165 protein-coding genes, 5 tRNA genes, 1 rRNA gene, 1 pseudogene and 1 riboswitch (1 of these 173 cut by a window edge) are annotated in these 196313 nt (G+C 72.0%); of the genes and pseudogenes, 117 read left to right on the forward strand and 55 right to left on the reverse strand.

The window, feature by feature from the left end; genetic code table 11:
- The 5 genes from ACFYXE_RS05950 to ACFYXE_RS05970 form a co-directional block, all read left to right on the forward strand.
- Positions 1–111, forward strand: the final stretch of a protein-coding gene (locus tag ACFYXE_RS05950; protein ID WP_389309168.1) for an urease subunit alpha. 1611 nt of this gene lie to the left of the window's left edge; 111 of the gene's 1722 nt are visible here — the last part of the coding sequence; the start codon falls outside the window, past its left edge; it ends in the stop codon at positions 109–111.
- Positions 112–218: 107 nt separating this feature from the next.
- The gene (locus ACFYXE_RS05955) at positions 219–1256 is read left to right on the forward strand and encodes an agmatine/peptidylarginine deiminase (protein ID WP_389309170.1); all 1038 of its coding nucleotides are present in this window, start codon (positions 219–221) and stop codon (positions 1254–1256) included.
- 14 nt (positions 1257–1270) lie between these two features.
- Positions 1271–1882, forward strand: coding sequence for a TetR/AcrR family transcriptional regulator (locus ACFYXE_RS05960; RefSeq protein ID WP_389309172.1), 612 nt, complete (start codon positions 1271–1273; stop codon positions 1880–1882).
- Between the two features lie 315 nt (positions 1883–2197).
- Complete coding sequence (gene cimA / locus ACFYXE_RS05965) at positions 2198–3802, forward strand: citramalate synthase (protein WP_389309174.1); 1605 nt, start codon at positions 2198–2200, stop codon at positions 3800–3802.
- A 63-nt stretch (positions 3803–3865) separates the two neighbouring features.
- Complete coding sequence (locus ACFYXE_RS05970) at positions 3866–5236, forward strand: hypothetical protein (RefSeq protein ID WP_389309176.1); 1371 nt, start codon at positions 3866–3868, stop codon at positions 5234–5236.
- Here ACFYXE_RS05970 and ACFYXE_RS05975 read toward each other — a convergent pair.
- Both ACFYXE_RS05975 and ACFYXE_RS05980 read right to left on the reverse strand, forming a co-directional pair.
- On the reverse strand, positions 5233–5781 hold the full coding sequence (locus tag ACFYXE_RS05975; RefSeq protein WP_389309178.1) for a hypothetical protein: 549 nt from the start codon (positions 5779–5781) through the stop codon (positions 5233–5235). The two genes, ACFYXE_RS05970 and ACFYXE_RS05975, sit on opposite strands and share 4 nt — an antisense overlap.
- An 85-nt stretch (positions 5782–5866) precedes the next feature.
- Positions 5867–6487, reverse strand: coding sequence for a YceI family protein (locus ACFYXE_RS05980; RefSeq protein ID WP_389309180.1), 621 nt, complete (start codon positions 6485–6487; stop codon positions 5867–5869).
- Between the two features lie 436 nt (positions 6488–6923).
- Here ACFYXE_RS05980 and ACFYXE_RS05985 point away from each other — a divergent pair, with 436 nt between their 5' ends.
- The 5 genes from ACFYXE_RS05985 (at position 6924) to ACFYXE_RS06005 (ending at position 13228) form a co-directional block, all read left to right on the forward strand.
- Positions 6924–7484: a hypothetical protein gene (locus tag ACFYXE_RS05985; RefSeq protein ID WP_389309182.1), complete on the forward strand. Its 561-nt coding sequence runs from the start codon at positions 6924–6926 to the stop codon at positions 7482–7484.
- A 225-nt stretch (positions 7485–7709) separates the two neighbouring features.
- Positions 7710–8549: a DUF4097 domain-containing protein gene (locus ACFYXE_RS05990; protein WP_389309184.1), complete on the forward strand. Its 840-nt coding sequence runs from the start codon at positions 7710–7712 to the stop codon at positions 8547–8549.
- A gap of 312 nt (positions 8550–8861) precedes the next feature.
- Positions 8862–11207, forward strand: a complete 2346-nt coding sequence (locus ACFYXE_RS05995) for a polysaccharide lyase 8 family protein (RefSeq protein ID WP_389309186.1) — start codon at positions 8862–8864, stop codon at positions 11205–11207.
- A gap of 184 nt (positions 11208–11391) precedes the next feature.
- The gene (locus tag ACFYXE_RS06000) at positions 11392–12984 is read left to right on the forward strand and encodes an acyl-CoA carboxylase subunit beta (RefSeq protein ID WP_361177618.1); all 1593 of its coding nucleotides are present in this window, start codon (positions 11392–11394) and stop codon (positions 12982–12984) included.
- 49 nt (positions 12985–13033) lie between these two features.
- Entirely contained in the window at positions 13034–13228 is a 195-nt protein-coding gene (locus ACFYXE_RS06005) for an acyl-CoA carboxylase subunit epsilon (protein WP_361177620.1), read from the forward strand.
- A gap of 55 nt (positions 13229–13283) precedes the next feature.
- Here ACFYXE_RS06005 and ACFYXE_RS06010 read toward each other — a convergent pair whose 3' ends face one another.
- A complete protein-coding gene (locus ACFYXE_RS06010; protein ID WP_389309189.1) occupies positions 13284–14171 on the reverse strand; it encodes a LysR family transcriptional regulator in 888 nt (295 codons plus the stop codon).
- A gap of 115 nt (positions 14172–14286) precedes the next feature.
- On the opposite strand from ACFYXE_RS06010, the gene ACFYXE_RS06015 reads away from it, so the two are divergent.
- The gene (locus ACFYXE_RS06015) at positions 14287–14676 is read left to right on the forward strand and encodes a 4-oxalocrotonate tautomerase family protein (protein WP_389309191.1); all 390 of its coding nucleotides are present in this window, start codon (positions 14287–14289) and stop codon (positions 14674–14676) included.
- Positions 14677–14738: 62 nt separating this feature from the next.
- On the opposite strand, the gene ACFYXE_RS06020 is transcribed toward ACFYXE_RS06015, so the two are convergent.
- The 8 genes from ACFYXE_RS06020 to ACFYXE_RS06055 all read right to left on the reverse strand — a co-directional run bounded on the left by ACFYXE_RS06020 (position 14739) and on the right by ACFYXE_RS06055 (position 25413).
- On the reverse strand, positions 14739–15323 hold the full coding sequence (locus ACFYXE_RS06020) for an ATP/GTP-binding protein (protein WP_030361923.1): 585 nt from the start codon (positions 15321–15323) through the stop codon (positions 14739–14741).
- The gene (locus tag ACFYXE_RS06025) at positions 15304–15894 is read right to left on the reverse strand and encodes a DUF742 domain-containing protein (RefSeq protein ID WP_361177625.1); all 591 of its coding nucleotides are present in this window, start codon (positions 15892–15894) and stop codon (positions 15304–15306) included. The genes ACFYXE_RS06020 and ACFYXE_RS06025 overlap by 20 nt, the downstream gene beginning before the upstream one ends.
- A gap of 95 nt (positions 15895–15989) precedes the next feature.
- The gene (locus ACFYXE_RS06030; RefSeq protein ID WP_030787419.1) at positions 15990–16403 is read right to left on the reverse strand and encodes a roadblock/LC7 domain-containing protein; all 414 of its coding nucleotides are present in this window, start codon (positions 16401–16403) and stop codon (positions 15990–15992) included.
- A 10-nt stretch (positions 16404–16413) separates the two neighbouring features.
- The gene (locus ACFYXE_RS06035) at positions 16414–19566 is read right to left on the reverse strand and encodes a nitrate- and nitrite sensing domain-containing protein (RefSeq protein WP_389309194.1); all 3153 of its coding nucleotides are present in this window, start codon (positions 19564–19566) and stop codon (positions 16414–16416) included.
- A 339-nt stretch (positions 19567–19905) separates the two neighbouring features.
- Positions 19906–20490, reverse strand: a complete 585-nt coding sequence (locus tag ACFYXE_RS06040) for an ATP/GTP-binding protein (RefSeq protein ID WP_361177629.1) — start codon at positions 20488–20490, stop codon at positions 19906–19908.
- Positions 20471–20875: a DUF742 domain-containing protein gene (locus tag ACFYXE_RS06045; protein ID WP_361177631.1), complete on the reverse strand. Its 405-nt coding sequence runs from the start codon at positions 20873–20875 to the stop codon at positions 20471–20473. Before ACFYXE_RS06045 ends, ACFYXE_RS06040 begins: the two co-directional genes overlap by 20 nt.
- Positions 20876–21018: 143 nt before the next feature.
- Entirely contained in the window at positions 21019–21432 is a 414-nt protein-coding gene (locus tag ACFYXE_RS06050; protein ID WP_030787430.1) for a roadblock/LC7 domain-containing protein, read from the reverse strand.
- Positions 21433–21441: 9 nt separating this feature from the next.
- A complete protein-coding gene (locus tag ACFYXE_RS06055) occupies positions 21442–25413 on the reverse strand; it encodes a nitrate- and nitrite sensing domain-containing protein (protein WP_389309198.1) in 3972 nt (1323 codons plus the stop codon).
- Positions 25414–25988: 575 nt separating this feature from the next.
- On the opposite strand from ACFYXE_RS06055, the gene ACFYXE_RS06060 reads away from it, so the two are divergent.
- The 9 genes from ACFYXE_RS06060 to ACFYXE_RS06100 all read left to right on the forward strand — a co-directional run bounded on the left by ACFYXE_RS06060 (position 25989) and on the right by ACFYXE_RS06100 (position 30115).
- On the forward strand, positions 25989–26195 hold the full coding sequence (locus ACFYXE_RS06060; protein ID WP_361180447.1) for a hypothetical protein: 207 nt from the start codon (positions 25989–25991) through the stop codon (positions 26193–26195).
- 159 nt (positions 26196–26354) lie between these two features.
- The gene (locus ACFYXE_RS06065) at positions 26355–27131 is read left to right on the forward strand and encodes a fumarylacetoacetate hydrolase family protein (RefSeq protein ID WP_361180446.1); all 777 of its coding nucleotides are present in this window, start codon (positions 26355–26357) and stop codon (positions 27129–27131) included.
- Positions 27124–28602 carry a glutamate--tRNA ligase gene (gltX, locus tag ACFYXE_RS06070; RefSeq protein ID WP_361180445.1) on the forward strand — a complete coding sequence of 493 codons (1479 nt, stop codon included), beginning with the start codon at positions 27124–27126 and terminating at the stop codon, positions 28600–28602. The genes ACFYXE_RS06065 and gltX overlap by 8 nt, the downstream gene beginning before the upstream one ends.
- 172 nt (positions 28603–28774) lie before the next feature.
- Positions 28775–29503 (forward strand): HAD family hydrolase, encoded by a 729-nt coding sequence (locus ACFYXE_RS06075; RefSeq protein ID WP_389309201.1) that lies wholly within the window; start codon positions 28775–28777, stop codon positions 29501–29503.
- 88 nt (positions 29504–29591) lie between these two features.
- A tRNA-Gln gene (locus ACFYXE_RS06080) sits at positions 29592–29663 on the forward strand.
- A 40-nt stretch (positions 29664–29703) separates the two neighbouring features.
- Positions 29704–29776 (forward strand) — tRNA-Glu (locus tag ACFYXE_RS06085).
- Positions 29777–29838: 62 nt separating this feature from the next.
- A tRNA-Glu gene (locus ACFYXE_RS06090) sits at positions 29839–29911 on the forward strand.
- Between the two features lie 31 nt (positions 29912–29942).
- Positions 29943–30014: transfer RNA gene (locus ACFYXE_RS06095), tRNA-Gln, on the forward strand.
- A 28-nt stretch (positions 30015–30042) separates the two neighbouring features.
- Positions 30043–30115, forward strand: a tRNA-Glu gene (locus tag ACFYXE_RS06100).
- A 47-nt stretch (positions 30116–30162) separates the two neighbouring features.
- On the opposite strand, the gene ACFYXE_RS06105 is transcribed toward ACFYXE_RS06100, so the two are convergent.
- Positions 30163–30819: a MerR family transcriptional regulator gene (locus ACFYXE_RS06105; protein WP_389309203.1), complete on the reverse strand. Its 657-nt coding sequence runs from the start codon at positions 30817–30819 to the stop codon at positions 30163–30165.
- Between the two features lie 134 nt (positions 30820–30953).
- Here ACFYXE_RS06105 and ACFYXE_RS06110 point away from each other — a divergent pair, with 134 nt between their 5' ends.
- Positions 30954–31439: a DUF4188 domain-containing protein gene (locus ACFYXE_RS06110; protein ID WP_389309205.1), complete on the forward strand. Its 486-nt coding sequence runs from the start codon at positions 30954–30956 to the stop codon at positions 31437–31439.
- A 131-nt stretch (positions 31440–31570) separates the two neighbouring features.
- Here ACFYXE_RS06110 and ndgR read toward each other — a convergent pair whose 3' ends face one another.
- The gene (ndgR, locus tag ACFYXE_RS06115; RefSeq protein ID WP_361180443.1) at positions 31571–32287 is read right to left on the reverse strand and encodes an IclR family transcriptional regulator NdgR; all 717 of its coding nucleotides are present in this window, start codon (positions 32285–32287) and stop codon (positions 31571–31573) included.
- Between the two features lie 180 nt (positions 32288–32467).
- On the opposite strand from ndgR, the gene leuC reads away from it, so the two are divergent.
- The 4 genes from leuC (at position 32468) to ACFYXE_RS06135 (ending at position 35833) form a co-directional block, all read left to right on the forward strand.
- Complete coding sequence (gene leuC, locus ACFYXE_RS06120; protein WP_389309208.1) at positions 32468–33892, forward strand: 3-isopropylmalate dehydratase large subunit; 1425 nt, start codon at positions 32468–32470, stop codon at positions 33890–33892.
- A gap of 5 nt (positions 33893–33897) precedes the next feature.
- Positions 33898–34491 (forward strand): 3-isopropylmalate dehydratase small subunit, encoded by a 594-nt coding sequence (gene leuD / locus ACFYXE_RS06125; RefSeq protein ID WP_361180440.1) that lies wholly within the window; start codon positions 33898–33900, stop codon positions 34489–34491.
- Between the two features lie 248 nt (positions 34492–34739).
- A complete protein-coding gene (locus ACFYXE_RS06130) occupies positions 34740–34976 on the forward strand; it encodes a hypothetical protein (protein WP_055564463.1) in 237 nt (78 codons plus the stop codon).
- A gap of 161 nt (positions 34977–35137) precedes the next feature.
- Positions 35138–35833, forward strand: coding sequence for an HU family DNA-binding protein (locus ACFYXE_RS06135; RefSeq protein WP_389309211.1), 696 nt, complete (start codon positions 35138–35140; stop codon positions 35831–35833).
- A gap of 213 nt (positions 35834–36046) precedes the next feature.
- On the opposite strand, the gene ACFYXE_RS06140 is transcribed toward ACFYXE_RS06135, so the two are convergent.
- Both ACFYXE_RS06140 and cofC read right to left on the reverse strand, forming a co-directional pair.
- The gene (locus ACFYXE_RS06140) at positions 36047–36250 is read right to left on the reverse strand and encodes a hypothetical protein (protein ID WP_361180435.1); all 204 of its coding nucleotides are present in this window, start codon (positions 36248–36250) and stop codon (positions 36047–36049) included.
- A 14-nt stretch (positions 36251–36264) separates the two neighbouring features.
- Positions 36265–36900 (reverse strand): 2-phospho-L-lactate guanylyltransferase, encoded by a 636-nt coding sequence (gene cofC, locus ACFYXE_RS06145; protein WP_389309213.1) that lies wholly within the window; start codon positions 36898–36900, stop codon positions 36265–36267.
- Positions 36901–37099: 199 nt separating this feature from the next.
- Between cofC and ACFYXE_RS06150 the strand changes: the two genes are divergently transcribed.
- From ACFYXE_RS06150 to ACFYXE_RS06160, 3 genes are read left to right on the forward strand one after another with little or no spacing between them, the layout of a single operon-like run.
- Positions 37100–37882, forward strand: a complete 783-nt coding sequence (locus ACFYXE_RS06150; RefSeq protein ID WP_361173948.1) for a lysophospholipid acyltransferase family protein — start codon at positions 37100–37102, stop codon at positions 37880–37882.
- Between the two features lie 17 nt (positions 37883–37899).
- Complete coding sequence (locus ACFYXE_RS06155) at positions 37900–38916, forward strand: NAD(P)H-dependent glycerol-3-phosphate dehydrogenase (RefSeq protein WP_361173954.1); 1017 nt, start codon at positions 37900–37902, stop codon at positions 38914–38916.
- A gap of 45 nt (positions 38917–38961) precedes the next feature.
- On the forward strand, positions 38962–40119 hold the full coding sequence (locus tag ACFYXE_RS06160) for a D-alanine--D-alanine ligase family protein (RefSeq protein ID WP_361173945.1): 1158 nt from the start codon (positions 38962–38964) through the stop codon (positions 40117–40119).
- 25 nt (positions 40120–40144) lie between these two features.
- Here ACFYXE_RS06160 and ACFYXE_RS06165 read toward each other — a convergent pair whose 3' ends face one another.
- Positions 40145–40642: a DUF3515 domain-containing protein gene (locus ACFYXE_RS06165; RefSeq protein WP_361173942.1), complete on the reverse strand. Its 498-nt coding sequence runs from the start codon at positions 40640–40642 to the stop codon at positions 40145–40147.
- A 20-nt stretch (positions 40643–40662) separates the two neighbouring features.
- On the reverse strand, positions 40663–40896 hold the full coding sequence (locus ACFYXE_RS06170; protein ID WP_361173939.1) for an Lrp/AsnC ligand binding domain-containing protein: 234 nt from the start codon (positions 40894–40896) through the stop codon (positions 40663–40665).
- A gap of 212 nt (positions 40897–41108) precedes the next feature.
- On the opposite strand from ACFYXE_RS06170, the gene ACFYXE_RS06175 reads away from it, so the two are divergent.
- Positions 41109–42077 carry a thiamine-phosphate kinase gene (locus ACFYXE_RS06175; RefSeq protein WP_361173936.1) on the forward strand — a complete coding sequence of 323 codons (969 nt, stop codon included), beginning with the start codon at positions 41109–41111 and terminating at the stop codon, positions 42075–42077.
- Here ACFYXE_RS06175 and ACFYXE_RS06180 read toward each other — a convergent pair.
- The 3 genes from ACFYXE_RS06180 to rpmB all read right to left on the reverse strand — a co-directional run bounded on the left by ACFYXE_RS06180 (position 42074) and on the right by rpmB (position 46804).
- Positions 42074–43390 carry an FAD-dependent monooxygenase gene (locus tag ACFYXE_RS06180; RefSeq protein WP_389309217.1) on the reverse strand — a complete coding sequence of 439 codons (1317 nt, stop codon included), beginning with the start codon at positions 43388–43390 and terminating at the stop codon, positions 42074–42076. The two genes, ACFYXE_RS06175 and ACFYXE_RS06180, sit on opposite strands and share 4 nt — an antisense overlap.
- A 35-nt stretch (positions 43391–43425) precedes the next feature.
- Positions 43426–46482 carry an ATP-binding protein gene (locus ACFYXE_RS06185; RefSeq protein WP_389309219.1) on the reverse strand — a complete coding sequence of 1019 codons (3057 nt, stop codon included), beginning with the start codon at positions 46480–46482 and terminating at the stop codon, positions 43426–43428.
- Positions 46483–46618: 136 nt separating this feature from the next.
- Positions 46619–46804, reverse strand: coding sequence for a 50S ribosomal protein L28 (rpmB, locus tag ACFYXE_RS06190; RefSeq protein ID WP_016642993.1), 186 nt, complete (start codon positions 46802–46804; stop codon positions 46619–46621).
- A gap of 239 nt (positions 46805–47043) precedes the next feature.
- On the opposite strand from rpmB, the gene ACFYXE_RS06195 reads away from it, so the two are divergent.
- From ACFYXE_RS06195 to mutM, 9 genes are all read left to right on the forward strand, one after another.
- Positions 47044–48696, forward strand: coding sequence for a DAK2 domain-containing protein (locus ACFYXE_RS06195; RefSeq protein ID WP_389309221.1), 1653 nt, complete (start codon positions 47044–47046; stop codon positions 48694–48696).
- 72 nt (positions 48697–48768) lie between these two features.
- A complete protein-coding gene (gene recG, locus ACFYXE_RS06200) occupies positions 48769–50988 on the forward strand; it encodes an ATP-dependent DNA helicase RecG (protein ID WP_389309223.1) in 2220 nt (739 codons plus the stop codon).
- A 67-nt stretch (positions 50989–51055) separates the two neighbouring features.
- A complete protein-coding gene (gene rsmD, locus ACFYXE_RS06205; RefSeq protein WP_389309600.1) occupies positions 51056–51655 on the forward strand; it encodes a 16S rRNA (guanine(966)-N(2))-methyltransferase RsmD in 600 nt (199 codons plus the stop codon).
- A 26-nt stretch (positions 51656–51681) separates the two neighbouring features.
- Positions 51682–52161, forward strand: coding sequence for a pantetheine-phosphate adenylyltransferase (coaD, locus tag ACFYXE_RS06210; protein WP_193433174.1), 480 nt, complete (start codon positions 51682–51684; stop codon positions 52159–52161).
- A 111-nt stretch (positions 52162–52272) separates the two neighbouring features.
- Positions 52273–53391, forward strand: coding sequence for a cell division initiation protein (locus ACFYXE_RS06215; RefSeq protein WP_389309225.1), 1119 nt, complete (start codon positions 52273–52275; stop codon positions 53389–53391).
- Positions 53392–53522: 131 nt separating this feature from the next.
- A complete protein-coding gene (locus ACFYXE_RS06220) occupies positions 53523–54209 on the forward strand; it encodes a YceD family protein (protein WP_361173916.1) in 687 nt (228 codons plus the stop codon).
- Positions 54210–54211: 2 nt separating this feature from the next.
- The gene (gene rpmF, locus ACFYXE_RS06225) at positions 54212–54385 is read left to right on the forward strand and encodes a 50S ribosomal protein L32 (protein ID WP_026165248.1); all 174 of its coding nucleotides are present in this window, start codon (positions 54212–54214) and stop codon (positions 54383–54385) included.
- Between the two features lie 7 nt (positions 54386–54392).
- Positions 54393–55211, forward strand: a complete 819-nt coding sequence (rnc, locus tag ACFYXE_RS06230) for a ribonuclease III (RefSeq protein WP_361173913.1) — start codon at positions 54393–54395, stop codon at positions 55209–55211.
- Between the two features lie 126 nt (positions 55212–55337).
- Positions 55338–56198 carry a bifunctional DNA-formamidopyrimidine glycosylase/DNA-(apurinic or apyrimidinic site) lyase gene (gene mutM / locus ACFYXE_RS06235; protein WP_361173910.1) on the forward strand — a complete coding sequence of 287 codons (861 nt, stop codon included), beginning with the start codon at positions 55338–55340 and terminating at the stop codon, positions 56196–56198.
- Here mutM and ACFYXE_RS06240 read toward each other — a convergent pair.
- Positions 56171–56551 carry a winged helix-turn-helix transcriptional regulator gene (locus ACFYXE_RS06240; RefSeq protein ID WP_389309228.1) on the reverse strand — a complete coding sequence of 127 codons (381 nt, stop codon included), beginning with the start codon at positions 56549–56551 and terminating at the stop codon, positions 56171–56173. The two genes, mutM and ACFYXE_RS06240, sit on opposite strands and share 28 nt — an antisense overlap.
- Before the next feature lie 62 nt (positions 56552–56613).
- The gene (locus tag ACFYXE_RS06245; protein WP_389309230.1) at positions 56614–57504 is read right to left on the reverse strand and encodes a CAP domain-containing protein; all 891 of its coding nucleotides are present in this window, start codon (positions 57502–57504) and stop codon (positions 56614–56616) included.
- 146 nt (positions 57505–57650) lie between these two features.
- On the opposite strand from ACFYXE_RS06245, the gene ACFYXE_RS06250 reads away from it, so the two are divergent.
- From ACFYXE_RS06250 to ACFYXE_RS06265, 4 genes are all read left to right on the forward strand, one after another.
- The gene (locus ACFYXE_RS06250; protein ID WP_389309232.1) at positions 57651–57932 is read left to right on the forward strand and encodes an acylphosphatase; all 282 of its coding nucleotides are present in this window, start codon (positions 57651–57653) and stop codon (positions 57930–57932) included.
- A 403-nt stretch (positions 57933–58335) separates the two neighbouring features.
- The gene (locus tag ACFYXE_RS06255; RefSeq protein ID WP_361173898.1) at positions 58336–58539 is read left to right on the forward strand and encodes a hypothetical protein; all 204 of its coding nucleotides are present in this window, start codon (positions 58336–58338) and stop codon (positions 58537–58539) included.
- Between the two features lie 221 nt (positions 58540–58760).
- Positions 58761–62318, forward strand: a complete 3558-nt coding sequence (gene smc / locus ACFYXE_RS06260; RefSeq protein WP_389309234.1) for a chromosome segregation protein SMC — start codon at positions 58761–58763, stop codon at positions 62316–62318.
- Positions 62319–62528: 210 nt separating this feature from the next.
- Positions 62529–63953: a sugar porter family MFS transporter gene (locus ACFYXE_RS06265; protein WP_361173892.1), complete on the forward strand. Its 1425-nt coding sequence runs from the start codon at positions 62529–62531 to the stop codon at positions 63951–63953.
- A 54-nt stretch (positions 63954–64007) separates the two neighbouring features.
- Here the strand turns inward: ACFYXE_RS06265 and ACFYXE_RS06270 are convergent, their stop codons facing one another.
- Together ACFYXE_RS06270 and ACFYXE_RS06275 are read right to left on the reverse strand one after the other, a co-directional pair.
- Entirely contained in the window at positions 64008–64991 is a 984-nt protein-coding gene (locus ACFYXE_RS06270; protein WP_389309237.1) for an LLM class flavin-dependent oxidoreductase, read from the reverse strand.
- Positions 64992–65108: 117 nt separating this feature from the next.
- Positions 65109–66566: a purine-cytosine permease family protein gene (locus tag ACFYXE_RS06275; RefSeq protein WP_389309239.1), complete on the reverse strand. Its 1458-nt coding sequence runs from the start codon at positions 66564–66566 to the stop codon at positions 65109–65111.
- Between the two features lie 198 nt (positions 66567–66764).
- Here ACFYXE_RS06275 and ftsY point away from each other — a divergent pair, with 198 nt between their 5' ends.
- Positions 66765–67997 carry a signal recognition particle-docking protein FtsY gene (gene ftsY / locus ACFYXE_RS06280; protein ID WP_361173883.1) on the forward strand — a complete coding sequence of 411 codons (1233 nt, stop codon included), beginning with the start codon at positions 66765–66767 and terminating at the stop codon, positions 67995–67997.
- Between the two features lie 211 nt (positions 67998–68208).
- Here ftsY and ACFYXE_RS06285 read toward each other — a convergent pair whose 3' ends face one another.
- Entirely contained in the window at positions 68209–68871 is a 663-nt protein-coding gene (locus ACFYXE_RS06285) for a bifunctional DNA primase/polymerase (RefSeq protein ID WP_389309242.1), read from the reverse strand.
- 431 nt (positions 68872–69302) lie between these two features.
- On the opposite strand from ACFYXE_RS06285, the gene ACFYXE_RS06290 reads away from it, so the two are divergent.
- From ACFYXE_RS06290 to ftsH, 6 genes are all read left to right on the forward strand, one after another.
- On the forward strand, positions 69303–70778 hold the full coding sequence (locus tag ACFYXE_RS06290; protein ID WP_389309244.1) for a hypothetical protein: 1476 nt from the start codon (positions 69303–69305) through the stop codon (positions 70776–70778).
- Between the two features lie 333 nt (positions 70779–71111).
- Positions 71112–72491, forward strand: coding sequence for an ammonium transporter (locus ACFYXE_RS06295; RefSeq protein WP_389309246.1), 1380 nt, complete (start codon positions 71112–71114; stop codon positions 72489–72491).
- The gene (locus tag ACFYXE_RS06300; RefSeq protein ID WP_055698112.1) at positions 72488–72826 is read left to right on the forward strand and encodes a P-II family nitrogen regulator; all 339 of its coding nucleotides are present in this window, start codon (positions 72488–72490) and stop codon (positions 72824–72826) included. Before ACFYXE_RS06295 ends, ACFYXE_RS06300 begins: the two co-directional genes overlap by 4 nt.
- A gap of 55 nt (positions 72827–72881) precedes the next feature.
- The gene (locus ACFYXE_RS06305) at positions 72882–75341 is read left to right on the forward strand and encodes a [protein-PII] uridylyltransferase (RefSeq protein ID WP_389309249.1); all 2460 of its coding nucleotides are present in this window, start codon (positions 72882–72884) and stop codon (positions 75339–75341) included.
- Between the two features lie 760 nt (positions 75342–76101).
- Entirely contained in the window at positions 76102–77655 is a 1554-nt protein-coding gene (gene ffh, locus ACFYXE_RS06310) for a signal recognition particle protein (RefSeq protein ID WP_361181650.1), read from the forward strand.
- A gap of 115 nt (positions 77656–77770) precedes the next feature.
- Positions 77771–79705 carry an ATP-dependent zinc metalloprotease FtsH gene (ftsH, locus tag ACFYXE_RS06315; RefSeq protein ID WP_389309251.1) on the forward strand — a complete coding sequence of 645 codons (1935 nt, stop codon included), beginning with the start codon at positions 77771–77773 and terminating at the stop codon, positions 79703–79705.
- Positions 79706–79750: 45 nt separating this feature from the next.
- On the opposite strand, the gene ACFYXE_RS06320 is transcribed toward ftsH, so the two are convergent.
- Positions 79751–80611, reverse strand: coding sequence for a class I SAM-dependent methyltransferase (locus ACFYXE_RS06320; protein ID WP_389309253.1), 861 nt, complete (start codon positions 80609–80611; stop codon positions 79751–79753).
- Between the two features lie 446 nt (positions 80612–81057).
- On the opposite strand from ACFYXE_RS06320, the gene ACFYXE_RS06325 reads away from it, so the two are divergent.
- From ACFYXE_RS06325 to ACFYXE_RS06405, 17 genes are all read left to right on the forward strand, one after another.
- Positions 81058–81690, forward strand: a complete 633-nt coding sequence (locus tag ACFYXE_RS06325; RefSeq protein ID WP_389309255.1) for a hypothetical protein — start codon at positions 81058–81060, stop codon at positions 81688–81690.
- 190 nt (positions 81691–81880) lie between these two features.
- Complete coding sequence (gene rpsP, locus ACFYXE_RS06330; protein WP_361172457.1) at positions 81881–82321, forward strand: 30S ribosomal protein S16; 441 nt, start codon at positions 81881–81883, stop codon at positions 82319–82321.
- A 2-nt stretch (positions 82322–82323) separates the two neighbouring features.
- Complete coding sequence (locus ACFYXE_RS06335) at positions 82324–82563, forward strand: RNA-binding protein (protein WP_014176063.1); 240 nt, start codon at positions 82324–82326, stop codon at positions 82561–82563.
- A gap of 93 nt (positions 82564–82656) precedes the next feature.
- Positions 82657–83199 carry a ribosome maturation factor RimM gene (gene rimM / locus ACFYXE_RS06340; protein WP_389309257.1) on the forward strand — a complete coding sequence of 181 codons (543 nt, stop codon included), beginning with the start codon at positions 82657–82659 and terminating at the stop codon, positions 83197–83199.
- Positions 83199–84020, forward strand: a complete 822-nt coding sequence (trmD, locus tag ACFYXE_RS06345; RefSeq protein ID WP_389309259.1) for a tRNA (guanosine(37)-N1)-methyltransferase TrmD — start codon at positions 83199–83201, stop codon at positions 84018–84020. Before rimM ends, trmD begins: the two co-directional genes overlap by 1 nt.
- Positions 84021–84189: 169 nt before the next feature.
- Complete coding sequence (gene rplS, locus ACFYXE_RS06350) at positions 84190–84540, forward strand: 50S ribosomal protein L19 (RefSeq protein WP_030787595.1); 351 nt, start codon at positions 84190–84192, stop codon at positions 84538–84540.
- A 45-nt stretch (positions 84541–84585) separates the two neighbouring features.
- A complete protein-coding gene (gene lepB / locus ACFYXE_RS06355; RefSeq protein ID WP_389309262.1) occupies positions 84586–85305 on the forward strand; it encodes a signal peptidase I in 720 nt (239 codons plus the stop codon).
- Entirely contained in the window at positions 85298–86383 is a 1086-nt protein-coding gene (gene lepB / locus ACFYXE_RS06360) for a signal peptidase I (RefSeq protein WP_389309264.1), read from the forward strand. Before lepB (ACFYXE_RS06355) ends, lepB (ACFYXE_RS06360) begins: the two co-directional genes overlap by 8 nt.
- Positions 86268–87248 (forward strand): signal peptidase I, encoded by a 981-nt coding sequence (gene lepB / locus ACFYXE_RS06365; RefSeq protein ID WP_389309266.1) that lies wholly within the window; start codon positions 86268–86270, stop codon positions 87246–87248. The genes lepB (ACFYXE_RS06360) and lepB (ACFYXE_RS06365) overlap by 116 nt, the downstream gene beginning before the upstream one ends.
- Before the next feature lie 80 nt (positions 87249–87328).
- The gene (lepB, locus tag ACFYXE_RS06370; RefSeq protein ID WP_389309268.1) at positions 87329–88078 is read left to right on the forward strand and encodes a signal peptidase I; all 750 of its coding nucleotides are present in this window, start codon (positions 87329–87331) and stop codon (positions 88076–88078) included.
- Positions 88068–88583, forward strand: coding sequence for an NUDIX hydrolase (locus ACFYXE_RS06375; protein WP_389309270.1), 516 nt, complete (start codon positions 88068–88070; stop codon positions 88581–88583). Before lepB (ACFYXE_RS06370) ends, ACFYXE_RS06375 begins: the two co-directional genes overlap by 11 nt.
- Before the next feature lie 55 nt (positions 88584–88638).
- Positions 88639–88947 (forward strand): DUF2469 domain-containing protein, encoded by a 309-nt coding sequence (locus ACFYXE_RS06380; RefSeq protein ID WP_055510545.1) that lies wholly within the window; start codon positions 88639–88641, stop codon positions 88945–88947.
- Between the two features lie 169 nt (positions 88948–89116).
- Entirely contained in the window at positions 89117–89524 is a 408-nt protein-coding gene (locus ACFYXE_RS06385; RefSeq protein WP_389309272.1) for a YraN family protein, read from the forward strand.
- Entirely contained in the window at positions 89524–91143 is a 1620-nt protein-coding gene (locus tag ACFYXE_RS06390) for a YifB family Mg chelatase-like AAA ATPase (RefSeq protein ID WP_389309274.1), read from the forward strand. Before ACFYXE_RS06385 ends, ACFYXE_RS06390 begins: the two co-directional genes overlap by 1 nt.
- Complete coding sequence (gene dprA / locus ACFYXE_RS06395) at positions 91140–92309, forward strand: DNA-processing protein DprA (protein ID WP_389309276.1); 1170 nt, start codon at positions 91140–91142, stop codon at positions 92307–92309. The genes ACFYXE_RS06390 and dprA overlap by 4 nt, the downstream gene beginning before the upstream one ends.
- Positions 92310–92671: 362 nt before the next feature.
- Positions 92672–93514 (forward strand): RNA polymerase sigma factor WhiG, encoded by an 843-nt coding sequence (whiG, locus tag ACFYXE_RS06400; protein ID WP_361172492.1) that lies wholly within the window; start codon positions 92672–92674, stop codon positions 93512–93514.
- A gap of 104 nt (positions 93515–93618) precedes the next feature.
- Entirely contained in the window at positions 93619–94176 is a 558-nt protein-coding gene (locus ACFYXE_RS06405; RefSeq protein ID WP_389309278.1) for a TetR/AcrR family transcriptional regulator, read from the forward strand.
- Here the strand turns inward: ACFYXE_RS06405 and ACFYXE_RS06410 are convergent.
- Complete coding sequence (locus ACFYXE_RS06410; protein ID WP_389309280.1) at positions 94130–94768, reverse strand: peptidoglycan DD-metalloendopeptidase family protein; 639 nt, start codon at positions 94766–94768, stop codon at positions 94130–94132. The two genes, ACFYXE_RS06405 and ACFYXE_RS06410, sit on opposite strands and share 47 nt — an antisense overlap.
- 373 nt (positions 94769–95141) lie before the next feature.
- Between ACFYXE_RS06410 and rpsB the strand changes: the two genes are divergently transcribed.
- From rpsB to ACFYXE_RS06455, 9 genes are all read left to right on the forward strand, one after another.
- Entirely contained in the window at positions 95142–96068 is a 927-nt protein-coding gene (rpsB, locus tag ACFYXE_RS06415; RefSeq protein ID WP_361172501.1) for a 30S ribosomal protein S2, read from the forward strand.
- A gap of 102 nt (positions 96069–96170) precedes the next feature.
- A complete protein-coding gene (gene tsf / locus ACFYXE_RS06420; protein WP_361172504.1) occupies positions 96171–97007 on the forward strand; it encodes a translation elongation factor Ts in 837 nt (278 codons plus the stop codon).
- Positions 97008–97192: 185 nt separating this feature from the next.
- A complete protein-coding gene (gene pyrH / locus ACFYXE_RS06425; protein ID WP_361172507.1) occupies positions 97193–97954 on the forward strand; it encodes a UMP kinase in 762 nt (253 codons plus the stop codon).
- Between the two features lie 157 nt (positions 97955–98111).
- Positions 98112–98669, forward strand: coding sequence for a ribosome recycling factor (gene frr / locus ACFYXE_RS06430; RefSeq protein ID WP_361172510.1), 558 nt, complete (start codon positions 98112–98114; stop codon positions 98667–98669).
- Between the two features lie 32 nt (positions 98670–98701).
- Positions 98702–99811: a phosphatidate cytidylyltransferase gene (locus tag ACFYXE_RS06435; RefSeq protein WP_361172513.1), complete on the forward strand. Its 1110-nt coding sequence runs from the start codon at positions 98702–98704 to the stop codon at positions 99809–99811.
- Between the two features lie 96 nt (positions 99812–99907).
- A complete protein-coding gene (gene rlmN / locus ACFYXE_RS06440) occupies positions 99908–101014 on the forward strand; it encodes a 23S rRNA (adenine(2503)-C(2))-methyltransferase RlmN (protein ID WP_361172516.1) in 1107 nt (368 codons plus the stop codon).
- 33 nt (positions 101015–101047) lie between these two features.
- Positions 101048–101164, forward strand: a riboswitch (TPP riboswitch).
- Between the two features lie 75 nt (positions 101165–101239).
- The gene (locus ACFYXE_RS06445; protein WP_389309285.1) at positions 101240–102325 is read left to right on the forward strand and encodes a thiamine ABC transporter substrate binding subunit; all 1086 of its coding nucleotides are present in this window, start codon (positions 101240–101242) and stop codon (positions 102323–102325) included.
- A complete protein-coding gene (locus tag ACFYXE_RS06450) occupies positions 102301–103986 on the forward strand; it encodes an ABC transporter permease (protein ID WP_389309288.1) in 1686 nt (561 codons plus the stop codon). Before ACFYXE_RS06445 ends, ACFYXE_RS06450 begins: the two co-directional genes overlap by 25 nt.
- Positions 103986–105026: an ABC transporter ATP-binding protein gene (locus ACFYXE_RS06455; RefSeq protein WP_389309290.1), complete on the forward strand. Its 1041-nt coding sequence runs from the start codon at positions 103986–103988 to the stop codon at positions 105024–105026. The genes ACFYXE_RS06450 and ACFYXE_RS06455 overlap by 1 nt, the downstream gene beginning before the upstream one ends.
- 74 nt (positions 105027–105100) lie before the next feature.
- Here ACFYXE_RS06455 and ACFYXE_RS06460 read toward each other — a convergent pair whose 3' ends face one another.
- From ACFYXE_RS06460 to ACFYXE_RS06485, 6 genes are all read right to left on the reverse strand, one after another.
- Complete coding sequence (locus tag ACFYXE_RS06460; RefSeq protein WP_389309292.1) at positions 105101–106249, reverse strand: LOG family protein; 1149 nt, start codon at positions 106247–106249, stop codon at positions 105101–105103.
- Between the two features lie 37 nt (positions 106250–106286).
- Positions 106287–106691 (reverse strand): VOC family protein, encoded by a 405-nt coding sequence (locus ACFYXE_RS06465; protein ID WP_361172534.1) that lies wholly within the window; start codon positions 106689–106691, stop codon positions 106287–106289.
- 154 nt (positions 106692–106845) lie between these two features.
- Positions 106846–108021 (reverse strand): hypothetical protein, encoded by a 1176-nt coding sequence (locus tag ACFYXE_RS06470; RefSeq protein ID WP_389309296.1) that lies wholly within the window; start codon positions 108019–108021, stop codon positions 106846–106848.
- Positions 108003–108827 (reverse strand): ABC transporter ATP-binding protein, encoded by an 825-nt coding sequence (locus ACFYXE_RS06475; protein ID WP_389309299.1) that lies wholly within the window; start codon positions 108825–108827, stop codon positions 108003–108005. The genes ACFYXE_RS06470 and ACFYXE_RS06475 overlap by 19 nt, the downstream gene beginning before the upstream one ends.
- A gap of 191 nt (positions 108828–109018) precedes the next feature.
- Positions 109019–110398, reverse strand: a complete 1380-nt coding sequence (locus ACFYXE_RS06480) for an aspartate aminotransferase family protein (protein ID WP_361172543.1) — start codon at positions 110396–110398, stop codon at positions 109019–109021.
- The gene (locus ACFYXE_RS06485; protein ID WP_362339967.1) at positions 110383–110928 is read right to left on the reverse strand and encodes an Lrp/AsnC family transcriptional regulator; all 546 of its coding nucleotides are present in this window, start codon (positions 110926–110928) and stop codon (positions 110383–110385) included. Before ACFYXE_RS06485 ends, ACFYXE_RS06480 begins: the two co-directional genes overlap by 16 nt.
- A gap of 163 nt (positions 110929–111091) precedes the next feature.
- Here ACFYXE_RS06485 and ACFYXE_RS06490 point away from each other — a divergent pair, with 163 nt between their 5' ends.
- The 3 genes from ACFYXE_RS06490 to ACFYXE_RS06500 all read left to right on the forward strand — a co-directional run bounded on the left by ACFYXE_RS06490 (position 111092) and on the right by ACFYXE_RS06500 (position 116612).
- A complete protein-coding gene (locus tag ACFYXE_RS06490) occupies positions 111092–112531 on the forward strand; it encodes a gamma-aminobutyraldehyde dehydrogenase (RefSeq protein WP_389309303.1) in 1440 nt (479 codons plus the stop codon).
- Between the two features lie 179 nt (positions 112532–112710).
- Positions 112711–115320, forward strand: a complete 2610-nt coding sequence (locus ACFYXE_RS06495) for an MXAN_6230/SCO0854 family RING domain-containing protein (RefSeq protein ID WP_389309306.1) — start codon at positions 112711–112713, stop codon at positions 115318–115320.
- A gap of 128 nt (positions 115321–115448) precedes the next feature.
- Positions 115449–116612 (forward strand): extracellular solute-binding protein, encoded by a 1164-nt coding sequence (locus tag ACFYXE_RS06500; RefSeq protein WP_361172561.1) that lies wholly within the window; start codon positions 115449–115451, stop codon positions 116610–116612.
- An 18-nt stretch (positions 116613–116630) separates the two neighbouring features.
- Here the strand turns inward: ACFYXE_RS06500 and ACFYXE_RS06505 are convergent, their stop codons facing one another.
- The 4 genes from ACFYXE_RS06505 to ACFYXE_RS06520 all read right to left on the reverse strand — a co-directional run bounded on the left by ACFYXE_RS06505 (position 116631) and on the right by ACFYXE_RS06520 (position 123581).
- Positions 116631–117098, reverse strand: coding sequence for a hypothetical protein (locus ACFYXE_RS06505; protein WP_389309309.1), 468 nt, complete (start codon positions 117096–117098; stop codon positions 116631–116633).
- 9 nt (positions 117099–117107) lie between these two features.
- Positions 117108–121661, reverse strand: coding sequence for a DUF6531 domain-containing protein (locus ACFYXE_RS06510; protein ID WP_389309311.1), 4554 nt, complete (start codon positions 121659–121661; stop codon positions 117108–117110).
- 135 nt (positions 121662–121796) lie between these two features.
- Positions 121797–122480 carry a glycerophosphodiester phosphodiesterase gene (locus ACFYXE_RS06515; RefSeq protein WP_389309314.1) on the reverse strand — a complete coding sequence of 228 codons (684 nt, stop codon included), beginning with the start codon at positions 122478–122480 and terminating at the stop codon, positions 121797–121799.
- Positions 122481–122501: 21 nt separating this feature from the next.
- A complete protein-coding gene (locus ACFYXE_RS06520; RefSeq protein ID WP_389309317.1) occupies positions 122502–123581 on the reverse strand; it encodes an adenosine deaminase in 1080 nt (359 codons plus the stop codon).
- A 709-nt stretch (positions 123582–124290) separates the two neighbouring features.
- Here ACFYXE_RS06520 and ACFYXE_RS06525 point away from each other — a divergent pair.
- Positions 124291–124608, forward strand: coding sequence for a DUF4190 domain-containing protein (locus ACFYXE_RS06525; protein WP_389309320.1), 318 nt, complete (start codon positions 124291–124293; stop codon positions 124606–124608).
- A gap of 16 nt (positions 124609–124624) precedes the next feature.
- Here the strand turns inward: ACFYXE_RS06525 and ACFYXE_RS06530 are convergent, their stop codons facing one another.
- A complete protein-coding gene (locus ACFYXE_RS06530; protein WP_389309323.1) occupies positions 124625–125206 on the reverse strand; it encodes an NADAR family protein in 582 nt (193 codons plus the stop codon).
- A gap of 205 nt (positions 125207–125411) precedes the next feature.
- On the opposite strand from ACFYXE_RS06530, the gene ACFYXE_RS06535 reads away from it, so the two are divergent.
- From ACFYXE_RS06535 to ACFYXE_RS06570, 8 genes are all read left to right on the forward strand, one after another.
- On the forward strand, positions 125412–126914 hold the full coding sequence (locus ACFYXE_RS06535) for a gamma-aminobutyraldehyde dehydrogenase (protein WP_389309325.1): 1503 nt from the start codon (positions 125412–125414) through the stop codon (positions 126912–126914).
- A gap of 66 nt (positions 126915–126980) precedes the next feature.
- Positions 126981–128234 carry a spermidine/putrescine ABC transporter substrate-binding protein gene (locus ACFYXE_RS06540; protein ID WP_389309328.1) on the forward strand — a complete coding sequence of 418 codons (1254 nt, stop codon included), beginning with the start codon at positions 126981–126983 and terminating at the stop codon, positions 128232–128234.
- Positions 128235–128341: 107 nt separating this feature from the next.
- Entirely contained in the window at positions 128342–129502 is a 1161-nt protein-coding gene (locus ACFYXE_RS06545) for an ABC transporter ATP-binding protein (protein WP_361178689.1), read from the forward strand.
- On the forward strand, positions 129499–130434 hold the full coding sequence (locus tag ACFYXE_RS06550; RefSeq protein ID WP_389309332.1) for an ABC transporter permease: 936 nt from the start codon (positions 129499–129501) through the stop codon (positions 130432–130434). The genes ACFYXE_RS06545 and ACFYXE_RS06550 overlap by 4 nt, the downstream gene beginning before the upstream one ends.
- Complete coding sequence (locus ACFYXE_RS06555; RefSeq protein WP_361178695.1) at positions 130434–131234, forward strand: ABC transporter permease; 801 nt, start codon at positions 130434–130436, stop codon at positions 131232–131234. The genes ACFYXE_RS06550 and ACFYXE_RS06555 overlap by 1 nt, the downstream gene beginning before the upstream one ends.
- Before the next feature lie 33 nt (positions 131235–131267).
- The gene (locus ACFYXE_RS06560) at positions 131268–132686 is read left to right on the forward strand and encodes an NAD(P)/FAD-dependent oxidoreductase (protein WP_389309336.1); all 1419 of its coding nucleotides are present in this window, start codon (positions 131268–131270) and stop codon (positions 132684–132686) included.
- Positions 132687–132916: 230 nt separating this feature from the next.
- Entirely contained in the window at positions 132917–133420 is a 504-nt protein-coding gene (locus ACFYXE_RS06565; RefSeq protein WP_361178701.1) for a hypothetical protein, read from the forward strand.
- Between the two features lie 129 nt (positions 133421–133549).
- The gene (locus ACFYXE_RS06570; RefSeq protein ID WP_389309604.1) at positions 133550–134686 is read left to right on the forward strand and encodes a chitinase; all 1137 of its coding nucleotides are present in this window, start codon (positions 133550–133552) and stop codon (positions 134684–134686) included.
- 23 nt (positions 134687–134709) lie between these two features.
- On the opposite strand, the gene ACFYXE_RS06575 is transcribed toward ACFYXE_RS06570, so the two are convergent.
- On the reverse strand, positions 134710–135819 hold the full coding sequence (locus ACFYXE_RS06575) for an endonuclease/exonuclease/phosphatase family protein (protein WP_389309340.1): 1110 nt from the start codon (positions 135817–135819) through the stop codon (positions 134710–134712).
- A gap of 87 nt (positions 135820–135906) precedes the next feature.
- Between ACFYXE_RS06575 and ACFYXE_RS06580 the strand changes: the two genes are divergently transcribed.
- Together ACFYXE_RS06580 and ACFYXE_RS06585 are read left to right on the forward strand one after the other, a co-directional pair.
- Positions 135907–136677: a response regulator transcription factor gene (locus ACFYXE_RS06580; RefSeq protein ID WP_389309342.1), complete on the forward strand. Its 771-nt coding sequence runs from the start codon at positions 135907–135909 to the stop codon at positions 136675–136677.
- Positions 136670–137764 carry a sensor histidine kinase gene (locus tag ACFYXE_RS06585; RefSeq protein WP_389309345.1) on the forward strand — a complete coding sequence of 365 codons (1095 nt, stop codon included), beginning with the start codon at positions 136670–136672 and terminating at the stop codon, positions 137762–137764. The genes ACFYXE_RS06580 and ACFYXE_RS06585 overlap by 8 nt, the downstream gene beginning before the upstream one ends.
- Here ACFYXE_RS06585 and ACFYXE_RS06590 read toward each other — a convergent pair.
- Entirely contained in the window at positions 137709–138446 is a 738-nt protein-coding gene (locus tag ACFYXE_RS06590) for a phosphatase PAP2 family protein (protein ID WP_389309348.1), read from the reverse strand. The two genes, ACFYXE_RS06585 and ACFYXE_RS06590, sit on opposite strands and share 56 nt — an antisense overlap.
- A gap of 588 nt (positions 138447–139034) precedes the next feature.
- The gene (gene gabT / locus ACFYXE_RS06595) at positions 139035–140369 is read right to left on the reverse strand and encodes a 4-aminobutyrate--2-oxoglutarate transaminase (RefSeq protein WP_361178714.1); all 1335 of its coding nucleotides are present in this window, start codon (positions 140367–140369) and stop codon (positions 139035–139037) included.
- 265 nt (positions 140370–140634) lie between these two features.
- On the opposite strand from gabT, the gene ACFYXE_RS06600 reads away from it, so the two are divergent.
- From ACFYXE_RS06600 to ACFYXE_RS06615, 4 genes are all read left to right on the forward strand, one after another.
- Positions 140635–142809 (forward strand): ATP-binding protein, encoded by a 2175-nt coding sequence (locus tag ACFYXE_RS06600; protein WP_389309351.1) that lies wholly within the window; start codon positions 140635–140637, stop codon positions 142807–142809.
- A gap of 223 nt (positions 142810–143032) precedes the next feature.
- Positions 143033–144721, forward strand: coding sequence for a PucR family transcriptional regulator (locus ACFYXE_RS06605; protein WP_389309353.1), 1689 nt, complete (start codon positions 143033–143035; stop codon positions 144719–144721).
- Between the two features lie 160 nt (positions 144722–144881).
- Positions 144882–146327 carry an aldehyde dehydrogenase family protein gene (locus ACFYXE_RS06610; RefSeq protein ID WP_389309355.1) on the forward strand — a complete coding sequence of 482 codons (1446 nt, stop codon included), beginning with the start codon at positions 144882–144884 and terminating at the stop codon, positions 146325–146327.
- 200 nt (positions 146328–146527) lie between these two features.
- Entirely contained in the window at positions 146528–148474 is a 1947-nt protein-coding gene (locus tag ACFYXE_RS06615; protein ID WP_389309356.1) for an acyl-CoA dehydrogenase family protein, read from the forward strand.
- 28 nt (positions 148475–148502) lie between these two features.
- Here ACFYXE_RS06615 and ACFYXE_RS06620 read toward each other — a convergent pair whose 3' ends face one another.
- Positions 148503–149699: a serine hydrolase domain-containing protein gene (locus ACFYXE_RS06620; protein WP_389309359.1), complete on the reverse strand. Its 1197-nt coding sequence runs from the start codon at positions 149697–149699 to the stop codon at positions 148503–148505.
- A gap of 285 nt (positions 149700–149984) precedes the next feature.
- Here ACFYXE_RS06620 and secA point away from each other — a divergent pair, with 285 nt between their 5' ends.
- The 7 genes from secA to ACFYXE_RS06655 all read left to right on the forward strand — a co-directional run bounded on the left by secA (position 149985) and on the right by ACFYXE_RS06655 (position 160125).
- The gene (secA, locus tag ACFYXE_RS06625; RefSeq protein WP_389309607.1) at positions 149985–152750 is read left to right on the forward strand and encodes a preprotein translocase subunit SecA; all 2766 of its coding nucleotides are present in this window, start codon (positions 149985–149987) and stop codon (positions 152748–152750) included.
- 77 nt (positions 152751–152827) lie between these two features.
- On the forward strand, positions 152828–154105 hold the full coding sequence (dxr, locus tag ACFYXE_RS06630) for a 1-deoxy-D-xylulose-5-phosphate reductoisomerase (protein ID WP_389309361.1): 1278 nt from the start codon (positions 152828–152830) through the stop codon (positions 154103–154105).
- Complete coding sequence (locus ACFYXE_RS06635; RefSeq protein WP_389309364.1) at positions 154102–155403, forward strand: M50 family metallopeptidase; 1302 nt, start codon at positions 154102–154104, stop codon at positions 155401–155403. The genes dxr and ACFYXE_RS06635 overlap by 4 nt, the downstream gene beginning before the upstream one ends.
- A 178-nt stretch (positions 155404–155581) precedes the next feature.
- Entirely contained in the window at positions 155582–156739 is a 1158-nt protein-coding gene (ispG, locus tag ACFYXE_RS06640) for a flavodoxin-dependent (E)-4-hydroxy-3-methylbut-2-enyl-diphosphate synthase (protein ID WP_361178075.1), read from the forward strand.
- 157 nt (positions 156740–156896) lie between these two features.
- Entirely contained in the window at positions 156897–157745 is an 849-nt protein-coding gene (locus ACFYXE_RS06645; protein WP_361178077.1) for a GNAT family N-acetyltransferase, read from the forward strand.
- A gap of 29 nt (positions 157746–157774) precedes the next feature.
- Positions 157775–158317, forward strand: a complete 543-nt coding sequence (locus ACFYXE_RS06650; RefSeq protein ID WP_361178079.1) for a GNAT family N-acetyltransferase — start codon at positions 157775–157777, stop codon at positions 158315–158317.
- A gap of 113 nt (positions 158318–158430) precedes the next feature.
- On the forward strand, positions 158431–160125 hold the full coding sequence (locus ACFYXE_RS06655; RefSeq protein ID WP_361178082.1) for a proline--tRNA ligase: 1695 nt from the start codon (positions 158431–158433) through the stop codon (positions 160123–160125).
- 73 nt (positions 160126–160198) lie between these two features.
- On the opposite strand, the gene ACFYXE_RS06660 is transcribed toward ACFYXE_RS06655, so the two are convergent.
- Genes ACFYXE_RS06660 through ACFYXE_RS06670 form a run of 3 tightly spaced genes read right to left on the reverse strand, consistent with a single transcriptional unit; the run spans position 160199 to position 162156 of the window.
- Complete coding sequence (locus ACFYXE_RS06660) at positions 160199–161098, reverse strand: aminoglycoside phosphotransferase family protein (RefSeq protein WP_389309369.1); 900 nt, start codon at positions 161096–161098, stop codon at positions 160199–160201.
- Between the two features lie 27 nt (positions 161099–161125).
- Positions 161126–161599, reverse strand: coding sequence for a ferritin-like domain-containing protein (locus ACFYXE_RS06665; protein ID WP_361178087.1), 474 nt, complete (start codon positions 161597–161599; stop codon positions 161126–161128).
- Positions 161596–162156 (reverse strand): hypothetical protein, encoded by a 561-nt coding sequence (locus ACFYXE_RS06670; protein ID WP_389309371.1) that lies wholly within the window; start codon positions 162154–162156, stop codon positions 161596–161598. The genes ACFYXE_RS06665 and ACFYXE_RS06670 overlap by 4 nt, the downstream gene beginning before the upstream one ends.
- A 246-nt stretch (positions 162157–162402) precedes the next feature.
- On the opposite strand from ACFYXE_RS06670, the gene rimP reads away from it, so the two are divergent.
- The 9 genes from rimP to ACFYXE_RS06715 all read left to right on the forward strand — a co-directional run bounded on the left by rimP (position 162403) and on the right by ACFYXE_RS06715 (position 174858).
- Positions 162403–162900: a ribosome maturation factor RimP gene (gene rimP, locus ACFYXE_RS06675; RefSeq protein WP_361178092.1), complete on the forward strand. Its 498-nt coding sequence runs from the start codon at positions 162403–162405 to the stop codon at positions 162898–162900.
- A gap of 2 nt (positions 162901–162902) precedes the next feature.
- Positions 162903–163892, forward strand: coding sequence for a transcription termination factor NusA (nusA, locus tag ACFYXE_RS06680; RefSeq protein ID WP_361178094.1), 990 nt, complete (start codon positions 162903–162905; stop codon positions 163890–163892).
- Positions 163893–164025: 133 nt separating this feature from the next.
- On the forward strand, positions 164026–164316 hold the full coding sequence (locus ACFYXE_RS06685) for a YlxR family protein (protein WP_361178097.1): 291 nt from the start codon (positions 164026–164028) through the stop codon (positions 164314–164316).
- 146 nt (positions 164317–164462) lie between these two features.
- Positions 164463–167570, forward strand: a complete 3108-nt coding sequence (infB, locus tag ACFYXE_RS06690) for a translation initiation factor IF-2 (protein ID WP_389309375.1) — start codon at positions 164463–164465, stop codon at positions 167568–167570.
- Positions 167571–167731: 161 nt separating this feature from the next.
- Positions 167732–168025 carry a DUF503 domain-containing protein gene (locus tag ACFYXE_RS06695; RefSeq protein ID WP_361181404.1) on the forward strand — a complete coding sequence of 98 codons (294 nt, stop codon included), beginning with the start codon at positions 167732–167734 and terminating at the stop codon, positions 168023–168025.
- 48 nt (positions 168026–168073) lie between these two features.
- Positions 168074–168535: a 30S ribosome-binding factor RbfA gene (gene rbfA / locus ACFYXE_RS06700; protein ID WP_361181406.1), complete on the forward strand. Its 462-nt coding sequence runs from the start codon at positions 168074–168076 to the stop codon at positions 168533–168535.
- On the forward strand, positions 168532–169440 hold the full coding sequence (gene truB, locus ACFYXE_RS06705; RefSeq protein ID WP_389309379.1) for a tRNA pseudouridine(55) synthase TruB: 909 nt from the start codon (positions 168532–168534) through the stop codon (positions 169438–169440). The genes rbfA and truB overlap by 4 nt, the downstream gene beginning before the upstream one ends.
- 271 nt (positions 169441–169711) lie before the next feature.
- Positions 169712–173701 (forward strand): trypsin-like peptidase domain-containing protein, encoded by a 3990-nt coding sequence (locus ACFYXE_RS06710; RefSeq protein WP_389309382.1) that lies wholly within the window; start codon positions 169712–169714, stop codon positions 173699–173701.
- Positions 173702–173898: 197 nt separating this feature from the next.
- A complete protein-coding gene (locus ACFYXE_RS06715; RefSeq protein ID WP_361180576.1) occupies positions 173899–174858 on the forward strand; it encodes a bifunctional riboflavin kinase/FAD synthetase in 960 nt (319 codons plus the stop codon).
- Positions 174859–174966: 108 nt separating this feature from the next.
- Here the strand turns inward: ACFYXE_RS06715 and ACFYXE_RS06720 are convergent, their stop codons facing one another.
- From ACFYXE_RS06720 to ACFYXE_RS06755, 8 genes and pseudogenes are all read right to left on the reverse strand, one after another.
- Entirely contained in the window at positions 174967–176040 is a 1074-nt protein-coding gene (locus ACFYXE_RS06720; RefSeq protein WP_389309385.1) for an ABC transporter ATP-binding protein, read from the reverse strand.
- Between the two features lie 29 nt (positions 176041–176069).
- A complete protein-coding gene (locus ACFYXE_RS06725; protein WP_389309388.1) occupies positions 176070–177137 on the reverse strand; it encodes an ABC transporter ATP-binding protein in 1068 nt (355 codons plus the stop codon).
- Complete coding sequence (locus ACFYXE_RS06730; RefSeq protein ID WP_389309391.1) at positions 177134–178069, reverse strand: ABC transporter permease; 936 nt, start codon at positions 178067–178069, stop codon at positions 177134–177136. Before ACFYXE_RS06730 ends, ACFYXE_RS06725 begins: the two co-directional genes overlap by 4 nt.
- A complete protein-coding gene (locus ACFYXE_RS06735) occupies positions 178066–179160 on the reverse strand; it encodes an ABC transporter permease (RefSeq protein WP_389309394.1) in 1095 nt (364 codons plus the stop codon). The genes ACFYXE_RS06730 and ACFYXE_RS06735 overlap by 4 nt, the downstream gene beginning before the upstream one ends.
- Positions 179161–179163: 3 nt before the next feature.
- Positions 179164–181062: an ABC transporter substrate-binding protein gene (locus ACFYXE_RS06740; RefSeq protein ID WP_389309397.1), complete on the reverse strand. Its 1899-nt coding sequence runs from the start codon at positions 181060–181062 to the stop codon at positions 179164–179166.
- A gap of 319 nt (positions 181063–181381) precedes the next feature.
- Positions 181382–184780, reverse strand: a complete 3399-nt coding sequence (locus tag ACFYXE_RS06745) for an AAA family ATPase (RefSeq protein WP_389309610.1) — start codon at positions 184778–184780, stop codon at positions 181382–181384.
- A 174-nt stretch (positions 184781–184954) separates the two neighbouring features.
- Positions 184955–185083, reverse strand: a pseudogene (locus tag ACFYXE_RS06750) (SCO5717 family growth-regulating ATPase); the annotation flags it as partial.
- A 368-nt stretch (positions 185084–185451) separates the two neighbouring features.
- A complete protein-coding gene (locus tag ACFYXE_RS06755; protein ID WP_361180598.1) occupies positions 185452–185739 on the reverse strand; it encodes a DUF397 domain-containing protein in 288 nt (95 codons plus the stop codon).
- Positions 185740–186045: 306 nt separating this feature from the next.
- Here ACFYXE_RS06755 and rpsO point away from each other — a divergent pair, with 306 nt between their 5' ends.
- From rpsO to ACFYXE_RS06780, 5 genes are all read left to right on the forward strand, one after another.
- Positions 186046–186333 (forward strand): 30S ribosomal protein S15, encoded by a 288-nt coding sequence (gene rpsO / locus ACFYXE_RS06760; RefSeq protein ID WP_030363216.1) that lies wholly within the window; start codon positions 186046–186048, stop codon positions 186331–186333.
- Between the two features lie 360 nt (positions 186334–186693).
- A complete protein-coding gene (locus tag ACFYXE_RS06765; RefSeq protein ID WP_389309401.1) occupies positions 186694–188910 on the forward strand; it encodes a polyribonucleotide nucleotidyltransferase in 2217 nt (738 codons plus the stop codon).
- Positions 188907–190286 (forward strand): M16 family metallopeptidase, encoded by a 1380-nt coding sequence (locus ACFYXE_RS06770; protein WP_389309404.1) that lies wholly within the window; start codon positions 188907–188909, stop codon positions 190284–190286. The genes ACFYXE_RS06765 and ACFYXE_RS06770 overlap by 4 nt, the downstream gene beginning before the upstream one ends.
- Positions 190287–190324: 38 nt before the next feature.
- The gene (dapB, locus tag ACFYXE_RS06775) at positions 190325–191077 is read left to right on the forward strand and encodes a 4-hydroxy-tetrahydrodipicolinate reductase (protein ID WP_389309406.1); all 753 of its coding nucleotides are present in this window, start codon (positions 190325–190327) and stop codon (positions 191075–191077) included.
- A gap of 17 nt (positions 191078–191094) precedes the next feature.
- Complete coding sequence (locus ACFYXE_RS06780) at positions 191095–191547, forward strand: tetratricopeptide repeat protein (RefSeq protein ID WP_361180603.1); 453 nt, start codon at positions 191095–191097, stop codon at positions 191545–191547.
- A 25-nt stretch (positions 191548–191572) separates the two neighbouring features.
- Here the strand turns inward: ACFYXE_RS06780 and ACFYXE_RS06785 are convergent, their stop codons facing one another.
- The gene (locus ACFYXE_RS06785) at positions 191573–192130 is read right to left on the reverse strand and encodes a hypothetical protein (protein ID WP_389309409.1); all 558 of its coding nucleotides are present in this window, start codon (positions 192128–192130) and stop codon (positions 191573–191575) included.
- A 124-nt stretch (positions 192131–192254) separates the two neighbouring features.
- Positions 192255–192494, reverse strand: a complete 240-nt coding sequence (locus tag ACFYXE_RS06790; RefSeq protein ID WP_361180606.1) for a hypothetical protein — start codon at positions 192492–192494, stop codon at positions 192255–192257.
- 459 nt (positions 192495–192953) lie between these two features.
- Here ACFYXE_RS06790 and dapA point away from each other — a divergent pair, with 459 nt between their 5' ends.
- The 3 genes from dapA to ACFYXE_RS06805 all read left to right on the forward strand — a co-directional run.
- Positions 192954–193853 (forward strand): 4-hydroxy-tetrahydrodipicolinate synthase, encoded by a 900-nt coding sequence (gene dapA / locus ACFYXE_RS06795; protein WP_361180607.1) that lies wholly within the window; start codon positions 192954–192956, stop codon positions 193851–193853.
- A gap of 148 nt (positions 193854–194001) precedes the next feature.
- On the forward strand, positions 194002–195687 hold the full coding sequence (locus ACFYXE_RS06800) for a ribonuclease J (protein WP_361180608.1): 1686 nt from the start codon (positions 194002–194004) through the stop codon (positions 195685–195687).
- Positions 195688–196229: 542 nt separating this feature from the next.
- Positions 196230–196313, forward strand: a 16S ribosomal RNA gene (locus ACFYXE_RS06805); the annotation flags it as partial.

The following is a 196313-nucleotide window of genomic DNA, read 5'->3' on the forward strand; positions in this document are numbered from 1 at the left end:
ACCGGAGCCGTCGACGTGAACCAGCGCACCGGCCTGGTCACCCTCGACGGCGACCCGGTCCGCTCCGAGCCCGCCGACTCCGTCCCCCTCAACCGCCTGTACTTCCTCTGACCTCTGGCCTCTGACCTCTGATCCCTGCCCCCCTGCCCCCTCCCGCCTGTTTCGCCCGACGTCCCGGACTTCCCCGACGTCCCCGACTTCCTCTGAAGGTGTACGCCATGACCGCAGCCGCCGACGGCTTCCGCATGCCCGCCGAGTGGGCCCCGCACGAACGCACCTGGATGGCGTGGCCGTGCCCCAACCCCACCTTCGACGACCCCGCGGGCCTCGACGACTCCCGCCTCGCCTGGGCCGCCGTCGCCCGTGCCGTACGCCGCTTCGAGCCGGTCACCGTGGTCTGCGGGCCCGCCCAGTCCGCGTACGCCAGGGAGCTGCTCGGCCCGGACATCGAGGTGACCGAGCGGGACCTCGACGACGCCTGGATGCGGGACATCGGCCCCACCTTCCTCACCGACGGCAAGGGCACGCTCGCCGCCGTCGACTGGACCTTCAACGGCTGGGGCGCGCAGGAGTGGGCCCGCTGGGACCACGACGCCGCAATCGGCGCGCATGTCGCGGAGCTCGCCGGAGCCCGTACGTACGCCTCGAAGCTGGTCAACGAGGGCGGCGGCCTGCACGTCGACGGCGAGGGCACCGTGCTGCTCACCGAGACCGTACAGCTCGGCCCGGAGCGCAACCCCGACTGGACCCGGGAGCAGGTCGAGGCGGAGGTGCACGCCCAGCTCGGCACCACCAAGGCGATCTGGCTGCCCCGCGGCCTCACCGCCGACTACCCCGGCCACGGCTACGGCACCCTCGGCCACGTCGACATCGTCGCCGCCTTCGCGGCGCCCGGCGTCGTCCTCGTGCACTCCCAGCGCGACCCCTCCCACCCCGACTTCGAGGTCAGCAAGCAGATCGTCGCGGCGCTCACGGGCCGGACCGACGCCCGCGGCCGCACCCTGCGCATCGTCGAGGTGCCCGCCCCGACCGTCCTCAAGGACGACGAGGGCTGGGTGGACTATTCGTACATCAACCACTACCTGTGCAACGGCGGCGTCGTCCTGTGCGCCTTCGGCGACCCGAACGACGAGATCGCGGCCGGCATCTTCCGCGGCCTCTTCCCCGACCGGACGGTGACGCTCGTCGACGCCCGTACGATCTTTGCCGGGGGTGGTGGCATCCACTGCATCACCCAGCAGCAGCCGAAGGTGTGATCAAGGAGTACGGGATGGCCGGTCAGGCCCGCGCGCGGAAGAACGCCCCGCCGCGTGAGGACGTGTTGGCGGCCGCCATGGAGATGATCGCCGAGCGCGGCCTGGAGAAGCTCACCATGGCCGCGCTCGGCCGCGAGGTCGGCATGAGCTCCGGCCACCTCCTCTACTACTTCCGCACCAAGGACGAACTCCTCCTGCGCACCCTGGAGTGGAGCGAGGGCCGCCTCGGCGCCGAGCGCGGCCGTCTCCTCGCCCGGCCCGGCACCGCCCGCGCCCGCCTGGACGCGTACGTCGACCTGTACGTGCCCGACGCGCCGGGCGACCCGCACTGGACGCTCTGGCTGGAGGTCTGGAACCGCTCCCTCAACGCCGACGAGGAGGGCCGCGACCGGCAGGCCGCCATCGAGGGGGCCTGGCACCGCGACCTCGCGGCCCTGCTCGCCGAGGGCGTCTCGCGCGGCGAGTTCGCCCCGGTCGACGCGGACCGCTTCGCGTCCCGGCTGCGCGCGCTGCTCGACGGGTTCTCCATCCACGTGGCGATCGGGCTGCGCGGGACCGGACGCGACCAGGTCCTCGCGCACGTACGGGAGTTCCTCGACGCGGCGCTCGCCCCCGCGGTCCGCTAGCGACAGTGACAGCGATGGCCCCGCCCGCATCGTGAGACGGGGTCCCGCGGCGGGGCGAAGCGTGGCAAGCTGCCTCCGTGCTCTCGTTCGCCATGATTATTGGCAGCAGGCGCGCCGGTCCGCAGTGACCGCCTCGTATCCATCACGTACGGGCGGACACCGTCGCCTCGACCCGCGCGCAGACCTCTCGCACCCGCGAGGGGTTTTTTCGTTTCCCGGCCCAACTGCAGCCGGACACGGAGCGCGAGGGATCATGGGGGGTGGTGGAGCCGGTCATTCCGGTAGACCGAGATCCGACACAGGAGCCAGATCAGCATGACGGAAACCAGCACACCCGACGATTCCTTCCACGTCTTCGACACGACGCTGCGCGACGGCGCGCAGCGCGAAGGCATCAACCTCACCGTCGCGGACAAGCTGACCATCGCGCGGCACCTGGACGACTTCGGCGTCGGCTTCATCGAGGGCGGCTGGCCCGGCGCCAACCCCCGCGACACCGAGTTCTTCGCGCGGGCCCAGCAGGAGATCACCTTCCGGCACGCCCAGCTCGTCGCGTTCGGCGCCACCCGCCGCGCGAACGCCAAGGCCGCGGACGACCCGCAGGTCAACGCGCTCCTCGCGTCCGGCGCCCCCGTCATCACGCTGGTCGCCAAGTCCCACGACCGGCACGTCGAACTGGCCCTGCGCACCACCCTCGACGAGAACGTGGAGATGGTCCGCGACACCGTCTCCTACCTCGTCTCGCAGGGCCGCCGGGTCTTCGTCGACTGCGAGCACTTCTTCGACGGCTACCGCGCCAACCCCGAGTACGCCAAGTCCGTCGTCCGCGCCGCCGCCGGGGCGGGCGCCGACGTCGTCGTGCTGTGCGACACCAACGGCGGGATGCTCCCCGCGCAGATCCAGGCCGTCGTCGGCACCGTCGCCGCCGACACCGGCGCCCGGCTCGGCATCCACGCCCAGGACGACACCGGCTGCGCGGTCGCCAACACCCTGGCCGCCGTCGACGCCGGCGCCACCCACGTGCAGTGCACCGCCAACGGCTACGGCGAGCGCGTCGGCAACGCCAACCTCTTCCCCGTGGTCGCCGCCCTGGAGCTCAAGTACGGCAAGCAGGTGCTGCCCGAGGGCGCGCTGCGCGAGATGACCCGCGTCTCGCACGCCATCGCCGAGGTCGTGAACCTGACCCCCTCGACGCACCAGCCCTACGTGGGCGTCTCCGCCTTCGCGCACAAGGCGGGCCTGCACGCCTCCGCGATCAAGGTCGACCCGGACCTCTACCAGCACATCGACCCGGACCTGGTCGGCAACCGCATCCGGATGCTGGTCTCCGACATGGCGGGCCGCGCCTCCATCGAGCTCAAGGGCAAGGAGCTCGGCGTCGACCTCGGCGACGACCGCGCGCTGATCGGCCGCGTCGTCGACCGCGTCAAGGAGCGCGAGCTCCAGGGCTACACGTACGAGGCGGCCGACGCCTCCTTCGAGCTGCTGCTGCGGGAGGAGGCCGAGGGCCGGGCCCGCCGCTACTTCCGCATCGAGTCCTGGCGGGCCATCGTCGAGGACCGCCCCGACGGCACGCACGCCAACGAGGCCACCGTGAAGCTGTGGGCCAAGGGCGAGCGCATCGTCGCCACCGCCGAGGGCAACGGTCCCGTCAACGCCCTCGACCGCGCGCTGCGGGTCGGCCTGGAGCGCATCTACCCGCAGCTCGCGAAGCTGGAGCTCGTGGACTACAAGGTCCGCATCCTGGAGGGCAAGCACGGCACCTCCTCCACCACCCGCGTGCTGATCTCCACCTCCGACGGCGTCGGAGAGTGGTCGACGGTGGGCGTCGCCGAGAACGTCATCGCCGCCTCGTGGGGCGCGCTGGAGGACGCCTACACGTACGGCCTGCTGCGCGCGGGCGTCGAGCCGGTCGACTAGCCCGCGGGCCGTAGACCCCCCTGCGGGAGCCCGTCGCGCGTCCGACTGGGTTACGTTCGAAGCATGAGGAATCGGGCGAAGCGGATCACCGTCGGACTTTCGGGGCTGTTGCTCGCCCTGGGTGCCGTGTCCTTCACGGCGGCGCCCGGGGTGATCGCCGCCCCGTCGGCACCGGAGGCCTCCAGCGTGTCGGCGGTGGCCGACGCCTGGAAGAAGAGCCCGGTGTACGTCGATCCCGCCGCGTCGGACCAGCTGACCGACGCCCAGGCGGACGCCCTCGCCCAGAAGATCAAGAAGGCCGACAAGCCGGTGTTCGTCGCCGTCCTGCCGGACGACTTCCCGCAGCAGGACGTCTTCCGGCAACTGCGCACCGAGACCGGCGTGACCGGGGTGTACGCGGTCCGGCTCGGCGGCGGCTTCGACGCCAAGGCGGACCGTTCCGTCCTGACGCCCAACGCCGTCAACAACCTCGTCTCGCTGGTCCAGGGCGAGGACACCCCCGCCCAGCTCGACCGCTTCGTCGGCCAGGCCCTCGTGCAGGCCGGCGGCAAGGCCCCGCAGTCCTGGGGCGCCGGCGACGACGACGGCGTGTCGGTGGGCGCCCTGGTCGGCGTCGGCGTGGTGGTCGTGGCCGGGGCCGGCGGGGCGTACGCGGTGGTGCGGCGCAAGAAGCGGCGGCACGAGGAGATGCAGCGCGAGGCGCTGCGCAAGCTGGCCGTCGTCGTGGACGAGGACATCACCGCGTTCGGCGAGGAGCTCGACCGGCTCGACTTCCACCCGGCGGAGGCGGGCGCGGACGACGCGATGCGCGCGGACTACGAGCGCGCCCTGGACGCGTACGAGAAGGCGAAGTCGTACATGGCCGCCGCGACCCGCCCCGAAGAGGTGCGCGCCGTCACCCAGGCCCTGGAGGACGGCCGGTTCTCGCTGGCCCTGCTCGCCGCCCGGCGCGAGGGCCGTGAGCTGCCGGAGCGGCGGGCCCCCTGCTTCTTCGACCCGCGGCACGGCCCCTCGGTCGAGGACGCGACGTGGGCCCCGGCGGGCGGCCCGGAGCGTTCGGTGCCGGTGTGCGCGGCGGACGCGGCCCGCCTCGCCGACGGCGAGGACCCGCAGGCGCGCACGGTGGTCACCGAGACCGGGGAGCGCCGCCCGTACTGGGAGGCCGGACCGGCGTACGGGCCGTGGGCGGGCGGCTACTTCGGCGGGGGCCTGCTGCCCGCACTGCTGGTCGGCACGATGCTCGGCGGCATGATGTCCAGCCCCGCGTACGCGGCGGACTACGGCAGCGGCTACGGGGACTTCGGCGGCGGCTACGAGGGCGGCGACTTCTCGGGCGCCGACTTCGACCCCGGGGACTTCGGCGGCGGAGGCGACTTCGGCGGGGGCGGCGACTTCGGCGGCGGCGGGGACTTCGGGGGCGGTGGCGGCTTCTAGGCCGCCGGGCGCGGGGCCGGGGGAGCCGTGACCGGCCACCGGCCCGAGTGGCCGGGCGGCAGCGCAAGGTCGCGCCGGACGGCCGCGTAGTACGTCTCGCGCGCGGCCCGCTGCCGCTCCAGGAGCGCCGCCCACGCCTCGGGGTCGTGCGTGTCCGCGCGCAGGAACCGCTCCATGCCGATCACCAGCAGCACCCACGTGCGCGCCGCGTCGACCACCTCGGGCGCCCCGAGCATGAGCAGTGCCTCCCCCGCGGGGTCCCGCGCCTCGGCGGCCTCGGTGAAGTGGGGCACGGCCTGGGCGGGCGTCAGGGGATGGGGGTGCGGGTCGTTGCCGAGGTGGGCGGCGACCCGGTAGGTGAGGCTGACGGTCTGCCGCAGGACCCGGGCGTACTCGGTGTAGACGGCCAGCCGCCGCTCCTCCCAGCGGGCAGCCTGCTCCCGCCGGAACCGCATCCGGTCGCCCCGCGTGATGGCGGCGTAGGAACCGAGCGCACCGACGATCACGCCGACGAGCGTGGGCAGTTGTTGTATGAACTCCGACACGGCGAAACGGTAGCGCGCGCCCGTGGCAGGTGTCCGGGACTCGGGGACCTGCCGCGGGCGCGCGCCACCGGCGGTGCGGCCGGGCTCAGGCGCCGGCCTTGATCGCGGAGATGTCGAAGTTCAGCTTGATCTTGTCGGAGACGAGCACACCGCCGGTCTCCAGGGCGGCGTTCCAGGTCAGGCCCCACTCGGAGCGCAGGATCTCCGACTTGCCCTCGAAGCCGACGCGCTCGTTGCCGAACGGGTCCTTGGCCGCGCCGTTGAACTCCAGGTCGATGGTGAGCGGCTTGGTGGTGCCGAGGATCGTCAGATCGCCCGTGATCCGGTAGTCGTCGCCGCCCAGGGCCTCCGCCTTGGTGGAGCGGAAGGTCATCTCCGGGAACTCGTCGGTCTTGAAGAAGTCCGCGCTCTTGAGGTGGCCGTCGCGGTCGGCGTTGCCCGTGTCGATGCTCTGCATCTTCACGTCCAGGGAGGCCGTCGACGCGGACGGGTCGGTGCCGTCCAGGTGCAGCGTCCCCGAGAAGTCGAGGAAGGAGCCCTTCACGTTCGTCACCATGGCGTGCCGGGCGACGAAACCGATCGTCGTGTGCGCCGGGTCGATCGTGTACTCACCGGTCAGCGCGGCCAGTTCCGGGGTGACCGTGCCGGCGGCGGCGGCCTCGGTGGCCGGGGCGGTGGTGTCGTTCTTGCGGCCGAAGATGCCCATGACGTGCTCCTTGGGGGACGAGCTCCGATGGAGAGCTGCTGTTGAATGTTCAACGAGATGGAATGTAGCGGTATTCCGTTCAACTTTCAATCTCTAACGCGGCGTGTCGGCGTGATCACTCGAACGAGTTGCGGTCGACGTCTGCCAGTCTCGCCGTCTCCCGACGATTCCGTGCGGCGTGCGGGGCGGCTGTGCGCCTGTGTGGGCAGAGGTGCCAACGTGGAAGGAGGGGGGTGTGGGGCGGCATCCGGACGGCGCCGCTCGATGGTGACGCACTCTCGTATGGCACCGCTGGTGTGCCACAGTGCTGCCATTTTCTGCGCCCCTCTGGTTGACCCTGTCTGACCTGCGCAATCGGACGTGGGGGGCGCTCCGGTTTTGACCTGTCGTGTTCATCGTGCTTGCGGTGGCGCCATTGTGGTGCCATATTGGCGTCATGAACCTCACGCAGTACGTCGATCAGCTCCGGCAGGAGCTCGCGGTGGCCGCCGAAGCGGGTGGCGACGAGGCGCGGGCGCTGGCCGAGCGCCTCACCGCCCCGCTGGAGTCGGCCGCCCGGCTCACCCTGCTCAACGCCCTCTCCGCGGCCGCGGACGAGATCACCGCGGATCTCGCGCCGGGCTCGGTCGACGTGCGACTGCGTGGCCTCGACCCCGAGTTCGTGGTGACCGCGCCGCCCGCGGCCGAACCGTTCGACGCCCGCGCCGAGTACGCGGCGCTCATGGCGGCCCGCCCCGAACCGTCGCAGCCGCCCCCGCCGCCCGCCGCGCCCGACGCCGCCGACGACGGCGGCACCGCCCGGATCAACCTCCGCCTCCCGGCCCACGTCAAGACCCGCGTCGAGGAGGCCGCGAGCCGGGACGGCCTCTCGGTCAACGCCTGGCTCGTCCGCGCGGTGTCCGCCGCCGTGGACCAGCCCGACGGCCGCACGGCACCGGCGGCGGACCGCCGTGAGGCCCGCCGCTCCGGCAACGGCTTCACCGGCTGGGTGCGCTAGGGCGTATGGCGAAAGTCCCGTCTGCTCGGCGGCGGGCGACGCCACTTTCGCCACACGCCCTGGCGCCCGGCCCGCGGTTCCCCACCGGCGCCCGGACTCCCCGTATCCATCGCACGGGACGCCCGTACCGCCATCCCCCGCGCGGGACGCCTGTCTCCACCCGCACAGAACCCCTTTCACGCCTTCACGCCTTCACGCGCACCGAGTCATCAGGACGGGACAGCCATGCCTTCTTTCGAGACCCCGAAGCCCATCACCGCGACCGTCACCCTCCAGGCCGGCAACCTCCGGATCGTGGCCGGTGACCGTGCCGAGACCGTCGTCGACGTCCGCCCCACCAGCGCCACCCGCGACGAGGACGTCAGGGCCGCCGAGCGCACCCGGGTCGACTACGCCCACGGCAAGCTGCTGGTGAAGGGCCCCAAGGAGCGTTCCCTGCTCGGCCGGGGCCCGTCGGTCGACGTGGAGATCACGCTGCCCGCGGGCTCCGGCCTGCACGTCGCGTCGGCGATGACGCACCTCACCGTGGAAGGCAGGCTCGGCGACTGCGAGTTCAAGACGGCCGCGGGCGACGTGCAGATCGAGCGGGCGGCCGAGGTGCGCCTGAAGACCGGCTACGGCGAGGTCTCCGTGGGCCGCGTGGACGGCCCCGCCGACGTCACCACCGGCTCGGGCGAGATCCGCCTCGGCGAGGTCACGGGCCCGGTGACCGTCAAGAACGCCAACGGCGGCACCGATCTCGGCGACATCGGGGGCGCCCTCACGGTGAAGTCCTCCAACGGCGCCGTCACCGTCGACCGCGCGGGCGCCGACGTCGGCGTCAAGACCGCCAACGGGCCCATCACCGTACGGGAGCTGACGCGCGGTGAGGCCGTCCTGGAGACGGCCGTGGGCAAGATCGCGATCGGCATCCGCACGGGCACGGCCGCCTGGCTGGACGTCCAGACGAAGGCGGGTGCGGTGACCCAGTCCCTGGAGGAGTCGCAGACGCCGCCCGAGCCCGCGGAGACGCTCAAGGTGCGGGCCCGCACGAGCATGGGCGACATCACGGTCCACCGCGCCTGATGGGGGATGGTCCCGACGTCACGGTCCGCGCCTGACGGGGACGGTCCTGACGTCACGCCCGCGCCCGGCGTGGATGATCCTGACGTCACGGCCTGCGCCTGACGGGGACGGCCCTGACCTCGACGAGGTCGGTGGCCCGCGCCCGCCGTCGGCCGGCACCGCTCACCGATCGGCATGGCCCCGCTCACCGATCGCCCGGCCCCGCTCACCGATCGCCCGGCCCCGCTCACCGATCGGCCGCCCGGGGAACCGCGGCCGGGTCGTGTCAGAGGTATAGACAGCGCTTTCTGTCCCTTGATACACCCATGTCGCATGACCCCCACCCGCCGCACCTTTCTCGCCGCAACCGCTTTCGGATCCGCCGCGTCCCTGCTGCCGGTCCTCCCGTCCCGGGCGTCCGCAGGGGAGGGCGGCGACGAGTTCGACGCGCTCCGCGCCCGCTGGCTGGAGATCTCCCTCGGCACCGGCTACGACCCCGCCACCGAGCCGTACGCGACCCGCCTGAAGGAGACCGGCGACCTCGCCCGGACGTTCCGCGCGGCGATGGCCCCCGCCGCCGCATCCCTGTGGCCCGACGCCCCCTTCGACCCCCCGGCCGGCATCACCCTCAGCTACAGCAGGCTGTGGACGATGACCCAGGCGTACGTCTGCCGGGGCACCGGATCGACCGGGGACGCCGGGCTCCTCGCCGACGTCCTGCGCGGCCTCGACCACGTCGGGAGCACCGTCTACCACGCCTCGACCACCCGCTACGGCAACTGGTGGGAGTGGCAGATAGGCAGCCCCCGGCTGCTCATGGACATCGTGGCCGCGCTGTACGACGACCTCGGCGCCGCCCGCAGGGACCGGGCCTTCGCCGCCGTCGACCACTTCGTCCCCGACTCCGCGATCGGCGACTACACCGGCACCTCGACCGGCGCCAACCGCGTCGACCTGTGCCGCTCCGTCGCCCTGCGCGGCATCCTCGGCCGCTCCCCGGCCAAGGTCGCCCTCGCCCGCGACGCCCTCTCGCCGGTGTTCCCCTACGTCACCAAGGGCGACGGCCTCTACGCCGACGGCTCCTTCGTCCAGCACACCTGGGTCGCCTACTCGGGCACCTACGGACAGGTCATGCTCGACGGCCTCGGCCGGCTCTTCGCGCTGCTCGCCGGGTCGACCTGGGCCGTCACCGACCCGAAGAGGCAGATCATCCTGGACAGCGTGGAGCGGGCGTACGCGCCGCTGATCCTCGACGGTCTGATGATGGACAGCGTCAGCGGCCGTGCCGTCAGCCGCGGCTACCTCAAGGGCGACGACCGCAGGATCATGCGCAGCGACCACTTCCACGGGCAGGGCCTGATCGCCGCCGTGGCGCTGCTCGCGGGCGGCGCGAGCGCGGCCGAGCGGGAGCGCTGGCACGCCCGTGTCAAGGGCTGGATCGAGCGGGACACCGTCAGCCCGATCCTCGCCGCCCGGCAGTTCGGCGTCGCCGACCTCGCGCGGCTGCACGCCGTCGCGGACTCCCCGGTGAAGGCCGCGCCCGAGCCCGTGGAGCACCGGCTGTTCCCGGCCATGGACCGGGCCGTGCACCGGCGACCCGGCTTCACGGCGAACCTCTCCATGGCCTCCGAGCGCATCGCGTACTACGAGTGCGGCAACGGCGAGAACCCGCGCGGCTGGCACACCGGCGCCGGCATGCTCTCCTGGTGGCCCGCCGGGCGCCACGGCGACCAGTACACCGACTGGTTCTGGCCCACCGTCGACCCCTACCGGATGCCCGGCACCACCGTGTCCACCAAGCGCCTGCCGGACAAGGCGGGCGGCGAGTGGGGCGCCGCCCGGCCCGCCACCGCCTGGGTGGGCGGGGTCACCGACGGCGAGTTCGCGGCCGTCGGCCAGCACGTCATGGGCCTCGGCTCCACGCTGCGGGCACGCGCCTCCTGGTTCTGCGTCGCCGACGCCGTGATCTGCCTGGGCGCCGGAATCACCGCCACCGACGGAGTCCCCGTCGAGACGGTCGTCGACAACCGCAACCTCGGCGAGGCGGGCACCGCGGCCCTCACCGTCGACGACCGCCCGAGCCCCCGCTGGGCCCACCTGGACGGGCACGGCGGCTGGCTCTTCCCCGGCGGTGCGCCCACGCTGCGGACCCTGCGCGAGGACCGCACCGGAGCCTGGTCCGACATCAACACCACCAGCTCCACGGAGCGCAGGACGCGCCGCTACCAGACCCTGTGGCTCGACCACGGCACCGACCCCACGGACGCTACGTACGCCTATGTCCTGATGCCCGGCGCCTCGCGACGGGCCCTGGCGGCCCGTGCCGCCGACCGCCGCTGGTTGTCGGTCCTCGCCAATTCGACACAAGCGCAGGTCGTGGCGGTCGACGCGCTCGGTCTGACCGCGGGCACCTTCTGGCAGGCGGGCCGGGCCGGGCGGCTCGCCGTCACGGCACCCGCGAGCGTGCTGGTCCGCACCCGGGGCGGGCGCGCTACGGTTCAGGTGAGCGAGCCACCGCGCACCGGAGAATCCCTCGAATTCGCCTGGAACCACCCCGTCTCCCGGGTGATCGCCAAGGACCCCTCGGTCGAGGTCGTCGGCACCGGCAGGTCGCTGCGCCTGCGGATCACCCCGGGCACGGCCTGTGCGAGCCATCGGTGTGAGGTGTCTCTCATCTGACCGGGAGCGCCGGAAAGTCGCCACGGGGGAACTTTTTTGTCGTATCCCTACAGCGGAACAGGGTCTGAGCCGTCACTTCTGAATGGCTGTGACGCTCTTCTGTTCGGGGGTGCCAGGAAAACGGCCCGGAGACTGTACGGAGTCGACGGTCCGTTTCCCCGGGGGCGCTCCGTAAGGTCGCTACATGACCGTTTTGGACGAGACCGCTTCCTCTGGGGGCGAGCCCACCGACTCGCGCGGACGCGTGGCCGAACTGCACGAGATCCGTGCCGAGGCGCTGCGCGGGCCGAGCGAGAAGGCGACCGAGGCCCAGCACGCCAAGGGCAAGCTGACCGCACGCGAGCGGATCGAGCTGCTCCTTGACCCGGACTCGTTCACCGAGGTCGAGCAGCTGCGCCGGCACCGGGCCACCGGCTTCGGCCTGGAGGCCAAGAAGCCGTACACGGACGGTGTCATCACCGGCTGGGGCACGGTGGAGGGCCGCACGGTCTTCGTCTACGCCCACGACTTCCGCATCTTCGGCGGCGCGCTCGGCGAGGCGCACGCCACGAAGATCCACAAGATCATGGACATGGCCATCGCGGCCGGTGCCCCGCTGGTCTCCCTGAACGACGGCGCGGGCGCCCGGATCCAGGAGGGCGTCTCGGCGCTCGCCGGCTACGGCGGCATCTTCCAGCGCAACACCAAGGCCTCCGGCGTCATCCCGCAGATCTCCGTGATGCTCGGCCCGTGCGCGGGCGGCGCGGCGTACTCACCCGCGCTGACCGACTTCGTCTTCATGGTCCGCGAGACCTCGCAGATGTTCATCACCGGGCCGGACGTCGTCCGCGCGGTGACCGGCGAGGAGATCACCCAGAACGGCCTGGGCGGCGCCGACGTGCACGCCGAGACGTCGGGCGTGTGCCACTTCGCCTACGACGACGAAGAGACCTGCCTGGCCGAGGTCCGCTACCTGATCTCGCTGCTCCCCTCGAACAACCGGGAGAACCCGCCGGTCCACGAGTCGGAGGACCCCGCCGAGCGCCGCTCGGACGTCCTGCTCGACCTGGTCCCCGCGGACGGCAACCGGCCGTACGACATGACCAAGGTCATCGAGGAGCTCGTCGACGACGGCGACTACCTGGAGGTCCACGAGCGCTGGGCGCGCAACATCATCTGCGCCCTGGCCCGCCTGGACGGCCAGGTCGTCGGCATCGTCGCCAACCAGCCGCAGGCGCTGGCGGGCGTGCTCGACATCGAGGCGTCCGAGAAGGCCGCCCGGTTCGTGCAGATGTGCGACGCCTTCAACATCCCGATCCTCACCCTCCTGGACGTCCCCGGCTTCCTGCCCGGCGTCGACCAGGAGCACGGCGGCATCATCCGGCACGGCGCCAAGCTGCTCTACGCGTACTGCAACGCCACCGTGCCGCGGATCTCGCTGATCCTGCGCAAGGCCTACGGCGGCGCGTACATCGTGATGGACAGCCAGTCCATCGGCGCGGACCTGACCTACGCCTGGCCGACCAACGAGATCGCCGTCATGGGCGCCGAGGGCGCCGCCAACGTCATCTTCCGCCGTCAGATCGCGGCCGCCGAGGACCCCGAGGCCATGCGCGCCCGCATGGTCAAGGAGTACAAGGCCGAGCTGATGCACCCGTACTACGCCGCGGAGCGCGGCCTCGTCGACGACGTCATCGACCCGGCCGAGACCCGCGAGGTGCTCATCAAGTCCCTCGCGATGCTCCGCAACAAGCACGCCGACCTGCCCTCGCGCAAGCACGGCAACCCCCCGCAGTAGCAGCAGACCCACGCCTGCGCCGCAGTAGCCCACAAGGAGAACGCTGCAGATGAATTCCCCCGACATCCGCGTCGAAAAGGGTCACGCCGAGCCCGAGGAGGTCGCGGCCATCACCGCGATCCTGCTGGCCCGCGCCGCTGCCCAGCCGGCCGCCCCGGCCGCCCACCGCGGCCGCGACAAGGCCGGCTGGCGCCGCCTGGAGCGCACCCCGGGCTTCCGGGCGCCGCACAGCTGGCAGGGCTGACCCACCGCCGTACGAGGCCCCGCCTTCCTCCGGGAGGGCGGGGCCTCGACGCATGTCAGGACGGCGCCGCGCCGCTCCTCGTGCGGGTCAGGGCCGCCGCCGACTCGGCCAGCGAGTGCACCGCCGGATGCCAGGGGCGGCCCCGCGGCCCGGCCAGGACCAGGTGGCGCGCGGCACGCGGCGCCACCGGCAGCAGCACCAGGTCGGGCGGCACCAGCGAGCGGGAGACCTCGGACAGCACGGTCACGCCGAGGCCCGCCTGCACCATGCTGATCAGCGTGGCCAGATCACGGACCCGGTGGGCCGGGTCCAGACGCAGCCCCGCCCGGCCGTGCAGCGCGCGGATGCGGTCCTCGCAGCCGCCCGGCGACAGCAGGAAGTCGTCGTCCTCCAGGTCGCGGACGTCCACCACCGCCTCCCCGGCCAGCGGATGGTCGCGGGGGAGCAGGGCGCGGTAGCCGTCGACGGCGAGGCGGACGCCGGGGCCGGGCGGCGGGTCGATCAGGACACCGGCGTCCGCCGTGCCGTTCTCCAGCCAGTCGGCGACCTCCGCGCTGTCGCCCTCGAAGACCCGCACGGTGACCCGCGGCAGACTCTGCGCCCAGTGCCGCAGCAGGCCGGGCACCAGACCCTGGCAGACCGTCGGCGTCGCCGCGAGCCGCACCGTACCGGTCATGGTGTCCGCGCCGTCGGCCGCGATCTCCCGCACGGCGTCGACCGCCGCGAGCGCGCTGCGCGCGTACGGCAGGACGCGCTCGCCCAGCGCCGTCGTGCGCGCCGGCCCGCCGCGGACCAGCAGGGGCGCGGCCAGTTCGCGTTCGAGGGCGGCCACGGCGTGCGACACCGCGGACTGGCTCAGGCCGAGGTCGGCCGCGGCCGCGCTGAAGCCGCCCGCGTCGACGACGGCGAGGAAGGCCCTGAGCTGGGGGAGGTTCACGGTCATGAGGCGGCCTCATACGGCTATGACGGCTGTGCGTTGGATTCATGGTGCCAGGCCGGGCGAGAGTTGCCCCGGGCCGCCCGACCGGACGGCACCGCCGCACGACGCGAGGAGCGCCATGCCCCACATCCGGGCCACCGTCACCGACCCCGATCTGCCCGCCGACCTGCGCGACACCCTCGCCGACGGCCTGACCCGGCTCGCGGTCGACGCGCTCGGCAAGTCCGCGGCCCGCACGATCGTCCACCTCGACCTGGTCCCCGCCGATCGCTACCGGGTGGCCGGAAAGCCCCTTCCCGAAGGGGTCCGTGACGTGCACCTGGAGGTCAGCATCACCGCGGGCACCAACAGCGCCGCCGAGAAGGCCGCCTTCGTCACCGGAGCCCACACCTTCCTCACGGGCGTGCTCGGCCCGCTCGCCCGGGGCGGCGTCGCCCTGCACGAACTGCACCCGGAGAGCTACGGCTACGACGGCGTGACGCAGTTCGCGCACTACCGGCGGAACTGACGAGGGCCCGCACGCCGCAGCGTGCGGGCCCCGGTCCGCGTACGGGAGGGGACGGCGCCGTCCTACCGGAGGCGCGCCATCAGCGCGTGCTCGACCAGCGTGATCAGCGCGCTCTTGGCGTCCGCGCGGTGCCGGGCGTCGGTCGTGATGATCGGGGTGTCCGGGCCGATCTGCAACGCCTCGCGCACCTCGTCGGGGGTGTACGGCTGGTGGCCGTCGAAGCCGTTGAGGGCGATGACGAAGGGCAGCCCGGAGTTCTCGAAGTAGTCGACGGCGGGGAAGCAGTCGGCGAGCCGCCTCGTGTCGACCAGGACGACCGCGCCGATCGCGCCACGGACCAAGTCGTCCCACATGAACCAGAAACGGTCCTGACCGGGCGTACCGAAGAGGTACAGGATCAGGTCCTGGTCCAGGGTGATGCGGCCGAAGTCCATGGCCACCGTCGTGGTGGTCTTGTCCCCGGTGTGGGTCAGGTCGTCGATGCCCGCGGACGCGGACGTCATGACGGCCTCGGTGCGCAGCGGGTTGATCTCAGAGACCGCCCCGACGAACGTGGTCTTGCCCACGCCGAAGCCGCCCGCCACCACGATTTTCGCGCTGGTGGTGGAGCGGGCTGTTGCTCCGCCGCTAGAGCTTGCGAAGTCCACTGAGCACCCTTTCGAGCAGTGTCACGTCTGGCTGGCCGCCGGCGGTCTCGTCGCCGCCGGGCTGATGGATGGCGACAAGTCCGGCCTCCGCCAGGTCGGCTACGAGGATCCGGGCGACGCCGAGGGGGATGGAGAGCAGCGCCGAGATCTCGGCGACTGACTTGATCTCGCGGCACAGGTTGCAGATGCGCTGGTGCTCGGGCAACTGGCCCTGCAACTGGTGCGGTTGTGCGGTGGTGTGCACCAGCGCCTCGATGGCGAGCTGGTAGCGCGGCCTGGTGCGGCCGCCCGTCATCGCGTACGGGCGCACCAGGGGGTTGTTCGCCGACCCCGCGGGCGCCGGTTCGGGGGCGCGCCGCTGGGGCTGGACGGGCTGGATGCGCGGCGCGTGCGCCGGTGTGCCCTGCTCGTAGGGGCGCGGCCCGGGCTGCTGGGGCTGCGCGTACGGCTGGCGGCGGTGGCTCGGCGTGGAGGGGAAGTTGTACCGGTTCGGGCCGCCGTCGTGCTGGCCACCCTGGCCATGACCAGGGGACCAGTTCGCCGATGACGAACCGTCTGGGGGTGTTGCCACGTTGCTTCCTCCTCCAACTGTGCCGGGCACCATCACTGTGGAGCCGCGTCCCGAAACCTTACGGCCCCGGGGCGCGAAAACGCACCGTCTGTCTGTTAGTTGAGAAGGCTCCCCTGGAGCTCCGCGCGCAGGTCCGGCGTGAGGACGGTGCCCGCGCGGTCGACAAGAAGTGCCATCTCGTACCCAATGAGACCGATGTCCGCATCCGGGTGGGCGAGAACGGCGAGCGAGGAGCCGTCGGAGATGGACATGATGAAGAGAAATCCTCGCTCCATCTCCACAACGGTCTGGGTCACGGAGCCGCCCTCGAAGATCCGGGAGGCCCCGGCGGTCAGCGAGGTCAGACCCGAGGCGACGGCCGCGAGCTGGTCGGCACGGTCGCGCGGGAAGCCTTCGGACATCGCCAGAAGGAGTCCGTCGGCGGAGACCACCACCGTGTGGGACACCCCGGGGGTGTTGTCCACGAAGTTGGTGATCAACCAGTTCAGGTTCTGCGCCGCCTGGCTCATCGGGCTCACACTAACGCTCCTGGTTGTAGGTGCTATCAGGGCTGAAGCCCTGGCCATTCGTGTCACTGCCTGCGGTGCGTCCCCGCTGGACGCCCCGGCGCAGGTTGCTCAGCCTGCCCCGCACGTCCTCGGGGTCGCGGGAGACCTGGGGGCCGCCCTGTGGGGTCTGTTCCGCGGTGCCCTCGACCAGATTGGCCTTGGGCACCCGCCGCGGGAGCCCGGACGAGGTGACCCCGCCCGCCTTCGGCTCCTTCAGGCGCTCGGCTCGCTGCCAGCGCTCGTCGTTGGACGAACGCCAGTCCTCACGGCCCTCGCTCTCGGCGGGGGAACTTCCGTTCCCGTTCGCTCCGGTGGAGCCCCTGCGGGGGAGGCCCGCGTCGGTCATGTCGTGCACGACGGACGAGGTGGGTCCCGGCCGGTCGAAGCCTACGCGCTCGCCGTCCGCCGCGTGGTCCGCCTGCGCAGATTCCGCTTCCTGGCCGTAGTCCGCCTGGTAGCCGTCATTGCCGGGCCAGTCGTCCTGACGCGACCGCTCCGGATAAGCGATCTGCGCATCCTGCTGGTAGGCGTCCGCCGGGTACTGCTGCTCGGCGTAGCCGTCCTCGGAGTACTGCGGGGCGGCGTACTGACCGGTGCCGTACGGGTCGTTCTCGTACGGCTGGGCCTGCGGCTGCCCCTGGTCGTAGCCGGTCTGGTGCCCGGTGTCGTACGCGGGAGCCTGCTGGTCGTAACCGCCCTGCTGCGGATAGCCGCCCTGCGCGGACTGCGCCTGCTGCGGTTCGACCTCGTCCCGGAACAGCGGACGGTGCCCGCCCGGCTGCTGGGCCTGTGCCTCCAGGGCCGCGCGGCGCTCCTCGCGCATCAGCGAGCGGCCCACCGGGTCGAGCTCGGGCTGCGCCTCGGCGTCGTCGGCGTGGTACCGGCTGTCGTCGAAACCGAGCTCCGCGGCCGTGCGCAGCGGCTCGGCCGCCAGGCTCTGCTGCTCCGGGATGATCGAGGAGACGGTGAACTCGGACTCGTGCGGGGCGTGGTCGCCGCCACCGCCGTGCGTGATCACGTCGGGCAGCATGACCAGCGAGGTCGTGCCCGCCTGCTCGCCCGAGGGGCGCAGCTGGACGCGGATGCCGTGCCGGTCGGAGAGGCGGCCGACCACGAACAGGCCCATGCGCTGGGAGATCGCGGCGTCCACGGTCGGCGGGTTGGCCAGCTTGTGGTTGATGTCCGCGAAGTCCTCGGCGGTCAGGCCGATGCCCTTGTCGTGGATCTCGACCATGATGCGGCCGTCCGGCAGGCGGGTCGCGGTGACGCGGACCTTGGTCTGCGGCGAGGAGAACGTGGTGGCGTTCTCCAGGAGCTCGGCGAGCAGGTGCACGAGGTCGGTCACGGCCAGGCCGTGGATCTCGGCCTCCGGGACGCCGGAGAGCTCGATGCGCTCGTACTGCTCCACCTCGGAGGAGGCCGCGCGCAGCACGTCGACCAGCGGGACCGGCTGGTCCCAGCGGCGGCCCGGCTCCTCGCCGGACAGCACCAGGAGGTTCTCGCCGTTGCGGCGCATACGGGTCGCGAGGTGGTCCAGGCGGAAGAGGCTCTCCAGCTGGTCCGGGTCGGCCTCGTTGTTCTCCAGGTCGGTGATGAGGGTCAGCTGGCCCTCGATCAGCGACTGGTTGCGGCGCGAGAGGTTGGTGAAGATCGCGTTGATGTTGCCGCGGAGCAGGGCCTGCTCGGCGGCGAGCCGGACGGCCTCGCGGTGCACCTGGTCGAAGGCGCGGGCGACCTCGCCGATCTCGTCCGTGGACGTGATCGGAATGGGCTGCACGCGGGTGTCGACGCGGCCCGGGTCGGTCCGGGAGAGCTGGTCGACCAGCATCGGCAGGCGCTGCTCGGCGATGCCGAAGGCGGCCGTGCGCAGCTGGCGCATCGAGCGGGACATCTGGCGGGCCATGAGCCCGGCCAGGATGAAGGCGGCGAGCAGCGCGAGGACCACGATGGCGCCGGTGATGTAGGCGTTGCGCTGCGCGGTCGCGGCGATGTCGGACGCCTCGTCCACGGCCTTGTCGGCGAGGTCGGACTCGATGGTGCGGTACGCGTCGAACTTGGCGCTGGTGGTGGCCCACCAGGCCTGGCGCGTGACGCCCTGGCCGGCCAGCTCGACGCGCGCGCTCGGCTGGGTGCTGCGCAGCCCGGCGATGGCGGCGACCATCTTCTCCTGCGACGGCGGCGGGACGAACGTCTTGCCCTGGGCCTTCGCGGCGGCCGCGGCCTCCTTGGCCTGCTTCTCGCCCGCGGCCGTCAGCTCCTTCTTGGCGTCCTCCAGCTTGGCGACGTCCTGCGGGGTGCCACCACCGGTGTACTCCTCGACGGCGATGCGCTCCAGGTAGGCGTACGAGGAGAGCGAGGTGCGCTGGAGAGTCATCGAGCCGGTGCCGGGGCCCGGCTTGACCAGGAGGTGCGTGCCGATGGACCGCTGCAGGGAGAGCGCTGCCTTGGAGAGCGAGATCGCGTAGACGGTGCGGCCGTAGCTGGTGATGTTTCCGGTGCCCAGACCGAGCTCGTTGGCGAACTCCATCAGGGGGTGCTGGATGCCGACGTAGCCCTCTTCGGTCTGCACGCCGGGGAGCTTGGTGGTGTACGCGGCCTGGCGGAGCGGGGCGAGCTTCGGCTCGACCTTGCGGAAGCCGTCGAGCCGGCGGTTGAGGCCTTCCTTGTCCGGCATCTTCGCGGCGGCGGCCTTGAACTCGGCGGCGGCCCGGTCGGTGGCCTTGCGCGCCTTGACCACGGCCGGGTCGTTCCGCTTGCCGGCCAGCAGCGGAGCGGCGGAGATGTCGCGCTCCTCGATGAGCCGGTTGCCGTAGTTCAGCGACGCCCGCACCAGGCGGGCGGTGTTCTCGGCGTCCTGGGCCTCGTTCCAGGTGTCGATGGAGCCCTTCACCTGGAAGCCGCCCATGACCAGGCCGACGAGCACGGGTATGAGAAGGATCGCGTTCAGCCGGGTCGGCACGCGCCAGTTGCGGGGGGACATCCGTCCACCGGAGGCGGCCGGGGGCTCGTTGCCGGGCGCGGTGGCCACGTCGACGGGGGACGCCGCTGCGCGCGGCGGCGGGGTGAAGTTGCCCCGCGTGTCCCCGGTGGGGGATGCCGCGGGGCTCGGCTTGCTTCGCCTCACTCGACCAACAACCTCTCGGCGGCGGCACTCACGTCGTGCCGCTGTCGTCTCCAAGGCCCGTGCTACTGGGCAGTTCAGCGCATTCCAGCACGTCAGGGGCCGCTCTTCCAAACAGTCGGAAGCGCGGCCTCCAAGTGGTGTAAGCCTCAGATAAATCGGTCATAAAGAGCGAGCCCCGCCAAAAGGCGGGGCCCATGTGAGCACAGCGGCACCGGATGACCGCTCCGCGTGGCGGCCCCCGGGCAATTCTCTGTCGAAACGTTATGAACACGGCGCGCGGCCGTGTCAAAGGACACAGATCGCTCCGTGCGGACTACGGCAACTACCGTACGGACCTGCCTACTTGAGACGTGCCATAAGTGCGTGCTCGACCAGCGTGATCAAGCCACTCTTTGCGTCCGCACGGTGTCGCGCGTCGGTCGTGATGATCGGCGTACCGCTCCCGATCTGCAGCGCCTCGCGCACCTCGTCGGGGGTGTACGGCTGGTGGCCGTCGAAGCCGTTGAGGGCGATGACGAAGGGCAGCCCGGAGTTCTCGAAGTAGTCGACGGCCGGGAAACAGTCGGCCAGCCGACGGGTGTCCACGAGCACGACCGCGCCGATCGCGCCACGCACGAGGTCGTCCCACATGAACCAGAAACGGTCCTGACCGGGCGTACCGAAGAGGTACAGGATCAGGTCCTGGTCGAGCGTGATGCGGCCGAAGTCCATGGCGACGGTGGTCGTCGTCTTGTCCCCGGTGTGGGTCAGGTCGTCGATGCCCGCGGACGCGGACGTCATGACGGCCTCGGTGCGCAGCGGGTTGATCTCGGAGACCGCCCCGACGAACGTGGTCTTGCCCACGCCGAAGCCGCCCGCCACCACGATCTTCGCGGAGGTGGTGGATCGGGTCGAGCCCGAGCCGCTAGAGCTTGCGAAGTCCACTGAGCACCCTTTCGAGCAGTGTCACGTCAGGCTGGCCGCCGGCGTTCTCGTCGCCGCCGGGCTGGTGGATGGCGACGAGCCCGGCCTCGGCCAGGTCCGCCACGAGGATCCGGGCCACGCCGAGCGGCATCGACAGGAGCGCCGAGACCTCGGCCACCGACTTGACCTCACGGCACAGGTGGCAGATCCGCTGGTGCTCGGGGAGCAGCCCCATCAGCTGGGCCGGGTCGGCCGTGGTGCTGACCAGCGCCTCGATGGCGAGCTGGTAGCGGGGCCGGGTCCGGCCGCCGGTCATCGCGTAGGGACGCACCAGCGGCTGGTCGCCCTCCATTCCGTACGACGCGTCGGAGCCATACGGGTTGTGAGAGGCGGTGGGCGGGGTCATGGATCCTCCGGGCGGGACAGCAGGTCATCTGCGTGTGCCGTCTGACAGAGCCGGTGGGGGCAGTGTGGCGGCCGGACGGTTGGTCAGTACGTTCGGTCGGTGGGGCGGCCGAAGGGGTAACGCTTCGGAGCGTGCTCGGGGGGCTAGTGGAGCAGGCTGCCCTGCAGCTCGGCGCGGAGGTCCGGGGTCAGGACGGCGCCCGCCCGGTCCACGAGGAGCGCCATCTCGTACCCGACGAGGCCGATGTCGCACTCGGGGTGCGCGAGGACCGCGAGGGACGAACCGTCGGAGACCGACATGATGAAGAGGAACCCCCGCTCCATCTCCACCACGGTCTGCGTGACGGTGCCGCCCTCGAAGATCCGGGAGGCCCCCGCGGTCAGCGAGGTCAGCCCGGAGGCGACCGCGGCGAGCTGGTCGGCGCGGTCCCGGGGGAAGCCTTCGGACATGGCCAGAAGGAGGCCGTCGGCGGAGACCACGACCGTGTGGGACACCCCGGGGGTGTTGTCCACGAAGTTGGTGATCAACCAGTTCAGATTCTGTGCCGCCTGGCTCATCGGACTCAACTAACGCTCCTGCTGGTGAGTGGGGCGAGGGAAACTGCCGGTCTGGCCGGTACCGGCCTGGCGCCCCTGCTGGATGCCCCGACGGAGATTCGTCAGCCGGCCGCGTACCTCTTCGGGCGCACGCGAGACCTGCGGACCTGTGCTGTCCTGCTGCTGCTGGGCCGTGCCCGCGACCAGATTGGCCCGCGGGACCCGGCGCGGCAGGCCGGACGTCGTGACGCCGCCCGCGGAGGGCTGACGGACCCGCTCGGCCTGCCGGCCCAGCTCGTCGTTGGGGGAGGAGCGCCAGCCGGCGGGCATGCCCGCGCCGTTGGTGCCGCCCTGGCCCGCGGGCGCGGCGGCCGGGTCCTGGCGCTGGGGGCGCGAGGGCAGCGGGCGCTGCGGCGGCTCGGGAGCCTGGTGGCGGGCCGGTTCCGGGGCCTGGCGCTGCGGCTCGGGAGCGTGGTGCCGCGGCGGCTCGGGGGCCTGCCTGCCCTGCTGCTCCTGGGGCGCGGCCTGCTGGCGGTTCTGCTGCTCCTGCTGCTGGGCGGCCTGCTGGTTCTGCTGCTGGAACCAGTTGGTCTCCAGCGTGTCGAACAGCGGGGTGCGCCCGTCGCCGGGGCCGGCCGGGGGCAGCGGCTCGGGCTCGGCGGGCTGCCGGGCCTGCTGGTCGTACTGCGCCTGCTGGTCGTACTGGGCCTGCTGGTCGTACTGGGCCTGCTGGGGCTGGGGCTGCTGCGGAGCCTGGCCCGGACCGCCCTGGCCCATGCCCTCTTGGCCCTGGCCCCGGCCCGGCTGCTGCGGCTGCTGGGGGAGGCCCTGGTGGGGGTCGCCCTGGCTGCGGCGGGGGGCCGGCGGGCGCGGCACGGTGTAGTCGGGGTTCTCCCGACCGCCGCGCTGCGCGGGGCCGTTCTGCGCGTTCTGCTGGTGCTGCGCGTTCTGCTGGTTCTGCTGGTTCTGGGAGTGCTGCTGGTTCTGCTGGTGCGGCGCCCGGCCCTGCGACGGGTCCTGCGGGGCGGGCTGCCTGCTCTGCTGCGGGCCACCCTGGCCGCCGAAGACGTCCGAGCGGACGAACTGGCCGGTGGAGTCGGTGGACCCGGTGGATCCGTTGTCCTGCTGCGGCGCCTGCGCACCGGGCGGCGGCGCGTCGAAGTCGGGACGCGGGAACTGCGCGGTGGAGCCGGGACCCTGCCGGTCGTCGGCCGTGGCCTGCGGGAACTGACCGGTGGAGTCGTGCTCCTCGTGCCCGCGCGGGGTGTCGAAGGGCTCGCGCGACACCTGCGGCTGGGCGTTCTCGTCGCTCCAGCTGGGCACGCGCGGCGGGGTGTAGCCGCCGGACGCGCCCTGCGCGGGGTTGCCGCCGGGCAGCTCGGCCCGCGGACCGCCGCGCGGCGGCAGCTGCGGCCTGCGGCCCTGGCCGGTCGCGTCGGCGCCGGAGTCGGCACCGGGGTTCATGGAGTTCGTGCGCTGCTGGGGCACCGGGGGCTGCGGGGCGTTGCCGCCGCGACCGCCCTGCGGCGCCTGCGGCTGGCCGCCCTGCGGACGCTGCTGGCCCTGCCCCTGGCCCTGACCCGAGTCGCGGGAGGGCAGCGCGGCGCGCGGACCGGAGCCCGCGACCTGCTGGCGCGGCGCACCGGCGCCGAGCAGTCCGGGCCCGCCCTGGCCGCCGCCGCCCTGGCCACCGCGGCCGGGGCCGCCGGGCAGCGCGGGGCCGTTGTTGCCCGCGCCGACACCGCGTCGCGCGGCCGCGGCACCGGCCGCCGCCTGGGCCGCGGCGGGACCGCCGGTCGAGGTGGGCGCACCGGGCTTGCCGGGTGCCTTCTTGCCGCCCTGGGCGACGTCGACGGGGAGCATGACCAGCGCGGTCGTGCCGCCGGAGTCGGACGGGCGGAGCTGGATACGGATGCCGTGGCGCTGCGAGAGGCGGCCGACCACGAACAGACCCATGCGGCGGGAGACGGAGACGTCCACGGTGGGCGGCGAGGCGAGCCGCTCGTTGATCGCGGCGAGGTCCTCGGGGGAGAGGCCGATGCCGGTGTCGTGGATCTCGATGAGCACCCGGCCGTCGGGCAGCGCGTGACCGGTGACCTTGACCTTGGTCTGCGGCGAGGAGAACGACGTGGCGTTCTCCAGCAGCTCGGCGAGCAGGTGCACGAGGTCGTTGACCACGCGTCCGGCGACCTCGGTCGTCGGGACCGCGGAGAGCTCGATGCGCTCGTACTGCTCCACCTCGGACGCGGCGGCACGCAGCACGTCGACCAGCGGGACGGGCCGGGTCCAGCGGCGGCCCGGCTCCTCACCGGCGAGGACGAGGAGGTTCTCGCCGTTGCGGCGCATGCGGGTCGCGAGGTGGTCGAGCTTGAAGAGCGAGGACAGCTGGTCCGGGTCGGCCTCGCGCGACTCCAGCTCGGAGATGAGCGAGAGCTGGCGCTGGATGAGGCCCTGGGAGCGGCGCGAGAGGTTGGTGAACATCGCGTTGACGTTGCCCCGGAGGAGGGCCTGCTCGGCGGCGAGGCGGACGGCCTCGCGGTGCACGTCGTCGAAGGCCGCGGCCACCTGGCCGATCTCGTCCCGGGAGTGCACACCGACGGACTCGACGGAGGTGTCGACGTCCTGCGGGTCCGACTCGGAGAGCTGCTTGACCAGCTCGGGCAGGCGGTCCTGGGCGACCTTGGTCGCGGTGTCCTGCAGCCGGCGCAGCGAGCGGATCATGGAGCGGGCCACGACGAACGCGCCGATGAGCGAGACGCCGAGCACGAGCAGGATCAGCGCACCGTTGAGGATGGCCGACTGCTCCGACTCGTTGCGCAGCTCGCGGGCCTTCTGCTCCATCTCGCCGAGCAGCGTCAGCTCGATCTTGGACATCGCGTCGATCTTGGTGGAGTCGGCGTCGACCCAGTCCCGGTAGGACCGCTTGTCCTGGAGCTTGATGCCGCCCTCCTGCTCGAGGACGCGCTTGGCGTACTCGTCGGCGGCCTTGATCGCGGGGTTGGCGCCGTCGATGGGCTTGGTCAGCTCACTGGCGTTGCCCGCGTAGATCTTCCCGAACGTCGTGAGCTCCGAGCGCATCTTCTCGTTGGCGCTCAGGCCGAAGGTGCGGTCGGTCTCGTTGATCTTGCCGTACTCGCTGTCGTTCGCCGGCAGGGCCGCGGCGATGATCGCGCGCTGTACGGAGGCGTACTCCTTGGCCGAGGAGAAGGCGGCCAGCGAGCGGGTGCGCTGGATCATGTCGGGGTTGCTGGTGGCCTGCGCCATGTCCTGCGAGAGCTTCAGGAGCTGCTCGACGAGCTGGCTGTAGGCCTCGACGGTCTGCGAGGTCGAGCCCTTGTCGGCGTAGGCCTTCGAGCGGACCTTGTTGATGTCCCCGAGCTGCTGGATGATCTGGACCGCGCTGTGCCGGACGCCGAGCAGGCCCTTCTCGCCCTCGGTGTCGTTCAGGTCCTGGGTGCTCTGCAGGAAGTTGCGGTAGACCCGGTCGGTCTTGTCGCGGGCGCCCTTGACCGTGTAGTCGGTGGCCTTCGCGTCGTGCGCGAGCGGACCGGCCGACTTGTCGCGCTCCTCCTGGAGCGCCGCGGCCAGCTCGGTGGCCTGCTTGGTCATCTCGGTCAGCAGCTTCATGTTGTCGAGCTGCTCGATCTCGTCCAGGGACGAGTTGATGCGCAGGGCGCCGAGGGAGGTCGCGGTGATCACGGGGAGCGCGAGCAGCGAGACCAGACGGGTGGAGATGCGCCAGTTGCGCAGGGCTATTCGCGAGCCGGGGCCGGTGGGCGTCTTGCCGCCCGCGGAGCCCTTGCCCTTGGCCGGGGCGGGCGCGGAGCCGCTGCCGGTGGTGCCCTGGCGCGTGGCGCCGGGGCCGCTGTCGCCGGGCGTACCCGGTCCGGGGTTCTGGGCGTGCTGGGGCGAGGAGCCGCGCTCCGGCTCCGCCGGAGCATCTCCTCGGCCGCGGTCGGCCTGGGGAGACCCCTTGCCATCCCTCTTGAAACGTCCCTGCACTAGCGTCGCAACCTCTGGACCAGGCGTCCTGCCGGTGAACGGCGGGACGGTGTCGGCGTCGTGGGGCGGCGAAGGCCCCATGGGTGGTCGTGAGTGACCGGCGCTTGCTCCCCCTCCCCGCCGCCACTCGGCGCTGCGTTGCGCCCCTGCGCGCCGGTTCGATCCCGCGGCGGTCCCGGGAATTCCAGCACAGTGCCGGATCTCCAACAAGGCCCGTGTGTCGCGCCGCGACCGACGTGACACGGTGTGAGTGGGGAGTCACCAGACGTAGAAAGTGATCTAGTAAAAAACGGACTCATCCCCACAAAGCTCCTACCGGTGGGGGGTGTCCCAGTCTTCATGATCAGGAGCGGAATGGTGCCTTCAGTGGGGCAATGTCCGTTTCCAACTGACTGACTCCGGGCCGGAATTGACCCATTTGTCGGCTACCTCGTGAGCAAACTCACACGAAGATCATGGCGTCTTCCGGACTTTGGCCGGGAATTGGATGTTTAGCCTGACGCTTTACAGGGATGGCGAATCCGACAAGCCGCGTCCGATCAGCGACGCCTGAACCGACAGGGCCCGAAGAGCAGATGAAGACTGTGAAGACCATGCAGACGGCGATGTTCCGCAACATAGCCAACCCGCGTCGCACCACGCTCGCGCACCTCACGGACGCGGACGACTTCCAGGCCGCCCCGGCCCAGCCGGACCACGCCACCGACCTCCCGACCCAGACGGCCAACCCGCGCCGCACCATCCTCATGCACGCCCCGGAGCAGACGGTCACCGCGGTCTGAGGGAGGACGTCCCCGCCCGTCCGGCGTTCGGGGGCGAGCCGCCCGGCGGCGACCGGCCGAGCCACGGACGCCGGGCCACGAGGGAAAGGTCGTCGGCGGGCCCCAGGCCACCGCGTTAGCCTGGAGTGTCATTCCGCAACCACCTCAAGAGGCTAGAGCGTGCGCATCGCCAGGTTCTCCATCGACGGCAATGTCGGCTACGGCGTAGTCGAAGGGGAGGGCCCCGACGGGCTCGTCCTCGACATCATCAAGGGCATCCCGTACGCGGACTTCGAGCGGTCCGGCACGAAGGTCCCGCTCAGCAAGGTGCGCCTGCTGCCGCCGGTGCTTCCGAACAAGATCGTGGCCTTCGGCCGCAACTACAGGGAGCACGCGGCGGAGCTCGGCCACGAGGTGCCCGACGTCCCCTTCGCGTTCCTGAAGCCGTCGACCTCGCTGGTCGGCACCGGCGACGCCATCACGTACCCCTCCTTCTCCGAGGAGCTGCACCACGAGGCCGAGCTGGCCGTGGTCATCGGCCGCATGTGCCGCGAGGTGCCGCGCGAGCGCGTGAAGGACGTCATCTTCGGCTACACCTGCGCCAACGACGTCACCGCGCGTGACGTCCAGCGCCGCGAGAAGCAGTGGGCGCGGGCCAAGGGCTTCGACAGCGCCTGTCCGCTCGGCCCCTGGGTGGAGACCGAGATCGACCCGAGCGACCTCACCATCCAGTGCACGGTCAACGGCCGGCAGCGCCAGCTCGGCCGCACCAGCGAGATGGTCCACTCCATCGAGGACCTGATCGTGAACATCTCCGAGGCCATGACGCTGCTCCCGGGCGACGTCATCCTCACGGGCACCCCGGCAGGGGTGGGCCCGCTCAACGTCGGCGACGAGGTCGCCGTCACCATCGAAGGCATCGGCACTCTCACCAACAAGGTGATCAAGCGTGGCTAACGCGACCCCCGTACGCGTACGGTTCTGTCCCTCGCCGACCGGCAACCCCCACGTGGGCCTGGTCCGCACCGCCCTCTTCAACTGGGCCTACGCCCGGCACAACAAGGGCTCCCTGGTCTTCCGCATCGAGGACACCGACGCGGCCCGGGACTCCGAGGAGTCCTACGAGCAGCTGCTCGACTCGATGCGCTGGCTGGGCTTCGACTGGGACGAGGGCCCCGAGGTCGGCGGCCCGCACGCGCCGTACCGCCAGTCGCAGCGCATGGACCTCTACAAGGAGATCGCGGCCAAGCTCGTCGAGGCCGGCCACGCCTACCCCTGCTACTGCACGACCGAGGAGCTGGACGCCCGCCGCGAGGCCGCCCGCGCCGCCGGCAAGCCGTCCGGCTACGACGGCCACTGCCGCGACCTCACCGCCGAGCAGAAGCAGGCGTACGAGGCGGAGGGCCGCAGCCACATCGTCCGCTTCCGGATGCCCGACGAGGCGACCACCTTCACCGACCTGGTCCGCGGCGAGATCACCGTCCAGCCGGAGAACGTCACGGACTACGGCATCGTGCGCGCCAACGGCGCCCCGCTGTACACCCTGGTCAACCCGGTCGACGACGCCCTCATGGAGATCACCCACGTCCTGCGCGGCGAGGACCTGCTCTCCTCCACCCCGCGCCAGATCGGCCTCTACAAGGCGCTGATCGAGCTGGGCATCGCCCAGCGCATCCCCGAGTTCGGCCACCTGCCGTACGTGATGGGCGAGGGCAACAAGAAGCTCTCCAAGCGCGACCCGCAGGCGTCCCTGAACCTCTACCGCGAGCGCGGCTTCCTCCCCGAGGGCCTGCTGAACTACCTGTCGCTGCTCGGCTGGTCGTTCTCCGCGGACCAGGACGTCTTCACGATCCCCGAGATGGTCGAGAAGTTCGACCTCGCGGACGTGAACTCCAACCCGGCCCGCTTCGACCTGAAGAAGGCCGAGGCGATCAACGCCGACCACATCCGCATGCTCGACGTGAAGGACTTCGCCGCGGCCTGCGAGCCCTGGCTGACGGCCCCGCACGCCAACTGGGCCCCCGAGGACTTCGACGAGGCCGCCTGGGCCGCGATCGCCCCGCACGCCCAGACCCGCGTGAAGGTCCTCTCCGAGATCACGGCCAACGTGGACTTCCTGTTCCTGCCGGAGCCGGTCTTCGACGAGCCGAGCTGGACCAAGGCCATGAAGGAGGGCTCCGACGCCCTGCTGCGTACGGCCCGCGCCAAGCTGGAGGCCGCCGACTGGACCTCCCCGGAGTCCCTCAAGGACGCCGTCCTCGCCGCCGGCGAGGAGCACGGCCTGAAGCTCGGCAAGGCCCAGGCCCCGGTCCGCGTCGCCGTCACCGGCCGCACGGTCGGCCTGCCGCTCTTCGAGTCCCTGGAGATCCTCGGCAAGGAGAAGACGCTGGCCCGCGTCGACGCGGCCCTGGCGAAGCTCACCGCCTGACCCGAGCCGCCCGCCCCGAAGGACCCGGAAGCCACCACGGCTCCCGGGTCCTTCGCATACCGTCGACGTCATGCCGATCAAAGCCGTGGCCCGGGACATCGACACCGCGTTCTTCGGGGGATAACCCCCGAACCCCCAGCCGGGAGCCGCGCCTGCGATTACCGTCGACGTCATGCCGATCAAAGCCGTGGTCTGGGACATCGACGACACGATCTTCGACTATGCGCGGGCCGACAGCACCGGCATGCACGCGCACCTCACCGCCGAGGGGCTCCTGGAGCGGTACGAGTCGGCGGAGCACGCGCTGGAGCGGTGGCGGGAGCTCACCGGGCGCCACTGGGCCCGCTTCGGCGCCGGGGGAGTGACCTTCCAGGAGCAGCGCCGCGACCGCGTCCGCGACTTCATGGAGGCCCCGGACCTGTCCGACGCCGACGCCGACGCCTGGTTCGAGCGTTACGTCGGCCACTACGAATCGGCCTGGTCCCTCTTCCCCGACACCCTCCCGACCCTGGACGCCCTCGCCGGGCAGTACCGGCACGCGATCCTGTCCAACTCCGCACTGGTCGTGCAGGACCGCAAGCTGACCGTCCTCGGCGTACGCGACCGCTTCGAGGCCGTCCTGTGCGCCGCCGACCTGGGCGTCTCCAAGCCCGCCGCCGAGGCCTTCCGGGCGGTCTGCACGGAGCTCGGCCTCGCACCCGCCGAGATCGCCTACGTCGGCGACCAGCCGGAGATCGACGCGCGGGGCGCCCGGGACGCCGGCCTGCTCGGCATCTGGCTCGACCGCAACGGCACGGCGGGGGACGGCCCGTCGGGCGTCCACCGCATCAGGGAGCTCTCCGAGCTGCCCGCGCTGCTGCGGGCCGATACCCGTTTTGGAGCGCCGTCCACCTTCAGGTAATGTTCTTCCTGCGCCGCCCGAGAGGGCCGAAAGGTCCGGCCGGGAAGCGCAAGTCAAATCAAAACCCCCTCAAGGGGTTGCGCTTTGATGGCCTATGGTGTAATTGGCAGCACGACGGTTTCTGGTTCCGTTAGTCTAGGTTCGAGTCCTGGTAGGCCAGCTCGCAGAGCTCATCTGCACCTGTGGATCACATCCACGAAGCCCCCGTTGTGTAGCGGCCTAGCACGCCGCCCTCTCAAGGCGGTAGCGCCGGTTCGAATCCGGTCGGGGGTACAGATCCTTCCCGCGGGGACAGCTCGGGTCGCACCCACTGTCCCTGATGCAGGATCGCTAGGGCCCCCGTTGTGTAGCGGCCTAGCACGCCGCCCTCTCAAGGCGGTAGCGCCGGTTCGAATCCGGTCGGGGGTACTGTAGGTACTAGACCTGGTCTAGACCACATTGGGCTATGGTGTAATTGGCAGCACGACGGTTTCTGGTTCCGTTAGTTTAGGTTCGAGTCCTGGTAGCCCAGCCGGATCATGTGGCGACACACGATCCACGCCCCCGTTGTGTAGCGGCCTAGCACGCCGCCCTCTCAAGGCGGTAGCGCCGGTTCGAATCCGGTCGGGGGTACAGCAAGGCAAGGGGCCTTCCCATCGGGAAGGCCCCTTCGTCGTCCCTCACTCCGGTGCGCCCCGCGGGTCGAAGCGGCGGCCGGACTCCTCCGCCTGCGCGATACGGCGCAGGCTCAGCAGCACCGGCTCGTACAGCACCGTGAGCGCGACGGCCGCCTCCAGCTGCTCCTCGGGCGACGCGTAGCGCTCGATCAAGTCCAGGTCGGACTCGGCGAGTTGGCGCCCGGTGCGGGCGTAGGGCAGCAAGTCCTCGACGGCGCACGGATATCCGAGCCGGCCCAGCGTCGCGACCGCGGTCACCAGCATCCGGTGGGCCGGCGAATCCCGCCCGTACTCCTGGGCGCGCGCCCAGTCGAGGCGGGCGAGCAGCTCGTCCACCGTGCGGCGCGCCGCGTCGGCCGCCGCGTCGTCCTCGGTGGACTCCGGCCCGTGCGGCAACGCCCAGACCGCCGTGCCCAGACGGGAGTTGTGGTCGAGCGACTCGTCCTCCAGCGCCGTCAGGACCTCGCGCGCCGACGCGATCGGGACGCGGCCCACCTGGATCAGCGCCCGCACGAGGCGCAGTCGCTGCAGATGGCTCTCGTCGTACGCGGACTGGGTCGCCGTCACCCGCTGCCCGGGCGGCAGCAGCCCCTCGCGCAGGTAGTACTTGATCGTGGCCGTGGGGACCCCGCTGCGCCGGCTCAGCTCCGCCAGCCTCATCGGACCGCGCTCATCGGATCGTGCCCATCAGGTCGTGCCTCCTCTTGCGTCTCCGTTTGGAGAGTGGCACTATCCAACCATGGATAGCGGAACTATCCAATGTTCGGCCAAGGCTCCGTCAAGGGGGAACCGCCATGAGCAGCAAGCCGATCCAGGGGCGCATGACCGCCGACGCGCAGGACGGCGTCGTCGTCTTCCACATCGGGATGCGCATCAACAACGTCCGCGCCGTCCGGAGCTGGTGGCCCGTCTTCCTGGCGATGCCGCGGATGCTCAAGGAGCTCTCCAAGGACCCGGAGAGCGGGATGCTGGGCTACCGCCTGCTCTTCGGCGCACCGCGCGTGGTGTACGTCGTCCAGTACTGGGAGTCGCAGGAGAAGCTGCTCGCCTACTCGGCGGCGCAGGACAAGGAGCACCGGCCCGCGTGGGCGGCCTTCAATCGCCGCGTCAAGGAAGGCCGGGGCAGGGTCGGCTTCTGGCACGAGACGTTCGTCGTGCCGGCCGGCGCCCATGAGGCGGTGTACGTGAACATGCCCGCGTTCGGCCTGGGCGCGGCGACCGGGGTGGTCCCGGTGGGGCGGCGCGGGGACCGGGCTGCGGACCGGCTCAAGGCGGCCTGAGGAGTCCGCGCGGGGACCCGCGGGTTCCCGCGCGGGGCACGGAAAAGCGCCGGAAGGGGCCGCCGCGGCGTTGAGGCGGCTCCTTCCGGCGCTCGTGTGCGTGGGGTGGGCGCCGTGCGGCGCCGGGGGCGTCAGCCCGAGCGGCGCAGGGCCTCGGAGAGGCGGCCCGCCGCGTCGATGACCGCCTGGGCGTGCATGCGGCCCGGGTGCCGGGTCAGGCGCTCGATCGGCCCGGAGACCGAGACGGCGGCGACCACGCGGTTCGAGGGGCCGCGCACCGGCGCGGAGACCGACGCCACGCCCGGCTCGCGCTCGCCGATGGACTGGGCCCAGCCCCGGCGGCGTACGCCCGAGAGGGCCGTGGCGGTGAAACGGGCGCCCTGGAGGCCGCGGTGCAGGCGCTCCGGCTCCTCCCAGGCCATCAGGATCTGGGCCGAGGAGCCCGCCTTCATCGTGAGCGTCGAGCCGACCGGGACGGTGTCCCTGAGGCCCGAGAGGCGCTCGGCCGCGGCCACGCAGATGCGCATGTCGCCCTGGCGGCGGTAGAGCTGCGCGCTCTCGCCCGTGACGTCCCGCAGGTGGGTGAGGACCGGGCCCGCCGTGGCGAGCAGGCGGTCCTCGCCGGCCGCCGCCGCGAGCTCGGCGAGGCGGGGGCCGAGAATGAAACGGCCCTGCATGTCCCGCGCCACCATCCGGTGGTGTTCCAGTGCCACGGCCAGACGGTGGGCCGTGGGTCGTGCGAGCCCGGTGGCCGCGACCAGACCCGCGAGGGTGGCCGGACCGGACTCCAGGGCGCCCAGGACAAGGGCTGCCTTGTCCAGGACGCCGACGCCGCTAGAGTTGTCCATGCGTCGATACTCCCGTCTCACTCTGTGAAACGCAAGTTCAATTTTCCGTGGAACGCGCCACTCTGTACGAGCGATCCGCGGACCAACGGATCGGCGGTCGAGGTGCGGCACGAGGGGTACGCGCGTCGGCGAACGGATTCTCTAGTTGGGCCGGCGAAACGGCCGGTCGGAGGGAAAGCGATGGGTAGGACACTCGCGGAGAAGGTCTGGGACGACCACGTCGTCCGGCGCGCCGAGGGCGAGCCCGACCTCCTCTTCATCGATCTGCACCTGCTGCACGAGGTGACCAGCCCCCAGGCCTTCGACGGCCTCCGTCAGGCGGGCCGCCAGGTGCGGCGGACCGACCTCACCATCGCGACCGAGGATCACAACACCCCGACCCTCGACATCGACAAGCCCATCGCCGACCCGGTCTCGCGGGCGCAGCTGGAGACGCTGCGCAAGAACTGCGCCGAGTTCGGGGTGCGCCTGCACCCGCTGGGCGACGTCGAGCAGGGCGTCGTCCACGTGGTGGGACCGCAGCTGGGCCTGACCCAGCCCGGCACCACCGTGGTCTGCGGCGACTCGCACACCTCCACGCACGGCGCCTTCGGCGCGCTGGCGTTCGGCATCGGCACCTCCCAGGTCGAGCACGTGCTGGCCACCCAGACGCTGCCGATGGCCCGCCCCAAGACCATGGCCATCACCGTCGACGGCGAGCTGCCCGACGGCGTCACGGCCAAGGACCTGATCCTCGCCATCATCGCGAAGATCGGCACCGGCGGCGGCCAGGGCTACGTCCTGGAGTACCGCGGCCCGGCCATCGAGAAGCTCTCGATGGAGGCCCGCATGACCATCTGCAACATGTCCATCGAGGCGGGCGCCCGCGCCGGGATGATCGCCCCGGACGCGACCACCTTCGACTACATCCGTGGCCGCGCCCACGCCCCGCAGGGCGAGGACTGGGACGCCGCGGTCGCGTACTGGAAGACCCTGAAGACCGACGAGGACGCCGTCTTCGACGCCGAGGTCTACGTCGACGCCACCTCGCTGGCGCCGTTCGTCACCTGGGGCACCAACCCGGGCCAGGGTGCGCCCCTTTCGGCGAGCGTCCCCGATCCGGCTTCGTACGAAGACGCTTCGGAGCGGTACGCCGCCGAAAAGGCCCTGGAGTACATGGGGTTGACCGCCGGGCAGCCGCTGCGCGACATCAAGGTCGACACCGTCTTCGTAGGTTCCTGCACCAACGGCCGCATCGAGGACCTGCGGGCGGCGGCCTCCGTCGTCGAGGGCCGCAAAGTCGCCGACGGCGTACGGATGCTCGTCGTCCCCGGCTCGGTCCGGGTCGCCCTGCAGGCCGTCGAGGAGGGCCTGGACAAGGTCTTCACCGCCGCCGGGGCCGAATGGCGGCACGCGGGCTGCTCGATGTGCCTGGGCATGAACCCGGACCAACTGGCGCCCGGCGAGCGCTCGGCCTCCACGTCGAACCGCAACTTCGAGGGCAGGCAGGGCAAGGGCGGGCGCACCCACCTGGTCTCCCCGCAGGTCGCCGCCGCCACCGCGGTCACCGGCACCCTCGCCTCGCCCGCCGACCTGTCCGACGCCCCCGTGACCGCCGGAGTCTGAGAGCCATGGAAGCATTCACCAAGCACACCGGCCGGGCCGTCCCGCTGCGCCGCAGCAATGTGGACACCGACCAGATCATCCCCGCCCACTGGCTGAAGAAGGTCACCAGGGACGGCTTCGAGGACGGCCTCTTCGAGGCCTGGCGCAAGGACCCCGAGTTCGTCCTCAACCGCCCGGAGCGCCAGGGCTCCACGGTCCTGGTCGCCGGGCCGGACTTCGGCACCGGGTCCTCCCGTGAGCACGCGGTGTGGGCGCTGCAGAACTTCGGCTTCAAGACCGTCGTCTCGTCCCGCTTCGCCGACATCTTCCGGGGCAACTCGCTGAAGAACGGCCTGCTCACCGTGGTGCTCGACCAGAAGGTCGTGGACGCGCTCTGGGAGCTGACCGAGCGGGACCCGCAGGCCGAGGTCACCGTCGACCTGGAGGACCGCCAGGTCCGCGCGGAGGGCATCACCGCCGACTTCGAGCTCGACGAGAACGCCCGCTGGCGGCTCCTGAACGGCCTGGACGACATCAGCATCACGCTGCGGAACGAGCCGGACATCGCCGCGTACGAGTCCGGGCGCCCCTCGTACAAGCCGCGGACCGTGCAGGTCTGACACCTCACAACACCTCGCAACACCCTGATGTACCCCCAATCGTGGACGGTTGGGGGTACATCTGTGTGCGCCCGCCCGGGGGTGTCCGCTGACCTGAACGGGTGGTCTCAACTCCCTTGCCCGAGAAGGAAGAAGAGGCTGGAAATCCCCTTGTACTCGGCGCGGCGGGGTACCCTCAGGAAGGCTGCGGACGGCGGCAGTTACCCCCTGCGGAGGCGACAACTCGCCCCAGATGGCACAATCGGTGCATGGGACGTGACAGCCAACTCGAGCTCTACGGGCTCGTCGCGGACCAACTGAAGGAAGCGCACTCCCGAGTGCGCGCACTGCAAGTCCCGGAGGGCGTACGGATGGCGCTGACCCGGAAGCTGCTGGTCATTACGGCCGCGGCCAAACACGATCTCGCCGATGCGGCAAGGCGTCTGGAGCGATTGATGGCGTCCCTCGACGAAGCTGACGAGGGCCGATTCCCCCAAGACGGCTGATCCGCAGCCTCAACGGGCCTTCGAGGAACTCTGAGATGGGCCACTTCGTTGCGGCACAAGGGTGATTAGCCCGTTTCGTGTTTGATTTGCGGTATATATCTGCCTAACGTGCGAAAAAGCCGGAGTATTTCGCTCCCGGCAATGTCTCCGAAGGGGAAGACGTGAACAAGGCGCAGCTCGTAGAAGCGATTGCCGACAAGGTGGGCGGCCGCCAGCAGGCAGCCGACGCCGTCGACGCGGTCCTGGACGCCATCGTCCGTGCCGTGGTCAGCGGGGACCGGGTTTCGGTCACCGGCTTCGGCTCGTTCGAGAAGGTCGACCGTCCGGCCCGTTACGCCCGCAACCCCCAGACCGGGGAGCGCGTGCGGGTCAAGAAGACCTCGGTTCCGCGCTTCCGTGCCGGTCAGGGCTTCAAGGACCTGGTCAGCGGCTCGAAGAAGCTCCCGAAGAACGACGTCGCGGTCAAGAAGGCGCCCAAGGGCAGCCTGACCGGCGGAGCTTCGGCGACGGTCAAGAAGGCCGCGGCCAAGAAGGCCACCACCGCCAAGAAGGCGACGGCCAAGAAGGCCGCCACCGCCAAGAAGGCCACCGCCAAGAAGACCACGGCGACGGCGAAGAAGGCGGCCACCGCCAAGAAGGCCACCGCCAAGAAGACGACCGCCAAGAAGGCGACCGCCACGGCGACGGCGAAGAAGGCCACGGCGAAGAAGACCACCGCCAAGAAGGCCGCTCCGGCCAAGAAGGCGACGGCCAAGAAGACCGCGCCCGCCAAGAAGGCCACGGCCAAGAAGGCGCCCGCCAAGAAGTCGACGGCGCGCAAGACGACCGCCAAGAAGGCCACCGCCCGCAAGAAGTAGGGGCACGAGGGCACTCACGCGCCGGGCCGGACTCCCACGGGGGAGCCCGGCCCGCGTCGTGTGTCCGCCGCCGCAACGGCCGCCGGGTGCCGGGTGCCGGCCAGGCCGTCGCGGGCCCGCGATGCCGTCACGCGGCCGCCGCCCGCACGCCCCGGCGTATCCGAACGGCCTAACGCCCGCCGCCGCGCCGCCCGGGCGCCCCGGACGGCTCCCTCAGAACGTCTGCAGCGTCACCAGGGTGATGCGGCGCGCCTCGCCCTCGCCGTCCACCTCGATGCGCACGCGCTGCCCCGGCCGCAGCAGCCGCAGCCCGCCCGCGTCGAACGCGGGCGCCGCGAAGGGCACCGGGGTGCCGTCGTCGAGCAGCACGCTGCCGCTGCGGGTCTCGGAGTCGTACGTGTACGCGGTCGCCTGCATGCAGAGCAGCGTACTCAGTCGGAGATGAGCAGCCGGGCCGCGGCCGCCGCGGTGCGCGGCCCCACCCCCAGCGACAGGGCGGCCCGCAGGTCGTCCCCGGTGTCCACGTCCTGGCGCAGGGAATCGACGCCGTCGAGCGCGAGTTCCACCGCGCCCGACGCCGTGTGCCGGGCCCGGGACCGCGCGCCGAACGCGGGGCGCAATTCCGCACCCGGCCCCGCGCACAACAACGTCGTCCCGATTCCCGCGGCATCCGGCATGAATGCGCGCGGAAAAGGAGCGGCACCGCCGAGGGCGCGGGCCAATTCCGCCGGACGCAGCGCCGGCAGATCGGCGTTCAGGGCCGCGAGCGGCGCCGCAGGCCGCTGGGCGCGCACCAGGGCCGCGCCGTGCGCGAGCGCGGCGTTCAGACCGCCGCCCGGCTCGTCGCGGACGATGCGGGCCCCCAGCGCGGCCAGCTCGCGACCGGCCAGGGGATCGTTCGTGACGACCGCCACATCCCGTACCGCGGCGCAGGCCACCGCGGCGGCCACGGTGTCCTGCGCGAACGCCAGGGCCAGGCCCGGACGCAGACCCTCGCCGGAGGCGGCGGCCAGCCTGCTCTTGGCGCGCGCCAGCGGTTTCAGGGGTATGACCAGGGTCCACTGCACGGGCGCTCCGTCCTTCTCGTCGCGCCCATTGTGACCTGCTGGGGTGCCGTCGGGCCGGGGAGCGGGAAGGGGGCCGTGCGCGGCGCCCCGTGACAGGGGCGGGTGGCGGGAGACGGGTGGGCGTACGGTGTTCTCGACAGACCGGCAGCCTGGGGCGACACTTGTGCGGCCGACCAGGTTCTTGGAGGAAGGTGTCCGCGTGTCCCGCCGCAGAATCGGCTTCTGGTACCGCCTCGCGGCGGTCATTGCGAAACCGCCGCTGGTGGTTCTGTTCAAGCGGGACTGGCGTGGAATGGAACACATTCCGGCCGACGGAGGATTCATCACCGCGGTGAATCACAACTCGCATATCGACCCCTTCTCGTACGCGCACTTCCAGTACAACACCGGACGAGTGCCGCGTTTCCTGGCAAAGGACGGCCTTTTCAAGGGTGGCTTTGTCGCCAAGGTGATGAAGGGCACGGGGCAGATTCCGGTCTACCGCGAGACCACGAACGCGCTGGACGCCTTCCGCGCCGCGGTCGACGCCATCCGGCGCGGCGAGTGCGTCGCCTTCTACCCCGAGGGCACCCTGACCCGCGACCCCGACCTGTGGCCGATGACGGCCAAGTCCGGTGCCGCGCGGGTCGCCCTCGAGACGAAGTGCCCGGTGATCCCCGTCGCGCAGTGGGGCGCCAACCTCGCGCTGGCGCCGTACAGCAAGAAGCCCTCCTTCTTCCCGCGCAAGACCCTCCAGGTCAAGGCCGGACCGCCCGTCGACCTGTCGCGCTACTACGACAAGGAGCCGACGCCCGACGTGCTGCGGGAGGTGACCGAGACCATCATGGCCGCGATCACCGAACTCCTGGAGGAGGTCCGGGGCGAGAAGGCCCCCGCGACGCCGTACGACCCGCGCACGGCGCGCCTGGAACAACGACGCAAGGCAGCCGGCCGCAGCGCCGCGCAGAGCACCGCGAAGAGCACCCCGGAGGACAGCAAGTGACGAACCCCGTGAACCCCTTGGACGCGGCAGGTCCTGTGAAGGCCGCCGTCTTCGGAACGGGCTCCTGGGGTACGGCCTTCGGCATGGTGCTCGCCGACGCGGGCTGCGACGTCACCCTGTGGGGCCGCCGCGCCGAGCTCGTCGACGCGGTCAACTCGACGCGGACCAACCCGGACTACCTCCCCGACGTCCGGCTCCCCGAGAACCTCCGCGCGACCACCGACCCGGCCGAGGCCGCGGACGGCGCCGACTTCACCGTCCTCGCCGTGCCCTCGCAGACGCTGCGCGGCAACCTCGCCGCGTGGGCGCCGCTGCTGGCCCCCCGGACCGTCCTCGTCTCCCTGATGAAGGGCGTCGAGCTGGGTTCGGCGATGCGCATGAGCGAGGTCGTCGAGGACGTCACGAAGGTCCCCGGCGAGCGGATCGCCGTCGTCACCGGGCCCAACCTGGCCCGCGAGATCGCCGCGCGCCGGCCCGCCGCCGCCGTGGTCGCCTGCCGCGACGAGGCGGTCGCCCAGCGCCTCCAGACGGCCTGCCACACCCCGTACTTCCGCCCGTACACCAACACCGACGTGGTCGGCTGCGAGCTCGGCGGCGCCGTGAAGAACGTCATCGGTCTCGCCGTGGGCATCGCCGACGGCATGGGCCTCGGCGACAACGCCAAGGGCTCGCTCATCACCCGCGGCCTCGCCGAGACCACCCGCCTCGGCCTCGCCATGGGCGCCGATCCGCTCACGTTCTCCGGACTCGCGGGCCTGGGCGACCTGGTGGCCACCTGCTCCTCGCCGCTGTCCCGCAACCACACCTTCGGCACCAACCTCGGCAAGGGCATGACCCTGGCGGAGACCATCGCGGTCACCAAGCAGACCGCGGAGGGCGTCAAGTCCTGCGAGTCCGTGCTGGATCTGGCCCGCAGGCACGGCGTCGACATGCCCATCACGGAGACCGTCGTGGGCATCGTCCACGAGGGAACGCCCCCGGTCGTCGCCCTCAAGGACCTCATGTCGCGCAGCGCCAAGCCCGAGCGCCGCTGACGGCACGCTGACTCCGCACGGACCAGCGGGTACGCTCAACGCGATATGAGCAGCGAGAACCTCCCCCAGAGCCCTGAGCAGCCGCTCCGCAAGCCGCGCGTGGCCGTCGTGTTCGGCGGCCGCAGCTCGGAGCACGGCATCTCCGTCGTCACGGCGGGCGCCGTCCTGCGCGCCATCGACCGCACCAAGTACGACGTCCTGCCGATCGGCATCACCACGGACGGCCGGTGGGCGCTGACCGCGGACGAGCCCGAGCGGATGGCCATCGCCGACCGCCGGATGCCGAACGTCACCGAGCTGGCCGACTCCGTGGAGGGCGGCGTCGTGCTCCCGGTCGACCCCGGCAACCGCGAGGTCGTCTACAGCGAGCCCGGCTCCGTGCCCAAGGCGCTCGGCGAGGTCGACGTCGTCTTCCCGATGCTGCACGGTCCCTACGGAGAGGACGGCACCCTCCAGGGCCTGCTCGAACTCTCCGGAGTGCCCTACGTCGGCTCCGGTGTCCTCGCCTCGGCCGTCGGCCAGGACAAGGACTACATGAAGCGGGTGTTCACCTCCTTCGGGCTCGACGTCGGCCCGTACCTGGTGATCCGCCCCCGCGAGTGGAAGCAGGACGAGGCGGGCGCGCGGCAGCGCATCGCCGACTTCGTGGGCGAGCACGGCTGGCCGCTGTTCATCAAGCCCGCGCGCGCGGGCTCCTCGATCGGCATCACGAAGGTCGAGTCCTTCGACGGCCTGGACGCGGCGATCGCCGAGGCGCAGCACCACGACCCGAAGATCCTCGTCGAGGCGCTGCTGCGCGGCCGCGAGATCGAGTGCGGTGTGCTGGAGTTCGAGGACGGCCCGCGCGCGAGCGTGCCGGCCGAGATCCCGCCCGTGCAGACGCACGACTACTACGACTTCGAGGCGAAGTACATCGACTCGACGCCCGGGATCGTGCCCGCGCCGCTGACGCCCGAGGAGACCGCGCGGATCCAGCGGCTCGCCGTCGAGGCGTTCGAGGCGGCGTCCTGCGAGGGCCTGGTGCGCGCGGACTTCTTCCTCACCGAGGACGGCCGCTTCGTGATCAACGAGATCAACACGATGCCGGGCTTCACGCCCATCTCGATGTACCCGCAGATGTGGGAGAAGAGCGGCGTCGGCTACGCGGAGCTGGTCGACCGCCTCATCCAGGCGGCCCTGAACCGCTCCACCGGCCTGCGCTAGCGGCCCCCTGCCGGGCGGCGGGCGGTCAGGCGATCCCCTGTGGGATGGCCTTCTTGACGGGGGCGGCGAGGTCCGTGAGCGGGCCGAGGCCGTCCCCCGTCCGTTCCTCGGGCAGCGTCACCTCGACATAGGCCAGGCGCGCCCCGGTGGTGAAGGTGTACGAGCCGTCCTCGCGCTTCTGCAGCAGCCAGGCGACGCCGTTCACCTTCACCCCGTTCTTCGGTGCGTAGGCGGGGTCGACCATCTCGGGGGGCCGGGGCACACCGCAGCGCAGTATGATCGCCGGGTCTCCCCACCCCGCGGTGAGGTCGGACGTGGGCCCGGGGTCGGTGCGGCCCAGTCCCTCGACCTTCTCCGGGAGCTGTTCGTGCAGGTCGCGGCAGAGTCCCGCGGCCTTCGCGGCCGGGGACGGAACCACCACTGACGCCTCGTCGTCCGTAGCTGAGCAGGCCGCTGTCGCGATCAACAGGGCGAGGGCGGACGTTCCTGTGAGGCAGCGGCGCCGGAGGCGGGGGAAGTTCACCGGGCCAGGGTAGACGGGGGCTACAAGTGCACGACCGGGCAGGTCAGCGTTCTGGTGATGCCGTCCACTTGCTGGACCTTGGCGACCACCATGTGGCCGAGTTCGTCGACCGTGTCCGCCTGCGCGCGCACGATGACATCGTAGGGTCCGGTCACGTCCTCGGCCTGGATCACTCCCGGGATCTTGCCGATCAGCTCGGCGACGGTCGACGCCTTGCCGACCTCTGTTTGGATCAGGATGTACGCCTGTACCACGGAACCTCCAGGGCGGCCACGAGGATCATGTGGGGGGAGAAAGGGACGCCACGGTACCGCGTCGCCGCTCGCCGCGGGGAGACCCGGGTGACCTGTGGCGCACACATCGTGGTGGACGGACAACAGAAGTTGACGGTCACGTCGACCGTACCGACGACAGCGGCGGCTCGCGACCGGGGGCCGGGCGGCACGAAAGGGCATGGTGAGACTCGGTGAAGGGATCCGTGGGCGAGTTGGGGGAGTTCGGGCTCATCAGAGAGCTCACCTCGCGGCTCACCTCCACTCCGGCGGTACGGCTCGGTCCCGGCGATGACGCCGCGGTCGTGTCGGCGCCGGACCGCAGGGTGGTGGCGAGCACCGACATCCTCCTGGAGGGCCGGCACTTCCGCCGGGACTGGTCCACCGCGTACGACGTGGGCCGCAAGGCCGCCGCGCAGAACCTCGCCGACATCGCCGCCATGGGGGCCGTCCCGACCGCGCTGCTGCTCGGCCTGGTCGTTCCCGCCGAACTCCCCGCCAGCTGGCCCACCGAGCTGATGGACGGCCTCAGGGACGAGTGCCAGGTCGCGGGCGCCGCCGTCGTCGGCGGCGACGTGGTGCGCGGCGACACGATCACCGTCGCCATCACCGCCCTCGGCGACCTGCGCAACCACGAGCCCGTCACGCGCGCGGGCGCTCAGCCCGGCGACGTCGTGGCCGTCACCGGCTGGCTCGGCTGGTCCGCCGCCGGGCACGCCGTGCTCTCCCGGGGCTTCCGCTCGCCGCGCGCCTTCGTCGAGGCCCACCGCAGGCCCGAGCCGCCGTACCACGCGGGCCCCGCGGCCGCCGGTCTCGGCGCGACCTCCATGACGGACGTCAGCGACGGCCTCATCGCCGACCTCGGGCACATCGCCGACGCCAGCAAGGTGCGCATCGACATCCGCTCGGGGGACGTCGACGTGCCCTCGCAGATGAACGACATCGGGCAGGCCGTCGGCGTCGACCCGCTGCAGTGGGTGCTCAACGGCGGCGAGGACCACGCGATCGTGGCGACGTTCCCGCCCGACGTGAAGCTGCCCGCCCGCTGGAAGGTCATCGGCGAGGTCCTGAACCCCTCCGCGCTGCCCCAGGTGACCGTGGACGGCGCGCCCTGGACCAGCAAGGGCTGGGACCACTTCGGCGACAACGGGGAGGACGGCTAGGCGAGCTCCCGCGCGGGCCGCGGCACGTAGTCCTTGAGGACGAGGTCGCTCGCCGCCTTCTCCGTCAGCTTCTTGAAGAGGCCGGCCAGGAGGCGGGAACTGAGCACGCGGTACGCCCGGTCGCGGCTGCGGATCTTCTTCTCGGTCGGCGGGGCGAGGAAGGGCCCGGCGTTGCCGGAGCTCTTCTGGCAGCCCTTGGCGTACGCGTGGATCTCCGCCTCGTAGGCGGCGAACGCGACCCGGTGATCGCCCCGCGCGGCCGCCAGTTCACCGGCCAGGACGTACGCGCCCACCAGGGCCGCGCCCGACCCCAGGCCGCCCATCGTGGCGCCGCACGCGGCGTCGCCGAGCAGCACCACCCGGCCGCGGGAGAGCCGGTCGAGGTGGATCTGGGCGATCATGTCGAAGTACAGGTCGTCGGCGCTCTCCAGGGCCGCGAGGACCTGGGGGGCGTGCGTCCAGGCGAGGCCCGCGAACCGCTCCGCGAGGATCTTCTTCTGGGCCGCCGGGTCGCGGCGGTCGTAGTCCAGCTCCTCGGAGCGCAGGACCAGGAAGCCGCCCGCCCGGTCCGGGTCGCCGTCGTAGTTGGAGATCCCGGCCATCCGGCCCGGGTCGCTGTGCAGCCGGGCGGTGCGGTCCAGGCCCAGGTGGTTGGGCATGTCGAAGCCCGCCACGTAGTAGCCCTGGAAACGCAGGAACTGCGCCTCGTCCCCGAAGACGAGCCTGCGGGTGTGGGAGTGCAGCCCGTCGGCGCCGACGACGAGGTCGAAGCGGCGGGGCGCGCCGCGCTCGAAGGTCACGTCGATGCCTTCGGAGTCCTCGGTCAGCGAGGCGATGGAGTCTCCGAAGACGTACTCCACGTCCTGGGCGGTGCGTTCGTACAGGATCCTGGACAGCTCGCCGCGGAAGATCTCCACGTCGCCGCTCATCAGGAACGCGGGCAGGTCCACCCGCTCGGTGTCGTCGGCCTCCACGATGGTCTGCCGGCCCATGTGGGTCTGCCTGCGGTGGACCTCGTCCCAGATACCCATACGCCGCAGCACGGTGCGGTGCACGTCGCCCCGGAAGTCCACGGCGAAGCCGCCCTCGCGCAGGGCGGGCGCCTTCTCCAGGACGGTGACGCGGGCTCCGTGGCGGGTGAGCCACAGGGCGAGGGCGGGGCCCGCGATGCTGGCGCCGGAGATCAGGACGTCCAGGTGGGCGAGGCTGTGGGCGGGGGTCGGAGCCGCGTGCTTGGTGCGGGGCGCGGGCCGGGGGGCGGGCGTCGTGGGCCGGTGGGTGCTCGGGTGGGTACCGCTCGTCCGGTTCGTCATGCCGGGAAGCATCGGGGGCCCCGCTGACCGTCCGCCTACCGTTCGCTGACCGCCGCCGACCGCAGACTCCGGCCCTCCTCGAAGGCCTTCTCGTACGCCTGCGGGGTGAGCCGCGCGCGGGCCGCCGCCACGACCCCCACGACGTCGGGGTCGTCCGCGATCAGCGTGCCGCGCAGGCCGTGCGCGGCGCCCAGGAGCAGGGCGGCCCGCTCCGGGTCCTTGGCGACGGCCGCCAACGCCTCGGCCACCTGGGCCAGTTCGCCGACCCCCGGGAGAGGGGCGCCGCCGCCGGACGGCGGCACGCCGGCGCCGCAGGCCAGCACCCGGGCCTGCTCGAACCAGTCGGCCGCGTCCCGGACACGCTCCTCGGCGAGCGCCGTACGGCCCAGGCCGATCAGGATCCGCACGCTCTCCCCGAGGCTGAACCAGTTGGCGGCGCACGTCTCCAGAGCCGCTTCGTAGTGCGCACGCGCGCGTGCCGTGTCGCCGCCGAGCCGGGCCACGTCCCCGAGACCGCGCAGGGCGACCGCCACCTTGTCGGGCGCGCCGATGCTGCGGGCCAGCGCGGCGGCGCGCGCGCAATGGGCCGCGGCCCCCTCCAGGTCGCCCAGGTGCCGCAGGACCGTGGCGCGCTGGTGCAGCAGGTCGGCGGTCTCCTCCGGCGCCGCCAACTCCCTGACGTGCACCAGGCCTTCGTCGAGCAGGGCGAGGGCCGTGACCCGCTCGCCCCGCCAGTCGGCGAACATGCCCAGCGGATCCAGGCAGTTGGCCATGCCCCAGCGGTCACCGGCCGCACGGAAGCCCTCCAGGGCCCGGGCGAAGGCCGCCTCGGCCGCGTCCGCGCCGCCCGCGAACATCTCCTGGAAGCCCGCCCCGAGGTCGAGCAGGGCGACGTTCCACGGATGGTCGCCGACCTGCGCCCGCACCCGGTCCTCCCGGGCCCGCACCGGCCCGCCGACGACCGACCGGAGCACCAGCAGGTAGGGCAGTCGCAGCGGCCCCTCCAGGCCGGTGAAGAGCGTGTCCACGCGCGCGAGGCGGTCCTCTTCGCCGGGGTCGTCGCCCTCGCCCGCGATGGTGTTCATCAGGCACAGGACGTACTCCTCCGCGAGGCCGTCCGGCGGCCCGCCGCCCACGGCGTCCAGGAGCTCCGCGGCGAGCGCCCTGCGCTCCCCGTAGCGGCCGCGCAGCCGCCAGTACCAGGACAGGGCGGCCATCAGCCGCAGCCCGTCGGGCGGCGCGGTGCGGGTGAGGTGGCGGAGCGCGGCGTCCAGGTTCGTCTGCTCGGCGTCCAGCCGGGCCAGCCAGGGCAGCTGCTCCCGGCCGCGCAGCCGCGGCTCCGCGGCCGTGGCAAGGCTCAGGTGGTACGCGGCGTGCGCGGCCCGCAGGCGCTCCTGTTCGCCCGCCTCGGCCAGCCGCTCGGCGCAGAACGCGCGGATGGTCTGCAGCATGCCGTAGCGCCCGCCGGTGACGTCCAGGAACGACTTCTCCGCGAGGGAGGCGAGCAGGTCCTCCGGGAAGGGGATCCCGCACACCGCCTCCACGGCCTCGCCCGTCGCGCCGCCGGGGAACACGGTCAGCCGCCGTGCCAGCTCCCGCTCCTCGTCGTCGAGCAGCTCCCAGCTCCACTCCACGACCGCGTGCAGGGTGCGGTGCCGGGGCGCCTTCGTGCGGTCCCCGCGCGAGAGCAGCCGGAAGCGGTCGCCGAGCCGGGCGGCGAGCTCGTCCAGGGTGAGGGTGCGCAGCCGCGCGGCGGCCAGCTCGATGGCGAGCGGCAGCCCGTCGAGGGCCGCGCATATCTCGTCGGTCAGCGCCCGCTCGCGCTCGTCGCGCGGGCCCGCGAGATCGGGCCGCACGGCCGCCGCCCGGTCGGCGAACAGCCGGGCCGCCGGGCCCGCGGGGAGCGGCGGCACCGGCCACAGCACCTCGCCGGTGATGCCGAGCCCCTCCCTGCTGGTGGCGAGCACCCGTACCCCGGGGCAGGCCCCCAGCAGCAGTCCCGCGGTCCGGGCCGCGTCCTCGACGAGGTGCTCGCAGTTGTCCAGGACGAGCAGCAGCTCACGGTCCCGCAGCACGGAAAGGAGCCGCTCCGCGGTGTCGCCGCCCTGGGCGGGGAAGCCGTCCCGCACGCCGAGCGCGGACAGGATCGCGTACGCCACGCGGGAGCCGTCGGCGAGCGGCGCGAGCTCCACGAAGCAGACGTCGGGCAGCGCCCGCGCGGCCTCGACCGCCAGCCGCGTCTTGCCCGCGCCGCCCGGCCCGGTGAGCGTGACCAGACGGGCCCCGGCCAGCAGCGCGCCGATCCGCGCCAGCTCGTCACCGCGTCCGACGAACCGCGTCAGCTGCGCGGGCACGCCCCGCTGCCTGGCCGGCTCCCGGCCCTGGAGCAGCTCCCGGTGGAGTGCGGCGAGCTCGGGGGAGGGGTCGGCGCCGAGCTCGTCGGCGAGGGTGCGCCGGGCGTCCTCGTACGCCGTGAGTGCCTCCGCGGGCCGCCCGGCCGCGTGCAGCGCCCGCATCAGCTGCCCGTGCAGCCGCTCGCTCAGCGGGTGCCCGGCGAGCAGCTCCCGCAGTTCGGGCACCAGGTCGGCGCCGCCGCCCAGCGCCAGATCCGCCTCGATACGGTCCTGCACGGCGGCCAGCCGCAGCTCTTCCAGGCGGGTGGCGCGGGGCGGGGTGGCCGGCAGGTCGGCGAGCGCGGCCCCGCGCCACAGCCCGAGCCCTTCCCGCAGCAGGGCGGCGGCGCGCGCGTGGTCCCCGGCGCCGAGGGCGCGGCGTCCCTCGCGGGCCAGCCGCTCGAAGCGGTGCAGGTCGACGTCCTCGGGCTCGACGGCGATGCGGTACCCGGCCGGGACGGCCCCGATGTCCACGGCCAGCCGCTTGCGCAGCCGGGACACCTGGGACTGCAGGGCGTTCGCCGCACCCGCGGGCGGCTCGTCGCCGTAGAGACCTTCGGTGAGAGCGGCCACGGAGACGGCGCGGCCCGCGTCCAGGAGGAGCAGGGTCAGCAGTGCGCGGGGGCGCGGTCCGCCGGGGTCCAGCGGGGTGCCGTCGGGGGCGCGGACGTCGAGGGGACCGAGGATGCCGAAGCGCATCCGCCAGATTCTGGCAGCCCGCACGCGCGCGTGGAGGGCCGCACGGCGGTCGGCTCCGGGAAACGGGCAGACGAAAAAGCCGGCTCCCCGAAGGGAACCGGCTGATTCAGCAACCAGCTAGGTGGCCGCGCTGGCGTCAGCGCGAGACCTTGCCGGCCTTGATGCACGAGGTGCAGGCGTTGAGGCGCTTCGGCGTCCCGCTCACCACGGCACGCACACGCTGGATGTTCGGGTTCCAGCGACGGGGCGTACGGCGGTGCGAGTGCGAGATGTTGTTGCCGAAGCCCGGCCCCTTGCCACAGACGTCGCAGTTGGCAGCCACGGGTCACTCCAAAGACTTCAGATGCACTTACGGTTAAACCCGGCATGCCGGGATCAGTGCAATGATCGGAGTGGCGTTGCCAGGAGGAATGTCCCGATGCGTATCGGGCAACCGGAGCAGCATACAACGACTGCTTCGGTACAACGAAACTACCATGTCTCGCCCGGCCCCCGACCCGGGCCCGGTGTTCACCCGGGGTCTACGCTGCGTCCATTCCGGATGGTCAAGGAGGCGAACAGGTGCCGCAGAACCTCGACGCGGTCGCGGTGCGCGCCTGGTGCCGACTGGCTCTGGACGCCCTCGGCAGGGCCCGCGAGGAGATCGACTCCATCAACGTCTATCCGGTCGCCGACGGGGACACCGGGACGAACCTCTATCTGACCGTGGAATCCGCCTCGCAGGCGGTCGACGCCGCCTTCACGGGACACGAGCCCGCCCTCCCCTCGCTGGCCGAGACGGTGCGCGCGATGGCGCACGGGGCGCTGCTCGGGGCCCGCGGGAACTCGGGCACGATCCTGTCGCAGCTGCTGCGGGGGATGGCCCAGGTCATCGGCGGCGCCGACGACGAGGCCCGTGAGGCAGATCACGCCGGCCATGCCGGAGGGACGGTCCTGGAGCGCGCGCTCCGGCAGGCCGCCGAGTCCGCCTACCAGGCCGTCGCCCACCCGGTCGAGGGCACCGTCCTGACCGTGGCCACCGCGGCGGCACGGGCCGCCACCGGCACGGCGGGCGACTGCGGGACGGTGGCCAGGGCGGCGTACGAGGGGGCCTGCACGGCCCTCGCGGCGACGCCGGGGCAGCTCGCGGTGCTCGGCCGCGCGGGCGTGGTGGACGCCGGCGGGCGCGGGCTCGTGGCGGTCCTCGGAGCGCTGGTCGCCGCCCTGGCGGGGGAGACCGTGGCGCCCAGGGGCGCGGAGAGCCCGCACAGCCGGGTGGCGGCCGTGGACTGCGAGGAGTCGCCCGGCGACGAGGGCGGCCCGGCCTTCGAGGTGATCTACCTCCTGGAGGCGGACGACGCCGCCGTCGCCCGCCTGCGCACCCGGCTCGACCGGCTCGGCGACTCCCTCGTGGTGGTCGGCGGCGACGGCCTGTGGAACGTCCACGTCCACGTCGACGACGCGGGCGCAGCCGTCGAGGCGGGCGTGGAGGCGGGCCGCCCCCACCGCATCCGGATCACCCACTTCGGAGTGGGCGACGCCCACACCACCGCCCAGCCGCCCCGCGAGCGCGCACAGCGGGCCATCGTCGCCGTCGTCCCGGGCGAGGGCCTCGCCGGGCTCTACGCGGAGGCGGGCGCCACCACCGTGCCCGCGCGCGTGGGGGAGCCGCCCGCGAGCGGCGAGCTGGTGGACGCGATCCGCCGGGCCCACGCCCGCGAGGTGGTGCTGCTGCCCAACGACGCCGAGCTGCGGCACACCGCGGCCGCCGCCGCCGAGCAGGCCCGCACGGAAGGCGTCCGGGTCGCGCTCATCCCCACCCGCTCCGCGGTCCAGGGCATCGCGGCGCTCGCCGTGCACGAACCGGACCGGCGCTTCGACGAGGACGTCGTCGCCATGACCTCGGCGGCCGGTGCCACCCGCTACGGCGAACTGGCCGTCGCCGAGCGCCAGTCCTGGACCATGGCCGGCATCTGCCAGACCGGGGACATGCTCGGCCTGATCGACGGCGACGTCGCGGTGATCGGCTCCGAGGTGGCCCGCACGGCCGTCTCCGTCCTGGACCGGATGCTCTCGGCGGGCGGCGAGATGGTCACGCTCGTCCTCGGCGAGTCCGTGCCCGACACCGTCGCCGAGCTCCTGGAGAAGCACGTGCGCGAGGCCTACCTGGCCGTCGACACCGTCGTCTACCGCGGTGGACGGCAGGCCGCGCTGATGCTCATCGGCGTGGAGTAGCCGCCCCGGCGGGGACGCCCGCGGCCGCGGATCCGGGGGACCTTCGGCGGATTGTCGGTGCCGTGGTGTGCAATGGATCTCGTGCCCGCGCTCGAAGAACCCCTGAAGAAAGTGGTCGGCCCCGCCACGGCGAAGGTGATGGCCGAGCATCTCGACCTGCACACGGTCGGCGACCTCCTGCACCACTACCCCCGCCGGTACGCGGAGCGGGGCGAGCTCACCCGCCTCGCCGACCTGCCGCTGGACGAGCACGTCACGGTGGTCGCCCAGGTCGCGAGCGCGCGCATCCTGAAGTTCAACGGCGGGCGCGGCCAGCGCCTCGAAGTCACGATCACCGACGGCGGCGGCCAGGTCCAGCTCGTCTTCTTCGGCCGCGGCATCCACAAGCCGCACAAGGACCTGCTGCCCGGCACCCGCGCGATGTTCGCGGGCAAGGTGTCGGTCTTCAACCGCAAGATGCAGCTGGCCCACCCGGCGTACGAACTGCTGCGGGCCGACGGCGACGAGGTCGGCGAGGCCGTCGGCTCCTGGGCCGGCGCCCTCCTGCCGATCTACCCGGCCACCGCCAAGCTGGAGTCCTGGAAGATCGCCAAGTCCGTCGACATGGTGCTGCCCAGCGCCCAGGAGGCCGTGGACCCGCTGCCCGCCGCCCTGCGCGACGGCCGCGGCCTCGTCCCGCTCACCGAGGCGCTCCTGAAGATCCACCGGCCGCACACCAAGGCGGACATCGCCGCCGCCCGCGACCGCCTCAAGTGGGACGAGGCCTTCGTCCTCCAAGTCGCCCTGGCCCGGCGGCGGTACGCGGACGCGCAGCTGCCCGCCGTGGCCCGCAGGCCCAAGGAGGGCGGCCTGCTCGACGCCTTCGACGCCAAGCTGCCCTTCACGCTCACCCAGGGCCAGGAGAAGGTCTCCGAGGAGATCTTCGACGACCTGGCGACCGAGCACCCGATGCACCGCCTCCTCCAGGGCGAGGTCGGATCGGGCAAGACGATGGTCGCGCTGCGCGCCATGCTCGCCGTCGTGGACGCGGGCGGGCAGGCCGCGATGCTCGCGCCCACCGAGGTCCTCGCCCAGCAGCACCACCGCTCCATCGTCGAGATGATGGGCGAGCTCGCCGAGGGCGGGATGCTCGGCGGCGCCGAGCAGGCCACCAAGGTCACGCTGCTCACCGGCTCCATGGGCGCCGCCGCCCGCCGCCACGCCCTGCTCGACCTGGTCACCGGCGAGGCCGGGATCGTCATCGGCACGCACGCGCTGATCGAGGACAAGGTCCAGTTCCACGACCTGGGCCTGGTCGTCGTCGACGAGCAGCACCGCTTCGGCGTCGAGCAGCGCGACGCCCTGCGCGGCAAGGGCAAGCAGCCCCCGCACCTCCTGGTCATGACCGCCACCCCGATCCCGCGCACGGTCGCGATGACCGTCTTCGGCGACCTGGAGACGTCCGTCCTGGACCAGCTCCCCGCGGGCCGCTCGCCGATCGCCAGCCACGTCGTCCCCGCCCAGGACAAGCCGCACTTCCTCGCCCGCGCCTGGGAGCGGGTGCGCGAGGAGGTGGCCAAGGGCCACCAGGCGTACGTGGTCTGCCCCCGCATCGGCGACGACGTCGACGAGTCCGCCGACCCCAAGAAGGCCCAGAAGGCCCAGAAGAAGGCGGAGGAGGAGGCCACCGCCGAGAAGCGGCCCCCGCTCGCCGTTCTGGACGTCGCCGAGCAGCTCGCCCACGGCCCCCTGCAGGGGCTGACGGTCGAGGTCCTGCACGGCCGCATGCAGCCCGACGACAAGGACGCGGTGATGCGCCGCTTCGCCGCGGGCGAGACCCAGGTCCTGGTCGCGACGACGGTCATCGAGGTCGGGGTGAACGTCCCGAACGCCACCGCGATGGTGATCATGGACGCCGACCGCTTCGGCGTCTCCCAGCTGCACCAGCTGCGCGGCCGCGTCGGCCGCGGCTCGGCGCCCGGCCTCTGCCTCCTGGTCACCGACATGCCCGAGGCCAGCCCGGCCCGCGGCCGCCTCGGCGCCGTCGCCGCCACGCTCGACGGCTTCGAGCTCTCCCGCATCGACCTGGAGCAGCGCCGCGAGGGCGACGTGCTCGGCCAGGCCCAGTCCGGCGTCCGCTCCAGCCTGCGGATGCTCGCCGTCATCGAGGACGAGGAGATCATCGCCGCCGCCCGCGACGAGGCGGTGACCGTGGTCGCCGACGACCCCGACCTGGAGCGGCTGCCCGCCCTGCGCACCGCCCTGGACGCCCTGCTCGACGCCGAGCGCGAGCAGTACCTCGACAAGGGGTGAGACCGGCGCACGCCATATCGTGGAGGGGTGGGCCCACGCACCGGGCGCACTCCGGCAAGCCAGAAGGATTCAGATGACCCGCGTGATCGCCGGCACGGCCGGCGGACGCCGCCTGGCCGTCCCGCCGGGCAACGGCACCCGCCCCACGTCCGACCGCGCGCGCGAGGGCCTCTTCTCCACCTGGCAGGCCCTCCAGGGCACGCTCGACGGCGCCCGCGTCCTCGATCTGTACGCGGGCTCGGGCGCCGTCGGCCTGGAGGCCCTCTCCCGCGGCGCGGGACACACCCTGCTCGTCGAGGCGGACGCCCGGGCCGCCCGCACCATCAGGGAGAACGTGAAAGCGGTCGGCCTGCCCGGCGCCGAGGTGCGGGCGGGCAAAGCGGCCCAGATCGTCCAGGCCGGCGCCCCGGCCACCCCGTACGACCTGGTCTTCCTCGACCCGCCGTACGCCGTCGGGGATGACGATCTTCGGGAGATCCTGCTCACACTCCGCTCGGAGGGCTGGCTCACCGACGACGCGCTCGTCACCGTTGAACGCAGTACAAGAGGCGGAGAATTCGGCTGGCCGGAGGGTTTCGAGTCCCTCAGGTCCCGTCGCTACGGCGAGGGGACGTTTTGGTACGGTCGCGCCGCCTCTACGTGCGACGACTCAGTGATCGCGCCATGACCGGACCGGAGAGCGAGGGACTCACGTTGCGCCGCGCCGTCTGTCCGGGGTCGTTCGACCCCATCACCAATGGACATCTCGACATCATCGCCCGCGCCTCCAAGCTGTACGACGTGGTGCACGTCGCGGTGATGATCAACCAGTCGAAGAAGGGCCTGTTCGAGATCGAGGAGCGGATCGAACTGATCCGCCAGGTCACCGCCGACTTCGGCAACGTCGAGGTGGAGTCCTTCCACGGCCTCCTCGTCGACTTCTGCAAGCAGCGCGACATCCCCGCCATCGTCAAGGGCCTGCGCGCGGTCAGCGACTTCGACTACGAACTCCAGATGGCCCAGATGAACAACGGGCTCTCCGGCGTCGAGACGCTCTTCGTCCCGACCAACCCCACCTACAGCTTCCTCTCCTCCTCACTGGTCAAGGAGGTCGCGGCCTGGGGCGGCGACGTCGCCCACCTGCTGCCCCCGCTCGTCCACGAGGCCCTGGTCGAACGCCTGGGCAAGAAGTGACGCCCCGGGCCTCGAACTGACAGTGCGTCACCCGGTGTCGGGCGGGCACCCGTCGGCCGTACAGTCGTCCCGTCCGTCTCCCAACCAGCTGTAGAGAGTGGCGAGCACACGGTGGACGTGCAGAAGAAGCTCGACGACATCGTCGAGGCGATCGGCAGCGCCCGGTCCATGCCCATGTCGGCCTCGTGCGTGGTCAACCGCGCCGACCTGCTCTCGATGCTCGAAGAGGTGCGCCAGGCCCTGCCCGGCTCCCTCGCGCAGGCCCAGGAGCTCATCGGGGGCCGCGAGCAGCTCGTCGAGCAGGCCCGCCAGGAGGCGGACCGGATCATCGAGACCGCGCACGCCGAGCGCGGCTCGCTGATCTCCGACACCGAGGTCGCCCGCCGCTCCCAGGGCGAGGCCGACCGCATCCTCGCCGAGGCGCGGCAGACCGCCGAGGATGTCCGCGTCGAGGCCGACGACTACGTGGACAGCAAGCTCGCCAACTTCGAGGTCGTCCTCACCAAGACCCTCGGCTCCGTCGGCCGCGGCCGCGAGAAGCTCCTGGGCACCGGACCCGGCCTCGACGAGCAGGGCTACGAGGACGAGGACGCCCCCGAGCGCAGCCACGACCCCGAGACGCTGCGCCGCAACGCCGACGCGTACGTCGACGCCAAGCTCGGCGCCTTCGAGGCGGTCCTCGCCAAGACGCTGGAGGCCGTCGGCCGCGGCCGGCAGACCCTGCACGGCCGGGCCCCCGCCGACGAGCTCGGCACCCTCGGCGAGGGCGCCGCCTCCCAGGGCCACACCACCGACGCCGAGTACCTCGCCGACCTGGCGGGTCCCGCGCCCGCCGCCGCGCCCGCCCCGCAGCAGCCCGCCCAGGCCCCGCCGGTCCCGGCCCAGCAGCCCTACGCCCCGCCCCCGCAGCAGCCCGACCCGTACGGGTACCAGCAGCAGGACCCCTACGGCTACCAGCAGGCGTATGCCCAGCAGGACCCGTACGCCTACCAGCAGCACGGCCAGCACGGCCAGCACGGACAGCACGACCAGCACGGCCAGCACGACCAGTACGGGTACCCCCAGCAGGGCTACGACCCGCTGCAGGGACAGCCGCAGCAGGGCTACGACCAGCAGCAGGCCGCGCCGCACGCGCAGCCCCAGCAGCCCGCAGTGCTGGACGAGACCAGCCTCTTCGACACGACCATGATCAGCGCGGAGCAGCTGCGCGCCTACGAGCAGGGGCGTTAGCGGGGTCGCGGGACCGGATTGGGCCGAGAGCGGAAGGTCAAGTATCCTGGCTCTTCGGTCGCGCATACGTCCGCGACCCAGGCTGCCCACACGAACCGCTTTTCGGCGGCACCGGTGCGGCGGCCCTCCCTTTGGACTTCCAGGATTCGAAAGCAGGAAAAGCCCTGAGCACGCGCCTCGACCACCGAAACCCCCTCGTGTTCGACACACACGAGCTGGGTCGGCGTCCCGGTGCCATGCAGCGGCTGACCCGCGGGATCGAGGCGCCCGGTTCGCCGGGTGCCCTCGGCATCGAAGGGGTCATCGGAGTGCCGCAGGGCGCGCCGGTCGAGCTGGAGATCCGCCTCGAGTCGGTCATGGAAGGGGTGCTTGTCACAGGCACCGCCCGTGCATCGGCGAAGGGGGAGTGCGTAAGGTGTCTGGAGCCGCTCGAGCTGGAGCTCGAAGCGGACTTCCAGGAGATGTTCTCGTACCCTGACGCCGACGACCGGGGCCGTGTGAAAGCGGAGCCGGCCGACGACGCCGAGGAAGACGAGGACAGGCTCTATCTCGAGGACGGCCTGTTCGACCTCGAGCCCGTGCTGCGTGATGCGGTGGTGCTCGCACTGCCGATGCAGCCGGTGTGCCAGGACGACTGCGAGGGACTGTGCTCCGAATGCGGAGTGCGGCTCTCGGACGAGCCGGGCCACCACCACGACGCCGTCGACATCCGTTGGGCGGCACTGCAGGGACTCGCTGGCACCATCCAGGACGGCGAGAAGGACGAGATGAGCGGCGCCGAAGCGGAAGCGGGCGTCGACGAGAAGCAGGAGAAGTAGCCGTGGCTGTTCCGAAGCGGAAGATGTCGCGCAGCAACACGCGCCACCGCCGGTCGCAGTGGAAGGCTGCGGTCCCCACCCTGGTTTCGTGTGAGCGTTGCCAGGAGCCCAAGCAGCAGCACATCGCGTGCCCGAGCTGCGGCACCTACAACAAGCGCCAGGTCCTCGAGGTCTGAGCGGCTGGTGAGAGGCACCGTGTCTAGCCCCAAGAAGGCGGAAGACGCCAAGAAACTGGCGGAGACAACGGCCTCGTCCCACACGCTTCTGGAAGGGCGGCTCGGGTACAAGCTCGAGTCCGCCCTTCTGGTGCGCGCGCTGACCCACCGTTCGTACGCGTACGAGAACGGCGGTCTGCCGACGAACGAGCGGCTCGAGTTCCTCGGGGACTCCGTGCTCGGCCTCGTCGTCACGGACACGCTGTACCGCACCCACCCCGACCTGCCCGAAGGCCAGCTGGCCAAGTTGCGGGCCGCGGTGGTCAATTCGCGTGCGCTGGCGGAGGTCAGCCGCGGCCTCGAACTCGGCTCCTTCATCCGGCTCGGCCGGGGCGAAGAGGGCACGGGAGGCCGGGACAAGGCATCCATCCTCGCCGACACCCTTGAAGCGGTGATCGGCGCGGTCTATCTGGACCAGGGTCTGGACGCGGCGGGCGAGCTGGTGCACCGGCTCTTCGACCCGCTGATCGAGAAGTCCTCGAACCTGGGCGCGGGCCTGGACTGGAAGACCAGTCTGCAGGAGCTCACCGCGACCGAGAGCCTCGGCGTGCCCGAGTACCTCGTCACGGAGAGCGGCCCCGACCACGAGAAGACCTTTACTGCTGCCGCCCGCGTCGGAGGCGTCTCGTACGGCACCGGCACCGGCCGCAGCAAGAAGGAAGCGGAGCAGCAGGCCGCGGAGTCCGCGTGGCGCGCGATTCGTGCCGCCGCGGACGAGCGGATCAAGGCGGCCGAGGCCGCCGCTGCCGAGCGGCCCGAGGGAAGCGCCGACGCTCCCTCGGCCTGACGGCCGCACTCCTTTTGGTGCCGGCCGCCCTCCCACCCGGAGGGCGGCCGGCACCGTGCATTCCCGCGCCGTCCCGGCCGGCTGCGCACGCACCCCCATCGCCTCACTCGTCACCCCGGAGCGGACATGCCCGAGCTGCCCGAAGTCGAAGTCGTCCGGCGCGGTCTGGAGCGCTGGGTCAGCGGGCGGCTCGTCCGTGAGGTGCAGGTGCTGCACCCGCGGGCGGTCCGGCGGCACCTGGCGGGCGGCGCGGACTTCGGGGCGCGGCTCGCGGGCCACCGGATCGGCCTCGCCCGGCGGCGCGGCAAGTACCTGTGGCTGCCGCTCGCCGACTCCTCGCAGTCCGTCCTGGCCCATCTGGGCATGAGCGGCCAGCTCCTCGTGCAGCCCCAAGAGGCCCCGGACGAGAAGCACTTGAGGATCCGGGTGCGCTTCGCGGACGACCGGGGCACCGAGCTGCGCTTCGTCGACCAGCGCACCTTCGGCGGGCTGTCGCTGCACGACAACACCCCCGACGGGCTCCCCGACGTCATCGCGCACATCGCACGCGACCCGCTCGACGCGGCGTTCGACGACGCGGCCTTCCACCTCGCGCTGCGCGCCCGCCGTACGACGATCAAGCGGGCGCTGCTCGACCAGTCGCTGATCAGCGGGGTCGGCAACATCTACGCGGACGAGGCCCTGTGGCGCGCGAAGGTGCACTACGAGCGCCCCACCGGCACCTTCACCCGCCCGCGCACGGCCGAACTCCTCGGCCATGTACGGGACGTGATGAACGCGGCGCTCGCCGTGGGCGGCACCAGCTTCGACAGCCTCTACGTCAACGTGAACGGCGAGTCGGGCTACTTCGACCGGTCGCTGGACGCGTACGGCAGGGAGGACGAGCCGTGCAGGCGCTGCGGCACGCCGATCCGCCGGCGCCCCTGGATGAACCGGTCCAGCTACTTCTGCCCCCGCTGTCAGCGGCCGCCGCGCGCCTCGTCGTAGCGCTCCTGCGCCGCCCGCACCTCGTCCTGACGCCCTTCCACGCAGTGGATCAGCGCCAGCAGGCGTCCTGCGACCTCGGTGCCCAGCGGGGTGAGGCGGTAGTCCACGCGCGGTGGGTTGGTCGGCCGCGCGTCCCGGTGGACCAAGCCGTCGCGCTCCAGCGCGTGCAGGGTCTGGGAGAGCATCTTCTCGCTCACGCCGTCGACGCGGCGGCGCAGTTCGTTGAAGCGCAGCGTGCCGTCGTACAGCGCTCCCAGGGTGAGCGCGCCCCAGCGTCCGGTGACGTGCTCCAGCGTGCTCCGCGAAGGGCACTTCCGGGAGAAGGCGTCGTACGCCGGGTCGGTGGCTTCCATCCTTCGAGCTTACTCCCGCACAGCGCTAACCCATGGTTAGTGCCGGTGGTCGGTGCGGGCGGTCAGAAGCCGAAGTCCTGCGTCCACCACGGGCCGCCCGTCGCGAAGTGCGCGCCGACGCCCAGCGTCTTGTACTCGCAGTTGAGGATGTTGGCGCGGTGGCCCGAGCTGTTCATCCAGGCGTCCATGACGGCCTTGGCGTCGGCCTGGCCGCGGGCGATGTTCTCCCCGCCCAGGTTCGGGATCCCGGCCTTCTCGGCGCGGTCCCACGGGGTGGCGCCGTCCGGGTCGGTGTGGTCGAAGAAGTCGCGCTTCGCCATGTCGGCGCTGAAGTCACCGGCCAGCTTCGCCAGCCGGGCGTCCGCCCGCAGCGGCCGGCAGCCCGCCGTGGCGCGCTCCTGGTTGACCAGGGTGAGCACCGCCGCCTCGGCCGCGTCCTCGTCGGACGGCGAGGGCGTGCTCGCCACCGGGGCCTCGGGCTTCTTCTCGGCCGTACGGGTCGGGCTCGGCGCCGACTCGTCCTTGACGTCCTCGTCGGCCTTCGGCTGTGCGGCCGGGGCCGACGGCTGCCGGGACGGGGTGTGCGACGGCTTCGGGTCGGCCGCGGAGGGTGTGGGCTTCGGCGCCTCGGCGCGGCCTGTGCCCCGGCTCGGCGCCGGCGCGGTGCGGTCGGCGTGGCCGTCCGTGCCGCCCTGGGCGTCCACCTCGGTCGGGGCGGCGGCGGAACGTACCTTGCCGGAGTCGCCCCCGCCACCGAGCTGGTAGTTGTCCCCGCCGGGCAGCAGGCCCGCGGCGACCGCGACGGCACCCATGGCGACGGCGGCGGAGACGCCGAGCAGGCCGGTGCGCACCGGAGTGGCGGCGCGGCCCTTCCGGCGGTGCGACACCGCTCCCGGGGGGAATTCAGGGGTGGCGGCGGCCTGTCCAGCGCCGGAGCGTCGGTGGCGTCCCATCTCCTGGCCTTTCGTCCTTTAAGATCTTCGTCCTTTAAGATCAACGTGACTCACCCATATGGGTGAGGCTCATCGAGTCGCGACTGTACGCGATGGCGCATGGGGACGAAGTGCTACGAGTGCAATTGGCCGGTTAGCGTGCACCCATGAACGAAGACGTGCGACTCACCGCCTGGGTGCGAGGACGCGTACAGGCCGTGGGATTCCGCTGGTTCACGCGGGCCAAGGCGCTGGAGATCGGCGGCCTGAGTGGTTTTGCTCTCAATCTGGAGGACGGCCGCGTACAAGTGGTCGCCGAGGGCCCCCGGGCGGGCTGCCAGAAACTGCTCGACTGGCTCCGCGAGGGCGACACACCCGGGCGGGTCGACGGAGTCACGGAGATCTGGGACACACCGCGTGGCATATACGAGAGCTTCGCCATCCGCTGACCCTGACCCGGGAGGACGCGGCGGGACGGGGGCGCCGCGGCCCCGGACGCGTGTCCGAGGCAACTGCCCGGGGCAGAAAAAGCCTGGTGGTTGCCAAGAACGGCTTGTCGTGGCAGGCTCCGCAAGTAAGGATGATCTCCACGCCCCCAGGGCCCCGAAGGAGTAGCCGCGCCGCCCGTTCCGAGGCCGCGCGCCCCCGGGTCGCCCGCCAATACGGGGTGTGATCGTGTTGACCGTCAAACTTTTTGGTGAGACTCTGGAAGCCCCGCGCACCTTAGCTGTTTGGCATGTGAGAACGGCCAGCAAGACCCCAGCAGAACAATGAGTGCCAAGCACCGCGGGTGCGATTCCCTCACGACCCACACCGCTTCGGTCGGTCACTCAGTGTGGAGGACCATCCATCATGGCAAAGGCGCTTCTCGGTTACGTCGGCGGCAGCGACCCGCGACTCCTCGCCGAGATGCGACGGCTCCAGCAGCGTGTCCAGGACCTGGAATCCGAGCTCGTTCGGATCCAGGCCGAGAACGACTCGCTCGCGGCTGCCGCTTCTCACGATTCGCTCCTGGAGAGCATCGACGTACCCCAGGCGGAGCCTGCGCTCACCTGACCACTCATCCCTACGAGAGCACGTCATCACGGGCCTCCGGAATTCCGCGCCCATAGGTAAGCAAGTGGTCGGGCTGTGATGTCAGCTGCTTGCCGCCAGATCTGCAAGGGACGCTTCGGCGTCCCTTCTTTCTTTCCCCGGCGTACGCTGCTTTCTTTACCGTCTGATGTGCCCTGCACCTTCATCGGTGAAACGGCCAGCGAAAGGTAGAGTCCGACGGCGTGCATCTCAAGGCCCTGACCCTGCGCGGCTTCAAGTCATTCGCGTCGGCGACGACACTGAAGTTCGAGCCGGGCATCACCTGCGTCGTCGGCCCCAACGGCTCCGGCAAGTCCAACGTCGTGGACGCGCTGAGCTGGGTCATGGGCGAGCAGGGCGCCAAGTCCCTGCGCGGCGGCAAGATGGAGGACGTCATCTTCGCCGGCACCACCGGGCGGCCCCCGCTCGGCCGCGCCGAGGTGTCCCTCACCATCGACAACTCCGACGGCGCGCTGCCCATCGAGTACGCCGAAGTCACCATCACGCGGATCATGTTCCGCAACGGCGGCAGCGAATACCAGATCAACGGCGACACCTGCCGCCTCCTGGACATCCAGGAACTGCTCTCCGACTCCGGCATCGGCCGGGAGATGCATGTCATCGTCGGACAGGGGCAGCTCGACGGAGTGCTGCACGCCGACCCGATGGGGCGGCGCGCGTTCATCGAAGAGGCCGCGGGCGTCCTCAAGCACCGCAAGCGCAAGGAGAAGGCGCTCCGCAAGCTCGACGCGATGCAGGCCAACCTCGCGCGCGTCCAGGACCTCACCGACGAGCTGCGGCGCCAGCTCAAACCGCTCGGCCGGCAGGCCGCCGTGGCACGCCGGGCCGCCGTCATCCAGGCCGATCTGCGCGACGCCCGCCTGCGGCTGCTCGCCGACGACCTCGTACGGCTGCGCGACGCGCTGAACGCCGAGGTCGCCGACGAGGCCGCCCTCAAGGAGCGCAAGGAGGGCGCCGAGGCCGAGCTCAAGGCGGCGCTGCACCGCGAGGCCCAACTGGAGGAGGAGGTGCGGCGCCTCACGCCGCGCCTGCAGCGCGCCCAGCAGACCTGGTACGAACTGTCCCAGCTGGCCGAGCGGGTGCGCGGCACCGTCTCGCTGGCCGACGCCCGGGTCAAGAGCGCCACCGCCGCACCCCCCGAGGAGCGGCGCGGCCGCGACCCCGAGGACATGGAGCGCGAGGCCGCCCGGATCCGCGAGCAGGAGGCCGAGCTCGAAGCGGCCCTGGAGGCCGCCGAACACGCCCTGGACGACACGGTCGCCCACCGCTCCGACCTCGAACAGCAGCTCGCGGTCGAGGAGCGCAGGCTCAAGGACGTGGCGCGGGCCATCGCCGACCGGCGCGAAGGGCTCGCCCGGCTGCACGGCCAGGTCAACGCGGCCCGCTCGCGGGCGACATCGGCCCAGGCCGAGATCGACCGGCTCGCCCTCGCGCGGGACGGCGCCGCCGAGCGCGCCGTCGCCGCCCAGGAGGAGTACGAACAGCTCAAGGCCGAGGTCGACGGGCTCGACGCCGACGACGCCGAGCTCGGCGAGCGGCACGACACCGCCAAGCGGGAGCTCGCCGAGGCCGAGGCCGCGCTGACCGCCGCGCGCGAGGCGGCCACCGCCGCCGAGCGGAAGCGGGCCGCCGTCGCCGCCCGGCACGACGCCCTCGCGCTCGGCCTGCGGCGCAAGGACGGCACCGGCGCGCTGCTCGCCGCCAAGGACCAGCTCACCGGGCTGCTCGGCCCCGCCGCCACGCTGCTCACCGTCGCCCCCGGCTACGAGGTCCCGGTGGCCGCCGCGCTCGGCGCCTGCGCCGACGCCGTCGCCGTCCGGGGCCCGGCCACCGCCGCCGAGGCCATCCGCCTGCTCCGCAAGCAGGACGCGGGACGGGCCGCGCTGCTGCTGGGCGACGCCCCCGACATCGCCCAGGCGGAACGTTCCGACGGGCCGCCGTACGTCGCCGATCTCGTGCGCGGACCCGACGACCTGATGCCCGCCGTGCGCCGGCTGCTGCGCGGCGTCGTCGCCGTCGGCACCCTGGAGGACGCCGAGGACCTCGTCTACGCGCACCCCGGGCTGACCGCCGTCACCGCCGAGGGGGACCTCCTCGGCGCGCACTTCGCGCAGGGCGGGTCCGCCGGGGCGCCCAGCCTCCTCGAGGTGCAGGCGTCCGTCGACGAGGCCGCCGTCGAGCTGGAACGACTGGCCGCCCAGTGCGAGGAGCTGGCGCGGGAGCAACAGCGGGCGGCGGAGCGCCGCACGCACTGCGTGGCGCTCGTCGAGGAGGTGGGGGAGCGGCGCAGGGCCGCCGACCGCGAGAAGTCCTCCGTGGCGCAGCAGTTGGGTCGCCTGGCCGGGCAGGCGCGCGGCGCCGCCGGGGAGGCCGAGCGCAGCACCGCCGCCGCGGTCACGGCGCAGGACGCGCTGGACCGGGCGGTGGCCGAGGCCGAGGAACTGGCCGAGCGGCTCGCCGTCGCCGAGGAGGCGGGCGACAGCGCGGAGGAGGAGCCCGACACCTCGGTGCGCGACCGGCTCGCCGCCGACGGCGCGAACGCCCGCCAGACCGAGATGGAGGCCCGGCTGCAGGCCCGCACCCACGAGGAGCGCGTGAAGGCACTCGCCGGGCGGGCCGACTCCCTGGACCGCGGCGCCCGGGCCGAGCGCGAGGCACGCGCGCGTGCCGAACAGCGCCGGGCCCGGCTGCGCCACGAGGCCGCGGTCGCCGGGGCCGTCGCCTCCGGCGGGCGTCAGCTGCTCGCCCACGTCGAGGTCTCCCTCGTACGGGCCGAGGAGGAGCGGGCCGCCGCCGAGCGCGCCAAGGAGGTCCGGGAGCGGGAGCTGGCCGCCGCGCGGACCCGGGGGCGCGACCTCAAGGCCGAGCTCGACAAGTTGACGGATTCAGTCCACCGCGGCGAGGTACTCGGTGCCGAGAAGCGGCTGCGGATCGAGCAGCTGGAGGCCAAGGCACTGGAGGAGCTCGGTGTGGAACCGGCGGGACTCGTGGCCGACTACGGCCCCGATCAGCCCGTGCCGCCCTCGCCCCCCGCCGAGGGTGAGGAGCTGCCCGACGACCCGGAGCACCCGCGCAACCGGCCGGTGCCGTTCGTCCGGGGCGAGCAGGAGAAGCGCCTCAGGTCAGCCGAACGGGCGTATCAGCAGCTCGGGAAGGTGAACCCGCTGGCCCTGGAGGAGTTCGCCGCGCTGGAGGAGCGGCACAAGTTCCTCAGCGAGCAGCTCGAAGACCTGAAGAAGACACGGGCCGACCTCCTCCAGGTGGTGAAGGAGGTCGACGAGCGGGTCGAGCAGGTCTTCACGGAGGCGTACCACGACACGGCCCGCGAGTTCGAGGGCGTCTTCTCCCGGCTCTTCCCCGGCGGCGAGGGCCGGCTCGTGCTGACCGACCCGGACAACATGCTGGCCACCGGTGTCGACGTCGAGGCGCGCCCGCCCGGCAAGAAGGTCAAGCGGCTCTCGCTGCTGTCCGGCGGCGAGCGGTCCCTGACGGCCGTGGCGCTGCTCGTCTCGATCTTCAAGGCGCGGCCCAGCCCGTTCTACGTGATGGACGAGGTCGAGGCGGCGCTGGACGACACCAACCTGCAGCGGCTCATCCGCATCATGCAGGAGCTGCAGGAGGCCTCACAGCTCATCGTGATCACGCACCAGAAGCGCACGATGGAGGTCGCCGACGCGTTGTACGGCGTCTCGATGCAGGGCGACGGCGTCTCCAAGGTCATCAGCCAGCGCCTCCGCTAGGCAGCTCCCTTCACCGCTTCAAGACTTGAACACACATCGCCTCAGAGTGCTCATAAATTCACAGCAGCCCACCTATTGACTTCGAAACTTGAAGGCATAGTCTCTGCAACGTTGCTTTTACCTTCAGGTGGTGGGCGGCGTGAAGTTGTGCGCCACTTGAAGAGCTCGCCCCCACCCCCGGCAACGCTGCCGGTGGCCCGAGGAGTACACGTGACCAGCACATCGCAGGCGCCAGATTCCGGAGCCAGAGAGGCCCAGCCGGACCATCTCGGCCATGTCATCTTCATTACGGCGGCCGCCGCGATGGGTGGCTTCCTCTTCGGCTACGACAGTTCGGTGATCAACGGCGCGACCGTCGCGATCCAGCACCGCTTCGACGTCGACGCCAACATGCTCGGCTGGATCATCGCCACCGCGCTGCTCGGCTGTGCCGTGGGCGCCGCCGTGGCGGGACGCATCGCCGACCGCATCGGCCGCATCCGCTGCATGCAGATCGCCGCCGTCCTCTTCGCCGCGAGCGCCATCGGCTCGTCCCTGCCCTTCGCGGCCTGGGACCTGACCGTGTGGCGCTTCATCGGCGGCATCGGCATCGGCATGGCCTCGGTGATCGGCCCGGCCTACATCGCCGAGGTCGCCCCGCCCGCCTACCGCGGCCGGCTCGCCTCCTTCCAGCAGGCCGCGATCGTCATCGGCATCGCGGTCTCCCAGCTGGTCAACTGGGGCATCCTGAACATGGCCGACGGCGACCAGCGCGGCAAGCTGATGGGCCTGGAGGCCTGGCAGTGGATGCTCGGCGTCATGGTCATCCCGGCGCTCCTCTACGGCCTGCTGTCCTTCGCCATCCCCGAGTCGCCGCGCTTCCTGATCTCGGCGGGACGCACCACCGAGGCCAAGAAGGTCCTCGGCGAGGTCGAGGGCACGAACATCGACCTGGACGCGCGCGCCGCCGAGATCGAGGCCGGCATGCGCAGCGAGCACCAGCCGTCCTTCAAGGACCTGCTGGGCAAGGTCGGCTTCCTGCCGATCGTCTGGATCGGCATCGGGCTCTCGGTCTTCCAGCAGCTCGTCGGCATCAACGTGATCTTCTACTACTCGAACCAGCTGTGGCAGTCGATCGGCAAGGACCCGTCCAGCTCGTTCCTGTACTCGTTCGAGACGTCGATCGTGAACATCGTCGGCACGGTCATCGCGATGATCTTCGTCGACCGCATCGGCCGCAAGCCGCTCGCGATCATCGGCTCCGCGGGCATGGCGGCCGCGCTGTTCACCATGGCCTGGGCGTTCTCGTACAAGACCGGCTCCGGTGACACCGTCTCGCTGCCGAACGCGCAGGGTCTGACCGCGATCATCGCGGCCAACGCCTTCGTCCTCTTCTTCGCCCTGTCCTGGGGCGTGGTGGTCTGGGTGCTGCTCGGCGAGATCTTCCCGAACCGGATCCGCGCCGCCGCGCTCGGCGTGGCCGCCTCCGCGCAGTGGCTCGCCAACTTCGCGATCACCAAGACCTTCCCGAGCATGTCCGAGTGGTCGCTGACCGGCTCGTACATCATCTACGGCGCCTTCGCCGCCATCTCGATCCCCTTCGTCATGAAGTTCGTCAAGGAGACGAAGGGCAAGGCCCTGGAGGAGATGGGCTAACCCCCCGCTGCCCCCTCCTCTCCAGGAAGCTGCCCCGGCCCAAGGACGCGTGACTCACTTGTCCTTGAGCCGGGGCAGTACGTTTTCGCAGAAGTGGTGCAGGCTGCGCCAGCCCTCGTCGACGGGCATGCCGCCGGAGAGCGGGTGCAGGACCAGGCTCTCGGCGCCGCCCTTGGCGTGGGCCACGCACTCGTCGGGCGTCAGGACGCGGTAGACGCCCTCCGCGCGCAGCTCCGGCACCGTGGTGGCCGCCGACTTCACCGCCGAGCGGATGTCCTTGGACTGCCAGGAGGCGTACGTGCGCGCCTCGTGCAGGAAGTGCTCGCCGTGCTCGGCCCAGGTGCGGTCGGGGTCGTCCGCGATGTGCAGCAGCGGGGTCTCGGCGGCCGGCATCATCGTCCAGCCCTGGGTGCCGTGCTCGGCGAGCTGCTCGGTGTAGTACGCCGCCAGCTCCGGCAGGTGGGCGCTGGGGAAGAACGGCAGGCCGAGCCGGGCGGCGCGGCGGGCCGCGGCCCGGGAGGAGCCGCCCACGAGCAGCAGCGGGTGGGGCCGGGTGAAGGGGCGCGGGGTGATGCGCACCGTGCGGTCCCGGAACGTGAAGGGCTCGCCCGTCCACGCCTTCAGCAGCGTCTCCAGGAGCTCGTCCTGGAGCTTGCCGCGCCGCTTCCAGTCGACGCCGGCCTGCTCGTACTCCTCGGGCCGGTAGCCGATCCCCGCCACCGTGACCAGGCGTCCCGCGCTCAGCAGGTCGAGCACGGCGATGTCCTCGGCGAGCCGCAGCGGGTCGTGCAGCGGCCCGATGATCGCGGACACCGTCACCGCGATGCGCCGGGTCGCGCCGAAGACCGCGCCCGCGAAGGTGAAGGGCGAGGAGATCCAGTTGTTCTCGGCGCCGTGGTGCTCCTCCGTCTGCACGGTGGAGATGCCGCGGTCGTCGGCGTAGGCGGCCATCTCCAGGGCGGCCCGGTAGCGCTCGCTGAGCGAGGCGGGCGTGGCCGCGGGATCGACGAGGTTGAAACGTACGACTGTGGCGGGCATGGGAACGTCCCCCTTCACCGTGCGCGGGCGGCGGCGAAGGGGGACGTTAGTTGACGCTGTGTCAGATGAATAGTCCCGTGCGGAAGGTGGTGCGTTCCGCGGCGAAGTTGGCGGGGATCAGGCGGAGACCAGTTCGCTCTCGCCCTCGCCCTTGCCGGTGGTGGGTGCCGCGTCCCGCTCGACGAGCGGGGTCTTCGGCAGGAGCGCGTACAGCACGGCCGCGACGACGATCGTGGTCAGCCAGCCCAGGCCGTGCCGGCCGATCCAGGAGGTGGCGAGCGGGCCGCTGAACCAGTCGACCTTGGTGAAGAGCAGGCCCACCAGCAGGGCGACCGCCCACGCCACCATGGCCTGCCAGGCGAAGCCGGCCTTGTACCAGTAGGCGCTGGTGCGCTTGGTGTCCATCAGCGCCTCGCCGTCGTACGTCTTGCGGCGCAGCATGTCGATGCCGAAGACGCCGATCCAGGCGGAGAACGCGACCGCGAGCAGCGTGAGGAAGGAGATGAACGAGCCCATGAAGCTGGTCGCCACGTTCATCAGGATGTAGCCGAAGATCAGGCTGATGACCGCGTTCACGCTGACCGCCCACGCGCGCGGGACCTTGATGCCGAGCGTCATGGCGGTGAAGCCCGCCGAGTACATCGACATCGAGTTGATCAGCAGCATGCCGATGAGGGCCATCAGCAGGTACGGCACCGCGATCCACATCGGCAGCAGCTCGCCGAGGAAGGAGACCGGGTCCTGCGCCGAGGAGAGCTTCGGGTCGGAGACGGCCATGACCGCGCCCATCAGGACCATCGGGGCGACGACGATGCCGGCGCCGCCGATGGCGTGGCCGATGAGCGGCTTGTTCGAGGCGGTGCGCGGCAGGTAGCGGGTGAAGTCCGGTCCGGTGGGGACCCAGCTGATGCCGCCCGCGGCGATGGTGCCGACGCCCGCGACCATCATCGCGGTGGAGCCCGCGGGCTTGTCGAAGACGGCCGACCAGTCGGTCTCGGCGAGCAGGTAGATCAGCACGAGCACGCTGAACGCGCCGAAGGCGTACGTCGACCAGGTGCTGCAGATGTGCAGGATCTTGCGGCCGAGGCCACTGATCAGGAATGTGCAGGTGACGAAGGCGACCAGGGTGACGACGGTCAGCCAGGTGCTCGACTCGACGCCGAAGCAGATGTTCAGGACGGTGATGATCGCGTACGCGCCGGTGACCGCGTTGATCGTCTCCCAGCCCCAGCGGGCCACCCAGATCAGCGCGCCGGGGAAGAGGTTGCCGCGCTGGCCGAAGACCGCGCGCGAGAGCGTCATGCCCGGCGAGCCGCCGCGCTTGCCCGCGATGGAGATGACGCCGACCATGCCGTAGCTCAGCAGGGGCGAGACGAGCGCGACGACGAGGACCTGCCAGATGTTCAGGCCGTTGGAGACGATCAGGCCCGCACCCATGGTGAGCAGCAGGACGCTGATGTTGGCCGCTACCCAGGTGGGGAAGAGCTCGCGGGTGCGCCCCGTGCGCTCGGCGTCCGGGACGGGCTCAAGGCCGCGCGTCTCGAGTGCGCCTTCGGATTCGGCGGTGGTGCTCATGGGGGTGGGTCCGTGCCTCTCGCTCGGCTCGCAACGCTGCGCGCCGTCGGTGGGGGTGAATGCGATGGACTCTACGCGCGTTGATGCGGGGAGCTCCATCGTACTTTAATCCGAGTAGTGCCCTCGATAGGCATATGTTCCTTGGAGGAAAACACAATCTGGGCCTCTCCGGGGGCCATGGCCGATACTGGACGGGTTATGGAAATCGTCATCCTTGCTGTAGTCATCGCCGTGGTCGTGATCGGCGCGCTCGGCGGGCTCGTGATCGGCAGCCGCAAGAAGAAGCAGCTGCCCCCGCAGGCCCCGTCCAGCACGCCCACCATCACCGCCCCTCCCGCCGAGCCGAAGGTCGGCGAAGAGGCCGAGACGCCGCGCGACGAACCGCGCCGCACGATCGAGGAGGTGGAACTCCCGCTCGCCGAGCCGTCGGCGTCGGCCCCGGTCGTCGAGGAACCGGTCGCCGAAGCCCCGGCCGCGCCGGAGATCGAGACCCCCGAGCCCACCGCGGGACGCCTGGTCCGGCTGCGCGCCCGGCTCTCCCGCTCGCAGAACGCGCTCGGCAAGGGGCTGCTCACGCTGCTGTCCCGCGAGCACCTCGACGAGGACACCTGGGAGGAGATCGAGGACACGCTGCTGACCGCGGACGTCGGCGTCGCGCCCACCCAGGAGCTCGTGGAGCGGCTGCGCGAGCGCGTGCGCGTGCTCGGCACCCGCACCCCGGACGAGCTGCGCGCCCTGCTGCGCGAGGAGCTCGTCAAGCTCCTCGGCACCCCCGAGGGCGCCGACTTCGACCGCACCGTGAAGACCGAGTCCGGCCTGGAGACGCCGGGCATCGTGATGGTCGTCGGGGTCAACGGCACCGGCAAGACCACCACCACCGGCAAGCTCGCGCGCGTCCTCGTCGCCGACGGCCGCTCGGTCGTCCTCGGTGCCGCCGACACCTTCCGCGCCGCCGCCGCCGACCAGCTGCAGACCTGGGGCGAGCGCGTCGGCGCCCGCACGGTCCGCGGCCCCGAGGGCGGCGACCCCGCGTCGATCGCCTTCGACGCGGTCAAGGAAGGCATCGCGGACGGCGCGGACGTCGTCCTGATCGACACCGCGGGCCGGCTGCACACCAAGACCGGCCTCATGGACGAGCTCGGCAAGGTCAAGCGCGTCGTCGAGAAGCACGCCCCGCTGGACGAGGTGCTGCTCGTCCTCGATGCCACCACCGGGCAGAACGGCCTCGTGCAGGCGCGGGTCTTCGCCGAGGTCGTCGACATCACGGGCATCGTCCTCACCAAGCTCGACGGCACCGCCAAGGGCGGCATCGTCGTGGCCGTCCAGCGCGAACTGGGCGTGCCGGTCAAGCTGATCGGTCTCGGCGAGGGCGCGGACGACCTGGCGCCCTTCGAGCCCGAGGCGTTCGTGGACGCGCTGATCGGCGAGTAGCGGATCCGCCGCGGGCCACGGCAGGCGCGGACCACGGCAAGCGCGGACCACGGCAGGCGCGGACCACAGGAAGAAGGGCCCTCTCGCACGGTGCAGGTGCGAGAGGGCCCTTCCGTATGCGGGGCCCGTGAGCCGGGTGGCGCGCGTCCTGCGCATGCTTGGGCGTCCTGCGCGGCCTGGCGTTCTGCGCGTTCTGCGCGTTCTGCGCGTTCTACGCGGGCGACCGGTGGGCGACGTACGCCAGCGTGCCGAGCAGGAGGCGGGCCTGCGGAGGGTTCCGTGCCATGTCGAGCGCGGGGGAGCGCAGCCAGCGGACCGGGCCGAGTCCGCCGCGGTCCGAAGGGGGCGCGGTGATGTGCGTGCCGTGGCCCAGGCCGTGCAGGTCCAGGGCGGCGTCGTCCCAGCCCATGCGGTAGAGCAGCTGGGGGAGTTCGGCCGCGGCGCCGGGGGCGACGAAGAACTGCGCCCGGCCGTCGGGCGTGACCGCCACGGGCCCCAGCGGAAGCCCCATCCGCTCCAGCCGGACCAGGGCGCGCCGCCCCGCCGTCTCCGCCACCTCGATCACATCGAACGCGCGTCCCACCGGCAGCAGGACGGCCGCCCCCGGGAACTGCGCCCAGGCCTGCGCCACTTCGTGCAGCGTGGCCCCGGCCGGGACCTCGGCGGCGAAGTCGAGCGGATGGGCGCCGGGCGTGGCGCAGCCGGCGGCCCCGCACGAGCAGGTGCCGTCGACGGCCCGCGCGCCGGGCACCGCGGCCCAGCCCCACAGCCCGGTGTACTCCGCCACCGCCGTGCAGTCCGACGTGCGGCCGCGCCGCCGTGATCCGGTCCGGGGCCTGTCGGTTCCCCGGATGCCGCCGATCGTGAAGCCCATGCCCCCTCCAACGGGTCGAGCGTGCCGTGGTTACGTGACGGAATGGGATCGTGACCCTGTGTTCTCGGGGTGCCGGCGACGGCGCCCGGTGAACTCGCGGGGGGTGCGCCCGGTGGTACACGCCCCGGCGCACTCCGTTCCGCCCACTTTCCGTCGTCCTATGTCAAGTGAATCGCTTGTCGCCGCCCGGGAGTTCATTCGAAGGGGTGGCGAATGGTGGCGTTTCCGGGATCGCCCTCGCGAGAGGGGTGATCGTAGGATTACTTTCGGTACATGACCCTGGGAGTTCGAGCACCCGTGGGTATGCCGGAGGCAAGTCGGTTTCCTGTTCGATGGGTGACATTCACCGGACGGGCGGCCGCACGGCGCGGCATTCTGTTAGGGCTTGGCGTGGACGACGCACAAGTGTCATGAGGGATGGGGGCGTTCCAGTGGGCGGCAACGGCGGAGGCGGAGTGAACGCTGAGAAGCGCCCGAACGAGATGCTCACGTCGTGGTTCGTGCGCAGCGGTTGGTCAAAGGGGGAGTTGGCCCGCCAAGTGAACCGCAGAGCCCGGCAGTTGGGTGCCCACCACATTTCCACCGACACCTCGCGGGTGCGCCGCTGGCTCGACGGCGAAAATCCGCGGGAGCCGATTCCCCGCATCCTTTCCGAGCTGTTCTCCGAGCGGTTCGGCTGTGTCGTCGCCGTCGAGGACCTGGGCCTGCGCGCCGCCCACCGCACGCCCGCGTCCTCCGGCGTCGACCTGCCCTGGACCGGCCCGCAGACGGTCGCCCTCATCAGCGAGTTCTCGCGCAGCGACCTGATGCTCGCCCGCCGGGGCTTCCTCGGCACCTCGCTCGCGCTCTCCGCGGGCCCCGCCCTCATCGAGCCCATGCAGCGCTGGCTGGTGCCCGCGCCGACCACCGCCCCGGCCGAGGAGCCCGACTCCGCCGCGCAGCGCCGCCCCGCCCGGCTGTCCAAGCCGGAGCTGGACCTCCTGGAGTCCACCACGGTCATGTTCCGTCAGTGGGACGCCCAGTGCGGGGGAGGGCTGCGCCGCAAGGCCGTCGTCGGGCAGCTGCACGAGGTGACGGACCTGCTGCAGGAGCCCCAGCCCGAGGCCACCTCCCGCCGCCTGTTCAAGGTCGCGGGCGAACTGGCCGAGCTGGCCGGCTGGATGAGCTACGACGTGGGCCTCCAGCCCACCGCCCAGAAGTACTTCGTCCTCGCCCTGCACGCCGCCAAGGAAGCGGGCGAGAAGCCCCTCGGGTCGTACATCCTCTCCAGCATGAGCCGCCAGATGATCCACCTCGGCCGGCCCGACGACGCGCTCGAACTGGTCCATCTCGCCCAGTACGGCAGCCGGGACATCGCGAGCCCGCGCACCCAGGCCATGCTGTATGCGATGGAGGCCCGGGCGTACGCCAGCATGGGGCAGCCCGGCAAGTGCAAGCGGGCCGTGCGGATGGCCGAGGACACCTTCGCCGACGCCGAGGACTACACCGAGCCCGAGCCCGACTGGATCCGCTTCTTCTCCGAGGCCGAGCTCAACGGCGAGAACGCCCACTCCTACCGCGACCTGGCCTACGTGGCGGGCCGCAGCCCCACCTACGCCTCGCTCGCCGAGCCCGTCATGGACCGCGCCGTGCGGCTCTTCGAGAAGGACGCCGAGCACCAGCGGTCGTACGCGCTCAACCTCATCGGCAAAGCCACCGTCCACCTGCTCCAACGCGAGCCCGAGCAGAGCACCGTGCTCGCCGGACAGGCCCTCGACATCGCCAAGAAGGTCCGCTCGGAGCGGGTCAACACCCGCCTGCGGAAGACCGTCGACACCGCCGTACGGGACTTCGGGGACGTCGCCGAAGTCGTCCGGTTCACCGAGCGGCTCGCCATCGAGATGCCGGAGACCGCCGAAGCGGTCTGACGTCCGGCACGACCGGCCCCGGCCGCGGCAACCATCCCGAACAGCCCGACTCGGCTCCCCCGCGCCAGGTCAGTCGGATGGCCGCCGCGGCCGGTTCTCATGCGTCGCGCAGGGGAGGAAACCGCACCCCGCGTGACCCGGCAGTTCATGGCCGCGTAACACGTACGACCTCTTCGTCACTGCGGCGAAACACCGAGGGGCGCCCCCCGAAACCGCGCTGCGCCAATCTCTGGCGCACAACCGGCCCACCGCCCCGCGCTCCCCGAGCGGGGGCCCCTCGGCACCGCACAGGCTTCGCCCGCACGGGCCGCATACGACGACGAGGAGACGCCGATGCCCCCAGGCATCACGATCGCCGCAGACGCCCCCGAGCTGTCTGCCGCCAACACCGGGTTCATGCTCATCTGCTCCGCCCTGGTGATGCTCATGACGCCGGGACTCGCCTTCTTCTACGGAGGCATGGTCCGCGTCAAGAGCACCCTGAACATGCTGATGATGAGCTTCATCAGCCTGGGGATCGTCACCATCCTGTGGGTGCTGTACGGCTTCTCCGTCGCCTTCGGCACCGACCACGGCAGCCTCTTCGGATGGGAGGGCGACTACGTCGGGCTCAGCGGCCTCGGCATCAACCAGCTCTGGGACGGCTACACCATCCCGGTCTACGTCTTCGCCGTCTTCCAGCTGATGTTCGCGATCATCACCCCCGCGCTGATCAGCGGCGCCCTCGCGGACCGCGTGAAGTTCACCGCCTGGGCGCTGTTCATCGCCCTGTGGGCCACCGTCGTCTACTTCCCCGTCGCCCACTGGGTCTGGGGGACCGGCGGCTGGGCCTACGAACTCGGCGTCATCGACTTCGCCGGCGGCACCGCCGTGCACATCAACGCCGGTGCCGCGGCGCTCGGCGTGATCCTCGTCATCGGCAAGCGCGTCGGCTTCAAGAAGGACCCGATGCGGCCGCACTCGCTGCCGCTGGTCATGCTCGGCGCGGCCCTGCTGTGGTTCGGCTGGTTCGGCTTCAACGCCGGCTCCTGGCTCGGCAACGACGACGGCGTCGGCGCGCTCATGTTCCTCAACACCCAGATCGCCACCGCCGCCGCCATGCTCGCCTGGCTCCTCTACGAGAAGCTCCGCCACGGCGCGTTCACCACGCTCGGCGCGGCCTCCGGCGCCGTCGCCGGCCTCGTCGCCATCACCCCCTCCGGCGGCTCCTGCTCGCCGCTCGGCGCCATCGCCATCGGCGCCGTCGCCGGACTGCTCTGCGCCATGGCCGTCGGCCTCAAGTTCCGCTTCGGCTACGACGACTCCCTCGACGTCGTCGGCGTCCACCTGGTCGGCGGCGTCGTCGGCTCCGTCCTCGTCGGCTTCTTCGCCACCGGCGGCGGCCAGTCCGACGCGGCCGGGCTCTTCTACGGCGACCACACCTTCGACCAGCTCTGGAAGCAGCTCGCCGGGGTCGGCGCCGTCCTCGGGTACTCCCTGGTGGCCTCCGCGATCCTGGCCCTGCTCATCGACAGGACCATCGGCATGCGGGTCGACGAGGACGACGAGGTCGGCGGCATCGACCAGGTCGAGCACGCCGAGACGGCCTACGACTTCAGCGGCGCGGGCGGCGGCACCGCCCCCCGGACGGCGGCCGTGCCCGCGCCGGGCACGGACGGCGTACCGGCCGGTGACCGCGCCAAGGGACCGCACAACAAGAAGGTGGACGCATGAAGCTCATCACCGCGGTCGTCAAGCCGCACCGGCTCGACGAGATCAAGGAAGCGCTGCAGGCCTTCGGCGTCCAGGGCCTCACGGTCACCGAGGCCAGCGGATACGGGCGACAGCGCGGCCACACCGAGGTCTACCGGGGCGCCGAGTACACCGTCGACCTCGTGCCGAAGATCCGCATCGAGGTGCTCGTCGAGGACGACGACGCCGAACAGCTCCTCGAGGTCGTGGTGAAGGCGGCCCGCACGGGCAAGATCGGTGACGGCAAGGTCTGGAGCGTCCCGGTCGACACGGCGGTCCGGGTGCGCACGGGAGAACGCGGGCCCGACGCGCTGTGAGTCGCCGGGCCGGGGGGCCGAACGGAACTGAGCGGGACGGAACAGGAGCTGCCGGGTGACGAGCGTGGACGTACCGACCGAAGCGGAAGACTCCGGACCCAGCGGCTACGCGGCGGCCCGGCTGCGGCTCCTCCACGAGGAGTCGCGGTCCGGGCCGCCGCGCCGTGCGGCCCTCGCCGAGCTCACGGACACCTGGCTGACCGGGCTCTTCGAGGGCGGCGGCACCGCGGGCGTGCCCCGGGGCGCCGCCCTCGTCGCCGTCGGCGGCTACGGCCGCGGCGAGCTGTCGCCCCGCAGCGACCTGGACCTTCTCCTCCTGCACGACGGGACCGCGGACCCCGCCGGGATCGCCGCGCTCGCCGACCGCCTCTGGTACCCCGTCTGGGACCTCGGGCTCGCCCTCGACCACTCCGTGCGCACCCCCGCCGAGGCCCGCACGACCGCGGGCGAGGACCTCAAGGTCCACCTCGGCCTCCTCGACGCCCGCCACATCGCCGGCGACCTCGGCCTGACCGCCGCGCTGCGCACCACCGTCCTCGCGGACTGGCGCAACCAGGCTCCCAAGCGGCTGCCCGAACTGCGCGAACTGTGCGAGGAACGCGCCGAGCGCCAGGGCGAGTTGAGCTACCTCCTCGAACCCGACCTCAAGGAGGCCAGGGGCGGCCTGCGGGACGCGACCGCGCTGCGGGCCGTCGCCGCGTCCTGGCTCGCCGACGCCCCGCGCGAGGGTCTAGCCGAGGCCCGCAGGCGCCTCCTCGACGTGCGGGACGCCCTGCACCTGGCGACCGGCCGGGCCACCGACCGCCTCGCCCTCCAGGAACAGGACCAGGTCGCCGCCGGACTCGGCCTGCTGGACGCCGACACCCTGCTGCGCCAGGTGTACGAGGCAGCGCGCGTCGTCTCGTACGCGGGCGACGTCACCTGGCGCGAGGTCGGGCGGGTGCTGCGGGCGCGGTCCGTGCGGCCCCGGCTGCGGGCCATGCTGGGCGGCGGCAGGGGCGCGGCCGCCGCCGAGCGGTCCCCGCTGGCCGAAGGGGTCGTCGAACAGGACGGGGAGGCCGTGCTCGCCCGGGCGGCCCGCCCCGAACGGGACCCCGTCCTGCCGCTGCGGGCCGCCGCGGCCGCCGCGCAGGCCGGCCTCCCGCTGTCGCTGCACGCGGTCCGCCGGCTCGCCGCCGCCGCGCGGCCGCTGCCCACGCCGTGGCCCGCCGAGGCGCGCGAGCAGCTCGTGACGCTGCTCGGTGCGGGGCGGCCCACCGTCGAGGTGTGGGAGGCGCTGGAGGCCGAGGGACTCATCACGCGGATGCTGCCCGACTGGGAGCGGGTGCGGTGCCGGCCGCAGCGCAACGCGGTGCACACCTGGACGGTCGACCGGCACCTGGTGGAGACGGCGGTACGGGCCGCCGACCTCACCCGGCGTGTGGGGCGGCCCGACCTGCTCCTGGTCGCCGCGCTGCTGCACGACATCGGCAAGGGCTGGCCCGGCGACCACTCCGCCGCCGGGGAGATCATCGCCCGGGACGTCGCGGCGCGGATCGGCTTCGAGGGGGCCGACGTGGCGGTCGTCGCGTGCCTGGTCCGCCACCACCTGCTTCTGGTGGAGACCGCCACCCGCCGGGACCTCGACGACCCGGCGACGGTACGGGGGGTCGCCGAGGCGGTGGGCTCCGTGGGCACGCTGGAACTGCTGCACGCGCTGACCGAGGCGGACGCGCTGGCCACCGGGCCGGCGGCGTGGTCGGCGTGGCGGGGCACGCTGGTCGCCGACCTGGTGAAGCGGGTGGCCGCGGTGCTCACCGGGGAGGCGCCGGAGCCGGGGGCGGGGGACGAGGCGGCGGCCCCTACGGCGGAGCAGGAGCGGCTCGCGGTGGAGGCGGTCCGGACGGGCGGGCCCGTGCTGGCGCTGCGGGCGCGGGTGGAGGAGTCCGAGGAGGCGCTCGGGGTCGAGTTGTCGGTGGCCGTGCCGGATCAGCCGGGGGTGCTGGCGGCGGTGGCCGGGGTGCTGGCGGTGCATCGGCTCACGGTGCGGGCCGCGGAGCTGCGGGGGCTGGAGCTGTCCTCCGAGGTGGGGGGTGCGGGGGCGGGCCCGGTGCTGTTGCTGAGCTGGCGGGTCGCCGCGGAGTTCGGTTCGCTGCCGCAGGCCGCGCGGCTGCGGGCGGATCTGGCGCGGGCGCTGGACGGGTCGCTGGACATCGGGGCGCGGCTCGCGGAGCGGGAGGCGGCGTATCCGCGGCGGCGGGGGTCGGTCGCGCCGCCGGCCCGGGTGACGGTCGCTCCGACGGCCTCGCGGCTCGCGACGGTGATCGAGGTACGGGCGCAGGACGCGCCTGGGCTGCTGCATCGGATCGGGCGGGCGCTGGAGGAGGCGGGGGTGGTGGTGCGCAGTGCGCATGTGTCGACGCTGGGGTCGAACGCGGTGGACGCGTTTTATGTGACGGGGGTGGACGGGGTGCCGCTGGAGGGGGATGCGGCGGTGGAGGTGGCTCGGGGGGTGGAGGGGGTTCTGCGGGGGTAGCGCGGGGAGCGCGGGTTCGCCTTCTCTTCGGTGGGTGGGGCGGGGCCGCGGGGGTATGTGCGTACTCGCTATCCCTGCGCCCCGCTGCACGAACAAAGACGGCATTGTGCGCTCGGTGCTCCGTGCGCACATACCCCCACGTCCCCTCGCGTCTCGTGTGCGGGTGCGGGCCGGTGGGGCTTGTTCCGTGAGTCCCCTCGACCGGAGAGGCGAGGGAGCACCGACACGCCCGCTCGACCGGAGAGGTGGGGGTAAGCCCATCAGTCCCCTCGACCGGAGAGGCGGGAGTGAGCCCATCAGTCCCCTCGACCGGAGGGGTGAGGGTGAGTCCGTAGGTTCCCCTCGACCGGAGAGGTGGGGGGAGTTCCCCACCCACCCGCCCCCGCCCGGGACGAGGGTGGGGCTCACCCGGCCCCCTCCGGCCCAGCGGGACTCACCCGCCCCTACTCCCGCCGAACGGCGCAGGGCAAACGGGTGGGTGGGTGGGAGGTATCCGCCGCGGAGCGGCGGAACTGGTTCTGCCGGCGGACGAAGAAGGGCGAGCACCCCCCCGATCCGCCGCGGAGCGGCGGGACTGGTCGTGCCGGTGGGCGGAGGGAGGCGAGCACCCCCCGATCCACCGCGCAGCGGTGGGCTTGTGGATCCGCCCGGGCGCCCCCGCCAGACCAAGTGCGGCCCACAGCTCCAGCCACCCCCCGTCGACCGATACTCTGGAAGGCGACCTGTCCCCCTTCCCCCGACCCGAGGATTCGCGACCGCCGTGTTCGATACTCTCTCCGACCGCCTCGCAGCGACATTCAAGAACCTCCGGGGCAAGGGCCGCCTGTCCGAGGCGGACATCGACGCCACGGCCCGCGAGATCCGCATCGCCCTGCTCGAGGCGGACGTCGCCCTGCCCGTCGTCCGCGCCTTCATCAAGCAGGTCAAGGAGCGTGCGGCCGGCGCCGAGGTCTCCCAGGCCCTCAACCCCGCCCAGCAGGTCATCAAGATCGTCAATGAGGAGCTCATTGGCATTCTGGGTGGTGAGACGCGGCGCCTGCGGTTCGCCAAGACCGGGCCGACCGTCATCATGCTGGCGGGTCTGCAGGGTGCCGGTAAGACGACCCTCGCGGGCAAGCTCGGCCTCTGGCTGAAGGGGCAGGGCCACGCGCCGCTGCTCGTCGCCTGTGACCTCCAGCGTCCGAACGCCGTCAATCAGCTGAGCGTCGTCGCCGAGCGCGCCGGCGTCGGCGTCTACGCCCCCCAGCCGGGCAACGGCGTGGGCGACCCGGTCCAGGTGGCCAAGGACTCCATCGAGTTCGCGAAGACCAAGCAGTTCGACGTCGTCATCGTCGACACCGCCGGTCGCCTCGGCATCGACCAGGAGCTGATGCAGCAGGCCGCGGACATCCGCGACGCCGTCAGCCCCGACGAGGTGCTCTTCGTCGTCGACGCCATGATCGGTCAGGACGCGGTCAACACCGCCGAGGCGTTCCGCGACGGCGTCGGCTTCGACGGCGTCGTCCTCTCCAAGCTCGACGGCGACGCCCGCGGTGGTGCCGCCCTGTCGATCGCGCAGGTCACCGGCCGCCAGATCATGTTCGCCTCGAACGGCGAGAAGCTGGACGAGTTCGACGCGTTCCACCCGGACCGCATGGCGTCCCGCATCCTCGGCATGGGCGACATGCTCACGCTGATCGAGAAGGCCGAGCAGACCTTCTCGCAGCAAGAGGCCGAGAAGATGGCCTCCAAGCTGGCCTCCAAGAAGGGCCAGGACTTCACGCTCGACGACTTCCTGGCCCAGATGGAGCAGGTCAGGAAGATGGGCAGCATCAGCAAGCTGCTCGGCATGATGCCCGGCATGGGGCAGATCAAGGACCAGATCAACAACCTCGACGAGCGCGACGTCGACCGCACCGCCGCGATCATCAAGTCGATGACGCCCGCCGAGCGCGCCGACGCGTCGATCATCAACGGCTCGCGCCGTGCCCGTATCGCCAAGGGCTCCGGCGTCGACGTCAGCGCCGTGAAGAACCTGGTCGAGCGCTTCTTCGAGGCCCGCAAGATGATGTCCCGCATGGCCCAGGGCGGCGGCATGCCGGGCATGCCCGGGATTCCGGGCATGGGCGGTGGCCCCGGCAAGCAGAAGAAGAAGCAGAAGCAGGCCAAGGGCAAGCGCAAGTCGGGCAACCCGATGAAGCGCAAGCAGGAGGAGCAGGAGGCGGCCGCGCGCCGCGAGGCGGCCGGTCAGGCCGGCGGCGCCCTGGGCCTCCCGGGCGGCCAGGCCGGGAAGAACTTCGAGCTGCCCGACGAGTTCAAGAAGTTCATGGGCTGAGTCCGGCCCCTCTCGTACGCGCCTCGGGCGCCCCTCCACGGAGGGGCGCCCGAGGCGTTTGCGGGGGTGCGGCCGAGCAGGTGCCCGGGTTTCATTTCTGACGTAACGTCCGGATATGAGCAACCCTGTGCCGCCGCGCCAGGCGCCTGATCAGCCGTGGCGCTCCGAGGGCGCGCCCCCGCCCGCCCCCACGCCGCCGCCGAAGAAGAAGATGCCCGGCGGCTGGGGGAGCCTGATCCTGACGGCTCTGATCGTCTACCTCATCGCCAACCTCGTGCTGTCCTTCTTCAACGACGGCGACGAGCCGACGATCTCGTACACCGAGTTCAGCAAGCAGGTCGACGCCGGCAACGTCACGAAGATCTACGCCAAGGGCGACGCGATCCAGGGCCAGCTCAAGAAGGAGCAGTCCAAGCCGGACGGCGACAAGGGGAAGTACACCAAGTTCACGACGCAGCGGCCCGCCTTCGCCGACGACAAGCTCTGGGACGACCTGACCAAGCACGACGTCACCGTCACGGCCGAGCCCGTCGTGCAGGAGCGCAGCTTCCTGTCGAACCTGCTGATCTCGCTCGCCCCGATGCTGCTGCTCGTGGTGCTGTGGATCTTCATCGCCCGCCGGATGAGCGCGGGGATGGGCGGCGGGGGCGGCATGCTCGGCCGCAAGACGCCGCCCAAGCCGGTGGAGCTGGAGCCCGGGGCCAAGCGGACCACGTTCGAGGACGTGGCGGGCATCGACGAGGTCGAGGGCGAGCTCAACGACGTCGTCGACTTCCTGAAGAACCCCGACGCCTACCGCGCGATGGGCGCCAAGATGCCGCGGGGCGTGCTGCTCGCGGGCCCGCCCGGCACCGGCAAGACCCTGCTCGCGCGGGCCGTGGCGGGCGAGGCGGGCGTGCCCTTCTTCTCGGCCTCGGCCTCCGAGTTCATCGAGATGATCGTGGGCGTGGGCGCCTCCCGCGTACGGGAGCTCTTCGCCGAGGCCCGCAAGGTCGCGCCGTCGATCATCTTCATCGACGAGATCGACACCATCGGGCGCGCGCGGGGCGGCGGCAGCGGGATGGGCGGCCACGACGAGCGCGAGCAGACGCTGAACCAGATCCTCACCGAGATGGACGGCTTCTCGGGCGCCGAGGGCGTCATCGTGCTCGCCGCCACCAACCGCGCCGACATCCTCGACCCGGCGCTGACCCGGCCGGGCCGGTTCGACCGCGTCGTCAACGTCTCGCCGCCCGACCGCGGCGGCCGCGAGGCCATCCTCAAGATCCACACGAGGTCCATCCCGCTGGCCGACGACGTCGACCTCGCCCAGGTCGCCCGTACGACACCGGGCATGACCGGCGCCGAGCTCGCCAACCTCGCCAACGAGGCCGCCCTCATCGCCGTCAAGCGCCAGCAGAAGACGGTCACGCAGTCCGACCTCTCCGAGGCCATGGAGAAGGTGCAGCTCGGCGCCGAACGCCCGCTCGTCATGCCCGAGGAGGAGCGCAGGCGCACCGCGTACCACGAGAGCGGGCATGCCCTCCTCGGCATGCTGCAGCCCGGCGCCGACCCGGTCCGCAAGATCACCATCGTGCCGCGCGGACGCGCCCTCGGCGTCACCCTCTCGACCCCGGACTCCGACAAGTACGCCTACACCGAGGAGTACCTCCGGGGGCGCATCATCGGCGCCCTGGGCGGCATGGCCGCCGAACACGTCGTCTACGGAGTCATCACCACCGGCGCCGAGAACGACCTGGAGCAGGTCACCAACATCGCGCGCGGCATGGTCGGCCGCTGGGGCATGAGCGAGCGGGTGGGCCGGCTGTCGGCCCTCCCGAACGACGCCCAGCAGGCCTACGGTCTCGCGGCGGCCCCGGAGACCCTCGACGCCATCGACGGCGAGATGCGCCGGATCGTCGACGAGTGCTACGAGAGCGCCTGCCGACAGCTGCGCGACCACCGGGACCAGCTGGACGCCCTGGCCGCCGCCCTGCTGGAGAACGAGACCCTGGAAGAGGCCACCGCCTACCGGGTGGCGGGCATCACGCGGATGACCAAGGAAGGCTGAGCCCGCCGCCCCGGCGGAGGACGCGGTGCCACGGAGGACGTGTCCCTACGGAGTACGCGCGATCAGGTAGCGGAAGACGTTCGGCATCCACACCGTCCCGTCCCTGCGCCGATGCGGATGCAGTGCCTCCGTCAGCTCCTTGTCGACCTGCACCGGGTCCGTCGCCCGGACCGCCGCGTCGAACAGCCCCGTCGACAGCAGTCCGCGGGCCGCGCTCTCCACGTCCGCGTACCCGAAGGGGCAGGCGACCCGGCCCGAGCCGTCCGGCCTCAGACCGGCCCGGTGGGCGACCTCCTCCAGGTCGTCCCGCAGCGCGGGGCGCCAACTGCCCGCGCTGCGCAGCGGGTCGGCGAGCTTCGTCGCCACCCTCATCACGGAGGAGGTGGCGCAGCGCTCCGGAGGACCCCAGCCCGCGAGCACCACCGGGGTGCCGCGCCCGGCGAGCGGGGCCGCCGCCTCCAGCAGCCCCGACAGCCCTTCGGAGTCACCCGCCGTGCAGCCGATCGGCTGGAACGCGGTGATCAGGTCGTACGCGGGCCGGTCCGGGTCCGCCGCGTCCGCGGGGCCGCCCTCCACGAGCCGGGCGTCGCCGCGCGCGCGTGAGCTCCCCGTGGCGTGCGACAGCAGCCGCTCCCGCGCCAGCGCGAGCCGCTCGGGCTGCGACGGGTCGACGCCCGTGACCACGGCGCCCCGCGAGGTCGCCATCAGCAGTGCGAGACCGGAGCCGCAGCCGAGGCCGAGGAGCCGGGTGTGCCGTCCCACTTCGAGTCGTTCGTACACCGCTTCATAGAGCGGGACCAGCATCCGTTCCTGGATCTCCGCCCAGTCACGCGCGCGTGCACACAGGTCCACACGGGGCGACGTGCCCGCGTGGCGGTGGTGCGACTGCACGAGTGTTGGTGTCATCGAAAGCGCCCCAATCCAACGAGAGTTAGTGCCGTGCCGGAATTCAACGGTTCGTCCGCCCCCGTGCAGTGCGCTCGCACTCCCCCCGTATGCCAGGGAACTGCGCATCCGTCGTGGCGTCCAGGGGTTGTGGGCCACGGCTTGCGTGCCACCGGGGGCGGGGCGGTGCCGGACGCCGACGGGACCCCGGGTAACGTCGCTGTCGTGGCCCGCTCCTCCTGAGGCGCGCGGCTCCGCAACCGGCGCACCGGTGCGCGGCCCGTACGCCCGCTCCGGCAACACGAGCCCCGGCGCGAGGAGTTGTCCTACGCGCTGGGGCGTACGCGCCACTACGTACCGGCTTGGTGCGAGCTGTGAGGCTTCTCCGCAGATCAGCGCACCCGCCCTCGTCCGGACGCATCAACGGCAACTGACGGGTACGTGCAAATTATTTGAGATGCCCCGGAATGGAACCCCCGGGGCACCCGGCTCGTTGTCACGACGTGAGCACGACACCACCTGTTCTCGCCGCAGAGCTGGCACAGGCGTGGGCCGATATTCAGCGGCACCACCCCGAGCTGCCCGACCTTGCCGCGCCCGAATCCCTGATCGGAGAGTCGTCGTCCGCCTGCGGCGCCGAGCTCTCCTTCGAGCGACTGCTTCACGAGGCAGTCCATGGCATCGCCGCCTCGCGCGGCGTACGCGACACCTCACGTGCCGGCCGATACCACAACCGCAGATTCCTCGCGATCGCCGAGGAGCTGGGTCTGGACCACCCCGAGGAGCCGCACCCGAGCAGCGGCTTCTCGCTGGTCACACTCAACCCAGAGGCGAAGAAGCGCTACCGCCCGACGATCGACCGCCTGCAGCGCGCCCTGAAGGCGCACACCGCGGCGACGACGGCCGACACCGCACGCAGCTTCCGGGGACCTGCCGCCCGGCACGGCTCCTCTGGGGGCGGCGTGCGCGTGAAGGCCGTCTGCGACTGCGGACGGAACGTCCGCGTCGTGCCCTCCGTGCTCGCCCAGGCGCCGATCATGTGCGGCGGCTGCGGAAAGCCGTTCCGGATCCCGGAAGTGGTGGGCGTGGGCGTGGGCTGAGCTGGACCGGGGCGCCCGGACCGGGTGCGGGCGCCCCGCCGACGTATGGCACAATGGCTAGCTGTACTCGACAGTCGCACAGGACCCCTCTCTCCTCCGGCTGACGCGTCCATCGGGCACTCGAGTACCGCAACCCCACGCGGCATCACTGTTGTGCCCACCCACGTCAAGACCAGGAGACACCACTCCCGTGGCAGTCAAGATCAAGCTGAAGCGTCTGGGCAAGATCCGTTCGCCTCACTACCGCATCGTCGTCGCCGACTCCCGTACCCGCCGTGACGGCCGGGCCATCGAGGAGATCGGCCTGTACCACCCGGTGCAGAACCCCTCGCGCATCGAGGTCGACTCGGAGCGTGCCCAGTACTGGCTGTCCGTCGGCGCCCAGCCGACCGAGCCGGTCATGGCCATCCTGAAGCTCACCGGTGACTGGCAGAAGCACAAGGGCCTGCCGGCCCCGGCGCCGCTGCTCGTCGCCGAGCCCAAGGACAAGCGCGCCGCGTTCGAGGCCTTCACCAAGGGTCTCGAGGGCGACGACGCCAAGGGCGAGGCCATCACCCAGAAGGCCAAGAAGGCTGACAAGAAGGCGGACGAGGCCGAGGCGGCCACGTCCACCGAGTCGACCGAGGCCTGAGCATGCTCGAGGAGGCTCTCGAGCACCTCGTGAAGGGCATCGTCGACAACCCCGACGACGTGCAGGTCGCCTCGCGCAACCTGCGCCGCGGGCGCGTACTCGAGGTCCGGGTCCACCCCGACGACCTCGGCAAGGTGATCGGCCGCAACGGCCGCACCGCGCGCGCTCTGCGCACCGTCGTGGGAGCCATCGGTGGCCGCGGCGTCCGCGTCGACCTCGTCGACGTGGACCAGGTTCGCTGAACCGGGTTCGTACGAACCACAGCAGCACCGGCACGGGCCGGGGAGGGCTCAAGGGCCTTCCCCGGCCCGTAGTCGTCAATGAGGAGAAACGCAGTGCAGTTGGTAGTCGCCCGCATCGGCCGTGCGCACGGGATCAAGGGTGAGGTCACCGTCGAGGTCCGCACCGACGAGCCGGAGCTGCGGCTCGGTCCCGGCGCCGTCCTCGCCACGGACCCCGCGTCCGTGGGCCCGCTGACCATCGAGTCCGGCCGGGTGCACAGCGGCCGTCTGCTGCTGCGCTTCGAGGGCGTGCGCGACCGCACGGGCGCCGAGGCGCTGCGCAACACGATCCTGATCGCCGAGGTGGACCCGGAAGAGCTCCCCGAGGAAGAGGACGAGTTCTACGACCACCAGCTCATGGACCTCGACGTGGTCCTGAAGGACGGCACCGAGGTCGGCCGGATCACCGAGATCTCGCACCTGCCCTCGCAGGACCTCTTCATCGTGGAGCGGGCCGACGGCAGCGAGGTGATGATCCCCTTCGTCGAGGAGATCGTCGTCGAGATCGACCTGGCCGAGCAGAAGGCCGTCATCGACCCCCCGCCGGGCCTGATCGACGACCGCGCCGAGATCGCCTCCACGCGGGACGAGGCGTAATGCGGCTCGACGTCGTCACGATCTTCCCCGAGTACCTGGACCCCCTGAACGTCTCCCTCGTGGGCAAGGCACGCGCGCGTGGGCAGCTCGACGTCCAGGTGCACGACCTCAGGGAGTGGACGTACGACCGGCACAACACGGTCGACGACACCCCCTACGGCGGCGGCCCCGGCATGGTCATGAAGACCGAGCCCTGGGGCGCGGCCCTCGACGACGTGCTCGCCGAGGGGTACGAGGCGGGGGCCCACGGGCCCGTCCTGGTCGTCCCCACGCCCAGCGGCCGCCCCTTCACCCAGGAACTGGCCGTCGAGCTCTCCGAGCGCCCCTGGCTGGTCTTCACGCCCGCGCGCTACGAGGGCATCGACCGCCGCGTCACGGACGAGTACGCGACCCGCATGCCCGTCTACGAGGTCTCCATCGGGGACTACGTCCTCGCGGGCGGGGAAGCCGCCGTCCTGGTCGTCACCGAGGCGGTGGCCCGGCTCCTGCCCGGGGTCCTCGGCAACGCCGAGTCGCACCAGGACGACTCCTTCGCGCCCGGCGCCATGGCCAACCTCCTGGAGGGCCCGGTGTACACCAAGCCTCCCCAGTGGCGCGGACACGGCATCCCCGACGTCCTGGTCAGCGGCCACCACGGCAAGATCGCGCGCTGGCGCAGGGACGAGGCGCTGCGCCGCACCACCCGCAACAGGCCCGATCTCATCGAGCGTTGCGACCCCGCGGTCTTCGACAAGAAGGACCGCGAGATGCTCTCGATCCTGGGGTGGCGGCCGGGGCCCGACGGCCGATTTGGGCCAGACCCCGAAGCCGTGGAAGAATAGACCGCTGCTGTACGTCCAGCGTGCGCCCCTGCCACAGGGGGATCGACCGAAGCTTTCTCTCCGCGTCAGCGGCGAGGGTCAAGACGCCCGCCCGACGCGATCAGCTACCGAATCCTCATCACCACGTTCCGCTGATGACCTGTGGCATCAGTGAAGAAAGCAGACGATCATGGCTAACCTGCTCGACTCCGTCGACAGCGCGTCGCTGCGCAGCGACATCCCGGCCTTCCGCCCGGGTGACACCGTCAACGTCCACGTCCGCGTCATCGAGGGCAACCGCTCCCGTGTGCAGCAGTTCAAGGGCGTAGTTATCCGCCGCCAGGGTGCCGGCGTGCGCGAGACCTTCACGGTCCGCAAGGTCTCCTTCTCCGTCGGCGTCGAGCGCACCTTCCCGGTGCACACCCCGATCGTCGAGAAGATCGAGCTCGTCACCCGCGGTGACGTGCGTCGCGCGAAGCTGTACTACCTCCGTGACCTGCGCGGCAAGGCCGCGAAGATCAAGGAGAAGCGCGACAACTGAGCTCCTGCGCGGGTCCACAGCGGGGCCGGATAACATCTGGCCCCGATGGACACCGAAGCACAGCACACGGAGCGCGACCGCTCCTCCCCACCCTCCGGCTCCGCCGACGTCCCGCACGTCGCCGAGTCCGAGGAGGCGGAGGAACGGTCGCGCTCCGTTTTTGCGTCCGTGGTCGACTGGCTGCCGGGCGGCAGGCTCACCCTCACCTGCCTCGTCCTCCTCGCGGCACTGCTCGTCGTCAGCACCTTCCTCGTGCAGCCCTTCCAGATCCCGAGCGGCTCCATGCAGCCCGCGTTCCGCTCCGGGGACCGGGTACTCGTCAACAAGTTGGCGTACCGTTTCGGTTCCGAGCCGCAGCGGGGGGACGCGGTCGTCTTCGACGGCAGCGGCTACTTCGGGGACGCCGACTACATCAAGCGGGTCGTGGGCACGGGCGGGGACCGGGTGGTCTGCTGCGACAAGCGGGGGAGGATCAAGGTGAACGGCGAGCCCGTCGACGAGCCGTTCCTGTTCCCGGGGGACACCCCCTCCCAGGTCCCCTTCGACGTGGTGGTCCCCGACGACAGCCTGTTCCTGCTCGGCGACCACCGCAGCGACTCCCGGGACTCCCGCGACCACCTCGGCGAGCCCGGCGGCGGCATGATCCCCGTGGACGAGGTCATCGGCAGGGCCGACTGGATCGCCTGGCCGGTCGGCCGCTGGACGTCCCTGGAGCGCCCCGACGGCTACGCGCGCGTGCCGGCCCCGGGCGGAGCGCATGGGTAACCGCGGGCGGACGCGAGCCGCCGGCCACCGCTCCGACACCCGGCTGCCCACCGGGTCGCGGCCCACCGACGGCCCCGTGCTGCCGGGGCGGGCCGACCGGCGCAAGCTGGCGCGGAAGGTCAAGCGGCGCCGACGACGCTCGGCGATCAAGGAGATACCGCTCCTGATAGGCGTGGCGCTGCTGATAGCCCTCGTCCTGAAGACCTTCCTGGTGCAGGCCTTCGTGATCCCGTCGGGTTCCATGGAGCAGACGATCCGGATCGGCGACCGGGTCCTGGTCGACAAGCTCACCCCCTGGTTCGGCTCGAAGCCGTCCCGCGGCGACGTCGTCGTCTTCAAGGACCCCGGGAACTGGCTCGAAGAGGAGCAGGGCAAGAAGAAGGACGACCCGGTCGTCGTCAAGCAGCTCAAGGAGGGCCTGACCCAGATCGGTCTGCTGCCCTCCGACAACGAACGGGACCTGATCAAACGCGTCATCGGTGTCGGCGGCGACACGGTGAAGTGCTGCGACAAGAACGACAAGGTCACCGTCAACGGCGTACCGCTGGACGAGCCCTACATCCATCCCGGGGACAAGCCCTCCGCCTTCGCGTTCACCGTGAAGGTGCCCGAGGGGCGCCTCTTCGTGATGGGCGACCACCGCAGCGACTCGGCCGACTCCCGGTTCCACCGCACCGAGAAGTTCAGCGGCACGGTCTCCGAGGACCAGGTGGTGGGGCGCGCGATGGTGATCGCCTGGCCCTTCGGCCACTGGCGCAAACTGGAGGCTCCGGACACGTATGCGGCAGTTCCCGACGCGCGTGCGGGATCGGACAACGCCACACGAGCGTCGCATAGGGTGGTCGCCGACGATCGATACGGATTGATCCGGCTCCCGACCCCTGCGGAACTCCCGCTCGTTATGGGAGTGGTGGGCCTGCATCGCATCTGGGGCAGGCGGCGGCACGGACTGAGGAGTGGATGTGGGGGATTTGGCGGTCGGCGCACGATCCGGACACGAGGGGCCCGAGGAGCGACCGGGACGATCCGACGAGCCGGGTGGCGACGCCGTCACGGACGGTGCGGCCCCCGTGAGTGACACCGCGGACGGCGGCGACGGCCACGGCGGCGACGGCGCGACGCGCGTCCAGGACGCCAAGGAGCCGAAGAAGCCCCGGTCCTTCTGGAAGGAGCTTCCGCTCCTCATCGGCATCGCGCTCGTGCTGGCCCTGGTCATCAAGACCTTCCTGGTCCAGGCGTTCTCGATCCCGTCGGACTCGATGCAGAACACGCTGCAGCAGGGCGACCGCGTCCTCGTCGACAAGCTGACGCCGTGGTTCGGTTCCGAGCCCGAGCGCGGCGAGGTCGTCGTCTTCAAGGACCCCGGCCACTGGCTGGACGGCGAGCCCACGCCCGACCCGAACGCGATCCAGCGGGTCCTCGGCTGGGTCGGCCTGATGCCGTCCGCCGACGAGAAGGACCTCATCAAGCGCGTCATCGGCGTCGGCGGCGACACCGTCGAGTGCAAGGGCACGGGCCCGGTGAAGGTCAACGGCAAGGCGCTGAACGAGCCGTACGTCTTCGCCGGGAACACCCCCTGCAGCGTCGACGACCAGGGCGGTCAGTTCAAGGTGACCGTGCCCAAGGGCAAAATCTGGGTCATGGGTGACCACCGGCAGAACTCGCTGGACTCCCGCTACCACCAGAACCAGCCCGGCGGCGGCGCCGTCCCCGTGGACAACGTCGTGGGCCGCGCGATCGTGATCGCCTGGCCGCCCACCCGCTGGGCGACGCTGCCCAAGCCCGACACCTTCGACCAGCCCGGCATCAACGCGCTCTCCAGCGCGGCGCCGGGCGCCCTCGGACTCGCGGGTGCGGTGCCGATCGTGCTGTGGCGCCGACGCCGCCTCACGGTGGCCGCCGCTCGGAACGCGAGGGTTTCTGGCGGCAGTACCGCCGGGTAGGGTGCCGTCCCAGATCGCCGATCTTCCGCCGCCCGCACACCCGGGCGGCGGGGTCGTCGCCGAGACGGGAGAGCACCGGGATGAGCAGGACACAACGTACGGACGAGGGCCGCGGACGGCTCGGCAGCGTGCTGTCGGGCGTCGCCGTGGCCCTCGGCTGTGTGCTCTTCCTCGGCGGGTTCGCCTGGGGTGCCGTCCAGTACCAGCCCTACACCGTGCCCACCGGGTCGATGACGCCGACGATCGGCGCGGGCGACCGGGTGCTCGCCCAGCGGATCGACGGCGACGACGTGCGCCGCGGTGACGTCGTGGTCTTCAAGCAGTCGACCTGGGGCGACCTGCCGATGGTCAAGCGTGTCGTGGGCATAGGCGGCGACCACATCGCCTGCTGCAAGGACGGCAAGCTGACGGTCAACGGCAAGGAAGTCGCAGAACCGTATCTCCCCGCGGGCAAGGGCGCCGCGGCCACCGGCATCCCGGCCACGACCGTCCCCAAGGGCCGCCTCTTCCTCCTCGGCGACGAGCGCAGCGGCTCGCTGGACTCCAGCGTGCACCTGGGCGACGGGGAACACGGCTCGGTGCCGCGCGACGCCGTGCAGGCACGGGTGGACGCGGTGGCCTGGCCGATGGACAAGTTCGGCATGCTGGCCGAGCCCACGGGCTTCGCGGACATGCCGGGCGGCATCTCCGAGCCCGGCCCGCTGCGCCTGATGGTGATCGCGGTCGTGGTCGGCATGGTCCTCGTCCTGGGCGGCGCGGCGTACGGCCCGGTGGCCAAGCGGCTGGGCCGCGGCAGGGGCCGGGCGCGGGAGGCCGCCCGTGTCGGCTGAGGACACGCCGGCCTTGTCGGGCGGGCCGCTGCGCAAGGTGGCGCGGGTGATCCTGCTCGATCCCGGCGACCGCGTCCTCCTGCTGCACGGCCACGAGCCGGGCGATCCGAAGGACGACTGGTGGTTCACCCCGGGCGGCGGGGTGGAGGGCGACGAGACGCGGGAGCAGACGGCGCTGCGCGAGCTGCGCGAGGAGACCGGCATCACAGAGGTCGACCTGGGTCCCGTCCTGTGGCGGCGGGTCTGCTCGTTCCCCTTCGACGGGCGCCGCTGGGACCAGGACGAGTGGTACTACCTGGCCCGTACGACGCAGACCGCGACGGTCACCGAGGGCTTCACGGAGCTGGAAAGGCGCAGCGTCGCGGGAGCGCGTTGGTGGACGTGCCGAGAACTGACCGAGGCTCATGAGACGGTGTATCCGACCAGACTCGCCGGGCTGTTTCGCAGACTGCTCGACGAGGGGCCCCCGGAGCGGCCCGAGAACCTCGACACGGAAATCGTGTAGGGGCTCGCGGGGCTGACGCACAATAGGGGGACGCACGGCTGAAGGGGAACATGCCATGAGCGCCGAGGACCTCGAGAAGTACGAGACCGAGATGGAGCTGAAGCTCTACCGGGAGTACCGCGACGTCGTCGGTCTGTTCAAATACGTGATCGAGACCGAGCGGCGTTTCTACCTCACCAACGACTACGAGATGCAGGTGCACTCGGTCCAGGGCGAGGTCTTCTTCGAGGTCTCGATGGCGGACGCCTGGGTGTGGGACATGTACCGGCCCGCGCGGTTCGTCAAGCAGGTGCGCGTGCTCACGTTCAAGGACGTGAACATCGAGGAGCTCAACAAGAGCGATCTTGAGCTGCCGAGCAGCTGAGCGGGAGCCTGCGGGGTCTGCGGGGTCTGCTGGGCCTGCGGGGTCTGCGAGGTCTCCGGCGCCTGCCGGGTCGTGGGACTCGCTGACCCTGCGGTTCACTCGACGGGGTGGCCGGGTTATCCACAACCGGCGAGTAGTGCACCAAGATCCAATAGGTGCGCGCTGAACCGTGACCGTGGGTGTCGGAGGTGGTGCCGACATGAACGCACGGGGAGCACTCGGCAGGTACGGCGAAGATCTGGCGGCGCGACGGCTGGTCGCATCGGGCATGACGGTCCTGGAGCGCAATTGGCGCGCGGGCCGCACCGGTGAGATCGACATCGTGGCCATGGACGGCGAGGCGCTCGTCGTCTGCGAGGTCAAGACACGCAGGGCGGCCCGGTCCGGGGCCGTGCCCTTCGAGCATCCGATGGCGGCCGTGGGCCGGACCAAGGCGGAGCGGCTGCGCAGACTGGCCGAGCGCTGGATCGAGGAGCGCGGCGGCCCACCGCCGGGCGGGGTCAGGATCGACCTGGTCGGCGTCCTGGTCCCGCGCCGCGGCACCCCCGTGGTCGAGCATGCGCGGGGGGTGGCCTGATGGGGTTCGCGCGCACGTGTTCCGTGGCCCTGGTCGGCGTCGAGGGCGTCGTCGTCGAGGTGCAGGCCGACCTGGAGCCCGGCGTGGCGGCGTTCACGCTGGTGGGGCTGCCGGACAAGAGCCTGACGGAGAGCCGCGACCGGGTCAGGGCCGCCGTGGTCAATTCGGGCGGCGAATGGCCCCAGAAGAAGCTCACGGTCGGGCTCAGCCCCGCGTCGGTGCCCAAGGGCGGCAGCGGATTCGACCTCGCGGTCGCCTGCGCGGTCCTCGGGGCCGCCGAGCGGATCGACCCCCGGGTCCTCTCCGACATCGTGATGATCGGAGAGCTGGGGCTCGACGGCCGGGTGCGGCCGGTGCGCGGGGTGCTCCCAGCGGTCCTCGCCGCGGCCGACGCGGGGTACGAGCAGGTGGTCGTCCCCGAGTGCACGGCCGCGGAGGCCTCGCTGGTGCCGGGCGTCTCGGTCCTCGGGGTGCGCAGCCTGCGCCAGCTCATCGCGGTGCTCACCGACGAGCCGGTACCCGAGGAGGAGCCGGACGAGCCGGGGCGGCCCGACCCGATGCTCGCGGGGCTCTGCGTCCCGGGGACCGGCGTCGGCACGGGCCTCGCGGGCGCGGTGGACGACACGTACGGCCTGGACCTGGCGGACGTCGTCGGACAGCTGTCGGCCAGGACCGCCGTGGAGGTCGCCGCGGCGGGCGCCCACCACCTCTTCCTGCAGGGCCCGCCGGGGGCGGGCAAGACCATGCTCGCCGAGCGGCTGCCCGCCGTCCTGCCCCGGTTGACCAGGGAGGAGTCCCTGGAGGTGACGGCCGTCCACTCGGTGGCGGGCATGCTGCCCCCGGGAAAGCCACTGGTGGACATCGCGCCCTACTGCGCGCCCCACCACTCCGCGACCATGCAGTCGCTCGTCGGCGGCGGCAAGGGGATCGCCCGCCCCGGCGCCGTGTCGCTCGCCCACCGCGGGGTCCTCTTCCTGGACGAGGCGCCGGAGTTCAGCACCCAGACCCTGGACTCCCTGCGCCAGCCCCTCGAATCGGGGCACGTGGTGATCGCCCGCAGCGCGGGGGTGGTGCGGCTGCCCGCGAAGTTCCTGATGGTGCTCGCCGCGAACCCCTGCCCGTGCGGCCGGCACACCCTCCTCGGCGACGGCTGCGAGTGCCCGGCCTCCGTCATCCGCCGCTATCAGGCCCGCCTCTCGGGCCCGCTGCTCGACCGGGTCGACCTGAAGGTGGAGGTGGAGCCCGTCACCCGCTCCGAGCTCGCCGGGTACGGCACGCCCGGGGAGTCCACCCGGACCGTTGCCGACCGGGTCCGCGCGGCGCGGGAGCGAGCGGCCGCCCGGCTGTCCGGCACCGGCTGGCGGACCAACAGCGAAGTCCCCGGCCACGCCCTGCGCACCCGCTGGCCCGCGTCCCCCGGCGCGCTGGACGCGGCCGAGCTGGACCTGGAGCGGGGCTTCCTGACCGCCCGTGGCCTGGACCGCGTCCTGCGGGTGGCCTGGACCGTCGCGGATCTCGCCGGGCGCGACCGGCCGTCCACGCAGGACGTCGCCCTGGCGCTGCAACTGCGCACGGGCATCGCGCGCGGTGTGCCCATGGCGATCGGGGCGGTGACGTGAGCGCCGGGCCCACCGCCTCCTCGCGCGAGGAGGAGCGGCTCGCCCGGGTCGCCCTGACGCGCGTCCTCGAGCCGGGGGACGCGGTCGGCGGACGCTGGTTGCGTGAGGTCGGGGCGGCCGAGGTGCTGCGGCGGCTCGGTACGGAGGAGGAGCGGCTGCCGGGGGTGAGCCCGCGCCGCTGGGAGGGGCTGCGGGGGCGGGCGGCCACCGCGCGGCCCGAGCGGGACCTGGCGGCGGCGGAGGACGTCGGGGCGAGGTTCGTGTGCCCCGGGGACGCGGAGTGGCCGGTGACCTTGGACGATCTGGGGGACGCACGGCCGGTCGGACTCTGGGTGCGGGGCAGGCCCTCCTTGCGGATGTGGGCGCTGCGGTCGGTGGCCGTCGTCGGGGCGCGGGCCTGCACCCAGTACGGCGCGCACATGGCGGCCACCGTCGCCGCGGGTCTCGCGGAGCGCGGCTGGGTGGTGGTCTCCGGCGGGGCGTACGGCGTGGACGGGGCCGCGCACCGCGGGGCGCTGGGTTCCGGGGGTGCCACCGTGGCGGTGCTGGCCTGCGGGATCGACCAGTCCTATCCGCGCGGCCACGCCGAGCTGATCGGGCGGATCGCGGAACAGGGTCTGGTGGTCGGAGAGTTGCCGCCGGGCGATCATCCGACGCCGAGCCGGTTCATCCTGCGCAACCGACTGATCGCCGCCCTGACCCGGGGGACGGTCGTCGTCGAGGCCGCCTACCGCAGTGGGGCGCTGGCCACGGCACGCGGCGCGCGCGAGTTGGGGCGCTTCACCATGGGGGTCCCGGGGCCCGCGACCAGCGCACTCTCCGCGGGCGTGCACGAACTGCTGCGGGGGGACGGCGTCCTGGTGACGGACGCCGCCGAAATCGTCGAGCTGGTCGGCGACATGGGGGAGCTCGCCCCGGCCCGGCGGGGGCCCGTCGTGCCGCGTGACCTGCTCACTCCGGGCGTGCAGCGGGTCCTTGCGGCTCTGCCCGCGCGGGGGCGCGCGGCGCCCGGGGATGTCGCGATCGGGGCAGGCACGACCGTGGACGATGCGGTAGGGCGACTGTACGAACTTCAATCGTTGGGGTTCGTCGAACGACACGGCGATGGCTGGCAGTTGACACGCCAGGCGTTGCCACCCGACTTTGCCGGTGCGGACGAATGGTGACCGAGCGTGTTCCGCCGGACGGATGACCCCCGACGACCTTGGGAAATCGGGCAGTTGATACGTCAGCGCCGTCACGCAGAGCGACCGGTCTGACTCCTTGAGGCGTCCAGCGGAACGTATCTGCGCACGCGCGATCCCATACTCTTCGCACACTGCGACACTTCAGTCACGCTACGCTCACAAGGATTCCGACGCGGACAGGCAACCAGACGGACTACCTCATTCACCCCACGCACGCTCTTCATCGCACCGGCGCGAGCGATACCGGCCATTCCCCCGGCTCGCGCGACCTCCCCGACTCACGCGACGTCCCCCCACCACGCGACCCCACCAGTTCACGGCAGAACGGCTCAAGGCGACGAATGCCCCAGCACACCTCAGGGTCCGACCGGGCAGCGGTTCCCCCCGCCGCTCGTAGCGGCGAGCGGGAGCGGCCCCCCGCGCCCTCGTCGCTGGACGAGCTGTGGCGGTCGTACAAGGAGACGGGGGACGGGCGGCTGCGGGAGCAGCTGATCCTGCACTACTCGCCGTTGGTGAAATACGTCGCGGGCCGCGTGAGCGTGGGGCTGCCGCCCAATGTCGAGCAGGCCGACTTCGTCTCCTCCGGGGTGTTCGGCCTGATCGACGCGATCGAGAAGTTCGACATCGAGCGGTCCATCAAGTTCGAGACGTACGCGATCACCCGCATCAGGGGCGCGATGATCGACGAACTGCGGGCGCTCGACTGGATCCCCCGCTCCGTGCGGCAGAAGGCGCGCAATGTGGAGCGGGCCTACGCCACGCTGGAGGCGCAGCTGCGGCGGACCCCCTCGGAGAGCGAGGTCGCCGCCGAGATGGGGATCGCGCTGGAGGAACTGCACGCCGTTTTCAGCCAGTTGTCCCTGGCGAACGTGGTGGCGCTCGAGGAGCTGCTGCACGTCGGCGGTGACGGCGGCGACCGGCTCAGCCTGATGGACACGCTCGAGGACCACGCGGCCGACAATCCCGTGGAGGTCGCCGAGGACCGAGAGCTGCGCAGGCTGCTCGCACGGGCGATCAACACGCTGCCGGAGCGTGAGAAGACCGTCGTGACCCTCTACTACTACGAAGGCCTCACGCTCGCCGAGATCGGCAACGTCCTCGGGGTGACCGAGAGCCGGGTCAGCCAGATCCACACGAAGTCCGTGCTGCAGCTGCGCGCGAAGCTGGCGAGTTTTGGCCGCTGAGTGAGGTGAATCGTCCCTGCCTCACGGCACGGGCGGGGGAGCGGCTCCCGTCCGCCGCGTCCCGTCCGTAAAGTGGAGCCGTGCCAAGGATTCGAGCGGCCTCAGTGGCCGAGCACCGGTCGATGCAGCGAGGCGCCCTGCTGGACGCCGCGCGGTCCCTGCTGTCCGAAGGCGGGACGGAGGCGCTGACCTTCCCCGCCCTCGCCGAGCGCACCGGGCTCGCCCGGTCGTCCGTGTATGAGTACTTCCGGTCACGGGCCGCCGTGGTGGAAGAGCTGTGCGAGGTCGACTTTCCCGTGTGGGCCGCGGAGGTGTCGGCGGCGATGGAGGGCGCGGACTCCGCCGAGGGCAAGGTCGAGGCGTACGTCCGGCGGCAGCTGGCCCTGGTCGGCGACCGGCGCCACCGCGCCGTGGTCGCCATCTCCGCGAGCGAGCTCGACGCGGGAGCGCGGGAGAAGATCCGTGCTGCGCACGGCGGGCTCATCGCGATGATCGTCGAGGCCCTGGGCGAGCTCGGGCACGAGCAGCCACGGATGGCCGCGATGCTGCTCCAGGGGATCGTGGACGCGGCGGTGCGGCGGATCGAGCTGGGCGCCGCCGAGGAGCCCACCGCCATCACCGAGGCGGCCGTGGCCATGGCGCTGCGGGGCGTACGGGGCTGAGCTCCCGCCCGTCCGCCGTGCCCTCGATCTCGGTGGCTGTGGCGGTGACGCTGGCGCTGGTGTCGCTGTCCGTGGCGGTGCGTGCGGGCAGCAGGCGGGACGGTCCCCGGTGCAGCAGCCACGGGGGCAGCAGGCTCAGCGGATCCAGGTAGGTCCCGGCTCTCAGCAGGCCCCAGTGCAGGCAGCTGTCCGGGCAGTGGCCCGCCGGGAATTCCAGGGTGCCCACCGGGTCGCCCGCCGCGACCCGGTCGCCCTTCGCCAGTGAGCGCGGCGCCCGCACCGGCTCGTACGTCGTGCGCAGCGGGGGGTCTCCCGTGCCGTCCAGCTCCACCACGACCACGCCCCGGCCCGCCACCGGCCCCGCGAAGGCGATCCGGCCCGCCGCGACCGCCCGCACCGGGCTGCCCGGCGGGGCGGCGAGGTCCACGCCGCGGTGACCGGCCGCGTACGGGGTCGGGGGCGGGGTCCAGGCACGAATCACCTCGGGCCGGGTGCCCACCGGCCAGAAGGCGGCCGAGGGCGTGGTGGCGGGCGGGGGAGGGGCGGTCGTGAGCAGGGCCGCCAGCAGGGGCAGGAGCAGGTCCAGGCGCATGACGGAACCGTCCCGCGCCGACGCGATCCGCGGGGATCTTGGACCGGATCTGTGGACGGGCGGCCGGTTGTGGACAGGGGCGTCACCCGTTCGTGGACCGGGCCGTCCGGGGGCCGTGCCCGCGCACGGGCCCCCGGCCTGGTCAGGCCGCCGGCTGGGTCATCGACGGCGGCGTCACCCACCGCCCCGCGGGTCCCGTACACTTCTTGTGGCGATCCGGGTCACCGGGTCGACTTCGCACGCCCCGACACCAGGCCATGAAACAGCCGGTGTCAGCGCCCCTCGGTCCCTAGTGGCAAGGCGCACAGCGGGCGTCAGGCGCGAGTGCCGTCCGGCACACGCGGCACAACCGAGAATCTCAAGGAGAACGGCCATGGCCGTCGTCACGATGCGGGAGCTGCTGGAGAGCGGCGTCCACTTCGGTCACCAGACCCGTCGCTGGAACCCGAAGATGAAGCGCTTCATCTTCACCGAGCGCAACGGCATCTACATCATCGACCTGCTCCAGTCGCTGTCGTACATCGACCGCGCCTATGAGTTCGTCAAGGAGACCGTCGCCCACGGCGGCACGGTCATGTTCGTCGGCACGAAGAAGCAGGCGCAGGAGGCCATCGCGGAGCAGGCCACCCGCGTCGGCATGCCCTACGTGAACCAGCGCTGGCTGGGCGGCATGCTCACCAACTTCTCGACCGTCTACAAGCGTCTGCAGCGCCTCAAGGAGCTCGAGCAGATCGACTTCGAGGACGTCGCGGCCTCGGGTCTCACCAAGAAGGAGCTTCTCGTGCTCTCGCGCGAGAAGGCCAAGCTGGAGAAGACCCTCGGCGGTATCCGCGAGATGCAGAAGGTGCCCAGCGCCGTCTGGATCGTGGACACCAAGAAGGAGCACATCGCGGTCGGCGAGGCCCGGAAGCTCAACATCCCGGTCGTCGCCATCCTCGACACCAACTGCGACCCCGACGAGGTCGACTACAAGATCCCGGGCAACGACGACGCGATCCGCTCCGTCACCCTGCTCACCCGCGTGATCGCCGACGCCGTCGCCGAGGGCCTCATCGCCCGTTCCGGCGTTGCCGCCGGTGACTCGAAGCCGGGCGAGAAGGCCCAGGGCGAGCCGCTGGCCGAGTGGGAGCGCGACCTGCTCGAGGGCGAGAAGAAGGCCGACGAGGCCCCCAAGGCTGACGAGGCCAAGGCCGACGAGGCCCCCAAGGCCGAGGACAAGCCGGCCGAGGCCGCCGCTGAGCCCGTCGCCGAGGCGCCCGCCGCCGAGGAGAAGCCGGCCGCGGACGCCGAGCAGGCCTGACCCTCACAGGTTCGGTAGTTGACGGCGGGGGCCCGATCGGCCCCCGCCGTTCACCCGTAGACCTTCGTAGATCTTTCAGACTTCGAGAGAGAATTTTCGATCATGGCGAACTACACCGCCGCTGACGTCAAGAAGCTCCGTGAGCTCACGGGCGCCGGCATGATGGACTGCAAGAAGGCGCTCGACGAGGCCGAGGGCAACGTCGACAAGGCCGTCGAGGCGCTCCGCATCAAGGGCCAGAAGGGCGTCGCCAAGCGCGAGGGCCGTTCCGCCGAGAACGGCGCCGTGGTCTCCCTCATCGCCGACGACAACACCTCGGGTGTCATCGTCGAGCTGAAGTGCGAGACGGACTTCGTCGCCAAGGGCGAGAAGTTCCAGGCCGTCGCCAACAACCTCGCCGCGCACGTCGCCAAGACCTCCCCGGCCGACCTCGAGGCGCTCCTCGCGTCCGAGATCGAGGCCGGCAAGACGGTCCAGGCCTACGTCGACGAGGCCAACGCCAACCTCGGCGAGAAGATCGTCCTGGACCGCTTCGCGCAGTTCTCCGGCGCCTACGTCACCGCGTACATGCACCGCACGATGCCCGACCTGCCCCCGCAGATCGGTGTCCTCGTCGAGCTGGACAAGGCCGACGCCGACCTCGCCAAGGGTGTCGCCCAGCACATCGCCGCCTTCGCGCCGAAGTACCTCTCCAAGGAGGACGTGCCGGCCGAGGTCGTCGAGTCCGAGCGCCGCGTCGCCGAGGAGACCACCCGCGCCGAGGGCAAGCCCGAGGCCGCGCTGCCCAAGATCGTCGAGGGTCGCGTCAACGGCTTCTTCAAGGAGGCCACCCTCCTCGGTCAGCCGTACGCGCTGGACAACAAGAAGTCGGTCGAGAAGGTTCTCGCCGAGGCCGGTGTCACCCTGAAGCGCTTCGCGCGCATCAAGGTCGGCATCTGAGTCCGTACCGCGATCGACGGTAGACCCCGCTAGGGTCGACAGCGGTCGCCCGTACACGGTCCTCGTGTGCGACGTACGACCGCAGGATCTGACGAGGAGGCCACTGCCGAGCATGGGATGCGAACGACACCCCACCGGCAGTGGCCTTCTTCGTATGTGTGCCGAGTAAGAGAAGCGAGAACCACATGACCACCAAGGCCGACTCGAAGAGTGACGACGACAAAGTTGCCGGACGCTTCCTGCTGAAGCTCTCCGGCGAGGCGTTCGCCGGTGGGGGCGGCCTCGGGGTCGACCCCGACGTGGTGCACGCCATCGCCCGTGAGATCGCTGCCGTCGTCCGCGACGGCTCCCAGATCGCCGTCGTGATCGGCGGCGGGAACTTCTTCCGCGGCGCCGAGCTCCAGCAGCGCGGCATGGACCGCGCCCGCTCCGACTACATGGGCATGCTCGGCACGGTCATGAACTGCCTGGCCCTCCAGGACTTCCTGGAGAAGGAGGGCATCGACTGCCGCGTCCAGACCGCCATCACGATGGGGCAGGTCGCGGAGCCGTACATCCCGTTGCGCGCCGTGCGCCACCTGGAGAAGGGCCGCGTGGTCATCTTCGGTGCCGGGATGGGCATGCCGTACTTCTCCACCGACACCACCGCCGCGCAGCGCGCCCTGGAGATCGACGCCGAGGCGCTGCTGATGGGCAAGAACGGCGTGGACGGGGTCTACGACTCCGACCCCCGGACCAACCCCGACGCGGTGAAGTACGACGCCCTCGGCTACGGCGAGGTCATCACGCAGGACCTGAAGGTCGCCGACATGACCGCGATCACGCTGTGCCGGGACAACAAGCTGCCCATCCTGGTCTTCGAGCTCCTCTCCGAGGGCAATATCGCCCGGGCCGTCAAGGGTGAGAAGATCGGCACTCTCGTGGGCGACCAGGGAAGCCGGGCCTGATCCGGGGGAGCCGGGCCAGTCCCGGGCGGCGGACACGAGCCGTCGCCTGAGAGGGATGGACAAAGGCCTGCCGGTCGGACACCGTGCAGGAAAGAGACGCGACGCAGCCGGCCGCCCCGTGCTAGCCGGGCCTACTCAAGACACGCAGGAGCAAGTGGTGATCGAAGAGACCCTCCTCGAGGCCGAGGAGAAGATGGAGAAGGCCGTCGTGGTCGCCAAGGAGGACTTCGCCGCGATCCGCACCGGCCGTGCGCACCCGGCGATGTTCAACAAGATCGTGGCGGACTACTACGGCGCGCTGACGCCGATCAACCAGCTGGCCTCGTTCTCGGTGCCCGAGCCGCGGATGGCCGTGGTGACCCCGTTCGACAAGACCGCGCTGCGCAACATCGAGCAGGCGATCCGGGACTCCGACCTCGGCGTCAATCCGAGCAACGACGGCAACATCATCCGGGTGACGTTCCCCGAGCTGACGCAGGACCGCCGCAAGGAGTACATCAAGGTCGCCAAGACCAAGGCCGAGGACTCCAAGATCTCGATCCGTTCGATCCGTCGCAAGGCCAAGGAGGCCCTGGACAAGGCGATCAAGGACGGCGACATCGGCGAGGACGAGGGCCGTCGCGGCGAGAAGGAGCTCGACGACACCACCGCGAAGTACGTCGCCCAGGTGGACGAGCTGCTCAAGCACAAGGAAGCCGAGCTGCTCGAAGTCTGAGTCTCGAGTCCGAGGAATCAGGGAACCGATCCGTGAACGACTCTTCCTGGGGGGCGCCGCCCAGAGCCGGGTATTGGGGGCCGCCCGACCAGGGACCTGGTCAGGGGGCGCCCCCGGCAGGTCCCGCGTACGATGCGCAGGACGCGCTGTTTCCGTCTGAGACGCAGCCCATGCCCATCGTGCCCGACGTACCCGTCAACGGCGGAGACCAGGACGGCGACCGGGGGGCCACTCGGACGGGCGGCCCCCTGTTCCGTGACGAGCCTCCGCAGGAGCCCATGCCCAGCGCACCACAGCCGCAGCCCGCCCCGGCAGCACCGCAGAAGAAGAGCGCGGGCCGCGACCTCGGGGCGGCCATAGGGGTCGGTGTGGGACTCGGCGCGGTGATCATCGCGTCGCTGTTCATCGTCAAGGCCGTCTTCATCGGCGTCATAGCGGTCGCCGTCGTCGTCGGCCTCTGGGAGCTCACCTCCCGGCTCGACGAGCGCAAGGGCATCAAGGCGCCGCTCGTACCGCTCGCGGTGGGCGGCGCGGCGATGGTCGTCGCCGGGTACGTGCGCGGGACCGAGGGCGCCTGGGTCGCGATGGCCCTGACCGCGCTCGCGGTCCTCGTCTGGCGGATGACCGAGCCGCCCGACGGCTATCTGAAGGACGTCACGGCGGGGGTCTTCGCCGCCTTCTACGTCCCCTTCCTCGCGACCTTCGTCGCGCTGATGCTCACCGCGGACGACGGCCCGCAGCGGGTGCTCACCTTCCTGCTCCTGACCGTGGTCAGCGACACGGGTGCGTACGCGATCGGCTGGCGCTTCGGCAAGCACAAGCTGGCGCCGCGCATCAGCCCCGGCAAGACCCGCGAGGGCTTGGTCGGCGCGGTCACCTTCGCGATGGCCGCGGGCGCGCTGTGCATGGAGCTCCTCATCGACGGCGGCACGTGGTGGCAGGGCCTGCTCATCGGCCTCGCGGTCGCCGCGAGCGCCACGCTGGGCGACCTCGGCGAGTCGATGATCAAGCGGGACCTGGGCATCAAGGACATGGGCACGCTGCTGCCGGGCCACGGCGGCATCATGGACCGCCTGGACTCGCTGCTGCCGACGGCGCCCGTGGTGTGGCTGCTGCTGGTGGTGTTCGTCGGCTCCGGCTGATCTCCTACCGGTCCGACCTGCGTAAATGTAGGTGAGGGGCTCGTCGTCCACAGGGCGGCGAGCCCCTTGTCGTATGTCTGCGACACTGGAACGACCATGCCTGTACCCGGAGAACTCACTTTCGTCGCGCCCCGCGGTGCCAAGAAGCCCCCGCGGCATCTCGCCGACCTCACGCCCGCCGAGCGCAAGGAAGCCGTCGCCGCCATCGGCGAGAAGCCGTTCCGCGCCAAGCAGCTCTCGCAGCACTACTTCGCGCGGTACGCGCACGACCCGGCCGAGTGGACCGACATCCCCGCCGGTGCGCGCGAGAAGCTCCGTGAGGCGCTGCTGCCCGACCTGATGTCCGTGGTGCGGCACATCAGCTGTGACGACGACACGACCCGCAAGACGCTCTGGCGCCTCTTCGACGGGACGCTCGTCGAGTCCGTGCTGATGCGCTATCCCGACCGGGTCACCATGTGCATCAGCTCCCAGGCGGGCTGCGGCATGAACTGCCCGTTCTGCGCCACCGGACAGGCCGGCCTCGACCGGAACCTGTCGACGGGCGAGATCGTGCACCAGATCGTCGACGGCATGCGGGCGCTGCGCGACGGCGAGATCCCGGGCGGCCCGGCGCGGCTCTCGAACATCGTCTTCATGGGCATGGGCGAGCCGCTGGCCAACTACAACCGGGTGACCGGCGCGATCCGCCGCCTCACCGACCCCGAGCCGGACGGCCTCGGGCTCTCGCAGCGCGGCATCACGGTGTCGACGGTGGGCCTCGTGCCCGCCATCCACCGGTTCTCGGACGAGGGCTTCAAGTGCCGCCTCGCCATCTCGCTGCACGCGCCGGACGACGAGCTGCGCGACACCCTCGTCCCGGTGAACACGCGCTGGAAGGTGCGCGAGGTGCTGGACGCCGGCTGGGAGTACGCCGCCAAGTCGGGCCGTCGCCTCTCCATCGAGTACGCGCTCATCCGGGACATCAACGACCAGGCGTGGCGTGGCGACCGGCTCGGCCGGATGCTCAAGGGCAAGCCGGTGCACGTCAACCTCATCCCGCTGAACCCCACCCCGGGCTCGAAGTGGACGGCGTCGCGTCCCGAGGACGAGAAGGCGTTCGTGGAGGCCATCGCGGCGCACGGCGTGCCGGTCACCATCCGGGACACCCGCGGGCAGGAGATCGACGGAGCGTGCGGTCAGCTCGCCGCGGCCGAGAGGTAGTCTGGCGGGCGTACGCCTCGTACACACATCTGCATATTCCGACAGGGGAGCGCCACAGCGCTGAGAGTGCGGCACCTTGGACAGGTGGGCCGCAGACCCTCTGAACCTCGCCCAGGTCATTCTGGGTAGGAAGTTCGGTCATTACTCAAGCTGTTGCGCCCTGCCCGCGGCCGGCCGGCCGCGGGCAGGGCCGCGTCTCTTCCTGGTCACCCAGGAGGAAAACCAGTGGGCACCACCAAGAAGGTCTCGTTCACCGCCGTGGCGGTGGGCATCGGGCTCGTCGCGGTCTCCGCGTGCGGCGGCTCCGACAGCGGATCCGGGTCGTCCGACGCCAAGAGCGTGACGCTCGTCAGCCATGACTCCTTCAACGTCTCCAAGGACGTCCTGAAGGACTTCGAGAAGCGCTCCGGCTACACGGTCAAGGTCCTCAAGGACGGCGACGCGGGCGCCGCGGTGAACAAGGCGGTCCTCTCCGAGGACAACCCGCAGGGCGACGTCTTCTTCGGCGTCGACAACACGCTCCTCTCGCGCGCGCTCGACAACGGCCTCTTCCAGCCGTACGAGGTCAAGGGCGCGGACAAGATCAAGCCGGAGTTCCGGGCCGACGGGGACAGGCACCGGGTCACCCCCGTCGACAGCGGCGACATCTGCGTCAACTACGACAAGAAGTACTTCGCCGACAAGAAGCTGGCGCCGCCGAAGTCCTTCGACGACCTGGCCAGGCCCGCGTACAAGAACCTGCTGGTCACCGAGAACGCCTCGACCTCCTCGCCCGGTCTCGGGTTCCTGCTCGGCACCGCCGCGAAGTACGGCGACGGGGGCTGGCAGGGCTACTGGAAGAAGCTCAAGGCCAACGGCGTCAAGGTCGTCGACGGCTGGGAGCAGGCCTACAACGAGGAGTTCTCCGGCTCCTCCGGCGGCAAGAAGGCCAAGGGCGACCGCCCGCTCGTCGTCTCGTACGCCTCCTCGCCGCCCGTCGAGGTCCTCTACGCCAAGCCCCGGCCCAAGGAGGCGCCGACCGGCGTCGCGACCGGCACCTGCTTCCGCCAGGTCGAGTACGCGGGCCTGCTCAGCAACGCCGGGAACACCAAGGGCGGCAAGGCGCTCCTGGACTTCCTGGCCGGCAAGGAGTTCCAGGAGGACATGCCGCTGAACATGTTCGTGAACCCGGTGCTCGACGGCGCGAAGCTGCCCGGGCTGTTCACCGAGCACGGCGTGACGGTCGACAGGCCCGAGACCATGGACCCGAAGAAGATCGCCGACAACCGTGAGCCGTGGATCAAGTCGTGGACCTCGCTCGTACTGAAGTAGCGCCACGGAAGACGGGCGCCCGCCGGGGGAGCGCGGTGCGGCTCGGCCTGATGGCCGTGCCCGTCGCGTTCTTCGGGCTCTTCTTCGCCTATCCGGTCACGGCCATCGTCGCCCGCGGCCTGCACGTCGGCGGGGCCTGGCAGCTCGGGCGGATCACGGACGTCCTCGGGCAGTCCGACATCCGGCACGTGCTGTGGTTCACCACCTGGCAGGCGCTCGCGTCGACCGCGCTCACGCTGCTGATCGCGCTGCCCGGCGCGTACGTCTTCGCGCGCTTCGACTTCCCGGGCAAGCGGGTGCTGCGGGCCGTCGTCACGGTGCCGTTCGTGCTGCCGACGGTCGTCGTCGGGACCGCCTTCCTGGCGCTGATCGGGCGCGGCGGGCTCTTCGACGAGCTGTGGGGCGTGCGCCTGGACACCACGGTGTGGGCGATCCTGCTCGCGCACGTCTTCTTCAACTACGCGGTCGTCGTCCGCACCGTCGGCGGCCTCTGGGCGCAGCTCGACCCGCGCCAGGAGGAGGCCGCGCGGATGCTCGGCGCCTCGCGCTGGACGGCCTGGCGGACGGTGACGCTGCCCGCGCTCGGGCCCGCCGTCGCGGCCGCCGCGCTGATGGTCTTCCTCTTCACCTTCACCTCCTTCGGCGTCGTGCAGATCCTCGGCGGACCCGCGTACTCCACGCTGGAGGTGGAGATCTACCGGCAGACCGCCCAGCTCCTCGACCTGCCGACGGCCGCCGTCCTGACGATCGTGCAGTTCGCGGCGGTCGGGCTGATCCTGGCGATCCACGCGTGGACGGTCCGGCGCCGCGAGAGCGCGCTGAAGCTCGTCGACGCCTCGGCCGTGGCGCGCCGGCCGCGCGGCGCCGGTCAGTGGTCGCTGCTCGGGCTGGTCCTGGCGACGATCGTGCTGCTGATCCTGCTGCCGCTCGGCGTGCTCGTGCAGCGCTCCTTCGCCGGGCCCGACGGCTTCGGGCTCCTCTACTACAAGGAGCTGACCTCGGCGGACGGCGGCGCCTTCCTCGTGCCGCCGATCGAGGCCGTCGGGAACTCCCTGCAATACGCCGTCGTGGCCACGGTCATCGCGGTGCTCGTCGGCGGGCTGGCCGCGGCTGCCCTCACCCGCCGTGCGGGCCGTCTCGTACGCGGCTTCGACGCGCTGCTCATGCTGCCGCTCGGGGTGTCCGCGGTCACCGTGGGCTTCGGCTTCCTCATCACGCTGGACAAGCCGCCGCTGGACCTGCGCGCCAGCTGGATCCTGGTGCCGCTCGCCCAGGCGCTGGTCGGCGTCCCCTTCGTCGTACGCACCATGCTGCCCGTGCTGCGCGCGGTGGACGGGCGGCTGCGGGAGGCGGCGGCCGTCCTCGGGGCGTCGCCGCTGCGGGCCTGGCGCGAGGTCGACCTGCCCCTGGTGCGGCGGGCGCTGCTGATCGCCGCCGGATTCGCCTTCGCCGTCTCGCTCGGCGAGTTCGGCGCGACCGTCTTCATCGCGCGGCCCGACAACCCGACCCTGCCCGTGGCCGTGGCCCGGCTGCTCGGCCGCGCCGGGGACCTCAACTACGGCCAGGCCATGGCCCTCTCGACGATCCTCATGGTGGTGTGCGCGGTGTCCCTGCTGCTCCTGGAACGCATCCGGACCGACCGCACCACGGGGGACTTCTGATGGCGGAGGACGCCTTGCTGAGCCTGCGGGAGGCGACGGTCCGGTTCGGTGAACGGGCCGCGCTCGACGCCGTCGACCTCGACGTCCGCGAGCACGAGATCGTCTGTGTCCTCGGGCCGAGCGGCAGCGGCAAGTCGACGCTGCTGCGGGCGGTGGCGGGGCTGCAGGCCCTCGACGCGGGCCGGGTCCTGCTCGACGGGCACGACCAGCGCGCGGTGCCCGCGCACCGGCGGGGCGTCGGCCTGATGTTCCAGGACCACCAGCTGTTCCCGCAGCGGGACGTGGCGGGCAACGTCGCGTTCGGGCTGCGCATGCACGGCGCCTCGCGGGGCGAACAGGCCGACCGTGTCGCCGAGTTGCTGGAGCTCGTCGGCCTGCCGAAGGCGCAGCGGCGCGGGGTCGCCGCGCTGTCCGGCGGCGAGCAGCAGCGGGTGGCCCTGGCACGGGCCCTCGCGCCGCGCCCCCGGCTCCTCATGCTCGACGAGCCGCTGGGCCAGCTGGACCGCTCGCTGCGGGAGCGGCTCGTCGTCGAACTGCGCGAGCTCTTCGACGAGCTGGGCACGACCGTGCTGGCCGTCACGCACGACCAGGGCGAGGCCTTCGCGCTGGCCGACCGTGTCGTCGTGATGCGCGACGGGCGGATCGCCCAGTCCGGTACGCCCCTCGACGTGTGGCAGCACCCGGCGGACGAGTTCGTGGCGCGCTTCCTCGGCTTCGACAACATCGTCGCGGCGATCGTGGCGGGCGGGGCGGCGGACACGGTGTGGGGCAAGGTCCCCGTGCCCGACGGCGTGCCCGGCGGTCGGCACCGGCTGCTGGTGCGGCCGGCCGGGGTGCGTCTCGTGCCCGCCGACGAGGGGCTGCCGTGCGCGGTGACGGCGCGCACCTTCCGCGGCACCCATGTCGCCGTGCACCTCCAGCCGAAGGAGGGGCCGCGCCTGGAGGCGGCCTGCGCGCTGCGGGCGGCGCCCGCGGTGGGGGAGACGGTCGGGGTCGGTTTCGACGCCGAGGACGTCGTGGTGCTCGGGCCCACGGGCTGACGCCGTGGGGCGGGGGGTGGGCGGCGGCATGCGCCGGCTACCCCTCGCGGTCACGGATGAGCATCCAGGGCCGCTCAGCCTTCCTGGGGCGTCGCGCCGAGGCGGCGCAGTGCGTCCGGCGCCTGTTCGACCCGGTCCACCAGCGCGATCCGCGCCTCCATCGACCGGCCGCGGGCCAGCGACTGGAGCAGCGGCCACACCGGCAGGTGCTCGGTCCAGTGCGTGCGGTCGACCAGGACCATCGGGGTGGGTTCGCCGCGCGACTCGTAGTAGTTGGGGGTGGCGTTGTCGAAGACCTCCTGGACGGTGCCCGCGGCGCCCGGCAGGAAGACGACGCCCGCGTTCGAGCGGGCCAGCAGGCCGTCCTCGCGGGTGGCGTTGGCGAAGTACTTCGCCAGGTCGGAGGCGAACGCGTTCGGCGGCTCGTGGCCGTAGAACCAGGTGGGGATGCCCACCGAGGCGCCGCCGTCGGGCCAGCGCTCGCGGACCTCGAAGGCGGCCTGCGCCCACGCGCCCACCGAGGGTGTGAACGAGGGCGCCTTGGCGAGCAGTGCGAGGGACTCCTCCAGCATCGCGTCGCCGTGCGGTGCCGCGTAGGCGCCGAGGTTCGCCGCCTCCATCGCGCCCGGGCCGCCGCCCGTCGCGACCGTGAAGCCCTCGCGGGCCAGCGCCCGGCCGAGCCGCGCCGCCCCCGCGTAGGCCTCGGTGCCGCGGGCCATCGCGTGCCCGCCCATGACGCCCACCACCCGCGCCCCGGCCAGGCGTTCGTCGAGGGCGTCGGAGATGGAGTCGTCGTGGATGGCGCGCAGCATCGACGAGAAGACGTCGCCGTCGGTCTTGGTCCGCTGGAACCAGGCGTACGCGCGGGCGTCCGGCGTCGCCTCGTACCCGCCGTCGGCGAGGCCGGCGAACAGGTCCTCGGGGGAGTACAACAGGCCGCGGTACGGGTCGAACGGGAGGCCGGGGACGGGCGGGAAGACCAGCGCGCCGCCGGCCCGCACCGTGGCCGCCGCGTCCTCGCCCATCGGGCAGCCGAGGAAGACGGCGCCCGCGACGTCGGCCGCCAGGAGCGCTGCGGAGCGCTCCGTCAGGTCGACGGCCTGGACGCGGCACCCGGCCAGGGCGCCGCGGCCGAGGACCTCGTCGAACTCGGCGAGCGTCTCGATCTCGCGGTCGTCGCCGGGGAGTCGCGGGGCGGATGCGGGGGTGCGGTTCGGCTGCATCCGCCCATGCTAAGCAGGGGCACCCACCGGAATCCGCTCAGCCCTGGACCTGCTCCGGGTCCATCCACATGACCTCCCAGGTGTGGCCGTCGAGGTCGTCGAAGGCGCGGCCGTACATCGTGCCGTAGTCCTGGACCTGGCCGGCCGTGCCGCCCGCGGCCACCGCCGCGTCGACGAGCTCGTCGACCTTCTCGCGGCTCTCGGCGCTCAGACAGATCAGGGTCTCGCTGACCTTGGTGGCGTCGGCGATCTCCTTCTGCGTGAAGTTCGCGTAGTGCTCCTTGCTGAGCATCATCGCGACGATGGTGTCGCTGATGACCACGCAGGCGCACGCGTCGGTGGAGAACTGCGGGTTGATCGTGTAGCCGAGCCCGGTGAAGAACTTCCTGGACGCGGCGACGTCGGACACGGCCAGGTTCACGAAGATCATCTGCTGGTACATGAGGTCTCTCCCAGTGGGTGCGGGTGCCTTACGGAGGGTTAGACACCCGTTCGACTCGGAACTCATCGCGGATCTCGTCGTCGGTCGTGAATTGTTTTCGGGGCGCTCTCCCCGGGAGGATCCGCGAGGTCCTGCCGGGCCCTTCGCGGCGCCGTCACCGTCCCAGCGGTACCGCCGCCAGTTGCGCGACGATCCAGGTCAGCGGCCCGAACACGGCGACGAGGGCGCCCGCGCGGAGTGCCGCGGAGCCGCGCAGCATGGTCGCGGGCGCCCCGAGCCGCAGCAGCGCGTCCGTCGTGTGCGAGCGCGCCTGCCGGGCCTCGACGGCCGCCGTGGCCAGGGTCAGCACGGCGCATCCCGCCACGAGGAGCGCGCCGAGCGCGGTGAGCGGGCCGACCTCGGGGCGCGGCCCCGCGTACAGCACGACCGAGGCGAACGCGCCCGACGCCACGGCGCACAGCACGCCGAGCGGCCGTCCGATGCGCCGCGCCTCCTCCTGGAGGACGCGCCCGGCGAGCAGCCGCATCGCGCCCGGTCGCACCGCCTGGAGCAGCCGTCCGCAGAGGTAGGTGAGCCCGGGGCCCGCGAGGACCAGGCCGAGCGCGGTCAGCGCCCAGCCCGCGAGGACGCCCGCCGGGCTGCCGTCGGCGCCGCCCGGCATCGGGAAGCCGCCGCGGATCCCGCCGCCGGAGCGGCTGGCGTACGTCTCCACGGCCAGGCCCGCCGCGAGCAGCGCGACGCCCCAGGGCAGGCCGCTGGGCGGCGACGCGGGGGCGTCGGTGTCGCCGGGCTGCTCGGCGCCGCCGTCCGTGCCGCCGGCCTTGGCGGGCCGCGGCCGCAGCACGAGGGCGCTGGCGGCCGAGGCGGCCAGCGGGACGAGGGCGAGCAGGGTGAGCGCCGCGGCGAGCGGCAACGGCCGGTCGGCGGCGAGCAGTTCGGCGGCCGCGCCGTCGAAGGGCAGGCCGGAGAGGTCGCCGCGCAGGTGCAGGAAGAAGAGCAGCGCGACCATCGAGCCGAGCGTGCACGCCACGGCCGTGGAGACCGCGGCGAGCATCATCAGGCGGCCGGGGCCGAGGCCCACCGCGGAGAGGCCGCTGCGCGGCCGGGTGCCCGGGTCGGTGCGGGCCACGGCGACGGCGAAGTAGACGGTGGCGGTGATCGGCGCGAGGCACCACGCGAGGCGCAGCACGGAACCCGCTCCCGGGTGCTCCATCGCGTACGCCAGGGTGCACAGCAGCAGGAAGCCGGTGCCGGCGGACGCGGCGGCGACCAGGAGGCGCCGCAGCTGGACGAGCGGGTGGGCGCCGCGGGCTAGACGGAGAGCGAGCACGCGGCCCGGCCTTCCGTGGCGGAGGTGCCGGGTGCGCCGGCGCCTCCCGCGGAACCGGACGCGGTGGCCGCGCGTGCGGTGGCGGTCTCACCGCCGCCCGCGAACCCCTCCGATCCCGGCAGGTGCACCGTGTTCACCCGGCGCCCGTCCAGGAGCGTGACCGTGCGGTCGGCGAGGGTGGCGACCTCCGGGTCGTGGGTGGCGAGGACGACCGTGATGCCGTGCGAGCGGGCCGCCGTGGTCAGCGTGCGCAGCGCGTGGGCGCGGTCGGCGCGGTGCAGCGGCGCGGTGGGCTCGTCGGCGAAGAGCACCGACGGCGTGGTCACCAGGGCGCGGGCGATGGCGACGCGCTGGCGCTCGGCCTGGAGCAGGGCGTGCGGCCGCTTGCGGGCGCACATGCCGATGTCGAGGCGCTCCAGCCACTCCTGGGCGGCGGGCTTGGAGACGCGGTGGGAGGCGCCGCGCAGCATCAGCGGCAGCGCCACGTTCTCCCAGGCGGTGAGCTCGGGCACGAGCTGCGGTTCGGGGTCGATCCAGCCGAAGCGGTCGCGGCGCAGGCGTTCGCGCACGAGCGGGCCCATCGTGTGCACCGGGGTGCTGTTGAACCACACCTCGCCCTGCTCGGGCAGCAGTTGCCCGGACAGGCACTGCAGGAGCGTGGTCTTGCCGCTGCCGCGGGGGCCGTTGACGGCGAGGATCTCGCCCTCGCGGACACCGAGCGATACGCCGGTGAGGGCGGGGGAGCCGTTGTGTGTGACGTGCAGTGCGCGTGCCCACAGCACGTCGTTGTCCGGCGGGGCCACCATGGCGTACACCTCGGTTCAGATCAGCTCGACTCCCCCGTACGGGGGAACGAAGGCGGGGCCGATCGGTCACTGGGCACGCTAAGGATTCGGGCGGACCTGCCCGGAAACGACGCGGCCCGGGGGCGCCCGTTCTCACTCGAACGGGCGCCCCCGGGGCCGGTGTTGATCACTCGATCACACGAGCGCGGGGATCAGAGCTTGGACCACGCCTCGGTGAGGACCTGGCGCAGGATGCCCTCGATCTCGTCGAAGGTCTCCTGGTGGGAGATCAGCGGCGGGGCGAGCTGGACGACCGGGTCGCCGCGGTCGTCGGCACGGCAGTACAGGCCGTTCTCGAAGAGCGCCTTGGAGAGGAAGCCGTACAGGACGCGCTCGGTCTCCTCGTCGTTGAACGTCTCCTTGGTGGCCTTGTCCTTCACGAGCTCGATGCCGTAGAAGAAGCCGTTGCCGCGGACGTCGCCGACGATCGGCAGGTCGAGGAGCTTGCTGAGGGTCTGGTGGAACGCGTCCTCGTTGTCCAGGACGTGCTGGTTCAGGCCCTCCTTCTCGAAGATGTCGAGGTTGGCGAGGCCGACCGCGGCGGAGACCGGGTGGCCGCCGAAGGTGTAGCCGTGCAGGAAGGTGTTGTCGCCCTTGTAGAACGGCTCGGCGATCTTGTCCGAGACGATGCACGCGCCGATCGGGGAGTAGCCCGAGGTCATGCCCTTGGCGCAGGTGATCATGTCCGGGACGTAGCCGAACTTGTCGCAGGCGAACATCGTGCCGAGGCGGCCGAAGGCGCAGATGACCTCGTCGGAGACGAGCAGCACGTCGTACTTGTCGCAGATCTCGCGCACGCGCTGGAAGTAGCCGGGCGGGGGCGGGAAGCAGCCGCCCGCGTTCTGCACCGGCTCCAGGAAGACGGCGGCGACCGTCTCCGGGCCCTCGAAGAGGATCTCCTGCTCGATCTGGTCGGCGGCCCAGCGGCCGAAGGCCTCGGGGTCGTCGCCGTGGATCGGGGCGCGGTAGATGTTGGTGTTCGGCACCTTGTGCGCGCCGGGGACCAGCGGCTCGAAGGGGGCCTTGAGGGCCGGCAGGCCGGTGATGGACAGGGCGCCCTGCGGGGTGCCGTGGTAGGCGACCGCGCGGGAGATGACCTTGTACTTCGTGTGGTTGCCGGTGAGCTTGTGGTACTGCTTCGCCAGCTTCCACGCGGTCTCGACGGCCTCGCCGCCGCCGGTGGTGAAGAAGACCTTGTTGAGGTCGCCCGGCGCGTAGTCCGCGAGGCGCTCGGCGAGCTCGACGGCCTTGGGGTGGGCGTAGGACCACACCGGGAAGAAGGCGAGCTCCTGGGCCTGCTTGTAGGCGGTCTCCGCGAGCTCGTGACGGCCGTGGCCCGCGTTGACGACGAAGAGGCCGGACAGGCCGTCCAGGTACTTCTTGCCCTTGTCGTCGAAGATGTAGGTGCCCTCGCCACGCACGATGGTGGGCACGGGTGCGTTCTCGTAGTCCGACATGCGGGTGAAGTGCATCCACAGGTGGTCGTACGCGGTCTGGCTGAGGTCCTTGCTCACGGCTATCGGGTTCCCCACATATAGGTCTGCTTCTTGAGCTTGAGGTAGACGAAGCTCTCGGTGGAGCGCACGCCGGGGAGGGCGCGGATGCGCTTGTTGATGACTTCGAGCAGGTGGTCGTCGTCCTCGCAGACGATCTCCACCAGGAGGTCGTGCGAGCCCGCGGTCATCACCACGTACTCGGCCTCCGGCATGGCGGCCACGGCGTCCGCGACCGGATCCACGTCGCCCTCGACATTGATGCCGACCATCGCCTGCCTGCGGAAGCCCACGGTGAGCGGGTCCGTGACGGCGACGATCTGCATCACGCCCTGGTCGAGCAGCTTCTGGACGCGCTGGCGCACGGCCGCCTCGGAGAGGCCCACGGCCTTGCCGATGGCGGCGTACGGACGGCGCCCGTCCTCCTGGAGCTGTTCGATGATCGCCAGAGATACGGCGTCCACGGGCGGAGTGCCGTTCCCACTGCCGCTCCCGCCGGGATTCCCGGTCCGTGAGCCGCGTGGGTTGCTGGGGTCTGCGCTGCGACTGGCCACGACCTCACTGTGCACGACGTCTCGTCACTTACGCAAGGGCAGATCGATGAAATTCGTTGTCTGAGTGTTCAATCATCACGGATTCCGCAGTTCTGGGCCGCTGGGTATGTTGAAAGCGTCGGTACAGCGACTAGGGTGGGTGTCTCATCCACTGGACATCTGACCTGGAGGGCCGGAAGTGAGCACCGAGCTGCGCCGTCTGCGCAACTACATCAACGGAGAATTCCGGGACGCGGCCGACGGACGGACCACCGAGGTGATCAATCCGGCGACCGGCGAGGCCTACGCCACCGCGCCGCTGTCGGGTCAGGCCGACGTCGACGCCGCCATGAAGGCCGCCGCCGACGCGTTCCCCGCGTGGCGCGACCTCACGCCCGCCGAGCGGCAGAAGGCCCTGCTCAAGATCGCCGACGCGTTCGAGGAGCGCGCCGAGGAGCTCATCGCCGCCGAGGTCGAGAACACCGGCAAGCCCATCGGACTCACCCGGTCCGAGGAGATTCCGCCGATGGTCGACCAGATCCGCTTCTTCGCGGGTGCGGCCCGGATGCTCGAGGGCCGCGCCGCCGGCGAGTACATGGAGGGCCTGACCTCCATCATCCGCCGCGAGCCGATCGGCGTCTGCGCGCAGGTCGCGCCGTGGAACTACCCGATGATGATGGGCGTGTGGAAGTTCGCCCCGGCGCTCGCCGCGGGCAACACGGTCGTCCTGAAGCCGTCGGACACCACCCCCGCCTCGACCGTCCTGATGGCCGAGATCATCGGCTCCATCGTGCCGCCCGGCGTCTTCAACGTCGTCACCGGCGACCGCGACACCGGCCGCGCCATGGTCGAGCACAAGACCCCCGCGATGGCCTCCATCACCGGCTCCGTACGGGCCGGCATGCAGGTCGCCGAGTCCGCCTCCAAGGACCTCAAGCGCGTCCACCTGGAGCTCGGCGGCAAGGCCCCCGTCGTCGTCTTCGAGGACACCGACATCGCCAAGGCCGTCGAGGACATCTCGGTGGCGGGCTTCTTCAACGCGGGCCAGGACTGTACGGCCGCCACGCGCGTGCTCGTCCACGAGTCCATCCACGACGAGTTCGTCACGGCGCTGGCCAAGGCCGCCGCCGACACGAAGACCGGCCAGCCGGACGACGAGGACGTGCTCTTCGGCCCGCTCAACAACGCCAACCAGCTCAAGCAGGTCTCCGGCTTCATCGACCGCCTCCCGGCGCACGCCAAGGTCGAGGCCGGCGGCCGGCGGGTCGGCGAGAAGGGCTACTTCTACGCCCCGACCGTCGTCTCCGGCCTCAAGCAGGACGACGAGATCATCCAGAACGAGGTCTTCGGCCCCGTCATCACCGTCCAGTCCTTCACGGACGAGGCGCAGGCCGTCGAGTACGCGAACGGCGTCGAGTACGCGCTGGCGTCCTCGGTGTGGACCAAGGACCACGCGCGCGCGATGCGCATGTCCAAGGTCCTCGACTTCGGCTGCGTGTGGATCAACACCCACATCCCGCTGGTCGCGGAGATGCCGCACGGCGGCTTCAAGAAGTCCGGCTACGGCAAGGACCTCTCGGCGTACGGCTTCGACGACTACACGCGCATCAAGCACGTGATGACGTCCATCGAGGGCTAGTCGCCCCGGGCGGCCCTGCCGCCCGGCAAAAATCGTGTGACGCGCCATCCGCCCCCGCGTACCGTTGCGTACGCGGGGGCGGCTCCGCGGTGTGCTTCCTTCTTCCTTCTTCTGCTAAAAGATCCGTAGCGCACCCACTTCCCGCCCCCGCCTTCGCGTACCTACGGGGGTGGGACCTGATGAAGACGACGACGGCCGACGACCTGACAGGGCTGCTGCTGCGCCGCCGGCAGAGCGTGCACGTGCCCGAGGGCCCCGGACGGACCGCCGTGACCGACGCCGCCGTGGTCGTCCTCGAAGCCGAACTCGCCGACCGCGGCCACCTGCTGACCGCCCCGCTGCGCCGCGCGCTCACCACGCTGTCCGTCCGCCGCCTGCGCGAGACGGGACTGCGCCTGCTCGCCGACATCGACGCCCTGCTCGGCGCCGACCGCCACCACGCCCCGCTCTTCCAGAACTTCCCGCAGCAGGCCGTCCACCAGCGGGCCCACCACCGCTACACCTCGGCGATCGTCGCCCACCTCGCCGCCCAGCCCCACCAGCCCTGCATGGCCTGCGGTACCGCGGACCGCCGGGTCCGCGCGCTCACGCCCTGCGCCCACCTGCTCTGCGAGGGCTGCGTCGGACGGCTCGACGGCTGCTGCGAGGACTGCTGCGGCTGGTACTCCTGCCCGGTCTGCGACGGCCGGTACGAGACGGACGGGCCCACCGACCCGTGGATCGAACCGGTTTACGGCGCCGACGGCGACGGCGGCCCGGTCCTGCGCACCCTGCGCCTGGGCACGCCCGGCGACGCCGCCGCCGAACTCACCGCGCTGCTCGCCCGCCGCACGCCCCTCAACCCCGAGGACCACGACGACCTGGTCCTGCTCCTCGGGCGCCTGGACCCGGCCGACGCCGCCGACTGGCTGCCCGCCGCCGTCCCGCTGCGCGAGAGCAAGGCCCTCGCCCTCGCCCCGCTCCTCGCCCTGCCCGCCCTCCGGCCCCTGCTCGCGCGGTACGCGGACACCGCCACGGACGTGCTGCGGATCCTCGTCGTGCGCTCCGGCGGCGACCCCGACCTGCTCGCACCCACCCGCCTGCGGGGCCTCGCCCGGCCGGAGCGCCGCGCACTGCTCGACCTGCTCGACGGACTGGACTTCCTGCGCCTCGCGGAGGACATGGCACGCCACCCGCGCGCGTGGCAGCGGGTCGGCGAGCTCCTGCACCCCTTCGAGCAGGCCCACCGGCACCCGCGCGTGGCGCTCGCCTTCGCCGTCCTGCGCCGCACGCGCGTCGACGGCGGCGCGCTCGGCGAGGTGCTGCTCGCCGAGGCCGCCCACCACCCCGGCGTGCGCCTCGTCGGCGACCGGCTGCGCCTGCGCACCTGGCAGACACGCGTCGAGGAGGCCCTCGGCCGCTGGGACACCCCGGCCGCCGCCCGCCTCCTGGGCGAGCGCCCCGGCGAACTCCTGCGCCGCCTCGACCTGCTGCTCGCCCGCTCCGGCGCGACGACCCTGCCGGAACCGGTGGCCGAGGCGCTCGCCGCCGCCCTGCCGCACACCGGACCCGGCCCGCTGCTCGGCGCGTACGGACGCATGAAGGTGCGTTCCGTGCCCGGGCACCGCCGCGTCTTCTTCCCGCGCGGGCGCATCACCCAGGCGTACGCCGTCGAGGACCACCGGCCGCCGCTGCCCGCCCGGGTCGCGGGCCGCGCCGGGGAGCTGATCGGGGCGGAGGCCGTGCGGCGCCTGTCCGAGCGGACGGACGAGCGGTACGACGTGGCCGTCCTGGACGCCTCGCTCGCCGACCTGCCCGTCCCCTCCGCCGAGCGCGCCTCGGCGGCCTCGCTGGTCGCCGTCCCGCGCGGCAGCTCCCTGCCGGTGCCCGGGGACGGCACGACCGTCCGCCTCTTCCTGCACTGGACGCAGCCCCGCGGCACCTGCGTCGACCTCGACCTGTCCGTCGCGCTCTACGACGACCTGTGGCGGTTCGTCGGCCTGTGCGACTACACGCTCCTGGAGTACGCGGGCGGCGCGGCCCGGCACTCCGGCGACCTGACCTCCGCGCCCGCCCCGCACGGCGCCACCGAGTACCTCGACCTCGACCTGCCGCGGCTGGCGGGCGCCGGCGTGCGGTTCGTGGTGCCCGCGGTCCTCTCGTACAACGACGTGCCCTTCGACGAACTCCCCGACGCCTTCGCGGGGTTCATGGCCGTCGAGGGCGAGAAGCGTGCCGTCTACGACCCGCGCACGGTCCGCCAGCGCTTCGACCTCACGGGCGAAGCGAAGGTGACCATGCCGATGATCCTCGACCTGCGCACCCGGCGCGCGTGGTGGACGGACGTCACCCTCGCCACGACGGGCTTCCGCCACGACGTGGCGCGCTACCGGCGCCGGATCGCGCGCACGGGCCACGACCTCCTCGACACCTTCCAGCCGTGCGGCCGCGCCACCCTGTGGGACCTGGCCTGCTGGACGGCGGCCGCCCGCACCGACGGCGAGGTGTACGTGCGCGGCCGCGGCCACGTCCTGTGGGGCTACCGCCGCGCCCCGGACGAGCCGCGCGCCGACTTCGCGCTGCGCGTCCGGGACGGCTGGGAGCCGGACACGCTGCGCGCCGAGCCGGAGCTCGCCGGGCGGCGCGCCCTTCTCGCGCTGCTGCACGGGGAGTTGGCGGGCGCGGAGAGTGCCGCGTCCGGCACGGCCTACCGCCTCTACCCCGGACCGGTCGACGCCGCGCCGCTGGACCTCGTCACCGCGGGGGACCTGGCGGGGTGGCTGGAGCCGGCCCCCGCCGGGCGCGGCTGACCGACGCCGATCGACAGGGTGTCGGGTCCAGAAGGCGGGGCTCGACGCTGCGTCCATTGCCGCGGGCCCGCGCCCGGGCGCATGCTGCCGGGGTGCGAGCGAACCCCCCGGGCCCCCTGGCCTCCTCCGTGTCCCGCCGTTCCCTGCTGCGCGCCCTGGGCGGCGGTGCGGCCGTCGGTACGCTCGCGGGCTGCGGGGTGCCCGCCGCGTACATCGCGCCGGGGGAGCGGTCCGCCGGGGACCGGTCCCGGCGCGACAAGAAGCTGGCCTTCGCCAACTGGCCGCTCTACATCGACACCGACGACAAGGACAAGACGAAGCGCCCCTCCCTCGACGCCTTCGAGAAGCGGACCGGCATCGACGTCCGCTACACGGAGGAGATCAACGACAACGACGAGTTCTTCGGCAAGATCAGCCCGTCCCTGATGAACCACCAGGAGACCGGCCGGGACCTCATCGTCATCAGCGACTGGATGTGCGCGCGCTTCGTCCGGCTCGGCTGGGTCCAGGAGATGGACCGCTCGCGCCAGCCGAACATCACCAAGTACCTGGACCCGCAGCTGCGTTCGCCGCACTTCGACCCGGGCCGCAAGTACACCGTGCCCTGGCAGTCGGGCATCACCGGCATCGCGTACAACAAGCGCAGGGTCGGCCGCGAGATCAAGCACGTCTCCGACCTGTGGGCGGACGACCTCAAGGGCCGCGTCACCCTGCTGTCCGGCCTCGACGAGGCGTTCGCGCTGCTCCTCCAGGGGGACGGCGTCGACATCACCAAATGGACGGCCGACGACTTCCACCGGATGTGCGACGAGGTCGAGAAGAAGGTGAACTCCCACCACATCCGCCGCTTCACCGGCAACGACTACATCAAGGACCTCTCCAGCGGCGACGTCCTGGCCTGCCAGGCCTACAGCGGCGACGTCATCCAGCTCCAGGCGGACGACCCCGACATCGAGTTCGTCGTCCCCGAGGAGGGCGGCGAGCTCTGGGCGGAGTCCCTGATGATCCCCAACCTGGCCCGCCACAAGCGGAACGCCGAGCAGCTCATCGACTACTACTACGAGCCCGAGGTCGCGGCCGAGCTGGCCGCCTGGGTCAACTACGTCTGCCCGGTCCCGGCCGCCCGCGACATCCTCGCCTCCTCCAAGGACAAGGACCTCGCGTCGCTCGCCGAGGACCCGCTGATCTTCCCCGACGACGCGATGCGCAAGCGGCTCGTCATCGCCCGCGACATCACGTCGAAGGAGCGGACGGAGTTCGCGAAGCGGTGGAACGCGCTGGCCGGGTTGTAGCCGCAGCGGAGCCGCTGTTCAGGAGCGGCGTCGGCGCACCGCGTCCCGGGCGTCGCCCAGCACGTCGGCCGAGCGCAGCCACCAGCCCTCCAGCTTGTCGCGCACCGTGGCCACCAGCCACCGCCACTTGAACCACCGCGGCAGCGAGCGGAACGGCACGAAGGTGAGGACGTCGTCGATGGCGTTCTGGGCGACGCCGCCGTGGCCCTCGGCGCGCAGCGCCGCATACAGCTCAGGGGTCAGCGCGCCGTTGAGCCGTGCCGCGGTCCCCGCCGCGGTGAACGCGAATCCGCGCTGCGCGGAATCCGGCAACCGCATCGCCCGCAGGATCCGGGGGGACACCTCCGCCAGCGGGCAATGGAAGGCCAGCCCGATCACCGCCGTGCCCAGGTGGTCCTCACCGCGTGCGAAGGCGGCGTCCACCTCGGCCGGGTCGTCGATGCGGGTCAGGCCCTCGCCGCTCTGCCAGTCGTACTCGGATGTCATCGCCGTCTCTCAGCCGTCGCAGCGCGGCGGGGGCGGGGGCGGCAGCACCCGCTGCTTCTTCAGGTTGTCGATCATGCCCGCCTTCTTCAGCTTGGTCAGATCGCCCTGGGTGACGCTCTTCGACGGGTACGAGGACTGCACGTGACCATGGTAGATCTCCTTGACGACCTTGCCGTTCTTGTCGGTGATCTCCCGGTGCCGGTCGAGGACCACGATCTCGTTGTTGACATGGTCCACGCCCAGGCGCCGCGTGACGTTGGGGTTGTTCGGGTCCATGTCGATGGAGCGGTCCAGCGCGCCCTGACCGTTCGACGGCGCCCGGCTGACCTCGCCCTTCGCCCCGGAGCTCGACCCCGAGCCGTGCTTGCTGTACTCCGAGTCGTCGTAGACGCGGGTCGGCTCGCCCTCCAGGCCGAGCGGGTCGCTCCAGCGGAACGGGTTGTCGACGTAGGCGTGGTGGTTGGGGGCGGGAGCCAGACCGAGCGGGTCGGGGGAGAGGTAGCTCGCGGTGTCCGGGTCGTAGTAGCGGGCCACGTTGTAGTGCAGGCCCGTTTCCGGGTCCCGGTACTGCCCGGGAAAGGCCAGCGGGCACAGGCCGTCGTCCGCGCCGGACAGGGGCCGGCCCCACAGGGTGGTGGCGGCCCGCCAGGCGATCGCGCCGTCCTCGTCCACGAGCTCGCTGGGCGTGCCGACCAGGTCGGTGACGATCGCGTAGAACCGCCGGTCGACCGCGTCCGGATCGGCGGTCCGCCACCTGCTCCGCACTTGTGCCGCGGCCCGGTGGCCGCCCGGCTCCCACTCCCAGGTGTCGGCCTCCACGACGCCGTCCCGGAGCGTCTGGCGCTCCGCGAGGTTGGCACCGTCCCAGGTGAAGAGGGTCTCGTCGGCGACCGACCCGTCCTCGCCCAGACGGAACTTGGCGGTGCGCCTGCCCAGGGCGTCGTAGCGGTAGCGCCAGGTGCCGCGGTCCGGTGTGGCGGCCTCGGTGAGCCGGTCCTCGGCGTCCCACGTGTACGTCCAGATCCGGCGCAGGCCCGACAGCGTCCGCCGGACCGCACGGACCACGCGGCCCTGCTCGTCGTGCTCGTACCTGGTGCGGCCCGCCGAGGTGACCCTGGTGCCGGAGTGGTGCGCCGGGCCCTGTGCGTCCGCGCCGCCGGGGGCCGGGTGTTCGGCGGAGGTGAGGTTGCCGAGGGCGTCGTAGGCGTACGACTCGGTCCATGTCCCGGCCGACACCCGGGTGGCGCGGCCCGCGCGGTCGAGGTCGAACCTGCGTGTGCCGCCCAGGAGATCCTTGATGCCGGTCAGGAGGCCGTCCGCGCGGTAGGCGTACGAGCGGGCCTGCCGGACGGCCGCGCCGTCCTCGGACACACCGGACCGGATGACCTGTGCGACGAGGCGGTGGCCCGCGTCCCAGGACTGCGTCAGGGTGGCGCGGTCCCCCAGGGTCCGTGCGGTCTCCCGGCCCGCCGCGTCGTGGGTGAAGGCCAGCGTGCCGCCGGCGGTGGCGAGGGAGGCGGGCAGCCCCGCGGCGTCGTACGACCAGTGCGAGGTGGTGCCGGAGGGCGTCGTCCTGCGCACCCGCTGCCCCAGCGCGTCGTAGACACTGGTGACGGTGCGGCCGTCGACGCTCTCGGTGAGGATCCGGCCCACCGCGTCGTAGCCGTAGGCGACCGTGCCGCGCGGACCCGTGGCCGTCAGCAGCCGGCCGCCCGAGTCGTAGCTCAGCGAGGTGAGCTCGCCGTCGCCGGTGCGTGAGGCGATCACGCGGCCCGCCAGGTCCCGGGTCAGGGTCACCGACTGACCGGTGTCGAGGCGCCGTTCGACCTCGCGGCCCGTCGGGTCGTAGGCATAGGCGAGGGCACGGCCGTCGAAGTCCGTCTCGCCGGACAGGGTGCCCGCCTCGTCGTACCGGTAGCTCCACACGTCGCCGTGCGGATTGGTCACCGCGGTGAGCCGGAGTTCGGTGTCGTGGGTGAACAGGTAGCGGGTGCCGTCCGGGTCGGTCCGCGCGCTGGGCAGGTCGAAGGTGCCGTACTCGTACGAGGTGGTGGCGCCGGCCGCGTCGCGGTGCTCGGTGACGTTGCCCTCGGCGTCGTAGGACCAGGTCTCGCCGGAGCCGTCGGCGCGCTCGCGCCACAGCAGCCGCCCTTCCGGGGTCCAGGCCTGCCGGACGGACCCGCCGACCGGGTCGTCGATGTGGATGATCCGGCCGCACGGGTCCCTGCGGACGGTGACGGAGCTGCCGCGCGGGTCGACGACCCGGACCGGCAGCCCGGCCCCGTCGTTCTCGAACCGGAACGTGTTGCCCAGCGCGTCCGTCTCGGTGACGCGGTTGCCGTGTGCGTCATAGCCGTACGAACTCACCGCGCCCAGCGGGTCGGTGCTGGTCAGCAGATTGCCCCGGTCGTCGTACGTGCACTCCCAGCGGGACCCGTCGGCCTCCGTCACGGCGACCGGCAGGAGACCTTCGGCGTACTCCACCTGGACGGCGGTTCCGTCCGGGCGGTCCATGCGCAGCGGCTGGCCGTGCGCGTCGAGGGTGAAGCGGGTGGTGCGGCCCAGCTCGTCGGTGCGGGACAGCAGCCTGCCGTGGCGGTCGTGCTCGGTGTGCACGGCGTAGCCCGACGGGCCCACGACCCGGGCGAGATGCAGCCGCTCGTCGAAGTGGTACTCGGTGGTGTGCCCGAGCGAGTCCGTGTAGCGGGTGACCCGTGCATCGGTGTCGTAGTCGATGACGCAGCTCAGGGAGTTGCCGGTGCCCTCGCCGCGCACACAGCGGTCGTCGGTGTCGTAGCCGAAGCGGAACCAGTGTCCGTTGCGGTCGGTCCAGGAGGTGACACGGGCGTGTTCGTCGTAGGTGAGCACGAAGGACAGCGCGTGGGAGTCGAGGACTTCGCTGAGGTGGCCGTCGGCGTCGTAGCGGTACCGGACCAGCGTGATGCCGTTCGGCCGGTCCCCGCCGGTGCGCAGGCGCAGTGCGGTGACCCGGCCGTGCGCCACCTCCACGTCGACGTGGTAGCCCCCGGAGTGGCGCACCGCCACCGGGGTTCCGTCGGCGTCCCGGTCGATGTCGACGCGGTGGCCGTTGCGGTCCGAGACGGCGACGAGCGGCATGGTGAACGCCTCGTCGGCGGCCGTGGCCCTGGCGGTCGGCGCGAAGTGGCGGGTGAGGCCGGTGGTCGGGTCGGTGACGCGGATGGGCGCGCCGGGGGCGCCGTCCCAGTCCAGTGCCAGGCGCGGACCCGCCGAGGGCAGGACCGAGGTGCCCGGTGCGGGCACCGGGTACTGCAGGATCATGCCGTCCTCGGTGGCGAACAGGGCACCCTCGTGGTCGAGTTCGAGGCGCTCGTCCAGGGTCGAGGCCCAGGACGGGCCGAACCAGCGGCCCGAGAAGTAGCTCGACAGGTGGGTGCGGCGCAGGATCAGCGGGAGGAGGCCGGGCAGTTCGACATCGGTCTTCTCCATGATCATCTCGCCGGACGCCATGTCGATGGGGTCGCCGTTCTTGCAGCGGCCCTTGGCGGGCTTGCTGGTCGCCACGTCGTCCGCGCCCCGCCGCAGGCCGTTCTTCAGGCCCTTGGCCATGCCCTTGAGGCCCTTCATCCCCTTCATGCCCTTGGCGAGTTTGGCCGCGGTGGTGATGCCCTTGGCGCCGGGTATGCAGTCCATGGCGGCGAAGGCCACGTCCATCAACGTGGCCTGGCCTTTGGCGTATTTGCTCAATGTGTCGGCGAGGACGATGGCGCCGGCGACGATGACGATGGCGGCGAGGATGGGGCCGCCGACGATCATCGCGATGACGCCGACGACGGCGACGACGACCTTGCAGACGGCGACGATGGAGTCCCAGTTGTCGGTGACCCAGTCGCCGATCTCCTCCCACCACTTGCGGTTCCTGATGCCCGCGTCGGAGGCTTCGTCGATCTTGCGCCGGGCGGTGCCCGCGGCGTCCTCACGCATCGTGCGGGCATCGGCGGCCATCTTCTTGGCCGCCTCCAGCGCGCTCTTGGCGGAGTCGACGTCTTGCTGTGCGGACTTCTGGGCCTTCTCGGCGGAGGTGGCGTTGCGGGTGGCGGCCTTGACCTTGTCCTGGTCGGGTGGGGGGACGTCCTTGCCGGGCTTGTCCTTGTACTTGTCGGCTTCCTTGCCCGCGCGCTCCATCCAGGAGTCGGCCGAGGACAGCCGGGAGGTGGCGCTCCTGAGGTCGGCGCGGGCCTCGCGGCCCTTGACCAGGGCTTTGTCGGCCAGGGTCTGGGCGCGTTCCAGTTCGGGCCAGTAGGCGGCCAGTGCGTCGCCGGCCATCTCGTAGCTCTTCTTGAGCTTCTTCAGCTTGTCGGGGGCGTCCTGGAACTTCTCGGTGAAGGCGTCCGCGGTCTTGCCCGCCCACTTCAGGATGGCGTCCTCGCCCGCCATCCCCTTGATGTCCCGCAGCACCCGGCCGACGTCGTCGGAGAAGTCGTGCAGATTCTTCGCCAACGACCGCACCCGGTGCGGATCACCCGGCGTCGGATCCTTGTCCAGGTCAAGGACATGCCAGTCCCGTGGTCGATGTCCCGCCATGCCGAACTCCCCCGTCGCACACACCACACGAACAACTACGTGCTCGCACGAAAGTACAAGGCGCAACGGCCTACGGAAAGCTCGCTGGTCCACCGCCCCTGAGCTGCGCGAAGAGTCACGCGGCTCTCAGCTGCCTCAGGCGGGAGCGCGCAGGGTGTGCAGGACGTCGACGCGGTTCGTGGTGATCGAGTCGACGCCCGCGTCGAGCAGGCGGCGCATCGAGCGGCGGGTGTCCGGGGTCCAGGCGGAGACCAGCAGGCCCTGGCGGTGCACCTCGACGGCCAGGTCGCGGTCGACCAGCGGGAAGCGGTAGTTGAGCCAGCGCGGCTTGACCGCGTCGAGCAGGACCGGGCGGGGCGGGGCGAGGGTCGTCCAGGTGAGCGCGATCTCCGCGGCCGGATCGGCCTCGCGTACGGCGAGCATGGCCGGTCCGCCCGCGCAGTAGTACACGCGCTCCGCCGCGCCGCACTCCGCGACGACCCCGACGACCGTGCGCACGTCCTCGAACGCCGCGCCCGGCAGGTCGATCATCAGCCGGTGCCCCTCCGTCGCGCGCAGGGCCGCTTCGAGCGTCGGCACGCCGTCCGCGGTGAGGCCCGCGACCTCGGCGGCGGACAGCGCGGCGAGCGGACGCGCGTACCCCCACAGGCGCTCGAGCGTCTCGTCGTGCAGCAGCACGGGGACGCCGTCGCGGCTCAGGCGGACGTCGACCTCCACCGCGTCCGCGCCCCGGTCGAGCGCGGAGCGCAGGGACGGAATCGTGTTCTCGCGGACGCGGTAGGGGTCGCCTCGGTGGGCCACGGCAGTAACGGTGTGCATGGGCCCATTGTGGTGCCGTGCCTACGGGGCGAGCCAGGTCTCCGTGTACGTGTCGATCTCGGCGGCGATCCGCGCCTTGCCCGCCGGGTCGAGGAAGGACGCCTCGACGGCGTTCTTCGCGAGGGCCGCGATGCCCCGCTCGTCCAGGCCGAGCAGGCGGGCCGCGACCGCGTACTCGTTGTTCAGGTCGGTGCCGAACATCGGCGGGTCGTCGGAGTTGACCGTCACGAGCACCCCGGCCTCGACGAACTGCCTGATCGGGTGCTCGTCGAGGGTGCGGACCGCGCGGGTCGCGATGTTCGAGGTCGGGCAGACCTCCAGCGGGATGCGGTGCTCGGCGAGGTGGGCGAGCAGCTTCGGGTCCTGCGCCGCGGTGGTGCCGTGGCCGATGCGCTCGGCCCGCAGGTGGGTCAGGGCGTCCCACACGGTCTCGGGGCCCGTGGTCTCGCCCGCGTGCGGGACGGAGTGCAGGCCCGCCGCGACGGCCCGGTCGAAGTAGGGCTTGAACTGCGGGCGGGGCACGCCGATCTCCGGGCCGCCGAGCCCGAAGGAGACCAGGCCCTCGGGGCGCAGCTTGTCGGTGGTGGCCAGCCGCACGGTCTCCTCCGCCGCGACGAGTCCCGCCTCGCCGGGGATGTCGAAGCACCAGCGCAGTACGGTGCCGAACTCCTTCTCGGCCGCCGTGCGGGCGTCCTCGATGGCGTCCATGAACGCGCGGTCGTCGATGCCGCGACTCACCGAGGAGAAGGGGGTGATGGTCAGCTCGGCGTAGCGGACGTTCTGCCGCGCCATGTCGCGGGCCACCTCGTAGGTGAGCAGCCGTACGTCGTCCGGGGTGCGGATCAGGTCGACGACGGAGAGGTACACCTGGATGAAGTGCGCGAAGTCCGTGAACGTGAAGTAGTCGGCGAGCGCCTCCGGGTCCGTCGGCACCGCCGAGTCGGGGTGCCGGGCGGCCAGCTCGGAGACGATGCGGGGGGAGGCCGAGCCGACGTGGTGCACGTGCAGTTCCGCCTTGGGCAGTCCGGCGATGAAGGCGTGCGGGTCGCCGGCGCGCGGTTCTGCGGTCGTCGCGGCTGCGGTCTGCTGCTGCTCGGTCACGGTTTCCTCCCCAGGAACGGGCTTGATCGGCTGATCGGTGGGTCGGGGATCATCGTAGGCGGCGGTCGGCGCGGGCAAAGCGGGGGCCGTAGCATGACGGAACGTACGAAAGAGGTGACCCGTCATGTCCACGAAGCCTGAGGACGAGGGTGTGTCCGGTGGGGGTGGCGTGTCCGGGGCGGGGGCGCCGGAGGAGCGGGATCCCTGGGCGCCGCCCGGGGAGGACGGGACGGCGGGCAAGCCGCGCGGCCCGCAAACGGCTCACGGCTCTCACCTGTCTCACGGCCCGCAGGCGCCGCACGGCTCCGACGCGTCGTACGGTCCGCAGGCTGCTCACGGCTCCGACCTGCCGCACGGTCCGCAGGCGCCGCACGGCTCTCACCCGTTTTACGGTCCGCAGGCGCCGCACGGCTCTTACCCGTCCTACGCCCCTCAGGCGCCCTACGGTCCTCAGGCGTCCTACGGTCCTGACGCGTTTCCCGGTCCTCAGGCGTATCCCGGTGCTCCGGCGTCCTACGCGTCCTACGCGGGCGGCAACCCCTTCGCCGCGCCCGGGGAGCCCGTGCCGCCGCCTCCGATCTCGCCGGACGGGCCGGGGGAGCTGCCGCAGGGGTACGGGTACGGATATCCGGGGCCCGGGGGGCCCGTGGGGTACCCGGGGTATCCGCAGGGCGGGCCCGCCGGACCGCCGGGGTACGGGTGGTCCGCGATGCCCGTGGCGCCCGCGAACGGCATGGGTGTCGCCGGGCTCGTCCTCGGCATCGTCGCGGCCGTCGTCTTCTGCCTGTGGCCGCTGGCGATCGTTCTCGGCATCCTCGCGGTGATCTTCGGTGCCGTGGGGCGGCGCAAGGCGCGGCGGGGTGCGGCGACGAACGGCGGCCAGGCCCTCGCCGGGATGATCTGTGGCGCGGTGGGCGTGGCGCTCGCGGTGGTGGTGCTCGTGATCCTGCTGGTGGTGCCGGACGACCCCTCGGCGGCCGGCCTCGGCGGGGCACCGGTTCCCGTGGCGGGGGCCTCCCTGGTCTAGGGAGCGGGCGGCCCCGTCAGCCCTGCGCCGCCCCCGCGATCCGCGCCCTCGCCTCCATCAGGGCGAAGCCCAGGAGGTTCGTCCCGCGCCAGTGCGCGGGGGACTCGGCGTGGGGGTCGTCGGGGGCGAGGCCGACGCCCCAGATGCGGTCGACGGGGCTCGCCTCCACCAGGACGCGCTCTCCCGTGCCCAGCAGGAAATCCCGCAGCGCGGGGTCCGACGTGAATTTGTGGACGCTGCCCCGGACCACGATCCCGAACCGCTCCCGCTCCCATACCGCCTGATCGAAGCCCCGGACCAGCCGCCCCGCGGTCTTCGCCTCGGCGGGCGTGCGCGCCGCGAGGGCCGCCCGCGCCGCCTCCGGGTCGTCGAAGAGGCGGGCCTTGGCGGCCATCATCCAGTGCTCGGCGGTCGCGTACACGACGCCGTCGGCGGTGAAGGGGGCGGGCCACCACTGGCTGAGGCAGCTGCGGCCCAGGGTGCCGTCCCGGCGCGGCGCGTGGCCCCAGAAGGGCAGGTACTTCACCGTCCCGCCCGCGTCCACCGCACGGACCAGCGCCTGTGCCGACCGCACCGAACCGATGTCGATCTTCGTCATGCACGCGAGTCTGGCACGCACCACTGACACACCGTCCTGGGTTTTCCAGGACGACTCGACACCTGGTCGACAGATTCCGTCGCGTAACCAAAAGGCAACTACGGAATCACTTGTTGGACTACCTCCCCTCTGCCAGGATCGGCACTCAAATCGATCTGGAGCTACGCCGACCCCCGGGACGGGGAGGACGGCGGAGGAGAGCGTCATGCACAACTTCCAGGCGCAGGACCACTTCGCGGACGGCGCGCAGTACATCGCCGGGCGGCTGACCAAGGGGACGTCGGGCAGCACCCACGCGGTCGTCGACCCGGCCACCGGCGACGAGGTCTACTCGTACGAGCTCGCCGGAAGAGACGACGTCGACGCCGCCGTCGCCGCGGCGGCCGAGGCCTTCCCCGGCTGGGCGGGCGCCACCCCGGGCGAGCGCTCGGACGCCCTGCACCGCTTCGCGGGCGTCCTCGCCGAGCGCGCCGAGGAGTTCGCGCAGGCCGAGTCGCTGCAGTGCGGCAAGCCGATCAAGCTGAGCCGCGAGTTCGACGTGCCCGGCACCGTCGACAACGCCGCCTTCTTCGCGGGCGCGGCCCGGCACCTGCAGGGCCAGTCGGCCGGTGAGTACACCGGCGACCACACCTCGTACGTACGCCGCGAGCCCATCGGCGTCGTCGGCTCCATCGCGCCCTGGAACTACCCGCTCCAGATGGCCGCCTGGAAGGTCCTGCCGGCGATCGCCGCGGGCAACACCATCGTGCTCAAGCCCGCCGAGCTCACCCCCTTCACCTCGCTCCTCTTCGCGCGGGCCGCCACCGAGGCCGGCATCCCCGACGGTGTCCTCAACATCGTCTCGGGCGCGGGCAAGGAGGCCGGCGAGCACCTCGTGGGCCACCCCGACGTCGCCATGACGTCCTTCACCGGGTCCACCGGCGTCGGCAAGCGCGTCGCCGAGATCGCCACCGCCACCGTCAAGCGGCTCCACCTGGAGCTCGGCGGCAAGGCGCCGTTCGTCGTGTTCGACGACGCCGACCTCGACGCCGCCGTGCACGGCGCGGTCGCCGGCGCGCTCATCAACTCCGGGCAGGACTGCACGGCCGCCACGCGCGCGTACGTGCAGCGTCCGCTGTACGACGCCTTCGTGCAGGGCGTCGCCGACCTCATGGCCGGTGTGCGTCTCGGCGACCCGTTCGACCCGAGCACCGACATGGGGCCGCTCATCTCGCACGCGCACCGCGACCGCGTCGCCGGCTTCGTCGACCGGGCCCGCTCCTCCGCGCGCGTGGTCACCGGCGGCGAGGCGCTCCGGCACCCCGGCGCGTACTACAAGCCCACCCTGATCGCGGACGCCGCGCAGGACAGCGAGATCGTGCAGTCCGAGATCTTCGGCCCGGTGCTCGTCGTGCTGCCCTTCGACTCCGACGACGAGGGCATCCGGCTCGCCAACGACACCCCCTACGGGCTCGCCGCCTCCGCCTGGAGCCGCGACGTGTTCCGCGCCAACCGCGCCACCCGCGAGATCAAGGCCGGGTGCGTATGGGTCAACGACCACATCCCGATCCTCAGCGAGATGCCGCACGGCGGCTACAAGGCGTCGGGGTACGGGAAGGACATGTCTGCGTACTCGTTCGAGGAGTACACGCAGGTGAAGCACGTCATGTTCGACAACACCGCGGTGGTCCGCAAGGACTGGCACCGCACGATCTTCGGGGACCGATAGTCAGCAGCCACGTCGTCACCAGGCCGCCCGACCAGCGGCCGCCTTCCCGGAAGGGCAACCACGAGCATGGAGCAGTACGAGCCCGACAGCCTGTCCCCGGCCCAACTGGCCGCCATGCACCGCAGCCTGCGCGGCGGCAGGCCCCTGGCCCCGACCCGACGCACCGTGCTGCGCGCCTCCACGGGGGGCGCGCTCGCGTTCGGCGGGCTCGGGGCGCTGAGCGCCTGCGGCATCCCCGCGGCGGGCAAGGACAAGGGAGAGGTCTCGTCCGAGGACCACTCGGCCAAGGAGAAGCGCATCGCCTTCTCCAACTGGACCGAGTACATGGACGTCGACGAGAAGGACAAGAACCGGCGGCCCACCCTGGCCGCGTTCACGCGGCGCACCGGGATCTCGGTCAAGTACACCGAGGACATCAACGACAACGTCGAGTTCTTCGGGAAGGTGAAACCGCAGCTCGCCGCGGGCCAGGACACCGGGCGTGACCTGATCTGCGTGACGGACTGGCTGGCGGCCCGGCTCATCCGCTTCGGCTGGGTCCAGAAACTGGACCCGGCCAACCTGCCGCACGCCTACACCAACCTCTCCTCCCAGTTCCGCGACCCCGACTGGGACCCGGGCCGCGCCTACTCGTATCCCTGGACGGGCATCTCCACCGTCATCGCGTACAACAAGAAGGCGACCGGCGGGAAGAAGATCACCTCGGTCTCCCAGCTCCTCGACGACCCGAAGCTGAAGGGGCGCGTCGGGTTCCTCTCCGAGATGCGCGACACCGTCGGCATGACGCTCATCGACATGGGCAAGGACCCCGCGGACTTCAGCGACGACGACTTCGACGCGGCGATCGCCCGCCTGCAGAAGGCCGTCGACAAGAAGCAGATACGCCGCTTCACCGGCAACGACTACACCTCGGACCTCGCCAAGGGCGACATCGCCGCCTGCCTCGGCTGGGCCGGCGACATCGTGCAGCTCCAGGCGGACAGCCCCGACGTCGACTTCCACATCCCCGAGCAGGGCTACATCACGTCCACGGACAACCTGCTCGTCCCCAACAAGGCGCGCCACAAGCGCAACGCCGAACGGCTCATCGACTACTACTACGAGCCGAAGCCGGCGGCCCGCCTCGCCGCGTACATCAACTACGTGTGCCCGGTGGACGGGGTGCGGGACGAGCTCGCGAAGATCGACGCCGAGGCCGCGTCGAACCCGCTGATCATCCCCGACAAGGAGATGAAGGCGAAGTCGCGGGCGTTCCGCTCGCTGACGCCGAAGGAAGAGACCGCGTACGAAGAGAAGTTCGCGAAGCTGACGGGGGCGTAGGCCGCTGCGCCGTGGATCCGTCCGCGGCTCCGTCGTGGTTGCTCGCGCAGTTCCCCGCGCCCCTGAAGGGGCCCACCTGTTCCCCCTCGACTTCCCCTGGACCCACCATGACCTCTTCTCAAGAATCCGGCGGCGACGTCCGCCTCAGCGGGATCAGCAAGACGTACGGCTCCTTCACCGCCGTGCACCCGCTGGACCTCACCGTGCCCCAGGGCTCCTTCTTCGCGCTGCTCGGGGCGTCCGGGTGCGGAAAGACCACCACGCTCCGCATGATCGCGGGCCTGGAGGAGCCGAGCTCGGGGACGGTCCACCTCGGTGACCAGGACGTCACGGCGCTGCCGCCGTACAAGCGGCCGGTCAACACCGTCTTCCAGTCGTACGCGCTCTTCCCGCACCTGGACATCTTCGAGAACGTCGCCTTCGGCCTGCGCCGGCGCGGCATCAAGTCCGTGAAGAAGCAGGTCGGCGAGATGCTCGACCTCGTCCAGCTCGGTGAACAGGCCCGCAAGAAGCCGCACCAGCTCTCCGGCGGCCAGCAGCAGCGCGTCGCCGTCGCCCGCGCCCTGATCAACACCCCCAAGGTGCTGCTGCTCGACGAGCCGCTCGGCGCGCTCGACCTGAAGCTGCGCCGCCAGATGCAGCTGGAGCTCAAGCGCATCCAGACCGAGGTCGGCATCACCTTCGTGCACGTCACGCACGACCAGGAGGAGGCCATGACCATGGCCGACTCGGTGGCCGTGATGAACGGCGGCCGTGTCGAGCAGCTCGGCGCCCCCGCCGACCTCTACGAGAACCCGCGCACCACCTTCGTCGCCAACTTCCTGGGCACCTCCAACTTCATCGAGGCCGAGATCAGCGCGGCCAGCGGCGACGACCTGGTCCTGAAGGCCGGCGACTGCAAGCTCACGCTGCCCCGCGCCCGATGTACGGCCCCCACCGCGACCGGCGGCAAGGTCCTCGCCGGCATACGGCCGGAGAAGATCTCCCTCACGCACGCGGACGACGCCGGGCAGATCCCCGCGGGCCGCAACCGCATCACGGGCCGCATCGCCGACAGCAGCTTCATCGGCGTCTCCACGCAGTACGTCGTGGACAGCCCGCAGTGCGACTCCTTCGAGGTGTACGCGCAGAACATCGAGCGGGACGGCCGCCTCACCCCGGGCACCGAGGTCGTCCTGCACTGGAACCCGGCGCACACCTTCGGCCTGGACGCCGCCCAGGACGTCGAGGCGGGCGTCGAGAAGGTCGAGGAGGACACCTCCGCATGACGACCGTGACCGACGCACCACCGCCGCAGGCGCCCGCCCCCGAGGACCCCGCGCCGCGCAGGCCCCGCAGGCGCGGCCGCCTCGTCCCCTACTGGCTGCTGCTGCCCGGCATCCTCTGGCTCGTCGTCTTCTTCGCGCTGCCGCTGGTCTACCAGGCGTCGACCTCCGTGCAGACCGGCTCCCTCGAAGAGGGCTTCAAGGTCACCTGGCACTTCGCCACCTACTGGGACGCGCTCACCGACTACTGGCCGCAGTTCCTGCGCTCGGTGCTCTACGCGGGCGCCGCCACAATCCTGTGCCTGCTGCTCGGCTACCCGCTGGCGTATCTGATCGCCTTCCGCGCGGGCCGCTGGCGCAACGTCATCCTCGTCCTGGTCATCGCGCCGTTCTTCACCAGCTTCCTGATCCGGACGCTCGCCTGGAAGACGATCCTCGCGGACGGCGGTCCGGTGGTCGGCGCCCTCAACTCGCTGCACGTCCTGGACGTCACCAGCTGGCTCGGGGTCACCGACGGCGACCGGGTCCTCGCCACGCCCCTCGCGGTGATCTGCGGACTCACGTACAACTTCCTGCCGTTCATGATCCTGCCGCTCTACACCTCGCTGGAGCGCATCGACGGCCGGCTGCACGAGGCCGCGGGCGACCTGTACGCCAGGCCGTCCACCACCTTCCGCAAGGTGACCTTCCCGCTCTCCATGCCGGGCGTCGTCTCCGGCACGCTGCTGACCTTCATCCCGGCGGCGGGCGACTACGTGAACGCCGACCTGCTCGGCTCCACCGACACCCGCATGGTCGGCAACGTCATCCAGACGCAGTTCCTGCGCATCCTGGACTACCCGACGGCCGCGGCGCTGTCCTTCATCCTCATGGCCGCCATTCTCTTCATGGTGACCTTCTACATCCGCAAGTCGGGGACGGAGGATCTCGTCTGATGGCCCTTGTACGCTGGCTGCGGCGCCATCTCGTCGTCATCGCGGGCCTTTTGACGCTCGCCTATCTGCTCCTTCCGAACGTCGTCGTGACGGTGTTCTCCTTCAACAAACCGAAGGGGCGCTTCAATTACTCCTGGCAGGAGTTCTCGCTCGACGCGTGGAAGAATCCGTGCGGGGTCGCCGACATGTGCGGCTCGCTCTCGCTGAGCCTGCAGATCGCCACCTGGGCGACCATCGGCGCGACCGTCCTCGGCACGATGATCGCCTTCGCGCTGGTGCGCTACCGGTTCCGCGCCCGCGGCGCCGTGAACTCGCTGATCTTCCTGCCGATGGCGATGCCCGAGGTCGTCATGGCCGCCTCGCTGCTCACGCTCTTCCTGAACATGGGCGCGCAGCTCGGCTTCTGGACGGTCCTGATCGCCCACATCATGTTCTGCCTCAGCTTCGTGGTGACCGCCGTCAAGGCGCGCGTCATGTCGATGGACCCGCGCCTGGAACAGGCCGCGCAGGACCTCTACGCCGGTCCCGTGCAGACCTTCCTGCGGGTGACCCTGCCGATCGCGGCGCCGGGCATCGCGGCGGGCGCGCTGCTCGCCTTCGCGCTCTCCTTCGACGACTTCATCATCACGAATTTCAATGCGGGCTCGACTGTGACCTTCCCCATGTTCGTCTGGGGATCCGCGCAGCGGGGTACGCCCGTTCAGATCAATGTGATCGGCACGGCGATGTTCCTCGTCGCCGTCCTTCTCGTACTCTCCGGAATGCTCATCGGCAAACGCCGGAACAAGCAAGCGAACTGACGCTCTCACCGTTTTTCTGAAGGAGTGGAAATCATGGCCCCAAGCGCCATGACCCGTTGGACCAAGTCCCTCTCCGACGCCCGGCCGGTCTCGTACTGGCTGGACGACCCCGGCAGGCCCGCCCCCGAACCCGCGCTCACCGGCGACGACCGCTGCGACCTCCTGGTCGTCGGCGGCGGGTACAGCGGGCTGTGGACCGCGCTCATCGCCAAGGAGCGCGACCCGCGGCGCGAGGTCGTCCTGGTCGAGGGCCGCGAGGCGGGCTGGGCCGCCTCCGGCCGCAACGGCGGCTTCTGCGCCGCCTCCCTCACCCACGGCATCGCCAACGGCCTGGCCCGCTGGCCCGGCGAGATCGAGAAGCTGGAGGAGCTCGGCGCCCGCAATCTCGACGAGATCGAGGCGGCCGTCAAGCGCTACTCCATCGACTGCGACTTCGAGCGCACCGGCGAGATCGACGTCGCCACCGAACCGCACCAGCTGGCCGAACTGCGCGAGATGTACGCGGAGATGGCCGAGCACGGCCTGGCCGGCGGCGCCGAGCTGCTCGACGCGGACGCCCTGCGCGAGCACGTCGACTCGCCGACCTTCCTCGGCGGCCTCTGGGACCGCGACGGCGTCGCCCTGCTCAACCCGGCGAAGCTGGCGTGGGGCCTGAAGCGGGCCTGCCTGGAGAAGGGCGTGCGCTTCTACGAGCACACGCCCGCCCTCGAACTGGCCGCCGCGGGGGCGGGGATGGCGGTCCGCACGCCCTACGGCCGGGTCTTCGCCCGCCAGGTCGCGCTCGCCACGAACATCTTCCCCTCGCTGGTCAAGCGGCTGCGCCCGTACACCGTCCCGGTCTACGACTACGCGCTGATGACCGAGCCGCTGACCGACGGGCAGCTCGCCTCGATCGGCTGGAAGAACCGCCAGGGCCTGGGCGACAGCGCGAACCAGTTCCACTACTTCCGGCTGTCCGCCGACAACCGCATCCTGTGGGGCGGCTACGACGCGATCTATCCGTTCGGCGGGAAGGTGCGCGCGGAGTACGACGACCGCCCCGAGACGTACGCGAAGCTCGCGGGCCACTTCTTCACCTGCTTCCCGCAGCTGGAGGGCGTCCGCTTCACGCATGCCTGGGGCGGCGCGATCGACACGTGCTCGCGCTTCTCGGCGTTCTTCGGCACGGCCCACAAGGGGCGCGTCGCCTACGCGGCCGGCTACACCGGCCTCGGGGTCGGGGCCACCCGGTTCGGCGCCGACGTGATGCTGGACCTGCTGGCCGGGGAGCCCACGGAGCGTACGGACCTGGAGATGGTCCGCACGAAGCCGCTGCCCTTCCCGCCCGAGCCGTTCGCCTGGACCGGCGTCGCGCTCACCAAGTGGTCGCTCGCCCGCTCCGACGCCAACGGCGGAAAGCGCAACCTCTGGCTCAAGACGATGGACAAGCTGGGCCTCGGCTTCGACAGCTGAGGCCGCCGCGGCCGTGCGCGGCTCGTGCGTGCGCGGCTCGTGCGTGCGTGGCTCGTGCCTGCGCGGGTCGTGCGTGCGCGGGGCTTGATCGACCGGCGCACGCCCCGCCGCCCACCTGCGCTCCGCCGCGCTACCAACTGGTAGCCGCAACCCGCGTAATGCTCCGGCCCGAGACCTCTCTCTCCTGTGACGCGTACTGCTGTCGTCGTACAGGAAAGGGAGGTCCCGCCATGACGGGCACGAGTGGCACAGGTGGTCCGGGAGCGAAGTCGGCGGTCGAGTGGCTGGTCTCGGTGGCGCCGGATCCGGACGCCTGCCGCTGGGAGTGGGAGCGCAATCCGCTGGGGGTCGCGATGCTGCCGGCCGGGAAGCGCTGGGACGTGCTGATCCTGCCCGGCGACCTCGGCCGCCCCACGCTCGACGTGCTCACCCGCTGCGTGGACCGGCCGGGGCCCGTGCTCGCCGACTTCGGCGACGAACGCATGGGGTTCTTCGTGCCCGCGGGCACGGTGTCGCGGTGGCTCGGCACGGGCGTGCGCGGCGCGGGCCACGGCACCTGGATCGTCGTGCCCTATCCGGGGCGGGCCACCGGGGGAGTGCGCTGGCTGGTCCCGCCGGACGGCTCGGGCACGCTGACGGACCCGGCGCTGCTCGAACTCGCGATGCACGAGGCGGCCGCGGGGCTGGCGCGCGAGGGGCATGCGGGGCGCGAGGGGCCCGAGGGCGCGCCGTGAGCTCTGCCGGACATCTTGACAACCCGATTGGTCTGGACCAAGTTAAGCGCGACCCGCCCTCCAATCCCCCCATGCCCGGAGGTAGTTGTGGACCGCTCCCTGTTGCCCCGAACCGGCAGGGCAAGCCGCATCAGACGCCTGGCCGTGGTGGCCGTCGCGGCCTGTGCGCTCGCCGCGTCCGGCCTGCTCGCCTCGACCGACGCGACGGCGTCCCCCGAACGCCCGTCCGCCGCGCCCCACCGGTCGGCCGCGCTGCCCGACCACGCCCTGGTCGGCTATCTGCACACCAGCTTCGCCAACGGCTCCGGCTACACCCGCCTCGCGGACACCCCCGACAGCTGGGACGTCATCGACCTCGCCTTCGGCGAGCCGACGTCCGCGACCTCGGGCGACATCCGCTTCGGGCTCTGCCCCAGGACCGAGTGCCCGAACGTCGAGACCAAGGACGAGTTCAAGGCCGCCGTCAAGGCCAAGCAGGCGGCGGGCAAGAAGGTGCTGATATCCATCGGCGGCCAGAACGGCCAGGTGCAGCTCACCACCGCGCAGGCCCGCGACACCTTCGTCTCGTCCGTCTCCGCCATCATCGACGAGTACGGACTCGACGGCCTGGACATCGACTTCGAGGGCCACTCGCTCTCGCTGAACGCCGACGACACGGACTTCAAGAACCCGAAGACGCCGGTGATCGTCAACCTGATCTCCGCGGTGAAGACGCTCAAGGCCAAGTACGGCGCCGGCTTCACGCTCACGATGGCGCCCGAGACGTTCTTCGTGCAGCTCGGCCACCAGTTCTACGGCACCGGCAAGTGGGGCGGCCAGGACCCGCGCGCGGGCGCCTACCTGCCGGTCATCCACGCCCTGCGCGACGACCTCACGCTGCTGCACGTCCAGGACTACAACTCCGGGCCGATCATGGGCCTGGACGGCCAGTACCACTCCATGGGCGGCGCGGACTTCCACATCGCGATGACCGACATGCTGCTGACGGGCTTCCCCGTGGCGGGCGACCAGAACAACGTCTTCCCGCCGCTGCCGCCCCAGAAGGTCGCCATCGGCATGCCGGCCTCCGTCAACGCGGGCAACGGCCACGTGGCGACCGGTGAGGTGAACAAGGCCCTGGACTGCCTGACCAAGGGCACCAGCTGCGGCTCGTACCGGACCCACGGCACCTGGCCCGCCCTGCGCGGCCTGATGACCTGGTCGATCAACTGGGACCGCTTCAACGCGGGGGAGTTCTCCAAGAACTTCGACGCGTACTTCGGCTGAGTCCCCGCGCGCGGGCCCGGCGTTCACCAGCCGACGCCCGCCGCCACCGGCAGGTGGTCGCTGCCGGTCCCGGGCAGCAGCCACGCGCTGGCCGGCCGGACGCCGCGGACCAGGATCTGGTCGATCCGGGCCACCGGGAAGGACGCCGGCCAGGTGAAGCCGAAGCCGTCACCGGCCTTCTCCTGGACCGACGTCAGCCGCGAGGTGAGACCGGCCAACGCGCGGTCGTCGACGGTCCCGTTCAGGTCGCCGAGCAGCACGAGACGCCGGTTCCGCTCGGCGGCGACGGCCTCGGCGAGCGCGCGGGCGTTGCGGTCGCGCGTCCCGGTGGCGAAGCCCGTGCCGGGGGAGACCCGTACGGACCCCAGGTGGGCCACGTACACCGCGAGCGGTCCCCGGCGGGTGGTCACCGTGGCGCGCAGCGCCCGGTTGTCGGGCAGCTTCGCCGCCTCCGGCTTGGCGTCCCCCAGCGGCCCGACGTCCGTCGCGATGTCGACCGGCCGGACGCCGGACAGCGGCAGCCTGCTCCACAGCCCGACGGTGCCGAGCACCGCGTGGTGCGGGTACGCCTTCGCCAGCACCTTCTCGTAGGTGCCCCGGGCCCGCGGGGTGATCTCCTCCAGGGCCAGGACGTCCACCCCGGAGGCGGCCAGGCCGCGGGCGGTGCGGGCCGGGTCGGGGTTCTCGGCGGCGACGTTGTGCGAGGCAACGGTGAGGTCGCCGCGCGCGTGCGCCTTGTCGCCGAGCAGCCCGCCGAAGAGGCTCGTCCAGACCACGGCGGGCAGCAGCAGCGCGAGCACCGCGGAGGCGGACCGCCGCCACAGCGCGGCGGCGAGCAGCAGCGGGACGCCCAGCCCCGACCAGGGCAGGAACGTCTCCACCAGACTGCCGAGGCCGCCGCGGTCGATGATCCGCGCGTGCCACAGCAGGAGCGAGCCCAGCGCGAGGGCGAGCCCGGCGAGCACGAGGCCGCGCTTCCACGGCCCCGGACCGGAGAGGGCACGGGCGAGGGAACGGGCCGCGTGACGGAGGCGCGCCCGCGTTCCTTCGCCGGGCGGCGGGTCGCTCCGGCCGCTCCGCGCCGGGGCGTCCTGCCCGGTCGTCGCCGGGCCGAGGAGGGGAGTACGTGTCATGGCGCCCAGTCAAGGCGGCGCGGTGTTGTCCGGACGTATCCGGTTTTCGATACGCCGGCGACATGCCCCCGCTCGTAGCCTCGAAGCATGCGTGTACTGATCGTCGAGGACGAGCCCTATCTGGCCGAGGCCATCCGCGACGGCCTCCGCCTGGAGGCGATCGCGGCCGACATCGCGGGCGACGGCGACACCGCCCTGGAGCTGCTGGACGTCACCACCTACGACATCGCCGTCCTGGACCGCGACATCCCCGGCCCGACCGGGGACGAGATCGCCGCGCGGATCGTCGCCTCCGGCAGCGGCCTGCCGATCCTCATGCTCACCGCCGCCGACCGGCTCGACGACAAGGCCACCGGGTTCGGGCTCGGCGCCGACGACTACCTGACCAAGCCCTTCGAACTCCGGGAACTGGTACTCCGCCTCCGGGCGCTCGACCGCCGACGCGCGCACGCCCGGCCGCCGGTACGGGAGATCGCCGGGCTGCGCCTCGACCCGTTCCGCCGCGAGGTGTTCCGGGACGGCCGGTACGTGGCGCTGACCCGCAAGCAGTTCGCCGTGCTCGACGTGCTGGTCGCTGCCGAGGGCGGGGTGGTCAGCGCGGAGGACCTGCTGGAGCGCGCCTGGGACGAGAACGCGGACCCGTTCACCAACGCGGTGCGCATCACGGTGTCGGCCCTGCGCAAGCGCCTGGGCGAGCCGTGGCTCATCGCGACCGTGCCGGGCGTCGGCTACCGCATCGACACGGCACCGGGCGACAGGGCACCCGGCGGTACGGCACCCGGCGGTACGGCACCCGGCGACACGGCACCCGGCGACACGGCCCCCGGCGGCGGGCGTGCGGGCGGCGGCCGTGGATAGGCCGCCCGGCCCGAGCGTGCGCCTGAGACTCACCCTCAGCTACGCCGGATTCCTCATGGTGGCCGGGTTCCTGATGCTCGTCGCCGGGTGGCTCTTCATGACGCGGGTGCGGCACGTGGGGCTCGCCTTCGACCCCGAGTACCGTCTCGCCGTCGCCCGCTCCTTCGCCCCGCTCGCGGCCGTCACGATGGCGTTCCTGCTGGTGTTCGGCCTGGTGGGCGGATGGTTCCTCGCCGGGCGCATGCTCGCCCCGCTGGACCGCATCACGCACGCCACCCGGATGGCCGCGAACGGCTCGCTCTCCCACCGCATCCGGCTGCCGGGCCGCAAGGACGAGTTCCGTGAGTTCGCCGACGTCTTCGACACGATGCTCGCCCGTCTGGAGGCGCACGTCGCCGAGCAGCGCAGGTTCGCGGCCAACGCCTCGCACGAGCTGCGCACCCCGCTGGCCGTCTCGAAGTCGCTCCTCGACGTGGCCCGCACCGACCCGCCCCGCGACCCGCGCGAACTCGTCGAGCGCCTGCACGCCGTCAACACCCGGGCCATCGACCTCACCGAGGCGCTGCTCCTGCTCAGCCGCGCCGAGCAGCGGTCCTTCACGCCCGAACGCGTCGACCTGTCCCTCATGGCGGAGGAGGCCACCGAGACGCTGCTGCCCCTCGCGGAACGGCACGGCGTCACCCTCGACACCGGCGGCGACATCGCCCCCGCCCCCGGCTCCCCGGCGCTGCTGCTCCAGCTGACGACGAACCTCGTGCAGAACGCGATCGTCCACAACCTGCCCGAGGGCGGCTGGGTCCGGGTCCGCACCGGCGTCCGCCCCCGCACGGTGCTGCTCACCGTCGAGAACACCGGCGAGCGGCTCGCCCCGGAGCTGGTCGCGACCCTCACCGAGCCCTTCCGGCGCGGCACCGCGCGGGTGCACAGCGAGCGGGGCGGTGTCGGCCTGGGGCTGGCCATCGTCAGGACGATCGTCCAGGCGCACGACGGCACCCTCACCCTCGCCCCGCGCCCGGAGGGCGGCCTCCGGGTCACCGTGGAGCTGCCCGCGCCGCCCGTCCGTACCGCGCGATCACCAGCACCATGACCTGGAGCAGCATCCCGCACAGCAGCCAGGAGGCGACGACGTCGGCGGGCCAGTGGTAGCCGCGCCGGGTCAGGCCGAGGCCGACGCCCACGTTCAGCAGGACGCAGCCGATGACCAGTTCGCGGCGGCCGTACGCGCCGCGCAGCAGCGGGAGCACGAGCAGCACCGCCGCGCCGTAGGCGACCGTCGCCGTCGCCGTGTGGCCCGAGGGGTAGTAGCCGGAGCCGTCCATGCCGGGCGGGCCGGTGCGGTCGACGGCGGCCTTGAGCGGGACGACCAGCGCCGGCACGGCGGCCATGGCGAGCGCGGCGGCCACCGGGGGCAGCCACCAGCGGAACGCCCCGGCACGGCGGGCCCGCCAGGCCGTGTACGCGAGCACGGCGAAGAGCACCGGGACCGCGACCGTCGTGTTGCCGAGGTCGGCCAGGAACTCGGAGGCGGCGTCCGGCAGCCGACTGCCGGTCAGGGCCCGCCCGGCGCGTTCGTCGGCCCGCCGCAGCGGCCCGTCGGCGACGACCCCCCAGGTCAGGAGCGCGAACAGCAGCGCGCACACCGAGAGCGAGCGCACCGGCCGCCGGGGGACGGGCAGCCCCCCGCCCGGCGGCGCGGACGCACCGTCGGCGTGCGGGGCCGGAGAGGCCGGGGATGCCGGAGACGCCGGGGACGCCGGGGATGAGCACATGCCCCCAGCCTGGCAGGAATGATCGCCGTCACGCTGCGCACCGTGCAACGCGCCGGGAACCTGCTCGACGGGCGGGGGCGGACGGCCCGACCCGGTACGGGGTGCGGACATGCCGAAGGGCCGGCGCAAGGGGGGGGAGTGCGCCAGCCCTTCGGAGGCCGACCGGCCCGGTCCGGCCGAGGCGGTCCGCTTGCGCGGTGCGTCGGGGGACGGGACGGGTCTTCCGGATCGGTGGTCCGCGCGCCCCGGGGGGTGTGGGGCGAGCGGCCGTCCGATCGGTGAGGAGTTCCGGAGCTCAGGACTCCGGGTGCGTGCGCAAGGGCACGGCCGGTACGGGGCTGGGGAGGCTCCGTCACGGCGCCGCCCACGGTCCCCCGAGGGCGGGTTCTTCTCTCAACTGCTGAAACCGTACGACAGCTCATCGCGCCCCGACAGACACAACGGCAACCCGACATGGGGCCCGCACACCTTCTTCACACGCCCCGACGGTCACCCCGGGTCGCTGCTTCCTCACCGCGCGGGGTCCGCCCATGTCAGGCATGGCCGAGGCCCGCACGGATCTCCGTACGGGCCTCGCACACGGGCTGCTCAGACGCGGGCGAACGCGCCCTCGATGATGTCCAGACCCTCGTTCAGGAGGTCGTCGCCGATGACCAGCGGCGGCAGGAAGCGCAGGACGTTGCCGTACGTGCCGCAGGTCAGCACGAGCAGGCCCTCCGCGTGGCAGGCCTTGGCCAGCGCGGCGGTCGCCTCGGGGTGCGGCTCCTTGGTCGTGCGGTCCTTGACCAGCTCGATGGCGATCATCGCGCCGCGGCCGCGGATGTCGCCGATGATGTCGAACTTCTCGGCCATGGCGGACAGGCGGGCCTTCATGGTGGCCTCGATGCCCTTCGCCTTGGCGTTGAGGTCGAGCTCCTTCATCGTCTCGATGGCGCCGAGCGCACCGGCGCAGGCCACCGGGTTGCCGCCGTAGGTACCGCCGAGGCCGCCCGCGTGCGCGGCGTCCATGATCTCGGCGCGGCCCGTGACGGCGGCGAGCGGCAGGCCGCCCGCGATGCCCTTGGCCGTCGTGATCAGGTCGGGGACGATGCCCTCGTCCTCGCAGGCGAACCACTGGCCGGTGCGGCAGAAGCCGGACTGGATCTCGTCGGCGACGAAGACGATGCCGTTGTCGTTCGCGTACTTCACGATCTCCGGCAGGAAGCCCTTGGCCGGCTCGATGAAGCCGCCCTCGCCGAGCACCGGCTCGATGATGATCGCGGCGACGTTGTCCGCGCCGACCTGCTTGGCGATCATGTCGATGGCCTGCTTGGCGGCCTCGGCCCCGGCGTTCTCGGCGCCGGTCGGCCAGCGGTAGCCGTAGGCGACCGGGACGCGGTAGACCTCGGGGGCGAACGGGCCGAAGCCGTTCTTGTACGGCATGTTCTTCGCGGTCAGCGCCATCGTCAGGTTGGTGCGGCCGTGGTAGCCGTGGTCGAAGACGACGACGGCCTGGCGCTTGGTGTACGCACGGGCGATCTTCACGGCGTTCTCGACGGCCTCGGCGCCCGAGTTGAACAGCGCCGACTTCTTCTCGTGGTCACCCGGCGTGAGCTCGGCCAGCGCCTCGGCGACGGCGACGTAGCCCTCGTACGGCGTGACCATGAAACAGGTGTGGGTGAAGTCCGCGAGCTGCGCGGACGCCCGGCGCACCACGGCCTCCGCGGACGCGCCCACGGACGTCACGGCGATGCCGGAGCCGAAGTCGATCAGACGGTTGCCGTCGACGTCCTCGATGATGCCGCCACCCGCGCGCGCGGCGAAGACGGGCAGCACCGAGCCCACGCCACCCGCGACCACGGCGGTACGGCGGGCCTGCAGCTCCTGCGACTTCGGACCGGGGATGGCGGTGACGACGCGACGCTCCTGCGGAAGGTCAGTCATGGGGGGCTCCTGGGGGTGGGGCGACGATACGGACGCTGCTCTGCTTTCTTCGCAGGTTAGGGGCGGGCCCGGGGGGTGGGCATGCTCCATGGGGGAGTCGTCGGGCGTGGCGGTTGTCCGCGGTGGACATAGCGGAGCACCCGGCGCGGGGCGCCCGCCGGGACCGGATCACCGCAGGCCCGGGCGCGTATTCGGTGAACTCCCCCTGCGGGGGCACTAGATTGACCCGCGAAACAACAGATCGGCTGGTCAGGGGGCAAGGGGCATGGAACCCGACGGCACGCACGACGCTCGCGGCACGCACGCCACTCCGGTGCCGCGCCCGGCGGCGCCTCCGCCCGGGTCCGCGGCGCCCGGGCCGGGGTCCGCGGCGCCCCGGGCCGGTGCGCCGTCGCCCGGCGCGCCACCCCGGCCCGCGCAGGCGCCGGGGGCACCGCCGCGGCCCGACGGCGCCGCCTTCCTGGCCTGGCTGCGCGCGCCGCGGCCCGCCGCGCTGCCCGGCATCTGGCGCTTCGCGCACAAGCCGCGGCCCGCGCAGGAGCCCGAGCTCGTGCCGACCCGGCAGCTGCTGAGCGGCGCGCTGATCGCGTTCCTCGTCGGCTGGCTCGTCTGGTCGCTGCTGTGGAACGGCTACCTGGGCGGCTGGTGGGTGCTGCCGCTCGAACTGTTCCTGCCCGACTCCTGGATCTACACGGACGACCGGTTCGGCAACGCGTTCGTCTGGTACGGCTACTACACGCTCATCGCCTTCGCCATCATGATCGGCGTCGGCCGGATCGGCCGCTGGGGCGAGGTCTGGCGCCGCTTCGTCGCCCCCCACCTGCGCCGCCCCGAGGCGCCCGCGCCGCCGCCCGCCCCCGAGGAGGACCCCGCCCACTGGCCGCAGCTGCGCGCCGCGGGCGCGACGGCCGCCGCCGAGCGGCTCGCCGCCGACGCGCGCGCCGGACTGATGCGGGACGTGGACCACGCCCGCATCGCACGGGCCTGGCGGTCCGTGCGGGCCGGCCGCAGCCCGCTGGCCGCCTTCACCGACGCGGTCGAACGGGACGGCGCCCGCGCCTGCCCGCACCCCTCCGGCGACCGCGACCTGCCCGCGCGGGCCGCCCGCCACGACCTCGCCACCGCCCAGGTGCGCATCGGCACCACGGCCGACGACCCCCGCAACCCCTACGCCTACCGGGGCACCGGACTCGCGCTCGGCCCCGACCTGATCGGCACCTCGCTGCTCGCCGTCGGACCCGGCGGCTCCGGCAAGACCGCCCGCGTGGTGTGGCCGCTCGCCGAGTCGCTCTGCCTCGGCGCGCTGGCCGGGCGGGCCGCCGTGGTCGTCGTCGGGGCCGCGGGCGCCGGGCTCGGGCCCGCCGACGACTACGACGTGGTGGTGCGGGTCGGGCACCCCGACTCCGTGTACGACCTCGACCTGTACGGCGGCACCGACGACCCCGACGAGGCCGCGTCCGTCCTCGCCGAGGCACTCGTCGGCGACCTCGTCGACCCCCACCCCAGCGGTGACAGCCGCCGCTCGACGACCTGCCTGGCCCAGCTCCTTGGGCCCTTCCTGGCCGTGCACCGGCGCTTCCCCTCCGTACCGGAGCTGCGCGCCCTGCTCGACGGGTCGCCCGGCCCGCTGGGCGCGCTGCGCAAGGCGCTGCAGGAGGCCGGGCAGGAGCCGATGATCCGGGAGCTCGACGCCCGCGAGCGGCAGCTCGGGCACCCGGGCGATCCGGGGTCGGTCCTCGCCGACCGCATCGCCCTGCTCGACCGGCCCGCCTTCGCCGCCTTCTTCGACACCTCGGGCCGCAGCACCCCCTTCTCGCTGCGGGCCCTGGACCATCCGGTGCGGGTCCGCATCGACCTGCCCGAGCGCGGCCACGCCGACGCCTCGCGCATCCTGGCCCGCCTCGTCCTCGCCCAGTTCACCGCGAGCGCCGCCGCCCGCGAGGACCGCTCGCTCTTCGCCTGCCTCGTCCTGGACGACGCGTCCGGCACGGTCACCCCGGAGTCCGTACGCCGGGTCCAGCGGCTGCGGTCCGCCAACGCGGGCGTCGTCATGACCCTGCGTACGCTCGACGACGTACCCCGTCCGCTGCGCACGCCGCTGCTCGGCGCGACCGGCTGCCGCATGGCGCTCTCCGGGCTCACCCCGTGGGACGGCCAGGACTTCGCGGAGGTCTGGGGCAAGGAGTGGACCGAGGCACGCGATGTCACCGACCGGCAGATCATCGCCGAGACCCCGCTGGGCAAGACGGTGCACATGCTGCGCCGGGTCATCACCGGCAACGCCCCGACCGCCCGCGCCGTCACCGTCCGCCAGGTCGAGCGCGAGCGCTGGTCGGCGTCCGAGCTGGCGCACGGGGTGCCGCCCGGGCACGCGGTGCTCTCGCTGACCGACGTACGAGGGGAGTACGCGCCGCCGCTGCTCGTGGACCTGCGGGGCTGAAGCGGCGCGGCGGGGATACGCGCGGGGGCCGGCGCGGGCCGGGTCGCGGACCACACGTACGAGGTGTTCGGTCTCGAGCGCACCGTACGGTGAGGCAGAATCGACACAGGTCGTTCATACGGACCGGCCAAAAGATCCACATCGCGAAGATCCACGTTCCGGCGCCCGCACCCCGGGCGCCGGGAAGCCCGCCCGCCCCGACCGCCGCAGACCTGAAGGTCCCATGCAGCCCACGCTCGCCTCCCTCGTCCACCACTCCGCGCTCAAGCTGACCGTGCGCGCGGGCGAGGACCGCCTGGACGCCCCCGTGCGCTGGGCGCACGCGAGCGAACTCGCCGACCCGGTGCCCTACATGGAGGGCGGCGAGCTCCTCCTGATCACCGCGCTCAAGCTGGACGCCGAGGACCCGGAGGCCATGCGGCGCTACGTGAAACGGCTCGCGGGCGCCGGCGTCGTCGGCCTGGGCTTCGCCGTCGGCGTGCACTACCCCGACATCCCCAAGGCCCTGCTCGACGCGGCCACCGACGCCGACCTGCCCCTCATCGAGGTGCCCCGGCGCACGCCGTTCCTCGCCATCAGCAAGGCCGTGTCCGCCGCGATCGCCGCCGAGCAGTACCGCGCCGTGACCGCGGGCTTCGCCGCCCAGCGCGAACTGACCCGGCAGGCGCTCAGCGACGGCCCCGAGGGGCTGCTGCTCGCCCTCGCCGGACAGGTCGACGGCTGGGCCGCGCTGTACGACGCGTCCGGCGCCGTCGTCGCCACCGCCCCGGAGTGGGCCACCCGCCGGGCCGCCCGGCTCACCGCCGACGTCGAGCGGCTGCGCGAGCGCCCGGCGCCCGCCAGCTCCGTCGTCGCGGGCGCCGAGGACCGGGTGGAGCTGCACTCGCTCGGCACCGGACGCAGGCCCCGCGCCGCGCTCGCCGTCGGCACGGCGTCCACCCTCGGCACCGCCGAGCGGTACGCGGTGCACTCCGCGATCGCGCTGCTCACCCTCACCACCGAACGCTCCCGCGCGCTGCACGCCGCCGAGCGGCGGATCGGCGCCGCCGTCCTGCGCATGCTGCTCGCCGGGGAGCCCGACCACGCGCGGACCGTCGCGGGCGACCTGTACGGCAGCCTGCTCGACGCGCCCTTCCGGCTCGTCGTCGCGGAGGTCGCGTCCGCGTCGGCGGCACGGGTGCGGGTCGGCGCCGACGACACCGGCGAGGGCGGCAAGGGCCCCGGCACCGCCTCCGCCGCGGTGCTCGCCGCCGTCGCCCACGCGGCCGGCGGCGGCGTCCCGCTGGCCGGCCTCGTCGACGTCGTGGAGGCCGCGGCCGCCCGGTCCGGCGAGGCGCTGCTCGTGGTGCCGTACGGCGAGCGCCTCGTGCTGCTCGTCGTGGACGGCGGCGCCGGGGTGCGCGCCTGCGCGGAGTACGCGGCGGCGCTGGAGGCGGGGCGGGGCACCGCGGGGCGCGACGCCGCGGCCTCCGGCGAGGAGGCCGAACTGGTGATGGGGCTCTCCGCGCCGGCCGGGCCGATCGCCGCCGCCACCGCGTACAAGCAGGCCGAGCAGGCGCTGTCCGTCGCCCGGCGGCGCGGCCGCGCGCTGGTCGAGCACGAGGAGCTGGCCGCCGGGTCCGTCCTGCCGCTGCTCGCCGACGACGCGGTGCGCGCCTTCGCGGACGGGCTGCTGCGGGCGCTGCACGAGCACGACGCGACCGGCCGCGGCGACCTGGTCGCCTCGCTGCGGGCCTGGCTCTCCCGGCACGGCCAGTGGGACGCGGCGGCGGCCGACCTCGGCGTCCACCGGCACACCCTGCGGTACCGGATGCGCAGGGTCGAGGAGATCCTCGGCCGCTCGCTGGACGACCCGGACGTCCGCATGGAGCTGTGGCTCTCGCTCAAGGCGACGTCGATGGGCTCGGACTGACGGCAGGGCGCGGCGGCGCGGGCCCCGGCCCGGCCCTGCCAAACCGGTGCGGGCTCCCGGGCCAGTACTCCGCGTAGGACAAACGTCAGCGGGTACGCCTGCCCCTACGGTGAGGGACGTACCCCCCAGACACACTTCCGCGGAAGGGCCGGGAATCGACATGACTTCCATCCACGCCTTCTGGCTCGCCGGTCGCCAGACCACCGGCGAGACCACCCTCGACGTCACCTCGCCCTGGGACGGACGGCTCGTCGGCCAGGCCGCCGTACCGACCGACGCGCAGGTCGAGGAGGCCGTCGCCGCCGCCTACGCCGTGCGCGAGGAGTTCGCCGCGACGCCGGCCCACGTCCGCGCCGCCGCCCTCGCCCACGTGTCCGACCGGCTGGTCGAGCGCACCGAGGAGATCGCCCAGCTGATCTCCGCCGAGAACGGCAAGCCGATCAAGTGGGCCCGCGGCGAGCTCGGCCGCGCGGTCTCCGTCTTCCGGTTCGCCGCGGAGGAGGCCCGCCGCTTCAACGGCGGCGAGGCCCAGCGCCTGGACACCGACGCGGGCGGCCAGGGCCGGCTCGCGCTGACCCGCCGCTTCCCCAAGGGCGTCGTCCTCGGCATCGCGCCGTTCAACTTCCCGCTGAACCTCTGCGCGCACAAGATCGCCCCGGCCATCGCGGTGGGCGCGCCGATCATCCTCAAGCCGGCCCCGGCCACCCCGCTCTCCGGCCTGATCCTCGGCGAGCTGCTCGCCGAGACGGACCTGCCGGCCGGCGCGTGGAGCATCCTGCCGGTCGCCAACGACAAGATGCCCGCCCTCGTCCAGGACGAGCGGATGCCGGTCATCTCCTTCACCGGCTCCGAGAAGGTCGGCTACGCGATCATGGACTCGGTGCCGCGCAAGCACTGCACCCTGGAGCTCGGCGGCAACGGCGCGGCCGTGGTCCTCGCCGACTACTCCTCCGACGAGGACCTGGACTGGGCCGCCTCGCGCATCGCGACGTTCTCCAACTACCAGGGCGGCCAGTCCTGCATCTCCGTGCAGCGGGTCATCGCGGACGCCGCCGTGTACGACCGCCTGGTGCCCCGCGTGGTCAAGGCCGTCGAGGCCCAGGTCACCGGCGACCCGTCCGACCCGGCGACCGAGGTCGGCCCGCTCGTCAGCGAGGAGGCGGCCAAGCGGGTGGAGTCCTGGGTCGACGAGGCCGTCGCCGCGGGCGCCAAGCTGCTCGCGGGCGGCAAGCGCGACGGCGCCTCCTACGCGCCGACCGTGCTCGCCGACGTCCCGGCCGACACCACGATCGCCTGCGAGGAGGTCTTCGGACCGGTCCTCACGCTCAAGCGGATCGACGGCGAGGCCGAGGCGTTCGACGCGGTCAACGACTCCAAGTACGGCCTCCAGGCGGGCGTCTTCACGCACGACCTGCAGACCGCCTTCCGCGCCCACCGCGCCCTGGAGGTCGGCGGCGTGGTCATCGGCGACGCCCCCTCCTACCGCGCCGACCAGATGCCCTACGGCGGCGTCAAGCAGTCCGGCGTCGGCCGCGAGGGCGTCCGCTTCGCGATGGACGACTACACCTACGAGCGCGTCATGGTCCTGACGGGCCTCGCCCTGTAGGACCCCGCGCCCCCCGAGGACGACGGCCGGAGCCCACTGTGCGGGGGCTCCGGCCGTTCTCGTACGAACGCTGCGCGAAGACTGGTGGGTCCGGGACGAATGGGGTACCAACGATCCAGTAGCACCAGTCAGTAACCGACCGGGTCAAGATCGGGCCAATGGGTCCGGCGGGCCCCACTCCGCGGCGAGGTGAGCTCCTCATGACCGCACCAACCCCCAAACCGTCCGTGAGCGAACGCGAGGCACGGCAGGTCGCCGAGGCCGCGCGCGAACAGGACTGGCGCAAGCCCAGCTTCGCCAAGGAACTCTTCCTCGGCCGATTCCGCCTCGACCTGATCCACCCGCACCCGCTGCCGCCCGACGAGGACGCCCAGCGCGGCGAGGAGTTCCTCGCCAAGCTCCGCGACTTCTGCGAGACGAAGATCGACCCGGCCCGCATCGAGCGCGAGGCGAAGATCCCCGACGAGGTCCTGAACGGGCTCAAGGAGCTCGGCGCCCTCGGCATGAAGATCGACACCAAGTACGGCGGGCTCGGCCTCACGCAGGTGTACTACAACAAGGCGCTCGCCCTCGTCGGCTCCGCGAGCCCCGCGATCGGCGCGCTGCTCTCCGCGCACCAGTCGATCGGCGTACCGCAGCCCCTGAAGATCTTCGGCACGCAGGAGCAGAAGGACGCCTTCCTGCCCCGCTGCGCCCGCACCGACATCAGCGCGTTCCTGCTGACCGAGCCGGACGTCGGCTCGGACCCGGCGCGGATGGCGATGGCGGCCGTCCCCGACGGCGACGACGGCTACGTCCTGGACGGCGTGAAGCTGTGGACCACCAACGGCGTGGTCGCCGACCTCTTGGTCGTGATGGCCCGGGTGCCGAAGTCCGAGGGCCACAAGGGCGGCATCACGGCGTTCGTCGTGGAGGCGGCGGCCGAGGGCATCACCGTCGAGAACCGCAACGCGTTCATGGGCCTGCGCGGCCTGGAGAACGGCGTGACCCGCTTCCACCGGGTCCGGGTCCCCGCCGCGAACCGCATCGGCCCCGAGGGCGCCGGCCTCAAGATCGCCCTGACCACCCTCAACACCGGCCGGCTCTCGCTGCCCGCGATGTGCGTCGGCGCGGGCAAGTGGTGTCTGAAGATCGCCCGCGAGTGGTCGGCCGCCCGCGAGCAGTGGGGCAAGCCGGTCGCCCACCACGAGGCGGTCGGCGCGAAGATCTCCTTCATCGCGGCCACCACCTTCGCCCTCGAAGCCGTCCTCGACCTCTCCTCCCAGATGGCCGACGAGGACCGCAACGACATCCGCATCGAGGCGGCCCTCGCCAAGCTGTACGGCTCCGAGATGGCCTGCCTGATGGCCGACGAACTGGTCCAGATCCGCGGCGGCCGCGGCTTCGAGACCGCCGACTCCCTCGCGGCCCGCGGCGAACGCGCGGTGCCCGCCGAGCAGATCCTGCGCGACCTGCGCATCAACCGCATCTTCGAGGGCTCCACGGAGATCATGCACCTGCTGATCGCCCGCGAGGCCGTCGACGCCCACCTGAAGGTCGCGGGTGACCTCATCGACCCCGACAAGACCCTGTCCGACAAGGCGCGCGCGGGCGCCCGGGCCGGCGGCTTCTACGCCCGCTGGCTGCCCAAGCTGGTCACCGGCCCCGGCCAGCTCCCGCGCTCGTACGCGGAGTTCCACCCCGAGGGCCACGTCGACCTCTCCGGCCATCTGCGGTACGTCGAGCGCGGCGCCCGCAAGCTGGCCCGCTCCACCTTCTACGCCATGTCCCGCTGGCAGGGGAAGATGGAGACCAAGCAGGGCTTCCTCGGCCGCGTCGTCGACATCGGCGCGGAGCTCTTCGCGATGAGCGCGGTGTGCGTGCGGGCCGAACTGCTGCGCACCACCGAGGACTACGGCCGCGAGGCGTACCAACTGGCCGACACCTTCTGCCGCCAGTCCCGCATCCGCGTCGACGAGCTCTTCGACCGGCTGTGGACCAACACCGACGAGCTGGACCGCAAGGTGGTCAAGGGCGTCCTGTCGGGGACGTACACCTGGCTGGAGTCGGGCGTGATCGACCCGTCCGGGGACGGGCCGTGGATCGCCGACACCAAGCTGCCGAAGACGCCGCGGCCCGACGTGCGCAGGGTGGTCGAGGACGGGTGACCCGGCCCACGGCCTTGCGGAACACGCCCTAGAGATCCCGCGGCCCCGCCCCGTCGATGCGCAACGCCCGCTCCTGCAGGGCGGCCAGCGCGTGGTCGATGGGGTGGGGCCGCGGCTTCCCCGAGGCGTCCGGCGTGTTCCACCGCATGAGGTTGAACGCGACGGACAGCTGCCGCCCGCCGTCGGCGCGGGTCAGCGAGGTCGTCCCCGCGCCCCAGACCGTGCCGTCGTGCCCCCAGAACAGGCCGCTTCCCGGCACCTCGACGCGGTGCAGCCCCAGGCCGTAGTCCAGCGTCTTCCCGCCGTCCAGGGACCGCACCGGGACCGTGCGCCGCATCTCGTCCAGCGACGCCCTGCCCACCACCCCGCCGCCGAGGAGCAGCGCGAAGAACCGGTTGAGGTCCGCCACGGTCGACACCAGGCCGGCCCCTGTCGACACCCAGGAGTTGTCGTAGACGCTGTAGTCGCGCGGCGGGTCGATCAGGCCGTACAGCGCCTCGTACATCCGCGCGTGCGGCCCCTCGACATGCGGCCCCGAGGGGAAGAAGGTGTCCGCGAGACCGGCCGGGGCGATCACGTCCCGGGTGACGGCCTGCTCGGCGGACAGCCCGGTGACCTCGGCCAGGAGCTCGCCCAGCAGCAGGTAATTGGTGTTGGAGTACGTCCCGACCGGGCCGCCCGGCGCGTTCCCGGGCGGCGCCGCGAGCCCCATCCCGATCAGCTCCGCCGCGCCGAACCGCCGGAACCGGTTGGCGTCCAGGCTCTCGGGCGAGACGTCCGCCAGGGACGGGAAGCCCTTGAGGGAGGGGAACGCGTACGGCAGGTAGTCGCTGAAGCCGCTGGTGTGGTTGAGCAGCATCCGCACGGTGACGCTGCGGCCGCGCGCGCCCGGCACGAGCGCCGGCAGGTAGTCGCCGATCGGCGCGTCCAGGCGGACCTGGCCCCGGTCGACCCGGGCCAGCACCGCGGCGGCGGTGAAGGTCTTGGTGACGCTGCCGACGCGCTGGCGCAGGCCGGGCGTGACGGGCCTGCCGGTCTCCAGGTCGGCGACCCCGGACGCGCCGCGCCACACGTCAGCGCCGTCGCGCACCTCGGCCTGGACGCCCGGCATCCCGGCGCGGTGCACGGCGTCGAGGGCGGCCCGCAGCGCGGCGCGGGGGAGCGGCGCCGGGGCCGCGCCGGGGGCGGGCAGGACCGATGCGGCTGTCTCGTGTTCGGATTCCATGGCGGTCATCCTGGTGTGCTGCCGCCGTGTGTTCAGCCGCCGCCCGTCGCGCATCGGACACGGATATCGCGCCGTTCGGCGCGGCCCGCTCGCGACGGGTGCCCCGGGCACGCCCGACGGCGCCCCATGCGCCCGATTCCTGCGCGCGGGAGAGCCCCCGCCCCGCCCGTCACCGGACCGCTTGCCGCGCCTCTCCGGCGCTGCCCACAATGAGCGGACCGGCCAGGGAGCCAGGAGGGGATCACCGTGTCCGTCCTCAAACTGGAACGCCTCACCGGAAGAATCATGCGCGCCGGCGAAGGCCGAATGCTGCGCAGGCTCGAACGCGTCAGGGACCAGGTCAACTCCGTCGAAGAGGACATGCAGCGGCTCACCGACGCCGAACTGCGCTCCCTCACCGACGAGTACCGACAGCGGTACGCCGACGGCGAGACCCTCGACGAGCTGCTCCCCGAGGCCTTCGCGACCGTCCGCGAGGCCGCCCGGCGCACCCTCGGCATGCGCCACTTCGACGTCCAGATCATGGGCGGCGCCGCACTCCACCTCGGCACCGTCGCCGAAATGCAGACCGGCGAGGGAAAGACCCTGTCCGCCACGCTCCCCGTCTACCTGAACGCCCTCACCGGCAAGGGCGTCCACCTCGTCACGGTCAACGACTACCTGGCCGCGCGCGACGCCCGGTGGATGGGCCGCGCCTACCGGTTCCTCGGCCTGACCGTCGGCGTCATCAGGGCGGAGATGAGCCCGGACGCACGCCGCGCCGCCTACGCCTGCGACATCACGTACGGCACCAACAACGAATTCGGCTTCGACTACCTGCGCGACAACATGGCCTGGTCGCAGGGCGAACTGGTGCAGCGCGGACACCACTTCGCGATCGTCGACGAGGCCGACTCCATCCTCATCGACGAGGCCCGCACCCCGCTGATCATCTCCGGCCCCGCCGACCAGCCCACGCACTGGTACGGATTCTTCGCCGCGGCGGCCCGCACCCTGCGGGGCATCGCCATCCAGGAGGAGAAGTTCACCACCCCGCAGCGCAAGCTGGAACTCGCCGAGCTGCGCACCGCGTACGACTACGAGTACGACCCCAAGAAACGCACCGTCGCCGTCCTGGACAGCGGTGTGGAATTCCTGGAGGACCAGCTCGGCATCGACAACTTCTACGACTCGGCCCACACGTCGCTCATCGGACAGCTGAACAACGCCCTCAAGGCCAAGGAACACTTCCAGCGGGACAAGGACTACGTCGTCTCCGACGGCGAGGTCCTGATCGTCGACGAGCACACCGGCCGCATTCTCGCCGGCCGCCGCTACAACGAAGGCGTCCACCAGGCCATCGAGGCCAAGGAGGGCGTCACGGTCAAGGACGAGAACCAGACGCTCGCCACGATCACCCTGCAGAACTTCTTCCGCCTCTACGAGAAGCTCTCCGGAATGACCGGCACGGCCATGACCGAGGCCGCCGAGTTCCACCAGATCTACCAGCTGCACGTCGTGCCCATCCCGACCAACAGGCCGATGGTCCGCGCCGACCGGCCCGACGTCGTCTACCGCGACGAGACCGTGAAGTTCGACGCGGTCGTCGCCGACATCATCGAGCGCCACCGCACCGGCCAGCCGATCCTCGTCGGCACCGTCTCCGTCGCGAAGTCCGAGCACCTCTCCGCCCTGCTCCACCGGCGCGGCGTCCGGCACGAGGTGCTCAACGCCAAGAACCACCGCCGCGAGGCGCAGATCGTCGCGCAGGCGGGCCGCAGGGGAGCCGTCACCGTCGCCACGAACATGGCCGGCCGCGGCACCGACATCATGCTCGGCGGCAACCCGGAGGCCATGGCCGAGGCCGAGCTCCGGGCGGCCGGCCACACCCCGGAGGACGACCCCGACGGCTACCGCGCGACCCGCGAGCGCATCGGGGCCGCGGCCGCCGCCGAGCACGACGAGGTCAGGGAACTCGGCGGGCTCTACGTCCTGGGCACCGAGCGGCACGAGTCGCGCCGCATCGACAACCAGCTGCGCGGCCGCTCCGGCCGCCAGGGCGACCCCGGCCAGTCCCGCTTCTACCTCTCGCTCGGCGACGACCTGATGCGGCTGTTCCGCGCCGAGCTGGTCGAGCGCGTCATGCTGATGGCCAACGTCCCCGACGACGTCCCCATCGAGAACAAGATGGTCACCCGCGCCATCGCCTCCGCCCAGTCCCAGGTCGAGCAGCAGCACTTCGAGACCCGCAAGAACGTCCTCAAGTACGACGAGGTCCTCAACCGCCAGCGCGCCCTCATCTACGCCGAGCGCCGCCGCGTCCTCGCGGGCGAGGACCTGCGCGGACAGATCCGCCACTTCATGGACGACACCGTCGGGGCGTACGTCACGGCGGCCACCGCCGAGGGCTTCGCCGAGGAGTGGGACCTGGACCGGCTGTGGAGCGCCTGCCGCCAGCTCTACCCGGTGGGCGTCACCCCGCAGGAGCTCGACGAGGCGGCCGGGGCCCGCGCGGACGTCACCGCCGAGCAGGTCGGCGAGGCGCTGACCGAGGACATCCACGCGCGGTACGGGGAGCGCGAGAGCGCCCTGGGCGAGGACGTCACGCGCGAGCTGGAGCGCCGCGTGGTCCTCTCCGTCCTGGACCGCAAGTGGCGCGAGCACCTCTACGAGATGGACTACCTCCAGGAGGGCATCTGGATGCGGTCCTACCTCGGCAGGGACCCCCTCTTCGAATTCCAGCGCGAGGGCTTCGAGATGTTCGGCGCGATGATGGACGCCATCAAGGAGGAGTCCGTCGGCTTCCTGTTCCACCTGGAGGTCCGAGTCGAGCAGCGCGAGCAGCTCGCCCGGGACGCCGTCGAGATCAGCGCCGAGGGCCTGGGGGCCCGCAAGGACAGCGGCCCCCTGCGCTACAGCGCCCCGACGGTCGACACCGCGGAAGGCGTCCTGGAAGGCCACTTCGAGGCGGCCCGCGACACGGCCGGCGACACGGCGGGCGACACGGCCGGGCGCGACTCCGCGGCGCGGCCCGGGAGCGGCCGGCCGGACGACCGCCGCACCGGACGGTGACCCCCGGCGCGCGCCACGTACACCCCGTACGGGCCCGCGCTGTCGGGCCTGGCGCGGGTTGCGGCCACAATAGGGGGATGAGCGACAGCCCATCCCCCCTCGCCGACCCGCATCTCGTCTTCGACCCCGTCTCCGGCACGACCGGGTCGGGACCGCGGGACATCGTCATCCTCGGCTCCACGGGCTCGATCGGCACCCAGGCCATCGACCTCGTCCTGCGCAACCCCGACCGCTTCCGCGTCACGGCGCTGTCCGCCGCGGGCGGCCGCGTCGGCCTCCTCGCCGAGCAGGCCCGCAGGCTGCGCGTGCGGGCCGTCGCGGTCGCCCGCGAGGACGTCGTGCCCGCGCTGCGCGAGGCGCTCGGTGCGCAGTACGGCGCGGGGGAGGCGCTGCCCGAGATCCTCGCCGGGCCCGACGCCGCGACGCAGCTCGCCGCCTCCGACTGCCACACGGTGCTCAACGGCATCACCGGCTCCATCGGTCTGGCCCCGACGCTGGCCGCCCTGAAGGCGGGCCGCACGCTGGCGCTCGCCAACAAGGAGTCCCTGATCGTCGGCGGGCCGCTGGTGAAGGCGCTGGCCCAGCCCGGTCAGATCATCCCGGTCGACTCCGAGCACGCGGCCCTCTTCCAGGCGCTCGCGGCCGGCACGCGCGCGGACGTGCGCAAGCTCGTCGTCACCGCGTCCGGCGGCCCCTTCCGGGGACGGACGAAGGCCGACCTGGCGCACGTCACCCCCGAGGACGCGCTGGCGCACCCCACCTGGGCGATGGGCCCGGTCATCACCGTCAACTCCGCGACGCTGGTCAACAAGGGTCTTGAAGTCATCGAGGCACACCTCCTCTACGACATCCCCTTCGACCGCATCGAGGTCGTCGTCCACCCCCAGTCGTACGTGCACTCGATGGTGGAGTTCACCGACGGCTCGACCCTCGCCCAGGCCACCCCGCCCGACATGGGGGGCCCGATCGCCATCGGCATCGGCTGGCCCGAGCGGGTGCCGGACGCGGCGCCCGCCTTCGACTGGACGAAGGCGTCCAGCTGGGAGTTCTTCCCCCTCGACGACGAGGCTTTTCCGTCGGTCGCCCTCGCCCGGCACGTGGGGGAGCTCGCGGGCACGGCTCCGGCGGTGTTCAATGCCGCCAACGAGGAGTGCGTCGACGCGTTCCTGAAGGGCGCGCTGCCCTTCAACGGCATCATGGAGACAGTGACGAGGACCGTGGAGGAACACGGTGTCCCCGGCACCGGCGGGCCGGGAACCTCCCTGACCGTCGACGACGTCCTCGAAGCGGAGACCTGGGCACGTGCTCGGGCACGTGAACTGGCAGCAAAGACGACCGCGGAGGCTCGTGCATGACGACCTTGATGATGATCCTCGGGATAGTCGTCTTCGTGATCGGGCTGCTCTTCTCGATCGCCTGGCACGAGCTGGGGCACCTGTCGACCGCCAAGATGTTCGGCATCAGGGTGCCGCAGTACATGGTCGGCTTCGGCCCGACCATCTTCTCGCGCAAGAAGGGCGACACCGAGTACGGCATCAAGGCGATCCCGCTCGGCGGCTACATCCGCATGATCGGCATGTTCCCGCCCGGGGCCGACGGCCGCATCGAGGCGCGGTCGACGTCCCCGTGGCGCGGCATGATCGAGGACGCCCGCTCGGCGGCGTTCGAGGAGCTGGAGCCCGGCGACGAGAGCCGCCTCTTCTACACGCGCAAGCCCTGGAAGCGCGTGATCGTGATGTTCGCGGGCCCCTTCATGAACCTGATCCTCGCCGTGGCGATCTTCCTCGGCGTGATGATGACGTTCGGCATCAGCAGCCAGACGACCCAGGTCGGCAAGGTCTCGGACTGCGTCATCCAGCAGAGCGAGAACCGCGCCAAGTGCGCGGCGGGCGACAAGGCGGCGCCCGCCAAGGCCGCGGGCCTGAAGCCGGGCGACAAGATCGTCGCCTTCCAGGGCGCGTCCGTCGACGACTGGTCCGCCCTCCAGTCGAAGATCCGCGAGACCATCGGCCCGGCCACCATCACGGTCGAGCGCGACGGCAAGCGGCTCGACCTGCACGCGAACCTGATCAAGAACCAGGTCACCAAGACCGACGGCGACGGCGCCTACGTGGAGGGCAAGTACGTCTACGCCGGCTTCCTCGGCTTCACGCCCGCCACCGGCATCGTCCAGCAGTCCTTCGGCCAGTCCGTGGACCGCATGGGCGACATGATGGAGAACGGCGTCGAGTCGATCATCGCCCTGCCGTCCAAGATCCCCGACCTGTGGGACGCGGCGTTCGGTGACGGCGAGCGCAAGCAGGACTCCCCGATGGGCGTGGTCGGCGCGGCCCGCGTCGGCGGCGACGTGTTCACCCTGGACATCCCGCCGGAGAACCAGATCGCGATGATGCTGTTCCTCATCGCGGGCTTCAACCTCTCGCTGTTCCTGTTCAACATGCTGCCGCTGCTCCCGCTGGACGGCGGACACATCGCGGGCGCCCTGTGGGAGTCCGTCCGCCGGAACGTGGCGAAGGTGCTCCGCCGCCCCGACCCGGGCCCCTTCGACGTGGCCAAGCTGATGCCGGTCGCCTACGTGGTGGCGGGGATCTTCATCTGTTTCACGATCCTGGTGCTCATCGCGGACGTGGTGAACCCGGTGAGAATTTCCTGAGCACGCGACGTTCGCGGCGGCCCGGCACCTTTTGTGCCGGGCCGCCCACCATTGGGTGGTCTTCCGGACGTGATGTGCTCGGGCCGGGTGGGGTCCCGTACTCTCGAAACCTGGAGCCCGCCGATCTCGGGACCTAGATTCACACTCTGTGATCCACACTCTTGGGGATGCTCGCCAGATGACTGCCGTATCGCTCGGAATCCCGTCCGTTCCGACCAAGCTCGCCGACCGAAGGGTCAGCCGCAAGATCCAGGTCGGCGCGGTGGCCGTCGGCGGGGACGCGCCGGTCTCGGTCCAGTCGATGACGACGACGCGCACGTCCGACATCGGCGCCACGCTGCAGCAGATCGCGGAGCTGACGGCCTCCGGCTGTCAGATCGTGCGCGTCGCCTGCCCCACGCAGGACGACGCGGACGCGCTGGCCACGATCGCCAGCAAGTCGCAGATCCCGGTGATCGCCGACATCCACTTCCAGCCGAAGTACGTGTTCGCGGCGATCGACGCGGGCTGCGCCGCGGTCCGGGTGAACCCGGGCAACATCAAGCAGTTCGACGACAAGGTCAAGGAGATCGCGCGCGCCGCCAACGACGCGGGCACGCCGATCCGCATCGGTGTCAACGCCGGTTCCCTGGACGCCCGCCTCCTGAAGAAGTACGGCAAGGCGACCCCGGAGGCCCTCGTCGAGTCCGCCCTGTGGGAGGCCTCGCTCTTCGAGGAGCACGGGTTCCGCGACATCAAGATCTCGGTCAAGCACAACGACCCGGTGGTCATGGTCAACGCCTACCGCCAGCTCGCCGCCCAGTGCGACTACCCCCTGCACCTCGGCGTGACCGAGGCAGGGCCGGCCTTCCAGGGCACGATCAAGTCGGCGGTCGCCTTCGGCGCGCTGCTCTCCGAGGGCATCGGCGACACCATCCGGGTCTCCCTCTCGGCACCGCCCGTCGAGGAGATCAAGGTCGGCATCCAGATCCTGGAGTCCCTGAACCTGCGCCAGCGCCGCCTGGAGATCGTCTCCTGCCCCTCCTGCGGTCGCGCCCAGGTCGACGTCTACAAGCTGGCCGAAGAGGTCACCGCGGGCCTGGACGGCATGGAGGTCCCGCTCCGCGTCGCCGTCATGGGCTGCGTCGTGAACGGCCCGGGCGAGGCCCGCGAGGCCGACCTCGGCGTCGCCTCCGGCAACGGCAAGGGCCAGATCTTCGTGAAGGGCGAGGTCATCAAGACCGTCCCCGAGTCGAAGATCGTGGAGACCCTCATCGACGAGGCGATGAAGATCGCCGAGCAGATGGAGAAGGACGGCGTGGCCTCCGGCGAGCCGACCATCTCGGTCGCGGGCTGACCCGACCCCCACCCCGGTGCCCCGCCGCTCCCGGAGCGCCGGGGCACACCCATGCCCACCCGGGCCTCCGGGAGCCGAGGAAAAGGCGCCCCCGCACGCGGCGCCCCCGCCAGGTACAGTGCGGAGATCAGCAGACCGTATGGTGAGGCCCCCGCACGTGTTGACTCAGACCACCACCAGGGTGCTCGAACCGAGTGACCTGGACGCCGCGCTCGCCGTGCTCGACCGCGAGCCGGTCGCGAACGCCTTCGTGACCGCCCGCGTCCAGGTGGCGGGCCTCGACCCCTGGCGCCTCGGCGGCGAGATGTGGGGCTGGTACGAGGACGGCATGCTCGCCTCCCTCTGCTACGCGGGCGCCAACCTCGTCCCGATCTGCGCGACCCCGCGAGCCGTCCGCGGCTTCGCCGACCGGGCCCGCAGGTCCGGCCGCCGCTGTTCGTCGATCGTCGGCCCCGCGACCCCCACGGCCCAGCTGTGGCGGCTCCTGGAACCGTCCTGGGGCCCCGCCCGCGAGGTCCGCGCCCAGCAGCCCCTGATGGTCACCGACCGGCTCCCGGACGACATCGTCCCCGACCCGTACGTCCGTCGCGTCCGCAAGGACGAGATGGAGACGATCATGCCCGCGTGCGTGGCGATGTTCACCGAGGAGGTCGGCGTCTCCCCGCTGGCCGGCGACGGCGGCCTGCTCTACCAGGCCCGCGTCGCCGAACTCGTCGGCTCGGGCCGCTCCTTCGCCCGCCTCGACCAGGACGGCAAGGTCGTCTTCAAGGCGGAGATCGGCGCCGCCACCTCCCAGGCCTGCCAGATCCAGGGCGTCTGGGTGGCCCCCGAGTACCGCGGCCGCGGCCTCGCCGCCCCCGGCATGGCCGCCGTCCTGCGCTACGCCCTCGCGGACATCGCCCCCGTCGCCAGCCTGTACGTCAACGACTTCAACACCGCGGCCAGGGCCGCGTACCGCCGCGTGGGCTTCCAGGAGGTCGGAGCCTTCATGAGCGTCCTGTTCTGAACGCGAGCGGTGCGAAGTAGGGTCGCCCCATGACAGACGATGTCGCGATCGGTCCGCTCGACCTCGCCGCGCGCGTGGACGACGCACTGCGCGTCCAGGCCCACGCCTTCGGCCTGTCCGAGGAAGAGGTGGCCGTGCGCCGCCAGATCGTCCTGCGGCACCTCACCTACCCGGGCGCCCGCGCGTTCGGCGCGACCACCCCCGACGACCGGCTCGTCGGCTTCGTCTACGGCATGCCCAACGACCGCCACCACTGGTGGTCGACGGTCGTCGAGCCGTACCTGCGCAGCCAGGAACTCGACGGCTGGCTGGACGGATCCTTCGTCATCACCGAGCTGCACGTGCACCCCGGCCACCAGAACCGCGGCATCGGGCGCACGCTCATCACCACCATCACCGAAGGCGTCGCGGAGCCCCGCTCGATCCTCTCCGCGATCGACGTCGAGAGCCCCGCCCGCGGCCTCTACCGCTCCCTGGGATACGCGGATCTGGCCCGCCGCGTCCTGTTCCCCAGCGCCCCCATGCCGTACGCCGTGATGGGCGCCCCGCTGCCGCTGCCGCGCGGCTTCTGACCGAAGAACCGATTTCCGCCCACGCCGGGCCCCCGGCTAACCTCCTGTCACCACCTTTCCCCGAGCTCTCGGCTTCGTACGAGCACGGGGACCCCCATCCGCAGGAGTTCACCATGGCCCAGGTCCAGCGCATGTCCCGATTGATGGTCAAGACACTGCGCGACGACCCGGCGGACGCCGAGACGCTCAACCACAAGCTGCTCGTCCGGGCCGGTTACGTCCGCCGCACCGCCGCCGGCATCTGGACCTGGCTGCCGCTGGGCAAGAAGGTCTACGAGAACATCGCCCGCGTCGTACGCGAGGAGATGGACGCCATCGGCGGCCAGGAGGTGCTGCTCCCGGCGCTCCTGCCCAAGGAGCCCTACGAGGCGTCCGGCCGCTACGAGGAGTACGGGGACCTGCTCTTCCGCCTCAAGGACCGCAAGGGCGCCGACTACCTCCTCGGCCCCACCCACGAGGAGATCTTCACCCAGGTCGTCAAGGACCAGTGCTCGTCCTACAAGGACCTGCCGGTGATCCTCTACCAGATCCAGACGAAGTACCGCGACGAGGCCCGCCCGCGCGCCGGTGTGCTGCGCGGCCGCGAGTTCCAGATGAAGGACTCGTACTCCTTCGACACCACGGACGAGGGCCTCGCCGAGTCGTACGCCCTGCACCGCGGCGCCTACCAGCGGATCTTCGAGCGTCTCGGCCTCGACTACCGCATCGTGTCCGCCGTCGCGGGCGCCATGGGCGGCTCCAAGTCCGAGGAGTTCCTGGCCCCGGCCCCGGCCGGCGAGGACACCTTCGTGGACTGCCCGTCCTGCGACTACGCGGCGAACACCGAGGCCGTCACCTTCCCGCTCACCCCCGTCGACGGCTCCGCGCACGGCCCGGTCGAGCTCCTGGACACCCCCGACACCCCGACCATCGAGACGCTCGCCGAGCACCTCGGCGTCCCCGCCTCCGCGACCCTGAAGAACCTCCTGGTCAAGGTCGACGGGGAGATCGTCGCCGTCGGCGTCCCCGGCGACCGCGAGGTCGACCTCGGCAAGCTCGGCGAGCACCTGGCCCCGGCCGAGGTCGAGCTCGTCACCGCCGAGGACTTCGAGGGCCGCGACGACCTCGTGCGCGGCTACGTGGGCCCCCAGGGCCTGGCGAAGGTCCGCTACATCGCCGACCCGCGCGTCGCCCCCGGCACCGCCTGGATCACCGGCGCCAACCAGCAGGACAAGCACGCCAGGAACGTCGTCTGCGGCCGTGACTTCGAGGTCGACGACTACCTGGACGTGGTCGTCGTCGAGGCGGGCGACCCCTGCCCGAAGTGCGGCACCGGCCTCAAGCTGGACCGCGCCATCGAGATCGGCCACATCTTCCAGCTCGGCCGCAAGTACGCCGACACCTTCCAGCTCGACGTCCTCGGCAAGGAGGGCAAGCCGGTCCGCGTGACCATGGGCTCGTACGGCATCGGCGTCTCCCGCGCGGTGGCGGCGCTCGCCGAGCAGACCGCCGACGAGAAGGGCCTGTGCTGGTCCAAGGAGGTCGCCCCCGCCGACGTCCACGTGGTCGCCGCGGGCAAGGCCCTGCAGACCGAGCTGGCCCTGGACGTCGCCGAGAAGCTGGGCGCCGCCGGCGTCCGCGTCCTGGTGGACGACCGGGCCGGGGTCTCCCCGGGCGTGAAGTTCACCGACGCCGAGCTCATCGGCGTCCCGCAGATCCTGGTCGCGGGCCGCCGCTCCGCCGAGGGCGTCGTGGAGCTGAAGGACCGCCGCACCGGCGAGCGCGAGGAGCTCCCGGTCGACGAGGCGATCGCCCGCCTCACCGCCTGACACCGGCACCACGAAGGGCGCACCCCGGCACGGGGTGCGCCCTTCGTCGTGCCCGCGGCGTCCGTCGTGCCGCCTACAGCCAGCCGGCGAACTCCAGCAGCAGCTCCGCGTCCTGCGGACGTCCCACGCGCAGCGCCCGCGCGCCGGACTCCACGGCCCGGAACAGCGTCCAGCCGCGCAGCCGCTCCTGGTCGACCTCCAGGGACTCCGCCAGCTTCTTCACCCGCCGCCGGGTGATCGAGGCGCCCGAGGGGGAGGCGATCAGGTCCTCCACCCGGTCGCGGACCAGCCGCGCCAGGTCGAAGGCGGTGTCGCCGACCACCGGGTCGGGCCCCACGGCCAGCCACGGCAGCCGGTCCCCGGCCAGCACCTTGCTCTGCCGGAACGTGCCGTGCAGCAGCCGCGGCTCGACGTCCGCGGCGAGCAGCTCGTCCCGCGCCGCGAGGGCCGCGTCGACCAGCGGCGCGAGGTCGGCGTCCGTCCCGGCGGAGGCCCGCATGGCCTCGGCCTGGCGCCCGGTCCGCTCGGCGACCGTCTCGCAGCGGTGCCCGGTCGGCGGCGCCACCCACAGCTTGCGCAGCGTGCCCGCTGCCTCCAGGAGGGCCTTGGCCTCGGGCAGCGAGCGCACGGACACGTCCCGGTGCAGCCGCTCCAGGAGCAGCGCCCCGTCGGTGGCCTCGGGGTCGAGCAGCCGTGCCGCGCCGAGTCCGTTCCAGTGGGCCAGCGCCACGCGCTCGCTGCGCGGCCGGGACCGGGGCGGCACCAGCTTGAGCACGGCGGGCGTGCCGTCGGCTCGGCGCACCATCAGCACCAGGCTGCTGCGGCCACCGGGCACGTGCACCCGCTCGACGGTCAACTCGCGTAGAGCGACGGCCTGTTCGACTGCCTCGGGCAGCTTCTGAAGCCAGTCGTCGCCGTCCTGCGCCGTCTCGCCGAGTGCTGTGACGAGGCGCTGCGGCGGTTCGAGAGCCATGCGCGAGTCGTTCCCTTCTTGAGCGCGTTACGCCTTGGGCGTGGCCGCCGCGGAGGACGGTGTCGTCCGCTCGGCGAGCCCAGGGAAGGCTACGCTCCCGCCCCGCCAGCGCGCCGCCCGGACCGCCGCCTCCCGCAGCGCGGCGGCCGCGCTGCCCCGCCGGGCGCCCGTCGTGGCGCGGACGAGGTCGGAGTAGACCCCGGCCACCCGGTCCTCCAGCTCCGTGGCGAGCCGCCCGGCCGCCGCGGAGTCCGGCACCGGGAACGGCAGCGAGTACGCCGCGTCCGCGGGCTGCGGCTCGCCGCCCAGGTCGCGCACCGCGCGCTGCAGCTCGTCGCGCCGGGCGCGGTGCGCGTCGTAGGCGGTGCGCGCCTCGGGCCTGCGCTTGTCGCCGATCCGGCCGCCGACGACGCCGTAGCCGTACACGGCCGCGTGCTCGGCGCCCAGGGCCGCCTGCAGGGCCTTGAGCTCGTCGTCCTTCGAGGCCGTGCCGTCGCTCACTTGTCGTCCTCCGGGTCCGTCAGCAGAAAGGCGTGGGCCGCGCCCGCGGCGGCCACCGAGGCGAGCAGCCTGCCGTGCTCGGCGGGCGCGTCGAGGAGCGCCTCGGCGCGGCGGTCGGCCAGGTCGCGCTCGGCCCGCGCCAGGTCGCGCACCGCCTCCTCGGGGTCGGCCGCCGCCGAGGGCGCGGGGGCCGAGGGCGTGGCGGAGGGGGACTGCGGCGTGGCGGCCGTGGAGGGCGCGGCGGTCGCGGGGGAGGGAGCGCGGTCGCTCGTGAACGCCTCCACGTGCCGCTGCACCTCGTCCCGCAGCGGGCGCAGCCGCTCGGCGAGCGAGGGGTGCGCCGCGAGCACGGCGTCGTAGCGCCCGAGCAGCAGCCTGCTGTCCTTGGCGGCCCCCGCGCGCAGCCGCTGCTCGGCGGAGGGGCGCTCGTCGGCGGAGCCCGCGGAGTCCGAGCAGCCCGTGAGCAGCGCCGCGGACGCGACGCCCGCGGCCCCGGTGAGCAGACTCCTGCGGCGCGGGCCCGGTCGGGACCGCGGGGCGGTGAGATACGACGGCACGGCAGACGTCCTCGGAAGGAAGGCCAAAAGGCGCGGGCGGGACAGGAACGGGAGGCGGCGCGGGGAAGATCGTGGGCAGGGGCCCGGTGATCACCGTACCCGCGGACCACCCCGGCACCGGCGAGCGGCTCGGAACCGTGCCCGTCGCGTCCGGTCCGTGGGCGGCAACACCCCTTCGGACCGGATACCCTTTGAGCTGACACGCGACGATCCCACAACAGCACACGCGGCCGAGGAGTCACCCGGATGAGCACCACCCAGAGCGAGAGGCTGCGGCAACTACTGGAACCGCTCGTCAGCTCCCAGGACCTGGATCTCGAAGAGATCGAAGTGGCCTCGGTCGGACGCAAGCGAGTGCTGAGAGTCGTCATCGACTCCGAGGACGGCGTGGACCTCGACGCGATCGCCGAAGTGAGCCGCCTGCTCTCGGCGAAGCTCGACGAGACCGACGCGATGGGCGACGGCGAGTACGACCTGGAGGTCGGTTCGCCCGGCGCCGAGCGGGCCCTGACCGAGCGTCGGCACTACGACCGCGCCGTGGACCGCCTGGTGAAGTTCCAGCTGACCGAGGGCGGCGACGTGACCGCCCGCATCCTCGCCGTGGACGACGAGGGCCTGGACCTCGAGGTGCCCGGCGTGAAGGGGCGCAAGCCCACCTCCCGCCGCCTCGCCTTCGACGAGATCGACAAGGCCCGCGTGCAGGTCGAGTTCAACCGCAAGGACAAGAAGGAAGAGGAGGCGTAGCCGTGGACATCGACATGAGTGCCCTGCGGGGTCTGGTCCGGGAGAAGGAGATCTCCTTCGACCTCCTCGTCGAGGCGATCGAATCGGCCCTCCTCATCGCCTACCACCGCACCGAGGGAAGCCGTCGCCACGCGCGCGTGAAGCTCGACCGTGACAGCGGGCACGTGACGGTCTGGGCGAAGGAGGAGGCCGAGGACCTCGAAGAGGGCCAGGAGCCCCGCGAGTTCGACGACACCCCGTCGGACTTCGGCCGCATCGCCGCGACGACGGCGAAGCAGGTCATCCTGCAGCGCCTGCGCGACGCCGAGGACGACGCGACGCTCGGCGAGTACGCCGGGCGTGAGGGAGACATCGTCACCGGTGTCGTCCAGCAGGGCCGCGACCCGAAGAACGTGCTGGTCGACATCGGCAAGCTGGAGGCCATCCTGCCGGTGCAGGAGCAGGTCCCCGGCGAGGAGTACCCGCACGGGATGCGCCTGCGCAGCTATGTCGTCCGGGTGGCCAAGGGTGTCCGCGGCCCGTCCGTGACGCTGTCGCGCACCCACCCGAACCTGGTGAAGAAGCTCTTCGCGCTGGAGGTCCCGGAGATCGCCGACGGTTCCGTCGAGATCTCGGCCATCGCCCGCGAGGCCGGCCACCGCACCAAGATCGCGGTCCGCTCGACGCGCTCCGGCCTCAACGCCAAGGGCGCCTGCATCGGCCCGATGGGCAGCCGTGTGCGCAACGTCATGGGCGAGCTCAACGGCGAGAAGATCGACATCGTCGACTGGTCCGACGACCCGGCCGAGATGGTGGCCCACGCGCTCTCGCCGGCCCGCGTCAGCAAGGTCGAGGTCGTCGACCTCGGCGCGCGTTCGGCCCGGGTGACCGTGCCGGACTACCAGCTGTCGCTGGCGATCGGCAAGGAGGGGCAGAACGCCCGCCTGGCCGCCCGCCTCACGGGCTGGCGCATCGACATCAGGCCCGACACCGAGCAGCCCGCCGACCAGTAGCGGACCTGCGGCGAAGCCGTCCGGGGGAATAAATTCCGGGCGGCCACCGCTTCGATCACGACAGTATGTGGCGAGTAGCCGTTCGATTCTTGCCCCAAAGGGGTGAGGTCGGTGCGGGGAGGTAGACTTAAGCGTGTCTGGCCGGACGCATGCCCGCGCATGCCCTGAGCGCACCTGTGTGGGGTGCCGGGAGCGAGCGGCCAAGAGCGATCTGCTGCGCATCGTGGCGAAAGAGGACGCCTGCGTCCCCGATCCAAGCGGTACGCTGCCCGGCCGGGGTGCGTATGTACACCCCGCCCTGGTCTGTCTGGACCTGGCGGTCCGCCGCCGGGCGTTCCCACGGGCCTTCCGTGCCCGGGGACCGCTCGACACGGAGGCGGTGCGCCGAGCCGTCGAGACGGTTGACCGGCCGGCAGCAACGTAAGACGTGGTCGCACGGAACCCCGTGCGGCCTTGGTATTCCGCGAGTTGGAAGTAGGTCGAGATTGCGATGAGCACTCGATGAGCACGCGATGAGTACGCCCATGAAGTAGCGACGGTCCGGCGTAACCCGGACCTAAAAGGAGCGAAGTGGCTAAGGTCCGGGTATACGAACTCGCCAAGGAGTTCGGAGTAGAGAGCAAGGTCGTCATGGCCAAGCTCCAAGATCTCGGTGAATTCGTACGTTCTGCGTCCTCGACGATCGAGGCGCCGGTGGTACGCAAACTGACTGACGCATTCCAGCAGGGCGGCGGCAACGGCAAGTCCGCCGCCAAGCCCGGCGCGCCGCGCAAGCAGGCCGCCCCCAAGCCGGCGACCCCGTCGGCGCCCTCTCCCGCGCAGGCCGCCCGTCCGGGTCCGGCCGCGCCCAAGCCGCCGGCGCCCAAGCCCGCCGCGGCCGAGAAGCCCGCTGCCTCGCCGGCGACCCCGGGCCCGCGCCCGACGCCCGGCCCGAAGCCGCCGGCCCCCAAGCCCGCGCCGGCCTCGCCGGCCCCGGCCGCCCCGGAGTTCACCGCTCCGCCGGCCGCCCCGTCCGCGCCCGCTCCGGCCGCGCCGCAGGCCCCGCGCCCCGGCGCCCGTCCCGGTGCCCCCAAGCCCGGTGGCCGTCCGGCCCCCGGCCAGGGCCAGGGCCAGGGTCAGGGTCAGGGCCGTGGTGACCGCGGCGACCGTCAGGGTGCTCCGCGCCCCGGCGGCCAGGGTGGCGCCCCGCGTCCCGGCGGTGCTCGTCCCGCGGGTCCGCGCCCGGGCAACAACCCCTTCACCTCTGGTGGCTCCACCGGCATGGCGCGCCCGCAGGCGCCCCGTCCGGGCGGTGCCCCGCGTCCCGGCGGCGGCCCCGGTGGTCCCGGCGGCGCCCCGCGTCCGCAGGGCGGTCAGGGCGGCCCCGGTGGCGCTCCCCGTCCGCAGGGTCAGGGCGGCGCCCGTCCGACCCCGGGCGGCATGCCCCGTCCGCAGGCTCCGCGTCCCGGCGGCGGCCCCGCGGGCAACCGTCCGAACCCGGGCATGATGCCGCAGCGTCCCGCCGCGGGCCCGCGTCCCGGTGGTGGCCCCGGCGGTGGCCGTGGTCCCGGCGGCGGCGGTCGCCCGGGTGGCGGCGGCGGTCGTCCCGGTGGCGGCGGCTTCGCGGGTCGTCCCGGCGGCGGTGGCGGCGGCTTCGCCGGCCGTCCCGGCGGTCCGGGTGGCGGCGGTGCCGGTCGTCCCGGTGGCGGCGGCGGCTTCGGCGGTCGTCCCGGCTTCGGCGGTCGTCCCGGTGGCCCCGGTGGCCGTGGTGGAACGCAGGGCGCCTTCGGCCGTCCCGGCGGTCCCGCGCGTCGTGGTCGCAAGTCGAAGCGGCAGAGGCGCCAGGAGTACGAGGCCATGCAGGCCCCGTCGGTCGGCGGCGTGATGCTGCCTCGCGGCAACGGCGAGACCGTTCGCCTGTCGCGCGGTGCCTCCCTCACCGACTTCGCCGAGAAGATCAACGCCAACCCGGCGTCGCTCGTCGCGGTGATGATGAACCTCGGCGAGATGGTCACGGCCACGCAGTCCGTCTCCGACGAGACGCTGCAGCTCCTCGGTGACGAGATGAACTACACGGTTCAGATCGTCAGCCCCGAGGAGGAGGACCGCGAGCTGCTCGAGTCCTTCGACATCGAGTTCGGCGAGGACGAGGGCGGCGAAGAGGCCCTCATCGCCCGCCCGCCGGTAGTGACCGTCATGGGTCACGTCGACCACGGAAAGACCCGCCTCCTCGACGCCATTCGCAAGACGAACGTCGTCGCGGGCGAGGCCGGTGGCATCACCCAGCACATCGGTGCCTACCAGGTCGCGACCGAGGTGAACGGCGAAGAGCGCGCCATCACCTTCATCGACACCCCCGGTCACGAGGCGTTCACCGCCATGCGTGCCCGTGGTGCGAAGTCCACCGACATCGCGATCCTCGTGGTCGCGGCCAACGACGGTGTGATGCCGCAGACGATCGAGGCGCTGAACCACGCCAAGGCGGCCGAGGTGCCGATCGTGGTCGCGGTCAACAAGATCGACGTCGAGGGTGCCGACCCGACCAAGGTGCGCGGTCAGCTCACCGAGTTCGGTCTGGTGGCCGAGGAGTACGGCGGCGACACGATGTTCGTCGACATCTCCGCGCGCCAGGGGCTCAACATCGAGCAGCTGCTCGAGGCCGTGGTCCTGACCGCGGACGCCTCGCTCGACCTGCGGGCCAACCCGGAGCAGGACGCGCAGGGTATTGCCATCGAGGCCCACCTCGACAAGGGCCGCGGTGCCGTCGCGACCGTCCTCGTCCAGCGCGGTACCCTCCGCGTCGGCGACACGATGGTCGCCGGTGACGCCTACGGCCGAGTCCGCGCGATGCTCGACGACAAGGGCGAGAACGTGGAAGAGGCGGGTCCCTCGACCCCGGTCCTCGTCCTCGGTCTCACCAACGTCCCGGGTGCCGGCGACAACTTCCTGGTCGTCGACGAGGACCGTACGGCCCGTCAGATCGCCGAGAAGCGTGCCGCCCGTGAGCGCAACGCCGCGTTCGCCAAGCGCGTGCGCCGTGTCTCGCTCGAGGACCTGGACAAGGTGCTCAAGGCCGGCGAGATCCAGCAGCTCAACCTCATCATCAAGGGTGACGCTTCCGGTTCCGTCGAGGCCCTCGAGTCCTCCCTGCTCCAGCTGGACGTCGGCGAAGAGGTCGACATCCGCGTCCTGCACCGCGGTGTGGGTGCGGTCACCGAGTCGGACATCGACCTGGCGATGGGCTCCGACGCCATCGTCATCGGCTTCAACGTCCGTGCGGCCGGCCGTGCCGCGCAGATGGCGGAGCGCGAGGGCGTCGACGTCCGCTACTACTCGGTGATCTACCAGGCCATCGAGGAGATCGAGGCGGCCCTCAAGGGCATGCTCAAGCCGGAGTACGAGGAGGTCGAGCTCGGCACCGCGGAGATCCGCGAGGTCTTCCGCTCGTCCAAGCTCGGCAACATCGCGGGTGTCCTCATCCGTTCCGGCGAGGTCAAGCGCAACACCAAGGCCCGCCTGCTGCGCGATGGCAAGGTCATCGCGGAGAGCCTCAACATCGAGGGTCTGCGCCGCTTCAAGGACGACGTCACCGAGATCCGCGAAGGCTTCGAGGGCGGTATCAACCTCGGAAACTTCAACGACATCAAGATCGACGACGTCATCGCGACGTACGAGATGCGCGAGAAGCCGCGCGGCTGATCGACTGCCGCAGCGCAGTCTGATCCGCGTGGTCAGCGTCGGGGCCGGTCGACGGGGGAAATCCCGTCGATCGGCCCCGGCCGTTCCGTGTACGGTTCTTGTGTCCCTGCCAAGCGGTTGGCGGGGCCTCGACCCCGTACCGGCGGGACATCCGGACACACATGTATGTGGGGACTCTGTCCTTCGATCTGCTCCTCGGCGACGTACATTCGCTGAAGGAGAAACGCTCCGTCGTCCGCCCGATCGTCGCCGAGCTGCAGCGCAAGTACGCGGTGAGCGCGGCGGAAGTGGGCGGTCAGAACCTGCACCGGAGGGCCGAGATCGGTCTCGCGGCGGTGTCCGGCGACTGGAGCCATCTCACGGACGTACTGGACCGGTGCGAGCGCCTCGTCGCCGCCCGGCCCGAAGTGGAGCTGCTGTCGGTCCGGCGGCGGCTGCACGGCGACGATGATTGAACAGCAAGACAAGCCCAGGGAATGCCCGGGGATAAGGGAGACGGAGCAGTGGCCGACAACGCGCGGGCGAAAAGGCTGGCGGACCTCATCCGAGAGGTGGTTGCCCAGAAGCTGCAGCGCGGGATCAAGGACCCGCGGCTCGGAACGCACGTGACGATCACGGACACCCGGGTGACCGGTGACCTGCGGGAGGCCACGGTCTTCTACACGGTCTACGGCGACGACGAGGACCGCGCGGCCGCGGCCGCGGGCCTGGAGAGCGCCAAGGGCGTCCTCCGGTCGGCGGTCGGCCAGGCCGCCGGCGTGAAGTTCACGCCGACCCTCGCCTTCGTCGCCGACGCCCTGCCGGACAACGCGCGGGCCATCGAGGACCTGCTCGACAAGGCACGGATGTCCGACGCCAAGGTGCGGGAGGTCTCCGCGGGCGCCGAATTCGCCGGTGGCGCCGACCCGTACCGCAAGCCCGAGGACGACGACGCAGACGAGACGGACGGCGACGCCCGCGCATGAGCAAGAGCAGCACCACCACGCCGGACGGGCTTGTCATCGTCGACAAGCCGTCCGGCTTCACTTCGCACGACGTGGTGGCCAAGATGCGCGGGATCGCCAAGACCCGCCGCGTCGGGCACGCCGGCACCCTCGACCCGATGGCGACGGGTGTCCTCGTGCTCGGCGTCGAGCGCGCCACCAAGCTCCTCGGCCACCTCGCGCTGACCGAGAAGGAGTACCTGGGCACCATCCGCCTGGGGCAGGACACGCTCACCGACGACGCCGAGGGCGAGATCACCTCCTCGGCCGACGCCTCGAAGATCACCCGTGCTGAGGTCGACGCGGGCATCGCCAAGCTCTCCGGCGACATCATGCAGGTGCCGTCCAAGGTCAGCGCCATCAAGATCGACGGCAAGCGGTCGTACGCCCGCGCCCGCAAGGGCGAGGACTTCGAGATCCCGGCCCGGCCCGTGACGATCTCCGCCTTCACGGTGTACGACGTCCGCGAGGCCGTCGCCGAGGACGGCACGCCCGTCCTCGACCTGGTCGTCTCGGTCGTGTGCTCCTCCGGTACGTACATCCGGGCGCTCGCCCGCGACCTCGGCGCCGACCTCGGCGTCGGCGGTCACCTGACCGCGCTGCGCCGCACCCGCGTCGGCCCGTACAAGCTGGACTCGGCACGGACCCTCGACCAGCTCCAGGAGGAGCTGACCGTGATGCCGGTGGCCGAGGCCGCGGGCCGCGCCTTCCCGCGCTGGGACGTGGACGACAAGCGCGGCCGGCTGCTGCTCAACGGCGTCCGGATCGACATGCCCGAGGAGTACGCGGGGGCCGGCGCCGTCGCCGTCTTCGACCCGGAGGGCCGCTTCCTGGTCCTCGCGGAGGAGTCGCGCGGCAAGGCCAAGAGCCTCGCCGTCTTCGCGTGACGCGGTGAGACGTGGTGGAGCGGCGGACTTGAGGTCCGCCGCTCCACGATTTTCCCCACCGGTTTCCCCCACCGGTTTCCCCTACCGGTCGTCCCCCCACCGGGTTCCCCCACTAGAGGTGTGTCCACCGACGGCCGCCCATTCACCCCTTCGGGCAGGCGCTCGGAGTGAACCGCGGGGTCGCAAGGGGGCGCGTTCGGGCCGCGTTCTGTTCCGCTGATCACCCCCGACCTACGGTCGGAAGGGCGGGGGTGAGTGGGGAGGTTCGAGCATGGCGGGACGCGGCCCGCGGGCCAGGGGCACCGGACACGCCGGGGACACCGCGGACCCCGGGGGACCGGGCGGCGCCGCGGCCCCGCGCCCGGACCGGTCCCTGGTGCGGGTCTGCGACCTCGCCGGGCGCCCGCGCGGCACGGGCTTCGCCGCCGACGACACGGGCACGGTCGTCACCAGCCACGAAGCGGTCGACGGGCTCGCCCGCGTCGTCCTGCACGCGCCGGGCGAGCGCACCTGCGTGGTGCCCGCCGACGCGGTCGTGCCGCTGCCCGGCGCCGATCTCGCGCTCATCCGCACCGAGGGCCTCGGCCTTGCGCCCCTGCCGGTCGCCGCCCGGCAGGCCGTGCGCACCGGCAGCTACGTGCGGATCGCCGCACGCGGCTGGCGCGAGGCACGGGTCCTCGGCACGGCAGCGGTGACCTACACCGCCACGGACCGCTTCCACCTGGTGGGCGCCGCCCTGGAACTGGCCATCGGGACGGACGGCGCGGACGCGCTGCGGCTGGGCGGCGGGGCCGCGGGCGGCCCGGTCGTGGACGCCGCGTCCGGCGCCGTCCTCGCCGTCCTCGGGACAGCGCTGCTGCCGCAGGACCCCGGCCCCGCAGCCTCCGCAGGGGAGGGCGAGGACATCGGCCAGGACGTCTTCGCGCACCGCCCCGCGGGCTTCGCGGTGACGCTGCGGGACGCGGCCGCCGCCGACCCGGGCGGCCCGCTCGCCGAGCTCCTCGCGCGCAACGCCGCGACCGTACCCGCCTACGCGGACGACCTGAACCTCGCGGGCGCCCTGGAGCTGACGGCCACATCGGCGGGCTGCGACGGGCCCCGCGCGCCTTCCCACGAGCCGGTCGAGCGGCCCGACGTCGCCGCCGCCTTCGCCGCCTTCACCGGCGGGCCCGCGCGCGTGCTCGGCCTCGTCGGCGACCCCGGCACCGGCCGCACGACCGAGCTGGCCGCCCTCGCCGCCCGGCGCGCCGAGGGCGCCCGGCCCGCGCCCACGCTGTGGCTGCGCGGCGCCGACCTGCGGGGCACGGACGCGTCCGTCGCCGACGCGGTGGAGCGCGCGCTGGACCGCGCGGGGCGCATCCTCGCGGCCTCGGACCCGGCCGGTGCGGGGGACGCGGGGGAGCGGGGCCTCGGGGACATCTCGGCGGGGCGCGTGGCCCGGCTCGTGCGCGACGCGGGACGGCCGCTGCTCCTGCTGCTCGACGGTCCCGAGGAGATGCCGCCCGTACTGGCGCACGGCCTCGGCGCGTGGAGCGCGGGCACCGATCGGTGGCTGCGGGACACCGGTGCCCGGCTCGTCGTGGCCTGCCGCGCGGAGTACTGGGAACAGGCCGGCACCCACTTCGACGCGGCGTCGCTGCACCCGGCGGACGGCGGCGCGGGGCTCCCCGGCTGCGTACGGCTCGGTGACCTGCCGCAGGCGCAGGCGGGTGCGGCCCGCGCGCGGTACGGCGTCCCGGACGACGTGCTCTCCCCGGCGGACGCCTGCCACCCGCTGACCCTGCGGCTGCTCTGCGAGGTGCGGGCCGCGCTGCCGGACGACCCGCCGCCGGGTGCGCCGGGGCGCGAGGACGTCTTCGCCGCCTGGCTCGACCTGATGTGCCTGCGGGTCGCCGTGCGGCTCGCGGCGGCGGCCGGCCTGCGCGGGAACGCCGTGCGAAGGCTCGCGGCGGCCGTGTCCGGGCAGGTCCACGAGGCGGCGAGGCGCTGCCTGGGACCCGGCCAGGGCGAGCTGGACCGGGCGGCCTTCGAAGAGGTCTTCCCGTGGGGCGCGCTGACGGGCGGCGCGGGCGGCGAGGAGTTCCGGGGCTGTACGGGGTGGGCGTCGGCCGTGCTCGCCGAGGGCCTGCTCGTACCGGCCGGGACCGGTTACCGCTTCGCGCACGAGGAGGTGGCCGACTGGATCCAGGGCATGCATCTGGACGTCGACGGCGCGCTCACCGCGCTGGTCCACCGCCACCTGACCCCGACGCGTCCCGCAGGGGTCCCGGAACAACGACGGCGCCCGGCCCGCCCGGTGCCGGTCCCGCGCCACCGCATCGGCCCGGTGATCGAGGCCCTGCTCCTGCTGGCCCGCCAGCGCGGCGCGGCGGAACTGGCCTCACGCCTGATCGCCCTGACAGACCCCCTGACGGCCACCCCGGGCGCCCCCACGGACCCCCTGACGGCTTCCCCGACTGCCCTTACGGACCCGCCGGCCGACCTCACGGCTTCCCCGACCGTCCCTACGGGCCCCCCGGCCGAGCTCACGGACACCCTGACGGACCCTACGGACCACCCGGCCGCCCCCACGGACCACCCGGCCGCCCCCACGGACCCCCTGACGGCCTCCCCGGTCCACCCCACGGACACGCGCGCCACCGAGCAAGGCTCCGCGGACACCCGCCCCGCCGCGTTCGGGCCGGGGGAGTGTCGGCCCGCGGACTCTGGGCCGACCGGGCCCCGCCCCGGGGACTCCCGGCCCCCCGAGCCCCACGCCGCCGCCCCCGAACCCGTCGAGCCCCGCGCCGCCACCCCCGGACCCGCCACCCCCCGCCCCGACCCGCAGGACGCGGTGAACGGTGATGCCGTCTGGTGGGCCCGGCGGTTGGTGCGGGAGGTGTTGTCGCGGGTTCCCGATGCCACCCCGTACCTCGCCGTGCTCGAACCGCTCGCCGAGCGGGGCGTGTTCGGCACCGGCTTCTGGCTGGGACTGCCGCTCGCCGAGGCCGACCGGTTCGCGCTGCTGCGGCGGCTGGTCGTGCACGACGGACCGCCCGGTGCCCCCGGCCGCTGCCTCGACGCAGTCGCCGGGCTGCTGATCGCCGACCCGGCGCCCGTACAGCGACACCTCGCCCAGTGGTTCGCCGACGAGCGCCCGCTGGACGCCGCGCCGCACGCCACCGTCGCCTCCGCCGCCCAGGCACTGCTGCACACCCACCGGCACCGCGCCATGGACGCCCTCACCGAGGCCCTCGTCGACTGCGCGCACGCCCGCGGCGACGAACTCCTCGCCGCGCTAGCGGAGGAGGAGCCCTCCGCGGTCTGCCGCGCCGTCGACCGCTGGGCCCACGACGAGCGGCCCGCCCGCCGCGTCGCGGCCGCCGCCCACGCCCTGCGCGCGGCCCCGCACGCCAGGACCGGCGCCGACCGGGAGCTGCTGCGGTACACCGCCTTCGCGCTGCTCGGCCGCCCCGCCGACGACGCCCTGCACGGCGCCGCGCTCGCCCTGCTCGTCCACGACCCGCAGACCCGCTCCCGGCACCTGCCGCACGCCCTGCGCCGCTTCGTCGCCGGGGACCCCCGGCTGCCCGCGAGCGCCCTGGCCGCCGCCCTCGCCACCCACCCCGAGCCCGTCCTCGACGCCTTCCGCGCCCGGCTGCACGCGCCGGGACCGGCCGCGGCCGACGTCCTGTGCGGCCTCGCCGACGTGACCACGCCCGCCCTGGCCCGCCGCGTCGCCACCCTCGTGCACGACCTCCTGGAGGCCCGCCCCGAGGCGGCCGGACCCGCCGCCGCGTACATCGACCGGCGGCTCGACCACGGCCCCGACGTACGCGCCGTCCTCTTCCCCCTGGTGGCCGGGCTGCTGCACAGCCGGTACGTCCAGGTGCGGGCCGCCCTCGCCCCCGTGCTCGCCGCCCCCGGCACGCCCGCCTCGCGCACCCTGCGGGGCGAGCTGCTCGACGTCCTGCTCAGCCAGGAGCGGGACTGCGCCGTCCTGGAGAGCGTCCTGGACGCGGTGGCGCACGGCGTGGGGGAGTGCGGCGAGGACCGCACCCGTGAGCGCGTCCACCGCACCGGGCTGCTGCTGGTGCGCACCCCCGAGGGCGCCTCCCGCTTCGACCGGCGCCTGGTCGACCTGGCCCGTGGCCGCACCGGCTTCGCCGCGCTCCTCACCGGCTGGATCGCCGCCGCCCCGCAGGACTGGGCCGCCCTGGTCGGGCCCAGCGCCCGCCGCGTCATCGAGAACCTCGCGGGCGCGGTGCGCGTCCCCGCCTAGGGGCGGTCCGGAGGGCGGGCAACGGCTCGCCCGGCCCGGCCTGCGCCTTTCGGGCCGGGGACCGGCGGGGAGTGACCCCCGCCACTCCCTCCGGTGTGAGCCGCGACTCGTCGGCATGGCAGTCTTAGTCCTGCGCAATCGGCAAGGGGAACGTACAGATGTACGTGACGAATACGGGTTCGGCGAGGAGCAAAGAAGTGCAGCGCTGGCGTGGCTTGGAGGACATCCCCCAGGACTGGGGGCGCAGCGTCGTCACCATCGGTTCCTACGACGGTGTGCACCGCGGTCACCAGCTGATCATCGGGCGCGCCGTGGAGCGGGCCCGCGAGCTGGGCGTGCCCGCCGTGGTCGTCACCTTCGACCCGCACCCCAGCGAGGTCGTCCGCCCCGGCAGCCACCCGCCGCTGCTGGCCCCGCACCACCGCCGTGCCGAGCTGATGGCCGACCTCGGTGTGGACGCGCTGCTGATCCTCCCCTTCACCACCGAGTTCTCGAAGCTGTCGCCCGCCGACTTCGTGGTCAAGGTCCTGGTCGACAAGCTGCACGCGCGCGTGGTCGTCGAGGGCCCCAACTTCCGCTTCGGCCACAAGGCCGCGGGCAACGTGGACTTCCTGGCCGAGCTCGGCCGTACGTACGACTACGAGGTCGACGTCATCGACCTCTACGTGAGCGGTGCGGCGGGCGGCGGCGAGCCGTTCTCCTCCACGCTGACCCGGCGCCTGATCGCCGAGGGCGACATGACGGGAGCCGCGGAGATCCTGGGGCGCCCGCACCGCGTCGAGGGCGTCGTCGTCCGGGGCGCGCAGCGCGGCCGCGAACTGGGCTACCCCACGGCGAACGTGGAGACGCTCCCGCACACGGCGATCCCCGCGGACGGCGTCTACGCCGGCTGGCTGCACGTCGAGGGCGAGGCGATGCCCGCGGCGATCTCCGTCGGCACGAACCCGACGTTCGACGGCACCGAGCGCACGGTGGAGGCGTACGCGATCGACCGCGTCGGCCTGGACCTGTACGGGCTGCATGTCGCCGTCGACTTCCTCGCCTTCGTCCGAGGCCAGGCGAAGTTCGACTCCATCGACGCCCTCCTGGTCGCGATGGCGGACGACGTGAAGCGCTCCAGGGAACTGATCGAGACGGCACGAAACACCCAGCCCTGACACAGCGCCCCTGACAAAGCGCCCCTGACAAAGCCCCGAGGGGCGCTGTTCAGGGGCGCGGGGAACTGCGCGCCAAGCCCCCACCAAGGGCCACCCGAAGAGCACTCCCTAAGGCGCCCCGCCAGATCCCGCCCCGCCAGATCCCGTCCCGCCAGATCCCGTCCCGCCAGATCCCGTCCCGCGAGAGACCGTCCCGCCAGAGACGGCCCAGTGGCACGCGACCTGCGTCTCCCCACCCCCGGAGAGCACCGTCAGATCCTCCCCACGGCAGCGCTCCGCGACCCCCGCCCGCTCCGCCTCGCCCGAGGCGAGCACCTGGCAGCGTGCGTGAAATCGGCACCCGCCCGGAATCCGCGAGGGGTCCGGCGGCTCACCGGTGAGCACCACCGGATCCCCCGTCGCCTCCGGAAGCACCGACAACAGGGCCTGCGTATACGGGTGCTGAGGCGCCGTCAGGACCTCCTCCACCGTGCCGGTCTCCACGATCCGGCCCAGGTACATCACCGCCACCCGGTCCGCGATGTTCCAGGCGAGCCCCAGGTCGTGCGTCACCACCAGCGCGGAGAGCCCGAGCTCGTCGCGCAGCCGGAGCAGCAGCGCCAGGATCTCGCCGCGCACGGACGCGTCCAGGGACGCCACCGGCTCGTCGGCGACGATGAGTTCGGGCTCCAGGACGAGCGCGCCCGCGATGACGACCCGCTGGCGCTGACCGCCCGACAGCTCGTGCGGGTAGCGCAGGAAGAAGCGCTCCGGGGGCCGCAGCCCGGCCCGCGACAGCGCCCCCGCGACCGCCGCCCGCTCGTCGCCCGCGTACCCGTGGATGCGCAGCCCCTCCGCCACCGCGTCGTACACCGTGTGCCGCGGGTTGAGCGACCCGCTGGGGTCCTGGAGGACCAGCTGGACCCGCTTGCGGTAGGCCTTCAGGGCGCGGCTGGAGTAGTCCAGCGGCCGGCCGCCGAACGTCACCTTCCCCGAGGTCGGCGGCACCAGGCCGAGCAGTGAGCGGGCCAAGGTCGTCTTGCCGCAGCCGGACTCGCCGACCAGGGCGACGATCTCGCCGGCCTTGATGTCGAGGTCGACGCCGTCGACGGCCCGCGCGGTGGGCCCGCCGCGCCGCCCCGGAAAGGCGATGTGCAGGTCGGCGGCGGTCAGCAGCGCGCCGCCCGGCTCCTGAGTGGTCATGCGCGGTTCCTCTTCCCGGGGGCTGGGGGTCACGGCGTGCGCTCCGCCGCCGCGGGCGGGGACGTGGGCTGCGCCGGCAGCGGCGCGCCCGCGTGGACGCATGCCGCGCGGTGCTGCGGGCCCGCGTCCCGCAGGGCCTGGTCCTCCGTGGCGCAGGACTCGACGGCGACGGCGCAGCGGGGGTGGAAGGTGCAGCCCGCGGGGAGGGCGGACGGGTCGGGCGGGTCGCCCGGCAGGCCGCGCGGGGCGAACCGCGACGCCACGTCGCCGATGCGCGGGAACGCCGCCGACAGGGCCTTCCCGTAGGGGTGCCGGGCGTTCTCGTAGACCTCCGAGGCGGGGCCCTCCTCGACGACGCGGCCCGCGTACATCACGGCGAGCCGGTCGCAGGTGTCGGAGAGCACCGCGAGGTCGTGGCTGATCATCATCAGGCCCAGGTCCTGCTCGGCGACGAGCTGTTCGATCAGCCGCAGGATCTGCGCCTGGATCATCACGTCCAGGGCGGTGGTCGGCTCGTCCGCGATGATCAGCCGGGGGTCGCAGGCGAGGGCCATCGCGATCATGACGCGCTGGCGCTGGCCGCCGGACAGCTCGTGCGGATAGGCGTCCGCGCGGGCGGCGGGCAGCCCCACGTGTTCCAGGAGCTCGCCGACCTTCTTCTTCGCGCCCGCCTGGGTGGCCTTCTTGTGCAGCAGGATCGGCTCGGCGATCTGGTCGCCGACGCGGTGCACGGCGTTCAGCGAGTGCATCGCGCCCTGGAAGACGATCGAGGCGCCCGCCCAGCGCACCGCGCGGACCCGCCCCCACTTCATGGCGAGCACGTCCTCGCCGTCGAGCAGGATCTCGCCGGACACCTTGGCGCCCGCGGGCAGCAGCCGCAGCAGCGCCAGCGCCAGCGTCGACTTGCCGCAGCCCGACTCGCCGGCGACGCCGAGCTTCTGGCCCGCGTCGACGTGCAGGTTGACCCCTCGGACGGCGGCCGCGCCGTTCGCGTACGTCACCTCCAGGTCGCGCACGTCGAGCAGCCGGAACCCTTCGGTCGCGGTGTCCGGGCCGGGCGCCGGCGCCTGGTGTTCGTCTCGCTGTACGTCGTTCAACGGGTGGCCCCCAGCCTGGGGTTGAGGACGGATTCCACGGCGCGGCCGCACAGCGTGAACGCCAGCGCGACGATCGCGATGGCGAGGCCGGGCGGTGCGAGGTACCACCAGTGGCCCGCGCTGACCGCGCCCGCCTCGCGCGCGTCCTGCAGCAGACCGCCCCACGACACGCTCGTCGGGTCGCCGAGGCCGAGGAACGCGAGCGTCGCCTCGGTGAGGATCGCGCCGGAGATGACGAGGGTGGTCTGCGCGAGGACCAGCGGCATGACGTTGGGCAGCACGTGCCGGGCCATGATGTGCCCGTGGCCGCCGCCGAGCGCCTGCGCCCGCTCGATGTAGGGGCGGGACTCCACCGCGAGCGTCTGCGCACGGACCAGGCGTGCCGTCGTCGGCCAGGTCGTCACCCCGATCGCCAGGATGATCGTCCAGATCGAGGCGGACATCACCGCGGCCAGCGCGATGGCGAGGACCAGGGTCGGCATCACCAGGAACCAGTCGGTGATGCGCATGATCACCGTGGCGTACCAGCCCTTGAAGTGGCCCGCCGTGATGCCGACGAGGGTGCCGATGGCCACCGACAGCACGGCGGCGAGCAGCCCCACGGTCAGCGACATGCGCGCGCCCCACACCAGCAGGCCCAGCAGGTCGCGCCCGAACTGGTCGGTCCCCAGCGGGAATTCACCGCTCGGCGACTCCATCGGCTTGCCCGGCGCCGCCGTCACGCTCTGCGCGTCCGAGCCGACGAGCAGCGGCGCGAGGATCGCGGCGAGTCCGATCAGGACGAGCACGGCGAGCCCGAGGACCCCGGCCCGGTGCGTGCGGTACTCCCGCCAGAAGCGGGCGACGGAGTGCCGGCGGCGGGTCCGGGCCAGCGAGCGTGCGCTCTTGGCCGCGGGTACCGCCGGGGTGGTCGGTGCGGATTCGGTCGTCATCGGCCCACCCGGGGATCGAGCAGCGGATAGATCACGTCGGCCAGGGTGTTCATCAGGATCACCGCGACGGAGAACACGAAGAACAGCCCCTGCACCAGCGGCAGGTCGGGCACGCTCAGCGCCTGGTAGAAGAGCCCGCCGAGGCCCGGCCAGGAGAAGACGGTCTCGACGAGGATCGCGCCGGCCACGACCGTGCCGAGGTTCACGAACATCAGCGTCACGGTCGGCAGCATCGCGTTCGGCACGGCGTGCCGGCGGCGCACCAGGTCGTCGCGCAGCCCCTTGGCGCGGGCGGTGGTCAGGTAGTCGCTGCCCATCTCGTCGAGCAGCGAGGAACGCATGACCAGGAGCGTCTGTGCGTACCCGACGGCGACGAGCGTGATGACGGGCAGCACCATGTGGTGCGCGACGTCGAGGACGTACGCGAAGCCGGTCTCGCCGCCCGACTCCAGACCGCCGGTGGGGAACATGCCGGGGATCGGCCCGATGCCCACCGAGAAGGTGATGATCAGGAGGAGGCCCAGCCAGAACGACGGCACCGAGTACAGGGTCAGCGCGAGCCCGGTGTGGAAGCGGTCCCCGAGCCGGCCGTTGCGCCAGGCGGTGCGCGTGCCCAGCCAGATGCCGATGAGCGTGTAGAGGACGTACGCCGTTCCGGTGAGCAGCAGCGTCGCGGGGAGAGCGTCCGTGATCTTGTCCAGCACGGGAGCGTGGAACTGGTACGACGTGCCGAAGTCGCCGCTCAGGACGTTGCCGGTGTAGTCCCAGAACTGGGCCATCACCGGCTTGTCCAGGCCGAACTCCTTGCGCATCGCGGCCAGTTGCTCGGACGAGACGCGCTTGCCGCCCGTCATCTGCTTGACCGGGTCACCGGGGATCAGCCGGAACAGGAAGAAGCTGGTGACGAGCACGGCGAACAGCGACACGACCGCGCCGCCGAGCTTGCCCGCCACATAGAGGAGGTAGGCGCGGGTGTTGCGGGCGCGCGGCCCGCGGGCCGACGCCGGCCCGGCCGGGGCCGGGTCGCCGTCGGCCCCGGGGCCCAGCGGGCCCTCGGTGTCGAGCAGGGCGGGATTGCTGTCAGCGGTCATGCGTTACTCGCGGTCCTCTGCGGTCGAACGGCGGCGCAGGGCGAACAGGACTCCGCCGCCCACGAGCACCACCGCGGCAGCGGCGATACCGATGATGACACCGGTCGAGCTGCCGTCCTTGGAGGAACTCTTCCCATCCGCGGGAACGGCCGACCACCAGCTCCAATATCCGTCCTGGCCGTAGATGTTGCCCGCGGCCGTCGGCATGGTGGTGATGGACTTGATCTGGTCGGTGCGGTAGGCCTCGACGGCGTTCGGGTACGCGAGGACGTTCATGTACCCGGAGTCGTACAGCCAGGACTCCATCTGCTTGACGATGCCGGCACGCTTGGCGGGGTCGTACTCCGCGAGCTGCTTGTCGTACAGGTCGTCGAACTTCTTGTCGCAGATGAAGTTGTCGGTGGCGGCGCTCTCCTTGGCCTTCTCCGGCAGCGCGGGGCAGGTGTGGATGCCGAGCACGAAGTCCGGGTCGGGGTTGACGGACCAGCCGTCGAACGCCAGGTCGTACTCGCCCGCGTACCAGGGCACCGAGACGTCGTCGAGGCAGTTGACCTTCAGCCCGATGCCGAGGTCGCCCCACCACTCCTTGAGGTACTTGCCGACCGCCTTGTCGTTGGGGTCGGTGGCGTGGCACAGGATGCGCAGGTCCAGCGGCTTGCCGTCCTTGCCGACGCGCTTGCCGTCGCCGTTCTTCTGGTAGCCCGCCTCGTCGAGCAGCCGGGCCGCCCGCTTCGGGTCGTAGGACAGCTCCTGGTCGGCGGAGGGCTTCCAGGCGTAGTCGGAGAAGCGCGGCGGAATGTAGCCCGCGCCCTCGACGGCGTGCCCCTGGAAGACCTTGTCGACGATGGCCTTGCGGTCCACGGAGAGGAACAGCGCCTGGCGCACCTTCTTGTCGAGCAGCGCCGGGTTGCCGTCACCGAACTTCTTGCCGTCGCGCGTCTTGGCGCCCGGGTTGGTCGCGAGGGCGAAGAAGCGGCGCCCCGGCCCCTCGTTGACCTTGATGTCGTCCTCGTTCTTGAGGGACGCGGCCTGGGCGGGGGTGAGTGCGGGCTGTCCGGCGACGAAGGACACCTCGCCCTTGCGCAGGGCGGAGACGGCGGCGTCCTGGTCCTTGTACGTCTTGAAGACCAGCTCGTCGAACTTCGGCCGACCGCGCCAGAAGTCCTTGTTGGCCTTCAGCTTCACGTACTGGTCGACCTTGTAGTCCGTCAGGGTGAACGGCCCGTTGCCGACGACCGGGAAGTCCTTGTCGTTGTTGAACTTCGAGAGGTCGTCGACCTTCTCCCAGACGTGCTTGGGGACGATCGGCACGTCCAGGGCAGCCATCGTCGCCTGCGGCTTCTTCAGCTCGATGACCAGCTTGGTGGGGCTCGGCGCGGTCACCTTCTTGAAGTTGGTGACGAAGTTGGAGTTCGCGGTGGCGGTGCCCTCCTTGGACATCACCTTGTTGAATGTCCAGGCCGCGTCCTCGGCCGTCGCCTTCTTGCCGTCCGACCACTTCGAGTCGCCCCGAATGGTGTACGTCCAGGTCAGCTTGTCGGCGGAGGGCTCCCACCGGGTGGCGAAGCCGGGGATCGCCTTGTTGTCCTTCGCGTCGTAGTTCGTCAGGTACTCGTACGTGAGGCGGTGGACGCTGGTGCTGAGCAGCCGCTGGGCGAGGAAGGGGCTGAGCGAGTCGACGCTCTGCGCGACGGCGACGGTGAGCACCTTCTTGCCGTCGTCCTTGGCCTGCGCCTGCTGCGGGGCCGGGTTGAGCGGCGTGGCGAGACCGGCCGTCAGGGTGAACGCGGCGGCTCCACCGGCGAACAGGACCCGGCGGCGGTGGCGGTCGCGGGGGCGGGCTCTGTGCGGCGCCGCCGACTTCGGTACTGCTGCTCTGCCGTGCTGATCTTGTGTGTCCATGGGTCGGTGACCTCGCGTCATCGCTTGCACAGGGATGGCTGGTTGCACGCTGGTGGATCAAGGAACGTCAGCTGGTTGATGTGTGTTTACCAGCGCCAGTCTGCGCGCGTCAACGGCGGGTGAACCCCATGTGGCCTGCGGAAATAACGAGTTGACCGGGATTTCATCCGCATTGGTCAAGACCACTGACGCATGGCTGGTGAGGGCGTGGCGGCTGAGGCGGGGGCGACCTGACCTGGCGACTACGCCAAGCCGGTGACATGCCCGTGGGCCCGCACCGGAGAACGGTGCGGGCCCACGGGGGAGTCGTCTTCTCGTGTTACTGCTGGGGCGGCTGAGGCTCCCCGCCCTGGAACGGCGCGCCCGGCTGGAACGGCGCCCCGGGCTGCGGTTGGGGCTGGGGCTGGGGCTGGGCGGGCGGCTGTGCCTGGGCCTGATTCTGCGGGGGCGTCTGGCCCTGCGGAGGTGCTTGCCCCTGCGGGGGCGCCTGCCCCTGCCAGCCCTGCGGAGCGCCCGGCTGCTGCGGATAGGGCTGCTGACCCGGCGCGGGCTGCTGCTGCCCGGGCGCGGGCTGCTGGGGGACGTACGGCTGCGGCTGCCCCGGGTAGGGCTGCCCGCCCGGCTGGGGCTGGGGCTGCTGTCCCGGGTGCGGCTGCGGCTGGGCCTGCGCGGGCACCTGTCCGCCGTACGGCTGCCCCTGGACTCCCGGCATCGGCGGGGCCATGTGCGGCGGCGGGTTCCCGTCCGACGTCCACAGCCCTTGCTGCTGCTGGGCCCGTACGAAGTCCTCGGCGACCAGCGCGGAGAGGTTGAAGTACGCCTCCCGCACCTTGGGCCGCATCATGTCGAGGTCGACCTCCGCGCCCGCCGCGAGGTGCTCGTCGAAGGGGATGACGACGACGCCCCGGCACCGCGTCTCGAAGTGCGACACGATGTCGTCGACCTTGATCATCTTGCCGGTCTCGCGCACCCCGGAGATGACGGTCAGCGAGCGCGAGACCAGGTCGGCGTACCCGTGCGCGGACAGCCAGTCCAGCGTCGTGGACGCGCTGCTCGCACCGTCGACGGACGGCGTGGAGATGATGATCAGCTGATCGGCGAGATCGAGCACCCCGCGCATCGCGCTGTACAGCAGACCCGTACCGGAGTCGGTCAGGATGATCGGGTACTGCTTGCCGAGGACGTCGATCGCGCGCCGGTAGTCCTCGTCGTTGAAGGTCGTCGACACGGCCGGGTCGACGTCGTTCGCGATGATCTCCAGACCTGACGGCGCCTGCGAGGTGAAGCGCCGGATGTCCATGTACGAGTTGATGTACGGGATCGCCTGGACGAGGTCACGGATGGTGGCCCCGGTCTCGCGCCGCACGCGGCGGCCGAGCGTTCCTGCGTCGGGGTTGGCGTCGATCGCGAGGATCTTGTCCTGCCGCTCGGTGGCGAGGGTGGAGCCCAGGGCGGTGGTGGTCGTCGTCTTGCCCACACCGCCCTTGAGGCTGATGACGGCGATCCGGTAGCAGGAGAGCACCGGGGTCCGGATCAGCTCCAACTTCCGCTGCCGCTCGGCCTCTTCCTTCTTGCCGCCGAGCTTGAACCGCGAACCGCCGCCCGACGGACGGCTGCTCCTCGTCTTCGGCTTGGTGTTGCGCAGCAGCCGGTCGGAGGACAGCTCGACGGCGGCGGTGTAGCCGAGCGGGGCACCGGGGTTGGTGCGCTCGCGCTGATCGGGCTGCACGGGCTGCGGCCAGGCGGTACCGGTACGGGGGTCGACGGGCGGCTGCCCGGGCTGACCCGCGTGCGCGGGCGGGACCGGCTGGACCGGCTGGCCCTGCGGTGCCTGCTGCTCCTGCTGAGGGGGCTGCGGCTGGGGCTGTGCGGGCTGCTGCGGGACCTGCGGCTGGGGAGCCTGTGCCTGCGGGTGCGCGGGCTGCTGGGGGAATCCGTAGCCACCGGCCTGGGCGGGCTGCTGCGGGTACCCGTATCCGCCGGCCTGCGCGGGCGGCTGCTGCGCGTACGTCTGCTGCGGCGGCACGGCGGCCTGCTGCTGGGGAGGCGGCTGCTGGCCGGGAGCGGGTGCGGCCTGGACCGGCTGCTGGCCGTGCGGCGCGGGCGGCTGCGGGAACCCGTAACTGCCGCCCTGCGCGGGCGGGTTGGGGGCACCCGGAACGGGCGCGGAGTGCTGGGCGGGCGGCGCCGGGGCGAAGGGCGCGCCGGGTGCCGCGGGCGCGGCCTGCTGCGGGAAGCCGTGGCCTTCCGCCGGGGTCGGCGGCGCGGGCGTCCCGGCGGCCGGTGCGGTGGTGGCGGGCCAGGCGCCCGGCGCCGGCTGCGGAGCCTGCGGCTGGACCGGCGCGGGCGGCTGCGCCTGCACCGGCGCGGGCTGCGCCGGGGGAGGCGTCGGCTGGTGGCCGGGCCACTGCGGGGCCGAGGTCGGGGCGGCGGGCCGGAACGCGGGCGGCAGCGGCGGCAGGCCGTCCTGCGGCGCGGGCGGCGGCGGGGTCCACGACGGCGGCACGGCGTCCTGCACGTCGGGGGCGGGCACGGCGTCCTGGGGCGCGGGGGCGGGGAGGGGCGCGGCGTCCCCGGCGGTCCGCTCCTCGGCGTCCCGCACGTCCTTGACGCCCCTGACGCCCTTGACTTCCTCCGAGGTGACGTCGTCGACGTCAGCACCGCCAGCGGACGGGTCCTCGGGCTCAGCGACGGACACAGGTGCCTCGGCCGCGGCGGTCCGCTCCTCGATCTCCCGCTTGAGCGCGTGGGCGGAGAACCGCATGGTGGCGCCACTCTCAAGATCACCACTGCCGAGGCTGCCGTCGCTGACGGGAGCGACAGGGGTGACGGGGGTGACAGGGGTGACGGGCTCGGCCGGCTCCACCGGCGCGGGTGCCTCGACGGGTTCCGCGGGCTCGACGGGCTCCACCGGCGGCGCGGGGGCGGGCGGCTCGACGGGGGCGGCGGGCGCCTCCGGCAGGGAGAACGTGACCGGCGCCACGGGCTCGACGGGCGATTCGGACGCGGGCGGCTCCACCGGAGCGACGGGCGCCACCGGCGCGGAGAACCTGACCGGCTCGACCGGCCCCGCCGCGGGCTCGACGGGCGTGAACAGCTCAGCGGGCCCGGTGGCCGCGACGGGCTCCCGGGGCTCCGCGGGCTCGGCGGGCTCCACGGGCTCCACGGGCTCAGCGGACGCAATCGGCTCGACGCCCCCGGCACCGGCAGCAGCCGGAGCCTCGGCCTCCCCGTTCCCTTCGCCGGCGTCGGCACCGGCGTCGGCACCGGCAGTGGCCTCGGCATCGGCCCAGGCGTCGGCCCCGGCCTTGCCCCTGGCCTCGGCCAACGCATCGACCTCGCTCTTCGGCACGACCCCCGTGACGTGCACCGACGCCGCGGGCCCGGCAAGCGCCCCGCTCCAGTCGGCGGCGCCACCCCCCGTGGCCACCGGCGGAACGGCGGACTGCGCGTCGGCATCGACATCGCCGGTCCGCGCGTCCCGCACCTCTGCCTCCCGCACCTCCTGCGCGTCGGGCCCCGCACCCCGCTCGTCATCCCGCTCGTCATCCCGCTCGTCGGGAGTCGCGGGCTGGAAGCCGCTGCCCACGGGCAGCTTCGGTACCCCGCCGGGCAGACCCGCCGACGGCGGATTGACGGGCAGCGGCGGAGGCGGCGGCGCGGAGAAGGACGGCATGGCGACCGGCGGCGGGACCGGGGCGTCCGGAGCGGGATCCACCGCCTCCGAAACGGGCTCGGCGGGCGCGGACGCAGGGGGAGCGGAGGGGACGGCTGGAGCGGAAGGAGTACTGGGAGCAGAGGGAGCAGGAGGAGTAGAAGGAGCGGAAGGAGCAGAAGGTGCGGACACGGGCGCCGCCGAAGGCGTCTCACCCGCACTGCCCGAAGCGTTCTGCGTGTACCAGGCGGGCGGCGCGTAGTCGATGGTGAACTCGCCGGTCGTCTCGGCAGCGGACTCCGCGTCGGACTGATCATCGACCGGTGAGTCCCAGCCCCCGCGGATCTCGTCCCGATCGCTGTTCACAATGCCTCCTGGTGTGGTCGAGCACCCTCGTGCCGTGGTGGGGGGCGACCGTTCCTGTCGTCCGATCCGCCTGGCTCTCCCCGTTGAGGGACGCGCAGGAACCGCTCAAGGGTTCTGGCGTCGCGCCCTGTCCCAGCCTAATCACCAAAACCACCGGCACGGCAGGGCAGTCCACCCCACCGATGCTGTCCATTGCGTCACGCTCCGGCCGGGAGCGTTCCCCGTACATCGAAGAGGCCCGGACAAACCGTCAACCAGCGGAAATCAGGGGCGAATTCCAGCGAAAACGCGGAGTCGGCGACCACCTGCCGAGGGTCCGCGGGGTGGCCTTCCCACGCCCGCGGACCACGCGTCCGCACGCCGTCCGGCTACTCCGCCGGAAGGCCCCCGTTCCGCACCGAAGGCTCAAGATCGAACTCGCCGTCCCGGGCCCCGAGCACGAACGCCCGCCACTCCGCCTCGGTGTACCGCAGCACCGTCTCCGGATCGAGCGACGACCGCATGGCCACCGCGCCCGCCGGCAGGTACGCGATCTCCACCCGCTCCTCGTGCTCCTCCGTGCCCGGAGCGCTCTGCCACTCGACGCCGGAGATGTCGAGCGCGTAGAGCTCGTCCTTCTCGCGTTCCCTGCGTGCCTTGTCCTGCGCCTCGGTCATGGCGGAGCGGTCCCTTCACGACGTACGAAAGAGCTGTCCGGTCAGCCTACTGGCGGCATACCCCCCTGTTCAGGGGTTTCGCAGGCACACGGCGGGGCCCCCACGGAGCGACTGGTACCCTGTGTAACGACCGTCTTTGTGCGCACCCCCGAATCCCCGGGGATCCGGACCTGTCAACAGGACCGGACCCGACCTGGGACCGGGCGCGCCCGGCGGATCATCACCGGCCTCCCGAGTCACGGAAGCCCCCCTGAGATGTAGACCAGGGGCACTCGGAGGCACTCGAAGACATCACGAGGAGTACGCGTGTCGCTCGACGCCGCTACGAAGAAGCAGATCATGACCGAGTTCGGCCAGAAGGAGGGCGACACCGGCTCCCCCGAGGTCCAGGTGGCGCTTCTCTCCCGCCGTATCTCGGACCTGACCGAGCACCTCAAGACCCACAAGCACGACCACCACTCGCGTCGTGGTCTGCTGATCCTGGTCGGTCAGCGCCGCCGCCTGCTGCAGTACCTGGCCAAGAAGGACATCCAGCGCTTCCGTGCCCTGGTTGACCGCCTCGGCATCCGCCGCGGTGCCGCGGGCGCCAAGTAAGACATCGTGAAGGGAGCGGTTCCCACTCGAAGGGGGCCGCTCCCTTTGCTGTACATGCGCGGTGTCACCGACGCTTTGTAGTCTGGTGACACAAGCACGTCCCCCTGGGCAGGGATCGGACACGACCCCCGGCCCCGGGCGACACAGGAACGACCCCCACGAGGGAGAGGCGCACCCAGCCGCCGCCGGTCCTCGGTAGTGGCCCCCGGGTACATCCCCGGGTGCTTCGATCGAAGACCGGCCCGCACCCACGGCGCGCTTCTCCGCCCAGTCCCGGTCCACGAAGGGCAGACGGGACGCCGCTCCCGGGCCACACGGGCCCTGGAGCGAGAAGACGAAACGTAGACACGTAGGAGAACAGTGGAGAACGAGACCCACTACGCCGAGGCCGTCATCGACAACGGCACGTTCGGCACCCGCACCATCCGCTTCGAGACGGGCCGCCTGGCCAAGCAGGCCGCCGGCTCCGCCGTGGCGTACCTGGACGACGACACCATGGTGCTGTCGGCCACCACCGCTTCGAAGAAGCCCAAGGACCAGCTCGACTTCTTCCCCCTCACGGTGGACGTCGAGGAGCGGCAGTACGCTGCGGGCAAGATCCCCGGCTCCTTCTTCCGTCGTGAGGGCCGGCCCTCCGAGGACGCGATCCTCACCTGCCGCCTGATCGACCGCCCGCTGCGCCCCTCCTTCAAGAAGGGCCTGCGCAACGAGATCCAGATCGTCGAGACGATCATGGCGCTCAACCCCGACCACCTGTACGACGTGGTCGCGATCAACGCCGCCTCCTGCTCCACGCAGCTGGCCGGCCTGCCCTTCTCCGGCCCGATCGGCGGCACCCGTGTCGCGCTGATCAAGGGCCAGTGGGTCGCGTTCCCGACGCACACCGAGCTCGAGGACGCCGTCTTCGACATGGTCGTCGCCGGTCGCGTCCTGGAGGACGGCGACGTCGCGATCATGATGGTCGAGGCCGAGGCCACCGAGAAGACCATCCAGCTGGTGAAGGACGGCGCCGAGGCCCCGACCGAAGAGGTCGTCGCCGCCGGTCTGGAAGCCGCCAAGCCCTTCATCAAGGTCCTCTGCAAGGCCCAGTCGGACCTCGCCGCCAAGGCCGCCAAGCCCACCGGCGACTTCCCGGTCTTCCTGGACTACCAGGACGACGTGCTCGAGGCCCTGACCGCCGCGGTCAGGACCGAGCTCGCCCAGGCGCTCACCATCGCCGGCAAGCAGGAGCGCGAGGCCGAGCTGGACCGCGTCAAGGAGATCGCCGGCGAGAAGCTGCTCCCGCAGTTCGAGGGCCGCGAGAAGGAGATCTCCGGTGCCTACCGCGCGCTGACCAAGAAGCTGGTCCGCGAGCGCATCATCAAGGACAAGGTCCGCATCGACGGCCGTGGCGTCACGGACATCCGTACGCTCGCCGCCGAGGTCGAGGCCATCCCGCGCGTGCACGGCTCGGCGCTGTTCGAGCGTGGCGAGACCCAGATCCTGGGCGTCACCACCCTCAACATGCTCCGCATGGAGCAGCAGCTGGACACCCTCTCCCCGGTGACCCGCAAGCGCTACATGCACAACTACAACTTCCCGCCGTACTCCGTCGGCGAGACCGGCCGCGTCGGCTCCCCCAAGCGCCGCGAGATCGGCCACGGCGCGCTCGCCGAGCGCGCGATCGTGCCGGTCCTGCCGACGCGCGAGGAGTTCCCCTACGCGATCCGCCAGGTGTCCGAGGCCCTCGGTTCCAACGGCTCGACGTCCATGGGCTCGGTCTGCGCCTCCACCATGTCGCTGCTGAACGCCGGTGTGCCGCTGAAGGCCGCCGTCGCCGGTATCGCCATGGGCCTGATCTCCCAGGAGATCGACGGCGACACGCACTACGTCGCCCTCACCGACATCCTCGGTGCGGAGGACGCGTTCGGCGACATGGACTTCAAGGTCGCCGGTACGAAGCAGTTCGTGACCGCGCTGCAGCTCGACACCAAGCTCGACGGCATCCCCGCCTCGGTCCTGGCCGCCGCGCTGAAGCAGGCCCGCGACGCGCGTCTGCACATCCTCGACGTGATGAACGAGGCGATCGACGTTCCGGACGAGATGTCCCCGAACGCGCCGCGCATCATCACCGTCAAGATCCCGGTGGACAAGATCGGTGAGGTCATCGGCCCCAAGGGCAAGATGATCAACCAGATCCAGGAGGACACCGGCGCCGACATCACGATCGAGGACGACGGCACCATCTACATCGGTGCCGCCGACGGCCCGGCCGCCGAGGCCGCCCGCGCCACGATCAACGGCATCGCCAACCCGACCATGCCGGAGGTCGGCGAGCGCTACCTGGGCACCGTCGTGAAGACGACGACCTTCGGTGCGTTCGTGTCCCTGCTCCCGGGCAAGGACGGTCTGCTGCACATCTCGCAGATCCGCAAGCTCGCCGGCGGCAAGCGCGTGGAGAACGTCGAGGACGTCCTCGGTGTGGGCCAGAAGGTCCAGGTCGAGATCGCCGAGATCGACTCGCGCGGCAAGCTCTCCCTCATCCCCGTCATCGAGGGTGAAGAGGACGACGACAAGAAGGACGACACCGACAAGTGACGTCGCGTAGCACCACGACGACGGCCCGCACCTCCTCGGAGGCGCGGGCCGTCGCCCGTACCCAAACCCTCATCAAGGGCGAGAACGGCATCGGCACCGTCCGCAGGACGACCCTCCCCGGCGGCCTGCGCGTCGTCACGGAGACACTGCCCTCCGTGCGCTCGGCGACCTTCGGCATCTGGGCCAACGTCGGCTCCCGCGACGAGACCCCGTCGCTGAACGGCGCCACGCACTACTTGGAGCACCTCCTCTTCAAGGGCACCAAGAAGCGCAGCGCCCTGGACATCTCCGCCGCGCTCGACGCGGTCGGCGGCGAGATGAACGCCTTCACGGCCAAGGAGTACACGTGCTACTACGCGCGCGTGCTCGACACCGACCTCCCCCTTGCCATCGACGTCGTCTGCGACATGCTGACGGGCTCCCGCATCCTCCAGGAGGACGTCGACGCCGAGCGCGGCGTCATCCTCGAAGAGATCGCGATGACCGAGGACGACCCGGGCGACTGTGTGCACGACCTGTTCGCGCACACGATGCTCGGCGACACCCCCCTCGGCCGCCCGGTCCTCGGCACCGAGGACACGATCAACGCCCTCACCGCGGACCGCATCCGCCGCTTCTACAAGAAGCACTACGACCCGACCCGCCTCGTCGTCGCCGCCGCGGGCAACGTCGACCACCACAAGGTCGTACGCCAGGTCCGCGCCGCCTTCGAGAAGGCCGGTGCCCTGCAGCGCACCGACGCCGTCCCGATGATCCCGCGCCAGGGCTCCCGCGCCCTGCGCACCGCGGGCCGCGTCGAGGTCATCAACCGCAAGACCGAGCAGGCCCACGTCATCCTCGGCATGCCGGGCCTGGCCCGCACCGACGACCGCCGCTGGGCCCTCGGCGTCCTGAACACCGCCCTCGGCGGCGGCATGTCCTCCCGCCTCTTCCAGGAGGTACGGGAGAAGCGCGGCCTGGCCTACAGCGTGTACTCGTACACGTCGGGCTTCGCCGACACCGGTCTCTTCGGCGTGTACGCGGGCTGTCGCCCCAGCCAGGTGCACGACGTCCTGAAGATCTGCCGCGACGAGCTCGACCAGGTCGCCCAGCACGGACTGACGGACGACGAGATCGGCCGCGCCATCGGCCAGCTCGCGGGCTCCACCGTCCTCGGCCTGGAGGACACCGGCGCCCTGATGAACCGCATCGGCAAGAGCGAGCTCTGCTGGGGCGAGCACATGTCGGTCGACGACATGCTGGCCAGGATCTCCGCGGTCACCCCCGACGAGGTGCGCGAAGTGGCCCGCGACGTGCTCGGCCACCGCCCGTCCCTGTCGGCCATCGGCCCGCTCAAGGACAAGCAGGCGGCCCGTCTCCACGACGCGGTCGCCTAGGCCGCCCGAGGGCCCAACTCCCTTAAGGAATGAAGGACATGAGCAAGCTGCGCGTGGCGGTCATCGGCGCCAAGGGCCGCATCGGCTCCGAGGCCGTGAAGGCCGTCGAGGCCGCCGACGACATGGAACTGGTCGCGGCCCTCGGCCGGGGCGACTCGCTGGAGACGCTCGTGGAGGCCGGCGCCCAGGTGGCGGTCGAGCTGACCCACCCCGACTCGGTGATGGACAACCTCGACCACTGCGTACGGCACGGCATCCACGCCGTCGTCGGCACCACGGGCTGGACCGACGAGCGCCTCGCCCGGCTGCGCGGGGCGCTGGCCGAGTCCCCGGGGACGGGCGTGCTCATCGCCCCGAACTTCTCCATCGGCGCGGTCCTCACGATGAAGTTCGCGCAGATCGCCGCGCCCTACTTCGAGTCCGTCGAGGTCGTCGAGCTGCACCACCCGAACAAGGCCGACGCCCCCAGCGGCACCGCCACCCGCACCGCCCAGCTCATCGCCGAGGCGCGCAGGGAGGCGGGCACCGCCCCGCAGCCCGACGCCACGACGACGGCCCTGGACGGCGCCCGCGGCGCGGACGTCGACGGCGTGCCGGTGCACTCCGTGCGCCTGCGCGGCCTCCTGGCCCACCAGGAGGTCCTCCTCGGCGGCGAGGGCGAGACCCTCACCGTGCGCCACGACTCGCTGCACCACAGCAGCTTCATGCCGGGCATCCTGCTCGGCGCGCGCCGCGTGGTCAGCACTCCGGGCCTCACCTTCGGCCTGGAAAACTTCCTGGACCTCGGCTGACCCGAGAGCTGAGAGACATGCGCGCGAAGATCACCTACGCCGTCACGGCTGCCGTCCTGGTCGTCTACTTCGTCCTGGTCGGCAGCCGCGGCGTGCTCCTCATCCGGCACGGCACCCTGCTCACCGTCACCTTCGGTGTCGCGGTGCTGATCCTGCCGGTCATCGGCGTCTGGTTCCTCTGGAAGAACACCCAGTTCGTCCAGCGCGCCAACCGGCTCGCCGCCGAGCTCGAGGCCGAAGGCGGCCTGCCCGTCGACGAGTTGAAGCGCACGCCCGGCGGCCGCATCGACCGGGACTCGGCCGACGAGGTCTTCGCCCGCCGCAAGGCGGAGACCGAGGACACGCCGGACGACTGGCGCTGCTGGTTCCGCCTCGCGGTCGCCTACCACGACGCCAGGGACACCCCCCGGGCGCGCAAGGCCATGCAGCGGGCCATCGCCCTGCACGCGGGCAGGCCGGTGAACGCCTAGCGGCGGACCGTGCGGACCGGGCGGATCAGGCGGTGGGCCGGTACTCGTCGGCCCACACCTCGATCGAGTCGGCCGCCCGGTTGAAGGCCTCGTGCCGGGCCAGGAAGTCGGCGTTGCGGTCGGTGAGCAGCGGCTGCGCCTCGGCCCGCTGGTCACGGCGTACGAGGACGAGGGCCTGCCCCTGGACCGTGCGGGGCAGCCCGAGCCAGCGCACCGGCTGCTGCGCGGTCCGTACGGCGGAGATCTGGGTCCACGGGACGGTCTGGGTCGTCACGAAGCCGACCCTGCGCAGCCCCTGGGCGCTCACCCAGGTGCCCATGCGCAGCAGCCGCAGGGCGCAGACGATGATGAGGGCCGCGAGGGCCGCGCAGATCGCGGCGCCCGCGAGGGAGTCCGCGAACGCGATGATCACCGCGGCGAACAGGACGAACGAGGCGAGCAGCAGCAGGAGCGCGGCGGCGCCCACCCGCCAGGGGCCCGGCCGGTACGGCCGACGCCAGTGATCGCGGTCGTCGAAGGGCAGCGCGGCGTCGTCCGCCACGTCGTCGAATGCGCGGTCCGCGGTCAGGAAGGGCAGGGGCACGGGCTGATCCTCACTCGATCCACACACATGGGCTGTGCCCGGTGAGGTTATCGAGCCGCGTCCCCTGCTACCACCCTTGGGGGTCCGGACGAGTCAGTGCCGGACGGTGACGCTCGGGACCAGGTCAGCGGCCGTCGGCTGCTTCGGACTGCTGGTGCTGAGCCGGTGACTGGTCGGCGGACATCGCGGGCATCCCGAAGAGCAGGGATCCCACCAGGCCGGCCACCACGGTGAGCCCGATGAGCGTACGGCCCATGATCTGGCCGGCCGATGCGCGCTCTCGGGGAGGGGGAGTGACGTTACTGCGGAACTTGTCGGCTTCGGCGATGAAGGCGAACGGGACGGGCTCTCGCCGACGGAACATGGGGCGCGCTTCTCCTCACGGGTCTCGAACGGAGCTCTGTGGACTCTGTTGTCTATAGAGACGCTGGAAACGCCCAAAAGGTGCCCTGTTTCGGCAAATTAGTCGAAGAATGTCGTGGCCGATCACCGAACGGCCGATGGCCGGACGGGAACCTGCCGCGGCCACACCTTCTGGACGCCTGTGTATGCGCCTGCCCGCCCTGTCACCCGCAAACCAACCCCATGAGCCCCTTCCGTGACCTCCGCACGGGCGGACGTGTGGCGCGATACGGCACTGATGTGCGGGTGCGCCGAGCGAAGTGTCCGTATTGCGGCACTTCGTGAAGTTCATCTAGCCTGATCAAACGGACCCGGCACTGCTTGAACCCCCGAGCAGGCAGTGCCGGGCTCCACACTTGTCAGGTCCGCTCACATCCCCCGAGGGGCGACCCCGCGCTGAGCAGCGAGTAGCGTGTTACCCATGGCTCCGACCTCCACTCCGCAGACCCCCTTCGGGAGGGTCCTCACCGCCATGGTCACGCCCTTTGCGGCGGACGGCGCACTTGACCTCGACGGCGCGCAGCAGCTCGCCGCCCACCTGGTGGACGCAGGCAATGACGGCCTGGTCATCAACGGCACCACCGGTGAGTCCCCGACCGTCAGTGACGCGGAGAAAAACGATCTCGTACGAGCCGTGGTGGACGCCGTCGGAGACCGCGCCCACGTGGTCGCGGGCGTCGGCACGAACGACACGCGCCACAGCATCGAGCTCGCCCGCGCCGCGGAGCAGGCCGGCGCCCACGGCCTCCTGACCGTCACGCCGTACTACAACAAGCCCCCGCAGGAGGGCCTGTTCCGGCACTTCACCGCGATCGCCGACAGCACCGGCCTGCCGGTCATGCTCTACGACATCCCCGGCCGCAGCGGCGTCCCGATCAACACGGAGACGATCGTCCGGCTCGCCGAGCACCCCCGGATCGTCGCGAACAAGGACGCCAAGGGCGACCTCGGCCGCGCCAGCTGGGCCATCGCCCGCTCGGGCCTCGCCTGGTACTCCGGCGACGACATGCTGAACCTCCCGCTCCTCTCGGTCGGCGCGTGCGGCTTCGTCTCCGTCGTCGGCCACGTCGTCACCCCGGAGCTGCGCGCCATGCTGGAGGCGCACCTCAGCGGCGACGTGCAGAAGGCCACGGAGATCCACCAGAAGCTGCTGCCCGTCTTCACCGGCATGTTCCGCACCCAGGGCGTGATCACGACCAAGGCGGCGCTGGCCCTCCAGGGCCGCCCCGCCGGCCCGCTCCGCCTGCCGCTGGTGGAACTGTCACCCGACGAGACGGCCCAGCTCAAGATCGATCTCGCCGCCGGCGGGGTACAGCTGTAACCACAGACTTCACAACTGAATACGCGAGACCCGCGGGCGCGACACATGCTGACTTCCGCCCGCACCCCACACAACAACTGCTCATGCACGAACGTCATGCGCGCCACGTGCCCCGGAGGTACGTGGCGTGCGTGGTGAGGAGAGTCTTTTGAGTCATCCGCATCCTGAACTCGGCGCTCCGCCGAAGCTCCCGAAGGGCGGCCTGCGGGTCACCCCGCTGGGCGGCCTCGGCGAGATCGGCCGCAACATGACCGTCTTCGAGTACAACGGTCGCCTGCTGATCGTCGACTGCGGAGTGCTCTTCCCCGAGGAGGAGCAGCCCGGAATCGACCTGATCCTGCCGGACTTCACGTCCATCAGGGACCGCCTCGACGACATCGAGGGCATCGTGCTCACGCACGGCCACGAGGACCACATCGGCGGTGTCCCCTACCTCCTGCGCGAGAAGCCGGACATCCCGCTGATCGGCTCCAAGCTGACCCTCGCGCTCATCGAGGCGAAGCTCCAGGAGCACCGCATCCGGCCGTACACGCTGGAGGTCGTCGAGGGCGACCGCGAGCACCTCGGCCCCTTCGACTGCGAGTTCGTCGCGGTCAACCACTCCATCCCGGACGCCCTGGCCGTCGCCGTCCGCACCCCCGCGGGCATGGTCGTCGCCACCGGCGACTTCAAGATGGACCAGTTGCCGATGGACGGCCGCCTCACCGACCTGCACGCGTTCGCGCGGCTGAGCGAGGAGGGCATCGACCTCCTCCTCTCCGACTCGACGAACGCCGAGGTGCCGGGCTTCGTCCCGCCGGAGCGGGACATCTCGAACGTGATCCGGGGCGTCTTCGCCGGCGCCCAGAAGCGGATCATCGTGGCGAGCTTCGCCAGCCACGTGCACCGCATCCAGCAGATCCTGGACGCCGCCCACGAGTACGGCCGAAGAGTCGCCTTCGTCGGCCGCTCGATGGTCCGCAACATGGGCATCGCCCGTGACCTCGGCTACCTCCGCGTCCCCGCGGGCCTGGTCGTCGACGTCAAGACGCTCGACGACCTGCCCGACAGCGAGGTCGTCCTGGTCTGCACGGGTTCCCAGGGCGAGCCCATGGCCGCGCTCTCGCGCATGGCCAACCGCGATCACCAGATCCGCATCGTCCAGGGCGACACGGTGATCCTGGCGTCGTCCCTCATCCCCGGCAACGAGAACGCGGTCTACCGCGTGATCAACGGCCTGACCCGCTGGGGAGCGAACGTCGTCCACAAGGGCAACGCGAAGGTGCACGTCTCCGGCCACGCCTCGGCCGGCGAACTGCTCTACTTCTACAACATCTGCAAGCCCAAGAACCTGATGCCGGTCCACGGCGAATGGCGCCACCTGCGCGCCAACGCCGAGCTCGGCGCCCTCACCGGCGTCCCGCACGACCGCATCGTGATCGCCGAGGACGGCGTCGTCGTCGACCTCGTCGAGGGCAAGGCGAAGATCGTCGGCAAGGTCCAGGCGGGATACGTCTACGTGGACGGCCTCTCCGTCGGCGACGTCGGCGAGCCCGCCCTGAAGGACCGCAAGATCCTCGGCGACGAGGGCATCATCTCGGTCTTCGTGGTGGTGGACTCCAGCACCGGCAAGATCACCGGCGGTCCGCACGTGCAGGCCCGCGGGTCCGGCATCGAGGACTCGGCGTTCAACGCCGTCATCCCGAGGGTCCAGGAAGTACTGGAGAAGTCGGCCCAGGACGGCGTGGTCGAGCCCCACCAACTGCAGCAGCTCATCCGCCGCACGCTGGGCAAGTGGGTCTCGGACAACTACCGCCGACGCCCGATGATCCTGCCCGTGGTCGTCGAGGTCTGACCCTCCCGATCACACCGGCTCCGGAGCGGGGCGCCTCGATTTGCATCGGGGCGCCCCGCTCCGTTAGGTTTACGGCTCCGCCAGCGAGGGAAGCCCCGAGCACGCACGTGCCTGGGACCGACCGAACGGGGCGGGAATTCCGACTCAGAATCTCTGATAAAGTCGGAGTCGCCGGAAAGGGAAACGCGAAAGCCGCAAGGCCTGAGCGGGAACCGGAAAGGCACCGAGGAAATCGGACACGAAAGAGTCTGATAGAGTCGGAAACGCAAGAACAAAAGAAACACCGAAGGGAAGCGCCCGGAGGAAAGCCCGAGAGGGTGAGTACAAAGGAAGCGTCCGTTCCTTGAGAACTCAACAGCGTGCCAAAAGTCAACGCCAGATATGTTGATACCCCGACTCACTCCGGTGAGTTGAGGTTCCTTTGAAAAAGTCCTGTACGGCATTTGTTCGTGCAGGCAGCACAGCGAGGACGCTGTGAACCGGGAGATTATTCCTCTCCCTGGTTCCGCTCTCGTGTGTGTCGTCCCGATTACGGGAAAACATTCACGGAGAGTTTGATCCTGGCTCAGGACGAACGCTGGCGGCGTGCTTAACACATGCAAGTCGAACGATGAAGCCCTTCGGGG

The sequence above is a fragment of the Streptomyces sp. NPDC002564 genome, assembly GCF_042889645.1.
Lineage (GTDB): Bacteria > Actinomycetota > Actinomycetes > Streptomycetales > Streptomycetaceae > Streptomyces.

Coding starts and splice junctions, on each gene's coding strand:
- truB (WP_389309379.1), top strand. CDS start 168,532: ATGAGCAAGAGCAGCACCACCACGCCGGACGGGCTTGTCATCGTCGAC.
- ACFYXE_RS06390 (WP_389309274.1), top strand. CDS start 89,524: ATGGGGTTCGCGCGCACGTGTTCCGTGGCCCTGGTCGGCGTCGAGGGC.
- leuD (WP_361180440.1), top strand. CDS start 33,898: ATGGAAGCATTCACCAAGCACACCGGCCGGGCCGTCCCGCTGCGCCGC.
- ACFYXE_RS06050 (WP_030787430.1), bottom strand. CDS start 21,432: ATGAGCCAGGCGGCACAGAATCTGAACTGGTTGATCACCAACTTCGTG.
- lepB (WP_389309262.1), top strand. CDS start 84,586: ATGGACACCGAAGCACAGCACACGGAGCGCGACCGCTCCTCCCCACCC.
- dapA (WP_361180607.1), top strand. CDS start 192,954: ATGGCTCCGACCTCCACTCCGCAGACCCCCTTCGGGAGGGTCCTCACC.
- ACFYXE_RS05980 (WP_389309180.1), bottom strand. CDS start 6,487: ATGGGCATCTTCGGCCGCAAGAACGACACCACCGCCCCGGCCACCGAG.
- ACFYXE_RS06300 (WP_055698112.1), top strand. CDS start 72,488: ATGAAGCTCATCACCGCGGTCGTCAAGCCGCACCGGCTCGACGAGATC.
- ACFYXE_RS06575 (WP_389309340.1), bottom strand. CDS start 135,819: ATGACACGTACTCCCCTCCTCGGCCCGGCGACGACCGGGCAGGACGCC.
- ACFYXE_RS06505 (WP_389309309.1), bottom strand. CDS start 117,098: ATGACATCCGAGTACGACTGGCAGAGCGGCGAGGGCCTGACCCGCATC.
- ACFYXE_RS06160 (WP_361173945.1), top strand. CDS start 38,962: ATGAGCAGCGAGAACCTCCCCCAGAGCCCTGAGCAGCCGCTCCGCAAG.
- ACFYXE_RS06540 (WP_389309328.1), top strand. CDS start 126,981: ATGGAGCAGTACGAGCCCGACAGCCTGTCCCCGGCCCAACTGGCCGCC.
- ACFYXE_RS06660 (WP_389309369.1), bottom strand. CDS start 161,098: ATGGCTCTCGAACCGCCGCAGCGCCTCGTCACAGCACTCGGCGAGACG.
- ACFYXE_RS06000 (WP_361177618.1), top strand. CDS start 11,392: ATGACCGTTTTGGACGAGACCGCTTCCTCTGGGGGCGAGCCCACCGAC.
- ACFYXE_RS06455 (WP_389309290.1), top strand. CDS start 103,986: ATGGCGGAGGACGCCTTGCTGAGCCTGCGGGAGGCGACGGTCCGGTTC.
- ACFYXE_RS05955 (WP_389309170.1), top strand. CDS start 219: ATGACCGCAGCCGCCGACGGCTTCCGCATGCCCGCCGAGTGGGCCCCG.
- ACFYXE_RS06030 (WP_030787419.1), bottom strand. CDS start 16,403: ATGAGCCAGGCGGCGCAGAACCTGAACTGGTTGATCACCAACTTCGTG.
- ACFYXE_RS06740 (WP_389309397.1), bottom strand. CDS start 181,062: ATGGACACACAAGATCAGCACGGCAGAGCAGCAGTACCGAAGTCGGCG.
- ACFYXE_RS06285 (WP_389309242.1), bottom strand. CDS start 68,871: ATGGGCTTCACGATCGGCGGCATCCGGGGAACCGACAGGCCCCGGACC.
- ACFYXE_RS05970 (WP_389309176.1), top strand. CDS start 3,866: ATGAGGAATCGGGCGAAGCGGATCACCGTCGGACTTTCGGGGCTGTTG.
- ACFYXE_RS06060 (WP_361180447.1), top strand. CDS start 25,989: ATGAAGACTGTGAAGACCATGCAGACGGCGATGTTCCGCAACATAGCC.
- ACFYXE_RS06460 (WP_389309292.1), bottom strand. CDS start 106,249: ATGCAGCCGAACCGCACCCCCGCATCCGCCCCGCGACTCCCCGGCGAC.
- ACFYXE_RS06545 (WP_361178689.1), top strand. CDS start 128,342: ATGACCTCTTCTCAAGAATCCGGCGGCGACGTCCGCCTCAGCGGGATC.
- ACFYXE_RS06790 (WP_361180606.1), bottom strand. CDS start 192,494: ATGTTCCGTCGGCGAGAGCCCGTCCCGTTCGCCTTCATCGCCGAAGCC.
- ispG (WP_361178075.1), top strand. CDS start 155,582: ATGACTGCCGTATCGCTCGGAATCCCGTCCGTTCCGACCAAGCTCGCC.
- ACFYXE_RS06605 (WP_389309353.1), top strand. CDS start 143,033: ATGCAGCCCACGCTCGCCTCCCTCGTCCACCACTCCGCGCTCAAGCTG.
- ACFYXE_RS06635 (WP_389309364.1), top strand. CDS start 154,102: ATGACGACCTTGATGATGATCCTCGGGATAGTCGTCTTCGTGATCGGG.
- ACFYXE_RS06380 (WP_055510545.1), top strand. CDS start 88,639: ATGAGCGCCGAGGACCTCGAGAAGTACGAGACCGAGATGGAGCTGAAG.
- ACFYXE_RS06240 (WP_389309228.1), bottom strand. CDS start 56,551: ATGGAAGCCACCGACCCGGCGTACGACGCCTTCTCCCGGAAGTGCCCT.
- ACFYXE_RS06140 (WP_361180435.1), bottom strand. CDS start 36,250: ATGCAGGCGACCGCGTACACGTACGACTCCGAGACCCGCAGCGGCAGC.
- ACFYXE_RS06180 (WP_389309217.1), bottom strand. CDS start 43,390: ATGACGAACCGGACGAGCGGTACCCACCCGAGCACCCACCGGCCCACG.
- ACFYXE_RS06295 (WP_389309246.1), top strand. CDS start 71,112: ATGCCCCCAGGCATCACGATCGCCGCAGACGCCCCCGAGCTGTCTGCC.
- ACFYXE_RS06600 (WP_389309351.1), top strand. CDS start 140,635: ATGGAACCCGACGGCACGCACGACGCTCGCGGCACGCACGCCACTCCG.
- ACFYXE_RS06735 (WP_389309394.1), bottom strand. CDS start 179,160: ATGACCGCTGACAGCAATCCCGCCCTGCTCGACACCGAGGGCCCGCTG.
- ACFYXE_RS06465 (WP_361172534.1), bottom strand. CDS start 106,691: ATGTACCAGCAGATGATCTTCGTGAACCTGGCCGTGTCCGACGTCGCC.
- ACFYXE_RS06275 (WP_389309239.1), bottom strand. CDS start 66,566: ATGAGCACCACCGCCGAATCCGAAGGCGCACTCGAGACGCGCGGCCTT.
- ftsH (WP_389309251.1), top strand. CDS start 77,771: ATGAGCAACCCTGTGCCGCCGCGCCAGGCGCCTGATCAGCCGTGGCGC.
- ACFYXE_RS06555 (WP_361178695.1), top strand. CDS start 130,434: ATGGCCCTTGTACGCTGGCTGCGGCGCCATCTCGTCGTCATCGCGGGC.
- ACFYXE_RS06105 (WP_389309203.1), bottom strand. CDS start 30,819: ATGAGGCTGGCGGAGCTGAGCCGGCGCAGCGGGGTCCCCACGGCCACG.
- whiG (WP_361172492.1), top strand. CDS start 92,672: ATGCCCCAGCACACCTCAGGGTCCGACCGGGCAGCGGTTCCCCCCGCC.
- ACFYXE_RS06010 (WP_389309189.1), bottom strand. CDS start 14,171: ATGACCGTGAACCTCCCCCAGCTCAGGGCCTTCCTCGCCGTCGTCGAC.
- lepB (WP_389309264.1), top strand. CDS start 85,298: ATGGGTAACCGCGGGCGGACGCGAGCCGCCGGCCACCGCTCCGACACC.
- dapB (WP_389309406.1), top strand. CDS start 190,325: ATGAGCAAGCTGCGCGTGGCGGTCATCGGCGCCAAGGGCCGCATCGGC.
- ACFYXE_RS06245 (WP_389309230.1), bottom strand. CDS start 57,504: ATGGGACGCCACCGACGCTCCGGCGCTGGACAGGCCGCCGCCACCCCT.
- lepB (WP_389309268.1), top strand. CDS start 87,329: ATGAGCAGGACACAACGTACGGACGAGGGCCGCGGACGGCTCGGCAGC.
- ACFYXE_RS06475 (WP_389309299.1), bottom strand. CDS start 108,827: ATGGTGGCCCCGCCGGACAACGACGTGCTGTGGGCACGCGCACTGCAC.
- ACFYXE_RS06620 (WP_389309359.1), bottom strand. CDS start 149,699: ATGGAATCCGAACACGAGACAGCCGCATCGGTCCTGCCCGCCCCCGGC.
- ACFYXE_RS06590 (WP_389309348.1), bottom strand. CDS start 138,446: ATGTGCTCATCCCCGGCGTCCCCGGCGTCTCCGGCATCCCCGGCCTCT.
- secA (WP_389309607.1), top strand. CDS start 149,985: ATGCGCGCCGGCGAAGGCCGAATGCTGCGCAGGCTCGAACGCGTCAGG.
- ACFYXE_RS06615 (WP_389309356.1), top strand. CDS start 146,528: ATGACCGCACCAACCCCCAAACCGTCCGTGAGCGAACGCGAGGCACGG.
- ACFYXE_RS06610 (WP_389309355.1), top strand. CDS start 144,882: ATGACTTCCATCCACGCCTTCTGGCTCGCCGGTCGCCAGACCACCGGC.
- ACFYXE_RS06185 (WP_389309219.1), bottom strand. CDS start 46,482: ATGCGCTTCGGCATCCTCGGTCCCCTCGACGTCCGCGCCCCCGACGGC.
- ACFYXE_RS06565 (WP_361178701.1), top strand. CDS start 132,917: ATGACGGGCACGAGTGGCACAGGTGGTCCGGGAGCGAAGTCGGCGGTC.
- ACFYXE_RS05990 (WP_389309184.1), top strand. CDS start 7,710: ATGCCTTCTTTCGAGACCCCGAAGCCCATCACCGCGACCGTCACCCTC.
- ACFYXE_RS05995 (WP_389309186.1), top strand. CDS start 8,862: ATGACCCCCACCCGCCGCACCTTTCTCGCCGCAACCGCTTTCGGATCC.
- ACFYXE_RS06530 (WP_389309323.1), bottom strand. CDS start 125,206: ATGACGAAGATCGACATCGGTTCGGTGCGGTCGGCACAGGCGCTGGTC.
- ACFYXE_RS06515 (WP_389309314.1), bottom strand. CDS start 122,480: ATGCACACCGTTACTGCCGTGGCCCACCGAGGCGACCCCTACCGCGTC.
- cimA (WP_389309174.1), top strand. CDS start 2,198: ATGACGGAAACCAGCACACCCGACGATTCCTTCCACGTCTTCGACACG.
- dxr (WP_389309361.1), top strand. CDS start 152,828: ATGAGCGACAGCCCATCCCCCCTCGCCGACCCGCATCTCGTCTTCGAC.
- ACFYXE_RS06510 (WP_389309311.1), bottom strand. CDS start 121,661: ATGGCGGGACATCGACCACGGGACTGGCATGTCCTTGACCTGGACAAG.
- ACFYXE_RS06320 (WP_389309253.1), bottom strand. CDS start 80,611: ATGACACCAACACTCGTGCAGTCGCACCACCGCCACGCGGGCACGTCG.
- ACFYXE_RS06015 (WP_389309191.1), top strand. CDS start 14,287: ATGCCCCACATCCGGGCCACCGTCACCGACCCCGATCTGCCCGCCGAC.
- ACFYXE_RS06580 (WP_389309342.1), top strand. CDS start 135,907: ATGCGTGTACTGATCGTCGAGGACGAGCCCTATCTGGCCGAGGCCATC.
- ACFYXE_RS06005 (WP_361177620.1), top strand. CDS start 13,034: ATGAATTCCCCCGACATCCGCGTCGAAAAGGGTCACGCCGAGCCCGAG.
- ACFYXE_RS06780 (WP_361180603.1), top strand. CDS start 191,095: ATGCGCGCGAAGATCACCTACGCCGTCACGGCTGCCGTCCTGGTCGTC.
- mutM (WP_361173910.1), top strand. CDS start 55,338: ATGCCCGAGCTGCCCGAAGTCGAAGTCGTCCGGCGCGGTCTGGAGCGC.
- ACFYXE_RS06255 (WP_361173898.1), top strand. CDS start 58,336: ATGGCAAAGGCGCTTCTCGGTTACGTCGGCGGCAGCGACCCGCGACTC.
- ACFYXE_RS06730 (WP_389309391.1), bottom strand. CDS start 178,069: ATGACGACCGAATCCGCACCGACCACCCCGGCGGTACCCGCGGCCAAG.
- ACFYXE_RS06720 (WP_389309385.1), bottom strand. CDS start 176,040: ATGACCACTCAGGAGCCGGGCGGCGCGCTGCTGACCGCCGCCGACCTG.
- ACFYXE_RS06335 (WP_014176063.1), top strand. CDS start 82,324: ATGCTCGAGGAGGCTCTCGAGCACCTCGTGAAGGGCATCGTCGACAAC.
- ACFYXE_RS06270 (WP_389309237.1), bottom strand. CDS start 64,991: ATGCCCGCCACAGTCGTACGTTTCAACCTCGTCGATCCCGCGGCCACG.
- gabT (WP_361178714.1), bottom strand. CDS start 140,369: ATGACTGACCTTCCGCAGGAGCGTCGCGTCGTCACCGCCATCCCCGGT.
- recG (WP_389309223.1), top strand. CDS start 48,769: ATGGATCTCGTGCCCGCGCTCGAAGAACCCCTGAAGAAAGTGGTCGGC.
- rimP (WP_361178092.1), top strand. CDS start 162,403: ATGAGCACCACCCAGAGCGAGAGGCTGCGGCAACTACTGGAACCGCTC.
- ACFYXE_RS06710 (WP_389309382.1), top strand. CDS start 169,712: ATGGCGGGACGCGGCCCGCGGGCCAGGGGCACCGGACACGCCGGGGAC.
- ftsY (WP_361173883.1), top strand. CDS start 66,765: ATGGAAATCGTCATCCTTGCTGTAGTCATCGCCGTGGTCGTGATCGGC.
- ACFYXE_RS06560 (WP_389309336.1), top strand. CDS start 131,268: ATGGCCCCAAGCGCCATGACCCGTTGGACCAAGTCCCTCTCCGACGCC.
- ACFYXE_RS06650 (WP_361178079.1), top strand. CDS start 157,775: ATGACAGACGATGTCGCGATCGGTCCGCTCGACCTCGCCGCGCGCGTG.
- ACFYXE_RS06655 (WP_361178082.1), top strand. CDS start 158,431: ATGGCCCAGGTCCAGCGCATGTCCCGATTGATGGTCAAGACACTGCGC.
- leuC (WP_389309208.1), top strand. CDS start 32,468: ATGGGTAGGACACTCGCGGAGAAGGTCTGGGACGACCACGTCGTCCGG.
- ACFYXE_RS06550 (WP_389309332.1), top strand. CDS start 129,499: ATGACGACCGTGACCGACGCACCACCGCCGCAGGCGCCCGCCCCCGAG.
- tsf (WP_361172504.1), top strand. CDS start 96,171: ATGGCGAACTACACCGCCGCTGACGTCAAGAAGCTCCGTGAGCTCACG.
- ACFYXE_RS06410 (WP_389309280.1), bottom strand. CDS start 94,768: ATGCGCCTGGACCTGCTCCTGCCCCTGCTGGCGGCCCTGCTCACGACC.
- ACFYXE_RS06755 (WP_361180598.1), bottom strand. CDS start 185,739: ATGACCGAGGCGCAGGACAAGGCACGCAGGGAACGCGAGAAGGACGAG.
- ACFYXE_RS06075 (WP_389309201.1), top strand. CDS start 28,775: ATGCCGATCAAAGCCGTGGTCTGGGACATCGACGACACGATCTTCGAC.
- rplS (WP_030787595.1), top strand. CDS start 84,190: ATGGCTAACCTGCTCGACTCCGTCGACAGCGCGTCGCTGCGCAGCGAC.
- pyrH (WP_361172507.1), top strand. CDS start 97,193: ATGACCACCAAGGCCGACTCGAAGAGTGACGACGACAAAGTTGCCGGA.
- ACFYXE_RS06695 (WP_361181404.1), top strand. CDS start 167,732: ATGTATGTGGGGACTCTGTCCTTCGATCTGCTCCTCGGCGACGTACAT.
- ACFYXE_RS06250 (WP_389309232.1), top strand. CDS start 57,651: ATGAACGAAGACGTGCGACTCACCGCCTGGGTGCGAGGACGCGTACAG.
- ACFYXE_RS06525 (WP_389309320.1), top strand. CDS start 124,291: ATGCCCGTGGCGCCCGCGAACGGCATGGGTGTCGCCGGGCTCGTCCTC.
- rpsB (WP_361172501.1), top strand. CDS start 95,142: ATGGCCGTCGTCACGATGCGGGAGCTGCTGGAGAGCGGCGTCCACTTC.
- ACFYXE_RS06325 (WP_389309255.1), top strand. CDS start 81,058: ATGGAACCCCCGGGGCACCCGGCTCGTTGTCACGACGTGAGCACGACA.
- ACFYXE_RS06110 (WP_389309205.1), top strand. CDS start 30,954: ATGAGCAGCAAGCCGATCCAGGGGCGCATGACCGCCGACGCGCAGGAC.
- rlmN (WP_361172516.1), top strand. CDS start 99,908: ATGCCTGTACCCGGAGAACTCACTTTCGTCGCGCCCCGCGGTGCCAAG.
- ACFYXE_RS06045 (WP_361177631.1), bottom strand. CDS start 20,875: ATGACCCCGCCCACCGCCTCTCACAACCCGTATGGCTCCGACGCGTCG.
- ACFYXE_RS06130 (WP_055564463.1), top strand. CDS start 34,740: ATGGGACGTGACAGCCAACTCGAGCTCTACGGGCTCGTCGCGGACCAA.
- trmD (WP_389309259.1), top strand. CDS start 83,199: ATGCGGCTCGACGTCGTCACGATCTTCCCCGAGTACCTGGACCCCCTG.
- ACFYXE_RS06535 (WP_389309325.1), top strand. CDS start 125,412: ATGCACAACTTCCAGGCGCAGGACCACTTCGCGGACGGCGCGCAGTAC.
- ACFYXE_RS05960 (WP_389309172.1), top strand. CDS start 1,271: ATGGCCGGTCAGGCCCGCGCGCGGAAGAACGCCCCGCCGCGTGAGGAC.
- ACFYXE_RS05985 (WP_389309182.1), top strand. CDS start 6,924: ATGAACCTCACGCAGTACGTCGATCAGCTCCGGCAGGAGCTCGCGGTG.
- ndgR (WP_361180443.1), bottom strand. CDS start 32,287: ATGGACAACTCTAGCGGCGTCGGCGTCCTGGACAAGGCAGCCCTTGTC.
- ACFYXE_RS06495 (WP_389309306.1), top strand. CDS start 112,711: ATGAAGACGACGACGGCCGACGACCTGACAGGGCTGCTGCTGCGCCGC.